Annotated in this window: 212 protein-coding genes, 3 tRNA genes, 1 other RNA gene and 2 pseudogenes (2 of these 218 cut by a window edge); 120 read left to right on the forward strand and 98 right to left on the reverse strand. The window is 51.6% G+C overall.

Going from position 1 to position 230,686, the window contains the following annotated elements:
• The 6 genes from HND56_04635 to HND56_04660 all read right to left on the reverse strand — a co-directional run.
• Positions 1-1,105, reverse strand: the 5' portion of a protein-coding gene (locus HND56_04635; protein ID QKK05019.1) for an AAA family ATPase. Its footprint begins 125 nt before the window's first position; 1,105 of the gene's 1,230 nt are visible here — the first part of the coding sequence; its start codon is at positions 1,103-1,105; its stop codon lies beyond the left edge, outside the window.
• A gap of 9 nt (positions 1,106-1,114) precedes the next feature.
• Positions 1,115-1,798 (reverse strand): hypothetical protein, encoded by a 684-nt coding sequence (locus HND56_04640; GenBank protein QKK05020.1) that lies wholly within the window; start codon positions 1,796-1,798, stop codon positions 1,115-1,117.
• Between the two features lie 12 nt (positions 1,799-1,810).
• Positions 1,811-3,271 carry a type II and III secretion system protein family protein gene (locus tag HND56_04645; protein QKK05021.1) on the reverse strand — a complete coding sequence of 487 codons (1,461 nt, stop codon included), beginning with the start codon at positions 3,269-3,271 and terminating at the stop codon, positions 1,811-1,813.
• A gap of 36 nt (positions 3,272-3,307) precedes the next feature.
• A complete protein-coding gene (gene cpaB / locus HND56_04650) occupies positions 3,308-4,195 on the reverse strand; it encodes a Flp pilus assembly protein CpaB (GenBank protein ID QKK05022.1) in 888 nt (295 codons plus the stop codon).
• Positions 4,196-4,308: 113 nt separating this feature from the next.
• Positions 4,309-4,884: a hypothetical protein gene (locus HND56_04655; GenBank protein QKK05023.1), complete on the reverse strand. Its 576-nt coding sequence runs from the start codon at positions 4,882-4,884 to the stop codon at positions 4,309-4,311.
• A gap of 118 nt (positions 4,885-5,002) precedes the next feature.
• Positions 5,003-5,197, reverse strand: a complete 195-nt coding sequence (locus tag HND56_04660; GenBank protein QKK05024.1) for a Flp family type IVb pilin — start codon at positions 5,195-5,197, stop codon at positions 5,003-5,005.
• A gap of 347 nt (positions 5,198-5,544) precedes the next feature.
• On the opposite strand from HND56_04660, the gene HND56_04665 reads away from it, so the two are divergent.
• Positions 5,545-6,273 carry a Bax inhibitor-1/YccA family protein gene (locus tag HND56_04665; GenBank protein QKK05025.1) on the forward strand — a complete coding sequence of 243 codons (729 nt, stop codon included), beginning with the start codon at positions 5,545-5,547 and terminating at the stop codon, positions 6,271-6,273.
• A 75-nt stretch (positions 6,274-6,348) separates the two neighbouring features.
• Here HND56_04665 and HND56_04670 read toward each other — a convergent pair whose 3' ends face one another.
• From HND56_04670 to HND56_04685, 4 genes and pseudogenes are all read right to left on the reverse strand, one after another.
• Positions 6,349-9,447, reverse strand: a complete 3,099-nt coding sequence (locus HND56_04670; GenBank protein QKK05026.1) for a filamentous hemagglutinin N-terminal domain-containing protein — start codon at positions 9,445-9,447, stop codon at positions 6,349-6,351.
• Positions 9,448-10,097: 650 nt separating this feature from the next.
• A pseudogene (locus HND56_04675) lies at positions 10,098-10,169 on the reverse strand (bacterioferritin).
• A gap of 267 nt (positions 10,170-10,436) precedes the next feature.
• Positions 10,437-13,778, reverse strand: coding sequence for a hypothetical protein (locus tag HND56_04680; protein QKK05027.1), 3,342 nt, complete (start codon positions 13,776-13,778; stop codon positions 10,437-10,439).
• Between the two features lie 69 nt (positions 13,779-13,847).
• A complete protein-coding gene (locus tag HND56_04685; GenBank protein ID QKK05028.1) occupies positions 13,848-14,759 on the reverse strand; it encodes a LysR family transcriptional regulator in 912 nt (303 codons plus the stop codon).
• Between the two features lie 138 nt (positions 14,760-14,897).
• Between HND56_04685 and HND56_04690 the strand changes: the two genes are divergently transcribed.
• From HND56_04690 to HND56_04700, 3 genes are all read left to right on the forward strand, one after another.
• Entirely contained in the window at positions 14,898-15,437 is a 540-nt protein-coding gene (locus tag HND56_04690; GenBank protein QKK05029.1) for a peroxiredoxin, read from the forward strand.
• A gap of 159 nt (positions 15,438-15,596) precedes the next feature.
• The gene (locus HND56_04695; GenBank protein QKK05030.1) at positions 15,597-16,157 is read left to right on the forward strand and encodes an alkyl hydroperoxide reductase; all 561 of its coding nucleotides are present in this window, start codon (positions 15,597-15,599) and stop codon (positions 16,155-16,157) included.
• 113 nt (positions 16,158-16,270) lie between these two features.
• Complete coding sequence (locus HND56_04700) at positions 16,271-16,738, forward strand: DNA starvation/stationary phase protection protein (protein QKK05031.1); 468 nt, start codon at positions 16,271-16,273, stop codon at positions 16,736-16,738.
• A gap of 84 nt (positions 16,739-16,822) precedes the next feature.
• Here the strand turns inward: HND56_04700 and HND56_04705 are convergent, their stop codons facing one another.
• Positions 16,823-17,806: a UDP-3-O-acyl-N-acetylglucosamine deacetylase gene (locus tag HND56_04705; protein QKK05032.1), complete on the reverse strand. Its 984-nt coding sequence runs from the start codon at positions 17,804-17,806 to the stop codon at positions 16,823-16,825.
• A 310-nt stretch (positions 17,807-18,116) separates the two neighbouring features.
• Here HND56_04705 and HND56_04710 point away from each other — a divergent pair, with 310 nt between their 5' ends.
• Both HND56_04710 and HND56_04715 read left to right on the forward strand, forming a co-directional pair.
• Positions 18,117-21,248 carry a hypothetical protein gene (locus HND56_04710; protein ID QKK05033.1) on the forward strand — a complete coding sequence of 1,044 codons (3,132 nt, stop codon included), beginning with the start codon at positions 18,117-18,119 and terminating at the stop codon, positions 21,246-21,248.
• Positions 21,249-21,262: 14 nt separating this feature from the next.
• On the forward strand, positions 21,263-22,420 hold the full coding sequence (locus HND56_04715; GenBank protein QKK05034.1) for a hypothetical protein: 1,158 nt from the start codon (positions 21,263-21,265) through the stop codon (positions 22,418-22,420).
• Positions 22,421-22,424: 4 nt separating this feature from the next.
• On the opposite strand, the gene HND56_04720 is transcribed toward HND56_04715, so the two are convergent.
• From HND56_04720 to HND56_04735, 4 genes are all read right to left on the reverse strand, one after another.
• Positions 22,425-22,694: a hypothetical protein gene (locus HND56_04720; protein QKK05035.1), complete on the reverse strand. Its 270-nt coding sequence runs from the start codon at positions 22,692-22,694 to the stop codon at positions 22,425-22,427.
• Between the two features lie 5 nt (positions 22,695-22,699).
• Positions 22,700-22,954, reverse strand: a complete 255-nt coding sequence (locus HND56_04725; protein QKK05036.1) for a hypothetical protein — start codon at positions 22,952-22,954, stop codon at positions 22,700-22,702.
• Complete coding sequence (locus tag HND56_04730) at positions 22,944-23,222, reverse strand: hypothetical protein (protein QKK05037.1); 279 nt, start codon at positions 23,220-23,222, stop codon at positions 22,944-22,946. The genes HND56_04725 and HND56_04730 overlap by 11 nt, the downstream gene beginning before the upstream one ends.
• A 66-nt stretch (positions 23,223-23,288) precedes the next feature.
• A complete protein-coding gene (locus tag HND56_04735) occupies positions 23,289-23,855 on the reverse strand; it encodes a hypothetical protein (GenBank protein ID QKK05038.1) in 567 nt (188 codons plus the stop codon).
• A 207-nt stretch (positions 23,856-24,062) separates the two neighbouring features.
• Here HND56_04735 and HND56_04740 point away from each other — a divergent pair, with 207 nt between their 5' ends.
• Positions 24,063-24,671: a helix-turn-helix transcriptional regulator gene (locus HND56_04740; protein QKK05039.1), complete on the forward strand. Its 609-nt coding sequence runs from the start codon at positions 24,063-24,065 to the stop codon at positions 24,669-24,671.
• A 6-nt stretch (positions 24,672-24,677) separates the two neighbouring features.
• On the opposite strand, the gene HND56_04745 is transcribed toward HND56_04740, so the two are convergent.
• Positions 24,678-25,523: a DUF3108 domain-containing protein gene (locus HND56_04745; protein ID QKK05040.1), complete on the reverse strand. Its 846-nt coding sequence runs from the start codon at positions 25,521-25,523 to the stop codon at positions 24,678-24,680.
• A gap of 103 nt (positions 25,524-25,626) precedes the next feature.
• Between HND56_04745 and HND56_04750 the strand changes: the two genes are divergently transcribed.
• The 9 genes from HND56_04750 to atpC all read left to right on the forward strand — a co-directional run bounded on the left by HND56_04750 (position 25,627) and on the right by atpC (position 35,324).
• Positions 25,627-26,730 carry an ATPase gene (locus HND56_04750; GenBank protein ID QKK05041.1) on the forward strand — a complete coding sequence of 368 codons (1,104 nt, stop codon included), beginning with the start codon at positions 25,627-25,629 and terminating at the stop codon, positions 26,728-26,730.
• Positions 26,731-26,746: 16 nt separating this feature from the next.
• Entirely contained in the window at positions 26,747-27,814 is a 1,068-nt protein-coding gene (locus HND56_04755) for a tryptophan 2,3-dioxygenase (protein ID QKK05042.1), read from the forward strand.
• Positions 27,814-29,268, forward strand: coding sequence for a deoxyribodipyrimidine photo-lyase (locus tag HND56_04760; GenBank protein QKK05043.1), 1,455 nt, complete (start codon positions 27,814-27,816; stop codon positions 29,266-29,268). Before HND56_04755 ends, HND56_04760 begins: the two co-directional genes overlap by 1 nt.
• The gene (locus tag HND56_04765; GenBank protein QKK05044.1) at positions 29,265-30,101 is read left to right on the forward strand and encodes a folate-binding protein YgfZ; all 837 of its coding nucleotides are present in this window, start codon (positions 29,265-29,267) and stop codon (positions 30,099-30,101) included. The genes HND56_04760 and HND56_04765 overlap by 4 nt, the downstream gene beginning before the upstream one ends.
• A 104-nt stretch (positions 30,102-30,205) precedes the next feature.
• The gene (locus HND56_04770; GenBank protein ID QKK05045.1) at positions 30,206-30,802 is read left to right on the forward strand and encodes a F0F1 ATP synthase subunit delta; all 597 of its coding nucleotides are present in this window, start codon (positions 30,206-30,208) and stop codon (positions 30,800-30,802) included.
• Between the two features lie 4 nt (positions 30,803-30,806).
• Complete coding sequence (locus HND56_04775) at positions 30,807-32,357, forward strand: F0F1 ATP synthase subunit alpha (GenBank protein ID QKK05046.1); 1,551 nt, start codon at positions 30,807-30,809, stop codon at positions 32,355-32,357.
• A gap of 28 nt (positions 32,358-32,385) precedes the next feature.
• Positions 32,386-33,288, forward strand: a complete 903-nt coding sequence (locus HND56_04780; protein QKK05047.1) for a F0F1 ATP synthase subunit gamma — start codon at positions 32,386-32,388, stop codon at positions 33,286-33,288.
• A 40-nt stretch (positions 33,289-33,328) separates the two neighbouring features.
• A complete protein-coding gene (gene atpD, locus HND56_04785) occupies positions 33,329-34,858 on the forward strand; it encodes a F0F1 ATP synthase subunit beta (protein QKK05048.1) in 1,530 nt (509 codons plus the stop codon).
• 28 nt (positions 34,859-34,886) lie between these two features.
• Positions 34,887-35,324, forward strand: coding sequence for an ATP synthase F1 subunit epsilon (gene atpC / locus HND56_04790; GenBank protein ID QKK05049.1), 438 nt, complete (start codon positions 34,887-34,889; stop codon positions 35,322-35,324).
• A gap of 84 nt (positions 35,325-35,408) precedes the next feature.
• Here the strand turns inward: atpC and HND56_04795 are convergent, their stop codons facing one another.
• On the reverse strand, positions 35,409-35,864 hold the full coding sequence (locus tag HND56_04795; GenBank protein ID QKK05050.1) for a hypothetical protein: 456 nt from the start codon (positions 35,862-35,864) through the stop codon (positions 35,409-35,411).
• Between the two features lie 204 nt (positions 35,865-36,068).
• On the opposite strand from HND56_04795, the gene HND56_04800 reads away from it, so the two are divergent.
• Positions 36,069-37,496, forward strand: a complete 1,428-nt coding sequence (locus HND56_04800; GenBank protein QKK05051.1) for an ankyrin repeat domain-containing protein — start codon at positions 36,069-36,071, stop codon at positions 37,494-37,496.
• A gap of 24 nt (positions 37,497-37,520) precedes the next feature.
• Here HND56_04800 and HND56_04805 read toward each other — a convergent pair whose 3' ends face one another.
• From HND56_04805 to HND56_04825, 5 genes are all read right to left on the reverse strand, one after another.
• Positions 37,521-37,997, reverse strand: a complete 477-nt coding sequence (locus HND56_04805) for a TerB family tellurite resistance protein (protein QKK05052.1) — start codon at positions 37,995-37,997, stop codon at positions 37,521-37,523.
• Between the two features lie 41 nt (positions 37,998-38,038).
• Positions 38,039-38,533, reverse strand: a complete 495-nt coding sequence (locus tag HND56_04810) for a TerB family tellurite resistance protein (GenBank protein QKK05053.1) — start codon at positions 38,531-38,533, stop codon at positions 38,039-38,041.
• A gap of 194 nt (positions 38,534-38,727) precedes the next feature.
• The gene (locus tag HND56_04815) at positions 38,728-39,702 is read right to left on the reverse strand and encodes a TerB family tellurite resistance protein (protein ID QKK05054.1); all 975 of its coding nucleotides are present in this window, start codon (positions 39,700-39,702) and stop codon (positions 38,728-38,730) included.
• Between the two features lie 92 nt (positions 39,703-39,794).
• On the reverse strand, positions 39,795-40,280 hold the full coding sequence (locus HND56_04820) for a hypothetical protein (protein QKK05055.1): 486 nt from the start codon (positions 40,278-40,280) through the stop codon (positions 39,795-39,797).
• Between the two features lie 57 nt (positions 40,281-40,337).
• Positions 40,338-41,069 carry an ankyrin repeat domain-containing protein gene (locus HND56_04825; protein ID QKK05056.1) on the reverse strand — a complete coding sequence of 244 codons (732 nt, stop codon included), beginning with the start codon at positions 41,067-41,069 and terminating at the stop codon, positions 40,338-40,340.
• 168 nt (positions 41,070-41,237) lie between these two features.
• On the opposite strand from HND56_04825, the gene HND56_04830 reads away from it, so the two are divergent.
• From HND56_04830 to HND56_04845, 4 genes are all read left to right on the forward strand, one after another.
• Positions 41,238-42,422, forward strand: coding sequence for a glycine C-acetyltransferase (locus tag HND56_04830; protein ID QKK05057.1), 1,185 nt, complete (start codon positions 41,238-41,240; stop codon positions 42,420-42,422).
• Between the two features lie 14 nt (positions 42,423-42,436).
• Positions 42,437-43,468 (forward strand): L-threonine 3-dehydrogenase, encoded by a 1,032-nt coding sequence (tdh, locus tag HND56_04835; GenBank protein QKK05058.1) that lies wholly within the window; start codon positions 42,437-42,439, stop codon positions 43,466-43,468.
• Between the two features lie 66 nt (positions 43,469-43,534).
• On the forward strand, positions 43,535-45,049 hold the full coding sequence (locus HND56_04840; GenBank protein ID QKK06556.1) for an aldehyde dehydrogenase family protein: 1,515 nt from the start codon (positions 43,535-43,537) through the stop codon (positions 45,047-45,049).
• Positions 45,050-45,057: 8 nt separating this feature from the next.
• A complete protein-coding gene (locus HND56_04845; protein ID QKK05059.1) occupies positions 45,058-45,552 on the forward strand; it encodes a hypothetical protein in 495 nt (164 codons plus the stop codon).
• Positions 45,553-45,594: 42 nt separating this feature from the next.
• Here the strand turns inward: HND56_04845 and HND56_04850 are convergent, their stop codons facing one another.
• From HND56_04850 to HND56_04860, 3 genes and pseudogenes are all read right to left on the reverse strand, one after another.
• Positions 45,595-46,125 carry a CinA family protein gene (locus HND56_04850; GenBank protein QKK05060.1) on the reverse strand — a complete coding sequence of 177 codons (531 nt, stop codon included), beginning with the start codon at positions 46,123-46,125 and terminating at the stop codon, positions 45,595-45,597.
• A gap of 18 nt (positions 46,126-46,143) precedes the next feature.
• Positions 46,144-46,638, reverse strand: coding sequence for a phosphatidylglycerophosphatase A (locus tag HND56_04855; GenBank protein ID QKK05061.1), 495 nt, complete (start codon positions 46,636-46,638; stop codon positions 46,144-46,146).
• Between the two features lie 22 nt (positions 46,639-46,660).
• A pseudogene (locus tag HND56_04860) lies at positions 46,661-47,912 on the reverse strand (bifunctional 2-C-methyl-D-erythritol 4-phosphate cytidylyltransferase/2-C-methyl-D-erythritol 2,4-cyclodiphosphate synthase).
• A 120-nt stretch (positions 47,913-48,032) separates the two neighbouring features.
• Here HND56_04860 and HND56_04865 point away from each other — a divergent pair.
• The 7 genes from HND56_04865 to HND56_04895 all read left to right on the forward strand — a co-directional run bounded on the left by HND56_04865 (position 48,033) and on the right by HND56_04895 (position 56,404).
• On the forward strand, positions 48,033-50,225 hold the full coding sequence (locus HND56_04865; protein ID QKK05062.1) for a PAS domain-containing sensor histidine kinase: 2,193 nt from the start codon (positions 48,033-48,035) through the stop codon (positions 50,223-50,225).
• A 23-nt stretch (positions 50,226-50,248) separates the two neighbouring features.
• Entirely contained in the window at positions 50,249-51,691 is a 1,443-nt protein-coding gene (locus HND56_04870; protein ID QKK06557.1) for a sigma-54-dependent Fis family transcriptional regulator, read from the forward strand.
• 3 nt (positions 51,692-51,694) lie between these two features.
• A complete protein-coding gene (gene trkA / locus HND56_04875) occupies positions 51,695-53,080 on the forward strand; it encodes a Trk system potassium transporter TrkA (GenBank protein ID QKK05063.1) in 1,386 nt (461 codons plus the stop codon).
• Positions 53,081-53,098: 18 nt separating this feature from the next.
• Positions 53,099-53,821, forward strand: a complete 723-nt coding sequence (locus HND56_04880) for an HAD family hydrolase (protein ID QKK05064.1) — start codon at positions 53,099-53,101, stop codon at positions 53,819-53,821.
• A gap of 71 nt (positions 53,822-53,892) precedes the next feature.
• On the forward strand, positions 53,893-54,162 hold the full coding sequence (gene hfq, locus HND56_04885; protein ID QKK05065.1) for an RNA chaperone Hfq: 270 nt from the start codon (positions 53,893-53,895) through the stop codon (positions 54,160-54,162).
• Between the two features lie 96 nt (positions 54,163-54,258).
• Positions 54,259-55,593 (forward strand): GTPase HflX, encoded by a 1,335-nt coding sequence (hflX, locus tag HND56_04890; GenBank protein QKK06558.1) that lies wholly within the window; start codon positions 54,259-54,261, stop codon positions 55,591-55,593.
• Positions 55,571-56,404 (forward strand): inositol monophosphatase, encoded by an 834-nt coding sequence (locus tag HND56_04895; protein ID QKK05066.1) that lies wholly within the window; start codon positions 55,571-55,573, stop codon positions 56,402-56,404. The genes hflX and HND56_04895 overlap by 23 nt, the downstream gene beginning before the upstream one ends.
• Before the next feature lie 56 nt (positions 56,405-56,460).
• Here HND56_04895 and HND56_04900 read toward each other — a convergent pair whose 3' ends face one another.
• From HND56_04900 to HND56_04950, 11 genes are all read right to left on the reverse strand, one after another.
• Positions 56,461-56,970: an ATP F0F1 synthase subunit B gene (locus HND56_04900; GenBank protein ID QKK05067.1), complete on the reverse strand. Its 510-nt coding sequence runs from the start codon at positions 56,968-56,970 to the stop codon at positions 56,461-56,463.
• Between the two features lies 1 nt (position 56,971).
• Entirely contained in the window at positions 56,972-57,529 is a 558-nt protein-coding gene (locus HND56_04905) for a hypothetical protein (GenBank protein ID QKK05068.1), read from the reverse strand.
• A gap of 130 nt (positions 57,530-57,659) precedes the next feature.
• Positions 57,660-57,887 carry a F0F1 ATP synthase subunit C gene (locus HND56_04910; protein ID QKK05069.1) on the reverse strand — a complete coding sequence of 76 codons (228 nt, stop codon included), beginning with the start codon at positions 57,885-57,887 and terminating at the stop codon, positions 57,660-57,662.
• A 77-nt stretch (positions 57,888-57,964) separates the two neighbouring features.
• Entirely contained in the window at positions 57,965-58,690 is a 726-nt protein-coding gene (locus tag HND56_04915; GenBank protein QKK05070.1) for a F0F1 ATP synthase subunit A, read from the reverse strand.
• Between the two features lie 25 nt (positions 58,691-58,715).
• Positions 58,716-59,072, reverse strand: a complete 357-nt coding sequence (locus HND56_04920) for an AtpZ/AtpI family protein (GenBank protein ID QKK05071.1) — start codon at positions 59,070-59,072, stop codon at positions 58,716-58,718.
• A gap of 198 nt (positions 59,073-59,270) precedes the next feature.
• Positions 59,271-59,347, reverse strand: a tRNA-Arg gene (locus tag HND56_04925).
• Positions 59,348-59,392: 45 nt separating this feature from the next.
• Positions 59,393-59,707 (reverse strand): ETC complex I subunit, encoded by a 315-nt coding sequence (locus tag HND56_04930; protein QKK05072.1) that lies wholly within the window; start codon positions 59,705-59,707, stop codon positions 59,393-59,395.
• A gap of 123 nt (positions 59,708-59,830) precedes the next feature.
• Positions 59,831-61,471, reverse strand: coding sequence for a hypothetical protein (locus tag HND56_04935; protein QKK05073.1), 1,641 nt, complete (start codon positions 61,469-61,471; stop codon positions 59,831-59,833).
• Positions 61,452-61,748: a hypothetical protein gene (locus tag HND56_04940; protein QKK05074.1), complete on the reverse strand. Its 297-nt coding sequence runs from the start codon at positions 61,746-61,748 to the stop codon at positions 61,452-61,454. The genes HND56_04935 and HND56_04940 overlap by 20 nt, the downstream gene beginning before the upstream one ends.
• Before the next feature lie 164 nt (positions 61,749-61,912).
• Positions 61,913-62,980: a lipid A deacylase LpxR family protein gene (locus HND56_04945; GenBank protein ID QKK05075.1), complete on the reverse strand. Its 1,068-nt coding sequence runs from the start codon at positions 62,978-62,980 to the stop codon at positions 61,913-61,915.
• Between the two features lie 11 nt (positions 62,981-62,991).
• The gene (locus tag HND56_04950; GenBank protein QKK05076.1) at positions 62,992-64,710 is read right to left on the reverse strand and encodes an alpha-glucosidase; all 1,719 of its coding nucleotides are present in this window, start codon (positions 64,708-64,710) and stop codon (positions 62,992-62,994) included.
• A 262-nt stretch (positions 64,711-64,972) separates the two neighbouring features.
• Here HND56_04950 and HND56_04955 point away from each other — a divergent pair, with 262 nt between their 5' ends.
• Positions 64,973-66,484: a PAS domain S-box protein gene (locus HND56_04955; GenBank protein ID QKK05077.1), complete on the forward strand. Its 1,512-nt coding sequence runs from the start codon at positions 64,973-64,975 to the stop codon at positions 66,482-66,484.
• On the opposite strand, the gene HND56_04960 is transcribed toward HND56_04955, so the two are convergent.
• From HND56_04960 to HND56_04975, 4 genes are all read right to left on the reverse strand, one after another.
• Positions 66,481-67,665: an AI-2E family transporter gene (locus HND56_04960; GenBank protein QKK05078.1), complete on the reverse strand. Its 1,185-nt coding sequence runs from the start codon at positions 67,663-67,665 to the stop codon at positions 66,481-66,483. The two genes, HND56_04955 and HND56_04960, sit on opposite strands and share 4 nt — an antisense overlap.
• Positions 67,666-67,688: 23 nt before the next feature.
• Positions 67,689-71,171, reverse strand: a complete 3,483-nt coding sequence (gene smc, locus HND56_04965) for a chromosome segregation protein SMC (protein ID QKK05079.1) — start codon at positions 71,169-71,171, stop codon at positions 67,689-67,691.
• Between the two features lie 227 nt (positions 71,172-71,398).
• Complete coding sequence (locus tag HND56_04970) at positions 71,399-71,929, reverse strand: DsbA family protein (protein ID QKK06559.1); 531 nt, start codon at positions 71,927-71,929, stop codon at positions 71,399-71,401.
• 321 nt (positions 71,930-72,250) lie between these two features.
• On the reverse strand, positions 72,251-72,631 hold the full coding sequence (locus tag HND56_04975; protein QKK05080.1) for a hypothetical protein: 381 nt from the start codon (positions 72,629-72,631) through the stop codon (positions 72,251-72,253).
• 222 nt (positions 72,632-72,853) lie between these two features.
• Here HND56_04975 and fliQ point away from each other — a divergent pair, with 222 nt between their 5' ends.
• From fliQ to recO, 3 genes are read left to right on the forward strand one after another with little or no spacing between them, the layout of a single operon-like run.
• On the forward strand, positions 72,854-73,120 hold the full coding sequence (gene fliQ / locus HND56_04980) for a flagellar biosynthesis protein FliQ (GenBank protein QKK05081.1): 267 nt from the start codon (positions 72,854-72,856) through the stop codon (positions 73,118-73,120).
• Positions 73,121-73,124: 4 nt separating this feature from the next.
• Positions 73,125-73,892, forward strand: a complete 768-nt coding sequence (fliR, locus tag HND56_04985) for a flagellar biosynthetic protein FliR (GenBank protein ID QKK05082.1) — start codon at positions 73,125-73,127, stop codon at positions 73,890-73,892.
• Between the two features lie 16 nt (positions 73,893-73,908).
• Positions 73,909-74,649, forward strand: coding sequence for a DNA repair protein RecO (recO, locus tag HND56_04990; GenBank protein ID QKK05083.1), 741 nt, complete (start codon positions 73,909-73,911; stop codon positions 74,647-74,649).
• 47 nt (positions 74,650-74,696) lie between these two features.
• On the opposite strand, the gene HND56_04995 is transcribed toward recO, so the two are convergent.
• From HND56_04995 to HND56_05005, 3 genes are all read right to left on the reverse strand, one after another.
• Complete coding sequence (locus tag HND56_04995; GenBank protein ID QKK05084.1) at positions 74,697-76,046, reverse strand: hypothetical protein; 1,350 nt, start codon at positions 76,044-76,046, stop codon at positions 74,697-74,699.
• Positions 76,043-77,437, reverse strand: coding sequence for an AAA domain-containing protein (locus tag HND56_05000; GenBank protein ID QKK05085.1), 1,395 nt, complete (start codon positions 77,435-77,437; stop codon positions 76,043-76,045). Before HND56_05000 ends, HND56_04995 begins: the two co-directional genes overlap by 4 nt.
• Positions 77,438-77,589: 152 nt before the next feature.
• Positions 77,590-80,292, reverse strand: a complete 2,703-nt coding sequence (locus tag HND56_05005) for a hypothetical protein (GenBank protein QKK05086.1) — start codon at positions 80,290-80,292, stop codon at positions 77,590-77,592.
• Between the two features lie 125 nt (positions 80,293-80,417).
• Between HND56_05005 and parC the strand changes: the two genes are divergently transcribed.
• The 3 genes from parC (at position 80,418) to HND56_05020 (ending at position 83,811) form a co-directional block, all read left to right on the forward strand.
• Positions 80,418-82,631, forward strand: a complete 2,214-nt coding sequence (gene parC, locus HND56_05010) for a DNA topoisomerase IV subunit A (GenBank protein ID QKK06560.1) — start codon at positions 80,418-80,420, stop codon at positions 82,629-82,631.
• 102 nt (positions 82,632-82,733) lie between these two features.
• Positions 82,734-83,252 carry a hypothetical protein gene (locus HND56_05015; GenBank protein QKK05087.1) on the forward strand — a complete coding sequence of 173 codons (519 nt, stop codon included), beginning with the start codon at positions 82,734-82,736 and terminating at the stop codon, positions 83,250-83,252.
• Between the two features lie 19 nt (positions 83,253-83,271).
• Positions 83,272-83,811, forward strand: a complete 540-nt coding sequence (locus HND56_05020; protein QKK05088.1) for a hypothetical protein — start codon at positions 83,272-83,274, stop codon at positions 83,809-83,811.
• A 66-nt stretch (positions 83,812-83,877) separates the two neighbouring features.
• Here the strand turns inward: HND56_05020 and HND56_05025 are convergent, their stop codons facing one another.
• Both HND56_05025 and thrS read right to left on the reverse strand, forming a co-directional pair.
• Positions 83,878-84,432: a translation initiation factor IF-3 gene (locus HND56_05025; protein QKK06561.1), complete on the reverse strand. Its 555-nt coding sequence runs from the start codon at positions 84,430-84,432 to the stop codon at positions 83,878-83,880.
• Positions 84,433-84,529: 97 nt separating this feature from the next.
• Complete coding sequence (gene thrS, locus HND56_05030; protein QKK06562.1) at positions 84,530-86,497, reverse strand: threonine--tRNA ligase; 1,968 nt, start codon at positions 86,495-86,497, stop codon at positions 84,530-84,532.
• 241 nt (positions 86,498-86,738) lie between these two features.
• Here thrS and HND56_05035 point away from each other — a divergent pair, with 241 nt between their 5' ends.
• Complete coding sequence (locus tag HND56_05035; GenBank protein QKK05089.1) at positions 86,739-87,026, forward strand: hypothetical protein; 288 nt, start codon at positions 86,739-86,741, stop codon at positions 87,024-87,026.
• A gap of 6 nt (positions 87,027-87,032) precedes the next feature.
• Here HND56_05035 and HND56_05040 read toward each other — a convergent pair whose 3' ends face one another.
• From HND56_05040 to HND56_05055, 4 genes are all read right to left on the reverse strand, one after another.
• Entirely contained in the window at positions 87,033-87,653 is a 621-nt protein-coding gene (locus HND56_05040) for a DotI/IcmL/TraM family protein (GenBank protein ID QKK05090.1), read from the reverse strand.
• Positions 87,654-87,873: 220 nt separating this feature from the next.
• Positions 87,874-88,320, reverse strand: coding sequence for a type II toxin-antitoxin system RatA family toxin (locus HND56_05045; protein ID QKK05091.1), 447 nt, complete (start codon positions 88,318-88,320; stop codon positions 87,874-87,876).
• Positions 88,313-89,281 (reverse strand): lipoyl synthase, encoded by a 969-nt coding sequence (gene lipA / locus HND56_05050; protein ID QKK05092.1) that lies wholly within the window; start codon positions 89,279-89,281, stop codon positions 88,313-88,315. The genes HND56_05045 and lipA overlap by 8 nt, the downstream gene beginning before the upstream one ends.
• Before the next feature lie 51 nt (positions 89,282-89,332).
• Complete coding sequence (locus tag HND56_05055; protein ID QKK05093.1) at positions 89,333-90,034, reverse strand: 16S rRNA (uracil(1498)-N(3))-methyltransferase; 702 nt, start codon at positions 90,032-90,034, stop codon at positions 89,333-89,335.
• A 24-nt stretch (positions 90,035-90,058) separates the two neighbouring features.
• On the opposite strand from HND56_05055, the gene HND56_05060 reads away from it, so the two are divergent.
• The gene (locus HND56_05060; GenBank protein QKK05094.1) at positions 90,059-90,982 is read left to right on the forward strand and encodes a 4-hydroxybenzoate octaprenyltransferase; all 924 of its coding nucleotides are present in this window, start codon (positions 90,059-90,061) and stop codon (positions 90,980-90,982) included.
• On the opposite strand, the gene HND56_05065 is transcribed toward HND56_05060, so the two are convergent.
• The 4 genes from HND56_05065 to HND56_05080 form a co-directional block, all read right to left on the reverse strand.
• Positions 90,979-93,354, reverse strand: coding sequence for a mechanosensitive ion channel family protein (locus HND56_05065; protein QKK05095.1), 2,376 nt, complete (start codon positions 93,352-93,354; stop codon positions 90,979-90,981). The two genes, HND56_05060 and HND56_05065, sit on opposite strands and share 4 nt — an antisense overlap.
• Before the next feature lie 87 nt (positions 93,355-93,441).
• Positions 93,442-94,776 (reverse strand): DUF3131 domain-containing protein, encoded by a 1,335-nt coding sequence (locus HND56_05070; protein ID QKK05096.1) that lies wholly within the window; start codon positions 94,774-94,776, stop codon positions 93,442-93,444.
• 39 nt (positions 94,777-94,815) lie between these two features.
• Positions 94,816-97,020 carry a beta-glucosidase BglX gene (gene bglX, locus HND56_05075; protein ID QKK05097.1) on the reverse strand — a complete coding sequence of 735 codons (2,205 nt, stop codon included), beginning with the start codon at positions 97,018-97,020 and terminating at the stop codon, positions 94,816-94,818.
• Between the two features lie 15 nt (positions 97,021-97,035).
• The gene (locus HND56_05080; GenBank protein ID QKK05098.1) at positions 97,036-97,602 is read right to left on the reverse strand and encodes a hypothetical protein; all 567 of its coding nucleotides are present in this window, start codon (positions 97,600-97,602) and stop codon (positions 97,036-97,038) included.
• A gap of 167 nt (positions 97,603-97,769) precedes the next feature.
• Between HND56_05080 and argE the strand changes: the two genes are divergently transcribed.
• The 5 genes from argE to HND56_05105 all read left to right on the forward strand — a co-directional run bounded on the left by argE (position 97,770) and on the right by HND56_05105 (position 102,626).
• Complete coding sequence (gene argE, locus HND56_05085) at positions 97,770-98,963, forward strand: acetylornithine deacetylase (protein QKK05099.1); 1,194 nt, start codon at positions 97,770-97,772, stop codon at positions 98,961-98,963.
• Between the two features lie 145 nt (positions 98,964-99,108).
• Entirely contained in the window at positions 99,109-99,531 is a 423-nt protein-coding gene (ndk, locus tag HND56_05090) for a nucleoside-diphosphate kinase (protein ID QKK05100.1), read from the forward strand.
• Positions 99,532-99,718: 187 nt separating this feature from the next.
• Positions 99,719-100,771, forward strand: a complete 1,053-nt coding sequence (locus tag HND56_05095; protein QKK05101.1) for a DotI/IcmL/TraM family protein — start codon at positions 99,719-99,721, stop codon at positions 100,769-100,771.
• Between the two features lie 141 nt (positions 100,772-100,912).
• Positions 100,913-100,989 (forward strand) — tRNA-Met (locus tag HND56_05100).
• 140 nt (positions 100,990-101,129) lie between these two features.
• A complete protein-coding gene (locus HND56_05105) occupies positions 101,130-102,626 on the forward strand; it encodes a site-specific integrase (GenBank protein ID QKK05102.1) in 1,497 nt (498 codons plus the stop codon).
• A gap of 105 nt (positions 102,627-102,731) precedes the next feature.
• Here HND56_05105 and HND56_05110 read toward each other — a convergent pair whose 3' ends face one another.
• The 4 genes from HND56_05110 to HND56_05125 form a co-directional block, all read right to left on the reverse strand.
• On the reverse strand, positions 102,732-108,761 hold the full coding sequence (locus HND56_05110) for a tandem-95 repeat protein (protein ID QKK05103.1): 6,030 nt from the start codon (positions 108,759-108,761) through the stop codon (positions 102,732-102,734).
• Positions 108,762-109,405: 644 nt separating this feature from the next.
• Positions 109,406-109,990 carry a hypothetical protein gene (locus HND56_05115; GenBank protein QKK05104.1) on the reverse strand — a complete coding sequence of 195 codons (585 nt, stop codon included), beginning with the start codon at positions 109,988-109,990 and terminating at the stop codon, positions 109,406-109,408.
• A 183-nt stretch (positions 109,991-110,173) separates the two neighbouring features.
• Entirely contained in the window at positions 110,174-112,096 is a 1,923-nt protein-coding gene (locus HND56_05120) for a hypothetical protein (GenBank protein ID QKK05105.1), read from the reverse strand.
• Complete coding sequence (locus HND56_05125) at positions 112,093-112,479, reverse strand: hypothetical protein (protein QKK05106.1); 387 nt, start codon at positions 112,477-112,479, stop codon at positions 112,093-112,095. Before HND56_05125 ends, HND56_05120 begins: the two co-directional genes overlap by 4 nt.
• A 114-nt stretch (positions 112,480-112,593) precedes the next feature.
• On the opposite strand from HND56_05125, the gene HND56_05130 reads away from it, so the two are divergent.
• Both HND56_05130 and HND56_05135 read left to right on the forward strand, forming a co-directional pair.
• Positions 112,594-112,959 (forward strand): hypothetical protein, encoded by a 366-nt coding sequence (locus HND56_05130; GenBank protein ID QKK05107.1) that lies wholly within the window; start codon positions 112,594-112,596, stop codon positions 112,957-112,959.
• A gap of 6 nt (positions 112,960-112,965) precedes the next feature.
• Positions 112,966-113,457, forward strand: coding sequence for an N-acetyltransferase (locus tag HND56_05135; GenBank protein ID QKK05108.1), 492 nt, complete (start codon positions 112,966-112,968; stop codon positions 113,455-113,457).
• 427 nt (positions 113,458-113,884) lie between these two features.
• On the opposite strand, the gene HND56_05140 is transcribed toward HND56_05135, so the two are convergent.
• Both HND56_05140 and HND56_05145 read right to left on the reverse strand, forming a co-directional pair.
• The gene (locus tag HND56_05140) at positions 113,885-114,697 is read right to left on the reverse strand and encodes an ImmA/IrrE family metallo-endopeptidase (protein ID QKK06563.1); all 813 of its coding nucleotides are present in this window, start codon (positions 114,695-114,697) and stop codon (positions 113,885-113,887) included.
• A complete protein-coding gene (locus HND56_05145) occupies positions 114,697-115,053 on the reverse strand; it encodes a helix-turn-helix transcriptional regulator (protein QKK05109.1) in 357 nt (118 codons plus the stop codon). Before HND56_05145 ends, HND56_05140 begins: the two co-directional genes overlap by 1 nt.
• A gap of 130 nt (positions 115,054-115,183) precedes the next feature.
• Between HND56_05145 and HND56_05150 the strand changes: the two genes are divergently transcribed.
• The 4 genes from HND56_05150 to HND56_05165 all read left to right on the forward strand — a co-directional run bounded on the left by HND56_05150 (position 115,184) and on the right by HND56_05165 (position 118,535).
• Complete coding sequence (locus tag HND56_05150) at positions 115,184-115,357, forward strand: hypothetical protein (protein ID QKK05110.1); 174 nt, start codon at positions 115,184-115,186, stop codon at positions 115,355-115,357.
• A gap of 181 nt (positions 115,358-115,538) precedes the next feature.
• Positions 115,539-116,696, forward strand: coding sequence for an SAVED domain-containing protein (locus HND56_05155; protein ID QKK05111.1), 1,158 nt, complete (start codon positions 115,539-115,541; stop codon positions 116,694-116,696).
• On the forward strand, positions 116,686-117,876 hold the full coding sequence (locus HND56_05160; protein ID QKK05112.1) for a nucleotidyltransferase: 1,191 nt from the start codon (positions 116,686-116,688) through the stop codon (positions 117,874-117,876). Before HND56_05155 ends, HND56_05160 begins: the two co-directional genes overlap by 11 nt.
• Complete coding sequence (locus tag HND56_05165; GenBank protein QKK05113.1) at positions 117,876-118,535, forward strand: hypothetical protein; 660 nt, start codon at positions 117,876-117,878, stop codon at positions 118,533-118,535. The genes HND56_05160 and HND56_05165 overlap by 1 nt, the downstream gene beginning before the upstream one ends.
• A gap of 92 nt (positions 118,536-118,627) precedes the next feature.
• On the opposite strand, the gene HND56_05170 is transcribed toward HND56_05165, so the two are convergent.
• Together HND56_05170 and HND56_05175 are read right to left on the reverse strand one after the other, a co-directional pair.
• Positions 118,628-119,755, reverse strand: coding sequence for a DUF4062 domain-containing protein (locus HND56_05170; GenBank protein QKK05114.1), 1,128 nt, complete (start codon positions 119,753-119,755; stop codon positions 118,628-118,630).
• Positions 119,756-119,803: 48 nt separating this feature from the next.
• Positions 119,804-121,294, reverse strand: coding sequence for an alkaline phosphatase family protein (locus HND56_05175; protein QKK05115.1), 1,491 nt, complete (start codon positions 121,292-121,294; stop codon positions 119,804-119,806).
• Positions 121,295-122,057: 763 nt separating this feature from the next.
• On the opposite strand from HND56_05175, the gene HND56_05180 reads away from it, so the two are divergent.
• From HND56_05180 to HND56_05190, 3 genes are all read left to right on the forward strand, one after another.
• Positions 122,058-122,801 carry a LuxR family transcriptional regulator gene (locus HND56_05180; protein QKK05116.1) on the forward strand — a complete coding sequence of 248 codons (744 nt, stop codon included), beginning with the start codon at positions 122,058-122,060 and terminating at the stop codon, positions 122,799-122,801.
• A gap of 77 nt (positions 122,802-122,878) precedes the next feature.
• Positions 122,879-123,580 (forward strand): hypothetical protein, encoded by a 702-nt coding sequence (locus HND56_05185; GenBank protein ID QKK05117.1) that lies wholly within the window; start codon positions 122,879-122,881, stop codon positions 123,578-123,580.
• A 1-nt stretch (position 123,581) separates the two neighbouring features.
• On the forward strand, positions 123,582-123,872 hold the full coding sequence (locus HND56_05190; GenBank protein QKK05118.1) for a hypothetical protein: 291 nt from the start codon (positions 123,582-123,584) through the stop codon (positions 123,870-123,872).
• A 54-nt stretch (positions 123,873-123,926) separates the two neighbouring features.
• Here HND56_05190 and HND56_05195 read toward each other — a convergent pair whose 3' ends face one another.
• Positions 123,927-124,169, reverse strand: a complete 243-nt coding sequence (locus HND56_05195) for a helix-turn-helix transcriptional regulator (GenBank protein ID QKK05119.1) — start codon at positions 124,167-124,169, stop codon at positions 123,927-123,929.
• Positions 124,170-124,286: 117 nt separating this feature from the next.
• Entirely contained in the window at positions 124,287-124,685 is a 399-nt protein-coding gene (locus HND56_05200; GenBank protein QKK05120.1) for a helix-turn-helix transcriptional regulator, read from the reverse strand.
• A gap of 460 nt (positions 124,686-125,145) precedes the next feature.
• Between HND56_05200 and HND56_05205 the strand changes: the two genes are divergently transcribed.
• The 3 genes from HND56_05205 (at position 125,146) to HND56_05215 (ending at position 127,664) form a co-directional block, all read left to right on the forward strand.
• On the forward strand, positions 125,146-126,039 hold the full coding sequence (locus tag HND56_05205) for a DUF1738 domain-containing protein (protein QKK05121.1): 894 nt from the start codon (positions 125,146-125,148) through the stop codon (positions 126,037-126,039).
• An 88-nt stretch (positions 126,040-126,127) separates the two neighbouring features.
• Complete coding sequence (locus tag HND56_05210) at positions 126,128-126,697, forward strand: hypothetical protein (protein ID QKK05122.1); 570 nt, start codon at positions 126,128-126,130, stop codon at positions 126,695-126,697.
• 19 nt (positions 126,698-126,716) lie between these two features.
• A complete protein-coding gene (locus HND56_05215; GenBank protein QKK05123.1) occupies positions 126,717-127,664 on the forward strand; it encodes a nucleotidyl transferase AbiEii/AbiGii toxin family protein in 948 nt (315 codons plus the stop codon).
• Positions 127,665-128,133: 469 nt separating this feature from the next.
• On the opposite strand, the gene HND56_05220 is transcribed toward HND56_05215, so the two are convergent.
• From HND56_05220 to HND56_05230, 3 genes are read right to left on the reverse strand one after another with little or no spacing between them, the layout of a single operon-like run.
• Positions 128,134-129,537, reverse strand: a complete 1,404-nt coding sequence (locus HND56_05220; protein QKK06564.1) for an efflux transporter outer membrane subunit — start codon at positions 129,535-129,537, stop codon at positions 128,134-128,136.
• On the reverse strand, positions 129,530-132,685 hold the full coding sequence (locus HND56_05225) for an efflux RND transporter permease subunit (GenBank protein ID QKK05124.1): 3,156 nt from the start codon (positions 132,683-132,685) through the stop codon (positions 129,530-129,532). The genes HND56_05220 and HND56_05225 overlap by 8 nt, the downstream gene beginning before the upstream one ends.
• A 5-nt stretch (positions 132,686-132,690) precedes the next feature.
• Complete coding sequence (locus HND56_05230; GenBank protein QKK05125.1) at positions 132,691-133,869, reverse strand: efflux RND transporter periplasmic adaptor subunit; 1,179 nt, start codon at positions 133,867-133,869, stop codon at positions 132,691-132,693.
• Between the two features lie 120 nt (positions 133,870-133,989).
• Between HND56_05230 and HND56_05235 the strand changes: the two genes are divergently transcribed.
• The 4 genes from HND56_05235 (at position 133,990) to HND56_05250 (ending at position 136,764) form a co-directional block, all read left to right on the forward strand.
• Entirely contained in the window at positions 133,990-134,619 is a 630-nt protein-coding gene (locus tag HND56_05235; GenBank protein ID QKK05126.1) for a TetR family transcriptional regulator, read from the forward strand.
• Between the two features lie 157 nt (positions 134,620-134,776).
• Positions 134,777-135,169, forward strand: coding sequence for a helix-turn-helix domain-containing protein (locus HND56_05240; protein QKK05127.1), 393 nt, complete (start codon positions 134,777-134,779; stop codon positions 135,167-135,169).
• Positions 135,170-135,174: 5 nt separating this feature from the next.
• Entirely contained in the window at positions 135,175-135,774 is a 600-nt protein-coding gene (locus HND56_05245) for a mobile mystery protein B (protein QKK05128.1), read from the forward strand.
• A gap of 336 nt (positions 135,775-136,110) precedes the next feature.
• The gene (locus HND56_05250) at positions 136,111-136,764 is read left to right on the forward strand and encodes a hypothetical protein (protein ID QKK05129.1); all 654 of its coding nucleotides are present in this window, start codon (positions 136,111-136,113) and stop codon (positions 136,762-136,764) included.
• 45 nt (positions 136,765-136,809) lie between these two features.
• Here the strand turns inward: HND56_05250 and HND56_05255 are convergent, their stop codons facing one another.
• Positions 136,810-137,571, reverse strand: a complete 762-nt coding sequence (locus tag HND56_05255) for a hypothetical protein (protein QKK05130.1) — start codon at positions 137,569-137,571, stop codon at positions 136,810-136,812.
• Positions 137,572-137,759: 188 nt separating this feature from the next.
• Between HND56_05255 and HND56_05260 the strand changes: the two genes are divergently transcribed.
• A complete protein-coding gene (locus tag HND56_05260) occupies positions 137,760-141,767 on the forward strand; it encodes a PDZ domain-containing protein (GenBank protein QKK05131.1) in 4,008 nt (1,335 codons plus the stop codon).
• A 303-nt stretch (positions 141,768-142,070) separates the two neighbouring features.
• Here the strand turns inward: HND56_05260 and HND56_05265 are convergent, their stop codons facing one another.
• Both HND56_05265 and lnt read right to left on the reverse strand, forming a co-directional pair.
• Positions 142,071-144,833 carry a hypothetical protein gene (locus tag HND56_05265; protein ID QKK05132.1) on the reverse strand — a complete coding sequence of 921 codons (2,763 nt, stop codon included), beginning with the start codon at positions 144,831-144,833 and terminating at the stop codon, positions 142,071-142,073.
• Between the two features lies 1 nt (position 144,834).
• Positions 144,835-146,166 (reverse strand): apolipoprotein N-acyltransferase, encoded by a 1,332-nt coding sequence (gene lnt, locus HND56_05270; protein QKK05133.1) that lies wholly within the window; start codon positions 146,164-146,166, stop codon positions 144,835-144,837.
• A gap of 266 nt (positions 146,167-146,432) precedes the next feature.
• Between lnt and HND56_05275 the strand changes: the two genes are divergently transcribed.
• Positions 146,433-146,981, forward strand: coding sequence for a hypothetical protein (locus HND56_05275; protein ID QKK05134.1), 549 nt, complete (start codon positions 146,433-146,435; stop codon positions 146,979-146,981).
• 11 nt (positions 146,982-146,992) lie between these two features.
• On the opposite strand, the gene HND56_05280 is transcribed toward HND56_05275, so the two are convergent.
• From HND56_05280 to HND56_05290, 3 genes are all read right to left on the reverse strand, one after another.
• A complete protein-coding gene (locus HND56_05280) occupies positions 146,993-147,838 on the reverse strand; it encodes a hypothetical protein (protein QKK05135.1) in 846 nt (281 codons plus the stop codon).
• Between the two features lie 29 nt (positions 147,839-147,867).
• On the reverse strand, positions 147,868-148,473 hold the full coding sequence (locus HND56_05285; GenBank protein ID QKK05136.1) for a DUF4402 domain-containing protein: 606 nt from the start codon (positions 148,471-148,473) through the stop codon (positions 147,868-147,870).
• Between the two features lie 117 nt (positions 148,474-148,590).
• On the reverse strand, positions 148,591-148,749 hold the full coding sequence (locus tag HND56_05290; GenBank protein ID QKK05137.1) for a hypothetical protein: 159 nt from the start codon (positions 148,747-148,749) through the stop codon (positions 148,591-148,593).
• Positions 148,750-148,961: 212 nt separating this feature from the next.
• Here HND56_05290 and HND56_05295 point away from each other — a divergent pair, with 212 nt between their 5' ends.
• From HND56_05295 to HND56_05305, 3 genes are all read left to right on the forward strand, one after another.
• Positions 148,962-149,306 carry a hypothetical protein gene (locus HND56_05295; protein QKK05138.1) on the forward strand — a complete coding sequence of 115 codons (345 nt, stop codon included), beginning with the start codon at positions 148,962-148,964 and terminating at the stop codon, positions 149,304-149,306.
• Between the two features lie 261 nt (positions 149,307-149,567).
• Positions 149,568-151,799 (forward strand): catalase/peroxidase HPI, encoded by a 2,232-nt coding sequence (katG, locus tag HND56_05300; protein QKK05139.1) that lies wholly within the window; start codon positions 149,568-149,570, stop codon positions 151,797-151,799.
• A 124-nt stretch (positions 151,800-151,923) separates the two neighbouring features.
• A complete protein-coding gene (locus HND56_05305; GenBank protein ID QKK05140.1) occupies positions 151,924-152,325 on the forward strand; it encodes a DUF983 domain-containing protein in 402 nt (133 codons plus the stop codon).
• An 8-nt stretch (positions 152,326-152,333) separates the two neighbouring features.
• On the opposite strand, the gene HND56_05310 is transcribed toward HND56_05305, so the two are convergent.
• The 5 genes from HND56_05310 to HND56_05330 all read right to left on the reverse strand — a co-directional run bounded on the left by HND56_05310 (position 152,334) and on the right by HND56_05330 (position 157,530).
• The gene (locus HND56_05310; GenBank protein QKK05141.1) at positions 152,334-153,851 is read right to left on the reverse strand and encodes a Ppx/GppA family phosphatase; all 1,518 of its coding nucleotides are present in this window, start codon (positions 153,849-153,851) and stop codon (positions 152,334-152,336) included.
• A gap of 86 nt (positions 153,852-153,937) precedes the next feature.
• Positions 153,938-154,867: an SDR family oxidoreductase gene (locus HND56_05315; protein QKK05142.1), complete on the reverse strand. Its 930-nt coding sequence runs from the start codon at positions 154,865-154,867 to the stop codon at positions 153,938-153,940.
• 20 nt (positions 154,868-154,887) lie between these two features.
• On the reverse strand, positions 154,888-155,556 hold the full coding sequence (locus HND56_05320; protein QKK05143.1) for a glutathione S-transferase family protein: 669 nt from the start codon (positions 155,554-155,556) through the stop codon (positions 154,888-154,890).
• A 128-nt stretch (positions 155,557-155,684) separates the two neighbouring features.
• The gene (locus HND56_05325) at positions 155,685-156,479 is read right to left on the reverse strand and encodes a hypothetical protein (GenBank protein ID QKK05144.1); all 795 of its coding nucleotides are present in this window, start codon (positions 156,477-156,479) and stop codon (positions 155,685-155,687) included.
• 40 nt (positions 156,480-156,519) lie between these two features.
• Complete coding sequence (locus HND56_05330; GenBank protein QKK05145.1) at positions 156,520-157,530, reverse strand: hypothetical protein; 1,011 nt, start codon at positions 157,528-157,530, stop codon at positions 156,520-156,522.
• Between the two features lie 327 nt (positions 157,531-157,857).
• Here HND56_05330 and lysA point away from each other — a divergent pair, with 327 nt between their 5' ends.
• The 4 genes from lysA (at position 157,858) to HND56_05350 (ending at position 162,208) form a co-directional block, all read left to right on the forward strand.
• Positions 157,858-159,159, forward strand: coding sequence for a diaminopimelate decarboxylase (gene lysA, locus HND56_05335; GenBank protein ID QKK05146.1), 1,302 nt, complete (start codon positions 157,858-157,860; stop codon positions 159,157-159,159).
• A gap of 149 nt (positions 159,160-159,308) precedes the next feature.
• Positions 159,309-159,935: a phosphatase PAP2 family protein gene (locus tag HND56_05340; GenBank protein ID QKK05147.1), complete on the forward strand. Its 627-nt coding sequence runs from the start codon at positions 159,309-159,311 to the stop codon at positions 159,933-159,935.
• Positions 159,936-159,952: 17 nt separating this feature from the next.
• Positions 159,953-160,288, forward strand: coding sequence for a TraR/DksA family transcriptional regulator (locus HND56_05345; GenBank protein ID QKK05148.1), 336 nt, complete (start codon positions 159,953-159,955; stop codon positions 160,286-160,288).
• Positions 160,289-160,297: 9 nt separating this feature from the next.
• Complete coding sequence (locus tag HND56_05350; GenBank protein ID QKK05149.1) at positions 160,298-162,208, forward strand: glycosyltransferase; 1,911 nt, start codon at positions 160,298-160,300, stop codon at positions 162,206-162,208.
• Here HND56_05350 and bcsS read toward each other — a convergent pair.
• Entirely contained in the window at positions 162,205-163,182 is a 978-nt protein-coding gene (bcsS, locus tag HND56_05355) for a cellulose biosynthesis protein BcsS (GenBank protein QKK05150.1), read from the reverse strand. The genes HND56_05350 and bcsS overlap by 4 nt on opposite strands.
• 247 nt (positions 163,183-163,429) lie before the next feature.
• On the opposite strand from bcsS, the gene HND56_05360 reads away from it, so the two are divergent.
• The 3 genes from HND56_05360 to HND56_05370 all read left to right on the forward strand — a co-directional run bounded on the left by HND56_05360 (position 163,430) and on the right by HND56_05370 (position 165,949).
• Positions 163,430-163,933, forward strand: a complete 504-nt coding sequence (locus HND56_05360) for a hypothetical protein (GenBank protein QKK05151.1) — start codon at positions 163,430-163,432, stop codon at positions 163,931-163,933.
• 153 nt (positions 163,934-164,086) lie between these two features.
• A complete protein-coding gene (locus HND56_05365) occupies positions 164,087-164,485 on the forward strand; it encodes an 8-oxo-dGTP diphosphatase (protein QKK06565.1) in 399 nt (132 codons plus the stop codon).
• A gap of 84 nt (positions 164,486-164,569) precedes the next feature.
• Positions 164,570-165,949 (forward strand): hypothetical protein, encoded by a 1,380-nt coding sequence (locus HND56_05370; GenBank protein QKK05152.1) that lies wholly within the window; start codon positions 164,570-164,572, stop codon positions 165,947-165,949.
• A gap of 5 nt (positions 165,950-165,954) precedes the next feature.
• Here the strand turns inward: HND56_05370 and HND56_05375 are convergent, their stop codons facing one another.
• Positions 165,955-167,781, reverse strand: coding sequence for a sodium:proton antiporter (locus HND56_05375; protein ID QKK05153.1), 1,827 nt, complete (start codon positions 167,779-167,781; stop codon positions 165,955-165,957).
• A gap of 200 nt (positions 167,782-167,981) precedes the next feature.
• Here HND56_05375 and HND56_05380 point away from each other — a divergent pair, with 200 nt between their 5' ends.
• The 3 genes from HND56_05380 to HND56_05390 all read left to right on the forward strand — a co-directional run bounded on the left by HND56_05380 (position 167,982) and on the right by HND56_05390 (position 170,416).
• Complete coding sequence (locus HND56_05380; GenBank protein QKK06566.1) at positions 167,982-168,836, forward strand: MBL fold metallo-hydrolase; 855 nt, start codon at positions 167,982-167,984, stop codon at positions 168,834-168,836.
• Between the two features lie 84 nt (positions 168,837-168,920).
• The gene (locus HND56_05385; protein QKK05154.1) at positions 168,921-169,637 is read left to right on the forward strand and encodes a hypothetical protein; all 717 of its coding nucleotides are present in this window, start codon (positions 168,921-168,923) and stop codon (positions 169,635-169,637) included.
• On the forward strand, positions 169,634-170,416 hold the full coding sequence (locus HND56_05390) for a hypothetical protein (GenBank protein ID QKK05155.1): 783 nt from the start codon (positions 169,634-169,636) through the stop codon (positions 170,414-170,416). The genes HND56_05385 and HND56_05390 overlap by 4 nt, the downstream gene beginning before the upstream one ends.
• 5 nt (positions 170,417-170,421) lie before the next feature.
• Here the strand turns inward: HND56_05390 and HND56_05395 are convergent, their stop codons facing one another.
• The 3 genes from HND56_05395 to HND56_05405 all read right to left on the reverse strand — a co-directional run bounded on the left by HND56_05395 (position 170,422) and on the right by HND56_05405 (position 173,640).
• Entirely contained in the window at positions 170,422-170,892 is a 471-nt protein-coding gene (locus HND56_05395) for a nucleoside deaminase (protein ID QKK05156.1), read from the reverse strand.
• A 4-nt stretch (positions 170,893-170,896) separates the two neighbouring features.
• The gene (locus HND56_05400) at positions 170,897-173,389 is read right to left on the reverse strand and encodes a response regulator (GenBank protein ID QKK05157.1); all 2,493 of its coding nucleotides are present in this window, start codon (positions 173,387-173,389) and stop codon (positions 170,897-170,899) included.
• Positions 173,390-173,555: 166 nt separating this feature from the next.
• A tRNA-Leu gene (locus HND56_05405) sits at positions 173,556-173,640 on the reverse strand.
• Positions 173,641-173,764: 124 nt separating this feature from the next.
• Between HND56_05405 and HND56_05410 the strand changes: the two genes are divergently transcribed.
• From HND56_05410 to HND56_05420, 3 genes are read left to right on the forward strand one after another with little or no spacing between them, the layout of a single operon-like run.
• The gene (locus HND56_05410) at positions 173,765-174,409 is read left to right on the forward strand and encodes a DedA family protein (GenBank protein QKK05158.1); all 645 of its coding nucleotides are present in this window, start codon (positions 173,765-173,767) and stop codon (positions 174,407-174,409) included.
• Between the two features lie 23 nt (positions 174,410-174,432).
• Entirely contained in the window at positions 174,433-175,092 is a 660-nt protein-coding gene (locus HND56_05415) for a disulfide bond formation protein B (GenBank protein QKK05159.1), read from the forward strand.
• A 3-nt stretch (positions 175,093-175,095) separates the two neighbouring features.
• Positions 175,096-175,674, forward strand: a complete 579-nt coding sequence (locus HND56_05420) for a demethoxyubiquinone hydroxylase family protein (GenBank protein QKK05160.1) — start codon at positions 175,096-175,098, stop codon at positions 175,672-175,674.
• Between the two features lie 154 nt (positions 175,675-175,828).
• Here the strand turns inward: HND56_05420 and HND56_05425 are convergent, their stop codons facing one another.
• Together HND56_05425 and HND56_05430 are read right to left on the reverse strand one after the other, a co-directional pair.
• Positions 175,829-176,389: an HNH endonuclease gene (locus HND56_05425; protein ID QKK05161.1), complete on the reverse strand. Its 561-nt coding sequence runs from the start codon at positions 176,387-176,389 to the stop codon at positions 175,829-175,831.
• Between the two features lie 101 nt (positions 176,390-176,490).
• Entirely contained in the window at positions 176,491-177,156 is a 666-nt protein-coding gene (locus HND56_05430) for a phospholipase (GenBank protein ID QKK05162.1), read from the reverse strand.
• Positions 177,157-177,227: 71 nt separating this feature from the next.
• On the opposite strand from HND56_05430, the gene HND56_05435 reads away from it, so the two are divergent.
• The 3 genes from HND56_05435 (at position 177,228) to HND56_05445 (ending at position 178,958) form a co-directional block, all read left to right on the forward strand.
• A complete protein-coding gene (locus HND56_05435) occupies positions 177,228-177,431 on the forward strand; it encodes a twin transmembrane helix small protein (protein QKK05163.1) in 204 nt (67 codons plus the stop codon).
• A 99-nt stretch (positions 177,432-177,530) separates the two neighbouring features.
• Complete coding sequence (locus HND56_05440) at positions 177,531-177,878, forward strand: type II toxin-antitoxin system HicA family toxin (GenBank protein QKK05164.1); 348 nt, start codon at positions 177,531-177,533, stop codon at positions 177,876-177,878.
• A 90-nt stretch (positions 177,879-177,968) separates the two neighbouring features.
• The gene (locus tag HND56_05445) at positions 177,969-178,958 is read left to right on the forward strand and encodes a glycosyltransferase family 9 protein (GenBank protein ID QKK05165.1); all 990 of its coding nucleotides are present in this window, start codon (positions 177,969-177,971) and stop codon (positions 178,956-178,958) included.
• Between the two features lie 35 nt (positions 178,959-178,993).
• Here the strand turns inward: HND56_05445 and HND56_05450 are convergent, their stop codons facing one another.
• The 3 genes from HND56_05450 to HND56_05460 all read right to left on the reverse strand — a co-directional run bounded on the left by HND56_05450 (position 178,994) and on the right by HND56_05460 (position 182,474).
• Entirely contained in the window at positions 178,994-179,527 is a 534-nt protein-coding gene (locus HND56_05450; GenBank protein QKK05166.1) for a hypothetical protein, read from the reverse strand.
• A 111-nt stretch (positions 179,528-179,638) separates the two neighbouring features.
• Positions 179,639-181,447: an ABC transporter substrate-binding protein gene (locus HND56_05455; GenBank protein QKK05167.1), complete on the reverse strand. Its 1,809-nt coding sequence runs from the start codon at positions 181,445-181,447 to the stop codon at positions 179,639-179,641.
• A 25-nt stretch (positions 181,448-181,472) separates the two neighbouring features.
• Complete coding sequence (locus HND56_05460; protein QKK05168.1) at positions 181,473-182,474, reverse strand: adenosine kinase; 1,002 nt, start codon at positions 182,472-182,474, stop codon at positions 181,473-181,475.
• A gap of 92 nt (positions 182,475-182,566) precedes the next feature.
• On the opposite strand from HND56_05460, the gene HND56_05465 reads away from it, so the two are divergent.
• From HND56_05465 to lpxB, 8 genes are all read left to right on the forward strand, one after another.
• Entirely contained in the window at positions 182,567-183,157 is a 591-nt protein-coding gene (locus tag HND56_05465) for a TetR family transcriptional regulator (protein ID QKK05169.1), read from the forward strand.
• A 105-nt stretch (positions 183,158-183,262) separates the two neighbouring features.
• Positions 183,263-185,503, forward strand: coding sequence for an outer membrane protein assembly factor BamA (gene bamA, locus HND56_05470; GenBank protein ID QKK05170.1), 2,241 nt, complete (start codon positions 183,263-183,265; stop codon positions 185,501-185,503).
• Positions 185,504-185,551: 48 nt separating this feature from the next.
• Positions 185,552-186,154, forward strand: coding sequence for an OmpH family outer membrane protein (locus HND56_05475; GenBank protein QKK05171.1), 603 nt, complete (start codon positions 185,552-185,554; stop codon positions 186,152-186,154).
• A gap of 36 nt (positions 186,155-186,190) precedes the next feature.
• Positions 186,191-187,228 (forward strand): UDP-3-O-(3-hydroxymyristoyl)glucosamine N-acyltransferase, encoded by a 1,038-nt coding sequence (gene lpxD, locus HND56_05480; protein QKK05172.1) that lies wholly within the window; start codon positions 186,191-186,193, stop codon positions 187,226-187,228.
• Between the two features lie 23 nt (positions 187,229-187,251).
• On the forward strand, positions 187,252-187,719 hold the full coding sequence (gene fabZ, locus HND56_05485) for a 3-hydroxyacyl-ACP dehydratase FabZ (protein ID QKK05173.1): 468 nt from the start codon (positions 187,252-187,254) through the stop codon (positions 187,717-187,719).
• A gap of 7 nt (positions 187,720-187,726) precedes the next feature.
• Positions 187,727-188,521, forward strand: a complete 795-nt coding sequence (lpxA, locus tag HND56_05490) for an acyl-ACP--UDP-N-acetylglucosamine O-acyltransferase (protein ID QKK05174.1) — start codon at positions 187,727-187,729, stop codon at positions 188,519-188,521.
• Between the two features lie 10 nt (positions 188,522-188,531).
• Complete coding sequence (gene lpxI / locus HND56_05495; GenBank protein ID QKK05175.1) at positions 188,532-189,404, forward strand: UDP-2,3-diacylglucosamine diphosphatase LpxI; 873 nt, start codon at positions 188,532-188,534, stop codon at positions 189,402-189,404.
• 5 nt (positions 189,405-189,409) lie between these two features.
• The gene (gene lpxB / locus HND56_05500; protein ID QKK05176.1) at positions 189,410-190,555 is read left to right on the forward strand and encodes a lipid-A-disaccharide synthase; all 1,146 of its coding nucleotides are present in this window, start codon (positions 189,410-189,412) and stop codon (positions 190,553-190,555) included.
• Here the strand turns inward: lpxB and HND56_05505 are convergent.
• The gene (locus tag HND56_05505; GenBank protein ID QKK05177.1) at positions 190,547-191,326 is read right to left on the reverse strand and encodes a hypothetical protein; all 780 of its coding nucleotides are present in this window, start codon (positions 191,324-191,326) and stop codon (positions 190,547-190,549) included. The two genes, lpxB and HND56_05505, sit on opposite strands and share 9 nt — an antisense overlap.
• A gap of 140 nt (positions 191,327-191,466) precedes the next feature.
• Here HND56_05505 and rmuC point away from each other — a divergent pair, with 140 nt between their 5' ends.
• Positions 191,467-192,813 carry a DNA recombination protein RmuC gene (rmuC, locus tag HND56_05510; GenBank protein ID QKK05178.1) on the forward strand — a complete coding sequence of 449 codons (1,347 nt, stop codon included), beginning with the start codon at positions 191,467-191,469 and terminating at the stop codon, positions 192,811-192,813.
• A 9-nt stretch (positions 192,814-192,822) separates the two neighbouring features.
• On the opposite strand, the gene rnpB is transcribed toward rmuC, so the two are convergent.
• Both rnpB and HND56_05520 read right to left on the reverse strand, forming a co-directional pair.
• Positions 192,823-193,183: RNase P RNA component class A (gene rnpB, locus HND56_05515), an RNA gene on the reverse strand.
• A gap of 18 nt (positions 193,184-193,201) precedes the next feature.
• Positions 193,202-193,843 (reverse strand): O-methyltransferase, encoded by a 642-nt coding sequence (locus tag HND56_05520; protein QKK05179.1) that lies wholly within the window; start codon positions 193,841-193,843, stop codon positions 193,202-193,204.
• A 50-nt stretch (positions 193,844-193,893) separates the two neighbouring features.
• On the opposite strand from HND56_05520, the gene mutM reads away from it, so the two are divergent.
• From mutM to HND56_05545, 5 genes are all read left to right on the forward strand, one after another.
• A complete protein-coding gene (gene mutM / locus HND56_05525) occupies positions 193,894-194,727 on the forward strand; it encodes a bifunctional DNA-formamidopyrimidine glycosylase/DNA-(apurinic or apyrimidinic site) lyase (protein QKK05180.1) in 834 nt (277 codons plus the stop codon).
• A gap of 24 nt (positions 194,728-194,751) precedes the next feature.
• On the forward strand, positions 194,752-195,126 hold the full coding sequence (locus tag HND56_05530) for a hypothetical protein (GenBank protein ID QKK05181.1): 375 nt from the start codon (positions 194,752-194,754) through the stop codon (positions 195,124-195,126).
• Positions 195,127-195,131: 5 nt separating this feature from the next.
• Positions 195,132-195,908: an enoyl-CoA hydratase gene (locus HND56_05535; protein QKK05182.1), complete on the forward strand. Its 777-nt coding sequence runs from the start codon at positions 195,132-195,134 to the stop codon at positions 195,906-195,908.
• A gap of 169 nt (positions 195,909-196,077) precedes the next feature.
• A complete protein-coding gene (gene rpsT, locus HND56_05540; protein QKK05183.1) occupies positions 196,078-196,344 on the forward strand; it encodes a 30S ribosomal protein S20 in 267 nt (88 codons plus the stop codon).
• A 103-nt stretch (positions 196,345-196,447) separates the two neighbouring features.
• Entirely contained in the window at positions 196,448-196,726 is a 279-nt protein-coding gene (locus HND56_05545) for a hypothetical protein (GenBank protein ID QKK05184.1), read from the forward strand.
• 58 nt (positions 196,727-196,784) lie between these two features.
• Here HND56_05545 and HND56_05550 read toward each other — a convergent pair whose 3' ends face one another.
• The gene (locus HND56_05550) at positions 196,785-197,462 is read right to left on the reverse strand and encodes a hypothetical protein (GenBank protein QKK05185.1); all 678 of its coding nucleotides are present in this window, start codon (positions 197,460-197,462) and stop codon (positions 196,785-196,787) included.
• A gap of 208 nt (positions 197,463-197,670) precedes the next feature.
• Here HND56_05550 and HND56_05555 point away from each other — a divergent pair, with 208 nt between their 5' ends.
• Positions 197,671-197,961, forward strand: a complete 291-nt coding sequence (locus HND56_05555) for a hypothetical protein (GenBank protein ID QKK05186.1) — start codon at positions 197,671-197,673, stop codon at positions 197,959-197,961.
• A gap of 203 nt (positions 197,962-198,164) precedes the next feature.
• Here the strand turns inward: HND56_05555 and HND56_05560 are convergent, their stop codons facing one another.
• The 3 genes from HND56_05560 to HND56_05570 form a co-directional block, all read right to left on the reverse strand.
• Complete coding sequence (locus HND56_05560; GenBank protein ID QKK05187.1) at positions 198,165-198,680, reverse strand: CarD family transcriptional regulator; 516 nt, start codon at positions 198,678-198,680, stop codon at positions 198,165-198,167.
• A gap of 211 nt (positions 198,681-198,891) precedes the next feature.
• Complete coding sequence (locus tag HND56_05565; GenBank protein QKK05188.1) at positions 198,892-200,271, reverse strand: nucleotide sugar dehydrogenase; 1,380 nt, start codon at positions 200,269-200,271, stop codon at positions 198,892-198,894.
• 17 nt (positions 200,272-200,288) lie between these two features.
• Positions 200,289-202,265 (reverse strand): acetyl-CoA carboxylase biotin carboxylase subunit, encoded by a 1,977-nt coding sequence (locus HND56_05570; GenBank protein ID QKK05189.1) that lies wholly within the window; start codon positions 202,263-202,265, stop codon positions 200,289-200,291.
• A gap of 239 nt (positions 202,266-202,504) precedes the next feature.
• Between HND56_05570 and HND56_05575 the strand changes: the two genes are divergently transcribed.
• The 4 genes from HND56_05575 to HND56_05590 all read left to right on the forward strand — a co-directional run bounded on the left by HND56_05575 (position 202,505) and on the right by HND56_05590 (position 205,439).
• Positions 202,505-203,224 carry a VacJ family lipoprotein gene (locus HND56_05575; GenBank protein QKK05190.1) on the forward strand — a complete coding sequence of 240 codons (720 nt, stop codon included), beginning with the start codon at positions 202,505-202,507 and terminating at the stop codon, positions 203,222-203,224.
• 58 nt (positions 203,225-203,282) lie between these two features.
• Positions 203,283-203,882 (forward strand): ABC transporter substrate-binding protein, encoded by a 600-nt coding sequence (locus HND56_05580; protein ID QKK05191.1) that lies wholly within the window; start codon positions 203,283-203,285, stop codon positions 203,880-203,882.
• A gap of 154 nt (positions 203,883-204,036) precedes the next feature.
• The gene (locus HND56_05585; protein ID QKK05192.1) at positions 204,037-204,768 is read left to right on the forward strand and encodes a carbonic anhydrase; all 732 of its coding nucleotides are present in this window, start codon (positions 204,037-204,039) and stop codon (positions 204,766-204,768) included.
• Positions 204,769-204,905: 137 nt separating this feature from the next.
• Positions 204,906-205,439: a hypothetical protein gene (locus HND56_05590; protein ID QKK05193.1), complete on the forward strand. Its 534-nt coding sequence runs from the start codon at positions 204,906-204,908 to the stop codon at positions 205,437-205,439.
• Between the two features lie 63 nt (positions 205,440-205,502).
• On the opposite strand, the gene recG is transcribed toward HND56_05590, so the two are convergent.
• Genes recG through HND56_05605 form a run of 3 tightly spaced genes read right to left on the reverse strand, consistent with a single transcriptional unit; the run spans position 205,503 to position 209,226 of the window.
• Positions 205,503-207,587 carry an ATP-dependent DNA helicase RecG gene (gene recG, locus HND56_05595; GenBank protein ID QKK05194.1) on the reverse strand — a complete coding sequence of 695 codons (2,085 nt, stop codon included), beginning with the start codon at positions 207,585-207,587 and terminating at the stop codon, positions 205,503-205,505.
• 29 nt (positions 207,588-207,616) lie between these two features.
• Positions 207,617-208,555, reverse strand: coding sequence for a DUF2157 domain-containing protein (locus HND56_05600; protein ID QKK05195.1), 939 nt, complete (start codon positions 208,553-208,555; stop codon positions 207,617-207,619).
• Positions 208,552-209,226 carry a hypothetical protein gene (locus HND56_05605; protein ID QKK05196.1) on the reverse strand — a complete coding sequence of 225 codons (675 nt, stop codon included), beginning with the start codon at positions 209,224-209,226 and terminating at the stop codon, positions 208,552-208,554. Before HND56_05605 ends, HND56_05600 begins: the two co-directional genes overlap by 4 nt.
• A gap of 25 nt (positions 209,227-209,251) precedes the next feature.
• On the opposite strand from HND56_05605, the gene HND56_05610 reads away from it, so the two are divergent.
• From HND56_05610 to HND56_05715, 22 genes are all read left to right on the forward strand, one after another.
• Entirely contained in the window at positions 209,252-209,542 is a 291-nt protein-coding gene (locus HND56_05610) for a succinate dehydrogenase assembly factor 2 (GenBank protein QKK05197.1), read from the forward strand.
• Positions 209,543-209,636: 94 nt separating this feature from the next.
• Positions 209,637-209,981: a hypothetical protein gene (locus HND56_05615; protein ID QKK05198.1), complete on the forward strand. Its 345-nt coding sequence runs from the start codon at positions 209,637-209,639 to the stop codon at positions 209,979-209,981.
• 90 nt (positions 209,982-210,071) lie between these two features.
• Entirely contained in the window at positions 210,072-210,782 is a 711-nt protein-coding gene (locus HND56_05620; GenBank protein QKK05199.1) for a hypothetical protein, read from the forward strand.
• Between the two features lie 94 nt (positions 210,783-210,876).
• Entirely contained in the window at positions 210,877-211,254 is a 378-nt protein-coding gene (locus HND56_05625; GenBank protein ID QKK05200.1) for a hypothetical protein, read from the forward strand.
• Between the two features lie 64 nt (positions 211,255-211,318).
• The gene (locus HND56_05630; protein QKK06567.1) at positions 211,319-212,737 is read left to right on the forward strand and encodes a Do family serine endopeptidase; all 1,419 of its coding nucleotides are present in this window, start codon (positions 211,319-211,321) and stop codon (positions 212,735-212,737) included.
• A 203-nt stretch (positions 212,738-212,940) separates the two neighbouring features.
• Positions 212,941-213,309: an NADH-quinone oxidoreductase subunit A gene (locus tag HND56_05635; GenBank protein ID QKK06568.1), complete on the forward strand. Its 369-nt coding sequence runs from the start codon at positions 212,941-212,943 to the stop codon at positions 213,307-213,309.
• On the forward strand, positions 213,279-213,857 hold the full coding sequence (locus tag HND56_05640) for an NADH-quinone oxidoreductase subunit B (protein QKK05201.1): 579 nt from the start codon (positions 213,279-213,281) through the stop codon (positions 213,855-213,857). Before HND56_05635 ends, HND56_05640 begins: the two co-directional genes overlap by 31 nt.
• 4 nt (positions 213,858-213,861) lie before the next feature.
• A complete protein-coding gene (locus HND56_05645; GenBank protein ID QKK05202.1) occupies positions 213,862-214,521 on the forward strand; it encodes an NADH-quinone oxidoreductase subunit C in 660 nt (219 codons plus the stop codon).
• 26 nt (positions 214,522-214,547) lie between these two features.
• Positions 214,548-215,738 (forward strand): NADH-quinone oxidoreductase subunit D, encoded by a 1,191-nt coding sequence (locus HND56_05650; protein QKK06569.1) that lies wholly within the window; start codon positions 214,548-214,550, stop codon positions 215,736-215,738.
• A gap of 31 nt (positions 215,739-215,769) precedes the next feature.
• A complete protein-coding gene (gene nuoE / locus HND56_05655; GenBank protein QKK05203.1) occupies positions 215,770-216,429 on the forward strand; it encodes an NADH-quinone oxidoreductase subunit NuoE in 660 nt (219 codons plus the stop codon).
• A gap of 7 nt (positions 216,430-216,436) precedes the next feature.
• Positions 216,437-217,714: an NADH-quinone oxidoreductase subunit NuoF gene (gene nuoF, locus HND56_05660; GenBank protein QKK05204.1), complete on the forward strand. Its 1,278-nt coding sequence runs from the start codon at positions 216,437-216,439 to the stop codon at positions 217,712-217,714.
• A 29-nt stretch (positions 217,715-217,743) separates the two neighbouring features.
• Positions 217,744-219,822: an NADH-quinone oxidoreductase subunit G gene (locus HND56_05665; protein ID QKK05205.1), complete on the forward strand. Its 2,079-nt coding sequence runs from the start codon at positions 217,744-217,746 to the stop codon at positions 219,820-219,822.
• On the forward strand, positions 219,815-220,834 hold the full coding sequence (gene nuoH / locus HND56_05670; GenBank protein ID QKK05206.1) for an NADH-quinone oxidoreductase subunit NuoH: 1,020 nt from the start codon (positions 219,815-219,817) through the stop codon (positions 220,832-220,834). Before HND56_05665 ends, nuoH begins: the two co-directional genes overlap by 8 nt.
• A 16-nt stretch (positions 220,835-220,850) precedes the next feature.
• Positions 220,851-221,339, forward strand: a complete 489-nt coding sequence (gene nuoI / locus HND56_05675; protein QKK05207.1) for an NADH-quinone oxidoreductase subunit NuoI — start codon at positions 220,851-220,853, stop codon at positions 221,337-221,339.
• A gap of 27 nt (positions 221,340-221,366) precedes the next feature.
• A complete protein-coding gene (locus HND56_05680) occupies positions 221,367-221,981 on the forward strand; it encodes an NADH-quinone oxidoreductase subunit J (protein QKK05208.1) in 615 nt (204 codons plus the stop codon).
• Positions 221,981-222,304, forward strand: a complete 324-nt coding sequence (gene nuoK, locus HND56_05685) for an NADH-quinone oxidoreductase subunit NuoK (protein QKK05209.1) — start codon at positions 221,981-221,983, stop codon at positions 222,302-222,304. Before HND56_05680 ends, nuoK begins: the two co-directional genes overlap by 1 nt.
• A 7-nt stretch (positions 222,305-222,311) precedes the next feature.
• A complete protein-coding gene (nuoL, locus tag HND56_05690) occupies positions 222,312-224,243 on the forward strand; it encodes an NADH-quinone oxidoreductase subunit L (GenBank protein ID QKK05210.1) in 1,932 nt (643 codons plus the stop codon).
• Positions 224,244-224,259: 16 nt separating this feature from the next.
• On the forward strand, positions 224,260-225,819 hold the full coding sequence (locus HND56_05695) for an NADH-quinone oxidoreductase subunit M (protein QKK05211.1): 1,560 nt from the start codon (positions 224,260-224,262) through the stop codon (positions 225,817-225,819).
• Positions 225,819-227,267 (forward strand): NADH-quinone oxidoreductase subunit NuoN, encoded by a 1,449-nt coding sequence (nuoN, locus tag HND56_05700; GenBank protein QKK06570.1) that lies wholly within the window; start codon positions 225,819-225,821, stop codon positions 227,265-227,267. Before HND56_05695 ends, nuoN begins: the two co-directional genes overlap by 1 nt.
• Entirely contained in the window at positions 227,264-227,980 is a 717-nt protein-coding gene (locus HND56_05705) for a biotin--[acetyl-CoA-carboxylase] ligase (protein ID QKK05212.1), read from the forward strand. Before nuoN ends, HND56_05705 begins: the two co-directional genes overlap by 4 nt.
• Positions 227,977-229,686 (forward strand): ribonuclease J, encoded by a 1,710-nt coding sequence (locus tag HND56_05710; protein ID QKK05213.1) that lies wholly within the window; start codon positions 227,977-227,979, stop codon positions 229,684-229,686. The genes HND56_05705 and HND56_05710 overlap by 4 nt, the downstream gene beginning before the upstream one ends.
• Before the next feature lie 33 nt (positions 229,687-229,719).
• Positions 229,720-230,568 carry an SEL1-like repeat protein gene (locus HND56_05715; protein ID QKK05214.1) on the forward strand — a complete coding sequence of 283 codons (849 nt, stop codon included), beginning with the start codon at positions 229,720-229,722 and terminating at the stop codon, positions 230,566-230,568.
• A gap of 26 nt (positions 230,569-230,594) precedes the next feature.
• Here HND56_05715 and clpA read toward each other — a convergent pair whose 3' ends face one another.
• Positions 230,595-230,686, reverse strand: the 3' portion of a protein-coding gene (clpA, locus tag HND56_05720) for an ATP-dependent Clp protease ATP-binding subunit ClpA (protein QKK05215.1). Its footprint extends 2,230 nt past the window's final position; the window shows 92 of its 2,322 coding nt (coding positions 2,231-2,322); the start codon falls outside the window, past its right edge; the stop codon is at positions 230,595-230,597.

Here is a 230,686-nt window from a genome sequence, read left to right on the forward strand (position 1 = left end):
CGGCTTTGTCGCGGCTGATTTCTTTTTCCTGCGCCTCATTGCCGATAAATAATTTCAGATCATGGGGCAGGGTGAGGCTGACATCATATTCCAGCAGATTTTTGATTTCTTTTGCGGGCACTTCCAGCCCTTTGGCGCAGCCTTCCATATTGACGACCAGAAGCGGTTTTTTTCCATCCTCGTCTTTTTGGTCACCGCGCAGCTCTTTTAACAGCGTGCGGCAGTTCCGCAAAGCCGGCAGCAGCGGCGTTGTCACGATAATGGTATGATGCGCCTTTTTCAGCGCCAGCCGCTGGATGTGATGTTCCGCCGCCGACAGATCAAGCACCACAACCGGATAAGTCTTCATAAAATAATCGAGCATATTTTCGAAACCGGCCTCGTCGCAGGAGGTTTCAAAAAGCGGGTCGCCACCGGTGGGCAACAGGGTCAGCAAATCAGAATTCTTGCTCAGCAGGCGTTTGATATCGTCTTCCGTACCGCCCTGCACCTGGCGCGCCGCCTCGGCAAGCGTGGTTGTCACTTCGGCACCGAAGGGAATAACAAGCGTTCCCCAGCCGCCGGAACCGTCCAAAAGCAGGGTTTTCTGTCCGAGTTTGTCAGCCAGAACCGATCCCAGCATATGGGCGACGGTTGTCGTACCGACACCGCCTTTACTGCCGATCACCGTAATCAGGCTGCTGTCGCTTAATCCTTTTTTATCCAGCAAAATCTGCGCCGTGACTTCGGCCAGCTCGTCTTTTTTGACGGGCGCGACCAGATAATCACGCACCCCCATGCTGACAAGGCGGCGGTAAAGCTCGACATCGTTTTTCGGGCCGATGATAATGGCTTCCGTGCCTTCGACGCAGTTTTCAGCCAAAGCCTCCAACTTGTCGATAAAGCCGTCGCCGATATCATCGGTTTCAATGATGACCAGATCGGGGGAGACATGCTGTTCGTAATCAGTGGTGGCATTATCAATGCCGCCCTCGACAACGCGCACGGCCACACGGGCATAGCGCCAGTCCTGCACCAGTGCATTGGCGGCATCAACCGTCTTCTTGTTCAACCCGTAAACATCTACACGTGCGGCGGGCAGTAAAACTGCGGTATGGTCGGACATTCTTTCCTCTTAGTCTCCGATATCGCTTGAGCTAAGCCCTTCAAGCGGTTCGTTCGGTACACCTGTTCTGTAATTTTGCTGCATATCGCCTTCGCGGGCAGCATCGCCGCGCGGCAACCCGCTGCGTCCTTTCAGGTCGCGCGGATCGCTGATCATGCGGCTGAGATAGGTTTCGGTCTCGCAGCCGATTTTGTAATCCCGGATTTTGTCGCCGCCTTCCGCGCCGTAATAGCCGGGGATGCGTTCCGGCCCGCAACCATCGGGAGCGGAAAGTTTCCACGCATTGTAATTCACAACAAGGTCAGCGGTCTTTTTGCCGTGATTGGGCAGGGGAACCATTTCAACCCGCGTATTCTCAATACCGTATTTCTCGAACAGGTAAAGATAATCTTCACCGGCATGGCGCGCCTGATGCGCCAGCTTTTTATCGCCTTCCTGATAACGCATTTGCAGGGTAATACCGCCTTCGCCGCGTTTGGCGTAATCGGCAGCCACGGCGCGGACAATATTTTCATCTGCCGGCATTTCGGTCGAGATAACGGTATTACGCGCATGTTGCTGCATGCGCATTTTTACAGGATAAATCTGGGTTTCAACAACAGGCTCGTAGAATTGACAGCCCGACAAAGCCAGTGCGGACAGCATCATGCCGCTTAACACGGGCAAAAGGCGCAGTTTTCGTTTTCCTGTCATGGCGTATCCCCTTTAATCAATCATATATCCGAAACGCTGTCCCGCAAGCATCTTTTCGGGCACGCTTTCCTTACCGTAGGTGCGGCGCAGATCAAACAGCAGCGCTTTTTCCAGCGGTGTTTCCTGATCGGCGGGCGCTTCGTGAATATCGGCCTGTTTTTCTGCGAAAGGCTCAACCAAAATCGGCGAGATCACGATCAACAGCTCTGTTTCACTGCGCTGGAAGGCGCGTGATTTAAACAGCTCGCCCAGTACCGGAATATTGCCGATACCCGGCATCTGGTTTAAGGCATTGGTGGTGTCGGACTGGATCAATCCGGCAATCATCAGACTGCCGCCGCTGCCCATTTCAACAGTTGTCTGTGCGCGGCGCACCTGAAAGCCGGGGATTTCAATCCCTGCCAGAGACAATCCTTCCTGCGGCGCCAATGTCGAAACTTCCGTGGACAGCAGCAGGCTGATGCGGTCATTGGACATCACTGTCGGGCGGAAGTTCAGCGAGACACCGAAGGGGTGGAATTCAATCACAAGGTTGCCGTTCTGGTCGCGGGAAACGGGGACGGGAAATTCACCGCCGGCAAGGAAACCGGCCTCTTCACCGGAAATGGCCGTCAGGTTCGGCTCGGCCAGCGTATTGGCAAAGCCGTCACGTTCCAGCGCACGCAGGGTCAGGTTCAAAGGACCAAAGCCGAGGCCGTCGGACAGGAACAGCGTCCCGACACCGAAAGGCGCGGTGGCGGATTCCGGCAGACCGATGCCGCTGGTGCCGTTCAGGTTCAATATATTTCCGGCGGCGTTGTTGACCAGCCCGTTATCCAATGCGGCGGCATTCAGGCTGTAATCCGTTTCAACACCCAGTTCGCGCAGGGCGGTGCGGTTGACTTCGACGATTTTGACACGCAACAGAACCTGTCTTTCGCCTTCAATCACCATCATATCGACCAGCGCCTGATTACGGTCCAGACGGAAACGTCCGGCCAGATCACGCACCTGTGCCGCGGTATTGGCGTTTGAAACGCTGCCGCCCAGCACGATGTCGGTACCGACGGTACGGACGCTGATTTTCTCATTGGGGAAGAATTCCGTAATGGTTTCCTGCAATGTTTCCTGATTAACGCGGACATGAACCTGAATTTCCGCCAGCAGATTGCCGTTTTCGTCAAAGGTCAGAATATTGGTGTCACCAATGCTTTGCCCGACGATATACAGGCGGTTGGTGCGCAAAACGCCGACATCCGCAACAGAGGGGTTGGCAACCAGCACATCGGCGATATCATAAGGAAGATTGACGGTTTTGGCCTTGCCGATTTCAAGATGAACCGATTGGCGCGTCAAACTGCGCGCCGTTTCTGCGGAGAACATGATTGCGGCGGCCAAGGCGCATATCAGCACGATGGACACAGAGCGTATGCCCCAAGATCGTTTCAGTCCTGCCTTCATTTTTTCCCCCACTTTCCATGTTTTCTGTAACACGGCATTTTATCCTGTTCAGCAGTTTTCATTCTTCGGTTACGGTCCTGTTCTGACAGGAACATCCCGCACGTCGCGGCCATTATAAACACGAATGGTTCCCGTTTGCACAGATTGTCTTTGCCAAATTTTGACCAGCTCCTGCGCCAGATTACTGATACCGACATCGGTAATCAGCTTTTGTTTTTCTTCCGGAGAGGCCAGCGTGGTATCACCCAGCTTGCGCAGCGCCAGACTAAGATCGCCCATTTTATCGGCCAGCGCCAGCACTTCCGCACCTTCGCGCGTCACTTCCAGCGTCACGGTTTTGCCGGGCTTCGAGGCTTTGTCGCTATCGGCTTTTTCTTCGGTGCGCTGGTCAACGGCCAGAACGCGAATATTCTCCAAAACCGTCTGGCTGGCGTCGCGCAGGACGGTACCTTCCGCGGCATCTTCAATTTCGCCGCGCAGGCGGATGCCATAGGTCACGATCACATCAACGAAATCACCAGGACGGACAAGACCGCCGACAGAGCTTTCCGCGCGGACGCGGATGCTGTAGGCGCGCATATTTTCTTCCAGAGAGGCCGCAACAAAACTGCCTGACTGGGACTCTTCAAGGATGGCGTTCTGTGTGACCGGCTCGCCTTTTTCAATGACGCGGCGGACGATCTGGCCGTAAACATCAATATCCTGATCTTCCTTTTCCGGGTCTTTTTCAATCGCGCCGGTGAAAACGCCGTCTTTCGGCCATTTTTTCCATTCCGTGTCTTCCTCGGACAAGCGCTTGCCAATGGCGATATGCTTGTTGGCGACAAGGATACGCGTCATGTCGATGGGGGCGGCTGTGCCGCTGTCGTCCTTTTTCATGCCTGATTGTACAACCAGAGCAACGATAACGGAGGCGAACACGGCGCCAAGAATAATCAAAACGACATTTTTATTCATTTTAAAGCACCCGGGGTCATAAAGACGAAAAAGTGAATATTTTCAATTGTAAGGCGGGAAGACTTAATAGTCCTTCTATCCATTCTGCCACAAACGCGTCAAAGGGTCAAAACCTAATTAACAGGCGCAAAAGGCGTGATGAAGACGGCAGTCAGCAATCCCGTCTGTAAAAATGCGGCAACGGCACCCAGAAAAATCGCAACGCCATAGGGCAGGGCGTTTTTTCCGGCCGCCAATGCGGCAACCCAGCTTTTTTCACCGCAGCGCGGGGCAAGTGCTTTCGCGATACGGCTGTTGCGTCCGGCAATGGCGATAAAGGCCAGAATACCGCCGGCAAAACTCATCACCAGTAAAAAGGCCGGCAATCCGCCAAGCCCCGTCCATAAGGCCAGAGACGAGGCCAGTTTGGAATCTCCGCCGCCGATCACGCCTGCGCCGGTCAGGATAAAGGTAATGACCAGCATCAGAATTCCGGCAAGCGGGGCATGCCACCATGTGCCGAACAGGGCCGCTTCGCGCAAAAAGATCAAATCAACCAGAAAGGCGAAGGCAAAACTGCCGGTGATAATCAGTGACAGCAAATTGGCAATCCGCATGCCGCGCAAATCCGATAAAGCTGCCAGAGCCGCACAAAAAAGCGTGGCGGTAAAAGCCGCTGCCGTCAAAACAGAGAAAATCGTGGTAACCATGTTGATGAAACCGCCGGATTAAAAAGCCTTGGGATTTAACAAGAAACCCGCCTTACATGCTTTGCGAAGCAAAATAAGGCGGGCGTCCTGTTATACTGTTTCAGTACGGGTGGGGGGCTTATTCGCCGCCGCCGCCTGCGCCGGAAAGCGTATCCGTCAGACCTTCAAACAGGCCGACAAGTTCTTCACCGAAGGCAAAGACCACCGCGGCGATGGCAACAGCAATACCTGCTGCGATCAGGCCGTACTCAATAGCCGTTGCGCCGTCTTCGTCCACTTTCCATGTTTTCATTTTTGTCCAAAGTTTAAGCATATTCCTCACTCCTTCTTCTTCACTCAAGTCATTGATACGATTGCTACGTTACTCTTCAGTTTGTGTTGAGGGAACCAGCCGATTGTCTTTATCAGAAGCATGACCCTCTATTATCAGAATACATGTTTTAGATTAATGCAAGGTTAAAAATAGATACAATCCAAGAGGTTATCTCCTATCCCTTTCTCTGTAAAAGAAAAAACATTCAGAAACGGGGCTTTGCGGGCATCCGTTTTTCGTGCGGATTAATTGCGAAACAGCTGGAAAAGGTGCTATAATAGAGTTATATATGTAACTGATTTGAGCATTATGCACGTCTTGTGACTTTAAAAAGGAGAATACAAAAGATGAGTATTGAACCGAAAAAACATGCGCAGAGCGCCTATGACAGCAGAAGCGGCGACGTCGTTTTTGATGCCGGTCTGCAAAATCATATGCGCAGTGTTTACAATGTGATGATGTTCGGACTGGTTGTCACGGGCCTTGCCGCCTATGCCGTGGCGAATATCGAACCGCTTTACAAGGCGGTATTTGAAACGCCGTTGCGTATGGTGGCGCTGTTCGGTCCGCTGCTGTTTATTATGTTCGGCTTTACGCCTGCCCGTATTTCCCGCATGACGGTTTCGGCTGTCCGCATGACTTTTTATATTTTTTCTGCGGCTTTCGGCGTCAGCATGGCCTATATCTTCCATTATTTCTCGGGCGACAGCATTGCACGCGTGTTCTTTATTACATCGGCAATGTTCGCGGGGATCAGCATTTACGGCTATACGACCAAAAAAGACCTGACCCGCATGGGCAGTTTTCTGATAATGGGCGTCTTCGGCTTGATTGCGGCCTCGGTCGTCAATCTGTTCCTGCATTCCCCTGCGGTTCATTTTGCCGTGTCCTTCCTTGGTGTTTTTGTCTTTACCGGATTAACGGCATTTGAAACGCAGCGTATCAAGGAAAGCTATCACAGCGCTTATGCAGAAGATGAGAATGCGAAAATGGCTGTGGTCGGGGCTTTCAGCCTTTACCTGAATTTCGTGATTTTGTTCCAGCATATGCTGCATTTGTTCGGCGGACGTGATTAATCCCCGCCGGATAACGGATTAAAAGAAAAACCCGCGCCAAAAGCGCGGGTTTTTTGCTGGGACGTTTCCGTGCCGTCACTTCCGTTTATGCTGTTTCTTACTGTGCTTGCCTTTATTATCCTTATGGCTGCCATATTTGCCGCCATGCTGTTTGGTCTTGCCGTGATACGCATGTTTCTGCGGGGCGTGATGTGCGGGCGCGGCATGGTGCATTTTATGGAAGAACACATGCAGCACTTGCGCGACCGCCTGATGAATGGCTTTGATCTGCTCATGGCTGATGACCGGCGGCTGATTGTGGGGAGTGTTTCCGGCATTGCCGTTATTGTTACCGCCATTTCCTGCATGACCGTTTCCGGGGTCGGGCGTATTGTTACCGGCATTTCCATTATTATTGCCGTTATTGCCGTTGCCGGGCTGGTTGTTGTGATGATCTTCCAACTTGGCGAAAATTTTCTCCAGCAGGGAAATCACTTTCAACAGGACGGATTTCACACGTTTGTGTTTGTCTTTATGATGGCCATATCCGTGCCCGTTGCCGTGGTCATTATGCCCTTTACCTTTGCCGTGGTTATGGTTGTCATTGTTGCAGGTGTCACCATCGTCGCCGCCATCGCCGCCATCGCCGCCATCGCCGCCATCGCCGCCATCGCCGCTATCGCCGCCGTCACCACCATCGCCGCCGTCACCACCATCTGTCGGCGGCACAGGCAAGTTATTCTCGAAAGTGATATTGGTGCTGTCTGCGGACATCAGGTAATTTTCCTGTCCGGCACCATCGCCGCCGTTCAGCGCTTCCACTTCGTTATTGGTTACACTGATATTGTCGCTGCCATCAACACGGACACCGTCCTGCGCCGCGCCAAAACTGCCTGCACCGTCACCGGAAATCAGATTGTTGTCGATCACGGAATTGGTGACATTGACGAAAACAATACCGCTGCCCATGCTGCCCGCACCGCCGTTTTCACCAAAGATGGCATTATCCTGCACCGTCACATTATTGCTGTTCTGCACATAAACGGCATCCAGTCCGGTACCGAAAGCGCCCGATCCATCGGCAAAGAAAGTGTTATTGTCAACGCTTGCACCATCCACCCCGTCCAGCGCGACGCCATAGCCGCCGGTATTGGTAAAGCTGTTGCCGGAAACGCTATGATTGCTGCCGCCCGTGACGGAAAGCCCCGTAGCGCTGAAACCTTCAAAATAGCTGTTTGTCACGGAAAGCCCGTTAAAGCCGCTTGAAATCACACCTGATGCGCTGCCCGTTCCGTCAAAATGGAAGCCGGTAATCGTCACATTATCGGCATCGACGGTAAAGATCGTGCCACCTGCCGCTATGCCGGACAGGATCGGCGTATCAACGCCGTTGATGGTGGCGGATTTATGAATGACCAGATTTTCGGCATAAACCCCTGCGGCGACATTGACCGTCACCGGCGCATCACCCGTCATATCCAGGCCCTGCTGGATGCTGGCCGTATCGCCCATGACATTGACGGTCGAGGGGGAGAGTGAAATGGCGTTAAATCCGGCAGTATTGCGCAGCGCACCGCCTGCCTCATAGATTTTCCCTGCCAGATTAAGTTCATTTGCCTCAACACCGAACCAGCCTGTTCCCATCGTTATATCATTATTGATATTAACGGTCGGCGCCACCAGCGTCAGATTACCCGTTGTTGTCCCAAAGGCGCTGCTGGACAGATCAACGGCTTCGATAATGCCGATTTCGGTATCCGCCAGCAGACGCACGGAGGCAAGGCTGAGCTGCAGCGCCAGAGACCCCGCATTCAGATAATTGGTATTATCGACGGTGGAGCTGGCGCCGTTATGCACGTAAAGGATCTCGGGATCAATCAGGAAGGTACCCATCGCACCATTTGCCGCGGTCGCGTCGCCGTAACCGTTCAGCAGCAGGCCTTTCTGACCGGAAACCTCGATAAAGCCGCCATTGCCGCTCTCCGCGCCGCCGCGTGCTGCGGCATGGCCGGAAAATTCGGTATAGGTATCAGACCACAGCACGACTGTACCGCCGTCGCCGCTGCGATAGGCATTGCTGCGGATTTCCGCACCGGCTTCCAGCGTGACGCTGTTTGCGCCGCTGATCGTACCGCCCGGTCCCATCACATCGCCGCCGACCAGAACCTTGCCGCCGCCCGTATCGCCGGAGGCATCCAGCACGGTACCGCTCTTGATTGTGATATTCTTGCCGTCAAGGGTGATATCGCCGCCCTTTGTGCCTGCGGCCTGTCCCGTTGCATCCAGATTACCGCCGATAGTCATCGTGCCGCCTGACAGGATAATCTTGCCGCCCGCCGTGCCGACGCTTTGCGCCTGTACAAAACCGTTCATATTGATGACGCTGTCCACCAGACTGCCCGCCGCGCGTGCCGTCATGGCCACGCGTCCGCCATCGGCATTGATTTGGCCGTTATTTTCCACCAATGCGCTTGCCACCGTACCGCCGACGGCGATTTCCACCAGCCTGTCGCCAAACAGGTCAATGGTGACCTGATCGCCTGCGACCATTTCCACGCGTCCCAGCCGTGCCTGAATAACGCCGTTATTGACGCTATTGGGTGCGACCAATGCAACCAGTCCGCCTTCGCGGGCGGTGATGGTACCGTTATTGATGACGCGTCCGCCGGTATCGACATTCTGCAATGTCAGTGTTTGCGATCCGCTCATAACATCGGCGGTGGAAACGCTGCCGGTCGAGGCAACCAGCCCGCCGACATCGACAATGGCACCATTGCCGACGATCACACCATTGGGATCAAGCACCATGACACGGCCATTGGCTTTCAGCGTTCCGAGAATCTGCGTCGGGTCGGCACTGCCGCCTGTGACGCGGTTGACGGCAAGGGAATTCGCATCGGGCTGGAAGAATTCCGTTGTGGCATCCGCGCCGATATTAAAACTGTTCCATTCAATGACGGCGCGGCTGCTGTCCTGCTGAATATTCAGCTGTCCCGCGCCGGGGCTGCTGATTGTGGCGCTGCCGCCGACGACTGTTCCGCCCGTCGGCGTGTCCAGATTGCCGACGGATTGTGCCGAAGCTGTGGTGGCAAAGGCAAACAGCGAAAAGGCGGAGCCGAAAAATCCCGCAACGGCAAAGCGCGAAGCGCTTGTCCAGATACCGTTCAGGGATGTTTTTTTGTCCGTTTTCCGCATTTCGGAAGCCTTCCGCCCTGTTGTTTTTTCTTTTTTATGGCTTTTGATTCGCCCGCAAAAAATGAGAGAGGCGGTTTTTCACGCATCTCTGCACAATTTCCATAATATCAAAACTGCATTAATATAAAGAAAAATTTGGTGATAATTTGTGTAAAATTTTATCTATTCATATAGGGGAGCAGGGCGGGATGTGAGAGTAATTAATGTTCCGCCGTCATGGCGGGATCTTCCGCAGTAAAGATGATGTGTCCGTCAATGACATGAATATCTTTGCCGACGCTGACGCCGTTCATATTGATGGAATTATCCATGATCATTCCGGCGGATTGCACGGTAATCGGTGCGTTTTTATCCTGCGGCGGTGTTGCGGGCAGATCAACGGTGACTTCGAACAAGCCGTCGCCGAACAGATCAACCGTCATCATTTGCCGCTCGTCAGGGGTGGCAATACTGTTAAAATTCACATAGATGATGCCGTTTTCGATATAGGCGGGAACGACCATGGCCGCCATGCCGCCTTGCTGGACGGTCGGTAAAAAGGGAGAGGCTTCCTCGCCGGCGGCCAGATGTTGCCAATGCGCGGGCGCAACGGATGATCCGGCGGGGGCGGAAAGGACGCGGTTGATATCAACTGTCGGCGCGGGTGCAACAGGTGCGGGAGGAGGTGCGCCACCACCGCCACCTCCGCCTCCGCCTCCGCCTCCGCCTCCGCCGCCGCCACCGACGGCAACGGCTTTAAAAACTTTCGCGGATGCGGGAGAGACGGCAAAGACAAAACCGGCAATCATCAGACAGGCGGCAAGCGCAAGGCTGCGCAGTTTTATTTCTGCGTAGCGCATGGATGTCGGCGCATGCTTCTGTGTCTGATCTGTCATGTGTTTTCAACCCTCTATCTTACTATTGTACGCAATTTTATTTTACGTAATGTAAAAAATGCATAAAATTTTAGATAAATTTTATGGGTCGGAAATGCAGGGAAACCGGGTTTTCTACTGTTCTTCAAACAGGATCATGCGCAGAATGCCGGGGGCCAGCGTGGCAAGCGGATTGACGGTCACTGCAACATTATCCTTCGGGCCGCGCATCGTATAGGTTGCGGCGAAAACGGCATTGGAGCCGCCGGTCAGAATGGCGCCGATGATGGGAATGCCGCCGACGATCTTGTTTAAGATGGCGGCGGGAACGATCGTGCCGTTGATATCCATTTCGCCGGTGCTACGGTTGATATCGCCTTCAAATGTCAGCCCCAGCGATGCGCCCGATGTGCGTCCGTTCTTGATACGGATATTCTCGATGGGCTTGGACAGCGGTGTCGGGCCGGGGCGTTTCGTCCAGACGAAATAGGCGCGCATCCGTGAAAAGGAGATACCGTCACCGGTCAATAGCTCCTGCAGGCCAAGCGGAGAGAATGCGTTCAAGAGCCGAGCCAGCGCAGGCAAATCGACAACCGTAAAGTTTTTCAATTCGGCATTTCCGGCAATATCATATTTGCCGCCGCCCTGAACCGGCACGCCGCGGATAATCAGATGGCCGCCGCGCACCGATTGCGTCACACCCAGCGCCGCCAGTGCCGCTCCTGCATTATGGGCTTCAAAGGTTAGACCGTGCCCGCCATCCTGTTCAAACAACCGGTAATAAATGCGGCCTTCTCCGGCGATCCCGTCAATCTCCATCTGTTCCGTTTCGCCATCCGTGCCTTTGCGCACATACATCTGCACTTCGTCGATATGCTTTTCGGGCGTCAGGGACAGGCGCGCCGCATCAATCCGCATTTCGTAAGGTTGTTTCTTGCCGGGTTTGGGGGCTGCTTTCTGTGCGGCTTTTTCCTTTTCTGTCGGCAGGAAACTAGCGGCATTGATATAAGGGCCCTTAATCTGGATACGGGGCAGGGCGCTATCCGCCTGGCGGATTTCGGCAAGGAACTGTGTCTCTCCCATTTTGAAATTTTTGATATCGGCATCGCTGATACCTGTGCTGCCATCGGCTTTGTTGACCAGCGTCACATTTCCTTCGGCACGCAGCCCCGGCAAAGCAACAACAAGGCTGGTAATGCTTTGCGGTTTCCGGTTGCCGTCCATATGGATGAACATGCTGACATTGCCGGGTTTGTCGCGGGATTTTTTATAGCGCAGTGCCGGAATGGCGATTTCCGCGGCGGTCATATCAGCCGCCAGCGACAGGGTCGATGTGCTTTTGCTGCCGGTTTCCTTCAGCCGTGTGAAAATAAAATCCATCGGCAAGGCGGAAAAGAACAGCTCCAGATGTTCCGGCGGAATATGAAAGAAGCTTTGCAGCATCGGCGCGGGAACGGCGATTTTCCCCTGAATGCGGTGCTGGAAATCTCCGCCTGAAAAATGGTTTTTCCAGACGAATGTCATCGGCGCTTTGCCCAATGCGCCTTTGCCGTCAACCGTCATGCTTTTGTTATCAACGCTTAAATTAAAATCGCCGCCTGTCAGTCCGAATTCGTTCAGGAAGGCGGGGATGGCGACATCGGCAAGCTTTGCCTTGGCCGTCACTTTCACATCACTGATTTTCAGCCCTTTTTTCAGCGGGAAGGCAAGCGTCAGATCAACAGCGGCTTTGCCCGCGGATTTTTCCATGTCAAAGGCGAACATGCGCGTGAATTGCAGCGGCTTTTGAGACAGGGCATAAAAGGCGGTTTTCAAAGGCCCTGCCACATCGGTGGCGATATCAATGCGAACCTTCTTTGTGCCGATATCTGAAATCAGGATTTTGCCGGCTTTGATCTGCATGTCGCGCATCTTGCCGCCGCTGGTGTTGATATCGAAACTGTCTTTGGTATAGGCGGCGCGGCCTTTCACACCGCTGACGGCGGGCAGGTCGGGCAGGTAATCGACGGTCACATCGCTGAAATCAATGATACCGTCCAGCCTGTCGATACTGTGCAGCACGGGGGTATTGTCTTCGCCCAAAGCCAGCGTTCCGGCAAGGTTAAGTGTCGCCTGTTCCGCCATGCCTTTGGATAAATGCTGTGTTACCCACTCATGCGCAGGCGTTCCCAAAGAGGGCGGCCAGTAACTGCGGATTTGATCAACGGGCAGACGGTTCAGGACGGCATTGGCGGAAAAGCCGCTTTCGGGGTTTTCTTCCGTGGGCAGAGACAACACGCCTTCAGCCTCGACCGTGCTGTGTTCATCGAACAGAAAGAACAGTTTCTCAATTTCCGCCCTGCGCAGACTGTGATCATAGCTCAGCATGGCCTTCACATCGCGCAGCAGTTTCGGTTCTTTGTAAAATTGGTCAAGACGAATGGAGGCTTCCTGCGCATACAGCTCGGCCTTTGCCGTGACGGGGGTAAATTCACCGTCCAGTATCAAATCCAGCTTGCCGTCCAGCAGGACATCCGCCATGGACAGTGCGGGATAATCGGAAAACTGCCCCGCGAAGGATGTCGGGTTCAGCCCCTTGAAAAACAGGTTAAGCCCCAGCGTGTTTTCGGCCAGATCATAGCGGAAATTCAGATTAAGGGCGGTCGGCGCACTGTCTTCATTATTGTGCAGCGTCAGTGCGGATTTGATACTGCCCGTTAATGTCCCCTGTCCGCGTACCAGAAATACGTCAACGCCGCTGCCGCGCCAATGCTCATCACTTTTCTGGTCGTGAAAGCCGATATCGGTATTTTTCAGGCTGAGGGTTTTCAGCTTTTCGAAAATCCCCAGTTTTTGGGCATCGAATGCGCCGTTTTTGCCGGTGTCCCGGGGCAAGGTATAGGAATAATCCGTCGCGGCAGGGGCGCCGTCGGCGGCGGCTTCCTCCGCCTCTTTTTCATGGAAGGAAAGCCGCACATCTCCTTCTGCCGTGCGGGTAATATTCAGCGCCAGATCTTCCAGCGTCAGTCTTTTGATTTTAATCCGCGCCAGCGGCAATTCGCGTTTGTAAATTTCAACATCCGCTTTTGACAGCGCCATCAGCGGCGTGTGATTGGCATCATACAGCCGCAAATCATGTGCGCGCAGAATAACCGCAGCATCGCGCGGCATCCATAACAGGGATGTTTTGCCGACCTCGATCGACATATCGGGGAAATGATCGTTAAAGGCCTGTTCCAGATGCGGGGTGGCAAAATCCAGCGGAACCGGCCCTTGTGACAGCTTCCAGCTGACAAAACCGATGACCAGAACGGAGAGGGCGGCGGCAACCACCAAAGCCTCACGCACAAACCACCAGGTGCTGCGCACGACATGATGGGGGATGCTGCGTTTCCGCGCGGCGGATTTCTTGGCCTTCTTGCGCGCCTTCTTGTGTTTTGCGGCGGGCGGATCGTGAGGCTCTTTATGCTGCGGTTTTTCCGTGTCGTCTTCAGTCATGTCCGCGCCGTTTTGTTTCGCTGGCAGATTGTTTTTCTAATCCTTATTATTATGACGCTGCAGGAAGAATCAGGAAAGTGTTTTCTCGCGCATGGCCGTTTTTACGGCCGTACTGATTTCGGCGGCGATTGCCGTGTAAAGCGCTTGAAAAGGCGTTGTTTTCCGCCAGAACAGTCCGATTGTCCGCTCGGGAACCGGTGTGTTGCTGATCGGGCGGTAGACAATGTCGTTTTGCTGCTGCGCGGGAACGGCCAGTTCCGGCACCAGCGTCACTCCCAGACCGGCACCGACCATCTGTCGCAACGTTTCCATGCTGGTGGCGCGGAAAGTATTGAATTTCTGTGCGCCGACCCATGCGCAGACTTCCATGGTCTGTTCCGACAGGCAATGTCCGTCTTCCAGCAATAGTAAATCTTCATGCGCCAGCTCTTGCAGGGGAATGCTGTCCAGCTTTGCCAGATGGTGGTCGGCGGGCAGGGCGGCATAAAAGGGCTCGGTAAACAGCGCGGCATGTTCAAGACTGTCCTCCTTGACGGGCAGCGCCAGCAAAGCCGCATCAATCTCGCCATCTTTCAACAGCCGGATCAGATTTTCGGTTTTCTCTTCGGTCAGGAAAATCTGCATTTTCGGGAAAACGCGGCGCAAACAGGGAACCGCCAGCGGAAACAGAAAAGGCGCCAGCGTCGGAAAGGCGCCCAGCGTCAAAGGCCGCTGTTCGGGTGCCTGCATATTACGCGCCATATCTTTCAGATTATCGGCGGCATCCACTATTTCCCGTGCTTTTTCAACAATATTGCGCCCCTGCGCAGTGACCATCACATGTTTATTATCGCGTTCGAAAATTTTAACGCCCAGATAATCCTCCAGCTTTTTCACCTGCGCGCTCAAAGTCGGCTGTGACACATGACACAAGGCCGAGGCCTTGCCGAAATGGCGGGTTTTGTCGAGGGCGACAATATATTCCAGATCACGCAGGTTCATATTTACAGTATATCATCGTTAATAGCTTTTATCTATCGTTTATATACAAACAATCAATTTTAACTATTGCGTTAACCATGTTAATTTAAAAATATAAGATGAAATTCTACAATAACCAACTCGAATAAGGAGAATATAATGCTTGGTGTTGGAAAAAAACTGCCTGAATTCAAACTGAAAGCGGCTGTCTCGACTGATCTCAGCACGGCTTTTGAAGATATCACGGATAAAAGCTATGAAGGCAAATGGCTTGTGCTGTTCGCATGGCCGAAAGACTTCACCTTTGTCTGCCCGACGGAAATTGCCGAATTCGGCCGCAAAAACAGCGATTTTGCTGATCGCGACGCGCAGGTTCTGGGGATGAGCACGGATTCGGAATTCGTCCATTACGCATGGCGTAAAGACCACGAAGATCTGCACGATCTGCCTTTCCCGATGCTGGCGGATATCAAACGCGAATTATCCGATGCGCTCGGTATTCTCGACCCCGAAGAAGGCGTTGCCCAGCGTGCGACCTATATCATTGATCCCGACGGCATCATCCGTTTTGTGATGGTGACTGATCTCAGCGTCGGTCGTAATGTTGACGAGGTTCTGCGTGTTCTGGATGCCCTGCAAACGGACGAGCTGTGCCCCTGCAACTGGAATAAGGGCGAAGACACGATCAAAGTCGCCTAGAGTACCCATCGTTCAAGATGGGCCGCGTTGCTGCGTCGCTCATGTACTTGGTCGTACACGTCGCTCCTTGCGCCTATCCCATCTTGAACGCTGTGCACTCTCACTTGGGAGTGCAATAAAAACAGATTAATCCTCAACGGATTGAAAAAGGAGAAAAATATGTCAGCCCTGCAAGCCGAAAATTTACAGGCGGTCGAAAACCTTGAGGGATTAAAATCCCTTATTCCCGATACGGCCAAGGACATTCGTTTGAACCTGTCTTCTGTTCTGCGTACTGCGCCGGGGACCGGTCTGTCCGAGAACCAGATATGGGGTGTGGCGCTGGCCTCGGCCTATGCGACGCGTCATCCGGCGGTCATTGCCGCTGTGAAAGGCGAAGCCGCCGCGGTGCTGAGCGATGCTGAAAAATCCGCAGCGGAATCTGCCGCGGCCGTGATGGCAATGAACAATATCTATTACCGCTTTGTGCATCTCTCCGGTGATGAGCAATACAGCCAGATGCCTGCGGGGCTGCGGATGAATGCTCTTGGCAGTCCGGGGATTGAAAAGGCTGATTTCGAGCTTTATTCGCTGGCTGTCTCTGCCTTGAACGGTTGCGGCATGTGTATCGAGGCGCATATCCGTCAGGTCGAACATGGCGGCATCACGCGGGAAGGCGTGCAGCACGCGGTCAAGATTGCAGCAGTCCTTAATGCGGCGGCACAATCGTTGATTTTTTAACGGTTTTCGCCGCATAGGAATTGCATTAGGATGTCCCTATCCCTGTCCGGCGGGTTCGCCCGTCGGATAGCGGGAACAGGAAAAAACGCATAGAAATCCAAAGGAGAAACAACATGTCAAACCAAGCGCAATTACAGCCGACACCGCAGCCTGATGTGGTGCAAGCGCTCTCCGTCCTGCTTGCGGACAGCTACGGGCTTTATCTGAAAACACAGAATTATCACTGGAATGTGACAGGTCCGATGTTTCAAAGCCTGCACACGCTGTTTCAGACGCAATATGAAGAGCTGACGCTGATCGTGGATGAAATTGCCGAGCGTATCCGCGCACTGGGTGCAAAAGCACCGGGTAGCTATTCCGCCTTTGCAAAGCTGGGCAGTATCAAGGAAGAAAACGGCAATCCAACGGCGGCGGAGATGATCGAAAACCTCGCTGCCGACCAGAATTTGCTGATTGCCACAGCACAGACGCTTCTTGCGGCTGCGCAGGCAGTCGGTGATGAAGCGACGGCCGATCTTGCCATCGGGCGTATCACGCTGCACGAGAAAAACCGCTGGATGCTTCTGGCGCATCAGGAATAAAAACAATAAAAAGGCAATAACAAAACTTAAAAAGGGGCTTTCAGTGAAAGCCCCTTTTATTCTGTATCCGGATTGCGCCTGTTTTTAATAAACGGCGGCATGTTCGCCAGCCTGTTTGCCGAGGACGACAAAAGTACCGGATTTTTTCATGTTGGCGCGTGCTTTTTCCGTTGCCGTCAAAGCGCGGTACTGCGTTTCCGTCAATTCGACGAATTCCCATGCGTCTTTGGTGGCAAAAAGCTTGCGCAGAATCTCATTATTCATATGGTGTCCGGCTTTGATGCCTTCATATTGTCCGATGATTTGCGCACCGCACAGCAGCAGATCGCCCAAAGCATCCAGAATTTTGTGACGGACGAATTCGTCTTCGTAACGCAGCCCGTCCTCGTTCAGGATTGTGTCTCCGTCGATGACGATGGCATTATCCAGTGATCCGCCGCGGGCCAGCCCCATTTTACGCAGGGCTTCCACTTCGTGCAGAAAACCGAATGTCCGCGCAGCGGCAATCTCGACGCCGTAGGAGGCTTCGCTGAAGGCAAAATCGTAATGCTGGCGTCCGACAGCCTTGCTGTCAAAATCAATTTCAAAAGCAAATGACTGCGAGACCGAAGGGCGCAGTGCGGCTTTTTTACCGTCCAGCTCAAAGGATACGGCGGATTTAATCATCAGGAATTTACGGCGCGCATTTTGCGGCGCGATGCTTGCGCGGTGAATCATTTTCACGAAATCTGCGGCGCTGCCGTCCATAATCGGTACTTCCGGCCCGCTGACTTCAATAATAGCGTTATCAATGCCGCAACCCCAAAGGGCGGACAGAACATGTTCGACCGTGCTGATTTTGACATCATCGGTGTTGCGCAGAACCGTGCAAAGCTGCGTATCGCTGACCATATCCCATTGTGCGGGGATGCGGTTGTCTTTATCCGTCACATCGGTGCGGACAAAAGTAAAGCCGCTGTTTTCCGGTGCGGGTTTCAAGGTCAGGGTCGTGGCCAGTCCGGAATGGACGCCGACGCCCTCGCAAGAGACGGCGCGCATGATGGTGTTCTGCGTGATGTAGGATGTCATGTGATTTGTGCTTCTTCTTTGTTATAAGTGCTTCGTCTTATTGCAGTTTCTTGTTTTTGTCTTATCTCCTGATTTTGACTATATCAATGCCGTCCCGCCAGGACAAATCACTCTTTGTTACGCTTTGTTACAATTCCGGTTCCTGTGCTTTGCCTGTCGCGTTTTGATGAAAATAATAGACTGCCCCCATGGTAAAAATTGTGTATGCTTAAATAAGGGGCTTTTGTTCACGCATCTTTCGTGACGTGAGGGCAGACCCTTTGACAGAACAATAAATACCGATATTCCGTTGATGCGATTTGCAAAGAAAATGGCAGAATTTGAACAGCGCGGCAAAAGCTTGATGCTTTTGGCGGCGGGTTTGTTTGCACTCGCCCTGCTGGCGGTTGTGCCGATCAGCACGGCTCTGGCGGAAAAAAAGCTGCCGGAAGTCAGGGCGGGCGAACATGAAAATTACAGTCGTCTGGTCTTTGACTGGGGGCGCATGGTCGGCTATCGCGCGGAGCGTAACGGCAATGTGATTGATGTGATTTTTGCCGCGCAATCCGACGCGATGATCCCCGAAGCGCAATTCCGTGCAAAAGCCCTGCGCGGCATCAGTGCGGCGCGGCAGGTGCCGACCGCGCCGGAAAAAGCTGCGCTCACGCATTTCCGCATCGCCGTTCCCGATGGTGTCAAACACCGTGATTTCAGGATCGGACAGGATCTGGTGGTCTTCGATTTTTACAGCGATAAACCGATGAAAGTGATTGCACCGCCGAAAAAAACGGCGGCAAAACCGGCAAAGATAATGGAAAAACCGGCGAAAAAGCCGCCCCAGCCAACAGAGGAAACAGAGGCAGGCGCCGTGACAGCAGTGACGGAAGCGCCTCCCGCCATGCCGCAGCAGGTGCCGGAACAAACAGCTGTGACAGGGAACGCTGCTGCAACGGAAGCGCAGCAGGAGACCGTGGCGGAAGACATGCCCGCACCGTCCTTTACCGCATCGGTATCTGCCGCGCCGCCCGCTGCCGCAGTTCCTGCAACAGCTGTGGAAACGCAGATATTGCCGGAGCAGGGGACGGTCATTACCCTGTCGACCATCGAGCCCTCCGCATTGGCTGTTTTCGAGCGTTTTGGCGGGTTATGGCTGGTACTGGACAGGATGTCGGGCAATATTCCGCCGCAACTCTCGGGGCCGCTGGCGGCGGTTTTGGGCGCGCCGCAGGAATTCAGCCTGCCCGAAGGCACGGCTTACCGTTTTGATATGCCGCCGGAAACGGCGGTGGCGGAGATCAACAAGATGAATCTCTCCTGGCTGATATCCCTGCATCCGAAACGGAAGGACGGGATGGAACTGCAATCGGGACAGGTACGCCGCGCTTTGCGCGCCGGACGTAAACCGCGCGCCGAAATTTTTCTGCCGGGGCTGGAAAAAGTCATTGCTCTGACCATGCCGGATAGCGGTGAGAAACTTTATGTCGTTACGGCAAAACAGCCCGGCGCGAAAGTCTCGTTGCCGGCGCGTTATCCGCAATTTGCGGTTATCCCCGCGGCGCAGGGCGTGGTGGTAAAGGCGTATGATGATGATTTACAGGTCACATTGCGGCCAAGCTATGTGGAGATTGACACGCAAAAAGGCGGTCTGGTGCTGACGCAGGACATCGTCGAACTTCCTGTGCCGGATATGGGCGGGATTGATGCGGCGGCACAGCAGGAGGAAACGGCGGCAGCCGATGACAGCGAGGCCAGCCGCTTGTTTGACTTTTACAGCTGGCAGCGCGGCGGTCTGCCTTATCTGCGTGAAAACCAGCGCCTGATCGAGGCAAAACTGGCCAATACCGATAAAGGGACTGAATCCGCAGCGGTTTTTCTGGAGATGGCGCTACTGTATCTGGCCAACGGTTTCGGGCATGAGGCCTATGGCGCCCTGAGAGCGGCATTGCATGAAAATCCCGATCTGGATAAAAATCCCGGATTTCTGGCTGTCAGGGGCGGTGCCTCAGTGCTGGCGGGGTTTTATCAGGAGGCCATCCGCGATCTTTCCGTGCCGGGGCTGAAAGACCATCCCGAGGCGCGGATGTGGCGCGGTTATGCGGCAGCGGCGTCCGAACAATGGCTGCTGGCGGGGGAAATGTTCCCGAATAACAATAAAATCGTGGCGCGTTATCCGCCGGAATTTGCCGTGCCTTTTATGCTGTATATGGCGGAATCGTCACTGCGGCTTGGCGATACGACGCGTGCGCGTGGCTTGCTGAATGCGCTGGAGCCGCTGCTGGCTGATATGCAGCCGCATCATTACGCGGCAATGCAGTATCTGGCGGGCGAGGAATACCGTCAGGAAGGCGAACCGGTGAAGGCGCTGCAAACATGGTTCAAGGTCGCGGGTGGGCGCAACCGTCTGTATCATGCCAAATCCAGCCTGTCGATTGTCCAGCTGCTGCGGCAGATCGGGCGCATTACGGATGAGGATGCGCTGGATCGTCTGGAGACCCTGCGTTACGCATGGCGCGGCGACGGGCTGGAAATCCAGCTGTTGCACGCGATTGCCAGCCTGCATCTGGATAAGCAACGCTATATCGAAGGATTGCGGGAACTGCGCCGCGCGGTCGATCTCTCCGAAGAAATCCTGTATGACAGCGGGTTGCTGATCGACGACATGACAAAAATTTACAGCAAGCTTTATGTTGACGGCGAGGCATCTAAACTGCCCGCTTTCGAGGCGGTGGCGCTCTATAACGGCTTTAAGGAATTGATGCCCGCCGGTTCCGCCAGTATCGTGGCCGAGCAGAATTATGCCGATTATCTGGTACGCATGGATCTGCTGGAAGATGCCGCGAAGATTTTTGAAAAACAGATCGCAAAGGATTTGCAGGACCCGCTCAAAATCGCGGAAACAGGGACACGGCTTGCCACGGTTTATCTGCGCGACAATAAGGCGAAAGAGGCATTGTCGGCCATTCAGCGCAGTGGCCGCAAGGATATGCCGCAGGATCTGGTCAGACGGCGTGAATTACTGCGTGCAAGAGCCCTGTCGGATTTGGGCATGACCGCGGAGGCGATCAAAGTCCTCTCCGGCATTCCGACGGATGATGCCAAACAGCTGATTGCCGATATTCACTGGCGCCAGCGTGACTGGGCGAAAGCGGCGGCCACGCTGCAAAACATTCTGCCGTCACCGGCGGCACTGAAAATCTCCGGCGATGACGGCAAAAGCAATCTGGTTTTGAATACCGCCGTGGCTTATAAGATGGCGGATGATCAGGCCGCTTTGGCACAGCTGCGCAGCCGTTATATGGAGGCGATGAAAAATGCGCATGAAGGTGCGGCTTTCGCCGTCGTCACGCGCCCTGTCGAAGGAACGGTCACATTGCAGGACCGCGAGACCATTTTGAAAATGGCGGCAGAGGTTGATCTGTTCAAAAGCTTCCTCGATAATTACCGCATGGAACGCAATAACTAAGGTTTTAAAAGACTATGCTTGTTAATCACGCGATCGGCAAAACGCTTGTGCTGTTTGATCCGCAGCTCCCTGCGGCGCGGGCGGGGCAGATCGTCGGCGTGCTGAACGGCGATGAGACTCCTCCGGTGCGGGAGGAGGTAAGCGCGGAAAAACATCAGGAAATCTGGACGCGCAATCAGGGTTTTGCCGAAAAATTGCAGCAGAAGATACCGGGGCTGGTCATGGCGGACCGCGACCGTGATGCCTATCTGCAATATGCGTCGGAAAAACGGGGATTGCCGCTGCAGGAGGCGGAACACCGCTTCGCACGGGAATCCGCGCTGCAACTGATGGCGGAGGATGGCAGCTACAGCGTCATCATCCTGCTGGAGGACGACATTCTGTGGCTTCATTACGTGATCCGCGAAATCCGGCAGCCGGAGCAAATTGACGCGGTGGTGGCGGCTTTCCGCGATATATTGGACAATGCCTGTAAAATCACCGGCTTTAAACCCTATGATATCGGGGCCAAGCGTTTTCTGGACAAAGCGGAGTATCTGGAGGAATTTTTCAGCCAGTCCGCACAGGCGGCAGGCGAGGTCATGCTGCTGTGCAAACGCTATAATGCGCGTATGCGTTTTTTGCGCAGTCTGTTCCATTTCCTGAATGTGACGGTGCTGTTTGTGGCGGCGCTGCTGGTAGCCTTATCGGTTTACTTTGCGGAGATTGTCAAGGATGTCATTCCTGCGGAAACTGTGAATTTCCGCATCAGCGGCAAACAACCTGCCGAAGACTCCGGTATCTTCCCCGATTATCAACTGTTCGGCACATTGAATGAAACAGCGGAAGAAACCTCCCTGACCGTCCCGAAAAGCGTCTATGATGCTGCAGAACCGGAACAGACAATCCGCCTCTACGAAACCGGAAAACCGCAAAAACCTCTGATCACCAAAGAAGAATATGATCGCCATATGCCCGTCTATCATTTGGGCTTTGCCACAGTTACTCTACTGGGTTTTTTCGCGCTACCGCTGATACTCATCATCGGAATTATTTATGCGCGCTGGCTACGCCGCCCTGCGGGAGACCGGCGTGACAACGAAGTCGTGCGTGCCGTGCAGGGCTATATCTGGGTCAGCCTCGCCGTGTTGCTGGGCGCGGGATACGGTATTGTGCGGATGTTTCTGCTTTAAAGGATTATTTGCCGTTTGAGGCGCGTTTGGCGCTGTAGCGGCGCTGGGCGCTTGGTTTCGTTTCCGGCACGAATTGCGGATTGCCTTCCTCAAGATGACGCTGGCGCCTTACCTCTAAAATAGCATGGCTCAGCTCGGCTGCAATACGCCGGAATTCTTTCCGGTTGTCGATATTGGTGTTGTCGTTATAAACACTGGCATTGCCACGGAACATCTCCGTCAGCGTTTCTTCCATATCCTGTAGCGATGCCGTATCGGGTTTTTCTTCAGCCATAATCTTTACTTCTTCTTTTGCTGGACATAGCGGCGTAATGTCCGCGGGTTATTGTTTTGCGGCACCAGATGCCCGTTGCCGTCTTCCAGATGTTTTTGCTGACGTATTCTTAAAATCATATCGGCGCAATCAGCCGCAGCCATCGCATGCATGGCGTATTTTTCGTGATAGCCGTCATAATCGCCCTTTTTGCCGAATTTCTGCCGGGCATTAAACATTTCCATCAACTTATCTTCCAGATCGTCCAGATCAGCCGCCATTGCCGTTTCCTCTTTTGCTTACAACACGCCCTTGCGGAATATTGATATTGTGACGGGTATTGTACATTTCGCCGCGTCCTTCTTCGATATGGCGCTGGCGGCGTACTTCGACAATGGCTTTTGCAATATTGCCGATGCTTTGCAACGGCCCGGCTCCGCCCTGATATTGATAATCCTTGTTGCGATAGGCCTGATCGAAAGCCTCATTCAGCTTGTTTTCAATATCGACAAGATCGGTTTTTGTTTCGCTGTCGCGGTTCTCAGCCATAATGGGGCTCCGATTGTTAAAAATGAAGTATTATACATAACACATCAATCTCAAAAAATCAAGTCCTCAAGCACCGATCGGCCAGCCGCGGATTTGGCAGTAAATATCCAGACAGGTAAACAGATTGCCGCGCGCCCAGCCGTTGCGGCATTTGCGGGCGCGGTCAACTTCGCGGCAGCTTTTGCCAAAGGCGAGAATATCCATCGCCGCACTGTGATGGCAGTTTTGCTCTTTGCATTTTTTGACCCATTGGCTGTAAACGGCGATTTTTTCGGCATCGCGGTCGGTTTCCTTGAAATGGGTCTTGCCGGTATTGAGCTTGTGCGGCGCGGAAATACGGTATCCCAGCCCGCGGCTCAGCAAATAACAAGCCTGTTCCAACGCCATGGCGGCATTTTGCTGAAAGGGTGACATCGCATCCCACAGTCGCGCATCAACGATACGGCGGCGGTGCTGTACGGTGCTGCGTCCGCCGCCCAGATTTTGCCGGACGGGCAGGGTCGGTGACAGTTTTTCCTGAAAATCATGCGGCGTTTGGCAGCGTTTTTCCTGTCCTTTGCGGCGTTTCTTTTCTTTGACCGGAATTGTCCAGTCGGGTTTCCATTCTGTCCAGTCTTCAAAACCTTCTGTCATTGCGCGCTCCTTTTTTCTTGTTGGCGGCCATATCATGGCTATAAAATTAACAAAATGTCAATATTTATGATTATTTTATTTATATTTTGTAAATAATATGGCGATATAATATATTTATTTGCATTTCTATTTACGTTATACGCAAGCAATGCTAATATTTTTTTGCAAAACAGGAATAAACACGACAGATATATTGAGAGATTCGCAATGAAACTGTATGAGTGGATCAGAGACACGATCAAAACCACGCCGGGCCTAACGCAAAAAGGCCTTGCCGAAGCGGTCGGGATGAACCCGGCCACCGTGAACCGCATGCTGTATGGCCGTCGCCATATCCGTGCGGAGGAAGTGCCCTTGATCGAAAATTATCTCGGCGCAAAATACGGCATGCCGGCGGAACATGACGGAGATGTTGCGCAAATTCAGGATAGCGGTTTTACTGCGCAGAGCGCGCCGACGGTGCCGCAAAATCTTATTCCGGTTTATCACGGAGCAACGGGTGAGGGCGATATTGTCGATTGGGTGGAGCGGCACCCGATGCAGAAAAGCTGTAAAGATGCCTATGCGTTTTACGTTGTCTCCGGCGCTTATGAACCGCGCTATTACAGTGGCGAGCTTGTTTATATCCATCCCGGAAAACCGCCGGCGATGGCACAGGACTGCCTTGTCAGACGTGCGGACGGGACGGAGTCTCTGTACCGTTATATGGGACAGTCAGTGCAGGAGGTCATGCTGTCTAACCTTCAGAATGGTGCGGCTGTGACATTTCCGCATACGGAGATCCGTGCGCTATCCGCAGTCGTCGGGAGAGGTTGATTTGTCTTACTGCACGCCTGCCAGATGCGCGATAACGGCACCATAGCTGCTGGAAATTTCCATCCGTACGGGAACGACAGGCCCGCCTTCTTTCAGGCGTGACAGCCAGACCGTCGGCATTTTCTTGCGTTCTTTGGTATGGTTCTGAATGGCAAGCCAGCCGCGTTTTTGGTCGCGTTTGCTGAAACCGGCAACGGGCTCGACCTCGATAATGCATTTCAATGCCTCGCCGTGAAACAGCGAATAGCGGCTTTCATAAATCGTGCCTTGTCCGGCATCTTTGAAATGCAGATTATAGCGGCGTTTGCCGTCAAAAACGGGAACCGTACCTTCACAGCTGTCTTCGCCATTGGTCTGTTGCAGCAGCGTGACGGCACCGGTCAGCATATCCACCGCATCTTTGGCCAGATCGGCCTCGATATCGGTTTTGCTGTCGGGATGCCCCGTTTCGGTTTCATAGCGCGTTTTCAGCAAGCCGTTTTTGAATTCAAGACGGGTCTGTTTTTCCTCGTCCTTCCAAATGCTTGTGGATTCATACTCTGCGGGTTTCAGCGTATCTTGCTGCTTGGTGCCCGATGTTTCATATTTACCGGCCCAGGGGAAGAGTTTGCCGATAAAACCTTCGGTTTTGGCATTCAGCCCGACTTTGTATTCTTTCTGCTCCATATCCAGCGCAAGCGAGGCGCGCAACGCGCGGAAACCGCCGGCATAGACGTTATAGCTCAGTGACATGCCGTCTTCCTGTCCCTTCGTCAATGTCGCGGCACGCGCTTCGCGCGCATGGGCCGGAACAGAGGCGGGAAGGGCTGAAAACAGGGCGAAAACAGTTAAAACGGCGATAGTGTGGCGCATATGCATTTTCCTATATTTCCGTTATCATTTGTGTTAAGGTCACGCGCAAACGAGCACATTCCGGCAACATACATAACTTATGACAAAAAGTCAAGAGAAATCCATGTCCAACTCCGCTGAAACCCACAAGCACAAAGGGCCGTCCTGCTGCCCGCCGGAGCCTGTAGACCAGTGCGGAACAGATGGTCACCATCATCATACACCAAAATGGGATTGGATGCTGTGGATTTGCGGCATCATTGTGACGCTTTCCGTCGGGGCGCATTTGCTGTTTTCCCTGCCGCCGGAAAGTGCGGCCGGGCATTTCACCCATTCAGTCACCGAAATGATCTCCAAAATGTGGTGGGGTGTGCTGGCGGGTATTTTCTTTATTGGCGTGATGGGGCAGGTGCCGCAAGGTATCGTGATGCGGCTGCTCGGAACAGGAACCGGCTTCCGTGGCATCTGGCGTGCAACGATTGCGGGGTTTTTATTCGATCTGTGCAGCCACGGTATTCTGATGGTCGGGATGAAGCTGTATGAGCGTGGCGCTAGTCTGGGGCAGGTGATGGCCTTCCTGATTGCCAGCCCGTGGAACTCCTTTTCGCTGACGCTGATTTTATGGGGCTTGATCGGTTTTAAATGGATGCTGGCCTTCCTGCTGCTGTCGATCGGTATCGGTCTGGTCAGCGGTGTCATCTTTGACAAGCTGGTGGCACGCGGTATTCTGCCCGGCAACCATCACCGTCAGGATGAGGAAGCGGAAGGAACGCCGCAAACGCTGAAAATCTGGTGGCAGCAGACAAAGATTAATTTTCCCCTGATCAAGAATATTGTCGCAGACGGCATGGAAAGCGGACGCATTGTCGTGCGTTGGATGCTGCTGGGCGTTGTACTCGCCGCCGCGATCCGCGTCTTTATGCCGCTGGAAAGCTTCCAGAACTGGTTCGGCCCGACTATGCTGGGCCTGCTGGCGACGATGATTGCCGCAACGGTGATCGAAGTCTGCTCCGAAGGGGCAACGCCGATTGCCGCCGATATTCTGACCCGCGCCGCCGCGCCGGGGAACAGCTTTGCCTTCCTGATGTCGGGTGTGGCGACGGATTATACCGAGGTGATGGTTTTGAAAGACACAACAAAGTCCTGGAAAATCGCGCTTTTCCTGCCGCTGGTTGTTGTGCCGCAAGTCGCAATCATTGCCATTCTGATGAATATTCTGCCTATCTGAAACGGAGTTTAAAGACATGTCCGATAACCATTTGAAAGATATGGATTACGGCACTTATCTCGGACTTGACCGTATTCTCGACGCCCAGCACATGATCAGCGCGGCAGACCCGAAGCGCAAGGGCGAACCCGCCCATGATGAAATGCTGTTTATTATCGTGCATCAGGCTTATGAGCTGTGGTTCAAACTGATTCTGTTTGAAATGTCGCGGGTGCAGGATATTTTCTCCGAAATTCCGGTCGCTGACCGCGATCTGCGCCCCGTCGTCGCCAGTATGGAACGGATTGTCGAAACATTGAAACTGCTGGTACAGCAGCTGGATGTGCTGGAAACCATGACACCGCTGGATTTCCTTGAATTCCGTCATGTCTTCCGCTCCGCCTCCGGCTTCCAGAGTGCGCAATTCCGCGAGCTGGAAATCCGTCTTGGCCTGCGCCGTGATGAAAGAATGTGCTATGGCGGTCATGCCTATGATGTTGTGCTGCCGCAAGAGACAAAAGATGCGCTGGAAGCTTGGGAAAACAAACCTTCGCTGTTTGAGCAATTTGAAAACTGGCTGTCGCGCACGCCTTTTGTCGATACGGGCAGTTATAAGTTCTGGGACAGCTACCGCGCGGCGGTCTATCAGATGCTGGACGAGGATTTGCAGAACAGCCCTGACGAGGACCGCAGCAAAATCGAAAAAACACGGGCAAGCTTTGACGAATTGTTTGCCAGTGACGAGCCCGCAGGCTGGCGTTTTTCCGCCAAAGCGCTGCAAGCAGCCTTGTTCATCAATATGTATCGCGACCAGCCCGTCTTGCACCAGCCTTACCGTATTCTGCATCTGGCAATGGATATTGACGAGCTGCTGACGGTCTGGCGTTACCGCCACGCGCTGATGGTACAGCGGATGATCGGTATGAAATCGGGTAGCGGCGGTTCAAGCGGGCATCGTTATCTGATTGAAACGGCGGAACGTCACCGCGTTTTCTCCGATCTGTTCGGCTTATCGACCTTCCTGATCCCGCGCTCGGCACGTCCCGAACTGCCGGAAGATGTACAGAAACAAATGGCCTTCGTCTATGAGGGCGCGGCGGCCTGATGCAAAAACATACGCTTCTCTGGTTTCGACAGGATCTGCGCCTTGCCGATCATCCGGCATTGCAGGCCGCCTTGCAGACGGAATGTCCCATATTACCAATCTTTATTCTGGATGACGACGATGCGGAAACACGCCGCATCGGCGGCGCGGCGCGCTGGTGGCTGCATGAAAGCCTGACGGCGCTGGATGCGGATTTGCGCGTGCGCGGCAGCCGTCTTTTATGCTTTCGCGGCAAGGCGGGCGACATTCTGCAAAAACTCTGCAATCAATATCATGTCGAATCCGTGTTCTGGAACCGCAGCTATGTGCCGCAGGTGCAAAAACGCGATGCGGCGGTCAAAGCCGCATTAAAACAGCACAATATTACAGCGCAGTCTTTTGCCTCTTATCTGCTGTTTGAACCGTGGCAGATCAAAACAGGTGCGGGGAAGCCCTACCGTGTCTTCACACCTTTTTCCAAAGCCTGTATGGCGGCGGAATGGACAGGTGCGGGACAGCTTTTTGCTGCGCCTGAAGCCGTCCCTGCGCCGCAACAATTCCCCGCAGGCACGACAATCGCAGAGCTCGATCTGCTACCGCCCAAAGACTGGTATAAGGAAATGGCGCAGCTCTGGCAGCCCGGTGAGAATGGAGCGCAGAGCAGCTGGCGGGGTTTTCTAAACGGCGGCATCGCCGCTTATCAGGAGCAGCGCGATTTTCCAAATACGGAGGGTGTTTCGCGTCTGTCACCGCATCTGCATTGGGGCGAAATCGCGCCGGCACGGCTACGCGTCGATATGGCTGCGGCAACGGAAAAATATCCGGACAGGCAGGCACGGCATTACGCCTTTCTGCGGCAAGTATTGTGGCGGGAATTTTCCTATCATCTGCTGGATCAGCTGCCTGATATGGCGGAAAAGCCGTTGAACGAAAATTTCACCCGTATGAAATGGGAGAATGATTCGGCCCTGCTCACGGCATGGCAGCAGGGAAAAACAGGCTATCCGCTTGTCGATGCGGGAATGCGGCAGCTGTGGCGCACGGGCTGGATGCATAACCGCGTACGCATGATCGCGGCATCTTTCCTGATCAAAGATCTGTTCATTGATTGGCGCATCGGCGAAAAATACTTCTGGGACACATTGCTGGATGCCGATCCCGCCAATAATGCCGCAGGCTGGCAATGGGTGGCGGGCTGCGGCGCGGATGCCGCACCGTATTTCCGCATTTTCAATCCGGTACTGCAAAGTAAAAAATTCGATGCGGCGGGCGGTTATATCCGCGCCTTTGTGCCGGAACTGGCCAATCTGCCGGATAAATATCTCCATGCCCCGTGGGAGGCGCCGGATAATGTGCTGGAACAGGCGGGGCTTGTTCTGGGCAAAGACTACCCTTATCCTGTGGTGGATCACGCGGCGGCGCGGGACAAGGCGCTTGCCATTTATAAACATGACATCAAACAGGAAACCGCATGACCTCTCTCTCAAATATCAGCAATCGCGGCATTGTGACTGTGGCGGGGGATGAGGCGCAGGACTGGCTGCAGGATTTGGTCACGGGTGATTTAAAGCAGCTCGCGCCGGGGCAGGCGGTCTATTCCTGTCTTTTGACGCCGCAGGGGAAATTCCTGCATGATTTCCTGATCACGCAGAGGGAAAACACGCTGTTTCTCGAATGTGAAGCGGCGCGGGCGGGGGATCTTGCGCGGCTTTTAAAGATGTATGCGCTGCGCGCAAAAGTCACGATTGCCGATGCGGTATCCGAATACCGTATCTATGCCGCATGGGGGTATGATAATACCGTTCAATTGCCGTTTTCCGATGCGTGGTATCGCGATCCGCGCCATGAAAAACTCGGTTTTCGCGCCGTGCTGCCGCAGGACAAAGACATCGAAACCGGTGCCGCTTTCGATGATTACGATCTGCACCGCATCCGCCTCGGAATCCCCGATGGCAGCTGCGATCTGGCGGTTAAGCTCAGTACGATACTGGATTATAATATCGATCTTCTGCACGGCGTGTCATGGAAAAAAGGCTGCTATGTCGGGCAGGAAGTCACGGCACGCATGCATTACCGCGGTCTCTTAAAAAAACGCCTTTTCCCCGTAAAATCCGCAAATAACACACCGCTGCCTCCTGCCGGCACGGCGGTAACAGTGGAGGAGGATGGAAAAAAGGCAGGGGAAATCCGCTCATCCTGCGGCGCGGAAGGGCTGGCGCTGTTGAAACTTGCCGTATTGGAACAGGGACTTGTGGCGGATGGGGTGTCTTTGACGCTGTCAGTGCCGGAATATCTGAAAAGATTGTAGAATAATGCCCCAACTGTGCTTGCGTGCGGGGGGCGGTTATGCTACATAGCAGGTGAAAAACTGTGAATCTGCATTCGTGACATCGACTAACAAGGGAACAGATAGTGTCATCAAACGCTGAAACAACACGTATCGCAAAACGCTACGCGCGGGCGGGCTTTTTGTGGGCGGAAGAAAATAAAAAACTTCCCGCGCTGGAAAAAGACATAGCCGTTTTTGCGGAAATTCTGGAAACAGTGCCTGAAATGGCTGTTGTGCTGGGAACGCCGCTGATGAGCCGCGCAGAGCAGGGCGGGGTTATGGCGGAACTGTGTAAAAAAGCCAAAATTTCCGATGTGCTGGCGCGTATTATCGGCATCGCCGCCGAAAACCGCCGCCTGAATTGCATGCCGTCCATCATCGCCGCTTTGCGGGGCATGATTGCCGAATATAAGGGTGAATTGACAATTGAGGTTGTCTCCGCGGCAGAACTGACGGCACAGCAAACGAAAAAAATCAGCGAAATCCTGAAAAAGCAGTTTGGCCGCGCGGTCGAGTTGCGCGTAACGCAGGATCCGGAATTGATCGGCGGGCTTGTTATCCGTGCCGGTTCTCTGATGATTGACGGGTCCGTGCGCACCCAGCTTGATAAACTGGCGCGCGTCCTGAAAAACAGTGATGTTGTCTATGAACAAGAAAAAACTATGAAAGAGGTAGCGTAAGATCATGCAAATCCGTGCAGCAGAAATTTCATCCGTATTGAAAAAGCAAATGAACGACTTCGGCGTTGAAGCCGATGTTGCCGAAATCGGAACCGTTCTGTCCGTTGGTGACGGTGTGGCTCGCGTTCACGGTCTGGATAATGTCAAAGCCGGTGAGATGGTCGAATTTCCCGGCGGTATTCAGGGGATGGCGCTGAACCTTGAGGAAGACAATGTCGGTATCGTTATTTTCGGTGATGACCGTGACATTAAAGAAGGTGACACAGTCCGTCAGACCGGTGAGATCGTCTCTGTTCCGGTCGGGAAAGAGCTTCTGGGTCGCGTTGTTGACGGTCTGGGCAATCCGATTGACGGCAAAGGTCCGATTAAATCAAAGAAAACGGCGCTGGTGGAAAGCAAAGCACCGGGTATTATCCCGCGGAAATCGGTTCATGAGCCGATGCAGACCGGTTTGAAAGCGCTCGATTCTCTGGTTCCCGTCGGCCGCGGTCAGCGTGAGCTGATTATCGGTGACCGTCAGACAGGTAAAACCGCGGTTGCCATTGATGCGATCCTGAACCAGAAAACAGTCAATGCCACCGATGATGAAAGTAAAAAACTCTATTGCGTTTATGTGGCCATCGGTCAAAAACGCTCGACTGTTGCACAGCTGGTGAAAACGCTGGAAGAAAACGGCGCGATGGAATATTCCGTTGTTGTCGCTGCCACCGCGTCCGAGCCTGCACCGTTGCAGTTCCTTGCGCCTTATACGGGCTGCACGATCGGGGAATATTTCCGCGATAACGGTATGCACGCACTGATCGTTTATGATGATCTGTCCAAACAGGCTGTTGCTTACCGCCAGATGTCGCTGTTGCTGCGTCGTCCGCCGGGACGTGAAGCTTATCCGGGTGACGTTTTCTATCTGCACTCCCGTCTGCTGGAACGCGCTGCGAAACTGAGCGATGAAAACGGCGCGGGCTCGCTGACGGCACTGCCGATCATTGAAACACAGGCCGGTGACGTTTCCGCATATATTCCGACGAATGTGATTTCGATCACGGATGGTCAGATCTTCCTGGAAACAAGCCTGTTCTATAAAGGTGTCCGCCCGGCCATTAACGTCGGTCTGTCGGTTTCCCGTGTCGGTTCCGCCGCACAGATCAAAGCCATGAAACAGGTTGCCGGTACAATTAAGCTGGAGCTGGCGCAGTTCCGTGAAATGGAAGCCTTCGCACAGTTCGCCTCCGATCTGGATGCGTCTACGCAGCGCTTGCTGGCACGCGGTGCGCGCCTGACCGAGCTGCTGAAACAGGGACAGTACAGCCCGATGCCGGTTGAAGAACAGGTTGTCTCGATTTATGCCGGTGTGAAAGGCTATCTTGATAAAGTCGAGATTTCGCTGATTACGGTTTTCGAGGAAGAGTATCTGGCGGAAATCCGCAGCAAAGGTAAGGCCATTCTGTCGGCGATCCGCAAGGAAGAGAAAATCTCGGACGATACCGAAGCCAAGCTGAAAGACTTCCTGACGGATTTCATGGAGAAATTCACGAAGCGTTACGCAAAGGCGGCCTAACTTTAAGAAAACGGGGATTTGACAAGCCATGCCAAGTTTGAAGGACCTTCGGGACCGTATCTCGAGCGTGAAATCAACACGGAAAATCACCTCGGCCATGAAAATGGTCGCGGCCAGTAAGTTGAAGCGCGCCCAGTCGCAGGCCGAGGCTAGCCAGCCTTATGCCCGCCATATGGGTGATATGCTGGAACGTCTGGTTTCAAATATCACAATCAATGACACCACCCCCGCATTGTTGCGCGGCACGGGAAGCGACCAGACGCATCTGCTGGTCGTGATTACCTCGGATCGCGGCTTATGCGGCGGTTTTAACGCCTTTATTACGCGTGAAGTACGCAAAAAGGCGAAAGAACTGCTGGCGCAAGGCAAAGAGGTCAAATTCATCTGTGTCGGCCGCAAAGGGCGTGATGCGCTGAAGCGCGAATTCGGCAAACGCATCCTCGGATTTTTTGAAGGTCCGGGTAAAAAAGGCCTGTCCTTTTCCGATGCGCACCGGATCGGTGAAGATGTGTTACTCCGTTTTGAGGCGGGTGAATTTGATATTTGCCATGTTTTCTACAATGTCTTTAAATCGGTGATTGCACAAATCCCGACCGCGCAGCAGCTCATTCCCTTTGCCGCAGAAGAAGGGAAAGGCGCGGGCGCGGAAACACCGGCAGAGAGCGGCGGGGCGAAACCGATTTATGAATTCGAGCCTTCCGAGGACGGCATTCTGCAAAATCTGTTGCCGCAAAATATCAGTGTGCAGATTTTCCGTTCCATGCTGGACAGCGCCGCGGGCGAGCAGGCCGCACGTATGACGGCAATGGATAACGCGACACGCAATGCCGGCGACCGTATTGCCGAACTGACGCTGAATTATAACCGGGCGCGTCAGGCTTATATTACGAAAGAGTTGATTGAGATCATTTCCGGAGCCGAAGCGGTTTAACGGAATAAACAACATTTTTTGACTGCAAGGAGAAAAAGACATGGCCAAAGCCACCACAAGCAAAACCACGAAGAAGAAGCCTGCAAAGAAAGCAGCGCCCGCCAAGAAAACGGCGGCCAAAAAAGGCAGCAGCAAAGTAACACCGATTAAAGCCGCGGGCGCCGGTAAGGTGACGCAGGTTCTGGGTGCTGTTGTTGATGTGAAATTCACAGGCAATCTTCCCGCGATTTTGAACGCGCTGCATATTGATATGGATGGCCGCACACTGGTGCTGGAAGTTGCCCAGCATCTGGGTGAAAGCACGGTTCGTACGATTGCCATGGACACGACCGACGGTCTGGTCCGCGGCAAGGATGTTGTTGATACGGGCGCGCCGATTTCCGTGCCGGTCGGACCGGCAACGCTGGGCCGCATTATGGATGTTATCGGTAACCCTGTTGACGAGCTGGGCCCGGTGAAGTCCAAACAGACCTATCCGATCCACCGCCCTGCACCGAGCTTTGTCGATCAGTCCACCGAAACCGAAATGCTGGTCACGGGGATTAAGGTCGTCGATCTGCTCGCGCCCTATTCAAAAGGTGGTAAAATCGGCCTGTTCGGTGGTGCCGGTGTCGGTAAAACCGTGACGATTATGGAGCTGATCAACAATATCGCGAAAGAACACGGTGGTGTGTCTGTTTTCGCAGGTGTGGGTGAGCGGACACGTGAAGGAAACGATCTGTATCACGAGATGATTGAATCCGGCGTTATCAAACCGGGTAAAGAAGGCTCGAAAGCCGCGCTGGTTTACGGTCAGATGAACGAGCCGCCGGGTGCGCGTGCGCGTGTTGCCCTGACGGGTCTGACACAGGCGGAATATTTCCGTGATGAAGAAGGTCAGGACGTGTTGTTCTTTATTGATAACATCTTCCGCTTTACGCAGGCGGGTGCCGAGGTTTCGGCGCTGTTGGGTCGTATTCCTTCCGCTGTGGGTTACCAGCCGACGCTGGCGACGGATATGGGGGCATTGCAGGAACGTATTACATCGACCAATAAAGGCTCGATTACATCGGTTCAGGCCGTTTACGTTCCCGCCGATGACTTGACTGACCCTGCACCGGCAACATCCTTTGCGCATTTGGATGCAACAACGGTTCTGTCGCGCCAGATTGCGGAGCTGGGTATTTATCCGGCGGTTGACCCGCTTGACTCCACCAGCCGTATTCTGGATCCGCGCGTTGTGGGTGAAGAACATTACGCGGTTGCGCGTCAGGTTCAGAAAACCCTGCAGGATTACAAAGCACTTCAGGATATTATCGCCATTCTGGGTATGGACGAGCTGTCCGAGGAAGATAAGCTGACCGTTGCACGCGCACGGAAAATCCAGCGCTTCCTGTCACAGCCTTTCCACGTTGCCGAGGTCTTTACGGGTACGCCGGGCGTCTTCGTACAGGTTGAGGACACGATCCGCGGCTTTAAAGGCATCGTTAACGGTGATTATGATCACCTGCCGGAATCTGCCTTCTACATGGTTGGCACGATCGAGGAAGTTGTCGAAAAAGCCAAGAAAATGGCACAAGAGGCAGCATAAATAACTTTAACGGGAAAGAAGGCGCATCATGTCATCAGCCACTATGACGACGGAAAACACCTTTAAATTCGCACTGGTTTCACCGGAACGCATCCTGATGTCCGAAGATATCAAGATGGTAACGGTGCCGGGCGATGACGGTGATTTCGGTGTTCTGCCCAATCACGCACCGCTGCTCTCTTCACTCAGAGACGGTATTGCCGTGATCCTGCGCGCAGACGGTACGGAAGAAAAAGTCTTTGTATCCGGCGGTTTTGCCGATGTGAATGACAATGTCTGCACCATTCTGGCCGAAGATGCGGCGGCGCTGTCCGATCTGGACCGTGCGGCGCTTGAGGCAGAGCGCGAGAAAACCTCCGAACATCTGAAAATGGTGGATGAGGAAGAGCATGATGATCTGATCAAACGCACGCGTCTGGTGCGCAAGCTGGAGCGGATCGAAACCAAGCTGGCGTTGATCGCTTAAATACGGGCTTATCAGGCTTCAGAACGGAATAACAAAAGCATGGAAAGAGATTTCCGTGCTTTTTCTTTGAACTGTTTCTAAGTCTTATGCGGCGCCGGGGCCTTTCGAGGCGCCGTCATTTTTGCGGTCAGGATTGATGATTTTGATAACGTTTTCGTCCGTTTTCTTGGCTTTGCTACCGCGGAAAGCATTGGACAGCTTGTTCATCAGGCCGTTTTTGGGCTTTTTCTGTTGATCAAAGGATTTTGCCGGAGCGGCGGTGCGCTTTACGCGGCGGATCGCCGGGTTTTCGCGGCGGCGCTTGATACCGTAATAAGTGTCGGAAATTTTGTCATGGATTTTCATGCCCATGGGGAAACCTGCGATAAAGCCCATAACGCTGGCAACCGTGGATGTAAATCCGATCACGGATGCGGATGCGGCGGTTGCGGGCAGAACGGCGGCAAGGCCGAGGCCGACAACGGTTGATGCAATCATGCTGAACGCAACGGCGGTCACAGCAACGGCAGCGAGTTGGGTAAAGGAATAATTTCCGAACATGTGTTTTTATCTCTCTTCAAATTGTGAGTGGGGTGTTAATTTCCTTGCCAGACTAGCGGTTTCGCCTGCACGAGTCAAGAATTATGATAATCGTGTGTCAAGTATTATTGAAAAAAATAAGGCTTGTCTTCAAGGGGAATTAGTGTTACAAAATCGTCACGCATTTTTTCAAGATTATGATAACTTATTAGGCGCCAAATTGCCATGTCAGAAAAAGAACCCAAGAAAAAGAAGAACTTATTCGACTCTCTGAAAGACACGTTCAACAGCTTTGTCGATGAAAAGAATCTTGAGCAAGGGCTTGAACAAAGCGGGTTTTTCCGCGCCGTCCGTCTGGGGCGGATTGACGAGGTTGTCCAGTATCTGCGCGACGGGCAGGATATTAATGCCTATGGCTTAAGCCGCCAGACAGCGCTGCATACCGCCGTCTCTAAAAATAATCTTGAAATGTTCGAAACACTCCTCAAAAACAATGCTGATCCTTTTTTACCTGCCGATGATACCTATGGCACGACGGTGATTGACCGCATTATCTCGCGCGATGCGCATGAAATGCTGGCAAAACTGCGGAAATACGGCGTTGATTTAAGCAAAACCGACCAGCGCGGTGAAACGGCGCTTTACAAAGCTGTTGAGCAAAACAAGCCCGAAATTGTGCGTGAGCTGCTGTCATGGGGCGCAGACCCGCTGTGGACCGGCAAGGGACAGATGACGCCGGTGATGCTGGCGATGAGCCGCGGCTATGTCGAAGTTGTCGAGGAATTGCTGCAGCATAAGGCTGTGCAGGCGAATTTGAACCATCCGGAAGCTTTTGGCATGACAAAAGAGCCGTTGATGCATCAAATTCTGGAATTCGGCTCGGAAGAGCTGGCACCGGTGCTGTTGAAATACGGCATCGATTTTAACGTCTATAATGATGACGGTTTAACGCCGCTGCAAAACGGTATTTCGCGCGGCGAGATGAAATATGTTTCGCTGTTGGCGGAAAAGGGCGCGGATATGAATGCGATGCCGAGCGCGGGCGAGGGATATCTGCCGCTGCATTTTGCCTGTGATCCCTGGCGCTGGAAAAACGTCAATACAACGGATGTGCTGCGCGTGCTGCTGTTTACGGGGGCTGATCCGAATATTCTTGATAAAAAAGACAATGCGACGCCGCTTTCGATCCTGCTGCGCAAGGATAATGTGGCGGATATCAGCGGTTGCGTTGACGTGCTGCTGACATTTGATGCTGTGACCAATGTTTACGATAATCACGGCAAAACGCCGCTGCTTTACGCGATGGACCTTGATCGCCAGAAAATGGAAGGGATCGTTGAAAAGCTGCTGGAAGCCGGTGCAAGCCCGAATTTCCCTGAAAAAGATACCGGCAAAACGCCGCTGCATTATGCCGTGCTGCGCGGGGATGACTGGCTGGTGGAAAAATTGATGGAATATGGCGGAAAACCGCTGCAAAAAGACAAAAACGGTGATACGCCTTTATCGCTTGCGAAAAAACAGACGCCGGCTCCGGCTTATCTCGCCGCTCTGCAAGGGCAGCCGCGTGTTGCGGGAAACGCACCGGCTGATGCGGGTGTGCAACAGGCGCAAGCGCGGACAAAGCGCAACAAGGGCGGCAACCGTCCGCGCTGATTTTTCTTCTTTTTTTGATGATGTTTAAGAGGCAGGTTTATTTTTAAACCAGACTTCCTGAATAATGCTTTGTTTGATGCGTTCCTGCGCGGCCTCGTCAATATTGAAATGGCGCGCTGCGAAATCCGCAAGCCCCTGTTCATAAGGGTGAATTTTGCCGTCGGCAACCAGAATACGCCATAAATCCTCGTAGAATTGCAGGGTTTCGGGCGGGCGCAGGTTTTTTTTCAGTGTTTTGATGAATTTTTCCATTTGCAGCTCGTGCCCTTCGGTCAGCTGCGCATTGATGATGAGGTTTTCCAGCACAAAATCGTCAAAGCCGAAACGGCGGCGGGTCAGGTCGCGGATAACCCCGATTTCTCTCTCATCCATTTTATAATCGGCAAAGGCGGCATAAACCAGCAGGGCGGCGACGGTCATTTCCAGATTGGCACCCATGGCAAAATCAGCGTAGCAAAGCTCCGGATTGTTAATCAGCGCCGTTAAATCATTCCATAGCATGGCTATACCTTAGGTGAGGGGTGAAAATTCCCTCCGTGTTTTTAAGAGTCGTCGATTATTTTCTGCACGGTGGTTTTAAAGGACGATCCGCTGCTCATCAAGACTTCACGTTTGATCTCTTCATGTTCCATCGGGCCGATATTGAACCGTGCCGCGAGAATATTCGCGATCCGTTGTTCCAACGGGTCAATTTTACCATCCGCCATGATGATATGCCAGATGGTTTTAAAAAATTCCCGTATTTCCTGATCATTGAAGTTGTTTTTGATCGTATCAATGAATTCGTGAATATCGACATATTCATCACCGGTCACGCCGGCGCTGATAATCAGATCATCGATAATGGCATCATTATAGCCGAAACGGTCTTTCAGCAATGTGCGAATCATATCGACTTCATCCTGATGGAAGCTTTTATCGGCAAAGGCCGTATGTACCAAAAGCGTGGCAACCGCGACATTCACGGTATCCTGCACGTAAAAATCCGCATAACGCAGGTCATGATTGTGTACCAGTGTGTTGAGTTCCTGCCACATGAGCCTGTCTCCCTTCAACATTCTTTATTTTATCAGCGACATTTATACATTTAATAGTTTAGCACAGGAGAGTTAATGATTGTTTTATATCATCCATCATTCCCTATGGGCTGCGTTGCTTCGTCGCTCATGTATTATTCATACACATCGCTCCTTGCGCCTAACCCATGGGGAATGCTGTTCGATCTAGTCGTTTAGTTTGTGCCGCTTTCTTCCAGCAGTTTTTGAATACCGCTTTTATGGCGCGATGCTTTGCCGAGAACCTCGTTTTTGATCTCCGCATGTTCCATCGGGCCGATATTGAAACGCGGCGCAAGCAGATTGGCCAGTTTCTGTTCGAAGGGGTGGATTTTGCCGTCGGCGATAATCACCTCCCAGATCATGGCGAAAAATCCGCGCAGTTCCTCTGCGCTGAACCTGGCGCGGATAATATCGATAAATTCATCAATATCAAGGATTTCGTTGCGGGTGCGGTCGGCATGGGTGATGAGATGTTCGATCAGCTCTTCGCTATAGCCAAAGCGGTTTTGGATCATTTCCTTGATGCGCTCGAATTCGGTTTCATGGAATTCCTTATCGGCCAGCGCGGCATGGATAAATAATGCGGCGGCGGAAATATGCAGATTCTGCTCCTGCGAAAAATCGGAATAGGCGATATCTTCATTGTGGAAGAAAGCGACGATCTGGTCCCACATGCGCATATCATAGACTTCTTCCTTTAAAATCACGCTGTCATGCCAGACAACGCCCAGCAAATGACAGATTTTGCGCATCAGCTGGTCTTCCTTATGTTTGATATTGCCGTCGGCAAAGACAACGCGCCATAGCATGCGCACGACATCCAGCCGTCCTTCCTGATCGAAATTGCGGTTGATAACGCGGATAAAACCGTAAAAATCGATGGCATCATCGGTCTGTTTTTTTGCCTCGTCCATCATGCGGGTGATCATTTCATAGGGGATATCCAGCTCGTTCAGCAGGATGGCGCGGATGGTGCGCTGCTCGTTTTCATCATATTCTTCATCCGCAGCGGCAATATGGACAAGAAGGGCGGCGATGCTGAGATTAAGATTGTCATCCTGCCGCAGATCGGCAGCACTTAAATTCTCGCGCGCCAGCAGTCCCGTCAGCCTGTCCCAGAGATTTTGGTTTTTATTGTCGCGCATCATGGCTGTTCCGATCAGAGAGAAGGTGCAAGTTTTTCAACTCTGTCAGCTTAGCGAAAAAATACTGGAAGCAAAAGGCGAAAGCACAGTCTGTGTCAGCTGTTCGGTTTGCTGCGGAAAAAGAGCAGGACAAGATAGGCGGGGATGGCAAGTGCGCCGGCAACGAGGAAAAAGAGGTAACTCATTTCCAGCGGCAGGGTCATGAGTTTGCCGATTTTTTTCTCCAGCCTGTGAAAAGAGGGGCTGATATTCAGGCAATATAAACCGCCAATGGCGAGGATGAATGACAGACGGGTCAGACGCGGCCAGCGTAAATCCTTGCGGAACGGTCCGGCAAAAAAGCGAAACAGCAGAATAAACGGGAAGAGGAGAATAAAGGCGATACCGACCATGCCCTTATCCCAGAGCTTTTCACCCAGCCCATCGGCTTTGGACGGATCAACCTCGAAGCGGGTTTTATTATCCATCCCCATCCGTTCGCGCCATTCCTGCCCCATCCGGTCACCGAGGGGGTTGTAATTCGAGGATAGCTTTCCGAAAAGGAAACTGTCGAAAAAAGAGTTTTTATTATTGTCGCTCATGGTTATGAAGCCTAACAGTGATGAGGGTAAAAAGCCATCATAAATCCCGCCTGTGCGCTATATAGAGGGATTACGGCGGCGGAGGACGCGGCGGTAATGCATATGGGCTTGGCCGGGCGTGCCGCCTTCGGTGACAAGGGTATTATAAGCCTGCCTTAGCGATTGTGTGCCTTCGAGTTCGGAGAAGTTGCGGATGATTGTGGTTAAGGCACCGGTGCGGATATCCTGCGTGTGGCGGCTGTGTTCGCGGTCGGCGAAATTGAAGATATCGGTGATGCGGAGGCCGCCGTCCTGACGGTAATAGACATGTTCGACCTCGGCATCGCCGGTTTTACGCCAAATATCACTTTCTTCAACGGCTGGGGCATCGTCATTTAAAGCTGCTATGCCTATTTGTCGAAACTGTTTAATCAATTTGGAAATGTCAGGATTATTGCCGCTATTGGCCCAGCTGCTAATTCCTTTCGGATTTGTACCGTCACTACCGATAACGAGGGCATCTGCGCCGCGGCGCAGCAGCAGTTTTGTCATTTTCATGTGTCCATGATAGGCGGCATGGATCAGCGGCGTATTGCCTTTGCTGTTGCGGGTGTCGATATTGGCACCTTTGGAAATCAGATAATCGGCGATGCTGCATTGACCGGCAATAGCGGCGCGGGCGAGGGCGGTTTCCGTTCCGTCCAGAACATCGACAGGGACGCTTTCTTCCTCGATCAAATGGCGTACCGTCGCAAGGTCGCCGTTTTTAACGGCGCTCATCAATGTATTGATCTGGTCTTTGCTGGCCATGTCTTAGATGCTTTCTGTCTTTTTTGCTGCGGCAAAACCGCATCGCAGGGCAGGGAATACTATAGTTATGTAATATGTTTTTGTCAATATGATTTTCCTGTAGATTACGGTGATTTTGTGTAGAATAGGGCATCTTTTTGGATGCCGCCATAGGACAGGAGAGAGTTTATGCCGCATAATCTGCTGACACATCTTTCGGATGAAACCCGCGCCTTGCATGATAGCGGGCTGTATAAAAAAGAGCGTATCATCACCTCGCCGCAGGATGCGGAAATCACCAATGACAATAGACATGTGATTAATCTTTGCGCCAATAACTATCTGGGGCTGGCGGATAATGCGGAACTGATTGATGCCGCGAAAAAGGCACTGGATACGCATGGTCTGGGTATGGCCTCGGTGCGCTTTATCTGCGGTACGCAGGATTTGCACAAAAAACTGGAAGATACGGTCAGCGGCTTTCTAGGGACGGAAGACACGATCCTTTATTCCTCCTGCTTTGATGCCAATACGGGGCTGTTTGAAACCATTCTGACGGAAGAAGATGCGATCATCAGTGATGCGCTGAACCATGCCAGCATTATCGACGGTGTGCGGCTGTGCAAGGCCAAGCGGTTGCGTTATGCCAATAATGACATGGCTGATCTGGAGGAAAAGCTGAAAGAGGCCAAGGATTGCCGTTTTCGTCTGATTGCCACAGATGGTGTTTTTTCGATGGATGGTATTATCGCGAATTTGCCCGCCATTTGCGATCTGGCGGATAAATATGATGCGATGGTGATGGTCGATGACTCTCACGCCATCGGCTTTGTCGGGCCGGGCGGGCGCGGCACACCGGAACATTGGGGTGTGCAGGATCGTATCGATATCATGACAGGCACTTTCGGCAAGGCGCTGGGCGGTGCCTCGGGCGGCTTTACCTCCGGCAAGAAAGAAATTATCGACTGGCTGCGCCAGCGCTCGCGCCCTTATCTGTTTTCCAACACCATGGCACCGCCGATTGTCGCAGCGGCAATCAAGGCGCTGGAAATGGTGACGGAAGGAACGGAGCTGTTGGCAAAGCTGCGCGGCAATGCGGAATATTTCCGCGAGAAAATGACGGCGCTGGGCTTTGAGCTGGTACCGGGGGAACATGCAATTATCCCCGTGATGATCGGCGATGCGAAAATCGCTTCGGAAATGGCGGATAAACTGCTGAAGGAAGGGCTGTATGTGATCGCCTTTTCCTATCCCGTTGTGCCGCAGGGCAAAGCCCGTATCCGCACGCAGATGTCGGCGGCGCATGGGCGCGAACATCTGGATAAAGCCATTGCCGCCTTTGAAAAAGTCGGTAAAGAAATGGGCATGATTTAGGAGTGTCTTGAAACATGAAAGCATTGGTCAAAAAAGAGGCAAAAACCGGACTTTGGATGGTGGAGGATTCCCCGCTGCCGGAATGCGGTGTCAATGACGTCTTGATCAAAATCCGCAAAACCGCAATTTGCGGTACGGATATTCACATTTATCAATGGGATGACTGGGCGGCGAAAACCATTCCCGTGCCGATGGTTGTCGGGCATGAATATGTCGGGGAAATCGCCGATTTCGGATCAGGCGTGCGCGGCTTTGAAAAAGGTATGCGCGTTTCGGGCGAGGGCCATCTGACCTGCGGTCATTGCCGCAACTGCCGCGCCGGAAAACGGCATCTGTGCCGCAATACCGTCGGGGTCGGTGTCAACCGTCCCGGCGCCTTTGCCGAATATCTGGTTATTCCGGCGGAAAACGTCTTCCCTATTCCCGATAATATTCCCGATGATATGGCGGCGATTTTTGATCCGCTGGGGAATGCCGTGCATACGGCGCTGTCTTTTGATCTGGTCGGCGAAGATGTGCTGATTACGGGCGCAGGGCCGATCGGCGTGATGGCGGCAGCGGTTGCGCGTCATGTCGGGGCGCGTCATGTCGTGATTACCGATGTGAATGATTACCGTCTTGATCTGGCGAAAAAACTGGGCGTCAGCCGTGCGGTGAATGTCGCTAAAGAAGATCTGGGCGCGGTGATGAAAGAACTGGGCATGACGGAAGGTTTTGATGTCGGGCTGGAAATGTCGGGCAATGAAGCGGCTTTTAACCAGATGATTGATGTGATGAATCATGGCGGACGTATCGCCGTGCTGGGTATTCCGCCCAAGGAAATGGCGGTCGACTGGACGAAAATTGTCTTCAAGGGTTTGTTTATTAAAGGTATTTACGGGCGTGAAATGTATGAGACATGGTATAAGATGACCACCATGCTGCAAAGCGGGCTTGATTTGACGCCGATCATCACGCATCATTTCGGTATCAACGAATTTGAAAAAGGTTTTGAAATTATGGGCTCGGGCAAGTCAGGGAAAGTTATTCTCGACTGGGCGGCCTGAACAAAAGAGAGAAAGGAAAAAGCTATGGCAGACGCAGCAATCGCAATCAAACAGGGAGAACAGGACATGCAGAAAGATACGGCAGAGCTGATGGAACGTTTCGGTGTGGATGCGGCGCGTTACACGGGCGGCACACTGAAAGTTTACTCTCCGATTGACGGCAGCGAAATCGGCGCGGTGCATGAAGACAGCGTTGCGGAAGCCGAAGGCAAAATCGCGGCGGCGCATCAGGCATTTCAGGCATGGCGCAAAATTCCCGCGCCGAAACGCGGTGAGCTGGTCCGTATTTACGGCGATATTCTGCGCGCTTATAAAGAGCCGCTGGGCCGCCTTGTCACGCTGGAATGCGGCAAAATTCTCTCCGAAGGTCTGGGGGAAGTGCAGGAAATGATCGATATTTGCGATTTTTCCGTCGGCTTGTCGCGCCAGCTTTACGGCTTGACAATTGCCTCGGAACGCCCCGGCCACAAGATGCAGGAAAACTGGCATCCGCTGGGGGCAATCGGCGTGATCAGCGCCTTTAACTTTCCCGTTGCTGTCTGGTGCTGGAATGCGGCGCTGGGTTTTGTCTGCGGTGATCCGGTTGTCTGGAAACCGTCGGAGAAAACACCGCTGACGGCGCTGGCCTGTGAAGCATTATTTGCCAAGGCCGTGAAGCAATATGGTGATGATGTGCCTGAAGGTCTGCTGTCTGTCGTTATCGGCGGGCGTGAGCTGGGCGAGCTGCTGGTGGATGATAAACGTCTGCCGCTGATCAGCGCCACAGGCTCGACCCGTATGGGGCGCGAAGTTGCGCCGCGCGTTGCAGCGCGTTTCGGGCGCAGCATTCTGGAACTTGGCGGCAATAATGCGATGATTTTGACGCCGAGTGCCAATCTTGATCTGGCGCTGGGCGCAACGGTCTTTGGAGCGGTCGGCACTGCCGGACAGCGCTGCACAACACAGCGCCGCTTGATTGCGCATAAAGATGTGCTGGAAGGCTTTATTTCCCGCGTCAAAAAAGCCTATGAAACCGTCAGCATCGGCAGCCCGCTGGAAGCTGACACGCTGATGGGCCCCTTGATTGATAAACAGTCTTTTGACGCAATGCAGGAATCGCTGGAGAAGGCGCGTAAAGCGGGCGCGAAAGTCTTTGGCGGCGAACGCGTGTTGGCGGAGCAATATCCGGAAGCTTATTACGTGACGCCTGCCGTGGTCGAGATGGAGGAACAGACGGAGCTGATGCATCACGAAACCTTTGCGCCGATCCTTTATGTCGTGCCTTACGAGGATTTCGATACGGCCATCGAGATGCAGAATGCCGTACCGCAAGGCCTGTCATCCTGCGTGTTCACCAATGATGTGCGTGAAGCCGAGCAGTTTACCGGCGCATGGGGTAGCGATTGCGGCATTGCCAATGTCAATCTGGGCACCAGCGGTGCGGAAATCGGCGGTGCGTTCGGCGGTGAAAAGGAAACCGGCGGCGGACGCGAAAGCGGTTCCGACAGCTGGAAGGCCTATATGCGCCGCAGCACCAATACGGTGAATTTCTCTGCCGATCTGCCGTTGGCGCAGGGCGTTTCCTTCGATATCGTCGGGTAAGTCTGATAATGGGTATGGAAAAAAGCCGCGACCCGACGATGCAGGCGCTTTTGGAGGAGTCGTCGGGGCAGGCACCGCAGGATTTACCGCCCACCGCACCGGTGAAGCTGTATTCCACAACGCAGGTGGGGGTCGGAACGTTTTTATGCGGGCCGCTGGCGGCGATGTTTTATCTGCGGCATAATTTCAACGCGCTGGAACGCCGGAATATGGCGCAGAAGATTGTTGCGGGCAGTCTGCTTTATACCTTTGTTCTGGCGGTTGTGATTTATTTCCTGCCGGAGGACTTTCCCAGTTCGGTTATCCCTGCCGTGAATTTGGCGGTGGTGCTGTCGATTATGCATAGCAATGGTATGAAAAAAGAGGATTTGCTGGCGGCAGGGCACGGGGTGCAGCATTGGGGCAGGGCTTTGGCTGTCGGGCTGGGAGGATTCCTCTTGTTTCTTGCCATTTTGCTGGGCGTGCTGATCTCGATGGATCAAATTCTGGGCGTAGCGGGTTAAAGCAAGATGGGCGTTTTGGTGCGGCCGGTATTTTGTGCGGCGCTATCCGATGTCAATAAAGTTATCTGATAGCAGATCAAGTGCTTTATTGACTGTTGCCAGACGCACGGCGCGGCGGTCGCCATCAAAAATATGTTTCTCCGTTGTGATGTGCGGCGTCTTGTTGCCAGGTTCCAATACAGCGAGTCCGAACCAGACCGTGCCGACAGGCTTCTCCGCAGAACCGCCACCCGGCCCCGCCACGCCTGTCACGGCAATGGCGAGATAGCGGCTGTTCGCCGTTTCGCGCGGGTGATGCAGCAAAGCGCCTGCCGCCATTTCCGCCGCCGTTTCGCTGCTGACCGCGCCATGTTGTTTTAACGTGTCGCTTTGAACGCCCAGCAAGACGGTCTTGGCATGGTTGGAATAGACGATATGCCCGCGCTCGAACACATCGGAGGATCCGGCGATTTCCGTCAGGATGCCGCCGATCAGACCGCCTGTGCAGGATTCGGCGGTGGCCAGCTTTGCGCCGTTTTCACGGCATATTTGCAAAAGCCGTTCTGATTTTTGTAAAAGTGTCTGAGGAAACATTGGTCAAAACGAATGTGATTAAAACAGCATCAGCGCACCGATACAGGTGCCGAGCAAAGCGTAAATACCTGCGAAGAGATCATCCATCATCACCGCCCAGGCACCTTTGCGCTTTTTATCGTAAAAGGAGCAGGGCCAGGGTTTCTTGATATCGAAAAGGCGGAAGAGGGCGAAAGCCAACAGCCAGAGCTGCCAATGCGTTGCGGCGGGAATGGCGGCGATCCACAGGCCGAGAGTTTCATCAATCACGACTTCGGGCGGGTCTTCCTTTCCGGTCTGGTGCATGTAGTAATGCACGGCATCGGTGCCGATCCAGATACATAATCCGATCCCGACCAGCAATCCGGGGATACCGAAAAAATATTGCAGCAGGAAACCCAGCGGGATTGATGCAAGGCTACCCATTGTGCCGGGGGCTTTTTTTGCAAGCCCGCTGCCGCCCCATGTGGCAAGGAAGACTTTCCAGTCTCTTAGGGATAAATCTCCAGGAAGTTCAATGAAATGCTTGCTCATACTTAAAGCTTTTTATTACCTTTTAATTTTGCACGAATACGGTCGCAATCGCATAGGCGGCCAGCCCTTCTTTGCGCCCCGTAAAGCCGAGCTTTTCGGTTGTCGTCGCCTTGACGCTGACTTTACTTTCCGGCAAATCCAGAATTTTTGCAAGGCGGTTTCGCATTTTTTCGCGATGCGGGCCGATTTTCGGCATTTCGCAAACCAGTGTGACATCGACATGGTTCAGATGCCCGCCTGCTTGTTTTACCAGTTTCAGCGCGTGGTTGAGGAAGACATCGCTGTCCGCGCCTTTCCATTGCGGATCGGATGGCGGGAAATGCTGCCCGATATCGCCTGCGGCAATGGTGCCCAGCAAGGCATCTGTCAGGGCGTGCAGTGCGGCATCGGCATCGGAATGGCCGGAAAGGGAAAAGCCGCAATCGATATCCACGCCGCATAGCCGCATCGTGTCGCCTGCCGTAAAACGGTGGACGTCATAGCCGAAACCGGTTCTGATATCGGGAAACTCAGCCATAGTGTTTCTGCGCGATTTCGTTGTTTTCCGCAGGGTGGCGCTGCTGCAGCAATGCTTCGGCCAGCAGAAAGTCTTCCTGTGTGGTCAGTTTGAAATTATGCGGATGGCCCTGCACGATTTTGGCGTTGATACCGTTGTTTTCGACAAGCGCGATATCGTCTGTTGCCGTTTGTCCGGCGGCGTTGCAATGCGCGGCGTAAACCGTGTTGAAATCAAATCCCTGCGGTGTCTGCGCCTGCCACAGCGCGGTACGGTCAACTGTCTCCAGCACCGTATCGGTCGCGGTGCAAACCCGTTTCAGCGTATCGGCAACGGCTGTCGCGGGCAAAACAGCGCCGTGGCTGTCCAGCGCATCGCAGACGGCATCAATCGTTGCGGCGGAAAGCAGCGGTCGCGCGGCATCATGGATCAGCACGCGGGCGGGGTTGCGGGCAGCAAGAGCCTCCAGCCCGCAGAAGACGGAGCTTTGCCGTGTATCGCCGCCCCGTATGGCGGGGAGTATCTTGTCTTTTTGCGGGTGGCCGGCGAAAGTGCCTGCACAGGCGGCATAAAGCGCCTCATGCCCTGTGCCGTGGACGACGAGGATATGGTCGATGCTCTCATGTTCCAGAAAAGCCTTCAGGCTGTGGCACAGTACGGGCATCGCGTCCAGCAGCCAGTATTGCTTGGGCATCTCGCTACCGAAGCGCGCACCTGTTCCGCCCGCAACAATCAGTGCAGCGGTGACGGGTGTTTCAGAGGCTCTCCGGTTCGTCATAGGCTTCCAAATCCAATGAGAAACAACGCGTTAAACTGTTTCGTATTGTTTCCGTTTTATGTTATAAACATCCGATATTAATCTTTGATGCCGCCAAGTTTAGGACATTTGTTGGGTAATATGAAAGAACAATTTTTACCGGCCTTGCTGGAACGCGGACAAGCCGTTTTGCGTTCCCGCCGTTTTGCGTTGCTGATCGCCCTTGCGGCGATCGCGTCGGTGATGGCGACCTATATCACGGTGACGCAACGCGGCGGCGATGTTGAAATCGTCTATCTGCTGCTGAATCTGGATATCGTCTTGCTGCTGCTGCTCGGGACGATTGTTGCCCGCCGCCTTGTTGTGCTGTGGAGCCGTAGAAAAGCAGGTGTTGCGGGAGCAAGGCTGCATGCGCGTTTTGTCTTTATTTTCGGCCTGCTGGCGGCGGTCCCGGCGATTTTGATGGCGGTTTTTTCCGCTGTTTTCTTCTATTTCGGCGTACAGGCATGGTTTAACGACCGTGTAAAAACGGCGGTGAATGAATCCTTGCAGGTGGCGCAGGCTTATCTTAGCGAGCACCAGCAGGTGATGCGCGCCGATATTCTGGCGATGGCCAATGATATGACGCGCGAGGCGCTGGTGCTGAATGATAACCAGCGGGCGATGGATCAGATGGTACGGACACAGTCCTATATCCGTAATCTGCCGGAAGTGGTGGTTTTTACCTCGGTGGGCAAGGTGCTGGCGCGCTCGCATTTGTCATTTTTGCCGTCTTCACTGTTTATTTCCGATGATAATCTGGACAAGGCCAAAAGCGGCGAGGTGGTTATGATCACCGATCCGGAGGATGATGAAAATCCTGTGGATGATAACCGCTTGCGGGCGCTGGTGAAGCTGAACGGTTTTGTCGATACCTATCTGTTTGTCGGGCGGCAGGTGGACGGGCAGGTGCTGGAACATATGGAGACCGTTGAAAAGGCTGTTGCGGAATATACGGCATTGGACGGGCGGCGGTCACAGGTGCAGATGTCGATGACTTTGCTGTTTATGGCGGTGTCTTTCCTGCTGCTTTTGGCGGCGATCTGGGCAGGTTTCTTTCTGGCGGAGGGGATGACGCAGCCGATTGCCGCGCTGATCCGCGGTGCGGAAAAGGTACGGAAAGGCGATTTGTCCGTCCGTATTTCCGAAACCGGACGCGAGGATGAAATGGATGTGCTGGCGCGGGCCTTTAACCGCATGACGCATCAAATTCAAAGCCAGCGTGACGAGCTGATCAGTACCAACCGTATTCTGGATGAACGCCGCCGCTTTACCGAGGCAGTGCTGGCGGGCGCGTCATCGGGGGTGGTCGGTCTGGATGCGGAGGGGCGCATTACGCTGGCCAATGCCCGTGCCGCACAGCTGCTGGATTATAAATTCGAGGCGCTTGCCGGACAGTCCTTTCTGGATATTCTGCCGGAAGCGGCACCGTTGCTGAATGGTGAAACCGAAAAAGGACAGATGCAGATCGATCTTGCGCAAAAGCGTGATGCATCGGTGCGGACTTTGTTGATTCGTCTGACCGAGCCGTCCGATAAAAGCGGCGATATGGTTGTGACTTTTGATGATATTTCCGCGCTGGTCACGGCGGAACGGAAAGCGGCATGGGCTGATGTGGCGCGCCGCATTGCGCATGAGATCAAAAATCCGCTGACGCCGATTCAGCTGTCAGCCGAGCGTTTGCGTAGGCGCTACCTTAAGCAAATCAAGAAAGACCCTGAAATATTTGAGGAATGCATTGATACCATCGGGCGGCAGGTGAAGGATATCGGACGCATGGTCAAGTCATTTTCGGCCTTTGCGCGGATGCCGGAGCCTGTGAAACAGGTGGAAAACTTTCTCGATATTGTCAAAGATGCGCTGGTGCTGCAGCAGCAGGGACGTGAAAAAATCAAATTTGACGTGCAATATCCGCGTGTGAAAAATGTGCCGGTATATTGCGACCGCGGGCAGATCGGGCAGGTGCTGACCAATCTGATCCAGAACGGCGTTGATGCGATTGCTGATGCCGGGCGTAAAAAGGGCGAAATTCTGGTGCAGATAAAATACAGCAAGAAAAACAATGAAGTCTCTGTTATTGTTGAAGATAACGGAACCGGGCTGCCCGATAAAACCCAGCAGGAATTGCTGGAGCCTTATGTGACGACGAAACAAAAGGGCAGCGGTCTTGGTCTGGCCATTGTGAAGAAAATTCTGGAAGACCATGACGGCGGCATTACGCTGGAAGGGCGCGGGAAAAAACATGGCGCTCGGGCCGAAATACGGCTACCATTATATCAGGAGAACGAGGCGTAAAAGACATGGGCACGGCGAAGATCATAGAAAGAGATATTCTGATCGTCGATGACGAGGCCGATATCCGCAACCTGCTGCAAGGGGTGCTGGAAGATGAAGGCTATCGCTGCCGCACGGCGAAAAATGATGTCACGGCCTTTGCGGCGCTGGAAGAACAGCCGGCGGCGCTGGTATTGCTGGATGTCTGGCTGGAAGACAGTGCGCTGGACGGCGTCGGCATTCTGAAGAAACTCTCGAAAAACCATCCCGATCTGCCGGTTGTGATGATGAGCGGTCACAGCACGATTGAAATCGCTGTCTCGGCCATCAAATACGGCGCTTATGATTTTCTTGAAAAACCCTTTGAGATTGACCGCATTTTGATGACGGTCGAGCGCGCGTTGGAGGTTGGCCGTTTGAAGCGGGAGAACCGCAGCCTGCGTGAAAAAGCCTATCAGGCTTCAGCTGATCTGCACGGGGCCTCGCCGCAAATCGTCCAGCTGCGTCAGGCGGTGCAGAAAGCGGCGGCAAGCGACAGCCGCATTTTGATTACCGGTGCGCAGGGCACGGGTAAAAATGTGATCGCCCGTATGCTGCACCGTTTGTCACCGCGCAAGGACGGACCCTATATGTCCCTTAACTGTGCCGCGCTTGACCCGGAGGAGCTGGAAACAGCGCTGTTCGGCGTGGAGGATGACGATGTTTTGAAACAGCAGCCCGGTATGATTGAGCATGCGGAAGGCGGCACATTGCTGCTGGACGAGATTGCCGAATTATCGCCGGAGATGCAAAGCAAGCTGGTGCGGGTGTTGCAGGACGGGCGTTATTCACGCGTGAAAGGAACGCAGCAGCTGGAGGCCGATGTGCGCTTTCTGGCGGCAACCAGCCAAAATCTGGAAGAAAAAATTTCCGCCAAAGAATTCCGTGAAGATCTTTATTACCGTCTGAATGTTGTGCCGCTGCATATTCCGCCGCTGCTGGAGCGCCGGATGGATATTGCCGTATTGGCGGAACATTTCATTCATGTGGGCGAGGCGGCGGATGAAACAAAAGTCTCCGGCGCGGGACCGATCATACTGGGCGAAGATGCGATGGCCGTTTTGCAGGGCTATGGCTGGCCGGGCAATGTGCGCCAGTTGAAAAACGTGATGGAATGGCTGGTGATTATGTATGGCGGGCAGACCGCGGAAGACGGCCAAGCCGTGACGGTAACGGCGGAAATGCTGCCGCCGGAAATTCGCCAGATGCCGCGTAATTTCGGCGGCAATGATCCGGTTATCGAATTGATGACCAAACCGCTGCGCGAGGCGCGAGAGATTTTCGAACGTAAATATTTGCTGGCGCAGATCGAGCGTTTTGACGGTAATATTTCAAAAACAGCGGGCTTTGTCGGCATGGAACGATCGGCGCTGCACCGCAAATTAAAAGCGCTGGAAGCGCAAGACATCGAAAATGAAGGCGGGCGGGAAAGCCGTGCCGGAGGGTAGAATATGAAGATTATCGTCAGCGGCGCAGGGAAGGTCGGCCAGACGCTGGCCGCCTATCTGGGCGAGGAAAAACATGATGTGACCTTGATCGACAGCTCGCCCGAGCTGATTGCGCAGGTCAATGAAACGCTGGATGTCTCCGGTATTGTCGGCTCAGGCTCACATCCCGATGCGCTGGAACGTGCCGGCGCACGCGAGGCGGATATGTTGATTGCCGCCACACCGATTGACGAAATCAATATGGTCGCCTGTCAGGTGGCGCATACGATTTTCAATATTCCGAAAAAAATCGCCCGTATCCGTGAGGAAAGCTATCTTTCACCGACATGGTCAAACCTGTTCAGCCGTGACCATATGCCGATTGATATGGTGATCTCGCCTGAAAAGGCGGTGGCGCATGCGATTATGGAGCGTATCAACGCGCCGGGCAGTTTTAACATTATTCCGCTGGTCGAAGGGCAGCTGAAACTGGTCAGCGTGCTGTGCCATGACGACTGTCCGTTGCTGAACACGCCGATGAAGCAGATTTATACGCTGTTTCCCGATCTGTTGTTCAAGATTGTGGCGATTATTCGCGGCGAGGAAAAAATCGTTCCCGACCATATGGATCAATTGCAGCCAAAAGACGAGGTTTATTTCGTTGTGGCGAAAAACCATATGGCACGCGCGATGGCCGCTTTCGGGCATGAGGAAAAAGAAGCGCGGCGCATTTTGATTGTCGGTGGCGGTAATATCGGCGTACGGCTTGCGCAGGAATTGCATGAACGCAACCCGTCACTGGTTATCCGCATGATTGAAAACCATCCCGAACGCGCCCGTTACGCATCGGAAAAGCTGCCGGGGGTTTTGGTGCTGAAAGGTGATGCGTTATCGCGGGAGCTTTTGGAAGAGGCGAATATCGGCTATACCGAGGCGATTGTGTCGGTGACCAATCATGACGAGAGTAATATTCTGGTTTCGCTGCTGGCGGCGGAATATGGTGATCCGCGTACGATTGCGCTTTTGTCGAATGCGACTTATACGCCGATGGCGTCTTCACTGGGAATTGACGCGGTTGTGAACCCGCGTGCGATTACCGTTTCCTCCATTCTGCGCCATGTGCGTTACGGGCGCATTAAAGCGGCTGTCAGCCTGCGTGACGGTTTTGCCGAGGTGATGGAGGTTGAGGTGCCGGATACCGCGACGGCGCTTTTATACAAGCCGCTGAAAACGCTGAAACTACCGGAAGATACGATTTTGGGCGCGATTTTGAGGAAAGATGACGTCATCATCGCGCATCCCGATGTGGTGCTGCATCCGAGCGACCGCGTTATTCTATTGACCTCGCATCGGCAGATCAAAAAAGTGGAAGTGATGTTCTCCGCCTCACTTTACGGCAGTTATTTTTAAATCGAAGGAGTTTTCCCCTTGTCTGCAGAACTTACCGCGTCTGTTACGCCCCCCAGGGCGTTGATCTTTGATTGGGACGATACCATCACCAATAACTGGTGGCGGGTCTTGCTGTCCATGAACAAAACTCTGGCGCAGCTGGGGCATCCCGAATGGACGGATGAAGAAGCTTTGCGCCGTCTTGGCCCGTCCGCGCGGGATTTGTTTCCTGCCGTATTCGGGCAGGAGCGCGCACAGGAGGCATCCGATCTTTATTACAGCTTTATTGATGAGTTAAAAGGAGAAGGGCCGCGTATTTGTGACGGCGCGGTCGAGGCGGTGAAAGCTTTGGCTGAAACGCCGCTTTATCTGGCGGTGCTAAGCAATAAACGCGCCGATGCTTTGCGCGCGGAAGTTGCGCTGGTGGGGTTGTCGGATTGTTTTTCCTGTATTGTCGGGGCAGGGGATGCGGCGGAAGACAAACCCGGTCGTGCGGCGGTCGAAAAAGCGCTGGAATCCAGCCAAGGCATCGTGCCGGGGCGGGATGTCTGGTTTATCGGTGACAGCCATATTGATATGCAATGTGCGCATTTTAACGGCTTGACGGCGGTGCTGGTGGAAACGAAGCCGCCGCCGGAAGAAATGCTGGAAGATTTTTACCCGCATTTGCGGTTTACGGGCTGCAAAGACCTGTCGTCTCATATTTTTAAGACGTTTTTTCAGGATTTTGACTTGCCTTTCTTACAATCACGTTGTACATGAGTATATGCACTTTGAGTGTAGGTATACGCATGTTTTATTCGTTTGATATACATATTTAAGGAATGCTTCGAATGTCGGACAAACAACAGAATTTACAAGATAAGTTTCTGAACACGGTACGTAAGGAAAAATCGCAGGTTACGGTTTTTCTGGTAAACGGTGTTAAACTTCAGGGCGTTGTGACCTGGTTTGACAGTTTTTCTATTCTGCTGAAGCGCGATGCGCATGTGCAGCTGGTTTATAAACACGCCATTTCCACGATTATGCCGTCTTCGCCCTTGCGTCTTTACAATGATGCCGGTGACGACAAAGATAACGGTGCAGACAGCGCCGAAGCCTAAAACAATAATAAGAATAAGAAAAAAGAAGGGCGCTTTTATACCGTCGTGACCGCACAGGATATCGAAACCGAAAAAGTCATTGTCGTTCATCCTGTCATGCCGCAACAGGCGAAGGGACAGCATGTTTCCCTGACAGATCCGGAAGAATGTCTGGCGGAGGCGGTCGGCCTTGCCCGGGCCATTCATCTTGATGTGGTCTATAGCGACATTGTGACATTATCGCGCATTGTGCCGGCAACATTGCTGGGCGGTGGCGTGATTGACCGTCTGAAAGCCGTGGTCGAGGAAGAAGACGCCTATCTTGTTTACATCGATCATCCCCTGACACCCGTACAGCAGCGTAACCTTGAAAGAAAGCTGGATGCGAAAGTCATTGACCGCACCGGATTGATTTTGGAAATTTTCGGTGCCCGCGCCCGCACGAAAGAAGGAAAGCTGCAGGTAGAGCTGGCGGCGCTGGATTTTCAGCGCTCACGTCTTGTGCGGTCATGGACGCACCTTGAAAGACAGCGCGGCGGCTTCGGCTTCACAGGCGGACCGGGGGAAACCCAGATCGAGATTGACCGCCGTTTGATCGGCGAACGTATGACCAAGCTGAAAGCCGAGCTGGAACAGGTGAAAAAGAACCGCCGTTTGCAGCGCTCATCCCGCGGACGCGTGCCGTTTCCTGTTGCGGCGCTGGTCGGTTATACCAATGCCGGAAAATCGACATTGTTCAACGCTTTTACCGGCGCGGAGGTTTTTGCCAAGGATTTGCTGTTTGCAACACTGGATCCGACGATGCGCGCCTGTGAATTGCCCTCGGGGAAAAAGATCATTCTGTCCGACACGGTCGGATTTATTTCCAATTTGCCGACGCATCTGGTCGCGGCTTTCCGCGCGACGCTGGAGGAAGTGGAAAACGCCGATATTATCCTGTATGTGCGTGATGTGACGCATCCGAATGCGGAAAGCGAGCGCGAGAGCGTGAAAACCGTTCTGGCGGAGCTGGATATCGATATTGACACCGATGAGCGTGTTTTTGAAGTGTTAAACAAGCTGGATCTGATGACGGCGGAAGACAGAGAACGGCTGCGGAAGTCAATACGCGGTGCCGAGAGAGTTTTTGCCTTATCGGCTGTCACGAAAGAGGGGTTTCCCGCACTGTTATCCGGCATGGATCATTTTCTGGCACGCAATGAGCAGCATATCGGCGTGAAGATTGATACGGTCACGGATAGTGAGGCGATGGCCTGGCTGTACCGCCACGGCTATGTCTATGAGCGCAAAGATAAGGAAAATATCAGCCGCTTGAAAATACGGCTGTCGGAAAAAAATGTGAACCGTTTTTTAAAGCAGTTCGCGGATGTGGATTGCCGTGTGCTGGTTACGAAAAACGGAACAAATACGCATAAGGGAGAGACGGAAGATGAGCGCATTGCCAAATCCTAAAGATGTCATGGCGGTCATTCGCAGTGTGGCGGATAATGAAGTGATGCCGCGTTTTCGCAATCTGGCGGAAGGCGATATTTCAGAAAAAGGGCCGGGTGATTTCGTGACCGTCGCGGATGAAGCCTCCGAGAAAGCCTTTACATACTCTTTGCCGAAATTGCTGTCAGGTTCGCTGGTTGTCGGTGAAGAAGCGGTTGCAAAAGATCGCAGCGTTCTGGAAACATTCAAGGAAGACAATCCTGTCTGGGTGATTGACCCGATTGACGGTACGTATAATTATAAATCCGGCCGCTCACATTTCGGCATTTTGATTTCTCTGGTGCAGAATGGTGAAACGCAAATGGGCTTTTTATATGATGCGCCGAAAAACGAATGTTTTTACGCGATCAAAGGGCAGGGTGCTTTTCAGGAAAGCGGCGAAAAGCTTGCTTTCCCCAGTAAATCGCAAGCCGGCAAAACAGCCGCGTCGGATATGGTGATTTTTGCCGGCGGCGCACAGCCGTGGCATTTTAAGAAATTGAATGACTATGTACGCGGTATTATCAATATCCGCTGTTCCCTGCATGACACGCTGCATTTCCTGCGCGGCGAAGGAGACTGTGTTCTGTGGCATAAGACCACGCCATGGGATCAGGCGGGCTGCACGCTGATTTCCGAAGAAATCGGCGGCTATGTCTGTTATCTGGACGGTCAGCCCTATTCACCTGTGGACGCACCGCAGGATAAATTCCTGCTGGTTGCCGCCAGCCGCGATCAATGGCAGCTGGTTGCCGATGCCATCAAAGACTCCGGTTTGGAGCCTCCCAAATAACAAAAAACCGGCGAGAGGCCGGTTTTTCTACAGGAAACAAAAGCCACGGCTTTTGTTTAAGCGGATTTCTTTTTCAGATTTTTTTCAAGACCCGTGATCATGTCATCATTCAGGCCTGCCGCAGCAGATTGTTTGGATGACAGGGTCTTTTTCAGCAGATCTTCCGTCGCGGCCATTGAAATTTCCACCAGACGGTCACGAACATCTTCGATCGCGGCCTGTTCCATACGTCCGAGGCGTTCTTCGAATTGTTTGTGCTTGCGGGCGATATCGGCCTTCAAGGCCGCTTCGGCAGCGTTTTGCATGTCCAGCGCCTGTTTGCGCGCATCACTGACGATTTGCTTGGCTTCCTGCATGGCTTCTTCATGCTGGCGCTCATAGCGGGTCAAAAGCTGCTGCGCTTCAACGCGCAGGCGTTCGGCTTCGTCCAGCTCCGCACGGATGCGGTCGGAGCGGTTGTCCAGCAGGTTCAGCAGCGGCACGCGTGCAAAGCGCCATGCCACATAGAGGAAAACGATGGTCGAGAAAATAACCCAGAAATTCGTGCTGTGCAGTAATGCGTCCATATCAGGCCTCTCCGGTCTTGCGCAGGGCGTCTTTGACGCTGCCTGCCGTGTCGGTATTGGCGACTTTCATCTTTGCGATTTTGGCCGCCGCATTCTGTGTCAGATCACTTGCCTGCTGGGCGATGCCGTCCATGGCCTGATCCACCGCTTTGCGGATAGCGGTTTCGGATTTTTTCAGACGCTCCTGCATTTCCTCCTGAAAGGCGGCGGATTGCTGTGCCTGCATTTCGGCGATGTCCTGTGCGGCACGTCCGAGAATTTGGCGCGCGTCATCCTGTGCTTCGCGCATGGTATTTTTATAGGCTTCGAAGACGGTTTCGGCTTCGTCATTGACCCGTTCGGCTTCGGTCAGGTCGCTGCGTTTTTTCGCTTCGCGCAGTTCCAGCACATGTGCGATACGCGGCAGGGCAACACGGGACATGATGAAATAGGTTGCAGCGAAAGTGACAAACAACCAGAAGACCTGACTGGCATAGGTGGAACTGTCAAGCTGAGGGAAACCGGCGGCACCGCTTTCGGCATGGTCGCCGGATTCTCCGCCGCCGGCAAAAGCCGGCATGGAGAACGGAAGGCTTGCAGCCGCAAAAGCGCAAATTCCTGTCAGGTTATACCGAACAAACTGTATGCGTTTTTTCATCACTGATCTGCCAAGTCCTTCCGTGTTCCTTGTCCTGTTTATACCGATTCTGTTAGATAACGAACAGAATAAGCAGGGCGACAACCAGCGCGAACAGGGCGATGGCCTCGATCAGGGCGAAGTAGAACAGGCCCGTACCTTTGACTGCGCCTTCAACGGACGGGTTGCGTCCGATTGCGTTGATGACGCTGGCAAACAGCATACCCAGACCGATACCAACACCCAGAAGCGGGATTACAGCGATACCTGCACCGATTGCTTTTGCTGCTTCAAGTTCCATTTTTTTATATCCTTTCTTACTTTTAAGTTTTTCGTTTTGTTGCGAATGTTCGAGAGTTAGATAACAAAGTTTTTTGCTTAGTGCAATTCAATTGCGTCTTTCAGATAGACGCAGGTCAGAATGGCGAAAACATATGCCTGAATGAAGGCGATCATCAGCTCCAGACCGACCAGCGCGACATTCAGCACCATCGGCAGAAGACCGAAGAAAATACCCATTGAGACGCTGAAACCTGCAAAAACCTTCAGCATCATGTGACCGGCCAGCATATTGGCGAAAAGACGCACAGACAGGCTGACAGGGCGTGACAGATAGGAAATCAGCTCAATGACAACGATCAGCGGTGCCATGACCCAGGGCAGTCCCTTGGGCAGGAACAGCGAGAAGAAATGCAGCCCATGCCGCCAGAAACCGATGGCTGTGGCCAGAAAAAAGACGAACAGCGCCAGCGCGCCGGTGACGATAATGTGGCTGGTATAGGTGAAAGACATCGGGATCAGGCCCAGAAGATTACCCATCAGCACCGTGATAAAGACTGTGAAAATCAGCGGAAAATATTTGTTGCCCTCTTTGCCGAGTGTGCTTTGCACAATGTCGGAAACAAAATCATACAGCATTTCGGGGATATTTTGCAGACGTCCCGGAACCATCGCTTTTCCCGAGATCAGGCCGGAGGTCAGGACGGTTGCAACCGCAACGCCCAATCCCATCCAGAGGGATGAATTGGTGAAAGACAGATCAATGCCGCCGATTTCAATGGGAATGATGGGTTTGATAACAAACTGCTCAAGAGGTCCCGCCACTTCCGTTTCTCCTTCGTTTAAACTCTTAATCCGTACCGTTTTCTTCGTTTTTTTCCGTGTCGTCCGGTTTTTTCTCCGGCTTGTAGCCGACACTGTATTCCTGCCCCGTCTGCCAGCGATAGATGTTCACAAATCCGGCGATGAAGCCTAAGAAGAACATCACAATCATAAACAGCGGCTTTGTCCCGAGCCATGCGTCCAGAAGATAACCGAGGAACGCACCAACCCCGACCCCTGCGACCAGATCCGTTGCGGCACGTAATCCGGCTCTTGCGCCGTCCGGGATGACGTTGCCGCCGGAGGAATTTTCCTGACGGCTTTTTGCGTCTCTTGCCTTTGCGTCCGCAATCCGTTTTTTCAGGTCGTCAGGTGTGCCTGTCATGCTCGCCTTTTACCGTAAAATTACTGTTTTTCAGCGGATCGCAAGGCTTTTCTGCCCCTTGCGTTTCGCACAGTACTTTCCTTGCCCGCCGCTGTCAATATTTTTTCGCGGATTTATTTCGCATCTTTAAAAGGATAGCCGATTTTACCGCAGAGAAGAATGCGGCAGGAAAGCATGAAAAAAAGAGGAAGGGAAAAATGGCGACCCCGGCAGGATTCGAACCTGCAACCATCTGCTTAGAAGGCAGGTGCTCTATCCGGTTGAGCTACGGGGCCATCTTTCTAAATTATATACGAAAACCCTTGGGCGGGCGAAGATTTTTAACCGGTCTTCTTATCCGTATCTTCCGGCGGGCGGTATTTGAAATTGTCGAGATAGCTGCGCGGGCGTACGACGCGTTGCTTGGGTTCGGACAATGTGTAATCCCATCCTTTTTCCTCGGCAAAGGCGATCGCGGCCGCCTTGCTTTCAAATTTGATCCGCACCTGATTGAGCGTATCGCCCGAGCTGACCCAGCCGATCACATCTTCGGGAAGACGGGCGGTTTCCGTTTCATATTCCAAAACCCAGTTCTGCATATTGGCGCGGCCGGATTGCATGGCGGATTTGGACGGTTTGTAAATTCTGGCTTTCATTATCCTTTAAAATCTCCTTTGTATTTCTGACTTATTTATAGCGCGAAACCGCTCAGGTCAAAAGAAAAAAACCCGCCTTATGTTTTCCGGGCGGGTTTTTCCGTTATTTGTTGCCTGTGACCGTCAGCTGCGCTTGAAACCGGGGAAGTTGTCCGGTTTTTCCAGCGGCCCGATACATTCCGTGCTTGTCGCCCGGCGGCCGGGATCGCGGCGGCCATTGCCGTATTCGTATTTGGCGGCTTGCGGTTTGCCCAGCGTGGTTTGCAGATAGGCGTTATCCTGATAGTTGAAGCTGCCTTCGATCACCGGCGTGCATCCGGCAAAGCAGAGCAGCAGGTTATGCGAGGCGTTCAGGAATTTGATCGGCGTTTGCGGCAGACCTTCCAGCGACAGCAATTTGTTGTTGGAAATATCAATGCCGCCTTCGACATTTACATTTGTCAGGTCGGGCAGGCGGCTGAGACCGAGACCGCGCAGGGACAAATCACCCTTGACGGTAAAGCTGCCGTCGCTGTTTTTCTTGTAATGCGCGCCGACGGCTTGCAGCATCTCCTCAGTATCTTCGGGAAGGCGTGTGCGGCTTTGGAATTCCTGATAGGATTCGCAGCCGGAGCGCAGATTGAACTTGCCGACCTTGCCGCGGTTGAAATGTTCCTCGGCAAAGCGGTTGACCGCATCGACAAAGCCCGGATGGTGCAGCCCGATCGGGTTAAAGGTCATATAGATCGTGTCCGCTTTATCTGAATCTTCCGCCTCTTCCTGTTTTTTGGCCATCAGCTTTTTGAACCAGCCGGTCGCGCCTTCCGGTTGCTGATGCGTACCGTCATAGGGTTTCAAATTGACACGTCCCAGCGGGTTGTTGATATCCGGGTCTTTATCCGAAATCAGATAGGCGGCAACAACGCCGATATTGATTTCGCTGATCGCATTGCTGACGGCGGAATAACTGCCGCTGCGGCAGCTTTGCCAGCCGCGCGCGAAAGAGGCGCGGGCGAGGTCTTCATAACTGCGCGTTAAGACGACCATCAGATTATCCGCCGTGCGGTACGGGTCTTCCGTATAGGTTTTCAGCAGGGTCGGATTATCTTTGAGGATTTTACCGATTTTAACGGTGTTCTTGCGGTTGTCTTCCGCATAGCCGGCGGCGTAATCCTTGATCGTATAGCCCTTGGCCTCGACATGTTCGCGCACATAGGGCAAAAGCGGGGAAGAGCTGTAATCGGAGAGTTTGAAATAAACGCGTTCGCCGCCTTCAAATAGCTCATCGAGTTGTTCTTTGCCTTCAGCGACGGCGGCTTTTTGTTTTGCGAGACGCTTTTTCTCTTCCGCATTGAACCATGACGTATCGGCATCCGGATTGTTGCGCTTGCTTTCCAGTTGTTTTTCCAGCTCCTGTGCCAGTTCGTCAAGTTCGCTCAGCAGTGATTTGGTTTTTGTCTGCAAGGCTTCCGGCCCTTCTGCAAAGGCGGCTTTCAGGGTTTTCTGGTTCATTTTCTGACGGGTGCGGACAAGGGCGACACAATAATCCGTCGCGGCTTTCCGCAGCGTATCATCACTGCCGTCGGGGAGGGATTTCTCGACTGTTTCCGCAATTTCGGCTTTGAAACGGGCATGCAGCTCTTCTGCGGCCTCTTTGCCGATCGCGGTCATTTCGCCATGGATGAAGTTTTTTCCGCCGCCATCTGCCGTCTGGGCGGTTTGAAAGCTTTCCGTTGCTTTCTTCTCCGGTGCAGCTGCTGCTGCGTCACCGTACTGCTGCGACATGATCTTCTCCTCTTACTTCCAGTGAAAGGCTGACATTTCCCTGCGCATCCTGATTATCTTCCAGAATGGCTGTGATTTCGGACATGGCTTCATCCACCGAATCGGATGTGCCTTTCAGTTGTTTATCCTGTGCATCGATATGGAGATGCCAGACGACCCCTCCGCTGAACAGCATACTGTTACCATTGACTTGAAACAGGCGGATTTGCAGTAATTTATTGTCGAGACTGTCAGGTTGTAAAATATCTTCCAGCTGCGACTTGGCATCGTTTTTCATGCGAGAGCACCCTCCGGTTATGCAAATTTGTCATCCCTTGGCCGCCGTGCCGCAGGTGACAGTTAACTATAATAAACACACAACTGTTTACATAACATTAACATATGGGAAAAGTCAAGGGGTTGGCGTTTAAGGCTATGATAAAAAAGGATAAAACAAGGAGACTAAAAACGGTAATTCAGGCTGACGGCACCGAATAAATCATTTTCTTTTTGCGTTTTATAGCTTCTGGTGCGGTGATTCAGCGTGTAGCTGATGCGGAATTGCTGCAAAGTCAGGGCCAGGCCGATATTGCTATCGAGAATGAAATATTCTTTGGAGACATTCGGGCTGTTGCGGAAACTGTTGCCGTCCAGAAAGATATTGCGGGCAACGGCGCGGCTATCAACGCCGCCGAACAGAAACCAGCTCCAGCCCTTTTCGGGAATTTCGAAATAGCCCGTACCGGGCATGGCAGGACGGACGCGCGCAGGTGTGTCCTGCCAGCGGTCACGTTCCGGCGCAAGACGAAAGCCGAAACCGGTATTGGCAAATGTATGGACATTCCCCAGCGTCAAACCGATATGCGGCGCGGCGTAAAAGCGGAATCCGGCGGAGGAGACCGTCAGGAAAGCCGGCCAGCGGCGCTGCCAGCCCAGCATCAGCGCCGGTTCGTTTTTGATCTGGTTGTGCCACCCGCGCGGGGTCGGGCTGTTGGAGATATGTTTGTGGACAAATCTCTGGGCTTGTTTGCCCAGCGCCCAGGGACCGACAACGCCGAGCGAGGCTTCGATTTCGTCAATATGGCGGTGTGTCAATGTCGCCATACCGATGGAGCCGTAAAGATGTGCCGCCCACGGTCTGTCGCCCGGCATCATAACCGGACTGCTGATATTATCGGGTGTATAAAGATTCTGCCCCAGTGAATAAAAAATGCTGGAGGTGCGGTTGATATCAAAGGTCGGGATCACTGCGGCGATCCGGTGCGCAATATCGGGGAAATCGGCATTGACGTTAAAATAGGTCAGGCGCAGACCGTTGGTATAGTTGCTGTCCGTACCATTGCCGAACATATCGTTTTCAAGCACGAAGGTAAAAAAATTGGTTTTGTCTTTGTCGAGGATGCTTTGCGGGAGGTCATGTGTCAAAGGCGGAGGTTCTTCCGCAGCGCAAGGCTGCGGCAGGGCAAAGGCCAGTAAGAAGGCGAAACAGAAATGTAAAACACGGCGCAGCGTCATCCGCCTATCATACATTTCTTTGCGGCTTATGTCCCCGTTTTCGGTGTCTTTTTCTTTGCGGCGGTTTTGGTATTTACATTCACCGCGACAGGTTTATCGCCGTAAAAAGCGGAGCCGTAAGCTTCCAGCGTCACAGTTTCATCCTTGTTGATATTCATGGATTTGCACTGTTTCTCGTTGAAATAATCGGAGAGTTTGATGCTTTGCTGTGCGCTGCTCATGTTAAACAGGCACAGAATGCTTTGCTCTTTTGTCTTGCGGACAAAGCCAAGCAGCGGGGCCGGAATTTTATCGATTACTTTGGTCGTGCCTTTTTGCAGCGCCGGTTGCGCCTTGCGCCATTTCAGACGGTCACGCGTGAAATTCAGCATGGACTCAGGGTCTTTTTCCTGCACATCAACTGCGCGGGCTTTATGTGACTCCGTTGCCGGCAGATAAGGCGTGTCGGAGGAGCTGAAACCGAGATTCTTTTTGCCGCTATCCCACGGGAAGGGGGTGCGGGCGCCGTCACGGCTGTGTTCCAGCCCTTTGGTATGGGCGACGGGATCCTGCAATTTATCCAGCGGGATATCTTCGGGGATACGTGCTGCGGGCAGACCGAGCTCTTCGCCCTGATACATGCAGAAACTGCCGGGCAGCGAGATGAACAGTTCCATCAGCTGTTTGACGGCCTTGTCCTTATCTTCATCGGCAATATGCTTCGTCATACGCGAAGCGGAGCGCGGAATGTCGTGATTGCTGGCGGAGTTGCAATTGCCGCCCTCGGGGAAGTGGTGTTCCAGATGTTTGACCATACCGGCAACACGCCCCGCATCGGGATATTCCCAGATGCTCATCAGCGCATTTGTATAGCACATATCCAGACCTTTTTCGGCATCGACATAGGATGCCGCGACAGGTACGGAATCGCCGCCGCCGTCAGGGCCGGAAATGGCTTCGCCCAGCGTGGTCTTCTTATCCGGATAGCTGTCCATCATTTCGCGGATGCGGGCGATGAAATGCACTGTGGAATCCTGACAGATGCTGTGCTGGAAATACTGCTCTTCCCAATGTTCGGAATCACGCGGCCATTGGCCGTCACGCCACGGATTATTGCGCAGATCGGGATCATGATTGGCAAAGGGCATCGCATCAAGGCGGAAGCCGTCAACGCCCATATCCAGCCAGAAACGCATTTCATCCAATACGGCATCCTGCACTTTTTCGATATTGTTATTCAGGGCAGGCTGGCTGGCCAGAAAGTGGTGCAGATACCATTGTTCGCGTTTGTCGTCCCAGTTCCATGCCGGGCCGCCGAAAACCGATTTCCAGTTATTCGGGGGCAGGCGGTTGCCGTGCTCGTCCTTATGGCCGTCATCCCAGACATAATAATCGTCATAGGGTTCTTCGCGGTTGCGGCTTTTTTCGAACCAGTCATGGTCATTGGCGGTATGGGCCAGTACGAAATCGGTATAGACGCGCAGGCCAAGATCATGTGCTTTGTCCAAAATCGCTTTGAAATCATCGACGGTACCGTATTTCGGGTCAATTTCGCGGTAATCGGTAATGGCATAGCCGCCGTCGCCATCCGGCCCTTTCGGGGTCAGAAAAACGGGGCTGATCCAGACAGCATCCACGCCCAGCGTGTCGATGTAATCCAGCTTGTCCAGAATGCCTTTCAGGTCGCCAAGGCCGTCGCCGTTTGAATCTGCGAAGCTGGACGGGTATACCTGATAGATAACCTCTGACGGTCTATGTTCAGTCATCTTGCTCTCTCCGTTCGATAACTATCCGTAGAATGTCATATTGTGCAATATGTGCAATATGTAATATTCGTACTATATTATGTTATTTCGTGGAATTATGCTATAGAAATCGTCCGTAAAAGGAAAGAAAAAATTATCCACAAGCCGCGGAAAAACAGGATAGTAATCTGTTCTTAACGTATTTGCCCTATGCTTGGTGAAACGGGACTGTATCAACATTCCTGAAAACAACGATGTTTCAAAGCTGTAGCCGGTGGAGTTCATGCCGCATAAGGAAATCCGTTACGAAGACGTCTTTCATCAGTCGCCGCTGGCACGTGTGCTGGTCGAACTGAAGGATGACAATCAGCTCGTATTTGCCGATGCAAATCCGATGGCGGCGGAGTATTTCGGCAGACCGGTGGAAGAAATGGTCGGCAAAAACTTTGCCGAGCTGTTCCCCGGGGAAATGGCGGAACATTTGGAACAGTCCTGCCGTACCTGTATTCGTACAAAAAAACCTGTTGTCATCAATGCCCTGCCGCATTTCCCGGGCGGGCTGCGCGTACAATCCTTTTTGCTGAGCCCGATTTTGCACGGCGAAGGGGAAATGCGTTATATCAATATTGTCGCGCGCCCTGATGCCGGCGACCAGACCCAGCTGGAGCAGGAGCGGGATGATGCCATTTTGTTGCTGACCTCGCTGTTTGATGCCAGCGGTCTCGGTATTGTCGTGACGGATGAGGAGGGGCAGATCGTCCGCGTTAATGATGCCTTTATTGATGAATTCGGCTGGGAACGGGATGATTTGCTTGGTAAGGACTTCACCATTCTGGTACCGCCGGAGGATAGGCCGCTGTCGCGGAAGCTGCATGCGGCTTTTATCCAGAAAGGGCGCAGCGGATCACGGGAGATCGAGCTGATCCGCAAGGACGGGCGTCTGGCCGATATTCTGCTCTCCACCGTTTTGATTGAGCTGAGCCAGAAGCGGCGTTACATGGTCTCCACCATCCGCGATATTACCGAGCGCAAGAATATGATCCGTAATCTGCAACAGGCCAAGGATCAGGCTGATATTGCCAACCGTGCCAAATCGGCCTTTCTGGCCAATATGAGTCACGAGCTGCGCACGCCGCTGAACGCGATTATCGGTTTTTCCGAACTGATTATGAATGAAACCTTCGGCGCGATTAATAACGACAAATATACCGAATATATGGGCGATATCCATTTCAGTGCGCGGCATTTGCTGGATATTATCAATGATGTTCTGGATATGGCGAAAATTGAATCGGGTAAGGTGGAGCTGATCGAACGCGAGGTCAATATCGGTGATGTCTTCCAGTCCGTTGCCATTATTATGAATGAACGTGCGGCTGATACCGGCGTATTGTTGAGCTTCGATATCGCGGATGATGTACCGCCGATCCGTGCAGATCAGCGGCTTTTGCGCCAGATCCTGATCAATCTTGTCTCCAATGCCATCAAATTCACCCCCAAGGGCAAACATGTGCGCGCACGCGCCTTTATGTCGCCGGAAGGTTATATGCGGCTGTCGGTGGAGGATGAGGGTTGCGGCATTCCCGCCAATAAAATTCAAGCTGTTTTGGAACCGTTCGGACAGGCGCATGATCCGCTGCATTCCAAAGGACAGGGAACGGGGCTGGGTCTGCCGCTGGCCAAAACAATGGTCGAGCTGCATGGCGGGCATCTGCATTTGGTGTCGAAAGAAGGCGAAGGCACCTGCGTCTCGCTGGACTTCCCGCGGGAGCGGAGTGTGAAAGAGCCGCTTTAGGCTTTGGCCGTTTTCTTCTTAACGGTTTTCTTTTTTGCCCCTGTCTTTTTTGTGGAGGCTTTTTTCTTTGCAGTGCTTTTCTTTGATGGCGCGGTTTTTGCGGCAGCGCTGATGATGGGCGTGTCGCTGCTGCTCCATTCCGAAATCAGGGAATAGGCGATGGCCAAAAGCGTCGGACCGATAAACATGCCGATAAAGCCGAAGGCCGCAATGCCGCCGAAAACCCCCAGCAGCACCAGCAGGAAAGGCAGGGCAATGCCGAAGCCGATGAAATAAGGGCGGACGATATTGTCGATCGAGCCGACCATGACGCCCCAGATAATCAAAAAGATTCCCATGCCAAGCTGGCTTTCAACAAATAACCAGATGGCGGCGGGAAGCCAGATAATGGCGGGGCCCATCGGCAGGAAAGACGCGAAAAAGGCCAGCATGCCCCAGAAGGCGGCGCCGGGAATGCCGGCGATAACAAAACCGATACCGACCAGTGTGCCTTGCACAAAAGCCGTGCCAAGCATCCCGTAAACCACGCCGATCATGGTGTTTTTGCAGACATCCAGCAGGCGCTGGGCGCGTTCACCGATAAAACGGTCAAGCAATGTGCGCAGCTGTGTTGCAACAGCTTCGCCGTGGCGGAAAAAGAAATAAGCAATCAGAATACCGATCAGCAGGTCAAAAGCGCCGCGTCCGACATTGGCACCCGCGCCCAGCAATGTGTTGGAAACGGGTTCCGCATATTTCTGGATGGCGCGGATAAGCGCATCCTGACTGCCGAGATGCTCTGTCCACATACCGGCAAGATGCGTGCCGACACCGGGCAGATCTGCAACCCATGCAGGCGGGTCACCCGCGCTTTTTTCAATGACTTTGATCACCAGCCCTTTGGCGCCGGCGAAATGGTCGGCAAGGCTGTTGATTAAAAACAGCACCGGCGCGATAAAGCACAAGGCCAGCAGGCTTGTCATTAATGATGCGGACAGCGTCGGGCGGTTATTCAGTTTTTCACGCAGCCATTCATAGGCGGGCCATGTTGTCAGACACAGGATGACACCCCAGAGCAATGCGGGGATAAAGGGGAACAAAACGATGACGCATCCCCAGAAAATAAAGGATAAGGCGGTAATGACCAGCACAAGATTGTAAACTCTGCTGCGTCCGAGGGGAGATTTTTTTGCGGTAGCCATTTTTTAATGTCCGTAGGAAAGGTTTAGGCGGCAAGGCTGTCCAGCAGGCTGGGTTGCTGCAGATCGACGGAGACAAGCTGGGACACGCCCTGTTCGCTCATCGTGACGCCGTAAAGACGGTGCATCCGCGCCATTGTCATGCGGTGGTGGGTGATAACGACAAAGCGCGTGCCTGTTGCGGCGGAAATTTCATCCAGCAGCGTGCAGACGCGGTCGACATTGCTGTCATCCAGCGGCGCGTCAATCTCGTCAAGGACGCAGATCGGTGCGGGGTTGGTCAGGAACATCGCGAAAATCAGCGCGATTGAGGTCAAAGTCTGCTCACCGCCCGAGAAGAGCGACAAGACCTGCATCTTTTTGCCCGGCGGTTGTGCAAAGATTTCAACACCGGCTTCCAACGGGTCTTCGGCATCGGTCATTTCCAGATGCGCCGTACCGCCGCCGAACAGGCGCGTAAACAGGTCGGAGAAATGTTCGTTGACGACTTCAAAAGCTTCCAGCAGGCGCGTCCGCGCCTCACGGTTCAGTTTACTGATGCCTTGGCGCAGACGTGTGATGGCGGCGATCAGATCGTCTTTTTCACGGGTCATGGTTTCCATCTGCTGCGCCAGTTCTTCCGATTCCATTTCGGCGCGCAGATTGACGGGCCCCATATTTTCGCGTTCGCGCAGCAGGCGTTCCAGCTTGGCATGAACGGTATCGACATCGGGCAGGTTACCGGTGTTTTCATCTTCAATTTTAATTTCAGCTTTTTCCGGCAGCCCGTTGACTGTACAAGAGAATTTTTCCTCAATTTGCGCGTCAATACTGTCGCGCGTATGCTGGGCCGTTTTCACGGCGGCGGTGGCATGGGCACGGTTTTCACGGGCATCGGCCTGTGCGTTTTCAGCCTCTTTCAAGCGGCGCTGCAAATCCTGTGTGGCGGTTTCGGCCTCTGCGAGCAGATCGGCGGCTTTGTTGCGGCGCGTTTCCGCTTCGGCAATCTGCGTTAGCAGTTTTTGCAGATCATCTTTCATCGTGTCGGGGCGGGAGGCCAGCTCCTGCTTTTGTGCCAGCGCCTGTTCTTTCCGTTTTTCAAGATCTTCGCGGCGTTCCGCCATACGTTCCCGGCGTTTCTGCCAGCCTGACAGATCGCTTTCCATCGCGGCAAGGCGCTGGGTACGGCTTTCGGCGGCGCCCAGCAGACGGTCATAAACGGATTGCCGTTCCGCCAGATCCTGACGTTTTTGCGTCAGCTGGCCTTTCAGATGCAGCAGGCGTTCTTCGGCCTTACCGTCATCTTTCATATCCTGCTGCTGCTTTTCAGCCTGTGCCAGTGTCTCTGTGACCGCGGCGTATTCTTCCTCGGTCTCCAGAATATTCTGCTGCATGGATTGCAGGCGCGAGCGCGTTTCCGCATTGCGGTTGACCTCGGCCGTATGTTCGCGGCGCAGATTGTGCAGTTCCTGTTCGGCTTCGCGCAACAGGTGGCGTTGCTGTGCCAGTTCTTCTGCCAGTTCCTCACGTTTTTCGCGCGCCTGTTTCAGGCTGGTTTCCGCTTTTTCCAGCTGTGCGGTGCTGGCCTCTAGTGTGGCGCGGCATTCGGACAGGCGGTTTTTCTGTTCAAGCCGCATGGCGGCGGCATTCGGCGCTTCCTTGGTAATGACAAGTCCGTCCCAGCGCCATGCACCGCCTTCGCGGCTGACGAGGCACTGCCCCGGCAACAGATCGGCGATGATATTTGCGGCTTCGGCATCGCTGTCAACAACGCCGATAAAGGCCAGACGGCGCGCCAGTGTTTTCGGTGCGCGGACAACGGCGGAAAGCGGTTTAACTCCTTTGGGCAGCGGTGCAATATCCTTATATTGCGGCAGCGATGTCCAATAGACGGGTGCGCCGCCGTTTTCCGGCGCATCGGCGTCACCGCCCAGTGCGACAGCCAGCGCTTTTTCAAAGCCGGTATCAACATCAATTTTGCTAAGGACCGGATCGGCATCTTCCGCGACATCATGCTGCTGCAACACATTTTCCAGCGTGTCGATTTCGGTATTCAGACGGGTATATTGTTTTTGCGCTTCGGAGACATCCCCCAAAGCAGCTTCGACAACATCGTCCAGCGCAACGCGTTTTTTATCCAGCTGTTCAATACCGGACTGTATTTCATTGATTTGTTGTTCTTTTTCTTCACCTTTTGCGGCGATATCTTCGCTGTTATCAACAGGAAGATTTTCTTCCAGCGCAGCTTTTTCGGTTTTGAGGGTTTCCAGCTTGTCCGACAGGCGCTGTTTGCGGCCCCGGTAGTTTTCCACTTCTTGCGTGCGGCGCATTTTTTCTGCAGCGCTTTCCGCCAGCAGGGCGGAGAGGTCTTCCTGTTCTTTTTCAAGAACCGTGACGCTGTCCTGCAATTGCTGAATCAGGGTAAGATTCTGTGCCAGTTCTTCGCCGCTTTCGCCGCCGTCCTGCGACTTCAGTTTTTCGATTTCGGCAGAGATTTCGCGGATACGGGTTTCGGTTTCATGATGGCTTTCGCCTTCATGGGTGATATCGGATTCGATCTGTGCCAGCGTGGCCGCATTTTGCGTCAAAGTGTCGTGCAGTTGCTGGGCTTCTTTTTCCAGCATGCCGTGCGAGAGCTTCAGATGCTGCAAAGCGGCGGCGGATTCGGCTTCGTCTTTGCGCAGGGCGGGCAGAACCGTGCTTTTTTCGGTATGTTCGGTGGTCAGTCTTGTTACCGCCAGCGTATGTTCGCGCACGGCGGATTCCGCCAGATTAAAGGCTTCCTCGGCGCGGGTGACGGCAGTGTCGGCTTTTTGCCATTGCAGATACAGCAGTAGCGCTTCGGCTTTTTCGATATGGCCGCTGAGGTTACGGTAGCGTGATGCCTGACGCGCCTGCTTTTTCAAGCCCTGCATCTGGCTGTCCATTGTGCCGAGAACATCTTCGACACGGGTCAGATTGTTTTCTGCGGCGCGCAGTTTCAGTTCGGCTTCATGGCGGCGGACATGCAGACCGGAAATACCGGCGGCCTCTTCCAGAACAAGGCGGCGCTGGGTCGGTTTGGCGCTGATCAGATCGGCAACACGCCCCTGACTGACAAGGGCAGGGGAGTTTGCGCCGATGGAAATATCGGCAAACAACAGTTGTACATCACGCGCACGGGCGCTTTTGCCGTTGACGCGGAAGGCCGAGCCGGAATCACGTTCGATTTTGCGGATGATTTCAATTTCGTCTTCGCCGTTGAATTCGGCGGGGGCTTTGCGTTTGTCATTCTTCAGCCACAGGGACACTTCGGCGGTGTTGCGGGCCGGGCGCTTGCCCGTGCCGTTGAAGATGACATCTTCCATGCCTTTCCCGCGCATGCGTTTGGCAGAGCTTTCGCCCATCACCCAGCGCAGAGCTTCGACAAGGTTGGATTTCCCGCAGCCATTGGGGCCGACGATGCCGGTCATGCCTGCGCCGATCTCCATAATCGTGGGATCGACAAAGGATTTAAAACCATGCAGCCGCAGCTTGGAAAATTCGACCATTCGTACTTCCTCGTTGTCTCGTCGAGGCGCGATGCCTTATGCGCTGTCCGTTCTCTTTTGCGTACGGTTCGCGTCTATGCGCCCTTGTGTAAAACACAAGTCACATTCTTTCCCGAAAAGCACGCGAACTGTCAGCGCGATGACTCTGCAAGGAAAGCGGCAAAGCACCCCCTCTTTGTATCTGATAGTGTCATATTATGTGCGCGGCCGCAGCTTTTTGCAAGCTTTTATCGCAAAAGTTCGTCAATGACTTTTTGCATGGCTTCAAAACTTTGCGCACCGCTCAGGCTTTCCGCACCGTAATTGAAGACAAAGGTCGGCGTTGATTTGACTTTCCACTGCGTCTGCCCCGTATGCATGTTTTGCAGAATATGGGCTTCAAGGTCGCGGTTGTCGATGCAGGCATCAAAAGCGTCCTGACTAAGGCCGGCGAGACGCGCGGTTTTGGCCAGCGCCATCATCGGATCATCATCGCGTGTCCAGCGGTCCTGACTGGTGAACAAAACCTCGACAAAATTGAAATACATGCTGGGCGTTACGCAGCGCGCGGCCTGACTGGCACGAAGCGCCAGACGGTCAAGCGGGAATTCGCGGAAAATCCAGTAAACTTTTCCGGTATCGATATAGGTTTTTTTGACCTGATTGAATGTATTTTTGTGAAAATTGGAGCAATGCTGACAGGTCATGGAGGCGTATTCAATAATCGTCACCGGCGCGTTGGGGTCGCCCAGCGAGCGTTCGGTGGTGGCGGCAATCATGTCAACCAGCGGTGCTTCTTCATTCTCCGCGGCTTCGGCCGCGGCAGGTTCTTTAGCAACTGCTGCCGCTGCGGCAGGTGCTTCCGCAGCCGTGTCTTCCGCAACAGAAGGTTTGGATGCGGAAAAAACAATAAAGACAGACAGCGCGGCGATCAGGAGTGCTGCTCCCAAAAAGGCCGGGGTCTTCCAGAATATCTGCTTCATTATATTTCTCCTTCGAATCAAAAGCTTCGTGTTATTAAAGAAAAAGACGAACAATAGTTTTATACTACTGTTCGTCTTTTAAATAAAGGTTAAGTTAGACCTTCTTGCAAACGGAGATTAGTGGACGCTTTCGCCTTCCTCGTCTTCCATCGGCATGTCTTCGGCATCGCTGCCTTCATCACCTTCGGTCATGTCGCCTTCGGCATCATCTTCCGCATCGGCGTCTGTATCCATATCCATGTCTTCTTCAGGCATGGCTTCTTCTTCGCCCATGTCTTCATCAGCGGCGATACCTTCTTCGTCACCGGCGGCGGGGGCGATGTCTTCCAGCAGGATGTCTTCGCCAACCGTCAGGGCTGTTGTGCCCATATCAGCCGTGGTTTCAACAACATTGGTCAGATCGATATCGGTTTCGACTTGCGTGCCTTGATTGCTGTAAACGAACAGAAGTCCGGCAACGGCAAAAGCAGCCAGTGCAAAAAGAGGTGTTTTGTTCATAGTCTTCTCCTAGAGGGTTATAAGCAAATTACATCAAAGGCTTCCATATGTTTGCAATGTCACAAATTTTGCGATGTCGCAAATGATGCCTAGCAATTGTACATTTTGAAAACCGTCAGAAGTATATGATGCGGCGCTGAAAAAGCAATCTTTTTTTGTGGTCGCGGCGCGAATTATTTTCTATAGTGGTGACAATAGCAAAGAAAACGACAGGCGAAGAAAATGGAGCAGGCCGAAATCATTGATTTCATGCGGGAGGCGATTTGGCTGATGATCAAATTGTCCGCACCGATCATGCTGATCGGTCTGACCGTGGGTGTCATTATCGCGCTGGTTCAGGCGCTGACGCAAATTCAGGAAATGACCTTATCCTTCGTGCCGAAAATGCTGGCAATTTTTATTTCCATCTTTCTGTTTTTTCCGGCAATGGCGGCGGCGCTGCAGGCCTTTATGGAGATGATCGCGGATAAGATCATCTCTATGGGATGATGTGATGCAGCTTGATATTTTCGTTACGCAGAGCCTGTTCACCTTTCTGCTGATCTTTTGCCGCATCGGCGCAGCCATTATGATTATGCCGGGTATCGGTGACAGTTTTGTGCCGACGAATGTCCGGCTGTTATTTACGCTGGCCGTCGCCTTTGTTATGACCCCCGTTTTATCGGCCTATCTGCCGCCGCCGCCCGCCGGGCTGCTGCCGTTTTTTGTGCTGGTCGCGGCGGAGATTGTTGTCGGGCTGTTTATCGGCACGGTGATGCGGGTGCTGATCTCGGCGCTGGATACTGTCGGGATGATGATCTCGCTGCAATCGGGTTTTGCCAATGCGCTGGTGTTTAATGCGATTTCCAGCGGGCAGGGCTCAATCGTCGGTGCGCTGTTTTCGATGATGGGCGTTGTGCTGCTGCTGGTCACGAATATGCACCACTTTCTGCTGATGGGCATTTTTGAAAGCTATGCGATGTTTCCGGTCAAGGAAGGCTTTCTGGAAACGGCCTCAATGGCGGATGTGATTGCGCGCAGCGTCAATACCGCCTTTAATACAGGTGTGCGCATGTCGGCGCCCTTTATCGTTGTCGGTTTGCTGGTATATGTCGGTTTCGGTCTGCTGGGGCGGTTGATGCCGCAGATTCAGGTGTTTTTTCTGGCGCTGCCTTTGCAGATTTTGCTGAGCCTTGTCACCTTGTCGCTGGTTTTCTCGGCGGCAATTCTGTTCTGGCTGGCGGCTTATGAAGATGAAATGATCCGTTTTATGAGTTATTAGAAAGCCTGTTTTCACGATGGAGCAATGGGAAGATCGCGGTGTTGTCGTTTCGGTGCGTCCCCATGGGGAAAATGCCGCCATTGTCACGCTGTTGACGGAAAATCACGGGCGCTGGGCCGGATATGTGCATGGCGGGCAGGGATCAAAACAGCGGGGTACGCTGCAAATCGGCAATATGGTCACGGCGGATTGGCAGGCGCGGGTTTCCGACGGGCTGGGGCAATATAAGCTGGAGCTGGAACGCGCATGGCCGAGTCTGATTTTTGACAACCGCCGGAAATTGCTGGCTTTGCAGGCGGCCTGTGCGGTGGCTGACCAATCATTGCCGGAGCGTGAAGCCTGCCCTGCCGTCACGGCGGGGATGGATGCCTTCCTGGAAACATTGCTGGCGGAGGAGGATGTATTTCTGCCCGCCTATATTTACTGGGAAACGGGGCTGCTGCGCGCACTCGGTTTCGGGCTTGATCTCAGCTGCTGCGCCCTGACGGGGGAGGAGGGTAATCTGGCCTATGTCAGCCCCAGAACGGGACGGGCGGCAACAGCGGCCGCGGCTGCGGTATATAAGGATAAACTGCTGCCCTTGCCGCAGTTCCTCTGCGGCGGCAGTGATTGGACGGAGGAGGATATTTGTGACGGTTTAAGCCTGACAGGTCATTTCCTGCGCCACCGCGTCTTTGCCGCAACACATCGCGACCTGCCCGAACCGCGCCTGCGCTTCGCCAATGCCGTCGCGCCAAAGCCGGAAGAGGCGGCGTAGGGGTTGCGGTTTATTCTGATCTCATTGCGGTCTTAAACGGCTATTTATTACGCTATGTCCTGCAAAAGAGCTTTGCTAATATATGGATATGAATCTACATTTAATGGAATTCCAACGAGCTTGACGTTATTCTCACAATCATTGATGGGGTTTCTGTATTTGAGTTGCTTAATACTTACTTCATTTGCGGGGTAGCACAAAATCCCCTGTTTTTCATGCCCATTGCTGAAAGACATGTAGGCCATAATTTGATGAAGGTCATGCCGGTGTTCCTCCTTTAATGCATCACTTATTGAATATCGATTATAAAGATGCGCCTTATATTTCGCGTCGATGAATACAGAAGTGTCTTCCTTTTGGAGGATGGCGTCTGGTTCTAAATGTTTCAACTCCCAAGAGTTTGGATATGATGAGTGCCCCTTCATTTTAGTGTTCTTGAAGAGTCGCGCTCCTTGTTCTTTCGCAATTCTTTTAAAGATATACTGTACATAGCGTTCAAACACTTCGGAAAAATCAACACGCCAAGCTACACTGTCTACTAAATTATGTCGCAATACATTATTAGCTTGAGTTTTAAGTTGCTTGATGAGGGGAGGGTCGACGAATCTTTCGCTCAATGTATCGACTTCTAGAGGGCTGAATTGAGCCATCTTATCATCTAAAAATTGAATAGTTTGTCGAAGCTGAGCTTTGAGTTTTGGTGGTGTGCGTGATGAGAGCAGTTCTAAGCGGCAAATATCAAATACATACCTCATTTGTCGATATTCGGTATGATTTTCACTAAGAGTATTCTTGGAGACCGGAAAAATCTGTCTCATTTCAACTTTATATTCGTGAGTTATATATTTATTCCAATTTATCCGTCCATTCGGTTCGTGCAAGTTTTTCTCAATATGATCAAATTTGTGCCACCTGCTACGGCCAACTTTCTCAAGGAGTTTAATAAATTTCACGGCCTCTAGGTAAAGAGGTGGTCTAAAGTGCCGTCCAGAGACAAGCGGAAGGCTATCTAATTTTTGTTCGCATGCAATTTCCTCGTCAAGTAGATCCAGGATGCGAATATAGTCTTCGTAACGGTATTTTGTCGCATACCTTGGGACGACAATAAAGTCACCAATTTGTTTGCCAGTATCAGCTGCACGTAGTGGGATTGTTCCAACAAAGTTAGAGGTTCGAAAACCGATCGACGTATTTTGATCGGCGCCAACAATAAAAGGGGTCACGCCTAAAAAAGTAAAAAGCTCAGAATTATAGCTAATAAACTTTTGTAAATATTGAGCAATGATTCTTTTATCTGCGCTATTAAACCATTTCTTTTGAATAGAAAGTCCACTTATGAGAGTGGACCTCTCTGTTAAGCAGGGTACTTCAAAAAATATGTTTTGGATGCTACTCATTCGCTCAAAGACAGCCCAATTCTTTTAGTAAAGTAATCATTAAACTCTTCTGTTGCGCATCTGAGTAATCCCTCTTGCAGATATTCCCGAATAAGAGGGAATATTTCGTAACGGATACGATTTGTCATTTCTTCTTGTGACGTGGCGATAAAGTAGCCTTGGCCTGGCTGTAAAGAGAGCTCAGCAGAGCTTGCGTGCCAGTCAAATATTTCTTGTATTTTGTTAAAATCATCCAGGAAGAAATTCGGACCCTGAATAATTTGTGGTTTTAAGGAATACCAAGAAAAACGACGGCGCAGAGCAAAATCAACAACCGCAAGGCTTCTATCTGCTGTGTTCATTGTGGCAATAACATGAAGGTTCTTAGGAAGTTCTGATATTTTTAAGCTCGGGGCAATTTCTATCTCGACGTTCGCCATGTCTTGTTTGTGCTCAAAAAGATAGAAACAGGGGCCCAGCACATTGGCAAGGTTGGCGCGATTGATTTCATCGATTATCAGTATTACCTTCTCATCGTCATGAATTTTTGCATATTTGATGGCCTCGACAAGGGGCCCTTCTTGTCCTGAATAAATGAGACTGTCTTTTTGGGTGTCGGGACGGATGCCAAAAATAAAATCCGAATAAGTTGTCTCTGCATGAAATTGGGTAAAGAAAGATTTGGCTTGCAGGTTTTCGGTGATAACCTTTGCAAGGCGTGTTTTTCCAGTCCCCGGAGGTCCTTGTAAAACAAGATATTTTCTTTCAAGGAGCAAGCTTTGCACTTGCGCCTGATCGTCTGTATCTGCTTCTTGCATGAAAGGTAGCAGGGCTTCTGATATAGCTTTTCGCTGGGCGTTGTTTGAAGGCCAGCTTCTGAGTTTTGCGTACGCGGCCACAAAAGCGGAAATAGTTTTTTTATCTTCTGTGGATGTGGGGTTGGTTAGGATTTGGCAGACTAGTTTGAGTTTCGTATATTTTTTAATCGTATTTGTTATGTGCTGAAGCTTTTCATGGTTGGTAATATCTTTAGGAAGGCTTGTCTCTATATCTGTGAAGTCGCTCTTGCAGAAACCATCTTTGTTGACAAGTTTAGAAAATAGTCTTCGGACACCCGGATAGGCTGCTAACTCATAGTCGTTCTTAAATCCCTGAGACCCTACTCCCAGGGCAATTGACCAAGCTTTCTGATCTTTTGCTGGAAAAACTACTAATGAGAGATCATGATAAGGACCAGAGACTTCTTCATCAGGAGAGATTAGACCAAAAAAGGCTCCATTATCTTGTAAGGCGTCTAAGCTGGTATTGTTTCTTTCTATAAAAGGTTTGTTATGTATTGTATTGCCCTTTGCGCCGAATCTTTCAGCCTCGCTTTTAATGAATTCTCTAATTTCATTTATAGCAGCTGTCATAACCCAATCCTTTTATAGTTAATTATGGTCTTAACCTAATGCAAAAAATGCTTTCAATCAATCATGGAGAATAGAATGAAGCATCGTATTTCTAGTATTTGATTGCTTGCGTTCTTTGCGTCTTTGCGGCATAAAAAATACGCCCTGTTGTTTCAAAAACGAACATCAAAAGGGAATTGCAGCATTTGTTTTTCGGTGGCGTAGATCAGTTCCATATATTCGGGGATGCCGCCGACAGGTTCCAGCGTGACGCGGGTTTTGCCGTCTTCATAACGGTAGGTAATATTTTTGAGCGGCAGGATCTTTTTACCGGCGGTGATGGGCACCAGATGCACCAGACGCGAGGTATCGCCTTCGATCAGGAAGGAGATTTGATCCTGCCTGATTTCGGTAATGGTGGCGGCGATGCTTTTATCCGTGGCCTCCATACGTCCGCCCAGTTTCAGGGCTCTGACGCTGGCACGGCTCATTTTCAGCGGCATATGCACGACCAGCTTGCCGATAATGCCCGTGATTTTTTGGCGCTCCAGCTCTCCGGCGGGGTCGGGGGTCATAAAAGAGATGGACGGCGCAGTCAGATATGGCGGCAATCCTTTGCCCGATGGCGCCAGTTCGGTTGCCAGAAACTGGTGATCCAGCAATTCGACGCTGCCCTGCGGGGTTCTGTAGCGGCCGATGACGAATTCAAATCCGGTCAGATTACCCATTAAGGCGGCGCTGGCCGGTGCGGCGAGCGAGAATTCCGTTTCGATCCCCTGTTTTTTGCCGCGGTATTTCAATTTCTTGAGGCAAAGCTGCAAAGGCGGCAAGGGAATGGCTCTGGTTTTTTTACCGCAGAAATTGGCGAAATTATAAAGCTGCACATATCTGGGAAAATCGACAGGGTTCTCCGGCTGCATCAGCATGGCTTTTCTGCCGCCCGTATCGGCATCAAAATGATGAAAAAAGCCGTTGATTTCGAAAGGGAATTCCTGCGGCTGCGTGTCTTCGGTATAGATGATTTCGGCGCCGGCAACACGCCCTTGAATGTCACGGCTGACATTGCGCTGGTTTTTAAAGGCGCTGCTGTTGACAAGGCTGCTGCGGTTGCGCAGCACATAGCCCTGCGCATTCAGGGCGTGAACGGCAAGAATATGGTTCTTCCGGCCTTCGACCGTATATTTCAGCCTGTGTTCATCGCTCTCGCGGAAATAAAGGCGCATCGCATCGGTTTTGACCTCCTGATGTTCCAGTGGTACCGCATAGCGGACGGATTTGATGTTTTGCGGCAGGTGCAGCGTGACGCGTCCGGTGATTTTGGCAATATCCTGCAAGGTCGCTCCGGGAATAAGCCGGAGCGTTTTACGCCCTTCAAGATAATGACGGGTGGCGCTTGTGCCGTTATCAAACTCCAGACGGCTTTGTACGGCCAGCGGCGTTTCCTTGTTGTTTCTTTCTTCGCCGCAATCCTCCTTGGCCATCAGATTTTGCCCTGTAGGGTCGTAAATGCCGCTGATCTGCAGCGTGGCAACGGCGCTTTCATCATCATCAATATTAAGATTGTCGGCGGGAATGTTCTGCAGGGCTTCGCTATGCACCTTCAAGGTCAGCTCTGTCAGCGTGTTGTCGTTTTGCGTGATCAAGGCCGCTTTTTCAACGGCGATTCCGAAAGGTCCCGCCGCGGCATCCGCTTTGATAAAGACATTGCCGGGGGAGAAGGCGGGCAGTTGATCGCGTGTGTAGTTTTCGGAGAATTGCGGCAATTCACGCGCAGGAACGGTATCTTCACGCTGTTTCAGGAATTTGTCGATCACGGTGTTGACGGCATCGCCTTTGGACAGGACGACATTGCCGACATCGTGCAGGGCATCCTTGGTTTCATCCATCTTGGCGGCATGCAGCGGGACGGAAAGTTTTAAAATATTTCCCTGCTGGGTCGCTTGAAGACTTTTTTCCATCTCTGCCGCTGTCGGGAGCTTTCCGGCAATCATGGTGCGGAAGGCCGCACGCCCCAGATTGATGCGGTCCAGTGCTTTGGCGGCCCATTCGGCGCTTGTCGCATGGATATCGGTTTCAAACAGCGCCGTGGTGCCGATCGCGGCCGGATCGGGCGCAAGTCCGGCAAAGACGGTTTGGACGGTGGCGTCAAGATTGCTCCTGACAATCTCCCGCAAGGCATCATGGGGGATGACGCTGACGGTTTCACGCGGGCGCATAAAGCCGATGCTGAAGAAATGCGTTTTGCGGAAACTGCGCCATGCGGAGAGGTCGATCTCCGCGGGTACCGCATTTTTCAGCCGTGTCATCAATTGCGGCATCATATCCGGCGTGGTGATAATAATTTGTTTATTGGTGACATGCATTTGCAGCGGCGGCGTTAATCCGCATGTTTTCATGTTTTTATAGATAAAGATGACATCGCCGCCTTCTTCGCCGTTATTGACGATCAGAAAAGCCTGTTCAAAGGCGGTCTTGACTGCGGCGGGGTTGAAGTTGCCGCGCAGCATCAGGGCGTAACGGTTGCCTTTATCCGTGACAAGAAATCCCGCCACGGCCTGATCAACCTGTTTTTTCAGATCAATGCCCTGTTCCTTGAGGGCGGCGAGGAAGCGGTTTTCTTTTATCATGTCTTGCGGGAAAGACAGCGAATCGATTTGCTCCAGAAAGCCCTGTCCTGCGGCGCGGGCTTTTTCAAAATCGGCATGGGCAATCAGAATTGCGCCTTGTGTGGCCAGCGCGTTTTCCGCCATATCAAGATAGGCGGCGGGTGACGGCCCGTCCTCAGGCGCGGAAGGCGGGGTTTTCTGACTTATGAAATAATAGCCCCCGGCAGCGATAAGTACGGTCATGACCAGAGCAATGATAAAACGGTTCATTGTTTTTCCCTCAAAAGCATTCAGCACTTAAAAAATAAAGAAAGCCCTGCTATCATGCAACAACCTGATTAAGAAACAATGGACGGAATCATAAAAAAATGAGTGAAGAAATCGCAGCTCTGGATATCATCGACCGCGACTTTGGCGAGATCCTTGGCGAGAAATACTTGTCCTATGCGCTATCGACGATTGTATCGCGGTCGCTGCCCGATGTGCGTGACGGGTTGAAACCTGTGCACCGGCGTTTGCTGTATGCGATGTCGCAGCTGAGCCTGCGGCCTGAAAACAGTCCGAAAAAATGCGCCCGCGTTGTCGGTGACGTCATTGGTAAGTTCCACCCGCATGGCGACCAGTCCGTTTATGATGCGCTGGTGCGTCTGGCGCAGGATTTTGCCGTCCGCTATCCGCTGGTGGACGGGCAGGGTAATTTCGGCAATATCGATGGTGATAACGCAGCGGCGATGCGGTACACGGAATCGCGTATGACGGCGGTGGCGCAGCTGCTGCTGGACGGGATCGAGGAGGATGCCGTTGATTTCCGCGAAACCTATGACGGTGAAACGCTGGAACCGATTGTGCTGCCGGCTAATTTCCCGAATCTTCTGGCCAACGGCTCCAACGGGATTGCCGTGGGAATGGCGACCTCCATCCCGCCGCATAATGTGGCGGAGCTGTGCGATGCGCTGACGGCCTTGATCAAAACGCCGTCTTTGACGGTGCGTGATCTGCTGGAATTTGTGCAGGGGCCGGATTTCCCGACCGGCGGTACTTTGGTCGAAGATAAAGACAGCATTATTGAATCCTATGAAACCGGACGCGGCAGTTTCCGCATTCGCGCGAAATGGGCGGTGGAGGAGCTGAAACAGGGGCTGTACCAGATTGTGGTCACGGAAATTCCTTATCAGGTGCAGAAATCACGGCTGATTGAAAAAATCGCCGAGCTGATTAATGCCAAGAAACTGCCGCTGCTGGAAGATATTGAAGACCAGTCCGATGAAAATATCCGTATCGTGCTGGTACCGCGCAGCCGCAATGTCGACCCTGCGGTACTGATGGAATCGCTGTACCGTTACAGCGATCTGGAAAGCCGCTTTTCCCTGAATATGAATGTGCTGGATGGCGGGTTGACGCCGCAGGTCATGGATCTGCGCGAGGTGTTGCAGGCCTTTATCAATCACCGTCAGGATGTGCTGCAGCGCCGGACGGCGTTCCGTCTGGGGAAAATCGCGCAGCGTCTGGAAGTGCTGGAAGGCTATCTGGTTGCCTATCTGAATCTGGACGAGGTGATCCGCATTATCCGTGAGGAGGACGAGCCGAAACAGGAATTGATCAAGGCTTTCAAGCTGACGGAAAATCAAGCCGATGCGATTTTGAATATGCGCCTGCGCAGTCTGCGCAAGCTGGAGGAAATGGTCATCCGTGAAGAACATGCCGCGCTGCTGTTGGAACAGGAAGAGCTAACAACGCTGATGGGCAGCCATGCCCGCCAGATGACAGCCATCCGCAAGCAGATTGCCGGTATCCGCGAGACATTCTCGCCGGAAACCGAACTTGGCCGCCGCCGCACCATCATTGCCGATGCGCCGCAGCTGATCGAAGTGCCGACCGAGGCGATGATCGAAAAAGAACCCGTCACGGTCGTCTGTTCGGAAAAGGGCTGGATCCGTGCCATGAAAGGCCATATTGATCTGGCGAAAGCGGCGGAGCTGAAATATAAGGACGGCGACCGCGAAGGCTATGTCTTCCACGCCGAAACGACGGATAAGCTGCTGTTATTTGCCACTAATGGGCGTTTTTATACGATACAGGCGAATGATCTTCCCGCCGGGCGCGGCTTTGGCGAGCCGGTGCGGCTGATGATTGATCTGCCCAATGATGCCGATATCGTGTCGCTGGAGAAGCTGGAAGAGGATAGAAAACTTCTGATTGCCTCCGATGACGGGCGCGGCTTTTTTGTGACGGCAAAAGATGTTGTCGCACAGACGCGGAACGGGCGGCAGGTCTTGAATGTGAAAGGCGATGTCGAAGCCAAAATCTGCGTCGCCATTGAAGAGGGCGCAGATCATGTTGCCGTTATCGGGCAGAACCGCAAATTGCTGGTTTTCCCGCTGGAGGAACTGCCGGAAATGGCGCGCGGCAAGGGCGTGATTTTGCAGCGTTACAAAGACGGCGGTTTGTCGGATGTGAAAACCTTCAAACTGGAAGACGGCCTTAGCTGGACGACCGGCGCGGGCGTGCGTGTGGAAAATAACCTGACCTCATGGCTGGGCAAACGTGCGCAGGCCGGACGCTTGCCGCCGAACGGTTTCCCGCGCGCCAATAAATTTTCGACTGTGTAATCCCTTGATTTCCCAGTGGATTGCTGCGATCCCTTGACAGATGGCGGGGCTTGCTGTATGTTTTATGACCAATCATAGTCAGATACAGAAAGATGCCGCGCGATGGATCAAACAGCCGATACGATGATCATGCAGATTTTCAACCGCAACAGTTACCGCAAATCAGTGCGGGAGCCGGTGACGACGGTTGTGACCGACAGCGAAGAAGATATCAAACGCATGCTGCAGGATTATTGTCTGCAGGATGAAGAGGTCGTTTCGGCAACACTGCGCATGACGGCCGGCGGCTATGACGGCACAACGGTGTCGGAATCCAAATATTTCTTTTCCAATGACGAGGGCGAGCTGAAGCCGATTACCGATATCCGCTTTGACGGTGATTACGCCGATCAGGAACGTCAGGAAACTTTCGAATTCTACGATAAAAAGAAAATCACCCATGTTTTTAGCATTCTGGGTATGCATTACGATGTCGATGACAAAACCGTGGTGTTAAGCCGCGAAGGCAAAGTATTGTGGCCGACGGAAAACAAAACGCCGGAACAGCAGCAGGCTGAAAACGCCGTTTCCTCTCTGGACAAACAGCGGCATTTGCGTAACTATCTACGCCATCGCAAATAACATCTAAGGATCAAATTTTATGGAGAGTTTTCTGACCCATGTGCCGGAAGGCACGGCATGGTATTATATCATTATGATGGGCGGCGCGGCGGTTATGATTGCCAGCGCCTTTCACCCGAAAGTGCGGAAAATGCGCTGGTATTGGGGTATTACGGCGATGACGGTGGCGATTATCTTCTGGGGTTGCCATTTTGTCTACAGTCAGGAACATGCCTCCGTGACGGTGACTTATGGCGAAAGTCTGCGGGTGCAGGCCGGGGCGGGTGCGCCCGATCTGCGCTGGAGTGAAATTGATCAGGGCGCTATTCGCCGTATTGATTGGCAGACAGATGCGGCGCTTGCGCCTGTAAAGCGCGATTTCGGCACAGGCTTTCCGGGTTTTGCCGCGGGATGGTTTACGCTCAGAAATGATGAAAAGGCTTTTGTCATTATGGTGCGGGATGCGCCGGAAGGCAGCGATGTGCTGATCCCCGTTCAGAAGACGGAAGGGGACAGTTATCAGATGATCCTGTCACTGCAAGACCCGCAGGGCTTTCTTGATTATATGCAGCAAAAATAAAAAAAGAGCCGCAAAGCTTGTAAGGGCAATGCGGCTTCTTTAAATCTTCGCATGTTGCGGCGTGTTTTAAGCCGGTGCAACGGTATCGGGCGCGACAATCATAATCATCTGGCGGCCTTCCATGCGCGGCTGGCTTTCAATTTTGACCAGTTCGGCCAGTTCATCCTTAATGCGGTTGAAAACTTCCATACCGACATCCTGATGCGCAAGCTCGCGTCCGCGGAAGCGCATGCTGAATTTCACTTTGTCGCCGGCTTCCAGAAATTTGCGCGCAGCTTTCATCTTGACCTGATAATCATGTTCCTCGATCGTCGGGCGCATCTTCAATTCTTTTAATTGAATGATTTTTTGTTTCTTGCGGGCGATATTGGCCTTTTTCTGCTGTTCATAGCGGTATTTGCCGTAGTCGATCAATTTGCAGACGGGCGGTGCCGCATTCGGGGACACTTCCAGAAGGTCCAATCCGGCTTCATCGGCTCTGCCAAGGGCGTCCTCTAATGTGACAACGCCGACCATTTCGCCGTCGGCGTCAATCAGCCGGACCTCGGCGGATCTGATTTGCTCATTTACGCGCGGACCGCTCTGTTGTTGCGGTCCTTTATTCGTCGTTGGGTATGCTATGACGGTATCTCCTTCATTGTTAAAACGTCAAATCGTGCCCGAACGCCCGCGCTGGCCGCGAATCGTCAGGGAAGACTTGCTGCAAAGAATACTTATGTTATACATTTTTTTCAAGGGGCGGTAAGGCCTCCGCCTTCAGAAGCGCGAGCGTTTCGTCAAAGGACAGAATTTGCTGCTTTTCCTCGCCAAGGCTGCGGATGGCGGTTTTGCGTTCCTCCGCCTCGCGTGCGCCGACAACCAGAATGCGTTGCACTTTTGCCAGACTGTGTTCGCGGATCTTGCGGTTGATCTTCTCGTTACGCAGATCAATTTCGACACGCAGCCCTGCGGCTTTCAATGCGGCATAAAGCTCATTGGCATAGTCATCGGCCTCACTGGTGATGGTGGTAATCACCGCCTGTACGGGCGCAAGCCATTGCGGCAGCTTGCCTGCATAGCTTTCAATCAGCAGGCCGAGGAATCTTTCAAAGGTTCCGAAAACGGCGCGGTGAATCATGACGGGGTGATGTTTCTCGCCGTCCTGACCGATATAATTTGCATCCAGACGTTCGGGCATCACGAAATCAAGCTGCATCGTGCCGCATTGCCATGAGCGGCCGATCGCATCTTTCAGATGGAATTCATATTTCGGACCATAGAAAGCACCTTCGCCTTCGACAATCTCATAGGCGATACCCAGATCATCCAGAGCGGCCTTCAAATAGCCTTCCGCCTTGTCCCATGTTTCATCAGAGCCTGCGCGGACTTCCGGACGGGTCGCAATTTTGACGCTGATCTCTTCAAAGCCGAAATCCTTATAGGTTTTAAAGAACATCTCGCAGAATTTACGGCTTTCCTCCGTAATCTGATCTTCACGGCAGAAAATATGCGCATCATCCTGCGTCATCTGGCGCACGCGCATAATGCCGTGCAATGCGCCATGTGCCTCGTTCCGGTGGCAGCAGCCGAATTCCGACATACGGATCGGCAGATCGCGATAGGATTTGATGCCCTGTTTGAAAATCTGGATATGCGCGGGGCAGTTCATCGGCTTCAGCGCCATGAATTTTTCCGGCTCTTCGGAAAAGATCGGGCCGTCTTCCTCGGTATTGGGGACAACATCGGGCACGACAAACATGTTTTCGCGGAATTTCGACCAATGGCCGGATTGCTCCCAAAGCTTGCTGTCCAGCAGTTGCGGGGTTTTGACCTCGTCATAGCCGAATTCGTCCTGACGGGCGCGGATATATTTTTCCAGCTCTTTCCAGATTGCATAGCCTTTCGGGTGCCAGAACACGCTGCCCATCGCTTCTTCCTGCAAGTGGAACAGATCCATTTCACGGCCCAGCTTGCGGTGGTCGCGTTTTTCGGCCTCTTCCAGCATGGTCAGATAGGCTTTCAGCTCTTTCTCATTGCGCCATGCGGTGCCATAGATGCGTTGCAGCATGGCATTATTGCTGTCGCCGCGCCAATAGGCGCCGGCAACCGACATCAGTTTGAAGGCCTGTCCGACATGTTTGGTTGATGGCAAATGCGGGCCGCGGCATAGATCATACCATTTACCCTGACGGTAAATGCTGACATCCTCATCGCCCGGCAGATCGCGGATAATCTCGGCCTTGTATTTTTCACCGATGCCTTCGAAATGCTTGATCGCTTCGTCGCGGTCCCAGACTTCGCGGATGAAGGGTTCGTTGCGCCCGATAATCTGGCGCATTTTCTTTTCAATTGCGGCAAGGTCTTCCGAGGAAAACGGCTCGTCGCGGGCAAAATCATAGAAAAACCCGTTTTCGATACAGGGGCCGATGGTGACCTGCGTGCCGGGGAACAGTTCCTGTACGGCCTCGGCCATGATATGGGCGGTGTCGTGACGGATCAGCTCCAGCGCTTCTTCGCTGTCGCGGGTGACAATGGCAATGGCGGCATCTGCGGTAATCTCGCGGGACAGGTCAATCATCTGGCCGTCAAGCATGACAGCCAGCGCGGCCTTGGCAAGGCCGGCACCGATTGATTCCGCGATTTCCAGCCCCGTGACGGGCTTGTCGAATTCAAGCTTTTTGCCGTCCGGCAGAGTAATCACGATCATTTTCTTTTCTTGCGCTTGTTGTGACATTGTCTTCATTTCCGTTAAATTCAAACTGGCTTGATCGGCGCAAACCGATAGGGCATTACCGTAACATGGTGAAAGGCGTAAATCACGCGAAAAATGCGGCGTTTGCGCCTGTTTTTCCTCCGCTTATATTTATAATATAATATTGACATAGTGTAAATATTTTGTTAGTTTTGAACTCGTTTTTTGAAAAACTCTGAAATAAGGGAATACGCATATGGGTTATCAGGCAACCATCATCATTCATCTGGATGAAATCGACACCATCGCACAGGATAAGGATTTCGGCAAAAAGCTGGCCGCCGCCGTGCTAGAAAAAGCCAATAAAAGCCCGCAAGGCGACCAGACCGTGCGATTTAATACCAGCAGCGCACGCAAATCGGCCTCTGCCGGTGCGGTGATTGAGGTTCATCATGCCGATCATAACGTGATTGTGGAATCCGGCGGCAATACCGGACGCATCATCCGTCCGCAATGCAAAAATTTCGGCAAATGCGGGAAATAATAGCCCTTATTTTTGCTTCATACTTTCCCTGTTTTCCCAGCGGGACATAGCGATGCCATTGGTGTTTTCAAGGGCGGGAGATCGCTCTATCGTTATACGAAGCGGCAAGTGTTTCAATTTTATGCGCTGTTTGTTTTCTGTATAAAAAAATATCTCAAGATCAGTTTCAATAACCCAGTGTAATCTACCGTCAATGATATTCTGCCCGATGATAACTGGCGTAGTGCTGTGCGCGATTGTGTATGCTGTACCTTGTTCCAGAGGCTTGAGTAATTCCATCTCTTGTAACAGCTTGGCAACACTCTCCCACCCGTCGCGGGTGAAATATCGTGTGCTGTGTTGCAGTTCTTGTTGATAATCTTCAGCAGTAAAACTCATGGTTTCTTCCATTGCTGCCGTCATCCACGCCAGTAATGCGGTTTCGTTGATAACGGGGCGGCTGAGGGGGGTCATTTCATAGAGACTGCCATCAGGCATGTAAGAAAAATATTGTCGCGCCTCAAGACCTTTTTCCTGTTTCGCTGCGATATGGGGCGCAAGAAGCATATGCATGCAATAGAGCGTTGTCAGAAAGCCCGTCAGGATGCCGAGTGAGAGGCCGGATACAAGGTGGGAATTTACTGTCATGGCCGCTTCTCAAATACTGCAGGGTCTGGCTGTGGACGTGCATGCAGAGGAATATGGCGACCGTCATGCGTGGTGGCAAAAAAGAATGTCTGTGGTTCTGGTTTTGGAAAAATGAACCAGATTAATACGATCGCGTTGATCACAGCCAATAGAAAGCCTGTGCCGAAACCGATTAAGAACGGTGCGGTAGAATTTTCTTTCATCGTAGAGTTTCCCTTTCTCAGTTCGTTCTTTTTCTGCGGTCCTGCCGCTTGAGATAGCGTTCGAAGACGGCGACGGCATTTTGAAACTGATGGGCAAAAATCTGCCCGCCCGCCATTTCCATCATACGTGACTGGAATTCCGCGTCCAGAAAACAGGTGACTTCGGTTTCGCTGTCCGAAACAGGTTTAAAATCCCATTTCGCATAGAGATTTTTAAACGGCCCTTTGACGGCGGTGACTTCAATGACGCTATGCGGCAGGGCGGTAATCAGACAAGTATAGGAAAAAGACAACGGCCCGATACCGACGGCGACGCGGGCGGTGAGGCTGTCTTCGCTGCGGTCAGTAATTTTCAGAGATTTAATGAAGCGCAAGACATCGGGGTATTTTTCGATATCCATCATGGCATCAAAAATGCGCTGCTGCGCATAGGGAACAACCCGTACTGCCGTATGTTTAGGCATGCGCCTGTTGCAGCTGTTTCTCTCGCGCGGCGCGCAGTTCCTCGAAATCGGAATCGGCATGATAGGATGAGCGTGTCAGCGGTGAGGAGGCAACCATCAAAAAGCCTTTGGCACGCGCCAGACGGGCGTAATCGTCAAATTCATCCGGTGTCACGAATTTCTGTACCGCCGCATGTTTTTTGGTCGGCTGCAGATATTGCCCGATGGTCATGAAATCGACATCGGCGGCGCGCAGATCATCCATGACCTGCATGACTTCCTCGCGGCTTTCGCCAAGACCGACCATGATGCCGGATTTGGTAAAGATGGACGGATCCTGTTTTTTGATTTCCTGAAGCAGCGACAGCGATGTGAAATAGCGTGAGCCGGGGCGGATGGACGGATACAGCCGCGGCACGGTTTCCAGATTGTGATTGAACACATCGGGGCGGGCATCGGCGATCAGCTTTGCTGCACCGTTTTTATCGCGGAAATCGGGCGTTAAAATTTCAACGGTTGTCCCCGGTGATTTCATGCGGATGGCGGCAATGGTTTTGACGAAATGATCCGCGCCGCCATCAGGCAAATCGTCACGGTCAACCGAGGTGACGACCACATGTTTCAAGCCCATTTTTTCAACGGCAACACCGATGCGCAACGGCTCATAGGGGTCAAGCTTGTCAGGGCGACCTGTCGCAACATTGCAGAAGGAACAGGCGCGGGTGCAAACCTCGCCCAAAATCATGAATGTGGCGTGTTTTTTCGTCCAGCATTCGCCGATATTCGGGCAGGCGGCTTCTTCACAAACCGTTGTCAGGTTCAGGTTGCGCATGATTTTATGCGTTTCGTGATACTGCTTGGAAACGGGTGCCTTGACGCGGATCCAGGAGGGTTTCCTCTGGATCGGATTATCCGGACGGTTGCGTTTTTCCGGATGGCGGTGTTCCCGTGCGGGACGCTGTTTTTCTTCTGTCTCTTCCATAGCACCGCACTCTAGTCAGAGTCGCGTGAAAATGCAACCTGATTCTGCGGTTTAGCCTTGTGTTAATTGCAGTCCGGCGAGGGCTGCGAGCAGGGCGGTTTCGGCACGCAGGATGCGGGGGCCGAGATCGGCCATGACGGTAAAATCCTGTGCGGCGAGAAGTGTCAGCTCGGCATCGGAAAAGCCGCCTTCCGGTCCCGTCAGTACTGCCAGCGGCGCATCTCCGGCCTGTTTGACGGCTGCGGCAAACGGCAGCGCGTCGCCGCTTTCGGCGCAGATAATCAGGGTGCGGGTTTTTGGCCATGTTTCCAAGAGCTTGGCCAGCGGTATTAAACCGGACACGTCAGGAACATCGAGGCGCTCGCATTGTTCGGCGGCTTCAATCACTTGCGCCTCCATACGGGCGGTATTGATGCGGGCATTAACACAGTGATCCGTCATCACGGGGATCAGTTTCGTTGCGCCCAGTTCCGTGGCTTTTTCGGTGATGAAATCCAGCCGCGTTTTTTTTATCGGCGCAAATACCGCCCAGATATCGGGGGCGGAAATTTGTTCCCTTAATGGTGCATCAAGAAGAATTGAGCCGCGTTTTTTGCCTATTTCTAAAAGCGTTGCGCGCCATTCTCCATCCTTGCCGTTAAAAACGCGCAAGGGCGCATCGGGGGAAAGCCGCAGCACATTGCGCAGATAATGGATTTGATTTTCGGACAGATCGCATGTACCCTCGGGAACGAAATCCTGCGGGATAAACAATCTGGTAAGGTTCTTTTCATCACGATGACGCGTAAGCATAAAAAGGATGTAGCACATACCGATATGACGGGCAAAACTTTTGTTGATGCCTGCCTCGCAAAACAGTTGCGCCCTTATGCGCATCTGGCGCGCTGGGATCGTCCGATCGGGACATGGCTGGTGTTGTTCCCCGGCTGGTGGACGCTGGCGCTGGCCTCGGGCGGCGTCACCGGCAATCTGCTGCAATGGGACATGCTGCGGCTTTTTCTGATTTTTGCGGCTGGCGCTTTTCTGGTGCGCGGCGCGGGATGTACCGTGAATGATATTTGGGACCGTGATATCGACGGCGGCGTGGAGCGGACGCAAACACGCCCGCTGGCCGCCGGCACCGTGACATTGAAACAGGCGCTGGGATTTGCAGGGCTGCAATTCCTGCTGGGGCTGCTGTTGCTGCTGCAATTAAACCATTTCACCATTATGATCGGCGTGGCCAGTGTGCTGCCGATTTGTCTTTATCCGCTGCTGAAGCGTGTGACATGGTGGCCGCAGCTGGGGCTGGGACTGGTCTTTAATATCAGCGCTTTGATGGGCTGGGCGGCGGTAACGGGAACGCTGGCATGGACGGCGATCTTTATTTATATCGGCTGTATCTGCTGGACGATCGGCTATGATACGATTTACGCCCATCAGGACAAGGAAGATGATGCGCGGCTGGGGCTGAAATCCACCGCGCGGCTGTTCGGCAAACACAGCAAGCCGCTGGTCGGGTTGTTCTATGTGCTGGCATGGCTGTTCTGGACGGCGGCGTCGCTGATTGTCTTTACCCATGCCTGGCTGATGCTGTTGCCGGGGCTGCACCTGCTCTGGCAGCTTGTCGTCTGGCGGACGGATGAGCCTGAAAGCTGTCTGAAAATATTTCGCTCCAACCGGACGCTGGGCTGGATTGTCTTTATTCTTTTCCTGCTTTAGGCCTTTTTCTTTTTCGCGGCTGTTTTGCGCGGTGCGGTTTTGGTCGCATCCGAGCGGATATGCAGATCGCGCTGCGGGAACGGAATTTCGATATTGTTTTCTTTCAGGGCGTACCAGATGTCGAACCGTGCCAGTGTTTGCGCTTTGAACACGTCACCGATATTGCGGATGAAAAAGCGCAGATCAAAAATCAGCGCGCTATCACCAAAGTCTTTAAACACGACGGTTGGCGCGGGATTTTTTAGCGTATGCGGGTTTTTCTCGGCGCAGGCCAGCAGAATATCATGCACGGTTTTCGGGTCGGCGCTGTAGGAGACACCGACGGGAATAACAACCCGGCCGATTTTGTCGCTATGCGTCCAGTTCTTGACGGAGGAGGAAATCAGCTCCGAATTCGGGACAATGATCGAGGTGCGGTCAAAGGTTTCGATTTCCGTCGAACGGACATTGATGCTTTTGACAATGCCTTCGCCCGAGGCAACGACAACCCAGTCACCGGTTTTGATCGGGCGCTCGAACAATAGAATCAGGCCCGAGACGAAATTATTGACGATACTTTGCAAGCCGAAACCGATACCGACGGAGAGCGCGCCGGCGATCAGCGCCAGATTGGTCAGGTTAAAGCCGAAGGCCGAGAGCCCCGCAAATAGCGCGATAATCGTTCCGGCATAGCCCAGAATTTGCACCAGCGAGCTACGGACGGAATCCTCGATTTTGGTTTTTGGCAGAATCCGCTGCCCCAGCACGCGCTGCAGTGACCGTGTCAGGAACAGCAGCATAAAGAACACGACAATCGACAGCGAGATTTTTGCAATCGAAATATTCATGCCGCCGATTTGCACGCCGTAAAAAGCCTTGATACCCCATTCCTTGATTTCCAGCCATTCCGTGCCGAACATGCCGGCAAAGACAGGGATGCTGAGTAGAACCAAAAACATATCCAGCGTCAGGGAGGCCCAAAAGAAAACCAGTTTTTCATCTTTCACTTCCGGTGCGGGTGCCGCCGCTTGTGCGTCATCCGGTGTGCCGCCCAGCCCGCGATGCACAAAGGCATCCAGCTGATACAGTGACGGGCGCAGACTGCCGCGCAGCATCAGGACAAAGGTCAGGAAGAAACCGACCAGAGCGATTTGCGTGCTGAGATAGCGCGTCAGTGAAACATAGCCGAAAACATTGGCCGCCAGAATAAATACGCCGGCAAGGGGAAACAGGTAAAAGATTTTTTTCGGCAGAAAAAACCGTGCGCGTTCGCTTTTGGAGCGCAATGTCATCGAAGAGAAAACCAGCAGAAAACAGGCGAAAATGCTGCTGAAGACATAGCTGTGTGCGACAATCATTTCAATCGGTGAGCCGGAAATGCGCCCGTATTCCATCAAAACGGAATCGGCACCGTATAACAGGCCGGAAAGGATCAGCAGCCATTTCATGGCCTTGCGGATATTTCCGGCAATCGCCAGATTGCGGGCGGCGGTGGTCAGAAAAATCGCCAGCGCCGTCAGCAACAGCACCCGTTTTGCGAAATCAAGCGCAATCTGGTCAAGATCGGGTGCAACGCTGAGTGCCTGAAACACAATAAACAGCGCAATCAGAATGCCGCAAAAAGGGATGATGGTGGCAAGGCTGGCCAGCGCAAAGGGTGTGTAGACACTATCCTCCGGATGGTCGGCGAGTTTTGCGCGCAAAAAGCGGCGCATGGATATTGTGCTGCCGCCGATCAAAAGCGCGGCAATCAGCAGCGCGATTTTCATATGGTTTTCTTGCCAGATGGTGTTGTGGATAAGCGTGGCAATCTTTTTTTGCAATTCCATCATTGCGGTATGGCCGGTTTTCCACAGTCCCAGATCAAAAGGCAGAGTCTGGCGTTCCATCAGCCGGCTGACGAACATGCCGCGCCTAAGGGCGGTAATCCGCTCCAGAGAGCGCAAGGTCTTGGCATGGGATGCCTCGGCAAGTTTGAGCGTTGCCTCCAGCGCATGTGCCTTATCCGTCAGCTGGGCGCGTAATGCGCGTATGCCGTCAGGTTCCGGCGCCGGTGTTTCGCCTTCTGCGGCAGGGGCGGGCGGCTCTCCCAAATCGCTGACATCCGCCAGCGCGGTTTCATGCAAAGGGGTGATTTCATCATCAACCGCCTGAAAATGGTCGCGCAGCAGGCGCAGATTATCGCGTGCCTTGTTCAGCTGCTTGTTCGTCAGCCCCTCTTGCGTCAGCAGGAGATCAAAGGATTCAAGTTCGGCCTGCTTTTCCTGCAGATCGCTTTGCAATGCGGTCAGGCGGGATTCCGTGCTTGTCTGCGCGGCGGCATGCAGCGGGAAAAGAAAAGCAGAGAAGAGCAGTGCGGCACAAAGCCGGATCCAAAAGCGCGGGGAGAACATGCGGGGTATATCCGTTAAGTTTTTGTTATTTCAAGCCTATTCACATCCAGCATAGAGTGCGCGGTGGCTTTGTCAAGACGGATATCGTCAGGGCCGGGAAGGTTTTGGCGGCTTTTGCGGGGCGGGTTTGGCGGCGGCATCATCCAGATGCGGGCCGGAAAAACCGAGCCCTTTCATACCGTGTTTGACTTCCGGGCAGCTCATGAACAAATCCCATAGCAGGCCGGAACGGTGATTTTCGATCATCACGACAATCGGCCCCTGATCAATGGCGAGATAGCTGTCGGCAGTCCAGTTTTTGCTTTCGTTAAATCCGTCATAAAAACCGTAAGGTCCCCAGAGTTTATCACCGAGGTCTTCATAAAGATGGCGCAGCACCTGCATTGATTCCTGCGGCGTATAGGGCAGGGAGGAGATCGCTGCCGTCGGTGTAATCACACCTTTGTCTTCCGTCGGGGAATGTGCGGCATAGCCTTCGTGATTATCGCCGGCCGTCAGCCCCCAGCAGTTTTCGCCGTAACCCTGATAACCATGCGGATTGTTGATGCAATGCGTACGGTTGGTCAAAGTGTGGTTGCGGTTTTGTTCCCAGTAATCGGCATGTTTGTCTTTTAAGTCCTTCGGCGCAATACCAAGGAAGGAATAATGCGCAAAAAACAGCGGCCCGCCCTCCGGCGGTCCCAGCGGCAGGTCGATACCGTCGCGGTTTTGTCCGTTTTTGAAATGGGCGCCTGACGGCCAGTGTTCATCATAGATTTTTTTGTCTACGGGATGCGTCGGAGAGGAAAAAGCCAGTACATGCGTAACAAGTGCTTCATTCCAGCCTTCCAGCGGTAGACCCATCTCGAAATCATGGTCGGGGCTCCAATGCCAGAGCAGCTTTTCAGGATCGGCGCTTGTGTGCCAATCCCATTCAACAGCCTCCCATAATTTATTGATCTTGTCGCGTAATGCGGTTTCTTCAGCCGTGTCGCCGGAAAAATACTGTCGCGCGGTCAGCAGCCCCATCATCAGAAAAGAGGTTTCGACCAGATCGCCGCCATTGTCTTTCTCTGAAAAGGCAACGGCTTTGCCGGTTTTACCATCAAGGAAATGCGGAAACACGCCGTGAAATTTATCTGACTTTTCAAGAAAATCTGTAATTTTTCTAACGCGGTCTCTGACCTCGTCTTTTTCAAGAAAGCCGCGTTCCGCTCCGGCAATCATACCCATGATGCCGAAACCCGTGCCGCCTGTTGTGACCGTATCAAGATCATAGGGGAAATCTGCGCTGTCAGCATTGCTGCGCTCCCGCGCCATGCCGCAATCAGGATGACCGAAATCCCAGAAATATTTCAGTGTCTGCCGCTGCACAAGGTCGAGCAGTTCATCATCGCTGAGCCTTTTTTTGGCGGCGCGGTTTTTAAAGTCTTTTTTGGACATGGCTATATATTAACATATTGCGACGGTTTTCACCAAGACTTATTGCCAGTTGACGCTTGCGGATGTCAGATCATGGGCATTTGCACCAATGCGGATAATGAATTCCCCCGGTTCCCAGACATGTTCCAGATTGCTGTTGTAGAATTTCAACTGTTCTGTCGTCACGGTAAAGACGGCTTCGCGCGTTTCGCCCTTCGGGATGAAGATTTTTTGGAATGCTTTTAAATCCATCACGGCGCGGGCGATGTCGGCGACAGGATCGGTGATATAAAGCTGCACAATTTCCGCGCCATCATAAGCGCCGGTATTGGTCACGGCAATGCGGGCGGTCAACACGTCATCCGTGCCGGACAGCTCTGTTTTGTCCAGCGTCAGGTCGCCATAGGAAAATTCCGTATAGGACAATCCGAAGCCGAAGGGAAACAGCGGATCGTTCGGCGCATCCAGATAGCGGGAACGGAATTTTTCCATCGCATCTCCTGTGACCGGACGACCTGTATTTTTATGCGCGTAATAAACGGGAATCTGCCCGACATGATGCGGAAAGCTTGCCGTCAGCTTGCCCGACGGTACGGCATCGCCGAACAGCAGATCGGCCAGACCGTTTCCGGCTTCCGTGCCGCCATACCATGCCATCAGCAGCGCATCAACAGCAGCGTGTTCCTTGCCGATTGTCAGCGGACGACCGCCCATCAGCACCAGCACGACAGGTTTGCCTGTTTTGCAAAGCGCATCCAGCAGGCGCTGTTGTTCGGGCGGCAGGGAAATATCCGTCCGGCTGGAGGCCTCGCCCGACATTTCCTTGGCTTCGCCCAGCACGGCCACGATGACATCGGATTTTGCGGCAATCTCCACGGCCTCGGCAATCATCTCTTCCGGCGGGCGCGGGTCGATTTCGACCGTCATACCAAAGACATTCAGACGTTCCGCCAAGACGGGGTCATCCGTGATATTCGCGCCTTTGGCGTGCCGCACGGTCACATCGCCGCCCGCGACATTTTCAATCCCTGTTTTCAGAGAAATGCAGTCCTCCCAGTTTGCCGCAACGCTCCATGTGCCGGGCTGATTGCGGCGGTCATCGGCCAGCGGGCCGATCAGGGCAATGCTGCCGGATTTTTTCAGCGGCAGCAATTGACCGTCATTCTTCAGCAAGACGCAGGATTTTGTGACGGCATCGCGTGCGGCGGCGCGATGTTCTGCGGTCAGAATTTCAGCGGCAGGGCGGGCGGTGTCCAGATAGCGGTACGGGTCATCGAACAGGCCCAGCTTGTATTTCGCTTCCAGAATACGGCGGCAGGCCGTGTCGATGTCGTCCATCGTGACACTGTCATCTTCCAGTGACGCTTTCAGTGTTGTCAAAAATGCCTCACCGACCATATCCATATCGGTTCCGGCGGAAAGGGCACGGGCGGCGCAGGTTTTTAAATCGCCGATACCGTGCAGAATCATTTCATTGATGGCGGTATAATCAGAGACGACGAAACCGTCAAAGCCCCACTGACCGCGCAACACATCGCTCATCAGCCATTTATTGGCGGAGGCGGGGACGGAATCGATATCATTAAAGGAGCTCATGGCGCTGCCGCAGCCTGCTTCGATTGCCGCCTGATAGGGCGGGAAGTAGCTTTCATACATACGTACGCGACTCATGTCGGTGGTGTTATATTCGCGTCCGCCTTCCGCCGCACCGTAATTGGCCAGATGTTTGACGCAGGCCATGACGGTTTTATCTCCGGCAAGGTCGCCGCCCTGATAGCCGCGCACCATCGCTTTGGCGATTTCCGCCCCCAGATACGGGTCTTCCCCCGCGCTTTCGGCAATGCGTCCCCAGCGCGGGTCGCGGGCGATGTCGACCATCGGTGAAAACACCCAGTTTAGACCGTCCGCAGCGGATTCACGTGCGGCAATCTGCGCCGTTTTTTCAATCAGTGCCATATCCCAGCTGCAGGACAGCGCCAGCGGTAGCGGAAAAATCGTTTTATGGCCGTGAATAACATCCAGCCCGCAGAGCAGCGGAATTTTCAGGCGCGATTCTTCCGCGGCGATTTTTTGATAGGGCAGGATTTTTTCCGGCGTATAAATACCGAAGATGCCGCCTGCCAGCCCGTCGCGGATTTTATTTTCCGCATTGGCATTGATAACGGCACCCGTATTGGTGAAATCTGTGGGGATGATGAGATTAAGCTGGCCGATCTTTTCGTCCGGCGTCATGTCCTGCATCAGGCTTGTGATAAAATCCCGCATAGCTATATCGCGGCGTTAACGGCGGATATATTTGCGTTCCGGCGTTGTGCGCGGTCTGGCAGAAGCTTCTTTGATCAGCGCGGCTTCGTCCTGACGGCACAGCGGTGTGCTGGTTTTCTGGTCAGGCCAGATCTGGCGCGCCCAGCGTTGCAGCGTTGCTTGATCCATACTCAAAGCACGCTCAAGGCGGGGGCTGAAATGATTGCAGAAGCTGGTGACGCTCATCGTGATGGCATGCTGGGAAATTTCATTGGCAATATCGGTGCGCAGCGTGTGCAGTTTCTTTGTTGGCTCGCCGCTGCCGCGGGTTTTGTAAAAATTGATCAGGCGGTTTTCGTAATCCGCGATCAAGGTGCGGTTTTTATGCGTGAATTGTTGATACTGGCCGTAAAGGCCGCTATAGCCGGGAATCAGCTGGCATGTCAGGCCGATGACCATCAGTTCGCTATGGATACGCAAGCCTTGCTCCGCCTCGAACTGGCTGGTGTTATAACAGCGGGAGGCGTAGGCGTTTCCGGTCGCGGTAAAAGACAGAATAATTGCCAATAAGGCCATAACTGACAGGGCAGAATGTCGCTTCACGGGATAATCCCCTTTCGCCGGATGTCTCAAAGAATGTTTCGCTTCTGATTTGCGGGTTACTGTACAGAAACTGCTTGGCAGCATCAAGCAAATTGTTATAAACATATTAGCAAATCCGTATAGACTTTAAAGCCGCGGGCAGTGCGGCAGACAGGGTAAAGGGCAGAATGGCAAAGGCGCAATTAAACAGCAAAGCACAGCTGGACAGCAAGGAAATGCTGGCAAAGCTGATCGGTTTTGATACCACCAGCCATCTTTCGAATCTGGAGCTGATTAATTTTGTGCGGGATTATCTGGACGGTTACGGCATCGACTCCGAGCTGATCTATGATGCACAAAAGAAAAAGGCCAATCTTTACGCGAGCGTCGGCCCTGCGGATGTGCCGGGCGTTATGCTGTCGGGGCATACGGATGTTGTGCCGGTGGAAGGGCAGGACTGGGATAGCGATCCCTTTACGATGCGCGAACAGAACGGCATGCTCTACGGGCGCGGTACGTCCGATATGAAGGGCTTTATCGCCGTGGCGCTGGCAAAACTGCCGGAAATGCTGGATGCGGGGCTGAAAGCACCGGTGCATTTCGCGCTGTCTTATGATGAAGAAGTCGGATGCCTTGGCGCGCACGGCATTGCCGCCCATATCGGACATCAGCATATCAAGCCGAAGCTGTGCATTGTCGGCGAGCCGACCAGCATGAAGCCGATTACCGGCCATAAAGGTGTTTGCGACTACCGCTGCCATATTCACGGCAAGGAATGCCACTCATCTCTGTCTCCTTACGGCGTCAATGCTGTGGAATACGGGGCGGAGCTGGTGGCGCATATCAAATCCATTGCCCGCCGTCTGCAAAAAGAAGGGCCGTTCAACAGCGAATTCGATCCGCCGTGCACAACGGTGCATGTCGGCGTGATGCATGGTGGTACGGCGCTGAATATTGTGCCGAATAAATGTGAGTTTGAGTTGGAGATCCGCTCGATTCCCGATCAAGACCCGGCTGAAATCGTAGACGAAATCAAGAATTACGCATGGCGCCATCTGGAACCGCATATGAAGGATATCGACCCGCAAACGGGGATTACCTTGCAGGAGGAAGTCAGTATCCCGGGTTTTAGCATTGATAACAGTGATCCGGCTGTGCTGTTTGTGCAGAGTCTGACGGGCGCCAATCAGGCGGAGAAGGTCAGCTTTGGCACAGAGGCGGGCATTTTCCATGCAGCCGGTGTGCCGACCATTGTCTGCGGGCCCGGCAGTATTGAACAGGCGCACCGTCCCAACGAGTTCATTACGGTTGAGCAGGTCACAAAATGCGAGCGTTTCCTGTCACGGCTGTTGACGCGGATGACGGAGGATATGCCTTTTTAAGGTTTTTGACCGCTAAAACGGATGATTTTACTGTTGCGTTTCCCGTGATAGCTGGTATATATCGGGGCGCAAAGGCTTGATGCCTTTAAAAAACAAACAACAACAATGCAATAAAGACAAAAAACAGTTTTGAAGGAGACAAGAAATGGGTGTCGAAAGAACACTGTCGATTATTAAGCCTGATGCAACGCGCCGTAACCTGACAGGTAAAATCAATGCGCGTCTGGAAGATGCCGGGTTGAAAATCATCGCCCAAAAGCGCCTGCATTTGACCCGCGCTCAGGCTGAAAAATTCTATGAAGTACATAAAGAGCGCCCGTTTTATAATGATCTGGTCGAGTTTATGATCTCCGGTCCGGTTGTTGTGCAGGTTCTGGAAGCAGACGGCGCGGTTGCCCTGAACCGTAAAGTTATGGGGGAAACCAATCCGGCGAATGCTGCCGAGGGCACGATCCGTCGTGATTTCGCTGAATCAATTGAAGCAAATTCCGTTCACGGTTCCGACAGTGCGGAAAATGCGCAGAATGAAATTCGTTTCTTTTTCAGTGAAACGGAAATCACCGGCTGATTTTTTAACGCTTTTATAAGGATTTGATGCTTATAATCAAAGACAAAGAGCCGCAGTGATAAATGCACAGCTGGCTCTTGTGTTTTTAGGCGCGCATGCTAGACTAAAAAAACTGGATTGCGCGGCTGATAGATGCTGCAGAAGAAATCTTTATAGAAAAACGAATAAATAACGGTATTTAAACAGCATGCAAAGCAGGGAGCAACAACAGGATCCGGCACAGCAGTCTTCGGAAGAGACAGGCGCTGCCGCACCGCAAGCGAGCGGTTTTGGCATGAATGCCGCAATGGCTGCCGATCAGGCACCGCCGGCGGCAACGGCTGAGGGCGGTACGCCGCCTGCTGATACAGCACCTGCTGATCCGTCTGATGCCGCGCCAGCAGCTGCACAAGATGCGGGAACGGCTGCGCCGGATGCTGCGGAAACACAGCCCGTTGCGGAAGGGCAACCTGCCGCGCCTGCGCCCGTTGATGATAAGGAAATGGAAAAGCAGATGGGCGGCGGAGCTGCCGCTGCGCCTTTAAAGCTTCCGGAAAAAACGGCAAAGGCCGTTGCGCAGATTGAAGAGGTCAAGGCGCGCGGCGAGAAAAGAATGGGCGATGCTGCGAAAGCCCCCCTGAACCGCCAGAAGCTGCAAACCGAATTCTATCGTGACCGTTTCCACAGGCTGGTGCAGATGGCGCTGTTCAATGCGGTGATTATTGCGGCGCTGATTATTACGATTATCTTTTATATGTTCCAGACACGGCCGGATGACCGCTTTTTTGCAACGACAATTGATGGGCGTATCCTGCAGTTGACGGCTCTGGATCATACGAATTTGTCGGATTCCGCGCTGTTTGCATGGTTGGTTGAGGCTTCAATGGATACGATGAGCTTCGGCTTCCATGATTTCCAGCGCCGCCTGCAAAGCAGTACGCAATATTTCACCCGTGACGGCTGGGAGAGTTTTGCCAGTATGTTGCAGGAAATGCGTTTGATTGAAACGCTGGAGCAAGGGCAGATGGTTGTCAGTATGGTGCCGCGCAGTGCGCCTGTCGTTATCCAGCGTGGTGTTGTTGAAGGCCGTTACCGCTGGGTGATTGATATGGACTTTAACGTGACATTGCAAGGCCGCGGCCAGGGTAATGCGCGTCCGTTGCGCTTGCGCCTGACGGTTGACAGGGTTCCGGCGCTTGAGAACGTCAAGGGTGTGGCAATTGCTCGCTGGGCTCCGCGTCCCGGTAGCGCCACGCATTAAATTTTTATCGGCAATTTGTCCATTTTTACATTGCCAAAAGAAAATCTTTCAGTTATTCTCCGGCTTGTTCGCATGCGTTTCCTCATGAAATGTTTTTTAAATTTTGTGCGTTTTCGGCATAGACGAACATCTATGATTTATCGCGGGGTGGAGCAGCCCGGTAGCTCGTCAGGCTCATAACCTGAAGGTCGCAGGTTCAAATCCTGCCCCCGCAACCAATCAGAAAAAGAAAAAGTCCTTGTTTATCAAGGGCTTTTCTTGTTTCCAGCGCTCCGATTTGACGACGAAATACCTCTGTGATAGCCTAAAAACGGCTAGCGCGTAGCTAGCGCAAATTAGCACGCACAAGGAAACAGTCATGGAAACGCATAAAATACAGGAAGGAAAGCTCCGCCTTTACCGCCGCACTGATGGCGGAACATGGCAATGTGCCACCTATTGGAAAGGCAAAGAACAGCGTAAAAGCACAGGAGAGAAAGAACTCGACCATGCCAAAGCTGTCGCCGAAGCATGGTATCTGGAACTGACAGGAAAAAACCGACCGGCATCTGGCCGGACAAAACCGACCCAAAACCCCAGAACACAAACAAATAGCAATGAAACCCACAAGATACTCAATGGTAAAGTCCAGTTGTTCCGTCGCACTGAAGATGGGGCATGGCACTGTTCCGCATCTTTCGGCAATAGCATTCAGCGCCGTAAGAGTACGAAGGAAACAAGCCTCGCTCTGGCCAAGGAGGTTGCCGAGGATTGGTATCTGGAAATGAAGGGCAAGGCACGTGCAGGAGAACTCGAACAGGAAAAAAGCTTTGCTGAGGCCGCCGAGAAATTCTCGGAAGAGTACGAGGCCGTCACAAAGGGACACCGCAGCCCCAAATGGGTGCAGGGTCACAAAGACCGCATTAGATTACATCTGCTACCTTATTTTGGCACCAAGCCTGTATCCGAAATTTCCGCCGGGGTTGCACAGGAGTACCGCGCCCACCGCATGACGCAGCCGGAGGATTGGAACGACGAGGACGGACAAAAGCTGTGGAAATATCCAGCCCGCAACACCATCCATAACGAAATCGTGACTCTGAGTATGATCTTGAAAACCGCCCATCGCCATGGGTGGATCGAACAGATACCGAACCTCTCTGATCCTTACCGCCGTCAAAGTAAAGTCGAGCATCGCCCTTGGTTTACACCAAACGAATATAAGCAGCTTTATAAAGCAACACGTGAGAACGCAGAAAATCCGAAAAGTCCCCGCTATAAATGGCATGCAGAGCAGTTGCATGACTTTGTCCTGTTAATGGCAAACACCGGTTTGCGCCCCGATGAGGTGAAGCATCTCCAGTTCCGCGATGTGGAAATCGTTGTTGATGACTGGAGCGGCGACCGTATTCTGGAGATAGAGGTGCATGGAAAACGCGGCGTAGGCTATTGTAAGTCTATGCCTGGTGCTGTGCATCCTTTTGAGCGCCTTCTGTCACGCGAACGCCTGAAAACCGTGACGACGGAGGACGGTGAGACGACAGAGAAGCTCGCGACACCAGAGCCAAATGATATAATTTTCCCGAACGAATTCAAAAAAATGTTCAATAACTTGCTTGCAGAGAATGATCTGAAGTTTGACCGGCACGGCAAACCCCGCACAGCCTACAGCCTCCGGCATAGCTATATCTGTTTCCGCCTTCTGGAAGGGGCGGATATTTATCAAATCGCCAAAAACTGCCGCACCAGCGTCGAAATGATCGAAAAGCACTATGCCGCACATTTAAAGGATATGATTGATACCTCCCTTGTCAATGTGAGACGGGAGAAGTCACGTCGCACAGTTAATGAAGATTCCAAAGAACTGCGAGAGTAGGCGGAGAACCCTAGCCTAAGAGCGGAAAAAGCTTATGGCTTCTGTAGAGAGGCCAAGAAAAAGCCGTACCGCGAAGGCGGTACGGCTTAATGGTTTCAAAAATCTTTAAGCAATCACCAAATGCCCGCTTGCCAGCAGATCATCCACCGTGCCGAGGCCGGTTTCGCCTTGCAGCAGTGCAATCTGTGTCATGCTGAAAGCAGCACCAAGACCATCCTGATCAACGCTGAGGATGCTGTCGGAACCGCTTTCACTGACATTCGTCCAGTTGGATAGCGCATCCGCCAGCGGGTCAAAACCTGTCAGCAAATCAGCAATGTTCAGCACATCTTCATCAAACAGTGAGAAGTCTGTGATCGTGTCTACGGCATCGGCGCTATCAAAGTAGAAAGTGTCTGCGCCAGAGCCACCGGTCATGATATCGGCTCCGAAACCACCGGCGAGGAAGTCATCACCGCTTCCTGCACTGATGACATCATTGCCTGCTCCGGCATAAATGATGTCATCGCCGCTACCGGAGTTGATGTCGTCATTGCCGGCACCGCTGGAAATCACGTCATGGCCGCTACCGCTTTCAATAATATCATCGCCGTTTCCAGTCGTGACGGTATCATTCCCTGAGCCAGAGAGAACGGTATTATCCCCGCCACTGACATAGACAATATCATCACCACTGCCGGAGTTGAGGTTATCATCACCGTTACCGGCATAGATAGCATCATCGCCGCTACCTGTGGAGACTGTGTTGTTGCCGTCTCCAGCAAAGACAGTATCGGAACCGATACCGGTTGCAATACTGTCATCGCTATTATCGCCGACAATCGCGCCTGTAGGAGCGGTGACGGTGATGCTGGCAAATGCGGTATCAAAGCCGCCATTGCCGTCTTCAAGCGTATATTCAAAGCTGTCCGTGCCGACAAAGCCTGTCGCGCCTTCATAGGTGAAGTCGCCATTGGCCAGTATTGTGACAGTTGCACCGGCAAGGGTCATGATCGCGGCAGCGGTAACGGTCAGATTGTCATTATCCGCATCGCTGTCCGCGCCGTGTCCGTTATCTGCCAGAACGTTTCCGGTCAGGGCATTGCCATGCTCGACCGTGAAATCGTCATCATTGGCAACGGGTGGGGTGTTGGTTTGTACGGCATTGACCGTGACATTAACCGTTGCCGTATCAAAGCCACCATTGCCATCAGAAACGGTATAGGTGAAGCTGTCCGCGCCGCTGAAACCGGCATTCGGCGTGTAAGTCACAGACGTACCGTCAAAGCTGACTGTGCCGTTTGCGCCGTCATTTGCGGCAAAAACAGACAGCGCATCATTTTCAACATCACTGTCATTGGCAAGAACATCAATCACAACAGACGTGTCTTCATCCGTTACCGCAACATCGTCATTGGCAACCGGCGCGTCATTGACCGGATTGATCGTCAGAGAAACCGTTCCGGTATTTGTGCCGCCATTCCCGTCGTCGAGCGTATAGCTGAAGCTGTCCGCTCCGTTGAAGTTTTCAGCAGGGGTGTAGGTAAAATCGCCATTTGCGAGAATATTCACCGTTCCGCCTTGCGCTGTGTCAAGAGTCTCCGCAACAACGGAAAGATTATCTCCGTCAATATCGCTATCTACGCCATTGCCGTTATCAGCCAGAACATTACCGGCGATAACACTGTCTTCGTCGCCCGTAAAGCTGTCATCAGCGGCAACGGGATTATCGTTGACCGGATTGACGGTGACATTGACCGTGGCGGTTTCAAGACCGCCATTGCCGTCAGAAACGGTATAGGTAAAGCTGTCTGCGCCGAAGAAATTGGCATCCGGAGTATAGGTGACGGAGGTGCCGTCATGGGTGACTGTGCCGTTTGCGCCGTCAGTCGCGGCAGAAATGCTTAGAACGTCGTTTTCAACATCACTGTCATTGGCCAGCACATTCACCACAACAGCGGTGTCTTCATCCGTTGTTACAGCATCGTCGGCAGCCAAAGGCGCGTCATTCACCGGATTGACCGTCAGAGAGACGTTTCCAACCGCTGTGCCGCCGTTGCCGTCATCAAGCGTATAGCTGAAGCTGTCTGCGCCGTTGAAGTTTTCAGCAGGCGTGTAGGTGAAATCACCATTGGCGAGAATATCTACAGTCCCGCCTTGCGCCGTGACAATCGTTTCCGCGACAACGGAAAGATTATCTCCGTCAATATCACTATCTGCGCCGTTGCCGTTATCGACCAGCAGATTGCCCGACAGCACCGTGTCTTCATCAAACACGAACACATCATCCGCCGCAACCGGCACATCATTCACCGGCGCGATTTCAAGCGTGACTGTCGCTGTATCGGAGCCGCCATTGCCGTCAGTGACGGTATAAGTAAAGCTGTCTGCGCCGTTGAAATCGGCAGCAGGTGTGTAGGTAAAGTCGCCGTTTGCCAGCAACACGACAGAACCGCCCTGCGCCGTCGTCAGCGTTGCGGGCGTGACCGTCAAAGTGTCGCCATCCGCATCACTATCCGCGCCGTTGCCGTTATCGGCCAGAACATTGCCTGTTACAGCCGCGTCTTCCGTGCCTGTGAAGCTGTCATCCTGCGCAATCGGCGCTTCATTCGGTGCTTCTCCACCGATAATACCGCCCGTATCGAGCGCGGCGAGCATTTCAGCATAGGAAAAGCCTTCAAATTGTCCGTTCTCACGGTAAGATATGTTTCGGACGGTTTGTGTATTCATCCCGTCTTGGAAGCGCACAGCACTACCAGTCGTGAGATGAGACAGGATCAAATCATCACCGTCTTGCGCAACCCGTAAATCCTGCAAGGAAATGTCTTGCGTCTGCGTACCGCTCCAGCCGAAAAGCTGAACGCTGTTGTCGAGGTTTTCTCCATTACTGTCGATGATCGTCGTTTCGTTTCCGTTCAGATAAACGGTGTAAACATCGTGTCCGGCACCGCCTTCCAGTGTTTCATCTCTCCAGCGTCCACCGCTTAAAAAGTCATTACCGCTGCCGCCGATGAAATGCTCAAAAGCGAAAAAGAAGTCCTGATCGATTTCCTCACCTGTTGCATTGCTGAAATTCGCGTTGATATTGACCCCTTGTGTCGTATGCGCATAAGAGAGCGTATCTTTTATGCCGTCAAAGCCGTCATAATCATCGAAACCCAGCCCGCCGATGACAAGGTTATTGCCGCTGCCGGTGTAAACGACATCATCGCCCGCACCCGCATCGAATATTTCATCATTTGCGCTACCGCCCAGAGAGTCGTTGCCGTTTCCCGTCACAAGCTTTTCAATCCCTGTGAACCAGTCGGTGCCGACAATTTCCGTTTCATCGGGAGATAAAATAAAGGCGTTTCCTTCTCCTGTTGAAGCAATGACGTTCTGGTCATTTGCAAACATTCTGTAATCAAGCGTATCCAGCCCATCCCCGCCGTCGATGTTGTTCTCGCCGAAATTGCCGTGGAACACATCATGTCCGGCAAGGCCGGAGACGGTTGCGAAAATACCTGTCAGCGTAAAAGTATCATCAGCGGGCGTTCCCTCAATCGTGTCAAAATCACCGACGGTATAGCTTTCTCCGGTATTGCCGACCGTTCCGGCGACCAGATCGGCCAGTTGAAAAATACGCCCGTCATCCAGTTCCACCTCTTGGAACAGAGCCGGATTGCTGAAATAGTCCTTGACGATAAAGCCGCTGCCGGTCTCAACGCGCAGATCATTGCCATCCTGAATATAGGCAAACTGCGTCGGGTCGGTTACGCCGACCAGTTTGATGATATTGCCCGTATCGAATTCGTGGAATGTGTCAAAGCCCGTGCCTTGTCCGACAGTGAAGGAATAAGTATCCACACCCGGCCCGCCATAGATATTATGGCCGCGCCCGTCGGAATGGATGGTATCGTTACCGCCCAGTGCATAGATATCCTGTGCGACAAGTGCGCTTGCCACCAAATTATCCGCTGCTGCTGTTCCTGTCTGTTCCGTCAGTGGGGAGGGGGGCACTCCTTCGACAAAGTCGACACCACTTTCATCAACAGTGAAATAACCACTGCCGTCGGAAAATTCTATGAGCATATCGTTCAGACCGAGAGAAGCAGAAATAGCGTTCAACTCCAATTGTCCCGCACCACTGATATTGAACACAATCTGTGTCACGTGATCTTGTTCATTCACGGTAAAGGAGGGCGAACCGGCAAGATCAGAAGCCGTCAGGTCTTTATCAAACACGACCCGTGTTCTGAAACCGCCAAGCAAATCATAAACATCATTGCCGCCGGAATAGGTGATTTTTACAGCGGTAAAATCTAAAGTTCTTGCGCTGACAGTGTCGTTCCCCAATCCCGGTGTGAAGGAAATGCCATATGCACCGGGTTGATCTAGTCGCAAATTGATATTTTCATCGTAATTAGGGATGCTTGAACTCAAGGGCTGGAATGTAAAAGCGTCGTCATTCTCAGTGCCGTGAATAACAGGGATTAACGGGAACTCTGTCTTTCCTACCGTAGTGCCTCCGTATCCAAACGCGGCGCGTGGGTCTTCAACAAACAAACTGTGAACATAGGGGGTATCGTTTAGTTCCACTGTCATATTCAAATCCAGAAAATGACCGGTGACGGGAGAATTCTCAATGCCTCCCGGCCATGACAGAAAGCTGATATCACTTTGCGTTTGCGTCATTGTCACGGTAATGCCGTTTGCAAACGACGCATAAGAGATATCCGTTGCACCTCTGTGCAGTTCAAGAAACCCGGTATCGCCATGAAAAAATGAAAACTGCGAGGCATCCCGCAAATCCAGCGACTGGTTGAAATACGGAATAACCGTCGCCTGTGCGGCGGACACCGCTTCAATACCGAAGACTGTGTCTGACATACCTTGAAGGGCATAAGCGCTATTTTCCGCCATGTTCCAGAAGATATCGCCTGAATGGTAGAACAGGATGTCACGAGCATCCGCACCCGGCACTGCCGTATTGCCGCCGCCGTCGATTGTACGCCCCGACGGTGCGATCAAATCGGCTGTCATATTACCATCTTCGTTGCCGATGCTGGTGAAATTCCCGTCAAAATTCAACGTGCCGGGGGTGCCGATAAAGCCGGAGCCGTCATTTTCAATGATATTGGCGCTGCCTTGTACGAAAATCCTGTTTTGATAGCCTTCATTACCGATAACTTTTTCTATGGAATAAAACGTGTCTTGACCGCTCGACGGGCCGGTGATCGCATCAATCCCTGCGAATTTCGATACCGTGCCGTTATGTAGCGCGTTTCCTTCCGTGTCGGTCTCATTGCGGTAAACAACATAAACCCCGCCATCGAAATTCGCGTAAGACAACGCGTCGTTGCCGTCATTTCCTGCACCTTCAATCGGCAGAGGATCAACCAACGCCCCGAAATGTCCTGCTGCATCCCAATCTGCCTTGTATGCATTGATATGCTCTCGCACAAAACCGCCGTGGATCAGATTGTTGCTGTCTCCGACGAAGAATTCGTCATTGCCACCTTCGCCAAGAAGGATATCATTGCCTCCCGTCGGATTGTTGCTTGCGTTTTTTTCCGGCGCAACTCCGTCCGGCCCCCACGGATGCACAACACCGTTTGTATCCGGCAGCGTGTTTTCCTCAATAAATCCATGATCGCCATCATAAACTTTACCATCCGAATAAATCTTATCCGCGCCGTCTCCGCCTGCCAGAACGTTGTTCCATGCGTTGCCAATCAAACTGTCTGCCTGATCTGTTCCCTGTACGTTCTCAATCAAGGTAAAAAATGATATAGATAGATTGTCATCAGCTAATCCTGCTCCACGGCTGCCATTATAGCTGGAATCCACAGTTTTACCGACCGAACTGAATCGTCCCTGCCGTAAATCAATAGTTACGCCATCATCATATCCAGAAGCGTTAATTTTATCGATTCCGCCACCATCCCAGACTGTGTAAATAAATGGTGCGTCTTTATCTGTGCCGAAGCCCATATTGATACCATAGGTAGTATTTGCTTCGTTGACGTCAGGTGTTGCTTCGTTATCTAAACCACGTGTTTCGTAGTTGCGGCCATAAATTTCTTGTAAAGCAGCTATGTCGAGAATTTGCAGGCCAGAAGGTATATAGAAATTTTCTTCATCAATCATCATTCCAGGGGCAAGCGTATAGGACATGATTGTGTGCTGATGTGTTAAGTTAGCATTTGACGGGGTTTCTTCAAATGAATGCTTCAGACCAAGTGCATGACCAATTTCATGTAGGGCAAGGTAATAGTTACCGCTTCCTGCCGACCCACCGGATTGTTCTAACGAAGAAAACCAAACATCATTCAGAAAATCACTATTAAAGCTAGAGTGCTCCAAAAAGCTAGCATCTCTGCCATCGAGTGTGCCGGGCGCAGAAAGTCCACCTTCACCTGCAGAAACGGTTGCGCCGAAGTCAATCATTCCTCGCCCAGATGTTGCTGTGCTGAAAGTGATGTTCGTAACATCACTAAACAAAGCGGAATATGTCTCCGTAGGATTTAAAATGGCAGAAATAGTCGTTTGTAAATCCATAGAAATAACAGAAAATTTATCGTATAGTTCGTTTTGCAGCGACAAATCCAGAACGCTAATTCCAGCAACGTTGTAGTGAGCCGCATCGTTTTGAGTTGTCATGAAGGAGTAAGTGATGTGGTATTTTCCATCTTGTTCCGGTTCTAGTAGAAAATCTGGAATTGTTGTCCAGTTCCAGTAGCTTTCATTATAACTCATCACAATAGCTTCAAAGTCTTCAAATACTATGTCGCTCATCTCTCTCTCCATAAATTAAGCTGTTAATATGGTCTTAGACAGTATTGCATCGCTTTTGTCAGTGCATGCTGCTGTGCATAAAGGCTATTGGGTAGCAAAAAGGTGTCCGCGCAGTACCTCATCCGTTTATTTGAAAAAACGCTAGGCTTATTTCTTTCGAAACGCACTGTTATAATTACGAAAGGATCAAGGTTGGCTACGTCCATAGTTTTTAGCCGGAGATTGACTATAATATGCACGCTATCTCGCGTGTTATTCGTACTTTGCTCTTCTGAAGAATAGATGGGAATATTAGTATGTTTACGCAAAACGCATTCAGTCAAATTGGCAACCTCATTCTTTTGAAATAAGACTGTTTCGTCTAAATTACGATTCTTCTCCAACTCTACGGTGACAAAAATAGCTTTCACACTATTTAAAAGCATAGGATAAAACTCTGAAGTAAAACCAGTAGCTTGATCTGCGCTTACATGAGTGCAAATATCAGAAACTAAAGTGTTAGGTTGTTCATTAACTGTTTCTGTCGCCGCGCTACTAGCATTTATTATTGTAGAATAAAAAATATTTGCTAATAATAGCATAGTAATAATAAAAACATTTTTTCTCATAACGCCCCCACAAAAGAATCAAAATATGCCCACCATTTTAGAACTGCTGACGGATAGGTAAAGGGGAAAGTATACAATCCTTAAATTACATTACATTAATGCCATGTATGGATTGAGATTGAATGACATATATCATTCATCGCAAGTAAGCAATTAAAAACAATGAGATATGATTAATTTTTTCTATTTCTGCGGCGTTACTAGAGGTTGTGCCTTGATCTTGCTCAACTTCACTTTAGCTTTGACATTAAACGCAGGAGTGCGCGTTGTCTTACTGCCGTTTAGCGGTGGTATTTTACCGCGTTTCAGCACTTCTGAAACCGTCAGAGTCGATTGTTTGAGGCCGGTCGTTGTCACATGCTTCTTCTTCGGTGGCGCTGTTTTGACGGTTCTCGCAAGACTGGTATTGCTCTCGCGTTTTAAGGTCTTTTTGTAACGCGCTTCATTGAACATCTCGCCCGGCGGAGCCGCTACTTTCAGCGGATAAAGCGGCAGACCGTTCAGATCATAGCTCATATGCTGAATACGGGCGTAAAACGCCGTATTCGCGGCTACTTGCCGTTTCTGCTCTTCCTGCTGCTGTTGCAGCCTTTCATATGATTGTATGCTTCTATATAGCTCTTGCTGCAACTGCATCAGTTTTGCGGCATCTGCTGTTTCCTGCAGTTTAATCTCTTCACGCTTTTTCTGCACCTTCTCGGCCATGATTGTTTCTTGCGCCTTCAGAATTAATGCACGGATTTTCGCTTTCATATCATCGGAGAGAAGGGCGCTGTCCAGCGAGGCTTGTAGACTGGCAATATCACCCGATAGGGACGCAATCTTGCTCTCCAGCTTGGCCAGTTGCTCTTTGATGGCCTGCTGGCTGTCTTTCGGCTTATCAGGTGCTGTTGCGGCATTGATATGCCCGGCAATCTGTTTCTTAAGCTGCCATTCTTCTTCTCTATGCTGGTCTTTGTAGAAGTGCAGCGTTTTGTGCAGCTCGCGGCTTTCTTCCAGATGCCGCCGCACCATTACCTCCATCTCGGCACGGTCGCGTTTATGTGCAGTTTTAGCCTCTTGTGTGTTGAATGCTTTGATTGCGGCATTCTTCCCTGAAACCGCATCCCAGATGCCGGTCATACCCTTGGCAAAACGCCCGGCGCGGGCTTTGGTCTCTTCAACCCATCTTTGCCGTTGGCGCTCCAGTAGGTCTTCACGCTCTTTGCGCTGAATATTCACAAGCTGCCGCAGTTCCTGCACTACAGGCTTTTTGCGTTTCTTGAACAGCGCCCGTTTTTCAGCCAAGAGCTGCGCAGTGCTTTGCTGCATCCGGCTTTGCAGAAAATCTCGTGCCTGATCTGCCGTTGGCAGCTCTTCATAAGCACCAAGTTTTGCTTTCAGTTCTTTTTTCTTTGCGCCCAGCCAGCGTGAGAGCGAATAGACTTCCCCTTCAAAATCCACGGCCACATAGCCGCGCTGGTCGCCTTTGGCGAGATAATACCCACGCTCTTGCAGAGCACCTGCAAAGCTTTGCTTGCTATCAGAGCCATTCCAGCATTCCTGAAAGAATGCCTTCAGCTTAACTGGGTCATTTTTTAGACGTTCGGCTTGCTGCCATTCATGGAGGGTGTAATTGGTGGGACTGCTGTCTTCTTTGCGGATAAAGCCTTTGGGCAGCTTCCATTTGTGATGCAGGAACAGCTCTTTTGCCACAGAAAACAGCTTATTCTTGAAATGCGCCATATTGATGGCTTTGAGTTTATGACCCGCATCATAGATGCGGGACCAAACACAATGGCAATGCCTGCGGCCTTTCTTTTCATGGAAGACGATGACGCGGGGCTGGCCTTCCAGCCCCAAGCTCTTTTCAATACGCGCAATCGCGTTTTCAAAGTCTTCAATGGTTACTAATTCACCTTCCGGCGGATTGAGGCTCAGGGAGAAGAGGTATTGCTGGCACATTGTTGCCAGACTGGTCATTTCTGCTTCTTGGAGAGCGCCCAGCACGTCTTGGGCGATAAATCCTCGTATCTCATGGACGGTGACATGTTCGTTCTCGTCACCTTTGAGAAGATGCGCCGCCAGTGCAGCAGCGCCTTTGCGCTGGCTGGCTTTCAGGATCATTGCTCTTCTCCTGAGTTGCCCTTGGCTTTACGCCCAAGCGCCAGAGATAGCTCCTCGCGTATGTCGAGAACTGCATTGCAGGCTTCATGAAGCAGGGCATGTGTTTCTTCATCTAGCGGTAGAGCGCCGCTATTGCTGGCTTTTGCCAGTTGATTAAGGTTGCTGGAGATACGTGTATTTCCGAGACGGTGCAAGAGCCGTTCGATCAGTTCTTTATTCTCGGAGATATTGGCAGCATGACGGCGCGGGGTAGGGAGCTCAAAGAGCATAAAGCGAATATAGGCGCTGACCGGCATACGCCCGGCGCGCGTTCTTAACTGCTGCCGTTCTTCCTTACTTAGACGGATAGAAAACGGCGGCAAGTTTTTGCCGTCACTCTCCATTACCCAACACTCCCTCTTGACTCTTATATTTTAACATAAATTAGAGGTTGTGTCCAAAAAGGCTCTACACGCGTGAGGAAATTCTCTAGAATTATTTACAAGGAGAGTATTGCTATGAGCGATGATGAGAAATGGGTTCCGGCATCAGATAATTTTATCGCAGCAGATGTGATCCGCTGGACAGAGCCGGTCTGGTCAGATAAGAAACGCGGTCGCGGCAAGAACGCGAAACATGTCATGCTGGCAAAACAGCACATTATAGGGCAAATCGAAGAAATTGATGGCGATTACGTCTCAATTAAGGTTATTTCCGCTGAAATCATCGTAGAAGGCGAGAAAAAGACCTATAGGCCGCTGCTTCCGCGTGAAATAGGCAGTATTGTCAGGAAAAAGCCTGCAACACTTGCCAAAAATAGCATTGAACGGCGACTTTGGAGCGATGAAAGTGCCCGTAACAGCGTTATAGACCAAGAAGGATAAAAGCAAATGACGTTGGTCATCAGAAAAGAGGCGGAAAGCGATTTTCAAGCCGTGCATAACCTTCAATGCGCGGCTTTTGAAGGGCCAGCGGAGGCTGATCTGGTCAATGCCTTGCGCGACAACGGTGATGCCGTGATCTCTCTCGTTGCTCTGAGTGGGGAGGGGCAAGTTCTCGGTCATATTCTCCTGAGCCGCCTTGATGCGCCGATGCGCGCTTTGGCGCTTGCACCGGTTGCGGTTTTGCCGGAACATCAAAAGACCGGAATCGGTGGCGGCCTGATCCGTGAGGCGCTCTCTTTGGCTGAACTTGAAAACTGGCAGAGCGTTTTTGTTTTGGGTGATCCCAGCTATTACGAACGCTTTGGCTTTAGCGGTGCGGCGGCAATACAGTATGATTGCGTATATGCAGGGCAGTACTTCATGGCGCGACATTTTGATAAACAGGGCCCTGGTGCCGGACAGATCATATATCCCACACCGTTTCAAAATTTAGTGTAATATCTTTCAACTCTGTGACCTGCAAGATGTGTGCTTGTAGTACAGGATTAACCATCCTTTAACTTCTGCGCACAAATCTTGGCAAGGGAAGGAGCTCCAAAGCCGCCCTCCCGTTGCATCCCTCCTGGCTGAAAACAGACCCTCCAATAGAGGGGTCTGTTTTGCAAACATCCTTGGTGTTTGATCCCGCGTCAAAGGAGGAGAAGGCGGCTCTCCCCTTTAACAATACCCCATCGCTTCAAGGGCTCATCCTGCCCCTGAAAACCCTGACCAACCTTGTGCAGATTGGATGCGCACAATTTCATTGAGACCAAAGTGAGATTTTCAGCACTCCCTTTAGGATACCCATCGACAAAAGATATTCCGGTTATCTTTTGAAACATCGAGTAAACTGATTTCGTGTTATTGGCTTTTATTATTATAAGAATTAATAATCACATTCTTCCGCGACACAATCTTCATCATAAAATAATAATGTATAAGTAAAACCATCATTAAGGATGATAGTGCTAGAGTAGATTGTTTCTAGTGTCATATTTCTAGATTGTGGGTTTATCCAGTCAGATGCATCAGTGGTGTCAAAATCCGATGGGTATGGATCATCTTGAACGTCGACTGCTAAGGATTTTTGATATTCAGAAAGGGGAGTGTGTTCTATGTAGAAACCAAAGTTTTCTGATGCCACAAATCGTCGAAATTTGCTCTTATGGTGAATAACCATGGCGCTGGGAGTTCTTTCTAGAAAGCTAAGTCTGCGATAGGTGGCTTCTAATGATGTGCCGCATAGCTCGGATATTGATGAAATATTGCTCCAGTTTATTTCACAATTATGGTGCTTTGCAATGTGTACCCTTGGCATCAATAGACCAGACGCAAATCCATTGGCTTCTCTTTCGACGGGGTCATTGAAAGGGTTTGAGAACTCTTTGCTTCCACACTCGAAAGACATTTTTAACTGTGGGATTATGTGCATGGAAACATGACCAATCTCATGGGCGGCTGTAAATTTTTTTCTTCCTGGATCTGAAATGTTGGTGTTTATATAGATAAGTGCCCCTTTATCATTACCAAGAGCTTTACCCAAGATTTTATCGGAACTGAAAGGTTGCTCTTCCATCGCGACCTTAAAACCGTCACAGTTAATGGCGCTTACTATGCTTGTTGGGCAAATGGGAAGAGTATCAAAACCTAACGCTTCCAATAAATTCTCTGCTTCTGTTGCACCCTGCTGCTCCGCGATCATTTATCTGTCATTTCCTTAAGTCGTTCTGCCATTCCTCGGAGCATTTTCTGATCATCATCTGAGAGGTCTTCTAGTATATCCCAGCGGCGATAAAACTCCCTACTCTTTTGCTCTATTCCTGATGGAGGAGGGGCATCGCCAGCTAGCTCAAATGGTTCTACGTTTAGCGCTGATGCTAATTTTCTTAACACAACAAAAGTTGGTAGTCGCTTATCTCCTTTTTCGATTTGGCTTAATGCAGCGGGGGTAATTCCGGCTTTTGCCGCTAATGTGGATTGATTCCATCCCTTTTCGTCTCGTAAGCGTTTGATATTTTGACTTATGATGCGTGCTTGTTGCGATTTTTCTGACATATATCAACTCCCGTTAAAAAAAACATTAACACGGGTTGACATGCTATGCCAGCTAATTCATGATATTAACTACTGTTAAAAAATATTTTAACAGAAGTGCAAATCAAAAAAGATAGGAGGTACTTATATCATGGCTACAAATCCGCCCAAAGGTGATGGTAAGCGCAATGGGGCAGTTCGTGCTCGTTCCCAAACGAAAACGCCATCAGGTCATTACGTCAAGCGTGATGCGAATACAGGAAGGTTTATGGATGTAAAAACCAGCGATAAGACACCATTCAAAGGAGTGAGAAAGGAAAAATGATACGGCTAATGGGGTTATGCATATGACCGTGGGATTAATAGGGATTATTACTGGAGGCCAAAAATTAGGCTGGCTGTGCATCGCGATTTTATCACTTTGTGCGGGGGGATATTTGGTGTTGGATGAGATAGTGCCACGTTCTCTTCCTGTGTTAGGTAAGGTGTAAACGGAGTAAGGTAAAGTGGTTTCTGATGTTACACGATATGTTCCCGCCCCGGCTCAACGAGAGCTGTGGGCACGCGCTGCAGGGCGTTGCCAGTTTGATGGTCACAATCGGCTTTTATATTCATCGTGTGTTACTCAGGAGGCTGTGAATGTTGCTCAAAAAGCCCATATCTATGCCTTTTCGGAAAAAGGGCCGAGAGGACGCGGCCCTTACAAGGACAATCTTGATAGACTCAATGATGTCAGCAATTTGATGCTGATGTGTTATGATTGCCATACAAAGATCGATCAGGATAAAGAGGGACTTCGTTACTCGGCTGAACTTTTAATTCAGTGGAAAGAATTACATGAACAGCGGATAGAAATTGTGACTGGCATAGCCCAGGATAAAAAATCTCATGTTGTACTTTATGGAGCAAATATTGGCTCAGAGAAAACATTGATTGAGTATCATGATTGTGTCCGAGGGATGTTTCCTCATAGGTATCCAGCTAGTGAAAGGCCAATACAGATATCGACAAAATCTGAAATAAAGGACAATTCTTCACAATATTGGCAGGCGGAGTCGTTACATCTTTTGAATGTCTTTCAGAAAAAAATTGTACCGATCATTGATGATGATGCTTGTAAACATTTTTCTCTATTTGCGCTTGCACCGCAGCCGCTGCTAGTCCAGTTGGGTGCGCTATTTACTGATAAAATCTCTGTGGAAGGTTATCAACCCCATAGGGAGCCAAAGGGATGGCGATGGCACGATTGTGGAGACGAATTTGATTACGTCGTGCACAGGCCGGAACGTAATCATGAGAGGGTCGCGTTAATTGTTTCCTTGAGCGACAACGTGCCTAAAGACCGTATCACGAGGGTAATTGGTGATGATGTGTCTATTTGGGAAATAACTGTAGAGAATCCTCACAATGATCTTATTAAGGCAAAGCAACAGGTTTCTATGTTTAGGCAGCGGATGAGAAGTCTAATTGTTGAAATTAAGAAGCAACATGGTGCAAAAACACCATTGCATATTTTCCCTGTTATGCCAGTTTCCTGCTCGATTGAGTTGGGAAGAATTCGTATGCCAAAAGTCGATATGCCATGGCTCATTTATGATCATGATGTTGTGACACAGGAATTTGTTAAAGCTTTAGAAATAAAAGGTGATTTGTATGATGATTGATCGAAGAAATAAAGTGTTGAAATCCATTCTTGAATTTATTGAGCTTCCTGAAAGAGCCTATGAAATTGCAGAGAAGCGATATCAAGATATTGGTGAATGGTTCCAACGCCCAGAATCTACCTGCTTTGCTTTTGATCCGCATTTTTCTTCACAGGGCTCTTTCAGGCTAGGGACGGCTATTAAGCCAGATAAGAATGAGGAGTACGATCTCGATATAGGGTGTAACCTTCATCGAGGCTTATCAAAAGAAAAAATCACACAAGAGCAACTCAAAGTATTGGTGGGTGATGAGCTGGAACAATATAGAGTGGCACGACAAATCCAAGAGAGCTTGAAAGAAAAAGCACGTTGTTGGCGATTGGAGTATGCGGATGATATGAGTTTTCATATGGATGTCGTGCCGTGTATCCCAGAAGGGGAGGCTTCACGAGCCACCCTAAGGAAACGAATGATAGAAACCACAGGGTTGGATGAGACGTTAGCAATGGCTGTGGCAGGGCTAGCCGTTTCAATCACTGATAATACCGATATGGAATACAAGATTTTGACCAATAACTGGAGAATTAGTAACCCTGAAGGTTTTGCTCGCTGGTTTGAAAGCAGAATGAGAACAGCATCGGTATTTTTGACTGAGCGAGAGAGTGTCGTAAAAGCTAGTATAGACACGCTACCATATTATAGGTGGAAGACGCCTCTTCAAAGTGCCATTCAGCTTTTTAAGCGGCACCGAGATACGATGTTTAAGGGGAGTGAAGAAGCGAAACCAATTTCGGTTATCATTACAACATTAGCTGCACACGCCTATGGTGGAGAAGGAGATCTTGTTTCAGCGTTGTCGGGTATACTGAATTCAATGGAGTTACATATTAAACAACATGCTCCTTATGTCCCTAACCCTGTAAATCCCGAAGAAGATTTCGCTGATAAGTGGCATTCACCAGAGCATGCACACTTAAAGCTTCAAGAGAATTTTTTTAGATGGTTATTACAGGCAAAAGCAGATTTTGCAGCCGTCTGCTCAAAGAATAATAGCAGGATTATCTGTGAAGCGGCAGGCCGTGGTTTGTCGGTAAATCTAGATAAGACCGAGGTTGAGCAGGCCTTGGGCATATCTAGCGCCGTGGTTTCGCCAGTTTTGCAGATCCAAGAATCCGATCCGCGGCCTTGGTATGATTTGTAATGTTGCAATGGGCACGGTTAAAGCTTGATGAGTTTTTGGCGCTGCATCCTAGCATGCGACTCGCAGAATTGGATTCTCAACGAGTTGTTCTTGACGGTGAGTACGAATTGGATGCACAACTGAAGAACTTCGAGCCAATTCGGGAGACTTACCAGCTCAAGATTACTTTTTTCGCGGACTATCCGAAATCATTGCCTATAGTCCAAGAGACAACAAGAAGGATTCCAAGAACGGCGGATTATCATACATACGAGGATGGTTCGTTTTGCCTTGGTTCAGACATCAATCTTAAATCGATATTGTTCGAAGATCCATCAGTTCAAGGGTTTGTAGAAAGGGTGCTCGCCCCTTTTTTATATTCTATTTCATATAAAATAAAACACGATATTTATCCGTTTGGGGATCTTGCTCACGGTGAATCTGGTTTAATTGACGACTATCAGCGCTTATTCAACGTAAATGGAAAGTTGGCAGTATTGTCGGTATTGGCAGCTTTGGGGAAGCGTAAACGCGACGCAAACAAGCTGCCTTGTCCATGTGGATGTAGAGCCCGGTTAGGGGAGTGCGATTTTCGTTTTGAGTTAGAGAGGTGGCGAAAGCTTGGTAGACGAAGGTGGTTTAGAGAGCACTTGTCACAGTTCACGCCTATTGAGCATTAACAAATAAAGTGCTTGCGCTGTTTGAGTTGGGTTGAGCAGTTTATTTTATATTCATGGTATTGAATAAATGTTTTAGCCTAGACATTGAGCAATTACGCATGCCTTTTTATCTCTGCAATAATTTTAGTGCGTGCACAAGCTCTGTCTATCATTTCTTGGGCTTCACCTGACAAAGTAAGCCACTCAAAGAAAAGCTGCACATTTTGACGTGTTGTTGCACTATCCCGGCAGCCTTCAAGAAATACCAATTGGCATTTTTGAATGTTATCTGCGACATAGACGCCGAAGCCTGATTTAATTACCACGGCATCGGGAAACCCAAGAATAGATATTGCCTGAGTTTCTGTTACTCCTTTATGGCATGCAATAACATGAATGGGCCCGATTGAATCATTGACTTCGAGTGGTTCTGAAAAAATATGGTCATTTAACTGTGGGCGCCCCACTAACTCTTTAGCGGCTCCGACAGCCAGTGATCCTGGTATAGCGGACAATATAAAGCTTAGTTTTTTGCTTTGCCATTCGTAAATCACATGATTACTCGAAGTTAGTGTTGCGCCATTAGCGATAAAATAATCTTTCATTATGGTTTCGATGGCGGCTTTTCGGGCTGCAAAACTCAAGCGGCTCCAATTAAGTGCTTCTCCTCTATCGTAGCTATCTCTTTTAGAAGCAAACTTTCCTCGCCTAGTCAGTCTAATTACTTGTTCTTGGATAGATTGTTCTATCCTACGAATGGCTTCTGCTTTTGTACTAACTGTGCTTCCTCGAAATAATCCCTGTGTGTGTACAAACTCTTGAAAGTGCTCATTTCTCGTTTGCTCAGCTCCCCGACATTTTTCATTTGGCTCCGGAATTTCAATCAAAACTACTTTTAAGCGCCCCATACATAGAGCTCTTTCTAATTCAGCGTGACAAATTCCGATCCCTCCTGCGGTGGCACTCCATCCCGCTTCGCCGTTGTATAGGCAAACAAATATTTCTGATTCTTCTGCCTGTCTTAAACAATGTTCCCAAGAGGCTTCATCTGCAGCTGCAGCTGCGGCATCTTCATCATTGATCCATACAGAAAACAAAGGCTTTTCATCAAATAAGCTTTTGGATTCAATTAATGTTTTTAGTTCTCGACGAAGATCTGTTAAGGACACTTCTCCCTCTGAAAATGGAATTTTGCTATCACAGCGGCTAGAGATCATAACTTTGAGTGATTGAGCCATCATATGAGCCCTTTATGTAATTGTTGTGAATTGTATTGAATTGAATGACAGTTATTGAATTGGATAATATGGCGCATCTTTTCCTTCGCTTTCCCAATTTACCCATAGTTTCTTATCGGTTCCCATCGATAGCGTGATGTAATTTCTGTTACGAATATATTGGTCAGAGGCAAATGGTGTCAGCATAGAAATATGTATATTGCGATCCTCATCTAAATATTCCTCGCGATCATTGGTAACCGCCATGATCCCTATCCACTGCAATCGGCTAGGGGCAGGATGGACAATTCCAGATGATACCACTTGATGGATTTTGCAATTCTTTGCTTGATTGTGGATAACTCCAATACAGCCAATGTGAACATCCCCAGAGAGAATTACTGTCTTGCAGTCTGGGCTATTCTGCGTTCGTCTCTGAACATTATCTAATAACCTATGAATTAATCTTGCCCGTTCTCCTTGGTGGTTTTTAGAACGCCAATGATCTTTCAGATCGTCGGTTAATTCTTCTTCCCAGGGAGTTGCCTCCATTGTACTCTCTGCAAAAGAGAAATCACGGTAGACTACAGGCACGCCAGACATGACTAATAGATGCCCGTCATCATCGATTGTCTTGAGATATTCGTTAATTAATGGCCATTGTGTTTTGCTCCCCATGACTTGGTCTAAAGTCCTTTCAGAACGATTATCCAAAGCTAAAATATGGTAATTGCGGAAAGTAAGAGCAAAAGCGTAATGATCCGCTCTTTTATCCAATAATGTCGAGTTATTCTTTGAACGGATTTGAAAAAGTTCGAAATAATGTTTTGCAGTTGAATATATTTGTTGGAAGACGGGGCAAGCTTGGATATCCGCGGGGAAACTTCCCCAGCCATCAAAAATATCATGATCATCCCACATCATTACTGAAGGCGCACTTGCTAACATCATGCTCATAGCTGCATTATTCCATCGCTCCTGATAAAGACGGTCATAGAAACGGTCAATTTGCTCGCAAAGTGTCTTCGATACTCGGCGCGAATAAGTTTTCTCTTTATGAGACAGCTTGTTCCATTTTTGAAGTGCTGGTACAGAACTCCATATGCTATCACCATACAGCTGATCTCCCCCCATCAGCATGATGGAAATTGGGTTTTTTTCGTGATGTTTAAGCATTTTTTCCCAGAGAGCATAGGGGTTTTGGGTTTTGTGCATTAAATCTAGTGAAGAAAAACCGTTGCAGGAGGTGTACACAAAATTGGGATCTTGATGTTTGCCCGGAGAATAAAATGTCCATTCATTGCGTCCATTTTGGCACTTGGCAGGCTCTTTATTTATTATAATTTGATAAGTGCAGTGCTGTTCTTCCTCGCTGATTGGCAGCTCATATATGGCTCGCCATACAAATGACGAGGGTGTCTCACCTATTTGAGTGCAGTCAATTACTTTTTCATTTATGTTTAATTGTACACTTTTCTCAATCGACTTACTGGTAGAGAAGCATACCGTGTAACGGCTGTCTGATTCTACACCTAGAATCGGTCCAACTTTAATCATGTTCATACTTGAAGCTCCTAATTAAGAACGCATTTTATAAATTTAAAGTTTTATAATTGTCATTATATACAATTAAGGATTAAATTCTTCAAGGATAAGGTAGCATTTGAAACAGAAGATACAAACCGCATGTCTACTCTAAAGAGCTGGATGAAAACATACTTGTTGGATAGATGGTCGGTGAAAAACTAGTATCATGAAGTACAGAAATTACACACTTTATTACACATGTTCAAAAAAATATAAAATAAAACATTTTATATCAATAATATAATAGTAGACGCAACGGACTTAAAATGTGCTGCATCTAAGTGTGTTTAAAAGCTCAAGAATTTTTGGTAGGAATTTAAGATAGGGTGCGCGAATGCGTAATAATTGATTGCACGTTTTCCCAGAAACTTGCGGTGTTCTGGTCGCCTGCAACGTCTGCTTTGGAAGCCCTAAAAAGCGCGATTTCTTCTGCGCGTGTTTCGTAAATGGAAAGTAGGACAGTCGCCGCCTCATCAGGCGTGGAGACTTGCCATATATTAGCATTTTCTATCATGTTTCTGGCCAATAATTTTATTAATAGTAGTTATACCAGTGTTGAGTATTGAATATATCGTAATATATATTTTCTACAATGCCCATTCGCGTAGATTTACCGATAAGTGATACTCTATTTGATTGCTTATAGTGTTGTCAGAGGTTTTACTGTCGTTTTTATTGTTATGGAATTTGTGTTATAATATCTGCTAGTTATTATTTTATTTATTAAAGTTCTGAGTAAATGAAAAAACTCGAACAATATATTGAGCTAATCAACAATGCAGAAACACCTGAAAAGGCGTTTGAACGCTTCTGCTCGATTATGCAAGGTTATGGGTATGATCGTATTACTTACAGTCTGGTAACTGATCACCCTTCTTTGGGGCTTCCAAAGCAGCATGGACTGGCGACGAGTTATCCAGAAGATTGGATGAAGCATTATAACGATAAAAATTATATGGGTGTTGATCCGGTTGTAAAACAGGTGATGACGTCACGTAAACCATTTTTCTGGGATGACCTGATCAAAGGGCCAGATATTGCCAAGCCTGCAACCGTTTTTATGCATGAGGCATCGGATGCAGGTGTAGGAGATGGAATAGGTATTCCTTTATGTGGCATATCCGGTGAGATTGTTGGAATTGGACTCGCTAGGAGCTCTGTTCCATCTTCTCCAGAACGAAATTTTGAATTTTTGGCTGAGGCATATCTTTTAAGTGTGTATTTTCATGAAACATTTAGGGATATGCTCTCGGAGCCATACAAGGTGAATCTGACAGGCCGAGAGCATGAAGTGCTCTCATGGGCGGCTGAAGGTAAGACAGATGAAGAAATATCAATGCTGCTCTGTATAAGCAGCCATACTGTGCGCTTCCATTGGAAGAATATTTTTAAAAAGTTACAGGCGAACGGCCGCATATATGCCGTAACAAAAGCTATTCGTTTGCAGCTGATCGTGCCACACACAATACGCTCCTCCTACTAGATATGGTAGTTATGCGATCAATACAGTTGGTTTAGACATGAATAATGATGTCTTAAACTGTATTGAGAGTATGTTAGATGGTTGCTTGCGTAAGTATTTCAAACATTCACTGTTTCAAAGAGAATCTTTTAACGGCGCAGTATCGGCTGCGTTACCGTGAGGTCATCCGAAAAGAAAAGTGGGATGATATCTATGTGTTGAAGGATATGGAATTCGACCAATACGACAACCCCGCTACAGAATACTATATTGCAAGAAATGAAGCTGGTGATGTTGTTGGTGTAACACGCTCATATCCAACCACTATCCCTTACATGCTATCAGATAACTTTCGTTATTTGTTCTCAGAAGGACTGCCACAGAATCACAAAATTTTAGAAGCTAGCAGATTGGTGCTGGATCGCTCTCTTCTTACCAAGGAAGAAAGAACCCCTGTTGTGGATAGGCTTCTGGTTGCTTACATGGAGCGGGGGCTACAGCGCGGCGTTGAAGGCTATGTAGGCTTTATGCTGCCTAAGATATGGGAGAACACTTTTTTGAGAGTTGGGTGGAAAGTGAAATGGCTTGGGCCTGAGAAAGAACTTGAGAATACAGGATACAAAGTGCGTGCAGGATATATGCCGGTAAATCCGATTATGGAGCAAATTATCCGTGAAAAAACCGGGATATATGAAAGTGTTCTTAAATTTGGTGAGAGATATGCAGAAGAGATGAATGAACCTCTGCAATCTGCATATTATTCTCAGTCTCAAGACAGCCTAGCTCTAAAGGTCGCGTAAAATGAAAAAACAAAAAATATGCATTCACGATTCTGTTATGAGCTCTTTATGCTTTCTTTATCAGGAGGCAGCCAGAGAGAATGCGCAGGAACTGGCCAGTATATTAGAAACGGCAGTGGAAGAGGTGCAGTTGCTTGACAGTAAGGCGACATATAGTAAAGAAACTACTGGCCTGTTAAAGCAATTTATAGTGCTGCGTGGCTTTCAAAAAATGAGCCAAGAGCAGAAAGAGTTGTTTATAAGGCAGGTTGAAGGATTTGAGCAAAACGTCATCCATTGGGATTTTGCTTGATAAGCACATTGTGCGCAGTTGTCGGCTAGGGCACGCTTATTGTTAAGAGGCGCGTTATGAATCCTCATAGCCATTAAAAAAGCAATCCACTGTTACGCCGAACATGCGAGACAGCTTGTAGAGATTTACGGCAGCAATACGGCTTCGTCCAGCTTCATATTTCTGAACTTGTTGATAGGTCATATCCAGCTCGGCGGCGAGGTGACGCTGTGTTAGCTCTGCAAGCTGACGAAACTTGCGAATGTTCTTGCCGATATGCGTGTCGATCTCGTCTGGACTTCGTGTTGTTTTCTGCATGGTGTTTACGCGTATTTATATGATTTTTAAAATTTATAATAGTAATATTTTGCATGGGAATATGATGCATTTCAAGCATATATTTGTATGCTGTGTTGCCTGAGAGGGGGGGGCTTGTTAGGGGTCGCCAACCATTTCTTTCATAATGCTGAGAATGTTTTGCTGCAAGTTGTTATCAAGCAGCTGGTAGTACATTGCAAGCTTCATCGTACTTTTATTTGTCAGCATTTCTTCCAGGCGTTGCTGCTGGGGCGTTGCTCTTGACTTCAGAGAGTTACCTTCAAAGCCATCAACGAAAAAATCAAAAGACACACCAAGAAGTTTCGCTATCCTATAAAGGCGGGAGACACTAATGCGGTTCGTGCCCTTCTCGTATTTTTGGATTTGTTGAAAGGTGATGCCAAGCTCGTTAGCAAGATCTGTCTGGGACATACCTGCAGAAGTGCGTACTTGTCGAAGCTTGTGACCGACATAAGTATCGATTCCTTCGGGACTGCGGGGGCGTGCTTTTGCCATATGGTTCACCCATTTTCTTTCTATTATTTGCAACAGATTAGCACGAAGAGTCTCTGTTGTTAACAGGTTTCGCGACTCATGTGGCTATACGCCGTGCAATTGTGTGTGCCGAATTTTTAGACATGGGCATCGCTGCGTAATCCTTGTCGCTAGCAATTTTTTGAATTGTTGTCACTTTGTCTTCCTCCTTTCTAAAGCTTGCCTATCGTCGCTGACCGGCGCGGTCGTCTCTTTTGTGGCTAACCTGACGGCATGCGCCCTGCGGCGCAACGCTTTGCAGTCGGTTTCTTCCCCGGCTGCGCCTTCCTCGCGGGAAACAAGAAACAGCCCGCTTTTCGCGTCCTTCACTTTGTTGCGGCTCCTTTGGAGTGCGCCTTTGGCTTGGCCTGCCGTCTATCGGTTGCCATGAGACGGCCGCGGCGGTCGCGGCCAACAAACGCCAAGCAAAAGGAAGAAGACAATGACAAAACAACATTCAGATATTTACAGCCGGGTAACGCAGAACATCATCACCGCCATCGAGAAAGGCGCAGGCGACTGGCAAATGCCCTGGCACCAAGCCGGATCAGGGCTCAACCGTCCAAACAACATCAATACCGGCAATCACTATCGCGGCATCAATATCCTGAACCTCTGGGTTTCCGCACAAGCACAAGGCTTCAGCACCGGAACATGGGGCACATACAAGCAATGGAAAGAGAAAGACTGCCAAGTCCGCAAAGGCGAAAAATCCTCTCTCGTCATCTTCTATAAGACAGACGAGATCGAAAACACCGATGGTGAGCTTGAAACACGCTATATCGCCAGAGCCTCATATGTCTTTAACGCCGATCAGGTCGATGGCTATGAAGCACCGCCGGCACCCGTACCGGAAAATCCGGTCGAAATCCTCGATAATGTCGAGCAGTTCATCAAACACACCAATGCAACAATCAAGCATACCGGTAACAGTGCCTTTTACCGCCCGGCAGATGACAGTATCACCATGCCCGAGCAAAGCCGCTTTCTCGGCTCCAAGACCAGCACGGCAACAGAAGCCTATTACTCCACACTGCTGCATGAACTCAGCCACTGGACAGGTGCCAAACACCGCCTCAATCGAGAGTTCGGTAAACGCTTCGGCGATAACGCCTATGCGGTGGAAGAGCTGGTTGCGGAACTGAGCGCCGCTTTCCTCTGTGCTGATCTTGGTATCACAGTAGAACCGCGACAAGACCATGCAGCATATCTTGAGAACTGGCTGACCGTGCTGAAAGCCGACAAGAAAGCGATCTTCACGGCCGCAAGTCAGGCGGCAAAGGCAGCAGACTTCCTGAAAGCGCTGCAACCTCAAGCGCAACAGGAGGCGGCTTAGGCCTCCTCCATAATATTGCATGAAATTTAAATGAAAAAACTTGCAAATATTGAAAAATTGTCATATACTAAAGATATGGAGACAAAACATGACGGCGCGTGTAAAAGAGCTTGAAAATCATCTGAAAGCGGGGCGGGTCTATCGCCGCGCTGATCTTGCGCATTGGTCAAATGCCGTTGACCGGCATGTACAGCTTTTGCAGAAAAAAGGCGTTTTAAAGAAACTCTCCGGCGGTTTGTATTATGTGCCGAAGAAAACGCCATTCGGCGACGCACCTGCCGATGAAGAAAAGCTGGTCGAGGCGTTTTTGCGCGATCACCGCTTTCTGGTTACGTCACCGAATGCCTATAACGCGCTGGGGCTGGGCACGACACAGCTTTATAATGAAACGGTCATTTACAATCACAAACGCCACGGGCATTTCAAACTGGGCGGACGGATGTTTGATTTCCGGATGCGTCCGCGCTTTCCCGCAAAGCTGACGCAGGAGTTTCTGCTGGTCGATTTGGTCAACAATCTTGACCGGCTAGCTGAAGACCCGGACGCGCTTTTGCGACGCGTTACAGAAAAAGTGCGAGAGATGGATCAAAAAGCGCTCTTTTACGCCGTGCGGGAATATGGCACGATGAAGACACGCAAATTTTTTGAAACTCTCTGATCCGTAAAAGACACAGCAAATGCCTCCATTACCCTATCTTCATCAGCATTCCGGTTTTCAGGAACTCATCCGCATTGTCGCGGAAGAGCAGGGGATTGATCCGGTGCTGGTCGAAAAAGACTACTGGATCATGCATTGCCTTTACGGATTGCAAGGGGCGGGTTTTCAATTTGAACTCAAGGGCGGCACCTCGCTTTCCAAAGGTTACGGCATTATCGACCGGTTTTCAGAGGATATTGATATCCGCATTGCGCCACCGGACGGTATGGAGGTCAAAACAGGACGCAACCACGATAAACCTGCACATATCGAAAGCCGGAAGCTTTTTTATGACTGGCTGGCCGATCATATAAAAATCGACGGTATTGTCTCTGTCAGCCGTGACCACGAGTTCGATGATGAGAAATACCGCAGCGGTGGTGTGAGACTGCATTACGAAAGCGCCTTTGCAGTTTTGCCGGGATTGAAAGAAGGGATATTGCTGGAGCTTGGCTTTGACGCTGTTGCGCCAAACCGGGAGGTAGATATCAGTTCATGGGTATATGATTTTGCGGCAGGAAAAGTCGAGATTATTGATAACAGAGCAAAGCGCGTCAAATGCTATCATCCCGGCTATACGCTGGTTGAAAAGCTGCAAACGATTTCAACAAAATTCAGAAAACAGCAGGAGGCGGAAGAATTCTCAAAGAATTTCCTGCGTCATTATTACGATGTTTACTGCCTTTTGCAGCAATCTGACGTTCAGTCCTTTATAGGCACAGAAGACTATATCGCACATAAGGTAAAGCGTTTTCCGGCAGCGGATAACCAAGTCATTTCCGAAAATGAAGCATTTCTGCTCTCTGATCCTGCAACACGGAGCCTGTATGAGACGGAATATCGCAAAACAGCCTCCCTTTATTACAAAGGGCAGGTGACGTTTGAGACAATTTTGCAGGAAATCAGTAAGTGGAAGGGCAGGCTTTGATACCTAAAATTTACACAGTTTCTTATTGTCAAATTTCAAAAATAAAACATCAATATCAATGAATTCATGGATAGTGCAACGGACTTAAAAATGCGCTGTGTCAGGATATGCTTGAATATCCGGCATATTATGCTATAAATGAACGCAATGGACATGTGAAGATTTACACAGTTTCTTACACATAAGTCTGTTTTGGCGTGAATAAGTGTTAAATTTTAGTGGTTTAAGGTTAAAGATACATAGCTCATAACCTGAAGGTCGTAGGTTCAAATCCTACCCCCGCAACCAATCAGAAAAAGAAAAAGCTCTTGTTTATCAAGGGCTTTTCTTGTTTCCAACTCCCGCACCGTTCATCCCCGGCTGAAACCAAAATAACAGCTTTCATTCTAAAGCCCTGTACCGCTTCATCAAATAAAAACAACTTGCCGCGAGGCCTAAGATATTACAACAACCGTTTGTGAATTATTTGCTATTGGGTGCCGCCTCCCAAAACCTTATAGAGGTTTACCAGATTGGATAGGCGAAGCCGTTCGATCTGTATCTCGTTTTGCTGATAGGTATAAAGTTCGCGCTGGGCATCAAGCACGCTAAGAAAGCTGTCGATTCCCGATTTATAACGCGCATCGGAAATATCATAGACTTTCTGCGCGGCGGCAACCAGGCGCCGCTGGGCTTTCAATTGTTCGTCTAATGTGGCGCGTGCCGCCAGTTCATCTGCAACTTCACGGAAGGCGGTTTGAATGGCCTGTTCGTAATTGACAACGGCTTTTTCTTTGCGGATTTCGGCAAGCTCCAGATTGGCTTTGTTTCGTCCGCCCTGAAAGATGGGCAGGGTGATTTGCGGCAGAAAGCTCCATACACCTGCCGCGCCGCTGCTGAACAGCCCCGATAACCCGTTGCTGGCCAGACCGTAACTGCCTGTTAAAGTAATGCGCGGGAAAAAGGCCGCCCGTGCCGCGCCGATGTCAGCATTGCGTGCTAACAGTTCATATTCCGCCTGACGGATATCGGGGCGCATCAGCAGGACCTCTGACGGCAGGCCAGCATCCAGATCATCTTTCAATTGAATATCGTCCAGCGATGTGACGGGAAGAAAATCCTCCTCCTGCGGAATGCCCATCAACAGGAAGAGGGCGTTTTGATCCTGTGCGACAAAGCGGCTGTATTGATGCTTGTTCACCTTTGCCGTTTCCACGGCGGTCGCGGCGCGTGCGACATCCTGTTCCGTAGCTAGACCTTTTTCCAGACTTTTGGAGAGGATGTCATATGTGCGCTGCTGCGCCTGCAATGTCTGCTCTGTCAGAGAGAGCAGCTTACGGTCCGCCAGCCATTGCAGATAGGCATTTGCCGTTTCGGCAATCAGGCTGTTACGCATGACCGCGTGTGCTTCCTGTGTTGCAAGATATGTATTCAAAGCGGACTGATTGCCGCTGCGTATCTTGCCGAAGATATCAAGCTCATAGGATGCCAGTCCGATATTGGCTTCGTAGATTTCATTATTCTGACGCTGGCCGATAATGCTGACATCTTTACCGGTTCCGGTATAGGTCGCACCGCTTTGCACATTGATATTCGGCATCAGATCGGCACGCGTAATGCGGTACATGGCACGGGCTTCTTCAATATTCAGTGCGGCCTGTTTAATATCCTTATTGTTCTGTAAGGCCGTACCGATGATGAGCCACAATTCCTGCGATTCAAAAAAGTTTTTCCAATCCATCTGCGCGGCAATTGTTTCACCGGTCGGTGCAATATAGCCGGGCACCTCACTCCATGAAGATGCGGCGGAGAAATCCGGGTGCGTAAAATACGGGATCATCGTGCAGCCTGAAAGACTTAGACTGAGAAACAGAATGGATAAGGTTTTACGCATCATCGGATTTATCTTTCTTTTTGTGCGGCTTTTGATCGGCTGCTTCTATTTTGTCGCGGTGAAAAATTTTTTCAACGATGACATAAAACATCGGTACGAAGAAAATCGCCACAACAAGCGTTGCTGCCATGCCTCCCATCACGGTAATGCCGATAGCGTTCTGGCTGGCAGCACCCGCGCCTTTGGCGAAAGCCAGCGGTGCAACCCCCAGCATAAAGGCCATGGAGGTCATGACAATCGGACGAAATCTTTGCCGCGCGGCGATTGTGACGGCTTCGATCAGGCTGTAGCCTTGCTCCTTTAATGATTTCGCAAATTCCACAATCAAAATGGCGTTTTTGGATGCAAGGCCGACCGTTGTCAGCAAAGCGACCTGCAGATAGACATCATTCGGCAGTTCCTTCCAGAACGCTGCCAGCACCGCGCCAAGAATGCCCAGCGGCATCACCATCAAAACCGCCAGCGGTACGGCCCAGCTTTCATACAATGCCGCCAGACACAGGAAGACGACCAGTACTGACAGCGCATAAAGTGCGGGAGCCTGTGCGCCGGCTGCGCGTTCCTCATAGGAAATACCCGACCATTCCAGACCGATACCCTTCGGCAGTGTCTGGACGATTTTTTCAATCTCTGCCATCGCATCTCCCGAGCTGATGCCCTCGGCGGGGGCGCCCTGAATATTGGCGGAGGCGTTGCCGTTAAATCTCTCCAGTTTTGGAGAGCCATATGTCCATTCCGCACTGGAGAAAGTATTGAACGGTACCATCTCCCCCTGATTGTTACGGACATACCAGCTGTCGAGATCTTTCGGCATCATACGGTGCGGCGCATCGGCTTGAAGATAGACGCGCTTGATGCGTCCCTGATCAATGAAGTCATTCACGTAGCTGCCGCCCCATGCAATTTGTAGCGTACGGTTGATGTCGCTTAAGGACAGGCCGAGCGCCGAGGCTTTTTCGCTGTCGATATTGATTTTAAACTGCGGCACATCACTTAATCCGTTAGGACGTACGCCGCTGAGTTTCGGGTTTTGTCCCGCTGCGCCCAACAGTTGGTTTCTTGCGGCCATCAGAGCATCATGCTTTAATCCGCCGCGGTCAACTAGCTGGAAATCAAAACCGGAGGCGTTGCCAAGTTCTCGGATCGGAGGCGGAAAAAAAGCGAAAGCAAAAGCATCTTTAATCTGTGACAGTGCGCCCATCGCTGCGCCGGAAATGGCAAAAACGCTTTGATCTTCCCGTGTTCTTTCCGACCAGTCTTTCAGACCGACAAAGCCGAAGGCGGCATTTTGCGCAGAGCCAGCGAAGCTGAAACCGACGACCGTAAACAGGTGTTCGACATTTTCAGTTTGCTGTGACAGGAAATAATCTTCGACTTGTTTCACGGATTCTAGGGTCCGTTCGGCTGTCGAGCTTGGCGGTGTATTGACCATCATATACATCGATCCCTGATCTTCATTCGGAAGGAATGATCCGGGAAGCTGGTTAAAAATCGCCACCATACCCCCGGTCAGTAGTGCGTAAATCAGGAAGAAACGGAAGATGCGCCGTGCCATATAGGTCGCAGTTTTTTGGTACGCGTCACGACTTTTGTTGAAATATTTATTAAACCAGCCGAAAAATCCGGTATCGGCACGGCGTTTGCCGTCTTTCTGATGTTTTAGAATGGTGGCGCAGAGTGAGGGGGACAGCGTCATTGCCACCAGTACTGACAAGCTCATGGCGGCAACAATGGTAATCGAAAACTGACGGTAAATCGCACCGGCAGAGCCACCGAAAAACGCCATCGGGATAAAAACAGTGGAAAGCACAACCGCGATCCCGACCAATGCGCTTGTGATCTGATCCATAGATTTGCGGGTTGCCTCTTTCGGTGGTAGCCCTTCTTCGCTCATAATCCGTTCCACATTCTCAACCACGACAATCGCATCATCGACCAGTAGACCGATGGTCAGCACCATGGCAAACATGGTCAGCACGTTAATGCTGAAGCCAAAGGCGAGTAAAATCGCAAAAGTGCCGAGCAGCACAACCGGCACGGCAATTGTCGGGATCAGCGTTGCGCGCAGATTTTGCAAAAACAGCAGCATGACCAGAAAGACCAGCACGACCGCTTCGATTAATGTATGCACAACCGATTCAATTGACAGTTTGATAAAAGGCGTTGTGTCTAGCGGATACAGGATTTTGATGCTATCCGGTAAAAACTCCGACAGCTCCTCGACTTTTTGTTTGACCAGTTCGGCAGTCTCAAGGGCATTTGCACCGGTTGCCAATGTAATGGCCATCCCTGCGGCGGGTTTTCTTTTATAACGGACAATACGTTCATATGATTCCGAACCCAGCTCCAGCGTTGCGACATCTTTCAAGCGGACTTGTGATCCGTCCGTATTAACACGCAGGACAATGCGTTCAAAATCCTCAACGGATTCCAGACGCGCCTGTGCCTTGATTGTGGCGTTTATCTGCTGTCCTTCTGCAGCGGGCATACCGCCAAGCTGACCGGCGGAAATATCTGTGTTCTGAATCTGCACGGCGTTTTGCACGTCCAGCGGTGTCAGGTTGTAACTATAGAGTTTTGCCGGATCAAGCCATATCCTCATTGCATATTGGTCACCGAAAATACGGACATTCCCGACGCCGCTGACACGCGAAATCGGTTCACGGAAAGTACTGACCAGCAGATCTCCCAGATCACCCTGACTGTAGCTGCCGTCTTCGGAATAAAGCCCGACGACCAGCAAGAAGCTGTCATTGGATTTTGTGACCGTTACGCCCAGTGCTTGCACTTCCTGCGGCAGCTGTGTGACTGCGCCCTGTACTTTGTTCTGGGTTTGCACCTGTGCGATATCGGGGTCGGCTTCCGGTTCGAATGTGAGCGTAATGCTCATCGTGCCGTCAGAACTGCTGGAGGTAAAATAGCGCAAATGGTCAATGCCGGTCAGGCGCTGTTCGATAACCTGCGTGACGGCATTTTCAACGGTTTCAGCCGATGCGCCGGGATAGCTTGCATTAACGGCAACCGTTGGCGGCGCGACTTTCGGATATTGCTCAATCGGCAAAGAACGGATTGAAAGAATTCCGGCGAGCATAATAATAATCGCGATAACCCATGCAAAAACAGGGCGGTCGATGAAAAAACGGGCCATATTGCTTATTCCTGCTCTTTCTTATCTGAGTCTTTTTCTGTATGGGCGTTTTTGATCCACGGTTCCGGGACGACAACTGTGCCGGGGCCTATTTTTTGATAGCCTTCGACAACAATTGCTTCATTCGCCGACAGCCCTCCGGTCACGATCCAGCTGTCCCGGTAGGCCTGTTCCACCTTGATCGAACGGGGCTGTGCCTGGTTGTTATCATCAATTACCCATACGGACAGGCTGCCATCGGGCGCACGTGTTGCCGCCCGCTGCGGCACCAGCAAAACGTCATCCTCTCCCAGATCAAGGCTAGCACGCACAAACAAGCCGGACAGCAACACACCGTCAGGATTGGGAATCATTGCGCGCAGCGCAATGGCGCCCGTTGTTTCATCGACCGTGACCTCAGAGAATTTCAATGTTCCGGTAAGCGGATAGGTTTTTCCTGTTGCCTCATCCAGTGTCAGAGTTACAGGAATTCCATCCTTTCCCATCATGCGTGAACGCAGATGTATAGCCTCCGATCCTGATTGCTGCATATCAATATAAACAGGGTCGAGCTGGGTGATGGTTGCCAGATTCTGTACCTGATTGGCTGTCACCAGGGCTCCCTCCGTTACAAAAGAGCGGCTGATACGCCCCGCAATCGGGGCGTAAACTTTGGTATAGTCCAGATTAACCTGTGCAACGTCCACAGCAGCCTGTGCAACGGCAATGGCCGCATTGGCCTGATCCAGCTGCGCCTTCACATCATCATATTCCTGTTGGCTGACGGCGTTGATTTTTACCAGTTCCTTATAGCGTGCCGTGCGGGCTTCAATCGTTTTTACATTTGCCTTTGCACTTTGCAAATCCGCAACAGCGCTGTTCAAGGCCGCTTTGTAACGCGCATCATCGATTTGATAGAGCTGCTGTCCTTTTGCGACATCTGCTCCTTCTTCAAACAGGCGTTCGGTGATGATTCCATCCACTTGCGGACGCACCTGTGATTGGCGGTAGGGTGAAATGCGTCCCGGCAGCTCATGTGTGAAAGGCATGTTTTTTGTTGCGACATGCATAACGGAGACACCCGGCGGCGGCATGAGCATTGGGGAGGTTGCACTGTCATCAGCCGGATGTTTTGACTTGTAAAGCCAAGCCCCGCCTGCCAGCAGAAGAGAGAGAACAATAGTGACAAGGGCGGTTTTTTTCATGGGAGAACTTTCTGTTTTCAGTGTGCCGTTTTTTGTTTATGACTAGACAAATCAGAAATAAATTGCTATCTTTATAATATACATTCATGTTTGTATGTTGTCAAGTTGACAGGAGTGTAAATGCGCAGAACAAAAGAAGATGCGGAGCATACAAAAGAAGAGATTTTAAACGCTGCCACACAGGTTTTTGTTTCCAAAGGCGTGGCTGCGGCAACGCTTGAAGAAATTGCAACCGCTGCCAATGTGACGCGCGGCGCTATTTATTGGCATTTCAAAAACAAGACGGAAATCTTTGATGCCCTGCATGAAAGGCTTCATCGCCCTTTGATGGAAATGATTTTGGAGGATGTGCAAAAAGATCATGCGGAGCCGCTGCTGCAATTGCAGGAGTTATGCGTCAAACTGTTGCTTGATCTGGATGCCGATCCCCAAAAAAGACAGGTACTGACTCTGTTTTTGATTAAATGCGATTATGCCGGGGATCTTGCTCTGTGCAAAGAAAAACACCAAGAAAAGAAAACAGAGAAAATGAAAGCCTTTCAGCGCTATTTTGAAAAAGCGCAGAAACAGGGAAAGCTGCCGCAGCATATGGATCCGACATTGCTGACATTGTCTATCAGCTGCTATATGAAGGGTATTTTATTTGAATATCTGGATAACCCGGCGGCGTTTCATATGAAGAAGAACGCCGCAAAACTTATCCAACTTTTCTTTGATAAAATCGGGATATTGTCATCTGAGAAGTCCTGAGAATATCTGTAATTTCAAATATAAAATGAGACGGGATAATGACCGGTTTCAATATAAATAATATTGATATTATTAAATTATACATCATAAAAGATGTATAATAATTGATAAAAAATATCATATATGATATAATAAAAGAAGATTTAGGAGGTGGGACATGGAAAACGTACGGGCGTATCATGGCATTATAGAGCATTTAAAACAGCAAAAAGATCATCTGGGGATGAATATTTCTGTGTTGTCTGAACGCAGTGGTGTATCGGAGCCGACCGTGCAAAGAATTTTGTCCGGCAAGCATCCGTCTGCCCATTTTGCGCATGTTCTGGCGATTGCGCAAGCGCTTGGCGTTGATCTGAATGCAAGAATTGCTATTGATGCAGAAACAATGCGCCGTGAGCAAGCTAAGATGAAGGCCGAGACAATCATGAGGCTCGTGCGAGGTAACTCTGCGCTGGAGGGGCAGGGGCTTAGCCCTGCTGCATATCAAAATATGCTGCATAAAACCATCAATGAGCTCCTAAGCGGTTCGAAACAGGCATTGTGGGGCTGACGGATATGGTGGAAGGTTGGACATTGCGCGAAGGCGAAACGCCTTATCCTGATTTGGATGGATTCAAGCATGCGAAGAGGTATCCGCAGCCGTCACGGGATCTTGTTGACGAAATGGAGGAGGAGAATGTTCGCAAGGCAACATTGAAATATCTTGCTGCTACACCGTCAGTTAAAAAGGCACCATTCACGTTTGAGTGGCTGCTTCGCCTGCATCGTGAAATGTACGGGGATGTCTGGGATTGGGCTGGGCAAACACGCACCCAGAATACGCAGATCGGTGTTGATAAACACCAGATTGTACCGGATCTGGCGGCGCTTGTGCATGATCTGCAAGAATGGCCAAAGTATTTTGACCCGATTGAAACCGCTGCCCGGCTACATCATAAAGCCGTACAGATTCATCCGTTCAAAAATGGGAACGGACGTTGGTCACGCTTGCTGGCAAATATCTGGCTGAAACAGCAGGGAATGCACCCGACGGAATGGCCGAGCATAACCGGTGAAAGCCCTATACGCGATGATTACTTAAAGGCCGTGCGGGCGGCGGATAGTCTTGATTATGAGCCGCTCATTGCTTTGCATCGAAAGTTTACAAAAGCATAGTTCTTTATGCGGTCTGCTTTATTTATGGTTCAATGTTTCTGTGGAGTGCAGGTATGTCATTTTGTAAAGTGAGGCTTGCTGTAAATCCACGCTAAAGCTAAAATAAACTTACATGTTTTTGTTGTGTTTGCATGGCGTCTATCTAGCACATAAATTAGCACATAAAAAATATCATCTCGTATATATAAATTAAAACAATATGATAGGCATAGTACAGTCAGGCTCATAACCTGAAGGTCGCAGGTTCAAATCCTGCCCCCGCAACCAATCCTTTCAAGGGCTTAGCGTTTTCGCTGAAGCTCTTTTTTTGTTAATGGGCCACTAGCGGGGCACTTGATGGCAACTAAGAACAAATCATGGGAGTATCAGTCCTCAATACACAATTGGGATATGACGCTTGAAATGGCGCAGCAGTTAACCGTGGTCGGAAAAGTGTCAGCTCAAGGAAGCCTTAATCTCGGTGATGTTCTTGATGAGCGGTCAAAGGGGAATGGACTCGTGAATACAAATGGTTTGCGATTTGGACTGTTAACTGGAGGGATGTTATTATCGTACTGTGCGGTTGAGAGCTTTATAAACTCAGCTGCCGAAATGCTGACAGGTTATGAGTCCTTTCCGGATTTTGACAGAGACGGCTTTAATAAAGAAAGTGGGTTTTGGAGCAGGCTAAAAAAAGTCTATAAGCATGTCGGTATTGAGGTTGATAAAGGAAAAGAGCCTTTTCAATCGATACTTGAACTGCATGAGTGGCGTAAATCAGTGGTTCATGCCAAGCCAGTAATGGTGTCTGCTGAAAATATTGACCCTAGTGACAGGGAGGTCTTACACCGACTTCATGAAAGCCAAAGTAACAAAGACTTTCTGCGTGAGGTTAACGAGAATGCTGCAGGAAGGTTTTATGAAGCCGCTTACGATGTTATTCATATGTTTATAGATACAACTAATTTGAAGCCGATAACAAGCGCCATTTATACTCCGCAAGGTAAATAAAATGCCCTATAGAGATGTAGGTATTTTTAATCTGCTGTTGATGTTTTACCCTTGTAATCGAATGTACAAAGACAGGCACTTTTTATCGCCGGCACCTTCTTCATCATATTGGAATACTCCATTACGGTGTGTGAAACAAACAGGGTCTCCTACAGCAATGATTGAACCGGTTAGAGGTTGTCCGTCATCAATGCGCCGATCAAGTTGTGCTGCCTGGATAGGTGTCAGAAAATGTGCATCCGGTTCGCTCAGGTCACCATTTAAGCTGTTTGATAAGATAGCGTAAACGCCGTTTGCTTTCGGAGCATATTCAGAAGCTGCAGGGAATTGGCTGTCATCACCGTCATAGATCTGAAAACCTCCACCAAGCGGAGATGAGGGAAATGCAGAGCCCCATGCACGTTCGGCACTCAGTGTATTATCTACGCCTCCAATAAGTGAAGAATTGGCGAGTTGTACCCAGAATAGATGACGTTCATCCTTAAACAGCTCTATTTTCCTCGCAGTAGAGTCGCCAATGCGCCCGTTGCCGTTTCCAGGAAGGGCGGGGCAAAGCACTGCATTGCAGTGCGGCAGGCGCACTTGTGCTCGAGACATGTCGCCTGGTATGGCGTTGAAGGTGTCCCGGAAAGTCGTGAGCGCGGCGGTGTAGCTTTTAATCTGGCGGATTGTTGCCGTAATTTTTTCTTTCTCTGCGCTGAGGTGCTCTTCTGCAACGGTTTCTGTTGCTGATGCGGACAGGGAGGATAAAAAAGCTGAAAAAAGTAGGGTTGCGAACAGTGTTTTGATAGGAATATTTTTGGTCATGAGATATATGTCCCGTACATTGAATGATGGCTGAGCCTATTGTTGCAAATTATACGTGGAAAAAGGTAAACAAAACCTTTTCGGCAATACAATAGGGACTACTAATGGAAACGAGACTTCACAGAAAATTTACCCTTTAATGCTAATTTAGCCGGAATAGGCTTATTCTCATAATGGGCGGAATATTCATGTTGAAAAAAAGCGCGGTCTTTTTTTGTACGATTGTTATCATTTTATTTTGTGGTGGTACGGCAAAAGCTGACCCTTCTCAGTGTCCTACCCCTAGCTTAAACCATATGCTGTCATCCTATGACCAGATTTTTCAGGCGGAAGTGCAGGAAGTCAAATCACGCCCGTTGCAATCATATATTCCGGTGTTGTTCGATGGGCCTGATTTTATAATGACGCTCAAGATCGTAGAGAGATATAAGGGTAAATCTGCTATTCCTGAGACATTCTATTATTATGGCCGCCATGATCATTCTGATAGGCGGCATTTTGTAAAGAATCGCTCTTATGTGTTTTTCCTGCACAATAAGGATATATCGGAGCAGGTCATAAACCTCTGTACACCTGTGCGCCCGCTTCTTGCGAATAACGAAGCGACCACAAAAACTGTGGAGCGCTTAAGGGAGTACGTGCAGAAAACGCGTGCCCGGGAAGGGCTGCTTCTTTATCAGGAAAAGCTGCTTGTGAACAGATATGAGAGTGACCTGCGCGCTGTTCAAGAAATTTTGCAGTTTACTGTTGGGAAAGAGCGGAGAGCGGAAAAGCTACAGCCATATCAAAACACGGAAAAGTGTGACGGTATATATAGTGTAACAGCGGATATGCCGTATTTTCTCAAAGAGTTCCCGGACTTGCCGGAAAAAGGACTGTATTTATCAGAAAGACAGGAAGTATCAGAATACGGAACGAGCTTGTATAAGCTTGGTCGTTATCGGGAGGCATTAAGGCCGCTTTGCTTGACGAAGGATTTAGCCCCAGTGAATGCTTTTCAGCTCGCCATTGCGACATATCGTACCTATCCAAATCAGTTCTTATCTTTTGAAAAAATAGCAGCAAAAAATATTACTTTAACCGATGAAAATCTAGATGGCACCACACTGCGCATGATCGATTTAAGCAATGCAGAGATGGATACCGTCGCAATGGTGGGAGCAAATTTTTCGGAAGCGTTGTTTACCAAGGCGCGACTGAAAAATATTAATGCTGAAAAAGCAAATTTTGAAAAAGCAAATTTTGTAGAAGCTTGGGTGTCTGGTAATTTACGCAAGGTAAATTTTGCGCAAGCAAATTTAAGACATGCCGATTTTAGCCAAGCAGATATTTCTCATGCAAATTTTCAAGGGGCAGATATACGCGGTGTCGATTTTGGTGCTGATCCGGAGAAGATGAAAGAGATCAATCTTGATCAGGCAATTTTCGATGACACGACACTCTGGCCTGTCGGGGTTTCTCCGCAAATGCAAAATATCGTCTATAAGGCATACAGCACAAATGACCTTACCGATCGGGAGGAAAATAAATATTCTATAAAGCACGATACCAGTGAAGAACTGTATACAACCGATCAAAAAGAGCAATATTTTCCCGCGCAGGGAAGGCTTGTATTGGATGGAAGCGCAAATCACCGGCTTCGCAAAGCGACCCTGAATAATAATCAGTTTAATTTAATCGAGCTTCATCAGGGCGCTTTTCGAAACGGTTTGAAGAGGCATGATGTCTCTGTTGCCGGCGATGAAAATCTGGATGTGGTACGTCTTGATGGCTGTTTGGCGTGGGAAACAGCAAAACGCCAGGGGAGGTATTTCGAACACTCAAAATCTGTCACGAGCTTTTGGTATTATGTCACAAAAGAGCGACCGCTTATTGAGTATACAACAAGTCCTGCCAGTGGAAATCCGTTAAAGGCCTATCTGCAAAAGGGCTTGAAGATATCTTTTACGGAAACATGTAAGCAAGAAGAGCCGTCAGGGTTGGACGCTCCGGTTGCGATGGATGAAGGAAAGGGCACGCAGACGCAGGAAAAATTAAGTGGTGATTTGAAGGCGTTGCAAGCTAAGATAAGGTCTCTTGAGAAAAAATGGGCCGCAAAAAGAAGGCATACACCGGATTTTATTCCATCACCGCCTTGGCCATCCGGCACAAAAGACTGCCCACAGGGTGATTTGGTTTTTGCCGAGGCGGGGCGTTATACGCTCGATATTCCTAAGGGCTGTCGCCGTATTCTTGTCAAAGCATGGGGAGCGGGTGGCGGAGGCCGCAAGGGTGGTACTGGCGGCTTTACGATGGGAATCGTTGATATTCCTGAGAATGCCGCTGTAGACGTGATTGTCGGCGGAGCGGGAGGTGCTGCAAAGCCGAGAAAACTTGAGGCTCCCGGGGGATTTAATGGTGGCGGTGCAGGTGGAGATGGACGTCCCGGTGGCACGCAGGCCCTCATGGCAGGCGGTGGCGGTAGAAGTGAAGTATTGGTCAATGACACTGTTGCTTTGATTGCAGGCGGCGGCGGCGGTGGCGCTGAGCTCTATGGTTATCCCGGTGGCGGACGCGTACCGGCAGAATTGAATACACATCTTGCCAGAGAATTGGATGATCAAATACCCAAAAATTCTCCTAACCGTTCCGGCGGGTTTGGTCGCGGAGGGCAGGCTGCAATAGATGAAACGCTTCCTGAAAACTGCCTGCCTCCGGAAAATGGCGGAGAGAAGAGTGGTGGTAGCGGCGCATCCGGTGGAGATAAATGTCCCTTCTTTGCCGGATCCGGCGGCGGTGCGGGTTACGGCGGAGGAAGCGGAGGCGCTCATATGCGTCCGGGCAGCAATCGGGCCGGTGGCGGTGGTGGAGGGCTTGCGCCGGAATATGGTATCACTGTGTGGGGAGGGTTCCAGTTTCATGTGCCGCCGAACAGGCTTGATTTACAATATATCAGTCAAGCAGGCAGTGCCAATAATGACGGAATGATAGCCGTTGTTTGGCCTGCGCCGGATCCGGAGAGTTTTTTGCGTTATGCAGTTTCTTCTATGCGTGTTCGAGACAACGGAACAAGGAAAAAGATTTGGCAGGTTTCTCACTCTGCCTCAGAGATAAACGGGCAGACTTCTCAGAAAATAAAAAATTATGCACCTAATGATGCGGTAAATATCGAATTTTACGAGAAATTCGATATTTCCCATTTCTCTGAATATAGTGCGCCTGAGCTTTCAGAGAGTCTGAAGTCTCTTATCAGCCTTATGAAGGCAGGAAAGCTGCCAACCGAGTTTCCACACTTCATTGATGCTGAGCGTTATCGCAATATTGCGCAGGACGGATTTGCGCTGGACAAGCTCGACTTGAATGGTAATAAATTTTACCCTGTGATGCATGGGAATTTTGGTTGTTCCGTCTTTCAAAGCAAAGATCGACCTAATACCCTTTTTGCCCCCAAAGAAAATAATTTTTCCCGGCTTGACTGCTCAAGAGGTGTCACGAATATATTTTTGTTCGCGGGGATGGAAAACAGTCTGAAAAGTCAAGGTGGAACAAATTTGATTTTTATATCAAACGGCAACACAACGCTTGAGCTACCGTCTAGCCAAGACATTCTCATTTTTGACAAGGGGTTTGGCGATACGACCATCAAGAAAGCCTGTCTGCTATCTCCATTCAGAAATGCACCACTTTATGCAACACCGCCAATCAGAATCTTTGGAGGAACTGGTATGGTGTTTCGCGCGGGTGAGAAAGGTCAGCAATACCCTGTTGTTCTGCAAGTTATAAAAGATAAGCCTGCCGCGCATGCCGGGCTTATGGCGGGGGATGAAATTGTGGCGGTGAATGGGTTGGCGACAATAGGAAAATCAGCGCAAGAGGTGCGTAGCATGATTGTTGGCCCACCAGGAGAGAAGGTGGAGTTTACTTTAATTCGTGAGAAGCTGGCTAGCCCTAGAGTTGTGACACTAACACGTGAGGAAATCACGCTTGCTCCGGATAGGCGTGATCTAAAAGAAATTGATTACCGTTATCCTTATGAATGGCCGGACTTTATTGTTTTCGGGAAAGGGATTTCTCCAGAAGATATGGAATGGAGAGGGAGTGCACTCGTGCACAGAGAGGCAGGGCACAGTATCACTTTTAGTGAAGGGCCCTGCTTTAATTTTGTTTTCACTGAAGAGGGTGAGTTTGCCCTACCATCTGATGATGCGTCAGATTAAGCCGGATTGTGTGGTATGGAAATACCGGCCGACTTTTTGCGTTTTTGGTGAACAAATAAACCGCGCGTGACCTGCCCCTTTTGTGCCCTATTTGATTAGGGGATTATATTTATAGTGCTGTTATTATCATGTAATTAATAATAAAGCATAAGTATTGTGACCTGACGCGTGTGTTAGCGTTGCCTTTTGGTTTTATGCGGGAGGGGTGTCAAAGGGTAAGCCCGGCAAACGCTGGAGTGACGAATGGTCCGGCGGCCATGAAGAGACGGATGGCGAAGAGCACAGCCACTGATAACGCAATTGTTACGGCGCGTTATTGCCCGCTTGCTGAGTGATGAGATGATACGCACCCGCTTTTACGGTTACGCGTTCCGGTTTTTTATTGCCGCACCAGAATATATCGAGTGTCGCTGTTTCCGCCTGATCTGTCAGGGCGAAAGTGATGCGCGGGTCATGTTGGGACGATAGCCCGTTTGACGCATAGAGGCGTTTTTCCTGCTTATTATCAGCTTGCTGCAGCACTGCGCGCGTGCCGAAGGCATTTGTTGCGCAGGATGTGCCGTTTCCTTTCAGCAGCAGCCCGACCCAATGCGGCGGTGCTGCAAGATCATTCCTGTAAAGGGAAGGGGGCGCGGTCATATGTGTCACCACAATATCCTTATCACCATCATTGTCGAAATCCGCCGCGGCAATGGCACGGCTGTTTTCCGCTTTGCCCCAGCCGACCGCATCGGCAACATCAATAAAGCCGCGACCGCTGTTCAGAAAAACACGTTTGGGGTCGCGCGGATAAAGACATTCCCCGCGCATATCCGGCCAGTTATCAATATAGCCATGTGTCGCGGGCGGGGAGGCTTCGATTTGAAACAGCTTATACACGTAATTTCCGCAGGCCGCCTGTGCAGTAGGCTCTGAAGGGCTGTCGTAATCGCTATCAAGCCAGCCGGCGGTTTGCAGAATGTCCATATCTCCGTCAAGATCAATATCGACAGTTGCCGCCCCCCAGGAAAATCTGTCCGGATTGATAATATTTTTGGCAAAGGCTTTGTTTTTGAAAGCTTGCGATTTGTTTGTTGTGATGCGGCCGTCATTCATCCAGAGCAGGGAGCCTTCCGGCAGCTCCGCTTTATGCATGTTGGAGACATAGATATCAAGAAAGCCGTTTTTGTCGGCATCCAAAAAAGAGGCGTTCATGCCGCGATAGGTATCCTGCCCGATCCCGTCTTTGAAATAGCTTTGTATCTGCGTAAAGCCGCGGCCTTCTTTGTTGAGATACAGCCGATCGGGTCCGGCGGTATTGGCAAAATAAATATCGTCCCAGCCGTCATTATTCACATCTCCTACGGCGATATCCAATGTCCATCTTTTCTCATCCTGAAAGCCCCATTCCTTGTTATCCAGCAGGCGGAATTTGCCGTCCGGTGCGGCAAGATAGATCATATTACTGCCGGCGTTTCTGGCATCATACGGGTTGCGGCGCATGACATTGAAGGGGCGGCGGTCACCTTCATAAGCGGCCTTCGGCAGTTGAAAGATGTTGAAATATTCCGGCGGGCTGTAATCGCCGTCTGATACGTAAAGCGGCAATGATCCGGCAAGGATTATATCCGGCAGACCGTCGCGGTTCAAATCGGCGACATTGGCCGCCGCGCTGTTGATATATGCCGTGAACCCTGCGGCGGCGGAGACATCTTCAAAGGATAACTCTCCGGTTTCCTGCAGATTGTTTTTCAGCAGATAGGGATGTCCCCAGAAGACGGTCAGGAACAGATCCTGATCACCGTCATTATCGTAATCCACCCACAACCCTTGCGTGGGCGATCCGTATTTGTCCGGAGATTGACGAAGATCATCCAGCGCGGGAAGGGGGAATTTCTTAAACTGGAAATCACCTTGATTCAGATAAAGATTGGCGCGGTCCTGCGGCGCTTTCAGCGGCTGTGTCAGAAAAAGATCGGGCAGGCCATCATGATTGACATCCGCAACGGCGGCGGCATCACCCATGGCATAAAACCATTTTGCCAAATGCGCGATACGCGGGTCCGTCTGTTGCAGTAAGGGCGATGCCTCACCGCTGATACCGGTATGTTGTGAGGGCAACGCGGTCAGCGTAAATCCCGGATGCGGCGGCAGTGCGACGGGGCGTATATAGTCAAAACCGCGGACGCCCAGCCATAGCAAAGCGAGACAGAGCGTGATCTCGCGCCATTTGTAAAATATCCGTTGATAGACAGGCGGCGATGCCTCAACAGACCGCAAAAAATGCAGCGATAGGAAACGCGCCGTGAAATAGCTGAACCCGGCGTAGAATAACGTGAAGGTAAAATGCAGGGAATGAAAAATAAAATCGGCAGCGATAACCCACAGCGCCATAAAGACCTGCCCCTTTGCCGTATCGGGCGAGGTTCTGGGGTCAGTCAGCATAAAGAATGTAAACAGGTAAAAGGCCGGTGATTGCAGCACTCCCATCAACAGCATTGTTAAGGGAATATCGGCATCAATCGTAAAACCGCGCAGCAGAACCTGCAGGAAATATCCCGCCAGAAAGACAGCGGTAAGAATTTGGCGTTTGATATTGAAAAGAAAAAAGCTGGCTGCCATGAACAGGATCAGAATGCAGAAGGCCACCAGCCCGCCCCATTGTGAAACAGGGGCGGCGGCGATCATGCCGTCACTAAAGAGCAGACAGAGCGTCAGACCGAACAGTCCGGGATTAAAAATATGTTTCGATTGATATGTCAGCACATATTTTGAGGAAATCGCCAAAAAGACCGGAACAGCCCCCAGCCATATTGTGTGCGGAAAATGCGTTAAAATTGACAGGCCCGTTCCCGTGATCGCCGCGCTGATCGGCAGCAGGAGACGGCTTGTCTCTTTGGTCATGTAATGAAAACACATATCAAGCAGGCATGAAAAACCGATCATAAAGGCAATCTGCTGCGGCGATTTGTCAAAGCCCAGAAAGAAAATACCAATCAGCAGAAATGCCAATAAGATAGCAAGCACGCGCAGACGCGGGTCTTGCGTGATGCCGGAGAAATATTTTTTTGTGCTGTCTGTGTCCATGTTAATGCAAAATATGTTGCGCGGCGTTGTTTAAACGCAGCCAGATTGTACTTTGCACGGGGCGCTGCGGTACTGAAACGTCTTGCGGCCCGGGCATATCCGCATTTTGTTGAAACAGGAAACGGCCATATCCGTCAATGACGGCATTCATGCCTTTATTGGCGGCGCGCACAACGGGGCGCCCTGTTTCAACGGCACGTATGCGGGAAATATATAAAATCTGCTGTTCCGCCCATGTGCCGGAAATCCAGGCGTCATTGCTGATATTGAGCAGCATATCCGCCTGCGCGGCAAGATTTGCGGCATAGGCGGGGAACAAGACTTCATAGCAGTTTAAGACGCCGATTTTTCCGGCGATCCGGCTGTCCAGAACGGTTATTTTACCGCCGGGTGTGAAATTGACGCGGCCGGGTAAATACCGTTCGTAAAATGACGGCGAATATTTTTCAAAAGGAAAATACTCGCCGTAAGGTACAAGAATGTTTTTGGCGGCGTATTGGACATCCCCCGCCTGATTGACTAGTGCGGCCATATTGTAAATATGATCCCGGCTTTCGCCCGTATCCGCATTGCGGCGGATGTCGCGCCGCAAGCTTCCGGCCAGAATTTCCGGTAAGGCCAATGCCTGCAGATGCGATAATTGTGCGGGGCTTTCGTCAAGAAAGAACGGCACGGACATTTCGGGCCAGATTGTGAGCCTGTCTTGCGCATCATCCTCACCTCTGGAGAATGTTTCATACAGAAGAAAAGTCTCCAGCTTTCCCGCTTCGCTTCTGTTCTGTTCCACAGGAATGGCGGCTTGCACAAGACGGAGTTTGACCGGCTCTTGTTTCTCAGGCGGTATGCGCGAGAGCCTGTAAGTGCCGAAAGAAAGGCACAGGATAATCAGACAGAGGGTAAGCATATGTTGTTTTCCGGTATAGGCAGCTGCGGAGAGGGAGACGCCGATGACAAGAAAGCTTAAAAGGGGAAGTCCGCCGATGGCGGCAAGCTGGATAAAATAGATATTATTGGCCAGACTGTAGCCGCTGGCATACCACGGAAAGCCGTGACGGTAAGGCAGGCCGATGAGCATTTCCGCACCGGTAAGAATGACCGCCGCCCCCCAAGGGAAAAGAAGAGACGGCAGTTTTTGAGAGAGTTTTTTAATGCCGACAGCGCTGACGCCGTATAACAGGATGCTGGGCGCAAAAAACAAAACAGGGGCAATGGCGGCAACGCCGTAACCTTTGACCAATTCATCAGGCCATGTGCTTTCAAAATACAGCGCCGATAAACGTATGCCCCAGAAAAAACCGGTTAAAATCACGCCGAGAAAAAACATGCTTCCCATCAAGAAATGCGTGTCTGATTTTTCTGTGTTTTTAATCAGATAGAAAAATAAGATATAAACAAATATTAACACGGGCAGAAAAAAGAAAGGCGCAAAGCTAAGAAATGTCAGAAGTCCGAGAATAAATGAAGAAAAAACAGGGTGTTGCGAGGCTTTATGCTGTAACGTTCTGATGTAATCAAAGATAATTTTATTTACAGGCATAGCGTCAATCTCGTAGAGTAACGGGTAAGCTTAATGGTAATGAAGATGGTTATAAGAACATCATGAATCGCGTTTTGCAATCCTATTCTGTGCTGAGACTGACGGCTGCAATTTATATTGTGCTTGGTTTTTCAGTGGCATTCGCCATCCCCGAGCTGCGGTTGACCGGTAATGTGGATATGGATTTCGGCACGGTGGAATATGCGGCGACGGCCACGGGCAGCATCGATATGGGAACCGATGGCAATATCACCTATAACGGCATGTTCTCGGGCCCCTCAATCGGAACATCCGGGCAATTCCGTATACGGGTGGCCGGCGGCGGAAATATCTCGCTTGGCTGTGATACCACGGCAACCCTGACATCCGGCGGCAACAGCGTCTCAATGGACAGTATCGAATTTGTGATCGGTTCCGGTAACAGGACATCTTTTGGCAACGGTACGCTTTGTCAGGGAATTGGCACGCCGATACAGCCCTTCACTTTGACGGATGAAATACTTTATATGGGGGGATCGCTGAATATTTCATCGCCTGTCCCCGCAAGCGGTACCTATTCGACCGGCAACGGGGGCGGTAATGCCATTTCTTTTAGTGTGCTGGTTCTTTAAAGAATAAGCGGTTATTTCAGGGGAAGCCTGATTTCCTGCGTATCGGTTTCGGCATCCGTCTGCAAACGCACGACAAGCTCCCCGCCGGAGAGTTGGTGGCCTTTTATAAGGGGGAGCGCGATTTTCCTCTCGACCATATCGACCTCATGGTACAGACGCACCAATTGTTCCGCAATAATCGTCACCGGCTCTTGCCCCGGTATCACATGGGATACGGATAATTTTCCGGCGGCTTCGGCATTGCCGGTTCTTTGCAATTTCGTGGACAGCCATGTTCCTGCGGCTGTTTTGGCAATATCCGCCGTCTTTAAAACGAGGCGGGAGGATAAAGTACCGTTCTGTACGACAATCGGCACACCGATGCCGTAAATCGTGTTGATGTCAAAATGCACGGCATTTCCCTGATTTTCCGGCAGGGCTTCCTGCTCTTTTTGGGGGGAGGGAATTTCACGGAACAACAGATGTGTGTGATAATCACCATGCGGCAGATCTTTCGGGATTTGCGCCATCACGCGGACAGCCAGACGCTCATTCGGTTTTAACGTAAAGCGTTTGGGGGTGTAACGCAGAAAAGGTTCTGCCGAATAGTTAAAGTTATCAACGCGTTTGACATCGCCGTTTTCCGTCATCATATAGTTTTCGATTTTTACATCAAAGCGGGCGGTTTTGTTGGATTTATTCGTCAAGTTAATAAGCCGGGTGACAGGGCGTTCATCCTCTGCCGGGGGAAACTCGACACGTTCCGGGGCAATAAACAGGATGCTAGTGTCAATTTGTCCGTAGGCATGGCGGGATGCCGCCATAAAGGCGGTGCATGCGAGAACGGCAATCACGATAAAATTATATAAAGGCTTCATATGAATATACCCAGTCATGCAGGCGCTTGTTATTGATAGATGATATCAACCCGGATATCATCGCCACCGGCATTGGCTGTGCTGAAATTTCCGCCGGTAAATGATGTGGCTGTTGCACCGTCAATGCGTCCGCCAAACACGAATGTATCAAGTGTGCCGATATTTAAAACGATACTGGCAGCGACACTTCCCATGCCGTTGCAGGCATTGCCGGAGCCAAAGGAGGTTTCGCTGCCCTCTGCGACGGTTTCAATACTTGTCACATTAATAGAGGCACCTGCACCATTTGTCATTGTGGCGCTTGCATCGCAAAAAACATTGACGGTCTGGCTGTTTGTGCCCGCTGTAATATCCACTTTTCCGGCTGTGCCTGTGCCGCTGCCGCTGAAGCCGCCGGTATAGGAAATTAAACCATTTGTACCCATATTGACGGTGTCGCCGGCGCCGGGAGTGCCGGCAACAAAAATCGTGCCGAAATCCATATCGACTTCATTTCCGAGAGTCAGGACCTGACGGAATTCAACGCGGGCATCATTGCTTGTATTCAGCGCGTGAACCGTCACAGGGAAGGCCATTGCACAGAGAGCTGTTGCAAGAATGAATCTTTTTTTATCGCCTAATGTTCTGCGGATCATCGACCTTGTGCCTGAAAAGCGCGCGCGCTGTTAAAAGAAAAAAATACTCTATATCTTTTATTCTATCATAGTTAATTTCGCTTTCGCAATGTGCGGCCCTGTCTATTTTTGGCCGCTTTAACTTCTGTCATCAAGCCGCATTTTTGCGGTTTGTACCGTTTCCATTGCGCGAAAATTATCGCGGGCGAAAAGCGCCTTTTTCTTGTTCTTGAATTCGTGCAGTTCAACATTCTCGTCTTTGTAGACAACACGTACGACGTAAGTTTTTCCGGCCATTTCTTTCTCCGTTCTGATGTTGTTGGCGGCGGGCGCTCTTGTCTTTGTAGCATGACTGCAAGCAGGACGGGGAATTTGTTTTCAACGGGCAGGAGTAATCTCATGCATTTATGCGGTATTAATATGCATGATTGCGGCTTGTATAATTTTACATAAAATAATAAAATACTCTGAGAGAAACAACGCGAAACGATGACAGAGGTGTGTAGACGATGACAAAATTACTGAAACAACCCTTCAACAGCCGCGCCTATAAAGCGGCGCGTGTGATTTTTATGTCCGGTCTTGCAACAGTTGCGTTGTCGGCATGTGTGCATAACCAGCCGCAAGCGGATAGAAACCAGACCGTGCTGGAATGGAATGCGGAAGCGCATCAGTTGCAAAATGCCGACCATGAACGCCGCCTGCGCTATGCGAAAGAGGGCAAAGATCTGCAAAGAAAGTATTTGTTGCAGCAATACCGCAAATGCAAATCAGATGAAATTTCCGGGAAAAGCATGACTGCCGCATGCGGCAGTGCGATTAAAAAGGTGGAAGGTCCGGCATTCCGCTATTGATTAGGCTGCCTGACAGGATAGAAAAGGGGCGTTCCCGCAAGGTGCGCCCCTATTTTTTTATGCGGCGGTCTTCCTGTCATTAAGTGCTGGACTTATAGATTTTGATCTTTAGATTCTACGGCAGGGCATGAAGCTTTCTAATAGATAAAAACTATCGTTTCTATAAATAGAATATATTTTATCTATCGTGTGCGGACTTCTATGCTTTTGCTACAAAGAACAATAACAAATCTGCCTTACATGAAAGAAAGGATTTTTCCAATGCTCAAACGCGCGATACCCGTCTTTGTGTGTGCCGTGCTGGCGACATCAGTATCTCTGATGAACCCGGTCGGCTCTGCCTTTGCAAAGGGTGACATGAAAACAAACCAGTTTTGGTGGCCTGAACAGCTGAACTTGCAGCCGCTGCGCCAGCATGCTGCCGAATCAAACCCGATGGGGGGGGAATTCAACTATGCCGAAGAGTTTAAAACCCTCGATCTGGCAGCCGTCAAAAAAGACATTGCGGAACTGATGACGACATCGCAAGATTGGTGGCCGTCGGATTACGGACATTACGGCCCGTTTTTTATTCGTATGGCCTGGCACAGTGCCGGAACATACCGTCTGGCTGATGGTCGCGGCGGTGCCGGCGGCGGTCAACAGCGTTTCGAGCCGCTGAACAGCTGGCCCGATAACGCCAATCTGGATAAGGCGCGCCGTCTGCTTTGGCCGATCAAACAGAAATACGGACGCAAAATTTCATGGGCCGATCTGATGGTTCTGACCGGAAATGTCGCGCTGGAATCCATGGGCTTTAAAACATTCGGTTTTGCCGGTGGTCGTGAAGATGACTGGGAGCCTGATCTGGTCTATTGGGGTGCCGAAGATAAATGGCTTGGCGATGAAAAACGCTATAGCGGCGACAGAAAGCTGGAAAACCCGCTGGCCGCCGTGCAAATGGGTCTGATCTATGTGAATCCCGAAGGCCCGGGTGGTAACCCTGATCCGCTGGCTGCCGCGAAAGATATTCGCGACACATTCGGTCGCATGGCGATGAATGATGAGGAAACCGTGGCGCTGATTGCCGGCGGACACACATTCGGTAAGGCGCATGGTGCGGTGAAAGCCGACTGCCTTGGCCCCGAACCTGCCGCCGCCGGTATGGAAGAACAAGGCTTTGGCTGGACAAACAAATGCGGCAAAGGCAATGCCGGGGATACGATGACCAGCGGATTGGAAGGCGCATGGTCTGCCAATCCGATCGCATGGACCAGCCAGTATCTTGAAAACCTGTTTGCTTTCGATTGGGTGAAAACAAAAAGCCCCGCCGGTGCAACGCAGTGGATCCCGAGTGATAAATCCGCCGCAAATATGGTGCCGGATGCGCATGATCCGTCCAAGAAACACGCACCGATCATGTTCACAACCGATCTGGCTTTGAAAGAGGACCCTGCCTACCGTAAAATCTCGCAGCGTTTTCTGGATGATCCGGATGCGTTCGAACTGGCATTCTCCAAGGCATGGTTCAAGCTGACCCACCGCGATATGGGACCGCGTGCACGTTATCTGGGTGCCGAGGTTCCCAAAGAAGTGTTGGTATGGCAGGATCCCGTTCCGGCTGTTGACCATAAGCTGGTTGATGCCAAGGATGTCGCAAATCTGAAAGCGGCTGTTTTGGCCTCCGGTCTGACAGGGCCTGAATTGATCAGAACGGCATGGGCATCGGCAGCGACATTCCGCAGCACGGATATGCGCGGCGGTGCAAACGGCGCACGTATCCGTCTGGCACCGCAAAAAGGCTGGGCCGTCAACAACCCGAAAGAGCTGGCAAAAGTTCTGCCGGTTCTGGAGAAAGTTCAGAATGACTTCAACAAGGCGCAAAAGACCGGTAAAAAAGTCTCGCTCGCTGATGTGATTGTTCTGGGTGGCGGTGCCGCCATTGAACAGGCTGCGAAAAAAGCCGGTCATTCCGTGACGGTTCCGTTTACACCGGGCCGCACGGATGCCACACCGGAACAGACGGATGCGGCATCCTTCGCCGTGTTGGAGCCGACTGCCGACGGATTCCGTAACTATTACGCTTCCGGCAACAGCCGCTCTCCGGCGGATATGCTGGTTGACCGTGCGGATATGCTGAGCTTAAGCGTTCCTGAAATGACCGTTCTGGTCGGCGGATTGCGCAGTCTGAACGCCAATGCCGGACAAAGCGGATACGGCGTTCTGACCGACAAGCCCGGCACTTTGAGCAATGATTTCTTCGTGAACCTGCTGGACATGTCCACGAAATGGACGAAATCATCCAAAGCTATGGGCGTATATGAAGGTCTCGACCGCAAAACAGGCAAGATTAAATGGATGGCAACACCTGTTGATCTGGTCTTCGGTTCGAATTCCGAACTGCGCGCGATTGCGGAAGCCTATGCCACGAATGATGCACAAGAGAAATTTGTGCAGGATTTCGTCGCGGCATGGACCAAAGTGATGACGCTGGACCGCTTTGACCTAAAATAATTTTGTGCGGGGGTTGATACGGCTCCCGCGCAGAACGACTGAATACAGAAAAGCCCCTGTTTATCAGGGGCTTTTTTTTTATTCCGGGTAAAAGAAAATATATATGCTATATAAATGTTGTGTAATGAAAGAAGAGCGCCTGATGGATACGGCTGAAAAAGAACAATCACATAAAAACCTGCACATCCTTTGGCGGGGTGTTTGCGGGCTGTGTCCGCATTGCGGCAAGGGCAAGATTTTCAAAACCTATATAACGCCCAATGCGGCATGCGCCGTCTGCCATGAAGATTTGTCTGAAATCCGTGCCGATGATGCGCCGCCCTGGCTGACGATTTTGATTACCGGCCATATCATTGCGCCGGTTATCCTGTATTTTGCCAAGCATGAATTTCTTCCGGAGGCGCTGGAAATGACGATTATAATGGTCACGGCGCTGTTATCCGTTCTGCTTATCCTGCCGCGGTCAAAGGGGCTGTTTATTGCCGCCATCTGGCTGACTCGTCAGAAACAAGCTGCCGATGAATAGTGCCGCCGTTATTGTGCGCGGGTAATCATCGGGCGGCATTTATAGAGTTTCGCCAAATCCTCCAGCGCATCCTGAATGATATGTCCCGACAGGGCGACGGCTTTTCCACTCAGAATCAGGCGCAGGGTTTTATCGGTCAGGCGCAGTTCGGCATGTTTCAGCAGCGGTAGGACACTGCCTGTCAGCAGATGCGCCATGCGGATAGCCAGACCGATCCGGATGGCGGTATCAACTTCCGATTTTGTCAGGACGGATTGTGCGGGGGCGGTCAGCTCGGCCTGTGTTTTCTCGCTGCGCGGCGCACGGCGCAGATAGCCGTGATAACGGACATAAACCGCCAGCGCCAGCAGGGCGCGGACACGGTGGGATAAACCGTAAAGCGGAAAGCGCATGATGCGCTCATAGGCGTTAACGGCGCGGTGTTCTTCATGTTCATACCAGCCCAGATCACTCAGCAGACAGGCACATTCTAAAATAACCGCGATATCCTCTTTTTTCGTGTCTTGAAACAGCGGGCGCAGCCATATGGCCATATCATGGAAGGCGTCAATATTGTCAAGACGGTTGGTGCGGCGGCCGATATCTTTACAAGCGGTCAGTAGCGGGTGGCGCTGCTGTTCCGATTGCGGCAGGCGGTCGAAAATTGCGCCCTCGCGCAGACCTGTACCCGAAAACATAATATTCTGCGGCTTCAGATATTTCAGCACATAGGACATCACCAGCGCGGCGACGGGAATATCCTTGACGCGGCGGGCGGACAGACCGGCCATGCGCTCCAGCGAAGCAGGGCTTTGCCGCGACAGCAGCGTGGTAAATTCCAGTGCCGGATTAGCGCGGATGGTGTAATGGTCCAGCACGGGGATGGTGTAATCCGTCATATGCATATGCGCCTTGCCCAGCGAGCGCCATGCGCCGCCCAAGACGTAGAAATTCTGTTTCTGTGCCGATTGCAGCAGCGGCACACCGGCCAGATGTTCCTGAATATAGCTGTGGCGTTCCTGCTCACTCTTCAGCGCCAGAATACGCAAAGCTCCGAGCGGCAGGGTGACCTGATCCAGAATGCGGTTATTTTCAACGGAGATCAGCTCCAGCGACCCGCCGCCGAAATCGCCGACGACGCCGGAGACCGCACCGAAACCGGCAATTACGCCAAGGGCGGAGAGGCGGGCCTCTTCCATGCCGCTGATGACCTGAATATCGATATTGAATTTTTCGCGTACTGTGGCGATAAATTTCGGCCCGTCCTGCGCATCACGCAGCGCGGCGGTCGCCAGCGGAATGACGGTTTTGATTTTCAGTGCTTCAAGAATGCCGGAAAAACGCGCTAGCGCATCCATCGCCTGTGCTACGCCTTCGGGATCAAGGCAGCCCGTCTGCATCATGCTGCGCCCCAGCCCACAGATCAGCCGCTCGGTATGTGTGCGCAACGGGCAGCGGAACAGCCCGTCATAAATAACAAGACGGACGGCGTTGGAGCCGATATCAATCACGGCAACGGGCAGGTTTTTTTTCGGTTTGGCGGCCATATCGGAATATATATTGTTGTTTTATTATTTGCGGCAGGACGAATGCGTGACAGATTGCGAAAACATGCGTTATTTGTCAAGCGGTGTTAGACTTCTGCGACATCTTCTTCGGCGGCGAAGCAGGCATTCAGGCCCAGCTTGTAATCAGGATAGAGAAGCTTGACCCCCAGATCGCGTTTGATTTTTTCATTTTTAATCCGCTTATTGTCCTGATAGAAACTGCGGACAATCGGGGCAAGGTAATCAACTTCGTCATAGGGGATCAGTTCCGGCACGTCCAGCCCCAGCAATTCACAGGAATATTTGATCACTTCATGACTGGGTTCCGGATCATCATCGGCAAGGTTATAGATTTCTCCGGGCTGCGGATAAATCATGGAGGCAAACAGCGTTTGTACAATGTCGTCAATATGGATGCGGTTAAAGACGTGGCCTTCTTTGACAATACGGCGTGCCTTTCCGGCGCGGACAACATCCAGCGTACTGCGCCCGGGGCCGTAAATACCGGCCAGACGGAAAATATGCAGTGGAAAACCGCTGTTTAAAAACAGATCATACCATTGCTGCTCGGCTTTCAGGCGTAAAGAACCGCGGCGGCTGTTCGGGCCGGGCGGTGTTTCCTCATCCACCCAGCTGCCGTTGTAATTGCCGTAAACCGATGTCGCGGAAAGATAGCCGACCCATTCCAGATTGGGCAGGGCTTCCAGTTCCTGTCCGTGCATTTCATAGGCGATATCGCCGTGTTCGGTCGGCGGAATGGACAGAATTAAGTGGGTGGTGTCTTGCAGGATGCGGTCAAGGGCGGGAAGGGGCTGTGTGGAATCGAATAAATAGGCGTTGATACCGTTTTGTCGAAGATAGGTGCGTTTTTCCAGATCGGTTGTGGTGCCGCCGATGGTCCAGTTATATTGGCGCAAAGCAATGCTGAGTGCGGCGGCGCAATAGCCGAAGCCGAAACAGAAGAGGTTTTTATCCTTTGGTAATTCTGTTGGCACGAGCCCTGTATCGTAATCCATTCCCGCCGTTTCAACCCCTCTTAAAAATGTTCGACGCTGTAATGCTGCGGCGGTGTAAAGCCGGGAATGATATCATTCAAAAGCGGCTTGAAACTGGGACGTGACTTCAGACGCGCATACCAGTCTTTTGCAGCCGGATGCTTGTCCCACGGCACGTCACCGATATAGTCAATTGTGGAGAGATGTGCAGCCGCCGTGATATCGGCAAGGGAGAAGAAATCCCCGGCCAGCCAGCGGTGCTTTTCGGTCAGAAAGCCGATATAGTCGAGATGGTAGTGGATATTGGCATGACCCGCGCGGATAGACGGGCCGTGCGGTTCGCCCATTTTCAGAAACTGTTTCATCATTTTCTCGCCGACAAGGTTTTCCGTGACCTCGGCGTTGAATTTTTTATCGAACCATGCAACAAGGCGGCGCGTTTCGGCCCGTGCCAATGGGTCGCGGCCCAAAAGGTCGGTCGTGTTATAAACTTCGTCAAGATATTCGACGATGACCTGCGAATCAGTCAGGATCGTACCGTCCGGCTCAACCAGCACAGGAACATCCCCCGCCGGATTGATCGTCAGAAACTCCGTGCGGCGCTCCCATATCTTTTCGACTTTAAGTTCGAACTCCAAGCCTTTCTCAGCAAGTGCAATCCGCACCTTTCTCGAAAAAGGATGAAGCCACAAATGGTACAACTGTCTCATGCTGATAAAAGTGTAGCGCAGCTTGCAACAGTTGCAAATAAAAAACCACAAAAACAGATTATTAAATCGTTTTTTTCGCAAAAACGGTCAGAAAGATGCTGTATTATGACAGAAGATGCCGTGCGAATTTATGCGGCTTTATCATTGCCGTTTTTTTTACCGCGATTCTTAAGGCGGTCGTAAAGGGATCCGATTTTCTTTTTCGCAGTTTCTCCGGCATTTTTGATGCCTTCGGCGGCTTTGTCTTTGGTGTCTTTGGGGGCGTTGTCATCCCAAGCTTTTTTCAGCTTCAATGCGCCTGAAAAAAGCTTTGAAGCCGTGCCCTGTTCAGCAGCCGGTTTGCTGTCATTCTGGGCATCGGAGGCTTTTTTCGCGGCCTTTTCGGCAGCACGTTCCTTGCGGCGCTGTTCGGCATTGGCCTTGCGCTGTGCATTCAGTTCGCGGCCTTTTTCAACGAGATGCTTTGCCAGCAGGCGTTTGCCGAGACCTTCGCCGAATTCCTTGCCGAATTCCTGTGCCTGATCCTGTACCACCATGCCGGCGGCAACGCCGAGGCTGAGACTGACTGCGCCGCCGATCATAGCGGTCGCCGTGCCGATTACGCCGGCGAGCCCGAGGGCGATCGGCGCGATAATGCCGCCAAGTCCAAGAACCACAGCCGCTGCGGCAAGGCCAAGGATAACTTTGGCTTTTTTCGATGCGCCGTCCGTTTTGCGGATGGCATCGGGAAGGTTTTTCAGGATGAACTGGTCAGACGGGAATGTGTCCTGTTTGGATTCAATCTTGCCGACTTTCAGAAGATACTGCATAACGCGGTAGGTTTCTTTTTTCTTCTTTTTGCCTTTCGCAACAGCTGCGTCACCCGCAGCTGCGGCGGGGGCGGTCTGGACATCGGTGGTTTCAACAACGGTTTCTGCGCTCATCTCTTCATCCCTTACAATTAGAATCGGTAATTGGTTGTAACTATAACAGCTTCCAGCGTGATTTTCCAGAACTATTCTTCTGCGCAGCCGGTGCAACGGCATTTTCATTGGCCGGTTTTTTCACAACCTTCTTCGCGGGCTTTGCGTCAGGCGCGTTTTGTTCTTTATCGGCCTTCTTCCAGAACTGGGCGCTGACCCAGCCTTTTTTCAGTTTCGCGCCGCCGGATTTGAAGCCTTCCATCACGCTGTTTTTGGCGCGGGTCAGCTTGCCGGCAGGGCTGTTGGCTTTTGCTTGTTCAAGCTTTTTCAGGCGTTTGGCTTCCTCGCGGCGTTTGCCCATATCTTTGATGCCTTCATAACCCATATACATGGCAAAGCCGAGCGAGGCGACGGTATAGGCAAGAAACGCAACGGAAAAGAAGATCGGTGCGGCGACCAGCTCAACCGCCAGCAGCATGCCGCCGAAAATCGCGACGGTCAGGGCGGAGTTCTTCACCGTTAGCGTATCCAGAAGATTATCGCTTTCATTCATAAAGCTTTTAAAGCGGTTGACGGCGCGGGACTGGTTGACGCGTTTCACCAGCTTACTGTTAACGATGGGGCGCATCGGCCATTTTTCCGTCAACATATCCTTGAAAGCCATACGCGTTTGCGACAGGGCGATCTGATCCTTGGGGACGCCGGTGATATCATCCTTGTTGCGGCCGAATTCCGCATTGATTTTTTGGCGGGCGCGGGAAAATGTGCCGACAAGGCCGCTGGCGCCAACGGCGATGCTGAAAGCCGCGCCGACAGCCAGAACGCCGCCGAGTACAACGGCGGAGGCCAGCATAATCGCGGGCAGGGACATAATAACGGGGACCAGCAGTAATCCGGTCGTGACAACACCCATACCGCCTTTCAGCAGGAACATCTGCTTCCAGAAACGGTGGTCGCTCCATAATTCTTTGGAATAGCGCCAGACGATATTTTTGCGTTTCGGCTTGGACGGGTCGTCAGTTGCGGGATGTGCGGAAACGGATGCCGATGTAACGCCATCTTGTTTCTTCATGTCCTCTACACTCTGCCGCTTTTGCGCCCGTGCCATTCGCATATGCTCCCGGCTTGAAATAATAAACGATATGTTGCTTGTTTATGCAGTGTCCTGAATAACATGGAAAGATAGCATGCTGAACCGCAGGGCACAAATAACAATTACAAAAAACTTTCGAAAAGAATACAAAAAATTCGGGAATATGTAAAGGGATTTTTTGTTTATCTGTGATTTTCTTCTGTTTTCGCCTGGTTTATGCTATGAGTTTGCAGCAATATAAAAAGCATCGCAGGCGGTGCGGCGGTTAAAGTATATGTTTCAAGGGTTTGATCCGGAAAGTTGAAAATGGGCGTTTATCATTATAAAAACAGCGCGCTTCATATTGAAGATGTCGCATTATCACGCATTGCGGCGGATGTCGGGACGCCTGTTTATTGTTATTCTGTCAAGCAATTGCGCGATAATTATCATGCGCTATCCAAGGCGCTGCAAGCGGCGATGCCGGAACAGGATTTCCTGATCGCCTATGCCTGCAAGGCAGGCAGTAATATCGCCTTGATGAAAGCGCTGGGTGATGAAGGTGCGGGGGCGGATATCGTCTCGGGCGGCGAGTTGGAACGCGCCAAGGCCGCAGGTATTCCGGCGGAAAAAATCGTTTATTCCGGTGTCGGTAAAAGCCGTGCAGAGATGGCGGCGGCGCTGGAATACGGCATTTGGCAGATCAATGTAGAATCAGTGCCGGAGCTGGAACTGTTATCGCAAACGGCCGCAGAACTGGGAAAAACCGCGCAGATTGCCCTGCGCGTGAACCCCGATATTCATGCGGGCGGGCATGACAAAATCTCCACGGGGCGCAAGCATGATAAATTCGGTATCGATATTGAAAAAGCGCCGGAAATATATGATTACGCGGCAGGATTGCCGGGGATTGAAATTACCGGTGCGGCGATGCATATCGGCTCGCAAATTGCTGAAAACAAGCCTTTCCGTGATGCTTTCACGCGCATGGCCGCTTTAATCGCAACATTGCGCGCAGGCGGGCACGCCATCAGCCGCATTGATATCGGCGGCGGTTTCGGCATTACCTATAAAGATGAAAAACCGATGGATCTGGATAGCTTTGCCGCGCTGGTGAAAGAGATGATTGCGCCGCTGGGCTGCCAGATTATTCTGGAGCCGGGGCGGGCGCTGGTCGGCAATGCCGGATTGCTGCTGTCGCGGGTGCTGTATATCAAAAACTGCCCGTCTGCCGGAAAAATCGGCGCGGGCGAACGCAGCTTTGTCATTATTGATGCGGCCATGAATGATTTGATCCGCCCGACGCTGTATAACGCCTATCATCCGCTGCTGCCCGTACGCGAAGCACCGGCAGGAACGCCGGAACATGCCTATGATATCGTCGGTCCGGTCTGCGAAACGGGTGACACTTTCATGACAGGCGAAATATTGCCGGAAATGAAGCGCGATGATCTGGCGGCTTTTATGGTCAGCGGCGCTTATGGTGCGGTGATGTCATCCTATTATAATACCCGCGCTTTGGTACCCGAAGTGTTGGTGAAGGGGAATGATTATGCGGTGATCCGCAAACGGCATGATGTTGCGGATATTCTGGCGATGGAGCAATTGCCGGAATGGGAGAGGTCGTAAGGGAGGCCGTTATGCCGCATGTAAACAATACCTCAAATAAGCAAAGTGAGAACGGGATGTCTTCCGCTGTCTTCCTGCGGAAGGGCGCGTTGTTGCTCGGATGCTTCTTGCTGCTCTGCAGTGCGGGTGCCGCCATATCCGGTTTGGACATGGCGCTCAGCAGGCGTATCTATGCGGCATTCGGCGATATGTTTCCGCGCAGCAGCTGGTGGCTGCAGGCGATATTGCATGATGCTGTGCACCGCGTTTTTATCGGCATTGTTGTCCTGATGGTGATTTTGTCTGTTGTGCCGCCTTTCTTTCGGAAAGATATCGCATGGCAGCCGAAATTGCGGCTTTTTGTGGTGAGCGGGCTGCTGTTTATCGGTCTTGACCTGTTGCTGAAATCAATGACGACCTTTCCCTGTCCGTGGAGCCTTGAAGTTTTTGGCGGCATCAAACTGCAGCCGCCGCATTACAGTGATATGTTTGCGCTGGGGCAGTACGGTCACGGGCATTGTTTTCCGGCGGGGCATTCCTCATCGGGATATTTCTGGCTGGGATGGGCCTTTATTTTTGCAGGAAACCGCCCGCGCTGGCCGCTTTATGTGCTGGCATCGCTGCCGCTGGGGCTGGTGCTGAGCGTGACGCAACTTTTGCGCGGCGCGCATTTCCTTTCGCATGAGCTGGCAACGATGGGGTTGGCCTTTATTCTGTTTTCCACGCTGCCTGTGTTGCTGTTGAAACTCTGCACATATATCAGCTTTTGCAGGGCAGGCAAGAAGGTCGCGGCTTAAGCGCCGTTTTAAATGATATGTCAGAAATTAACACGTCATATTACAAAGAAAAGCTTCTGGCCTTGAAAAAGGAACTGGAGGAAATGGACGGGGTCAGCGCGGAGTCCCGCAAACCTGTGGAGCTTGATCAAACCATGGTCGGGCGGTTGTCACGCATGGATGCGATGCAGCAGCAAGAAATGGCGCTGGCGAATGAGCGCCGCCGCAAAATGCAAATCCGCCGCATTGAACAGGCGCTGGCGCGGATTGACAGCGGTGATTACGGCTATTGCGCATCCTGTGATGAACCCATCCCTGCAAAACGTCTTGACCTTGAGCCGGCTATCCCGACTTGTGTCGATTGCGCGGGGTAGAAATTTATCATGCAAAACCAGCAGGGATCAGATCGTCAAAAGCCGCCGCCGTATAAAGACAGTGCGCTGCCTGCCGGACATGTCTCCGCAGACAGCCTGCTGCGTGCGCGTAAAGTGCTGATCGGGGCGTATTTTGTGATCGCCGCGGTTTATTTTTTCTGGCGGCTGACGATTTTTAATCCGTCCTATCCGCTATATTCTTTGCTGTTTTACCTGTCCGAGCTGGTGGGCTTTGTCTGGCTGGCGATTAACCTGCTTAGCCTGCTGCGCTTTGCGCCGCGTGCATCGCCGCCCGTTAAAAAAGGGCTGGCGGTGGATGTCTATATTCCCACATATAATGAGCCCGCCAGCCTTGTGCGCCGCACCGTGATCGCGGCATTACGGATCACATACCCGCATGAGACATGGCTTTTGGATGACGGCAATCGGCCGGAAATGCGTCTTTTGGCAAAAGAGCTGGGTTGCCGTTATATCGCACGCAGTGACAATAAAGGGGCAAAGGCGGGAAATTTGAACCATGCCATGGCGCAGACGCAGGGCGAATTTATTGTGGTGTTTGATGCGGATTTCATTGCCGCGCCGGAATTTCTTGACCGGACATTGGGCTATTTCACCGACCCGAAACTGGCCTTTGTGCAAACGCCGCAGGAATTTTACAATTTTGACTCCTATCAGCATCTGGGGCATGACCGCGCACATGATCTCTGGTCGGAGCATTCCCTGTTTTTCCACGCACAGCAGCGCGGGCGTGACATGCATAATGCGGCCATGTTCTGCGGCAGCTGTGCCGTGTTACGCCGTGCGGCGCTGGATGATGTCGGCGGTTTTGCCTCCTCGACGGTGACGGAGGATATGCACACCTCGACCTTGCTGCATGCAAACGGCTGGGCATCGGTTTATCATCCGGAAACATTATCCGCAGGGCTTGCACCGCATGATGCCATCAGCTTTCAGCGTCAAAGGATACGCTGGGCGGAAGGTGCGATGCAGATTGCCCGTCAGGAGGGTCTGTTTGCCGGACGCATGAATCTGACTTTTCAGCAGCGCATGGCGTATCTGCTGCATGTGGGGAACTATATTGAAGGGCCGCGCCACGTCTTTCTGTATATCGCCTCTGCTGTGACGCTTGTTTTCTATATCTCGCCGATAAAAGTGAGCTTTGCCGAATGGGCGGTTTTTTTCCTGCCTTTCCTGCTGGTCGGATTGCTGGCCTATAAAGAGCTTTCGCGGGGTTATACCAAGGTTATCAAGAATGAAATATTCAATATGGCGCGCTGCCCCGCATTGGTGCGCGCTTTTCCGGCGCTATTCAGCAAGAAGCATATCGATTTTAAAATCACGCCGAAAATACGTGAGAAACCGTCTCCTTTTCTTTTTCCGTGGTTCATGCTGGTGATTAATCTGATTGCTCTTGGCAAGGCGGGCTATGATGAATTTTTCGGCACGCCGCGCATTGACGGCTGGCCGATTATGATCATTGTCATGTGGTGCTGTCTGGGGGCATGGCTGGCCTGGAATGTGTGCAAGCTGACGCACCGCTGTAACCGTAACCGCCGTTCTTTCAGCCGCTTTCCCGTAGAGATCGCGGTATCGCTGCAAAACGGGCAGGCATCTGTGCAGGCAGTTGTGACGGAGCTGTCCGATGCGGGGTTGAGTTTCAAGCCGCAAAATGCGCTAGAAGCGCTGCCGGAGGGGCTATGTCAGGGTGTTTTGTCGCTATGCGGTCACGATATTCCTTTTCAGGTCACTTTACGCCCTGTCAAAGCCGGGCAGAAATCCGGCGGTATTTTGTCATGGGATACGCAAAGAGCCCGTGATGATTACACATATTTTATGATGATGGACCGTATCCGCAGGCTGGAAGAGATGAAATTCCCCGATAACCGGACCTGTATTGCGCCCTTGGCACGGTGTTTCTAAAAACTGTGATCAAGCCCGAAGCCGGCATAGCCGCTGCCGCTGTCGTTTTGATCGCGGCTGTAACCCGCATAGGTAAAGGCATTGGCAAAGCCCAGATTGATGTCTGATACGGAGAGGCCGAGACGTCTTTGCTGGTAGTTTTTACCGCCTGCAATACCGGCTGTGGGGCCGATTGTGACAGCGCCGATGGGGCTGGATCTGAATGTATAACCTGCGGCAAAATGCGACCAATAGCTCTGGTTCGCAGAAGCATATGAGCCCATGCCCATCAAGGTGATATTGTCGGTCGGTCTTATCTGTGCGTCCATATTGGCGGCAAAGCCCGCATGCGTGCCGTTCACGCTGTTCCCCGCATCATTGGCGGACAGGTTGTGATTTTCGATACTGCCGCCCAGATAAAGGGTCACGCCGCCATTGTCAAAAGCGTGCTTGTATCCGAGCATTAAATCAGCCGCTCTGACACTGCCGCTGACTTCGGTATTGGGAAAACCGATTTTATTATATTTATACTGGCCATAGCCCAGAGAGGTTCTGAGCAAAAAGCCGCTGTCGCTGTAGATATTCTGTCCTGAAAGCGCGTAAACGCTGCCGAGATAGCTGTAAAATGATTTGGATGTAAAATCGGCACCGCCCCAGATAATGGCGTTGCCCTTGGTGCTGTCGGCAGGCGGCGGCTGTTCGGGCGCGGGAAGGGGCTGTTTCACAACAAAACATGCACCGCCTTGTTTTTGCAAATCATCGCAGCGCATTTTGGCTTCATCCCGCGTTGCAAACCGCCCGGCGCGCAGACGGAACAGGGTTTCCCCTTTATCATTGCCGGTTTCCTGATATTCAGCAGTCAGGCCGTCCAGTAGGGCGGCGTGTTTTGCGTTTAATTTTTGCCATGTTTGCGTCGCGAGGGCTTGGCTGTGGAAGGCGCCTAATTGGATGAGCCAGTCATCCGTTGCGGCGGCATAGGCTTTCTTATGCAGCATTGTTGCGCTACAAACCATAAAAACAAAAATGTATATCATATGGTTAGCCCTCATAGTTAATGTTATATATTAATCATATTAAGAAGCCGTTAATAAAACATGGCGTGGTTGACGGCGGCATATAAGTTATGGTAATGATTTTTATGAGCGGTCACATCCGGCATCTATTGCTGCGGATCACAGGGGCTCTCCAAATTTCGGTACAACGCAGCGCGTGGCGGCTGCACGAAAGATAAGGAGTCCTGCAATGCAAAACAAACAAGCAAAACCTTCCCTGACGGCGAAGCTGAAAAACAAAATGGGTCATGCGCGTGAGGCGTGGAAAAATTTCCGCCTGCACGACCATGAGCTGGCTGGCGGTATTCTGGGGGTGCTGATTATCGGCGCCGCCATTCTTGCCATGGCCGGGGCGATGGTGCCGCTTTACGGTTTTGCACCGGTGCTTTATTCCGCGATATTATCTGTCGGCTTCGCGGGGCTGGTCATTCCTTTGGCACATCAGACCGACAGCAAGGATAAAAAAGACGAGGTCAAATGGACAAACAGTTCCGGGCAGGAAGTGCGCTCCAGCACATATGCCAAGCTGCGCCTTGCCGATGCCGAAAAGAAAATTACGGCGCTGGGGAATTCAAGGAAGTCACCGCAAAAGATCAGCGCCGCTTTCAACGAGATCGTCGAAACCTATGACAGTTTTGCCAAAACCGCAAAAGTCACGGGAGGGCGCTACCGTTTTCCTGCGCCGCGCCGTTAGTTGCGGTATTTCTCCCTTGCGCAATTGCGGGCAGGGCGTTAGGGTGCGGGCGAAAATCATTTAAAAAAGAGGAGAATTTCCGTGACGAATGCCCTGAAAAAGAAAGTGCTGACCCTGTGTTTGCTATGCCAGCCGCCGCGTATTCTGCTGGGCATGAAAAAGCGCGGTTTCGGTGCAGGGCGCTGGAACGGTTTTGGCGGTAAACTCGAACAGGGCGAGAGTATCGAAGAGGCGGCAAAGCGCGAGTTTCTGGAAGAGGCGGGGATTACCGTCGGCGAAATTGATAAACGCGGCGTGCTGGAATTCTTTTTTGAGGGCAGTCCCGAAATGCTGGAAGTTCATGTCTTTAAAGCCGAGGATTATGAAGGTGAGCCGGTGGAAAGCGATGAAATGAAACCGCAATGGTTTGACATTCCCGCCATTCCCTATGATGAAATGTGGGCGGATGATGAATTCTGGTTCCCGATTTTTCTGAAGGGCAAAAAATTCACCGGAAAATTCTATTTTGATGCCGATGAAAATCTGCTCTCGCATGATGTAAAAGCGCTCTGATTTAAAAAAAATGCGTTTTCCGTCAAAGGAGTCGCTCTTTCTTACCGTCTAAAATAAAATAGACGTTTAAATTCAAGGAGAGCGATGATGCGTTTTTTAGCGGCTGCGGCGGTTTTTACCTTTCTGTCTTTGATGCCTGTCATTGCACAGGCTTGTTCCTGCGCAGGGCCGGGTAGTCCTGCTGCGGCGATGGAACGGGCGCGTGCGGTTTTTACCGGTCATGTCCGTGTTGTGAAGAACACCGCCGATAACACTGATCGTGTCATGATAGATGTGGATAAAATCTGGAAAGGCGATCCCGGAAAAGAATTTATTCTTGGCTTGCCGCGCCATGGCTGCGCTTATTGGAATTTTGAAGATCAAAAAGATTATCTGATCTATGCCGATAAATCATGGGATAAGGATAATCCCGACGGATACAGCGTGACGATGTGCAGCCGTACCAAAGTGCTGGAAAAAGCGCGGATTGAAATCCGCTATCTGGACGCGGCGGTTGCGGGCAGGGACACGACGGAACTGGATGCGGGGCTGGCAGCTATTTTGCTGAGCGAGCAGCCGGATAATATCCGTACGGAAGCCGCCATTATGCTGGGAGGATTGATACGCGACAGCACGGACACTGTTCCGGAAGAGGCGGTCAAGGCTCTGGTTGAGGCATCGCAATATGGCGGTACGGAACTGAAAACCGCGATTGCGGGCAATCTTGCCAATCATCACCTGATGGGCAGGCAGGATGTAAAAACAGCCCTGACCGCCTTGTTGGATGACAGGGTTTTTAGCGTACGCAGTGCGGCGGCGGGGGCATTGTCAATTATTGCGCGCAATAACAGCACGGTGTTTGCAGCGATTATGGCGGCGCTGGAAAAGACCCGTCAGGAAGCGGGCGGTGATATCCAAACACATCAGGCGATTTTCACCTCTATGGGGCGGTCGCTGGCGGCGACGGCCGCAACGGAGGAGGAAAAGGCGCAGGTGGTCGATACGCTGCTGGGGATGCTGGATGATATTCCCGAACCGTATAACAAGGTCACGCTTATTCAGCATATGGGCTTTCAGCAGGCGCGTGCAGGCAAAGCCGTACCAAAATTGCTGGAAATTCTGAAAACCGCTGAAAATTACCATCTGAAACAATATCTGCTGCTGGCTTTGGGCGATATCGGTGCGGTGGAGACGCGCAATCATATCCGCCCCTATTTGAAAGATGAAAACTGCTATGTTGTCGGTAGTGCGGTCACGGCTTTGTATAAAATTGACACGGCAGCATTTCCGCAATTATTCGCGCAGGAGATCACGCCTGTGATCAAGGCACGTTTTGATAAATGCAGCTATGAACTGACCAATGCTTTGCAGACAATAGGCAGCGAGGCAAAAAGCCTGAAGCCGTTTCTGGCGGAAAAATATCAAAAGATGCCGGAGAGCGACTGGAAGAAGAAACAGCTGGGCAATGTGCTGGAAAAACTCTGACAGTGTTACTCTTCCGTATAGACGGCGCCATCGCTTTTCTCGAACAGGATCACCAGCTCGTCTTCTTTCGGTCTGATATGCGAGGCGGGATCCTGTGAATAAAAACTGACCAGACCGTTTTTGGCGATAATGCCGATGGTCAGCCGCGTGTCGCTATCTTCGGGGATCAGCAGGGCACCGTCTTTTTCAGGTTTGCCGACACGGGTGGTGCGGAAACGCCAGCCTTCGCGGAACTGCTCTTTGATATTGTGCAGCGTCAGCTCGGCCTGTGTCAAAACCCGCCCTTGCAGAATATTGGCGATTTTCCGGCGCTCTGAACGTTCGGTATCGCCCGGATTGATGCGGAAGACCCGTTCTGTGCCGTATTCATAACCAAACGTCTCACAAAGCAGTGCGTTATAGGCCGGGCTGTAGGTTGCGGCGATCAGGGTATTGTATTTATTGAATTCCAATGCGAATTCGGTTTCCTCCGATAACAGTTCACCGTAATAGACGGGAATATCCGCCAGCCGCGCCTTGCCGAGCGAATGCCAGCTGTTATCGACGACCATGACAGGTACATTGCGCGCTTTCAGGACTTCCGCGAACTGGATCGACCATTGATGTGCGCCAACAAATATCACGCCGTTAATTTCCTCGGAACGCAGATTCAGACGCCGCGCCAGCGGTTTGATCATCAGACTGTGCAGCACAACGCTGACGACAACAACGGCAAAGGCGATCGGCAGAACTTTTTCACCATCTGCAAATCCGGCCTGGGTCAGCAACGGCCCGATAACACCGGCCATGGCGGCGCAGACAATCCCGCGCGGCGCAATCAGACCGGCCAGCAGGATTTCACTCCGCGTCATTTGCGTGCCGATGGAACACAGGAAAAAGGTCACAGGGCGGATCAGGAACAGCAGGCAGATAATAAACAAAACACTGCGCCAGTTTAGTTTCAGCAAAACGGCAAGGTCAAGATCGGCGGTCAGCAGAATAAAAACGCCGGAAACCAGCATCAGCGTGATGGTTTCTTTAAAGCGTTTAATCTCCTCCAATCCGGCGGTGTTGATATTGGCAAGGGTCAGGCCAAGAACGGTGACGGCAATCAGGCCGGATTCATGCAGAAAAACATCGCAGCCGAAAAAGACGGAGAGCACGACCGTCAGCAAAAACGGCGTTTTCAGATATTCGGGCATATAGCCGCGCTCGAAAGAGCGTTTGACCAGATGGGCGAGCATGAAACTGCCGACCGCAACCACGGCCAGCGTGATACCGTTTTCAAAGAAAAACGAACTGCCGGCATGCCCTTGGCCACGTTCGGAGGCAACAAAATATTCATAAGCCAGAATGGCAAAAATGACACCGATGGGGTCATTGACGATCCCTTCCCATTTCAGGATGGAGCCGACGCGCGGGTTCAGCCGCGCCTGCCGCAGCATCGGCATGATAACGGTCGGGCCTGTGACAATCAGCATGCCGCCAAGCGTGACGGCAACAGCCCATTCCAGTCCGGCGACGTAATGTGCGGCGGCGCTGATGACGACCCAGCTTACGGGCGCACCAAGAAAGATGATATGCCGCACAGCCATCCTTGTTTCGCGCAATTCCTTGAAATGCAGCTGTAGGCTGCCCTCAAACAGAATGATGGCAACGGCGGCGGCAATGGCAGGCTGCAGAAGATCGCCCATCAGGACATCGGGTTTGATAACCCCTGATATCGGGCCGAGAATAAAACCGAAGCCGAGCAGGAAAATAATCGCAGGCACGTGCAGCCGCCATGCTGTCCATTGCGCCAATATACCGGCGATGGCAATTACGACAATCTGGACGGCAAGAAACTCTGTCACAGCGGCCTCCATTATCTCCCCTAATCGTTTCTTATGGTTATATTTTTTTAAGGCATCACCATAAAGGCTTGCGGCGCATATGGCAATCATTTTTTGCAGCGCAGCATGAAGGCGCGGTGCGCTGTTGCTTGACTTGGTGCAGGCAGAGGATTAGTTTTGAAAATATAACATGAAAAACAAAAAAAGAAGGCTGGCAGATGATGGACGTAAAATCCTTTTTTGATCCCGATACCTCGACCGTGACGCATCTGGTGATTGACCCCAAGACCAAAAGCTGTGCGGTGATTGATCCTGTCATGGAATATGACGCGGTGACAGGGGCGCTGAAAACAGGAGCAGCGGATAAGCTTGTGCAATATATTCAGGATAACGGGTTGAAACTGGAATGGCTGTTGGAAACGCATATTCATGCCGATCATTTGACGGCCTCTGCCTATATCCGCGACCAGATCGGCGGCAAAATCGCCATCGGCGAAAAAATTACGGATGTGCTGAATTATTGGGTGCCGTTTTTCAATACCGATGCCGATACGCCGCCCGATGGCAGCCAGTTCGACAAGCTTTTGAAAGACGGTGAAAAGATCAAACTCGGTGATTTGGAAATCGGCGTGATCCATACGCCCGGCCATACGCCGGCCTGCGTCAGCTATCATATCGAAGATGCGGTTTTTGTCGGTGATACGGTGTTTATGCCGAATTTGGGAACGGCACGTGCCGATTTTCCCGGCGGCGATGCGGGGGAGCTGTATGACAGCATCCAGAAAATTTTTGCCCTGCCGGATGAAACGCGGGTCTTCATCTGCCATGATTACCCCGCCAATGGCGGTGCGCCGTCATGGCAGACGACAATCGGCGAGCAGAAAAAGGATAACGCCTTTGTCGGCGGCGGCGTAACAAAAGAGGATTTTGTCAGCAAGCGCGAGGCGCGGGATAAAACCCTGCGCGTGCCGCAATTGCTGCTGCCCTCGATTCAGTTCAACCTGCGCGCAGGCAAATTGCCCGATGCCGAAAAGAACGGCACACATTACCTGAAAATTCCGATTAATAAACTGTAATACTTGTTTTATGCAGCCTTTACACCCTTTTAAGACCCCCATGCTATACTGGTAAAGCGAGGGTCGGGGGGAGAGTGTGCGGGCATGTGGCAACTTGTTCCAAAAACATCGTTAAAGATTGTGCTGCTAACGGTTTTTGCCGTTTCTGTGCAGCTGCATGATATGCGACCCGCATTTGCTGATCCCGTATGTGCGCAAATGGATACCATTGTCAAGAAAACGATGAACCGGTATGCGGATGATAAAGAGATTTATCTAAAGCAGATTGACCAGTCATTCATGGCACTGACCAAAGGCGCAGATTCTATCGACCGTGAAACGCTACAGGAAAGGTTGCGGGAGAACATTCTTGCTGAAGCAGCGAGGCGGCAATGGGGGGATATGCTTTTTTATGATGAAAACTATGATGGTCAAGTGACTCTTGCAGAGGTCAAAAAGCTTGTCAATTATGGTTTTATATCTGTTTATTCATCGGCGCGACAAATGCACTTTTCTTATAACGCTGATGGAAAAGAACGCATTGAAAAAAGGATTAGGCAGGTTATGGAAGCAGACCGTGACGGGGATGGCACCATCACACAAGAGGAGATGGCCGTGCTTGATGAAAAAACAATCGAAAAGGTACTCGCGGGGGATAATAATAAAAAATATATGCAGAGATATCTGCGTTGGGTGTCGGGTGAGAGCGTGTTGACACGAGGAATGTTTTTGCAACGCGCAGCATATTTTTTTGATGAGCTGGATGAAGACCGAAACGGTCAATTGTCAGAACAGGAACTGATTTGTGCTAGGCGGAGATGAAAAAGAAAATTATTCTTAGTTTGATTATTTTATCTTTGGCGATGGCTATAATGTGGGGCTTATCGCAGTTTTTTGCTGTGCCGGAAAAAGCTGCGTTACCCACAGTTTCTTGTGAAGGAGGGGAGCCAAATTCTTTCCCGTCAGCATTTGTATGGGCGGCGCATAGTCACAGCAAAGCTCATCAAGATGTTAAGAGACAAGATTATGTGCGTAAGCTACAAGAAGGCTTCAAAGGTTTCAGTCTGGGGCAAGAATTTATCAATCAAGCCATATTTAAAGAGGCCGTTGAACGTGATCTTCAAGGAGGGATACGCAAGCAGCGTGCAGTCTTGCTGGGAAGATTTGATGTGAATGGAGATTCTCAGCTTACATCGGCGGAAGTTAGGAACGGTATGGAGGATTTGTACTGGACTGAACTTAAGCGTGCTGAAAAAGAATATAACAAGGTCATGCGGCTAGATACAAATCATGACGGTACTCTTGAAACAAAGGAAATTATTCAGCTTTATCCCGAAGAAAAAGAACGCATTATAAAAGCAACAGCCACGTGGTATAAGCCGTATGCCGCGCTTTTGTCTGATAAGAAAATTGACGTTGACCATCTTGGTACGAATGTGCCCAGACTCTTTTCGCGCAGGGGCAAATTAACAGTCGGGCAATTTATCCAACAGGGCAAGCGCGTATTTGATGGGTTTGATTACGATGAGGACGGCGTGTTGACGAAACCGGAGTTAAGCTGTGCCTATAATGTTCGACATATGTGGGGAGGATGTTTTTGATGCACTCAACCGCCCCAATCTTCCTGCCACAAGGAGGGTTGTTCGGTGCGGAATTGTGCGGCGAGGGTAATGCAATTTTGCGCGGCAAGGCTGTCTGCTTTGTTCAGCACAATGACCTCAACACCTTTTGCTTGTAGGAAACGGACGGTTTCATCACTGCCCGCATTTTCGCAATCGCCGATGACAACGCGGGGAATGCCGAATTGTGCAATTGTGCCTGCGCACATAAAGCAGGGCTGTAGCGTGGTGTAAAGCGTCGTGTTATGGCGGTTTGTCATGCGTCCGGCAGCGCGCAGTGCCGCCATTTCGCCATGCAGAATCGGATTGCCTTCCTGCACCAGCATATTATGACCTTGCCCCAGAACCGCACCATTCGCGTTATCAACCAGCACGGCGCCGATCGGACAGCCGCCTTCATCATAGCTTTTCCGCGCCAGCCCGTAGGCGGTTCTCATATGGGTTTCATGGTCATGCATCGTTTTAAAGAGAGCTTTCTTTCAGGACGTCTTTCACATCCTTATACGCCGTCTGGATTTCCTTGAAAAGCGTTTTACGTTCATCTGCGCTGGCCGTCAGCATATTCTGCGCCTTTTCGCAGAGCGCGCGCAGATTGCGGGCACCCATCATGGCCGATCCGCCTTTCAGCTTGTGCGCGGCTTCGGACCATGCCTTGCATTTGCCATCCTTGCAGTTTTTTTGCAGTGTCTTGACGATTTTATCCGATTGGGTGATGAAAAGCGTAATGTAATTCTGCAATTCGTCCTCGTCATCCATAAAGGCTTTCAGATCGGTCAGATCCGCTGCGGGCAGATTTTCTTCATCTTCGGGGCGCAGTGCTACAGGTTTTTTCTTCTCCGGCAATGTAAACCAGCGGCTGAAAACCAGATCAAGCTCATCGGGATTGACGGGTTTGGTCACATAATCATCCATACCGGAATCAAGGCATCTTTCACGGGCACCGACCATGGCATCCGCCGTCATGGCAATGATCGGCATGCGCGGCTTACCGGAGGATTTTTCAAGGTCACGAATTGATTTTGTCAGTTCAAAGCCGCTCATTTCCGGCATGTGGCAATCCGTGATGATCAGGTCATAATCTTTCTTTTTATATGCTTTCAATGCTTCGGCACCGTTATTTACAATGTCGAAATCCCGGATATGCTTCCGTGTGAACAGCTTTTTCATCAGGGACTGGTTCAGCAGATGATCTTCTGCCAACAGCAGGGAAATTTCCCGCAGGTTTTTACGCTCTCCCTCCGGCAGGAAATCTGTTTCTTCGCGGTGGAATGCCTGTTTTTTCAAGACGGGGCGGATCTCCGAGGTTTTAAACGGAATATGCAGCGTGAAGACCGAGCCGTGGTCAACGACGCTTTCGACATTAATGCGGCCATCCATGGCCTCGACAAGTTGTTTGGTGATACTGAGCCCCAGCCCCGTGCCGCCGAAGCGCCGTGTGGTTGAACTATCGGCCTGCGAGAATTTCTCGAAAATAAGCTCAAGCTTATCTTCGGGAATGCCGATACCTGTATCGGCGACGCTGATTTTGAGCTCGACCTCATCCCCGTCTTCATCCTGTTCCTGACAATCAATCGTCAGGGAAACGGAGCCTTCATCTGTGAATTTTACGGCATTACTAATCAGATTCATGATCACGCGGCCGGTGCGGACAGGGTCACCCATCAGGTAAGGCATCTGCGGCTTGTTATAGGTGCAGGAAAGGCTGATACCTTTTGCACTGCTGGGAATCATCATATTTTCAACAATATTGTTGATGACTTCCTGCAGGGAGAAGGAGACTGATTCCAGTTTCAATTCACCGGCTTCAATTTTGGAGAGATCAAGCAGATCGTTCAAAATCTCGAGCAAATTATCGGCTGAACGGTAAACGACGCCGACCATCTCCTTATTTTCTCCGGATAGATTGTCATCTTCGTATAAAAGATGGGTCATGCCCAGAATACTGTTCATCGGGGTGCGCAGTTCATGCGAAACATTGGCCAGAAATTCCGATTTGGCGGCATTGGCAAGTTCGGCCAGATCCTTGGCTTCCTGCAATTCGACGGCAGCCTGCCTTTGTTTCCGATCGACAGCATCGAGAATGACGGCAACCCACCAAACCAAAGCCGTGAACAGAATGACAATCACCAGAACGAAGGAGGCGAAAGCGGCTATTTCTCCTATGGTGCCTTGTTGCAGAGCCAGACGGAACAGCCATCCCCCCAGTACCGGAATGACAACCACCAGCGGTAAAAGACGGCGCGTTATGACGCCGCCGGGGCCGGTGCTGCTGAAAACCTGCATGAGCCCATGCGTGGGGCGTGCAAAAAATATGGCGGTATTGAGCAGTAAAAAACAAAAGGCTGTGTTCAAAGCCATGGGAATGAATGCATCAACGCCCGTCAGATCGACGGAGTTATACAGATAGCCGATAAAAGTCAAAAAACCGAATTGGAATCCCAGAATGGCGAAAATTTGCGCAACCCAGACACGGCCGATCCGCCAGTCGAGAAAGAAAAGCGCCAATCCGGATAAAATGAAAGCAGCAGCAGTATTCGGTGCCATGCGGTTGGCATAGCCGAGAGCCAGTGCCTCTTTATCCAGTTTTTCACGGAACAGCATTTGGTCGAAACCCGTATCCGTGCCGGTAAACTGGTTCAGGAAATAAGTCACGGCAATTAGAAGAGCGCCACCGGCACAGAGTTTTCCGGCGATGAGCAGCCTGCGGCTCTCTTTGACGGTATGCAACCACAGGGAGACAACGGATAGTAAAAAGGCGAGGGCGGTTCCGCCGGGATTCATTGCCGTCATACCCGGAAAAACACTTTTCATTGTGGCATTATCAAACTGCCAGCCAAGCAGAACGCTGAGGCTGACGGCACCGACAACTACTAAGAAACCGCGCGCCAGCAACGGCAGGATGGACAGCAAATAGTCGTGGCGCTGTCGGTCGATATCTAAACGGTCGTTTTTCATGAATATCTAGAATTGAAAACAGTTAAAATATATCGTGCCTTACTGGCACTTGTAATATTAAATAATGAAACGGCGCGGAAGAAAAGTGTTTTTTTAACTCTAAAAATTTACATGTAATATCAATTCACTGTATTGGTATTCTTAATGCTGTTCTTAGGAAATGTTTTGGTGCGGGTGGCCGGAATCGAACCGGCACTCCAAAAGGAACGGGTGTTTGAGACCCGCGCGTCTACCTATTCCGCCACACCCGCGGCGCCGGTCATATTAACGCGTATCGGGATGAAAAGACAAGCGTAATTTTCACCCGGCGTTCCGCCTGTCGGCGATAAGAATAAAAAATTGCATTTGCGGGGCGAAAGCCTTATCTTGTCCGCCATGAGTGATGATGTAATTGAAGAAAAAGAAGCGGCGGAAAAAACGGCCGCGCCCGTGAAATGCTCTCCTTTGCGCAGGCTGTATGACTGGGCAATGGGAATTGCCGGTCATCGTCATGCCGTGCCGTGGCTGGGGTTCATTTCCTTTATCGAAAGTATGATTTTTCCGATACCGCCGGATGTCATGCTGATGCCGATGTGTCTGGCGGAACGCCGCAAAGCCTTTTTCTTTGCGCTGGTCTGCACGGTGGCTTCGGTTCTGGGCGGGCTGGGCGGCTATATGCTCGGCCATTTGTTTTATGAGGGTTTCGGACAAAAAATCGTTGCCTTTTACGGTTACGAAGAACCGTTCATGAAATTTCAGGACTATTATATTGAATGGGGTGTCTGGATCGTGCTGTTGGGCGGGCTGACGCCGTTCCCGTATAAAGTCATCACGATTGCCAGCGGTGTTGCCGGGTTGAATCTGTGGCTGTTTATGTTGGTATCGGTGATTGCGCGCGCTTCACGCTTTTTTCTGGTCGCCGCTTTGCTCTGGTTTTTCGGTGAAAAAATACGTATCTTTATAGAGAAGTATCTCGGGCTGCTGACGCTATTGTTTTTCATGTTACTGCTCGGAGGCTTTGCCGTTATCAAATATCTTTAAAATGAGGGAGGTTTGAAAACGCCATGCAATGTTCCGGATTACCGCAGATTGATACGCGTCTTGCCGCGATTCTGTTGATGCTGGGCAGCGCTGCAATGCTGCTGGGGGCGCTGTTTTTTCAGGAAGTGATGAATCTGCCGCCTTGTCCGCTGTGTATCTATCAGCGTGTTCCTTATATCGTTGTGATCGGGTTGAGTGTTCCGGCCATTCTGTTGCGCGGGTGCCCGGCTTTGATCATGTTGGCGCTGTCCGCGCTGGCTTTATATATTGATGCCGGTATTGCGGGTTTCCATGTCGGCGTTGAAAAAGGCTGGTGGGAAGGTCTTGGTGAATGCAGCGGCAATTTCAACGCCAATATGACGATTGAAGAACTGCGCGCCGCCGTGCTTGATGCGCCGATTGTCCGCTGTACCGAAGTACCCTGGTCGCTGTTTGGTATTTCAATGGCGGGTTATAATATGGTCATCGCAACGGCGATGGCGATTTTTGCCACATTATCGGTTTGCGGCATGTGCTGCAAAGACACCGTGTGTATTCCTGAAGGAACGGGCAATATCGCCGACCGCCCGAAAGGCAATGCCATGTCTGCCGATATCGGCAAAATTGCGGATAAGCCGAAAAAGAAAAAAGCCAAAGCCGCGAAAAAACCTGTGAAAAAATCAGGGAAAAAAGGAAAAAAATAGCATATGGCGCGTCAATTAAACAGAAAGCTGCCCGGTGATAAGGGAGTAACCGGCAAGACGCGGGCGGAAGAGAGTATCGCCCGCATGATCCGCGTCAATCATGCCGGAGAATACGGCGCACGCCGCATTTATCAGGGGCAGTTGAAAGTACTGGGCAAAGATCCGGAACTGCGTGAAACGCTGGAACATATGGCCGCGCAGGAAGAAGAGCATCTGGCCTATTTTGAAGGTGAGATTATCAAACGCCGCGTGCGCCCGACGGCGCTGCATCCGTTATGGCATGTGGCAGGCTATGCGCTTGGCTATGCAACGGCGCGGATCGGGCCGGAGGCGGCGATGGCCTGCACGGTTGCGGTGGAAGAGGTGATTTCGGATCATTACGGTGACCAGCTTGCGGCATTGGCGGAAACAAAAGACGAGGCGGATTTGCGCAAACATATCGCCAAATTCAAAGCCGAAGAAGAAGAACACCATGATATCGGCCTGGAACATGATGCCGAACAGGCACCGCTTTATAAACTTCTGACAGGCGCAATCAAAACAGGCTCAAAGCTGGCCATTGCTGTCGCCAAACGTATTTAGAGCTGTCATCGTTTCATATGGGCTTCGTTGCTTCATCGCTCATGTACTGTTCGTACACATCGCTCTTCGCGTCTACCCCATATAGGAACGCTGTTCGCTCTCGCGTATTGATAAAGTGACCGTGAAACCGGTCGCGGTAGACATCGTTTAACCTTTAAGCATCCAGTTCAGAATCCCAGTACAGATAATCGCCCCAGCTTTCATGCAAAAAATTAGGCGGGAAAGCCCGCCCGTTTTCTTGCAGTTCGTAGATGCTGGGGGTGGTGGGGTTCCTAAGCGGGTGCATATGGCATTCGCGCGGCAGCTTGTCGCTTTTTCTCACATTGCAGTCATTACAGGCTGCCACGATATTTTCCCATGTCGTATCGCCGCCGCGGCTGCGGGGGATAACATGGTCAAATGTCAGCTCGTGTGTTTTGAACGTTTCGCCGCAATACTGGCATTGCCACATATCACGCAGAAAGACGTTAAAACGTGTGAAGGCAGGCTTATGATGCGGCATCACATATTCCTTCAGCGCGATCACGCTGGGAAGCCGCATTTCAAAGCTGGGCGAATGGACGCTGCGGTCATATTCGGACAGAATATGCACACGATCCATGAACACCGCTTTGACGGCTTCCTGCCATGACCATAAAGACAAAGGAAAATAGCTGAGTGGACGGAAATCCGCATTCAGAACAAGCGTCGGGCAATTGTCAAGATGGAGTGACATTCTCTCTCCCCTTTCTCCCGTTAACCGGAAAGATAAGAAGAATCCTTCCGTAGCTCTATTATATCATATTTTCGGCGGGTTGAAAAAACATTCGCCGTTTTTTAGCCAAGAATGCGGGCGAGGAATTCCGTCCCTTTTTTCAGACCTTTTTCATCAATGGAATGCCCCAGATGCGGGCAGGCCAGTATTTCGAGATCAAAATTCTGTGCCTTTAATGCGGCTTCCGCCATTTCCAGACTGCGGAAGGGGACAACATCATCGGCTTCGCCATGAATCAGGCAGATGGGTAGCCTGCTTAAAGGCCCTTCATCTTCATCCAGAAACAACACACCGGAATAGCCGAGAACACCGGCATAAGGCTCATCGGCATAAAGGGCGGTATAGAGTGATGTCATTGTGCCTTGCGAAAAGCCGCAAAACGCCAAGTCCTTGTTTCTTAATTTATATTTATCCAGAACTTCCCCGATATAGCCCTCCAGCAACGGCTTTACGCGGCGCAGTTCCATCAGAATACGGGTGGGATCACGATCTCGCAGGCTGAACCATTGATAGCCGACAGGCGCCATATCGCACGGATAGGGGGCGTCAACGGAGAGAAACAGCACATCGGGCATGTCCGGTGCCATCAGCGGTGCCAGCGCAATGAGATCCTCGGCATTCGAGCCGAGACCATGCAGAAAAAGCGCTATTTTTTTTGGCGGATTGCCCGATTGCGGCGCGAGCGCCAGTGTACGCAGTGAAAAATCAGCTATCTGTTGAATCTGCATTGTTTTCTCCCTCTTTTGACCGTATATTGAGCGCAAACAGGGGCAAAATCAACCGCGAAAGGGCCGAATCAATGAAAAGTTTTACAATTGTCATCGTTTTGGCGCTGATGCTGGCTGTTTTGGGTGCGCTGGGCTTTGGTTTGTGGCAAATGGCGCATGACGGCGAAGACCGCCGCAAGAAAAGCAACAAGATGATGCAGCTGCGCGTCTATTTGCAGGGGGCCATTCTGGCCTTGCTGGCATTGATGGCGGTTTTTACCGCGATGGGCGATTAGCGCCAAATATCCTCTTTATGAATAAATTGACCATGAGCGTTTATTATGTTAAAATAATGACGTATTGCCGATTTATAAAAAAAGAAGGTGGATTGCGCGTTGAAACTTCAGAAACTAAAAGACGAAGCAAAAAAATTCGGCTATTCACTCGATAGCAGCGCCGGCGGACGCCATTCCAGCAAATTTGTGAATGAACAGACAGGCCATAAGGTTCCTGTGCCGCAGCATGGCGGCGGTAAGGAAATCAAAGACGGCACGGCCAAGGCGATCTTGAAACAGATGGGCTATACACCGCCGAAGAAAGATGCGGTCATCACCGTAAAATCCGCCGAAGAACTGGCGACGGCAAAAGCAGTCAAAAAACAAGTTATGGCGCAGCGCACATGGAAAAAACAGATGCAGCAGCATCGCCGCGGTTTGGGCAAACATCCCGGCCCGGCTCCTTGAAATCAGCGTGATTCCTTTTTTACTTTATAAATAACCCGTGTTACTGTCATCTCCGTTATTGACATCAAAAAATACGGGAGCGGTTTTGCCGTGAAAATTCTCTATATTACCTCCAACCGTTTGGGTGATGCCGTCCTGTCAACGGGGCTGGTGCGCCATTTTGAGGAACATTATCCCGATGCGGAGGTGACGGTCGCTTGCGGCGGGTTGGCGGAAAGTATTTTTGCGCCTGCGCCGGTCGTGACGCGCGTTATTCCGATGAAAAAAAGAAGCTGGTCGCGGCACTGGCTTGATTTATGGCGCGATTGCCGCACGACGCACTGGGATATGATTGTCGATATCCGCAACAGCGCGGTGTCGCGTGTGCTGCGCGGCGGTAAAAAATATATTTTCAGCGGCAAGGGGGATAACCGCTTGCATAAGGTTGAGCAAATGGCCGCCGTGATGCGGCTGGATGTTCCGCCTGCGCCAAAATTATGGTTTTCGCCGGAGCAGGTCAAAACGGCGCAGCAATATATTGCAGATGAGACCATGCCTGTTCTGGGAATCGGCCCTGCGGCAAACTGGATCGGAAAAATATGGCAGACGGAGCGTTTCGCCGAACTGGTGCGCCGTTTGACGGCAAAAGACGGTATTCTTCCCGATGCGCCTGTCGCGGTTTTCGCCGCACCGGGGGAGGAGGAGATCGCTTATAAACTGCTGGAAACTATTCCGGAGGCGCGGCGCATTGATGTCATTGCCAAGCTGGATCCGGGAACGGCGGCGGCGGTCATTTCCCGTTGCGCATTATTTGTCGGCAATGATTCCGGCCTGATGCATTGTGCGGCGGCAGCGGATGTGCCGAGCGTCGGATTATTCGGTCACGGATTTCCCGCACAATACCGCCCGTGGGGCGATCATTGCACTTATGTACGCACGCCGGAAGACCCCGCTGAATTGCTGACAGCCTCAGGCGTGGATCACCCGTCGCTGGTAACGCATAGTCTGATGGATTCTTTAAGCGTCGATATGGTGGAAGAGGCGGTGACAAAGCATTGGCACAAGACCGCCGGTGCTGCGGACAAGAAAAAAGCAGGCTAAACAGCCTGCTTTTTCTTAGGCGACGCAAATCAGCGTCAGTCATTCATACGTTGATAATCATCCGTTTTGAATTTTTCGCGGCGCATTTCTTCAGCCTCTTCCAGACTGCTGGTGCCGTATTCGCGGATGGCTTTCGTCACTTTATAGTTTTTCTTTGCTTTGTCGGCATGCTGATAGCGGACATATTGTACGCGTTCCCAACCTTTGTGGCGCATGCAGCTTTCAAAATCATGGAAGTCACTATGGTCAATGCGCATATCTTTGAAACGTGCGGGCGTTTCAAAGTAATCCAGATCACCGGATTCTTTCAGAGCCTTGTGATAGGCACTGTGTGTTTCAGGCGGTGTGGTTTCACGCAGAGCTTCGAGCTCAACCAATTCGTCAATTTCGCGAACGCAACCGGCAATATTCTGCTCGAGCTGTTGCTGTGCTTTCGGGCCTGTCATATACAGTGCCGAATGCATTTCAATACGCTGCCAATAGGCCTCTGCCATATTCCGGGGCGTACATCCTGAGAGAACCGCCGTCAGAACACAGATGCTTGTGAATGTGCCGATACGTTTTAGCATTTTAAATCAAACCTCTTTTTACTTGTTACGCGAGGGGTGGAAGGCCCTTCCTTGCGGAAAATAGAAAACTTCTTGAAATAGTTTAGCACAGCCGACAAAAACGCCAAGTGTTTAATTTGCTTTTTCGTCAAACCACCATGTCTCAATCACCGTACCATAGGTCGGTACATTGGGGGAAGAGGATAAATGGGCATCATGTGCCACCAGATCTTTTCCCAGGTAATAGAGGGGGATGGTGTAATATCCCCATAGCAGGGCGCGGTCCAGCGCACGGGTCTGTGTGACAAGCGCTTCGCGGCTTGGCGCCTGTGCGATGCTTTGCGCCAGCGCGTCAATGGCGGGGTTTTTCACACCGGGATAATTGCGGCTGCCGTTCATATCGGCGGCGGCGCTGCCCCAGTAATTCACTTGTTCATTGCCCGGCGAGAGGGTATTCCACCATGTAAAAAAAACCATGTCATAGTCAAAAGAATCCAGCCGTCCCTGATATTGCGCACTTTCAACCTGCCGCAGATTGGCGGTGACCCCTAGTCTTCGCAGTGATTGCGCAAAGGCGAGGGCGATTTTTTTCTCCTCCTGCGTTTGCAGCAGGATTTCAAAACGGAACGGTGTACCGTCTTCCTTACGGACCAGTTGCTGGTCAACGATATGCCATCCGGCCTCGTCCAGCAATTTGAGGGCTTTGCGCATATTGCTGCGGCGGTCGGCGCCGTTATCGGCCGTATAAATATGGGTAAACAGTTCCGGCGGCAGTGCGTCTTTATAATCCGTTAGGGCATCCAGCTCGTCACCTGCGGGGAGACCGCGGGCGGAGAGTTCGGAATTCGGAAAGAAACTGTCGGTACGTTTGAAGGCGCCGTAAAACAGATTCTTGTTCAGCCAGTCGAAATCAAACATCAGCGACAAGGCCTGTCGCACTTTGCGGTCGGAAAAAATATCACGGCGGGTGTTGAAGACAAGGGAGCGCACACGTTCGGGCCGATCATGGGGGATGGCGCGGGCAAGAATACGGCCTCCCTGCACGGCGGGGATATCGTATCCGGTTGTCCATTTGCCGATATCATTTTCACGGCGCAGATTATATGTACCGCTTTTGAAGGCTTCAAAAGCAATGTCGTCATCGCGGTAATAGCTGAAGATGACCGTGTCAAAATTATAATGCCCGGCATTGACGGGCAAATCACGGCCCCAGTAATCTGGCACTTTTTCGTAGGTAATGCTGCGCCCTGTATCGACCGCAGAAATTTTATAGGGGCCGCTGCCCAGCGGCGGGGTCAAGGTGGTTTTGGAAATGTCATGCCCTTCCGCCGTCCAGTAATGTTTAGGCAATACCGTCATCATTGCCAGAATAAGTGCGGTTTCCGCATCATAACCTTCGCCGAAATCAAAACGGATGCTGTCTTCATCCAGTTTTGTGACTTTATCGACCATGCCGTAAACGCGCTGCCGGACGGGATGCCCGTATTTGCGGTAGGAGTCATAGCTGAAAATCACATCATCCGGCGTCATCGGCGTGCCGTCATGGAAGCGCGCTTGCGGATTCAGGTTGAAGATAATAAAGGAGCGGTCTTCCGGTATCTGAATTGTTTCGGCAACCAGACCGTAGAGCGTAAAAGGCTCATCCCAAACACGCGTCATCAGCTTGTCTTGCGTTAACTCAAGGTGGCTGGCGACACTTCCTTTTATAATCAGATTGTTCAAATTGTCGAAATGACCGATGACCGCCTGATTTAAAACACCGCCTTGCGGCGCATCGGGATTGGCGTAATCAAGATGTATGAAATCCGCCGCATATTTCGGTGCGCCATGCATGGCCAGCGCATGAACGGGCGGCGGCAAGTCATCGGCATGGGAAATTGCGGGTTGGAAAAAAGCAGCAAAAACAAAAAGGTAGAAAATTTTTTGAAAGAATTTTCTCATATGATTTTGTCGATTTTCTCATGCCTCAGGCGGCATGCCCTATTTTTTCTTCCAGCAGTTCGGCCAGACTGATTTGCGGTCTTGCGCCCATATGCGTCAATGCTTCGGAAGCGGCAATCGCCCCCATGCGTCCGCAGACATCCAGCTTGCGGCCATTGGTATAGCCATGCAGAAATCCTGCCGCATAAAGGTCACCGGCACCTGTGGTATCCACGACCTTCCCGACGGGCTCGGCAGCAATATCAATAACTTTGTCAGGCGTGACGATCACGGAGCCGTTCGCGCCGCGTGTCAGCACAGCCAGTTCGCAATTTTGCTGGACGGCGTAAACGACATCTTCAAAGCTGTCGACTTCGAACAACATTTTGTATTCATTTTCGTTCCCGAACAGAATATCGACATGATTGACGACAAGATCATGGAATTCTTCGCGGTGGCGCTCGACACAGAACACATCCGAAAGGGCGAGGGCGACTTGCACACCCGTTTCATGCCCGATTTCCGCAGCCTGACGGAAGGCCTGTTTCGCACGGCTGCGGTCGAACAGATAACCTTCCAGATAAACGATTTTGGCGGACTGAATCAGTTCGGGGCGGATATCCGTCGGCGCGATCCAGACGCTGGCACCAAGAAAGGTGCACATGGTGCGCTGTCCGTCCGGAGTCACCAGAATAAGGCAACGTGCCGTCGGCGGGCCGTCCTCAAGGCGCGGCGTATCATAGGTGACGCCCATGGATTTCATATCATGCTGGAAAACATCGCCGAGCTGGTCCTGTGCGACCTTGCCGATAAAACCCGCCTGACTTCCCAGCGATGCAAGGGCGGCAATCGTATTGGCAACGGAGCCGCCGGAAATTTCAACACCCGGTCCCATTTTGCCGTAAAGTTCGCTGGCCTGATCAGCCTCGATCAGCGCCATCGTGCCTTTTGTCAGTTGCTCCTGCACCAGAAACACCTCTTCGGTATGGGACAGAACATCGACGATTGCATTGCCGATCCCGACGACACTCAGTTGTTTGCTGCTCATGCTCTTATACTCTTCCGTTTCTTTATTATTGTCTTTGGTTCTTTATAAATAGTCTGCTATGGTTCAAAAAAAAATTACAGACGTCAAGACTAATGACAGAACGCGAACAAAAAAGACAGAAAATTCTCGCCGCAGCGCTGGAATTGGCCGCAAAAAGGGCGTGGGACTCCGTCTCTCTTTTAGACATTTCCCGCGAAGCCGGATTGCCGCATCAGGACATCACCGCTGTTTTTCCGCAGAAATACGACATCACCGAAGCCGTGTTGCGCGATATAGACGATCATATGAGCATTGAGGATCTCGGTCTGGACGAGGCGAGGGATTCGCTGAAAGACAGACTGTTTGAAGTTGTGATGTTCCGCTTTGACCTGCTGAACGAAAACAGGGAGGCAATGGTCTCGATGCTGAAACCGGCGATGCAGTCACTGGAACAGGCCGCACGGCACAAGCAGGGTTTTTGCCACAGCATGCGCCTGATCATGGAAAAGGCGGAGATGGATTGCAACCATGTGCTGAAAGAAGATATTTTGATTGCGGCGCTGGCACTGGTCTATATGATGACGGTAAAAATCTGGCTGAAGGATGACAGCCCGGACATGACAAAGACAATGGCGGCGCTGGATCGCTATCTGGCGCGGATGCTGAAAATTTTACCCTTGTCAGACAGGGCGGAAGCGGCGTAGAAAAGCGTCTGGTCAAAAACAAGAAGTTCTGTTAGGCTGAACATTGGGAGAAGGTACAACAAAGAAGCGATGCTCTTGAATTTCATCAGATATTTACTGCTGTTGATGACGGCCGCATGCTTATTTCTGCATACGTCCGCCGCCTATGCCGAGACCGTTGAAAAGATTCGGATCGAAGGCGCGGAGCGTATTGAACCCGCGACGGTCATGACCTATCTGGACATCCAGCCCGGCGATGACCTGACGCAGGACAGGCTGAACCAAAGCCTGAAAACGCTGTTCGGTACGGGGCTTTTCGCCGATATCGACTTTTATATGCAGGGCCGTGATCTGGTCGTGCAGGTGATGGAAAACCCTGTCATCAATAAAATCGCTTTTGAAGGCAATAAACAATTAAAGAATGAAGACCTGCTGGCGGAAATCCGTTTGCGCCCGCGCGTCGTTTTTACCCGCACAAAAGTACAGACGGATGTGGAGCGGTTGCTGGAGGTTTATCGTCTCAGCGGTTTGTTCTCGGCCAATATTGAACCGAAAATCATTAAGCTGGATCAAAACCGCGTCAATCTGGTCTTTGAAATTTATGAAGGCCCGAAAACGCGTATCCGCAATATCAGCTTTCTTGGTAATCAGCACTTCAGCAATGCGAAACTGGAAGGCGTCATCCGCAGCCGCGAGGCGGCATGGTACCGCTTCCTGTCCGCGAATGATAAATACGACCCCGACCGTTTGGCATTTGACCGTGAATTGCTGCGCCGTTTCTATCTGAACAGCGGCTATGCCGATTTTCAGATTACCTCCGCCGTTGCGGAATTGTCGCAGGACCGCAAGGACTTTTTCCTGACCTTTACGCTGGAAGAGGGCGAGCGCTATCGTATCGGCAAGATCAGCGTGGAAAACAATGTGCAGGAATTGCAGGCGGATTGGGTGCGCGGACTGATCGATCTGAAAGAAGGCGCGTGGTATAATGCCGAGGCGGTTGAAAATACGGTCGTGAACCTGACAACGGAGATCGGCAACAGGCAATATGCCTTTATCGATGTACGCCCGCGTGTGGAGCGTCGCCGGGCGGATAGACAGGTTGATCTTGTCTTTGTTGTCAATGAAAGCGCCAAGGCCTTCATCAATAATATCAACATCAGCGGTAACGTCCGGACGCTGGATCAGGTTGTCCGCCGTGAAATGCTGCTGGTGGAAGGCGACCCGTTCAACCGCACCAGAATTCAAAAATCAAAACAGAATGTCAAAGACCTCGATTTCTTTGAAGAGGTGGAAATACGCACCGTGCCGACGGCTGTGGAAGACAAGGTTGATATTGAAGTTGAAGTGCAGGAAAAATCCACGGGCGAGCTGATGATCGGTGCGGGTTTCTCGACAGCCGATGGCCCGCTGGCCGATTTCCGCCTGCGTGAGCGTAACTTCCTCGGCAAAGGGCAAATGCTGGACTTTACAACGACATTGTCCGGCGTTCGTACGGAGTTTGAATTCGGCTTTACCGAGCCTTATTTCCTGAACCGCGATTTACAGGCCGGTTTCAATGTCTTCCACATTACGCGTGATTTGCAGGATGTCAGCTCCTATGACCGCCGTCAGACGGGCGGGCGGTTGTTTACCGATTACCCGCTGGCGAAAAACCTGCGCCAGACCTTGTCATACCGTCTTGAAAAGAACGAGATTACCAATGTGCAGCCGACAGCTTCGTTGTTTATCCAGCTGCAGCAAGGCAAGCGCGTGACCTCTGCCGTTGCGCAGCGTCTGACTTATGATACGCGTAACAGCACGACAGACCCGACGGAAGGCGGTATTTTCCGCTTTGATACGGAAGTCGCCGGTCTGGGTGGGGATGCGCGTTATCTCAGCACCCGTATCGGCGGAAATTATTACTGGCCTCTGACCAAGCAATGGATTGTCAGCGTCTTGGGAGAAGCCGGTCATATCGTGGCCTTTGGCGGACAGACAATTCAGATTAATGAGCGTTTCAGTCTGGGCGGCACGACATTGCGCGGTTTTGAGCGCTCCGGCGTAGGTCCGCGTGACTTTGCGACGTCGGATGCTCTGGGCGGCAATACCTTCTATCGCGGTTCCGCCGAAGTCGGCTTTCCGCTTGGATTGCCGGAGGAATTCCAGATCCGCGGTCACATGTTCAGCGATTTCGGTAGCTTATGGGGTATTGACGGCAGCGGTGCGGGGCTTGTCGGTGAAGATGCCAGTCTGCGTCTGTCCGTTGGTGCAGGTGTGTCGTGGAAGTCGCCGCTGGGACCGATCCGCGTGGATGTGACGGCGCCGATTCTGAAAGAAGACTTTGACATTACGCAGGTTTTAAGCTTTAGTTTCGGAACAAGCTTCTAAAGCTTCGAAAAGATTCGCAAAATAGGTTCAAAAAAAGGGGGCAAGGTGATGAAGAATTCACCCGTATTCGCTGTATCAATGAAAAAGACCGTGTTGCATATATTGGCCGTACTGGCTTGCGCCGGGCTGCTTTTCAGCGGAACGCCTGCAGCGGCGGAAACAAAGGCGGCAAATGCCGCAACGGATGGTCAGTTGACGATCGGTATCGTTGATATGGATTTGCTGATGCAAAAATCATCTGCCGCCAAACATGTCCGCAGCCAGATTGATAAAAAACGCAGTACGTATCAGGGGGAACTGAAAGCACTGGATCAAAAACTGGCGGCAACAAAGCAGGATTTGATGAAAGGCGACGCAAAGCTGACGCCGGAAGACTTGAAGAAAAAGCAAAGCATCTTCTATGAAAAAGTGGTCGCGGCGCAAAAGAAAACACAGACCGAGCAGCGTGCCATGGATGCGGCTGTCGAGCGCAGTCTGAACGAGCTGCGTAAAAAAACCGCGCTGATTATCCGCGATGTTGCCAAAGAGCGTAAAATCGATGTCGTTCTGTCGCATCAGGCCGTGATTATCGCGGCAAGCGCATTGGATATCACGGATGAAGTGCTGGCGCGGCTGGATAAAGACATGAAAACCCTGCCTGTGAAATGGTAAACCTGTTTTCATCTCTTAAAAACACGGGATAAGTGTATGGCAGATCAGCGCTTCTTTAAAAACTCAGGCCCCTTTACATTGCAGGAGATTGCAGGCATTGCAGAGGCATCGCTTTCCGATGGCGCGGCGGGAGCAAAGCTGTGTGAAGATGTGGCACCGCTGGATCAGGCGCAGGAGATTCATGTCAGCTTCCTCGACAATAAAAAATATCTGGATCAATTTAAAATGACAACGGCGGGCGCCTGCTTTGTGCGTCCCGAACTGGCGCAATATGCGCCGGAAAAAACCGTCTGCCTGATTGCGGATAACCCTTATAAAGCCTATGCGCTGGCTGCACAGAAATTTTATCCCGAAGCCGCGGCGGAGACGGAACAGATTGCGCCAAGCGCTGTGATTGACGAGAGCGCATCGCTTGGTAAGGGCTGCGTTGTCGGACCGGGTGCGGTCATCGGCCCGCATGTAAAAATCGGCAAACAGACCCGCATTCAGCCGGGGGCGGTGATTGAAGAAGCCGTGGAAATCGGCGATGACTGCATTATCGGCGCCAATGCGGTATTGAGCCATTGTCTGATCGGCAATCGCGTACATATTTATCCCGGTGTTTGTATCGGGCAGCGCGGTTTTGGCTTTGCGATTGATCCGGCGGGCTTCGTATCCGTGCCGCAGCTGGGGCGCGTGGTGGTGGAAGATGATGTTGAAATCGGCGCGAATGCAACGATTGACCGCGGCGCAGGACCGGATACGCTGATCGGGTCGGGAACGCGTATCGACAATCTTGTCCAGATCGGGCATAACGTGCAGATCGGCAGCAATTGTGTGATCGTTGCGCAGACAGGTATTTCCGGCAGCACGGAAATCGGTGATTTTGTGATGCTGGGCGGGCAGTCAGGCATTGCGGGACATTTGAAAATCGGATCGGGGGCGCGGATTGCCGCGCAATCGGGTATTATGCGTGATATCGCGCCGGGCAGCGGCGATTATATGGGCTCGCCCGCCGTACCGCTGCGGCAGTTTATGAAGCAGGTTGCCGTTCTGTCAAAACTGGCAGGCGGAAAAAAGAAAAGTAAAAAGTAACGAAAAATCTGAGGTCTTTCGCTATGAGTAAAGAATTTGTCATCGACGCGGAACGCATTATGAAGATGATTCCGCACCGTTATCCATTATTGCTGGTAGACCGCATTCTGGAACTGGAAAAGGGCGAGCGCGCCGTGGGGTTGAAAAACGTCACGATGAATGAGCAATTCTTCCAGGGCCATTTTCCGGGCGCGCCGGTCATGCCGGGCGTGCTGATTATCGAGGCAATGGCACAGACATCTGCATTGCTGGTGGTGGAAACCATCGGAAAAGAGCTGGAAGGCACGCTGGTCTATTTCATGGCGATTGATGATGCAAAATTCAGAAAGCCTGTTGTTCCGGGGGATGCCCTGCATATCCATGTCGAAAAACAGCGGTCACGCGGCATGGTTTGGCGGTTTATCTGCAAGGCAATAGTTGGGGACACATTATGTGCCGAAGCCGTTGTGACGGCGATGATCGTTGACCGTGAAACCAGAAAACAGGCATGAGGGAAGAATGACAAATAACATCCATGAAACGGCGATTGTCGCCTCCGGCGCAAAATTGGGTGCTGATGTAAAAATCGGTCCTTACTGCGTGGTCGGTGAAAATGTTGTATTGGGCGATCGTGTCGAACTGAAATCCCATGTTGTGGTCGAAGGGCGCACCACAGTGGGCGAGGAAACAGTCATCTTTCCCTTTGCCTCCATCGGTCACCCGCCGCAAGATTTGAAATTCAAAGGGGAAGAATCCGAACTGATTATCGGCAAGCGCAATAAAATCCGCGAACATGTGACGATGAATCCCGGCACGGCGGATGACAGTATGAAAACAATTGTCGGTGATGACTGCCTGTTTATGATGGGGTCGCATGTGGCGCATGACTGCATGGTCGGCAATCAGGTTATTCTGGCGAATAACGCGACGCTGGCGGGGCATGTCCATGTCGGTGATTTTGTTATTCTGGGCGGGCTGTCTGCCGTTCACCAGTTTGTCCGTATCGGCTCGCACGCTTTTATTGGCGGTATGTCGGGCGTTGAACATGACGTTATTCCCTATGGCATGGTCAAAGGCGAGCGCGCCTATCTGGCAGGGCTGAACTATGTCGGTCTGGAGCGCCGCGGCTTTGAAAAAGATCAGGTGCAAACGCTGCTGAAAGTCTTCCGCCAGCTGTTTAAAGGCGAGGGGACATTGGCTGACCGCATGAATGCGGTTGCGGATGAACATGCCAATGATGATTTTGTCATGACGATGGTGAATTTTATAAACAGCCGGGAAAACCGCGCCCTGTGCCTGCCGCGCACCGGTTAACGGGGGCTTTATGCCGGAACAAAGCACGATAAACGCAAATGAAGAAACACGCCGCCTTGGTATTGTCGCCGGCGGCGGCGGTTTACCAAAAGCCGTGATCGACAGCTGCGTTGCCAATAAAAAACCTTTCTTCATTCTCGCTTTGCAGGGGTTTACCGATCCCGCACTTATTGACGGACATCCGCATGAATGGGTGCGTCTGGGTGCTTTGGGGCAGGCATTCTCTATTTTAAAAAATGAAAATGTGACCGATATCGTGATGGCGGGGCGTTTGCGCCGCCCGTCTTTGCAGGAAATCCGCCCCGATGCGCGCGGGATGCAGTTTTTTGCCAAATACGGCACGGCGGTGCTGGGAGATGACGGTATTTTGCGTGCGGTGTCACGGGAACTGGAGCTGGAAGGCTTTACGGTGATCGGCGCACAGGATGCGGCGGAGGATATTTTGGTTCCGCAAGGATTGCTGACCAAGAAAGGTCCGCAGAAACGGCATAAGCAGGATATTGCCCATGGCTGGAAAATTGCCTCCTTGCTGGGCGAGGCGGATGTCGGACAATCTGTTGTGCTGCAGGAAGGCTTGGTGCTGGGCGTGGAGGCGATTGAAGGCACGGATGCGCTGATGAAACGCTGTACGGCATTGCGCCGTGCGGGGTTGTTGCCGGTGCTGGTTAAGCGCTGTAAGCCCAAGCAGGATTTGCGGGCGGATTTGCCGACCATCGGACTGGAAACCGTGGAAACGGCGCGTGATGCGGGTTTTGCCGGTATCGCGGCCGAGGCCGGAAAAACCGTCTTTCTTGACCGTGAGGCCGCACTTGCCGCTGCGAATAAGGCAGGCATGTTTATTTATGGCGTGACGGCGGATGATATAAACGATTTTCAGGCGTAAAGGATATGGATGCAACGGCGCGGCACATCTATATGATCGCAGGCGAAGCATCGGGAGACATTCTCGGCGCAGGTATCATGAAACAGCTGAAAGAAAAGGCGGCGGGTGATCTCCGCTTTTCCGGTATCGGCGGCGAGCTGATGGCGGCGGAGGGGATGTCTTCCCTGTTTCCGATGGAAACCCTCTCCGTGATGGGAGTGTGGGAGGTTTTGCCGCGCATTCCCGATCTGCTGGCGCGTATCAGACAAACGGTGCGCGATATTGAAGAAAAACAGCCTGATATTCTGGTGACGATCGACTCGCCGGATTTTTGTTTCCGCGTGGCAAAAGCCGTTAAAAAACGCGGCAAGGCCAAAATGCCGATCGTGCATGATGTTGCGCCCAGCGTCTGGGCATGGCGGCCGGGGCGGGCGAGACAAGTCGCGCAATTTCTGGATCATCTGCTGGCACTGCTGCCGTTCGAGCCGCCTTATTTTGAAAAAGAAGGGCTGGCCTGTACCTTCACAGGGCATCCGGTCATGGAAAACGAGGCTTTGGTCAAAGCGGATGGTGCGCGTTTCCGTGCGGAAAACGGTATTGCCGCCAATGAGTCTTTGCTATGTGTGCTGCCGGGCAGCCGTATGTCGGAACTGACGCGGATGCTGCCGGTTTTTCGACAGACAGTTGAAAAGCTGAAAGCGGATCATAAAGGATTGAAGCTGGTCACCGTCACATTCCCGCATTTGCAGGAGGTGATTGAAAAAGCCTTTGACGGCCTGAATGTCATCATCAAGACAGCGGGAAAATATGATACCTTCGCCGCAGCGGATGCGGCTTTGGCAACATCGGGAACCGTGGCGCTGGAGCTGGCAGCAGTCGGCACGCCTGCCGTGATCGGCTACCGCATGAGCGCATTGAACGGCTTTCTGGCAAAATTGCTGGTGAAGGGCAAATATGCCAGCCTGCCCAATATCATTCTGGATGCGCCCGTTCTGCCGGAGCTGCTGCTGGAAAACTGCACGGTGGATAATCTGGTGCGGGAGGTCGGAACATTGCTGGATGACGGCGCGGCAGCGGAGGCGCAACGCAAGGCTTTTGCCGATATGCGGCAGAAATTTGAAGGGCTATCACCCTCCGCAACAGCCGCAGATGTTATTTTGTCATTAATGTGACGGTTTCGGTTTCGGCTTTTCCGGCTTGCGTACATAATCCGCATATTCATCGCGGTAAACAGCAAACAGAAAGGCCATCAGCAGGCCGGGAAGCCATGATCCGAGAATAAGGGACATGCCGATTTTTGTTTGCCCTGAAGAATCATCAGAAACTGCTGTTTGACTAATTTCTGCCGCTTTGGAAAAACGCGTCTGCATATCGGCATTGTCGGAAACACTGACAGTGCTGCGGGCTTCGTCCAGATGTTCGGCCACTGCTGAGCTGTTGATCATGTTCGGCAGTGATTCATCAACGGATGACCAGTCAAAATCACCGTCTTTGTTGTCCAGATCGGTCAGCATGTTTTTGAAATCGGTTTCCGAAATCGCCAGCCCGTCTTCGCCGCCATTGGTATAAAGACTGCCGAAGAAGCTTTGCGCGGCATCTTTAATCTGATATTCCGTGGCCATGACATCATCGGCCAGTTCCAGCACTTTATCACGCTGTCCCAGCTGTTCATAGGCGGCCTGATCGCCTTTCAACTTGTTATAGGTGGTGACTTGCGTCAGCAGATCGGCTTTTTGTTCCTGCAGCTCTGCCATGACGGTCTCGCTATTGGCAAGGCCTTGCGTATCCATTTCCTCATGGCTGATATTGCCCGTGATCGCCATAAAGGGCAGGACGGCAGCCGCCGTCAAACCGACCACCCAATGGGTAAAATCATTATTGGTTTTATCAACGACGTGATAACCGATATTTTTCGCCTGATATTTCAGATTTTCCGCACTCATGCTACAGCCTCGTTTTATATCATTATTTGCGCAATATATTAACATAAGATTATTAAAAGTCAAGAAAAAGAAGGGAAAAATCCTATGCGCGGCGCGGGGAAACGCGCTATGATAAGCTTATACGAAGGGAAGGATAAAAAATGCTGACAGAACTGATGTTTTTCGGTTGCGGCGCGGCTTTAGGGGCGGCGGTGCTTTGGCTTGTCTTCCGCAAGCGGCTGTCGGGAGAGGAAGCGGCGGTTCTGCGCACCAAACTGGAACTGGCGGAAGAACATCACGAAAAACTGGCCGAAGAAAAGCAGAAATTCGTCGAACAGATGCAGGAGAAAATGGGCGACAGCTTCAAAGCCATGAGTCAGGAAGCACTCAACGCCAACCGCGAGACTTTTCTGGCACTGGCAAAGGAAAAGCTGAAACAATCGCAGGATGACGCACTGCATGATCTGGACAAACGCCATAAAGCCATTCAGGAACTGGTGAAACCGGTCAGCGACAGCCTCGAGAAAATGGATCAGAAAATCGGCGTGCTGGAAAAAGAACGCCAGAATGCCTATGGCGAGCTGAAGCAATATCTTTCCAGTATGAAACTCGATCAGGAAAAGCTGCGCGGCGAAACCGCCTCGCTGGTACAGGCTTTGCGCTCACCGTCACAGCGCGGGCAATGGGGCGAATTGCAGCTGAAACGCACGCTGGAAATGGCCGGATTGGTCAAAGGCGTGCATTACGAAGAACAAGTCACGGTCAAAGGCGAGGGGCTGCACCAGCGCCCTGATGTTGTCGTGAAAATGCCGGGCGGCCAGTCCATCGTCATTGATGCGAAAGTGCCGCTGGATGCCTATCTCGATTCCCTGAAAGACGGTATTTCGGAGGAGGAGCGCATGCGCGCCCTTGACCGCCATGCCGCGCATGTCCGCGCCCGCATCAAGGAACTCAGCAGCAAAGCCTATTGGGAACAATTCGACACGCCGGAATTTGTCGTGATGTTCCTGCCCGGTGAAAGCTATTTCAGCGCGGCGCTGGAACGCGACCCGTCATTGCTGGAGGCAGGGATTGACCACCGCGTGTTGCCTGCATCCCCGACAACGCTGATTTCGCTGCTCAAAGCGGTCAGCTATGGCTGGCGTCAGGAAAAACTCGCCCAGAATGCACAGGAAATTTCCATGCTCGGCAAAGACCTTTATAAACGCCTTGCCGTCTTTGGCGGCCATATGCACAAGGTCGGCAAAGGCATTGCCGGCGCGATGAGCAGCTATAATCAGGCCGTCGGTTCGCTGGAGCGCAATGTTTTCTCCGCGGCCCGTAAATTCGACGCGCTGGAGGTCACAACCGACCAAACCCAGCTCCCCGATCTTGACCCGCTGGACCAAAGTCCGCGCCCGCTGCTCAGCGAGGATATCAAAACCACGCTGCCTGATGCCGCACCCGCAGATGATACGGAAGATGACGGCGCCGAAGAGCCGCCGAAAAAAGCGCGGAAAAAAGCCTGAAAATAAAAAAAAGCCGGACGGCCTGTAAGCCGGGTTCTGTCGAGGACGGTTATTCATCTGGGACGCATGTTGCCATGCGCCTCTAGCAATCTACCCGGGCGACGGGCGCGGAAATGCGCCATATGCCGCCCCTATTTGATCTTGCTCCCGGCGGGGTTTACCATGCCGTCTGCCGTTACCGGAGACGCGGTGCGCTCTTACCGCACCATTTCACCCTTACCCGACCGAAGTCAGGCGGTATCTTTCTGTTGCACTAGCCGTAACAGCGGATAAATCCGCTGCCCCCGGTCGTTAACCGGCGCCGTATTTCCGTGGAGCCCGGACTTTCCTCGGCACGTTCAAAACGCGCCGCAACCGTCCGGCCATCCGGCTGAGGGGAACTCTACACTTAAAAAAGTTTGACCGCAACTGTCATGCCGTCGGTGGTGGGCAAAAGGATGGAGCAGTATTTTTTCGGATCCGCCATACGGGCATTGAAAGTCTTCATGATCTCATTCGTGCTTTGGCGGATACGGGCGGGCAGGGGCTCGTCCTCTTTCAGGAACACCGCACCGGACAGCAGCGTGTTATCGGCGGCAATCAAACCGCCTTTGCGGATATTTTTTTCCGCCCAGTCGAGATAATCCAGATATTGCCGCTTATCCGCATCAATAAACACCATATCAAAAGGCGCTTTATCTTCCAGAGCATGCAGCTGCCCCAACGCATCACCATGCATCAATGTGACATTTTTAACCTTTTTCAGCGTTTCTTCCGCCAGCGCAAAGCGGGCATCATCACGCTCAATCGTATAAATGCGTCCGCCTTTCGGCACGGCGCGGGACATCCACAGCGCGGAATATCCCGCCAATGTGCCGATTTCAACAATATTTTTCGCATTGCTGAGCTTGATTAGAAATTGCAGTAATTTGCCGTCCTCGGCGGCGATCTGGATCGGCTCGGTCGATGTTTCGGTGCGGCGTACCACATCCAGCAGCGCGGCATCCTCTGCCGCGAAAAGTGCGCGAATATAATCTTGTTGCCTGTTCATATCTTCAGTTATAAAGGATCAGCGTTAAAAAACGGTAAGGATGACAGAGAATGCCCGAATTGCCTGAGGTGGAAACGGTACGGCGCGGATTAATCCCCGTGCTGGAAAACCGCAAAATCACGGAATATATCCAGAACAGACCGGATTTACGCTTTCCGATTCCCGCGGATATGCGCCGCGCATTGCAGGGCGCAACGGTGACGGCACTCAGGCGGCGGGGAAAATATCTGATTCTCGATGTTGATAGCGGCTTCCATGTCTGCTGGCATCTGGGTATGTCGGGGCAGATGCGTATAGATCGCGCGGAAGAAAAACATGACCATATTATTCTGAAAACGGAAGAGGGACGCAGCGTCAGCTTCAACGATCCGCGCCGCTTCGGCTATGTGCTGACGGCAAAGGCGGGGGAGCTTGATAACATGCCGCATTTCCAAAAAATGGGTCCCGAACCGCTGGATGATGCGCATTTTCACGGCGGTTATCTGTTTGAAAGATTCGCAGACCGGAAAGCACCGCTGAAATCTGCGCTGCTGGATCAGCATATCGTCGCAGGACTGGGCAATATCTATGTTTGCGAAGCGCTGTATCACGCAGGGCTGCATCCGGCGACAGCAGCGGGCAAGCTTGATGAGATGCAATGCCGCGTGCTGGTCGATGCCGTGCGCCGCGTTATCAGCCGTGCGATCGAAGCGGGCGGGTCAACGCTGGGCGATGCGCGCTATGTACAGCCATCGGGCGAGCTGGGCTATTTTCAGCTGGAAATGGCGGCCTATGGGCGCGAAGGTGAAAAATGCGGGCTGAACGGCTGCAACGGCACGATCGAGCGCATTGTGCAGGCGGGACGTTCAAGCTTTTATTGTCCCCTCCATCAATTGCCGTTATAGTATCAGGCGATATAAGGGAGAAATATGATGAAGATCAAAAATTGCCTTGCCGCATGCGCCGTGGCGTTGCCGCTGTTCTTTGCGGGCGCGGCTTTTGCGTCCTCTTCCCAGTTTTTTACCGCTGTCTCCGATCTGCCTTTGATGCCGGGTTTTATCGAGCAGCTGGATGAAAATATGGTGTTCGACAAGCCGGAAGGCCGCATCATCGAAACCGAAGCCGTCGGCAAAGCGGAGCGGGACGGGGCGGAGCGTTTTTATCTTGAAACCCTGCCGCAGCTGGGCTGGAAGTTTATCGGCGGCAGCCGCTTCGAGCGCGAAGGGGAAGTGCTGGAAATCGGCTTTGCAGAGCAGGAACAGGGCTATATCAGCATTCATATCATCGTTAAACCGAAAGGATAAGCGCCATGAGTGATTTTATTAAAACGGAAATTATTGACGGCAAAGTCGGTGTGATCCGCCTGGATCGCCCTGATGCGCTGAACGCGCTCTGCGGTCAGCTGATGGATGAACTCTCTGCCGCGCTGGATATTTTCGAAGCCGATGAAAATATCGGCTGTATGATTATCACCGGCAATGAAAAAGCCTTTGCCGCAGGCGCGGATATCAAGGAAATGCAGTCGAAAAGCTTTTCCGATGTTTATGTCGGCAATATGCTGAACAAAAACTGGGAACGGCTGTTGACCTGCCGCAAACCGGTGATTGCGGCGGTTGCGGGTTATGCGCTGGGCGGCGGTTGTGAACTCGCGATGATGTGCGATATCCTTCTTGCTGCGGATAATGCGAAATTCGGCCAGCCTGAAATTAAAATCGGCACATTGCCCGGTATTGGCGGCACGCAGCGCTTAACGCGTTTGATCGGCAAGCCGAAAGCCATGGAAATGTGTCTGACGGGCCGCATGATCGGCGCGGAAGAAGCGGTGCAGGCCGGGCTTGCAGCGCGTGTCGTGCCGCTGGACAAACTGATGGATGAGGCGCTGGAGGCGGCAAAAACAATCGCCGATATGTCGCTGCCTGCCGTGATGATGGTCAAAGAAGCGGTGAATCGCGCCTATGAAACCACATTGGCCGAAGGGCTGCATTTTGAACGCCGGTTGTTCTATGCCAGCTTTGCCACCGAGGATCAAAAAGAGGGTATGCAGGCCTTTATCGAGAAGCGCGCGGCGAATTTTTCCGGAAAATAACGCGCGGCGGCTTTTTTTACGTATTTTCTGTAAAAATCCTGTTGACTTGAGGTATGAAACCCTCTAAAAAGGCGTTTGTGTATTGGTTTCACCAAACGGCGAGGCAGTGTTTCAGGGTAGGAAATCCCGCGCTTTTGACCGTTTTTGAAGAACAACTAGGAAGGTTTGTATGGCACATCATAAGTCTGCAAAAAAACGTATTCGTCGTAACGATCGCCGCCGCGTCATCAACAAAGACCGGGTTTCGCGTATTCGCACCTTTATCCGCAAGGTAGAGGAAGCCATTGGTTCCGGCGATAAAACTGCGGCTGATGCTGCATTTAAACTGGCGCAGCCTGAAATTCAGCGCGGCGTTACCAAAGGCGTGTTGCACCAGAATACGGTTGCACGCAAATTGTCGCGCCTGTCGCGACGCATTAAGGCTCTGGCTGCTTAATTCCACGCCGGCGCTTTTTTAAACTCAAGTCTTTTCAGCCGTAAGGCTGTTATATATTTTTATTGCGTAATACGAGAGCCGTTTCATAGAGGAGACGTGTGTGATGAATTCTGAGTCTTTAAAAGATGAATTTCGCCCGTTAAGGGACGAAAAACAATATAAAACAACACTTCGTGAGCTGGGCGAATTGCGCCGTGCATTTGACAAGGAAGTGAACCCCAATCTGAACAAATATGATCCCGAAGTCGTTGCTGCCAGCAAACAGGCAGTGGACGAGCTGATCGGTGAACTGGAAGAGCGTGTGCGCGATTACGAATCCCGCCGCAATACGACCCCGCCGGCATATTCCTTTGGCGGCTACGCGGCCGGCGGCCGGCGCTAAAAAAAACGCCCGACATCTCTATCGGGCGTTCTCTCAATTCTTTGACAATGATCTGATGTTACATTGATGCCTGTACGCCTTTTTTGCGTTTTTGACCCGGATGCCGTACGCCGGGCTTTTGCCCGTTATTGAGTTTAATGCCGTCCAGTGCCTGTTCAAGGCGGTTCATGCCTGCGCCGTGTTCTCTGTGCAGATCGGCGGGAAGATGGCTGATGCCTTGCTCCAGACGCGATAATTGCTCGGGCGAGAACAGGTATTTGTTGTCGCGCGCTTCCATCAGCTTGGCTTCAACCGTCAGCAGGTTATCCAGTTTGGCACGCGCCGTACCGGCGGCGAATTTCGATTGATTAAGAGAGGTAGAGGTCATCAGGTCTTTGCCTTGTTTGGGCTTTTGACCATCATTCTTTTTGCCGTCATTTTTCTTTTTACCGCCCAGCATATCCTGCTTTTGCGGCTGAAAATCCTGCAATAATCCCATAACCTGATCCACAAACAAGCCGATACCGAGCGCATCGCCCATTTTCGGTTGCTGAAATTTTGACGTGGCTTTGTTGTCTTTTTTTCCTTTTGTGGAGGTAATATCGGTGGCGCCGGAAGGGGCGGTGCTGCCGCCAAAACGTGTTTCGGCCTCGAGAATGCGCTTTTCTGAAGAGACATGTTTCAGGCTGTCTTCAATCTTGCTGGCTTCAAGGTTTTCGGCCTTGCCTTCGGTCATTGACGGTGCTTTTGGTGTCATATTTTTTCCCTGCACGATATACAATTATGCTCCCATTATACCATGGAGTGGAGGTTGCGTCAAACGGCATTATGTAATGCCTGCGCAGCGAAAAGATAAAGACTTTCTTTACCATTCCCTGCTAGAATGAAAATTAGGCCAGTATAAGGATTCTGACGGTGATCGGCGATTCTTCCGATACCGTTTTTAATGATGAGGAGCAAAACAAGTGGCAACGATCGGTCCCGTACAAACTCCGGTGACAAACACCTTCCAGCCCGGCATTGGTAATAATAATGACCGCGCGGGAACTGTTGAACAGGAAGCACGCACCAATCAGGTGCAGCCGCGCGGCGCTGAGTCGGCGGAGAGTCAGCGTTCGGAAAGCCGCACCTCACTGCGGGAGCGTACGCAGGAGAATAATGACCGTGCAGAGGCGCAAGCTGCGGAGCGCCGCGCTGCGGCAAGCGAAGCCGCTGATGAGCAGGGGCGCGGCCGCATTGTTGATGTCGAAGTATAGAGTTTTTCGAAAAGAGTAAAAGTGATTTTGGTTTGATTTAAAGTGACGGCCTCGTGAAGAAACGGGCCGATTTCCCTCCAACAGTATATCTTGCCCCGTGCGGTTTTCGTGCGGGGCGTTTTTTTTGTGCTTGAAAGTGATGGGGAAGGGTAAAAAAAAGACCCGCCGGAAGCGGGTCTTTTTAAAAACTGTTTTATGCTGCTTTAAGAAACATTTTGGAGAACATCTTCAAGCTTTTCTGCAGCAGATTTTTCATCAATATCTTCGATCGCAGCAACTTCGCGTGCAAGACGCTCAAGAGCGGCCTGATAGATTTGACGCTCACTGTAAGACTGTTCGCCCTGATCTTCGTTGCGGCGCAAATCGCGCAGAACTTCAGCAATCGCAACCGGATCACCGGAATTGATTTTGGTTTCATATTCCTGTGCGCGACGGCTCCACATCGTGCGTTTTACGCGGGAGCGTCCTTTCAAAGTCGTCAAAGCCTCTTTCAGGCGGTCGCCGGAGGAAAGTTTACGAAGGCCGGAGCTTTTGATCTTGCTGATCGGAAGCTTCAGGCGCATGCGGTCCTGTTCAAAGCTGATGGTGTACAGTGTGACATCAACACCGCTGATGGTCTGGGTTTCAATACCTTCCACTTTACCAACGCCATGCGCCGGGTAAACAACGAAATCGCCTGTCTCGAAATCCGAAGAATTCGCTTTTTTGCTTACTACCATCTTTTTTTGTGCCGTTTTTTTGGTCGCCATGTGATTATCAGCTCCTCAATTGGTCTTTGCCCATAAATTTACCGCAAGGCAGGGAACACGTTATTTATTTTGCGTACATCCCCGTTTTTATTACACTTTTTCTGCCTCATAGAACATAAGATACATGAAAATCGGCAAAATAGCAAGAAGAATCTCTGTCGTTGGAAAAACCTGTTTATTCTCAGGCTTTTACGATTTTCCCTGCATGGGCGCTATCCGCGCTTTTGGCGGCATTGCGCGTATCTATGACAAGACTGCTGTGCGCTGCAACAAAGCCGTAATCAATATCGCTGTGGTCGGTCACGATGATAACGGCATCCTGGGCGGTTAGATTTTCCGCCGTTAAAGCGGTGGAGGCCATGCCGACAAATGCCGGATGTTCACGCAGGGGCGGGATTTTATCGACAAAAGGGTCATGGAAGCAGATATCGGCCTGCTGCGCCTTCAGAAGCTCCATAATCGCAAAGGCGGGGCTTTCGCGCACATCGGCGACATTCTTTTTATAGGCCACGCCGATCAGCATGACTTTTGCGCCGTTTAGCGGTTTTGCGAATTTTTCATTCAGCGCTTCGGCCAGCTTATGCATGACATAGGCGGGCATGGAGATATTGATCTCTCCCGCGAGTTCAATAAAACGGGTCGTAATGCCGTGTTCGCGCGCTTTCCAGCTAAGGTAAAACGGGTCAATCGGAATGCAGTGGCCGCCCAGACCGGGGCCGGGATAAAAAGGCATATAGCCGAAAGGTTTTGTCTTTGCCGCTTCGATGACTTCCCAGATATCAATATCAAGACGGTCATAAATGGTTTTCAGCTCATTAACCAAGGCGATATTGACGGCACGGAAGATGTTTTCCGTCAATTTGACGGCCTCTGCCGTTGCGGGGGAGGAAACAGGAACGGTTTTACCGCCCAGCACGCGGTTATAAAATGCCTGTGCCAGTGCCAGCGCATGTTCACCGTCACCACCGACGACTTTCGGAATGGAGGAGGTCGTAAATTCCAGATTACCCGGATCTTCGCGTTCGGGCGAATAGGCCAGAAAGAAATCCGCACCGGATTTCAGACCGGATTTTTCTTCCAGAATCGGGCGCATCACATCCTGCGTTGTGCCGGGATAGGTCGTGGATTCCAGAACAACCAGCTGGCCCGGACGCAGATGTGCGGCAATTTGTTCCGTCGTATTGATAATATAGGACAGATCGGGTTCGCGGTAACGCGTCAGCGGTGTGGGAACGCAGATAATAACGGCATCGGCTTGCATCAATGTGGCAAGATCACCTGTCGGGCGGAATTGCTGTTTTTTGACAAAGCCGGACACGCGGTCATTATGAATGTTGCCGATATAGGATTGGCCTTTTTCCAGTTTTTCGATTTTGGAGGAATCGACATCAAAGCCGATGGTCTGGAAATCCGCATCGCAGGCGGCGCAGGAGAGCGGCAGTCCGACATAGCCGAGCCCGATAACGCCGATCACGGCAGTGCCGTTTTCGAATTTTTCCAGCAGAGCGGCGACATCAACGGAAGGCGTTGCGGCGGCAAGTTGTGCGACAGGGGTGGACATGGCGGTTTTCCTATGTTTTAGCCGTTATTTTCAAGCGTGATGAGTTCTACGCCCTCATTCACCTGCATGTCAACGGCAATATTTACATTTGCGACGGTTCCGGCTGCGGGGGCGCTGATCGTATGCTCCATTTTCATGGCTTCGATAACCGCCAGCGCTTGACCTTTCAGGACTTTGTCACCTTTGGCGACATGCAGGGCAATGACGCGGCCGGTCATCGGCGCGGTCAAAGCGCCTTCTGCGACGCCGCTATGATCCCCGGCATCCAGCGGTGCGCGCCAGTTCAGAACCAGATGCGGCAATTTGTCGCAGAACAGATAGAGTTTGCCCTTTTGCGTGATACTGGCGGCGTGATAAGCGGTACCGCCGATATGGATGGTTTCGCTCTCCGTGCAGAAATCCGCCTCGAAGACCGTATCGCCGGTTGTGACGGCGGCAAGATTATCGTCCAAAAGATGGCAGCTGATAATCCGGTCGGCGATTTTGTAACGGCGTATCATCGGCTGCTCACCATTCATGCGCCAGCCGGAAGAAATACCTTTTAAATCATATCCGTATTTAAAGCAGCTAATCTCGGCTCTTAATAGTGTAACGGCAGCGACTGCGCATGATAGGGGCGTCGGTTCCTCTTTGCGGAACAAGTCCTGCTCATAGTTTTCGATGAATTTCGTTGATAAATCCTGCGGAGTCTCGCCTGCAAAAGCGGGATGGCGGCACAGGGTTTCGAGAAAACGGATATTGTTTTTCGGCCCGACAAGGCGCGTTTCGTGCAGGACATCCGCCATCGCCGCGCAGGCGGCTTCACGGTTTTCCGCATGAATAACGAGTTTTGCGATCATCGGATCATAGTAGGCCGAGACGGTATCACCTGCGCGGATGCCGGTTTCAACCCGCAATGCGGCACGGCTTTCCGGCCATGTCAGATGGCTGATTTTACCTGTTGCGGGCAGGAAATTCGTATCCGGGTCTTCGGCATAAATCCGCGCTTCGAAAGCATGTCCGGTGACCTGCACATCCTTTTGCTGCAAAGGCAGCGCGTTTCCGGCGGCAACCAGCAGCTGCCATTCAACCAGATCGAGCCCTGTCACCATTTCCGTGACCGGATGTTCGACCTGCAGACGGGTATTCATTTCCATGAAATAGAAATTCTCGTTATCATCGGTCAGAAATTCCACAGTACCTGCGCCGGTATAGTCAATGGCTGTGGCGGTTTTTCGCGCAGCATCGGCAATGCGTTCCCGCGCCGCAGCGGACAGACCGGGGGCAGGGGCTTCCTCTATAATTTTTTGTTGGCGGCGCTGTACGGAGCAATCGCGCTCGGACAGGGCAAGGACGTTACCATGACTGTCGCCGAAAATCTGGACTTCGATATGGCGGGGCGCGTCCAAGAATTTCTCCAATAAGACATGATCATTGCCGAAAGAAGACTGCGCCTCGCGTTTTGCGGCGGCCAGCGCTTCTTTAAATTCTTTTTTGCCGCGGACAATGCGCATGCCTTTACCGCCGCCGCCCGCCGATGCTTTGATCAAAAGCGGAAAGCCGATTTTTTCAGCCTCTTTCAACAGCAGCGTTTCGGATTGTTCTGCGCCGTGATAGCCGGGCAGCATCGGCACGCCCGCTTTTTCCATCAGGGATTTGGCAGTGCTTTTTTCACCCATCGCGCGGATGGCATCGGCGGAGGGACCGATAAAAGCCATGCCGGCCTTTGTGACGGCTTCGGCAAAGCCGGCATTCTCGGATAAAAAACCGTATCCCGGATGCACGGCTTCTGCACCGCTCTCTTTGGCGGCGGCAAGAATGCGGGGGATGTTCAGATAGCTTTCCTGCGGTGCGGCCGTACCGATCATCACGGCTTCATCCGCCATGTCCACATGCAGGGCGTTCCGGTCAATATCGGAATAGACGGCAACGGTGCGGATGCCGAGCCTGCGGCAGGTCTGCATAATCCGGCAGGCGATTTCTCCGCGATTGGCAATCAGCAGCTTTTTGAACATTTTTTCAACTTTTCCAAAGCTTTTTGTTGTTGGAACTTTATCTTTGTTTATAATTGTGTAAAAAGGAGAAAGCAAGGAAAAGGGAGTTGCAGGCAAGACTGAGTTCCTAGAGTTTCAATCCTCTGATCTCGCTGCCTTTTTGTTGTTCTGTGTTAATCTAATTTAAAGTATTGATCGGTTAAGATAACGATATGATGTGGGTAAGACGCTTTATTATTGTCTGTTTAATTGTTGCGTTTATGACGCCGATGGCAGGCTGTGCCTCCTCGCGCGATCAGGCTGCGGCCTATAAGGCGCCGACGGAGATTGCAGACCCTCTGGAACCTGTGAACCGCGCGATGTTCGGTTTTAACAATCTTGTTGATATGGTGCTGTTCGAGCCGGTGGCCAAAGTTTACCGCTTTGTCATTCCGTCGCCTGTGCGTGATTCGGTACAGAATTTCATGCGCAATCTCAGAACGCCTGTCACATTTGCCCATAATGTGCTGCAAGGCGAGATCGGCGATGCCGGTGTAAGCGCCGCACGTTTTGTTATGAACTCCACGATCGGTATCGGCGGATTATTTGATGTTGCGGCGACGCAAGGGCTGGAATATGAGCGTGAAGACCTTGGTCAGACGCTTGGCAAATGGGGAATTGGGCACGGTTTTTATATTGTCCTGCCGATTCTGGGGCCGTCCTCCCTGCGTGACGGCATCGGCCTGGCCGGTGACACGCTTATTGATCCGGTGCGCTATCTGGCCTTCCACAACGAACATGAGTGGATGTTTTATACACGCGGCGGCTTAGAAGCGCTGGATGAACGCGCCCGCGCAATAGCAGCCATTCAGGATTTGCGTCAGAACAGTCATGATTACTACGCCGTCGTGCGCAGTATCTATGGACAGAAGCGCTATGGTTTGGTACATGATGACCCCTACGCCCATCTTGAATATATGGAGATGGAAGAGGACTTTTAAGAGCCTTGAACGTCAGGGGTTTGACGGCGTATAGACAGTTTTTGGGGTATGTAAGATAATGTGGAAATATAACCGCATCCTTTTCGCAGTTTTTCTGGTGTGTTTCACACTGCCGCTTCCTTTGCGCGCAGCGGATGGCGCAACGCTGTCCCGGCAGGAACAGATTGTCCAGACACTTGGTGACGACGCGCTAAAAGAGCTGGTGCAGAAAGAGATCACGCAGGCGCAGCGCGAAAAGAAAATGGCGAAACTGCTGGATAAATATTTCGATCTGGACAGAATCGCAAAGCTTTCTCTTGGCAGAAATTGGAAAATTGCGAATGATACGCAGAAAAAAGAGTATTTAAAGCTTTTCCGCCATATGGTTATACGCACTTATGCCAGCCGTTTCGGCGAATATTCCGGTGAAGTTTTTGAAGTGACGGGCTATCGTGAATTGAATAAGCGCGACAGCCTCGTGCACAGCAAAATTGTTCCGGCAGACAGATCACCTGTCACCGTTGACTGGCGTTTGCGCGCAGGTAAAGACAGTGACTTCCTCGTGATTGATGTGATGGTGGAAGGCGTCAGCATGATGCAGACGCAGCGTTCGGAGTTTGATTCACTGATCAGTCAGCACAATGGCGATTTCGACGCTTTTCTGGCCGCGCTGAAATAATTTTTTTGCATTTTCTTTTTTAGTAATTTCAAACATATATCACTTTATGTCATTTTGCGGTAATTTTATTATTGCAAATCGGGTATTATCCGATACGATATTTCCTATTCGTGTTTTTTAAGACAATAAAATAACAACGAAAAGGAATGCGCCCATGGCAGACGACATCCTTAAAAAGCTTGTCAAAGGCTTCGAAGCCTTTCGAAAAGAACACTACGAAACCAATCCCGATAAGATGAAAGACGTTGTTGAAAACGGTCAGCGGCCGAAGGCACTGATTTTTTCCTGTTCCGATTCCCGTAACGGGCCGGAAATGCTGATGGGCGTGGAGCCGGGAGATATTTTTGTCGGTCGCCAGATTGCCGCGCTGATACCGCCTCATGATGAAAAAGACGATGATGACACAATTGCTGCGACAATTGAATTTGCGGTCAACACGCTGAAAGTCGAAAATATTATTGTCATGGGGCATACCTCCTGCGGCGGTATCAAGGGACTTGTTGACGGTGTCAGAAGCGGTGCGGTCGGTAGCTGGATTCAGCGCGCCCGCGAAATTAAAGACAAGGTCAAGCTGCGTTTGGGTGACAAGGCTTCGGATAAGGATTTACTGCTGGCTGAGGTGGAAAAGGAAAGCGTTTTGTGGAGTGTGGAAAATCTTCGCAAATATCCCGTTGTAGAAAAGGCCTTGCAGGAAGGGCGGCTACAGATTCACGCATGGCATTTCGATATGCAGAACGGTGTATTGAACGCTTATAATCCGCAAACACATAGTTTTGAACCATTATCCGGCGCGGATAAGCAGAAGCAGGAGCACGTGCATGATGACAATTGTGTTCCGTTTCCCAAAAAACGGGCGAGAAATAACAAAGGCGGGTTCCGTCGTTAAACGCGCTTTCGAATAGCAATCAAGCATATACTTCTTGACAGGGATTATGTCCGGTCATAAGATGCGCCTCCGTTGCATGGCAATCACTGCCGCAACGCGGCACATATTTTATTTTATTCGAAAGGACATATAAGTTTATGACTGAGAAAACTGCAAAAACGGCAAAAGATCCGGTTGAAGTCACAGATGATTCCGTCACCCTGAATGTCGGTGATGAAAAAGTAACCCTCACGGAAGAAAATGTTGTAAAAAGCGGCAAGCAATTGCTGAAAGCGACACTGTTGACGGTTGGGTTAATTCTCGGCGGTGCGGTTGTCGGCGCTGTTGCCGGCGCTATGATTTTTTCCGGCGCGGCGGCTGTTGCTGCCTCGATCACGGGATTTTTCGCGGGCGGCGTTCTTGGGCGTCTGGTCGGCGGCGAAGTTATCAAACGCACGGATGCCTATAAAGGTATGAAAAAAATCGCTGACGCTGAAAAGAAAGAGCCGGGTTCGCTCGATCGTTTCTTCAAGGCGGTTGAGAATAAACTCGACAATGCGGCAAAACTGAAAAAAGGCGGCGCGCAAAAAGCCTTTGGCGACGCGCAAGAGCCGAAAGCCGTTACGACAGAGCCTGCAGCAACACAAGATGCCGCGCCTGTTAAAACAGAGAAAAAATCTCTGAAAAAGTAATTTTCCTGCTTGCAGGATAAAGAATACAAAGGAAAGCCCGCTTGGTAACAGGCGGGTTTTTCTTTAGCCGGAGCGCAGATACTGGATGGCGTTATCGCGTTCAAACAGATAGAGCAGGGTACGCAGTGCCTGTCCGCGCGGCGTTTGCAAATCGGGGTCTTGTGCGATAATCAGCCGCGCATCATCCCGCGCGATTTTTACCAGACGGGCATGGTCGTGCAGATTGGCCAGTTTAAATTCGGGCATACCGCTTTGCCGCGTTCCCAGCAGTTCCCCTGCGCCGCGCAGTTTTAAATCCTCCTCGGCAATCAGAAAGCCGTCTTCGGTGTTGCGGATGGTGGTCAGACGCTTTTTGCCGGTTTCGCCTATTTTCGGGTCATAAACCAGAATACAGGCCGATTCCTCATCGCTGCGTCCGACGCGCCCGCGCAGCTGGTGCAGCTGCGACAAGCCGAAACGCTCGGCATGTTCGATCACCATGACGGTGGCTTCGGGCACATCGACACCGACCTCGATCACGGTTGTGGAGACCAGAACATCAATTTCCCCCGCGACAAAGCGCTGCATCACCGCATCTTTTTCCGCCGCATTCATACGTCCGTGCAGCAAACCTGTGCGGTCGCCGAAAACCTGTTGCAGGGTTAGCCAGCGTTCCTCGGCGGCGGCAAGGTCCATCACCTCCGATTCTTCGACCAGCGGGCAGATCCAATAGGCACGGGCATCTGTTTCAATTTTGCGCTTCAGCCCTGCGACGACCTCTTCCAGCCGCGCGGTCGAAACAAGGCGGGTATCAATCGGCTTGCGTCCTGCGGGCTTTTCGTCAAGGCGGCTGAAATCCATATCGCCATAGGCGGTCAGCGTCAATGTGCGCGGGATCGGTGTTGCCGTCATCACCAGAATATCGCAATCCTTGCCTTTTCCCGCCAGTTTCAGCCGTTGATGTACACCAAAGCGGTGCTGCTCATCGACAACCGCAAGGCCGAGATCATGGAAAATAACGTCATCCTGAAACAGTGCATGGGTACCGATAATGATTTTGGCGCTGCCGTCGGCGATTTTCTCTAGAATCTCCTGCCGCGCTTTGCCTTTATGCCGTCCGGTCAATATAACGGTTTCAAGCCCCAGCGTAGCGGCATAGTCGCTAATGGTTTTGCTGTGCTGCTGCGCCAGAATTTCCGTGGGAGCCATCAGCGCGGCCTGTGCGCCGGAGGCCACGGCATTAAGCATCGCAAAAAAGGCAACAACGGTTTTCCCGCTACCGACATCACCCTGCAACAGCCGCAGCATCCGCATGGGTTCATGCATATCGGCATTGATTTCTTTGATGGCTCTTTCCTGTGCACTTGTCAGCTGAAAGGGCAGAGCTTTGCGGAGGGTATCGGCCATTTTTCCGGGCGGTCCCATGGCACGACCGCCAATCTGGCGGTTATGATTGCGGACAAGGGTAATGGCCAGCTGATTGGCCAGCAATTCGTCATAGGCCAGCCGCTCCCGCTCCGGTTTACGCGGGGATAAATCCTCTTCGCTTTCCGGATGATGGGCTTTTAAGACGGCCTCTCTCCAGCCGGGCCATTTTTCCTGCGCAAGGAAGGCCGCGTCCAGCCATTCCGGCAGTACGGGAACCTGCGGCAGCGTTTGCGAGATGATCTTGTGCATCATACGGTGGGTTAATCCGGCGGTCATCGGATAGACGGGTTCGACAATTTCGATTTTATCACGCTCGGCTTCCGTTCCGACCATTTCGGGATGCGGCATTTGCAATGTGCCGTGGAAATATTCGGCTTCGCCGCTGATAATGCGGGTTGCGCCGATCGGGAATTGCGCCTCCAGCCAGGGCTTTTTGGCGTGGAAATAGACCAGATCAACCGTGCCGGTCTCATCGCTACAGCGGATTCGGTACGGGCGCGCCCGCGACGGGGCGGGGATGTGTTTGTCGATTTTTACGGTTAAGGTGACAATGCGTCCGTTTGGCGCATTGGCGATTTTCGGGGCAAAGCGGCGGTCAATATAGCGCACGGGCAAATGCCAAAGCAGAGAGGCAAGCTTTTCGCTGCCAACCAGTTTTTCGACCAGTTTTGCCGTGCGCGGCCCCACGCCTTTCAGGGCGCGGACGGAGGTGAAAATCGGATCAAGAACAAAGGGGCGCATTCTTCTCTGTCATTATTATGGCGGCGGGATCAGGTCTCGTCTTTGATCTGCCGGTTCAGTTTGAAGACGAAAGAGGCCAGTCCCACCATAATCAGCCCAAACATAACCAAAGCCAAAGGCCATGCGGCGGAGTTGGTAAAATGTTCCGCGCTGAAATAGCCGATATAGCAAAGCATGCCGAGACTGCTGGCAAACAGTAATGTGCGGCTTTTGACAATGGTGCTGAGATAGATAAAGCCGGAAGTGATGCCGAGGAGCAGGATTTCCAGCGGGCTGTTCTCGATAATCTCGAAACTTCCTGCCATCGTGCAGACGGAGCCGATGAAATAACCGAAAGGTGCCAGCAGGGCATGCGGTGATTTACCCAGACTGTAAGAAATGCTCATCAGCATGATACCGACAATCAGACAAATAATTTCATCATCCAGCTTGGTCAAGTCCAGAGCGGTGGTAATGAAAATCATCAGAAAACACAGCGTCGTAAAGGCCAGTAATGTGCGCTTTTTTGCGATAAAAGTTCCGCCCTGTTGCAAAGCCATCACGCCGGTCATAAATAACGCGCCGTGACGCGGGTCGCCGCCGGTTGAAAACGCATCCAGCATCACCAGAATGCCTGTCGGTTGCAGAATCGCGGCAATCAGGAAGAGGGGCGTGACGGCTTTGGCGAATTTGTCTTCCTTCATAAACAGCAATGCCAGAAGATAAGCGCTGAAACCGGATCCCATTGTCACAATCAGGCGTCCGGCAGTGTTCATATCGCCCCAGAACATGCCGATAAAGACGGCGATACCGGCGAAAATAAACAACCCGCCCAGATAGCTGAGCAATGTTTGCAGAATGCTGCCTTGCCGGTCTTCCGGATTGGCGGCGGCTTCAAGCATTGCCTCCTTGATGTCATCAAGCGTCAGACTGTATTCTTGTGCCAGCGCGGCGATTTTGGCGAGGGCGTCGCTTTTCTTGCTGCTCATTCCGCGCGTCCTTTTGTCTCATCTTCCATCACCCATCCCAGAAAAGTGAAGGAATTGCCGTAGTAATAGTGATTGCCGTCAGTACCGGAAACCTCGAAGGAAAAAGAGGCATTGCCTTTTTTCAAGCGGTAGTTGCGGTAGCGACCGCTGCGCCCCATCGAAAACATAAATCCGGCAAGGCTGTCATTACTGCGGCGGTAATCGGTATCAAGCGTATAACCGTCGGGTGATATGACATTTTTATCAAGTGTCAGCCCGGAGAGGAATTCAGGCATTTCAACATTTTTGTCTTCCAGCAGCCTGTCCCCGTTTTCTTGCAGAAACTCGCGGAAATAAGCGTGGTTGAGGGCGCGTGCCGTCCGGTGCTGCGCATCATAGCGGTAAACAACGGGGAAATTGTTATTGCGGTAATAATCATGTTCACGCTTCTGGTTCGGCGTGACAATCGCGGCCAGTTTTCCGGTTTTATCATCGACTTTTAACGATAGGCTGACAGGGGAGTTTAAGTTGCTGTGATACTGGTTGGCGGTAAACAGAAAATCATATTGCGGCGGTGTCGCCAGCATGCGGGGCAGGGTGCTGGCCACCATAAACAGTACGACCAGCAGGATCGGCAACAGAATACCTGTCAGCAATATAAGATTGTCTTTTACAAATTTCTGAAATGCCATATGCTTGTCCCCAACGGTTAGAGATATGAATACAAACACTATTGCACAGGACAACATGCAAGACAATACGCTTGAAAACACCCGTAAAAAACTGATTTTTCGCAGCTGGCACCGCGGTACGCGGGAGATTGACCTGCTGCTGGGGCGCTTTGCCGATGCGCATCTGCCCGGCTTTGATGCGGGGGAATTGCAGCAATATGAAGACCTGCTGGTGAACAGCGATCCCGATCTTTATAACTGGATTACCGGCAAGGAAACGCCTCCTGCCAATCTCGGCAGTGATGTCTTGCAAAAACTGATCAATTTTCACAGCTAAAACAACTCTTTCAGCACCACCGTTAAGAATTTGGAAAGCTTTCTTCTGTAACATAAGAAAGTTATTATTCTTCTGACATGGTGAGGGTCGGGTTATGGATGTTCTGGCAATTCTTTATATTATCGCCAATATAATGGCCTCTGTCAGTTATATCCCGCAAATCATGACACTTTTGAAAGATACCACACATTCCGAATCCGTGGCATTGATGTCATGGGTGCTGTGGCTGGGGGCGTCGGCTATCAGTCTGACATATTTTATCGTCCGCGTGCAGGACCCCGTCGTGATCTTTTCCAGCAGCATGAATTTCACCGGTTGCGCCGTTGTTCTTAGTCTGCTGGTCTTCAACCGCTTTATCAAAGCGCAAGATATCTGCCTTTATGACCTGATCAAGAAACCCGTTGTCGAGCCTGTTATCGACGAAGAACCGATTGTTTAGGGCAAAAGCAAAATCTCTTCTACAATTTTTCTTAACTTTCCTTATGATATAATTCTTGGAAGGGATAAGAAAATAATCCGGAGGAAAATAATGCCCTATAAAATTCTATGCGGTTTCGCGGCGGCCATTCTTTGCGTATTGACGGTTTTGCCGCAGGCGCGCGCCTTTTCGCCGACGGGTTATTCCAGCGTGGAGCGCAAAGAGGCCACGGAGCCTTTTTACATCGCCATGCTGTTCTACAAACTGATTGATTACCGTCCGAATTTTGCGGCATGGATTACCGAAACGCCGGAATATAAGGCGATGCCGGCGATTGAGCAGGATATGTATCTTGATGAGAAGGTCGGTTATTTCAAAAGCCTTTTCTTCGATATCGAAGAAAACGCGCCGATTATTGTTAATGTCAAGACGCAGCTTTCCCCCTATAGTCGTGAGCATGGCGGCTTTTTCATTGAAAGCTTCCGTCCCGATCTGTTCTTCAGCTATGAATATATGGGCAACCGTTTCGCGATTATTCCGACCGATATCGATTCTTATCAATGGTATCAGGTCTCGCAAACCGATCTGGAAGATACGGGCGTGAATTTTGAAAAATCAACACCGATTGACGTACAGCTTTTGCTGGTGCCGTCGGCGGCTGACAGCAGCAAGCCGACACAGCTGGGGGACTTCGAACATTGGGTCATTAATGCAACGGTGAAAGAGATACAAATCTGGGCGCCGGGCGGCGGCCGTCTTCTGTGGGTGGCGCAAAAAAGCGCCGGGCAGGATAATACGCTGCTGGAATTGTTTAAAGAGTAGTGATAGGCTACAGGCCGTATAGCGGCCGCACGGATGATTGTTCCCGTTCGTCCGGCGTAACGGAAACAATATTTGAAATAATTTTATTGCCGCCATGTTTACAATGCTTAGCCAGTTTCTAAAGCCCATTCTGGGCAAACGCGACCATATTCCGACAACCGCTATCAGCCCCGTTGATCCCGAAGACGGCACAAGAGGGCGTCCGCGCAAAGAAAACAAGCGCAGCGGTAAGAAAGAAACGCAGGCGGATACGGAAGACAGTATGAGTTTTTCTCTTGATGCGGTGAAGGGGATCCTGCAACAGCAGCTGGCCGAAGACCTGGATATGTATGAAAAGGTCAATGTCGTGATTACCGCGCTGAAAGCCAAACAGGTGCGGGAAATTACCGTCGGTGCGGATGAGCAACCGCTGGAAGCGCTTGAAAAACTGGCGCGGCATTACGGCGTCGCATCCCCCCTTGCAAAAAAATAGCGGAAGCTTTTAAAATACGGCAATCAAACAACCTGTAACAGAAGGATTGCCGAAAATGTCTGTGATGCAACGTCTTGTCATTCTTGCCGTGGTTTTCGCCCTGATGGTGTTTTCGCTGCCGTCACAGGCGGCGGCGCAGAAACAGTTGCCGCAAAGCCGCGAGCAAATCCAATTATCTTATGCGCCGGTCGTCAAACAAACGGCACCGGCTGTCGTGAATATCTATACGCAGAAAATGGTACAGCAGCGGGCAAGCCTCGGTCTGGGCCCCTTTATGAATGATCCGTTTTTCCGGCGTTTTTTCGGGCAGGAACTCTATGGTATGCCGATGCGCAAACGGCTTGAAAGCTCGCTCGGTTCCGGCGTTATTGTCGCGGAGGACGGGTTGATTGTCAGTAACGCGCATGTCATCAAAGATGCGCAGGAAATCGTTGTTGTGACAAATGACGGGCAGGAATATCAGGCGCAGAACGTGCTGGTGGATGAACGCACTGATCTTGCCGTTCTGAAAATTGATACGGAGGGGCGGAAACTGCCGGTGATTAGGCTGGGAGACAGCGACAGACTCGAAGTCGGCGATATCGTATTGGCGATCGGTAACCCCTTTGGTGTCGGGCAGACGGTCACCAGCGGAATCGTTTCAGCTGTTGCACGTACGGCGGCAGGTATCAGCGATTATAACTTCTTTATCCAGACCGATGCGGCGATTAATCCCGGCAATTCCGGCGGTGCTCTGGTCGGGTTGAACGGCAGGCTGATCGGCGTGAATACGGCGATTTTTTCGCGTGACGGCGGTTCGCTTGGAATCGGCTTTGCCATCCCGTCTAATATGGTGCAAATGGTGATTGATGCGGCGCGCAGCGGCGGAGAATTGCGGCGCTCTTGGTTTGGCGTGGGCGCGCAAGGGCTGACATCCGATATCGCACAGGGGCTGGGGCTGGACAGCGCGCGCGGTGCCCTGATTACAGGGGTGCATCCGGCCAGTCCTGCGGCGAAAGCAGGGCTGAAAACAGGAGATGTCGTAACGCATCTGAACGGCAAGCAGGTCGAAGACCCTGTGGCGTTGCGGTTTCGTGCGGCGCTTGTGAAAATCGGGGACAAGATCGTTCTGGATATTGTGCGCAAGGGCAAAAAGTCGCAGATCAGCTTTGCAGCGATTGCGCCGCCTGAAAATCCGCCACGCAACGAAACTGCGCTGACAGGGGCGCATCCGTTGACCGGAACGGTGGTTGCCAATATTTCTCCTGCCGTGCTGGAAGATATGGGAGACAGCAAAATCGGCGCAGATTCAGGGGTGGTGATCACCAATATCCGTCAACCAAGCCGTCTCGGCTTGCAAGCCGGCGATGTTGTGCAGCAGATTAACGGAGTGGATATCAAGACTGTCCGCCAATTGACGGATGTGCTGAGAAAACCTGCACGGGTCTGGAATATCTTGATCGGTCGCGGCGGACAGGTTATCCAGATACGGCTTGCCGGGTAAGGCGTTTGCTCAAGAAAGCCTTCTAAAAAACTGTTTTCAAAGGCGGATTTTTGCCTGTGTTATCTCCTTGTGAAATAAGGGCTTGTTTTGCCCTTTGAACATGGGAGCGAATGCTTTAGGATAATGCCAGCATAACGATTGACAGCCTTGCCGATTGGTTGTATTTCACTTAACTAAACAAGAATAAAAAGAACAACATCATGATGGAAAACGGCTTTTTACTGAACTATCTTCCGATCCTGATTTTTCTGGTGATCGCAACGGGAATGGCGCTTCTCGCCGTCCTCGCCTCATGGCTTGTCGGCCGGCAGAATCCCGACTCCGAGAAAATCTCCGCCTATGAATGCGGGTTCGAACCCTTTTCCGATGCGCATCATAAATTTGATGTGCGTTTTTATCTGGTGGCGATTCTTTTCATTATTTTTGATCTTGAAGTGGCTTTTCTGTTTCCCTGGGCGGTTACGCTGGGAAAAACCGGATTATTCGGCTTCTGGTCGATGGTGCTGTTCCTGTCTATTCTGACGGTCGGTTTCATTTATGAATGGAAAAAAGGAGCGTTGGAATGGGAGTAACGGGAAAAACAGACGGTCTTCCTCCCGGGCAGGCGCAAAATGCTCTGGTCAATGCGGCGATGGAAGAAATGAATGACCGCGGCTTTGTTGTTGCGAAATTCGATAAATTGCTGGACTGGGCGCGTACCGGTTCGCTCTGGCCGATGACATTCGGTCTGGCCTGCTGTGCGGTGGAAATGATCCACAGCTATATGAGCCGCTATGACCTTGACCGTTTCGGCGTTATTCCGCGCCCCAGCCCGCGCCAATCCGATGTGATGATTGTTGCCGGAACCCTGACGAATAAAATGGCGCCCGCTTTGCGTAAGGTTTACGACCAAATGGCGGAGCCGCGCTGGGTGATTTCGATGGGCTCCTGCGCCAATGGCGGCGGTTATTACCATTACTCCTATTCGGTGGTGCGCGGTTGTGACCGTGTCGTGCCTGTCGATATTTACGTTCCCGGCTGCCCGCCGACGGCCGAGGCGCTGGTTTACGGCATTTTGCTGCTGCAAAAGAAAATCCAGCGCGAAGGCAGTAACAAGCTTATCGTGCGGGGGCAGGCTTAGAAACATGGCAAAACGCGGCAACAAAGACAAAATCGCACTCAAGCAGCTTGGTCAGCATATCAAGCGCGCTTTGAAAAATGCGATCCTGCATTACGAGCTGGAACGCGATACGGAGCTTGTTCTGATGGTCGAGCGCACGAAAATCCGTGACGTTCTGGCCTTTCTGAAAGATGACACGCAATGTGCTTTCAAACAATTGATTGATATTTGCGGTGCCGATTATCCTGAGCATCACGAACGTTTTGAAGTTGTCTATCAATTGCTGAGCATGAAGCATAACCGCCGTATCCGCATCAAACTGGAAACGGATGAAGCCACACCGATTCCCAGCGTCAATGACCTTTTTAGTGCGGCAAACTGGCTTGAGCGTGAAGTCTGGGATATGTATGGCGTGTTTTTTGAGGATCATCCCGATCTGCGCCGCATCCTGACCGATTACGGTTTTCAGGGGCATCCCCTGCGCAAGGATTTCCCGCTGACGGGTTTTGTCGAAGTCCGTTATGACGAAGACACGAAACGCGTGGTTTATGAGCCGGTGGAACTGATGCAGGATTTCCGCCGCTTTGATTACACCAGCCCGTGGGAAGCGATGAGCGACCCCAATCTGTTCGGCGATGAAAAAGCCGTACGTCCGGGCTTTATGGGCGGAGGTGACAAAGCATGACGCCGGAAGCAGCTGTAACGGAAGAAATGGTCTCGGTCGCGGGACAAACACAAATCAAGCCCTTTACGATGAATTTCGGGCCGCAGCATCCTGCCGCGCATGGCGTGTTGCGTCTGGTCATGGAAATGGACGGCGAGATCGTGGAGCGTTGCGATCCGCATATCGGCCTGCTGCATCGCGGCACGGAAAAGCTGATCGAATATAAAACCTATACGCAGGCCGTGCCGTATTTTGACCGTCTGGATTACGTCGCGCCGATGAATCAGGAACATGCTTTCGCATTGGCGACGGAAAATCTGCTAGGCATCGAAGTGCCGGAGCGGGCGCAGTATATCCGCGTCCTGTTTTCCGAGCTGACGCGCATTTTGAACCATTTGCTGAATATCACGACTTTTGCGCTCGATGTCGGGGCGATTACACCGTCGCTATGGGGTTTTGAAGAACGTGAAAAAGGTATGGAATTCTATGACCGTATTTGCGGCGCACGCATTCACGCCAATTATTTCCGCCCCGGCGGCGTACATCAGGATATGCCCGAAGGTCTGGCCGAGGATATGTATGACTATGCCGAACAAATTCCGGTCTTTTTGAATGATCTGGAAGAATTGCTGACCGAAAACCGTATTTTCAAACAGCGTACCGTCGATATCGGCGTGGCGACAAAGGAAGAGGCGCTGGACTGGGGATTTACCGGACCGATGCTGCGGGCCTCCGGTGTGGCGTGGGATTTGCGTAAAAGCCAGCCCTATGAAGTCTATGACCGTATGGATTTTGACATTCCGGTCGGCAAAACCGGCGATTGCTATGCGCGTTACCTGATCCGTATGGAAGAAATGCGCCAATCGGCGAAAATCATGAAACAGGCTATCGCCGAAATGCCGAAAGGCGCGGTGATGGTTGACAATAACAAGATTGCGCCGCCGAAACGCGCGGATATGAAACAGTCGATGGAGGCGATGATCCATCACTTCAAACTGTATACCGAAGGCTATCATGTGCCGAAAGGCGAGACCTATGCCGCTGTGGAAGCCCCGAAAGGCGAATTCGGCGTCTATCTGGTCTCCGACGGCAGCAGCAAACCTTACCGTTGCCATATGCGCGCGCCGGGCTTTGCGCATTTGGCGGCTTTGGATCATCTGTCGCGCGGGCATATGCTGGCGGATGCGGTGGCAATCATCGGGGCGATGGATATTGTATTTGGAGAAATCGACCGCTGATACGCAGCGGTGATGACAAGGTGAAAGAAAAATGGGCAGTTTACGCGTCACAAAATTCGATCAGCCGAAAAGCTTCAAATTTTCGAAAGAAAATATGGCGAAGATTGAGGATATCCTGAAAAAATATCCGTCCAACCAGAAGCAAAGCGCGGTGATGCCGCTCTTGGATCTGGCGCAGCGTCAGCATGGCGGCTGGATTCCTGAAGCGGCGATGGAGGAAATCGGCCGCGTGTTGGATATGCCGCGCTTGAAAGTTTTTGAAGTTGCGACATTCTACACGATGTATAATTTGACACCCGTCGGCGAATATTTGCTGCAATTCTGCACCACAACCCCTTGCTGGCTGTGCGGTAGCGGCGACATCGTCAAAGCGGCGGAGGAGCATCTGGGCGCAAAAATCGGTGAAACCACCAAAGACGGTAAATTCACACTGGTTGAGGTCGAATGCCTCGGCGCCTGCGTGAATGCGCCGATGGTACAGGTCAATGACGATTATTACGAAGACCTGACGCCTGAATTGATTGTGACGCTGCTAAAAGATTTGAAAGCCGGCAAGAAGATCAGCTTCGGCTCACAGACCGGTCGCAAAGGCTCTTGCGCGCAGGACGGCCCGACCACGCTGGAGTCGCAAGCGAAAAAGGCGAAGGTCGCCATGGCTGAAGATCAGAAAAAAAGCGGTAAGAAGGGGTAAGTGACACATGTTGCAGGATAAAGACCGCATTTTCACCAATCTTTACGGCTGGGACGGCACCGATCTGAAATCATCGAAAAAACGCGGTGATTGGAGCAATACGAAAAAGCTGATCGGTAAAGGTCGCGAATGGCTTATCGAGGAAATGAAAGCCTCCGGTATGCGCGGACGCGGCGGTGCAGGTTTCCCGACGGGGCTGAAATGGTCTTTTATGCCCAAAGACAGCGGTAAACCGCAATATCTGGTTGTGAATGCCGATGAATCCGAACCCGGTACCTGTAAAGACCGCGATATCCTGCGTCACGAACCGCATAAACTGATTGAAGGCTGTCTGCTGGCAGGTTTCGCCATCAGCGCCAATACCGGATATATCTATATCCGCGGTGAATTTTATAATGAGGCGATGGCACTGCAAAAAGCCATTGATGAAGCCTATGATGCCGGATTGCTCGGTAAAAACGCCGCGAAATCGGGATGGGATTTTGATCTCTATATTCATCGCGGGGCAGGGGCTTATATCTGCGGCGAGGAAAGCGCGCTCCTGAACTCGCTGGAAGGCAAAAAAGGCATGCCGCGCAACAAGCCGCCCTTTCCGGCGATGGCAGGGCTTTATGCCTGCCCGACGACCGTCAATAATGTTGAGACAATTGCGGCGGTGCCGGATATTATGCGACGCGGCGGCAGCTGGTTTTCATCCTTTGGTAACGAGAACAACCGCGGCACGAAACTGTTTTGCATTTCCGGTCATGTCAACCGCCCCTGTAATGTGGAGGAATCTCTGAGTATTCCGCTGCATGAATTGATTGAAAAACATGCGGGCGGCGTGCGCGGCGGCTGGGATAATCTTTTGGCGGTTCTGCCGGGCGGATCATCCACGCCCATTCTGCCGCGCCATATCTGCGACACGGTACTGATGGATTTTGACAGCCTGAAAGCCGTGCAGTCCAGCCTTGGCACGGCGGCGGTGATTGTGATGGATAAATCCACCGATGTCGTGCAGGCGATTACGCGTCTGTCGCAATTTTACTGGCATGAAAGCTGCGGCCAATGCACGCCCTGCCGTGAAGGGACGGGCTGGATATGGCGCATGATGAAGCAAATGACCACAGGCGAAGCGTCAATCAAGGATATCGATATGCTGCTGGATGTCTGCGGGCAGATGGAGGGCAACTCGATTTGCGCCCATGCCGATGCCGCGGCCTGGCCGATACAGGGCTTGATGCGCCATTTCCGCGATGAGGTTGAGCGCCGCATCATCGAATACCGCAAAACGCAGGCGGCTTGAAGAGTTTAGAAGAGTAGAAGGACAAGACGATGCCGAAATTGACAATCGACGATATTGAAGTCACGGTCGAACCCGGTACATCGCTGTTACAGGCAGCGGAGCAGCTCGGAATTGAAATTCCGCGTTTCTGCTATCACGACAAATTGTCGGTTCCGGCGAATTGCCGCATGTGCCTTGTCGAAGTTGAGGGCGCGCCGAAACTGGCTGCCAGTTGCGCCATGCCTTGCGGTGAAAATATGAATGTGAAGACCGGCTCGGAAAAAGTACGCCGCGCCCGTCAGGGAATGATGGAATTCCTGCTGATTAACCATCCGCTGGACTGTCCGATCTGCGATCAGGGCGGCGAATGCGATTTGCAGGATCAGGCCATGGCCTATGGTTTTGACCGCAGCCGTTTTGAGGAAGACAAACGCGCGGTCAAAGATAAAGAACTGGGCCCGGTTGTAAAAACGGTGATGACACGCTGCATCCATTGCACACGCTGTGTTCGTTTCGGCGATGAAGTTGCGGGAACGCAGGAGCTGGGTGTGCTGAACCGCGGCGAGCATCTGGAAATCGGCACTTATGTTGAACAAATGATGACATCGGAACTGTCGGGCAATCTGGTTGATGTCTGTCCGGTCGGCGCATTGACGGCAAAACCTTATGCTTTTATCGCCCGCCCGTGGGAACTGGTGAAAACGGAAAGCATTGATGCGCTGGATGCGGTCGGCTCGAATATCCGCATTGATTGCCGCGGCAACCAGATTATGCGCATTTTGCCGCGCCTGCATGAAGATGTGAACGAGGAATGGATTTCCGACAAAACCCGCCATGCCTGTGACGGGCTGCGCGTAAATCGCCTTGACCGCCCTTATCTGCGCGATGCGAAAGGCAAATTGAAGCCTGCCTCATGGACGGATGCATTTGAAGCGGTGGCTGAACGTTTAAAAGGCGTGGATGGCAAGAAAGTCGCCGCCGTAACGGGTGATCTTTGTGACGTTGAATCAATGATGGCGCTGAAAGACCTGATGGCAGGGCTGGGCAGCCCGCATATGGAATGCCGTCAGGACGGTGCGAAATTTGATCCGTATCAGCCATGCGGTTACGGTTTTAACACAACGATTGCCGGTGTGGAAGAGGCGGATGCCATTCTGCTGATCGGTACCAATCCGCGCTGGGAAGCGGCAATGCTGAATGCCCGCATCCATAAAAACTGGCGTGCCAATAACACAAAAATCGGTTTCATTGGCCCGCGTGCCGATCTGAACTATGAATATGCGCATCTGGGCACCGGTTCGGACGCGCTGGAAGACCTGCTGGCCGGCAAACACAGTTTTGCCGCAGTATTGGAAAAAGCTGAAAAGCCGATGCTGATATTGGGCATGGGGGCTGTGCGCCGCGATGACGGCTTGGCCGTTCACGCGATGGCGCGCGCGGTTGCTGAAAAATTCGGCATGGTGCGTGATGATTGGAACGGCTTTAACCTATTGCAGTTGGCGGCGGCCCGTATGGGGGCTTTGTCCATCGGTTTTGTGCCGGATCAGGCGCGGGGCGGGCTGGATATGGACGGTATTATCGCCGCATCGAAAACAGGTGATATCGAGATTCTGTATGCGCTGGGCGCAGATGAGCTTCCCTATGACCGCCTGAGCAAAAAGACTTTTGTGATTTATCAGGGCCATCACGGTGATGCTGGTGCGGCGCGGGCGGATGTGATCTTCCCCGGTGCGGCCTATACGGAAAAACCCGGCCTGTATGTCAATCTGGAAGGGCGCGTGCAAACGGCACGCAAAGCGGCGTTTCCACCCGGCGATGCGCGGGAGGACTGGACAATTCTCAGAGCGCTGTCCTCGCATATGGGTTATCCGCTGCCCTATGATAATCCGGCGGAGCTTCGCGCACGCCTGATTCAGGAAAACGAGATGTTTGATCATATTGATCAAATTCCGCATGCGGCATGGAAAACATTTGCGGCAGATGCAGGCGATGTGAAAAAACTGCCTTTCCGTCTGCCGGTGGCCAATTTTTACAAAACCTGTCCGGTTAGCCGTGTCTCGGTAACGATGCAGGAATGCACGGACGCTTTTGTTGATAAAACAATGGAGAAGAAACGGGCAAATGCTTGAAACTCTTTTAGGATATATTGTTCCGACCGCGATTATTGTGGCCAAGATCGTGTTGATCATTTTGCCGCTTCTGGTCGCCGTGGCGTATCTGACCTATGCCGAGCGCAAGGTGATGGCTGCCATGCAAATGCGGCAGGGGCCGATGATGGTCGGGCCCTTTGGTTTGCTGCAGCCGCTGGCTGACGGTATCAAGCTCTTTGCGAAGGAAACGATTTTGCCGGTGCGCTCCAGCAAGGTGATTTTCGTGATCGCGCCGATGCTGACCTTTATGCTCAGCCTTGTCGCATGGGCGGTTATTCCCTTTGATGAAGGCATGGTGCTGGCCGATATCAATGTCGGCGTGCTGTATCTGTTCGCAATTTCCTCGCTGGGGGTTTACGGCATTCTGATGGCGGGCTGGGCATCCAACTCACGCTATGCCTTCCTTGGCGGCTTGCGCTCTGCTGCGCAGATGGTCTCTTATGAGGTCTCCATCGGTTTTGTGATTATTACGGTGCTGCTGACGACGGGGTCGCTTAATCTCAGCGATATCGTTATGGCCGAGCGGACATGGTGGATGAATTTACTGCTGTTCCCGATGTTCGTGGTGTTCCTGATTTCCGCATTGGCGGAAACAAACCGCGCCCCCTTTGATCTGCCCGAGGGTGAGTCAGAGCTGGTCGGCGGTTATAACGTCGAATATTCGGCCATGACTTTCGCGCTGTTCTTCCTGGGCGAATACGCCAATATGATTTTGATGAGCGGTATGACGGTTGTGCTGTTCCTCGGCGGCTGGCTGCCGCCCTTCGGAATGGAAATCGCGTGGCTGTCATGGGTGCCGGGGCTGATCTGGTTCGGCGCGAAAACGGCGGCGGTTCTGTTTGTTTTTGTATGGTCGCGGGCGACATTGCCGCGCTACCGCTATGACCAGCTGATGCGTCTTGGCTGGAAAGTGTTTTTACCCTTTACGCTGTTCTGGGTCATTGTGGTTGCCGGAACATTGCTGGCAAATAACAGCCTGCCGGTGTTTTAAGAAAGGTTTTTGACGAATGAGCTTTACAGACAGAATGGTGCGCGGCTTTCTTTTGACCGAACTGGTGCGCGGTTTTTGGCTGACATTCAAATATATGTTCAAGCCGAAAGTGACATTGAACTATCCGTTTGAAAAAGGCCCAATCAGCCCGCGTTTTCGCGGTGAGCATGCATTGCGCCGCTATCCGAACGGAGAGGAACGCTGTATCGCCTGTAAATTATGCGAGGCGATCTGCCCCGCCATGGCCATTACGATCGAGGCCGAACCGCGCGATGACGGCAGCCGCCGCACAACGCGCTATGACATTGACATGATCAAATGCATCTATTGCGGTTTGTGTCAGGAAGCCTGCCCCGTTGACGCAATTGTCGAAGGGCCGAATTTCGAATATGCGACGGAAACGCGCGAAGAGCTTTATTACAATAAGGAAAAACTGCTGGAAAACGGCGATATCTGGGAGGCGCAGATCGCCCGTAATATCGAAGCCGATGCACCTTACCGGTAAGCCGAGAAAAGAACGAAGGACAAAAACATGATTGAAGCCCTGGTATTCTATATGTTCGCATCCGTGCTGATCGCCAGCGGCGTGATGGTAATCACGGCGCGGAACTCCGTGCATTCCGTCCTGTTTCTGATTTTGGCTTTTTTCAACGCCGCCGGATTATTTGTGCTATTGGGCGCGGAATTTGTCGCGATGATCCTTGTGATCGTCTATGTCGGTGCTGTGGCTGTGCTGTTCCTGTTTGTCGTGATGATGCTGGATGTCGGGCGCGTGAATATCAAGGAGGGGCTGGTCAGCTATCTGCCGATTGGCGGGTTGGTCGGGCTTGTCTTGCTGGCAGAGCTGGTCTGGCTTTACTGGACATGGGAATTCTCCGCAGGGGCCGTGCAGAACCGCCTTGCACCGATGAGCACGGATGCCGGTGTCACCAACACCCATGCGCTGGGGCAAATTCTTTACACGCAGAATGTCTATCTGTTCCAGACGGCGGGTTTGATCCTGCTGGTGTCAATGATCGGCGCGATTGTGCTGACACTCAGAACGCGGCCCGGTGTGCGTAAGCAGAAAGTCAGCGATCAGGTTTCGCGCCGTCCGGCGGATGCGATGGAAATCCAACAGGTTGAAACCGGAGCGGGAGTACAATAATGGACGCAGCATGGTTTGAAATCACAATGACGCATTATCTGGTGGTCAGCGCCGTGCTGTTCATTCTGGGTGTGTTCGGTATTTTCTTAAACCGCCGTAATCTGATCGTCATCCTGATGTCGATCGAGCTGATGCTGCTTTCCGTCACGGTCAATATGGTGACCTTTTCCGCCTATCTGCAGGATTTGACGGGGCAGGTATTTGCGATGTTTATTTTGACGGTTGCGGCGGCAGAGGCCGCCATCGGGCTCGCCATTCTTGTGGTGTTCTTCCGTAACCGCGGCACAATCGCCGTTGATGAAATTACGGCGATGAAGGGGTAAGAAGACAATGGAACAATTTGCAGTCATTCTTCCGCTGATGGGCGCAATTATCGCAGGGTTCTTTGGCCGTGTGATCGGTGATCGTGGTGCTCAATTCGTGACCTGCGCCTTTATGCTGCTGGCGGCTTTTATCTCGATCGGTATTTTTCGCGACCTGTCGGCGGGCGGTGAAACGCTGCATGTGCCGCTGTTTACATGGATTCAATCCGGTACGCTGGATGTGGCCTGGGCGCTGCGCTTTGACACGCTGTCGGCGGTGATGATCACGGTCGTGAATGTTGTCTCCGCCGCGGTGCATGTTTACTCCATCGGCTATATGAGTCATGACAAATGCAAGGCGCGTTTTATGGCCTATCTCAGCCTGTTTACCTTTGCGATGCTGATGCTGGTCACGGCGGACAACCTATTGCAGATGTTCTTCGGCTGGGAAGGGGTCGGTCTGGCCTCCTATCTGTTGATCGGTTTCTGGAACCATAAACCCAGTGCCAATGCGGCGGCGGTCAAAGCCTTTATCGTCAACCGTATCGGTGACTTCGGCCTGATACTGGGCGTGATGACGCTGTTCGCGATTTTCGGAACGCTTGATTTTGATGCGATTTTCTCCGATACCGAAAATGCCGCCCATGCGATGTTCGTGTTTATGGGCTATGACATTCATGCGCTGTCTCTGGCCTGCGGCTTGCTGTTCATCGGCGCGATGGGTAAATCCGCACAGCTGGGTCTGCATACATGGCTGCCCGATGCGATGGAAGGCCCGACGCCTGTTTCCGCACTAATCCACGCCGCGACGATGGTCACCGCAGGGGTGTTCCTTGTGGCGCGTATGTCGCCGCTGTTTGAATATGCGCCCGTGGTGCAGGAATTTATCACGGTTGTCGGTGCGCTGACGGCGCTGATTGCGGCGACGATTGCGCTGACGCAATTTGATATCAAACGGGTGATTGCCTATTCGACGATGAGCCAGCTGGGCTATATGTTTTTTGCGCTCGGCGTGTCTGCCTATGGTGCGGCGATTTTCCACCTTTTCACCCACGCATTTTTCAAGGCGCTGCTGTTCCTTGGCGCGGGCTCCGTCATCCATGCCATGTCCGATGAACAGGATATGCGCTATATGGGCGGCATCTGGAAGAAAATTCCGGTGACCTATGCGGTGATGTGGATTGGCTCACTGGCACTTGCCGGTATTCCGTGGTTCGCGGGATATTTCTCCAAAGATCTGATTTTGGAGGCCGCCTTTGCCGCACATTCCCCCGTCGGTACATTTGCTTTCTGGTGCGGTATTATTGCCGCCTTTCTGACGGCATTCTATTCCTGGCGTCTGCTGTTTATGACCTTCCACGGCCAGCCGCGCGCGGATGAAAAAGTCATGGCGCATATCCATGAAGCGCCTTCGGTGATGCGTTTGCCGCTTTACGTTCTGGCTGCAGGCTCTTTATTCGCCGGCAGCATTTTCGCGGGACGCTTTGTCGGTGAGGGGCGGATGGAGTTCTGGCGGGAAAGCCTGTTTGTGCTGCCTGGCAATGACACAATTGAAGCCGCGCATCATGCACCGCATTGGGTCGCTTTGCTGCCGGTCGGTATTGCGACAGCGGGGATTGTGCTGGCCTATCTGTTCTATATGGTGGCCAGAACATTGCCGCAGTCTTTCACAACGACTTTCCCGGCTATTCACCGCCTGTTGTTCAATAAATGGTATTTTGACGAGATTTACGATGCCGTTTTCGTCCGCACGGCGCATAAGCTGGGCTATGCGCTCTGGAAGGGCGGTGATGAAATGATTATTGACCGTCTCGGTCCTGACGGCGTTGCCAAAACAATGTCGCTGACCGGAGAAAAGGTCGCAGATGCGGAAACGGGCTATGTCTACCATTATGCTTTCGCGATGCTGGTCGGCGTGGCTGTCCTGACGGGGCTCTATTTCTACAAGGTTTACGGATAAATAAGGAAGAAGAATTGTGAACAATTTTCCGATACTTTCGCTTATCACGTTCCTGCCGCTGTTCGGCGCATTCTTCATCCTGCTGATTAACAGCAAGAATGATGAAGATGTGACCCGCAATGCGCGTTACGTGGCATTGTTTACGTCATTATTTACCTTCGGCGTTTCGCTGGTGATGTATGCGATGTTCAAGCCCGGCAATCCGGGGTTTCAGCTGGTGGAAACATGGCATTGGATGCCGTCGCTGAAAATCAATTACAAGATGGGCGTGGACGGTATTTCCGTTCTGTTCGTACTGCTGTCGACCTTTTTGACACCGATTTGTATTCTGGCCAGCTGGTTTTCCATCAACAAACATGTCAAAGAATATATGATCGCCTTTATGGTGCTGGAAACCATGATGGTCGGCATGTTCTGTGCGCTTGATCTGGTCGTGTTCTATATTTTCTTCGAGGCCGTGCTGATCCCGATGTTCATTATCATCGGTGTATGGGGCGGTCCGCGCCGCGTTTATGCCGCGTTTAAATTTTTCCTATATACGCTGCTCGGTTCCGTGCTGATGCTGCTGGCGGTGCTGGCGATGTATGTTTATACCGGCACGACGGATATTATGGTGCTGATGGAAAAAACGCATTTCCCGCTGCAGATGCAATATTGGCTGTTCTTGGCCTTTTTCGCTTCTTTTGCGGTCAAGGTGCCGATGTGGCCGGTGCATACATGGCTTCCCGATGCGCATGTCGAGGCACCGACGGCAGGCTCCGTCATTCTGGCAGGGGTGCTGTTGAAAATGGGCGGATACGGCTTCCTGAGGTTTTCCGTACCGATGCTGCCGGTTGCGACAGCTTATTTCACGCCTTATATCTATGCACTCAGCATTATCGCGATTATCTATACCTCGCTGGTCGCGCTGGCGCAAAAGGACATGAAAAAGCTGATCGCTTATTCCTCCGTGGCGCATATGGGTTTTGTGACGCTTGGTATCTTTACGCTGACCGAACAGGGGATGGAGGGCGCGATGTTCCAGATGCTCTCGCATGGTGTTGTCTCGGCGGCACTGTTCCTGTGCGTCGGCGTTGTTTATGACCGTTTGCACACGCGGGATATCGGGCGCTATGGCGGTGTGGTCAATGTTATGCCGCGTTATGCGACGGTGTTTATGATCTTTATGCTTGGCTCCATCGGTTTGCCGGGGACAAGCGGCTTTGTCGGCGAGTTTCTGGCTTTGCTGGGTGCGTTCCGCGTCAATACGACGGTGGCGGTTCTGGCGGCGACAGGGGTTGTACTGGGCGCAGCCTATATGCTGTATCTCTACCGTGCCGTTGTTTTCGGACCGCTGGAACATGATGATGTCCGCCGGATGCCCGATCTCTCCGCCCGCGAAATCAGCATGTTTGTGCCGCTGGCCTTTTTGGTTATCTGGATGGGGGTCTACCCGTCAGCGGTATTGAAAACGATTTCGCCGGCTGTCGATAAAACGATCAGACTGTACCAACAGGGAATCGAATATGCGGCGGAACATGAGCTGCCAATAAAAGAGAATGCGGCCGCGCCGCAGACGGAAGGATTAAAAGAATGATTGTCGGAACATTTGATCTGTTGCCCGTGGCGCCGGAAATTCTTGTGGCGGTAATGGGGATGCTGCTTTTGGTTCTTGGCGTTTTTCTGGGAGATAAGAGCTTCCGCCTGATTTCCTGGTACACGGTTCTCAGCTTTGCCGTAACAGCGGCCTTGTTGCTGCGTTTCCCTGACGGAACGATTCCGGCCTTCGGCGGGTTGTTTATTTCCGAGCCTTTTGCCGTTTTCATGAAAATACTGGTCTTGTTCGGCGGGGCGCTGTCGGTGCTGATGGCGATGCAATATGCCGAAAGGCAGAAAATAGCGCGGTTTGAATATCCTGTATTGGTGCTGTTCTCCGTACTTGGCATGATGATGATGCTGTCGGCAAATGATCTGATCTCGCTTTATATGGGACTGGAACTGCAAAGCCTGCCGCTTTACGTGCTGGCGGCACTAAACCGTGACAGCCTGAAATCCTCCGAGGCAGGCGTGAAATATTTTGTGCTGGGCGCCTTATCTTCCGGACTGCTGCTTTACGGTTGCTCGATGGTCTACGGCTTTGCCGGAACCACCAGCTTCCCCGGTATTGCCGATTCAATGTCTTTGATGGAAGGTGCGCCGTCCATGGGGCTGGTCATTGGTCTGGTCTTTATGCTGTCGGGACTGGCCTTTAAAGTATCCGCCGTGCCCTTCCATATGTGGACACCGGACGTCTATGAAGGCGCACCGGCTTCGGTTGTCAGCTTTTTTGCCATGGTGCCGAAAATCGCGGCGATGGGGCTGCTGGTACGCGTCACGATGAGCGCTTTCGGCGGGATTGCCGACCAGTGGCAGCAGGTGATCTGGGTGATTGCGGCGGGATCGATGATTGTCGGTGCCTTTGCAGCCTTGCGGCAAACCAATATCCGGCGTTTGATGGCCTATAGCTCCATCGGTCATATGGGTTATGCGCTGATTGGCCTTGCCGCAGCCAGCGCCGAAGGTGTGCGCGGGTTGATGCTGTATATGGTGATTTACATGATTACGACAGGCGGCGTGTTTGCCGTGATCCTGATGATGACGCGCCGCGGACAACAGGCGGAGGAAATCGACGATCTGGCAGGACTGGCAAAATACAATCCGATCATGGCGGCCTGTATGGCATTGCTGATGTTCTCTATGGCAGGTATTCCGCCGGTTGCAGGTTTCTTCGGCAAGCTGTTCATTTTTCAGGCAGCTGTCGCGCAGGGCTTTTACTGTCTGGCAATCATCGGTGTGTTGTCCAGCGTTGTCGCGGCCTATTACTATCTGCGCGTCATCCGCGTCATGTATTTTGACGAACCGGTGAACGAGCTCGACCGTGTTGACGATGCGCCCGCCTTATTCGTGATGCGTGGTGCGACTGTCTTCGCGCTGATCTTTGCCGTCATTATCTGGCCGGTCTTTGAAACGCTGACCCATGCTGTCGAAAGGCTGCTGGGGGCATGACGGCATTTCCCGGCGGTGTGACGCACCGGCATGTTGAAACAGTGGACAGTACCAATCTTTTCGCACGCGGCTGTCTGGAACATGGCACGGTTATAACAGCAGGCCGCCAAACAGCAGGGCGCGGGCGCTATGGCCGTGATTGGTCTTCCCCTGAAGGCAATCTCTATTTATCACTGGTCTGGAAAGTGCGTGATTTTGCCGCTGCCGGGCAATATGCGTTTTTAACGGCTCTGGCCATGGCTGACGCGCTGAAAGCCGCGACAGGTGATGACGGTTTGCCGCTGCAATTGAAATGGCCGAATGATGTCCTGCTTGGCGGCAAAAAGCTTTGCGGCATTTTGCTGGAGGCGGAAACAAAGGATGATCAAGTCTATCTTATTATCGGCACAGGCGTTAATCTTGCCGGTGCGCCGGATTATGCCTGTGACTTGAAATCCGCAACGGGCAAGATTGTAACGCCGCAGGAAATGGCGCAGCATTTTGTCAGCAGTTTTGCAGCATGGGACGCGCGCTTGCAGAGGCAAGGTTTTGATACGGTGCGTGAAAACTGGCTGGCACAAGCGCATAGCATCGGCACAAAGCTTGAGGTAAAATTACCGCAAGAGGCTTTCTCCGGCAAATTTGCCGGTATTGATACAGGCGGCGCATTGCTGCTGGAACAGGAAAACGGCGCCCTGCGCACCGTGACATCAGGAGAGGTATTTTTTACATGATGACGGATTTTGAATGGGAGAAAGACAAGCTCTATTTCCTGCCGCTGGGCGGTTGCGGATTATTCGGCGCAAATCTGACCCTCTACGGCTTTAACGGCAAATGGCTGATGGTCGATTGCGGTATGGGCTTTCCCGATGACACGATGCCCAGCGTTGACCTGCTGGTGCCGGATATCACATTTTTGAAACAAGAACGCGATAATCTGATCGCTTGTGTCCTGACCCATGCACATGAAGACCATATCGGTGCATTGGAATATCTGTGGCCTGAACTGAAATGCCCGCTTTATGCCACGCCGTTTACGGCGGCAATGATCCGCAGCAAATTCTCCGAACATAGCTGGGCGGATCAGGCAGAGATTCATACCGTTCCTGTCGGCGGCGAGATTAAAGACCTTGCACCGTTTCATATCCGTATGATCGGTATGGCGCATTCCATTCCCGAGGCGCAATCGCTGGTGATAACGGCGGGGGATTTGCAACCGGTCTTGCATACGGGTGACTGGAAGCTGGATGCAACGCCTTGCGTCGGTGATGAAACCGATGAAACGGCTTTGGCCGCTTTGGGGGCGGCGGGCGGCGTGCTGGCAGTGGTCGGCGATTCCACCAATGCGATGCTGGAAGGTCATTCCGCCTCCGAACAGGTCGTACAGGACAGCCTGACGAAACTGTTTGCCGATTATCCTGACAGCCGGATTTTCGTGACCTGTTTCGCCTCGAATGTGGCGCGGATGTATAATATTGCCCGTGCGGCAGAGGCCAATGGCCGCAGTGTCGGCGTGTCGGGACGTTCCCTGTGGCGTTCTTATGAAGTCTCAAAAGCCTGCGGTTATTTGACCGATATTCCGCCATTTCTGGAAGACCGCGAAGCAATGGCGCAACCGCGTGAGAAATCCGTGATTGTCCTGACAGGTTCGCAAGGGGAAAGCCGTGCCGCTGTGGCGCGTATCGCCCGTGGTGAACACCCCTGCATCCGTCCTGAAAGGGGGGATGTGCTGTTTTTCTCCGCCCTGCGTATTCCGGGGAATGAGGCGATGATTGACCGCTCGCTGTCGCGCTTTTGGGAGATGGATGTCGAAATTGTCAGCAAACAGACTCATCCGGAAAACCCCGTCCATGTTTCCGGCCACCCGTATCGCGGCGAGCTGGAAAAACTGTATAAATGGGTACAGCCGAAAATCGCCGTTCCCGTACATGGTGAGGCCATGCAGATGGACCACCACGCGGAACTGGCCGAAAAATGCGGGATCAAACATGTAATGACAGGCATGACAGGCACGGTTTACAGCCTGTGCCCCGAAAACGGCGTAACGGTGCTGGATGAAGTGCCGCATGGCCTGCTGGCGGTTGAAGGGCCGCGTATGATGCCGATCCATGACGAAACACTGGCCGTGCGCCGCCGCATTACCTTCAACGGCGCGGTGGTGGTCAGTATCGTGATGGACGGGCGCGGCAATCTGAAAGACCTGCCGCAGATTACCGCCCTCGGTCTTGCCGATGAAACCAGCGAGGAAGGCCAAGCCGTTCTGAAACAGGCAAGCGAGGCGGTGGCAAAAACACTGGCCAATCTGCCGGAAGATCTTCGTCTATGCAGTGATGAAGGCACGCAGCATGAATTCTCGGAAAAGGCGCGCATCGCCGCGCGCAAATTCTTCCATAGCTATTGCGGCAAACGCCCGCAAACCCGCGTCCATCTGTTCGTTTGATTTTTTTAACTTTTTTGCGGTTATAATGGACAGATGTTCAAATATTTCTGTATTGCTGTTCTGGCTTGTGCCCTGTTTATCTGCCCCGAGGCGGCGCGGGCGGATGACACGGATTTACAGCAATTAAGGCAGGATGCCCGCACCGGTTCTTCAACCGCGCAATATCTGCTGGGGATGAAATATCTGGAAGGCGACGGCGTCGCGCAGGACCCCGCGGCAGCAAGTCAATGGCTAACGGAGGCGGCAAGCCGCGGGCATGAAGAAGCCTTGAAGATGCTGTCAGACATACCTTTTCATGAAACGAATGATATAAATCTTTTGCAGCGATTGGCGAATGGCGGCAATCCCGATGCACAGATGCGTTTAGGTGAAATCTATTACAAGGGTGAAGGCGTCGCACAGGATTTGGTGGCGGCCTATATGTGGTTTGCGCTGGCGGCGATGCAGCTACCAAGCGGCGAGGCAAAGAATAACGCAATTATCGCACGTGTACGAGTTTCCGCTAGTCTGACGGAAGAGCAGTTGTTTGAAGGCAAAAAACGTGTCGGCGCGTGGCGTAAAAGTTCTGATCAGCCAATTTCCGTAACGCCTGTGCAGGCAGCGTATAATGATGATTTTCAAAAATATCAGAATGCTGCGCAGCGCGGCGATGCGGCGGCGCAGCTTGCGCTAGCGAAAATGTATTTCAATGGTATAGGGATAGAGCAAGACCTCATTGAGGGTTATAAATGGATTCATCTGTCACTTATGCCCCCCGGCTTGTCCGGCAAGGAGCGCGGTAAAGCCTCAGTATTGCAGAGAAAATGGCAATATCGCATGAGTATGGAAGACATACGCGCGGCGGAACAACGTGCTGTGGATTTGCATAAGGGCATCAGATAAAAGCAACAGGACGAAAGTGCCGCTCTTTACGCTTCTTCTTTCTTACCGCGCTTTTTCGGCTGTTTTTTCTGCTTGGCAGGCGGCGATGGTTTTTTCGCACTTTCGTAGTGAAAGCTTA

The sequence above is a fragment of the Pseudomonadota bacterium genome, from assembly GCA_013285465.1.
GTDB lineage: Bacteria > Pseudomonadota > Alphaproteobacteria > Micavibrionales > CSBR16-224 > CSBR16-224.

Bases quoted from the DNA above. Each gene is read 5' to 3' on its own strand.
- HND56_04640 (QKK05020.1), bottom strand. From the start codon at position 1,798: ATGACAGGAAAACGAAAACTGCGCCTTTTGCCCGTGTTAAGCGGCATG.
- cpaB (QKK05022.1), bottom strand. From the start codon at position 4,195: ATGAATAAAAATGTCGTTTTGATTATTCTTGGCGCCGTGTTCGCCTCC.
- HND56_04655 (QKK05023.1), bottom strand. From the start codon at position 4,884: ATGGTTACCACGATTTTCTCTGTTTTGACGGCAGCGGCTTTTACCGCC.
- HND56_04660 (QKK05024.1), bottom strand. From the start codon at position 5,197: ATGCTTAAACTTTGGACAAAAATGAAAACATGGAAAGTGGACGAAGAC.
- HND56_04665 (QKK05025.1), top strand. From the start codon at position 5,545: ATGAGTATTGAACCGAAAAAACATGCGCAGAGCGCCTATGACAGCAGA.
- HND56_04670 (QKK05026.1), bottom strand. From the start codon at position 9,447: ATGCGGAAAACGGACAAAAAAACATCCCTGAACGGTATCTGGACAAGC.
- HND56_04680 (QKK05027.1), bottom strand. From the start codon at position 13,778: ATGACTGAAGACGACACGGAAAAACCGCAGCATAAAGAGCCTCACGAT.
- HND56_04685 (QKK05028.1), bottom strand. From the start codon at position 14,759: ATGAACCTGCGTGATCTGGAATATATTGTCGCCCTCGACAAAACCCGC.
- HND56_04690 (QKK05029.1), top strand. From the start codon at position 14,898: ATGCTTGGTGTTGGAAAAAAACTGCCTGAATTCAAACTGAAAGCGGCT.
- HND56_04695 (QKK05030.1), top strand. From the start codon at position 15,597: ATGTCAGCCCTGCAAGCCGAAAATTTACAGGCGGTCGAAAACCTTGAG.
- HND56_04700 (QKK05031.1), top strand. From the start codon at position 16,271: ATGTCAAACCAAGCGCAATTACAGCCGACACCGCAGCCTGATGTGGTG.
- HND56_04705 (QKK05032.1), bottom strand. From the start codon at position 17,806: ATGACATCCTACATCACGCAGAACACCATCATGCGCGCCGTCTCTTGC.
- HND56_04710 (QKK05033.1), top strand. From the start codon at position 18,117: ATGGCAGAATTTGAACAGCGCGGCAAAAGCTTGATGCTTTTGGCGGCG.
- HND56_04715 (QKK05034.1), top strand. From the start codon at position 21,263: ATGCTTGTTAATCACGCGATCGGCAAAACGCTTGTGCTGTTTGATCCG.
- HND56_04720 (QKK05035.1), bottom strand. From the start codon at position 22,694: ATGGCTGAAGAAAAACCCGATACGGCATCGCTACAGGATATGGAAGAA.
- HND56_04725 (QKK05036.1), bottom strand. From the start codon at position 22,954: ATGGCGGCTGATCTGGACGATCTGGAAGATAAGTTGATGGAAATGTTT.
- HND56_04730 (QKK05037.1), bottom strand. From the start codon at position 23,222: ATGGCTGAGAACCGCGACAGCGAAACAAAAACCGATCTTGTCGATATT.
- HND56_04735 (QKK05038.1), bottom strand. From the start codon at position 23,855: ATGACAGAAGGTTTTGAAGACTGGACAGAATGGAAACCCGACTGGACA.
- HND56_04740 (QKK05039.1), top strand. From the start codon at position 24,063: ATGAAACTGTATGAGTGGATCAGAGACACGATCAAAACCACGCCGGGC.
- HND56_04745 (QKK05040.1), bottom strand. From the start codon at position 25,523: ATGCGCCACACTATCGCCGTTTTAACTGTTTTCGCCCTGTTTTCAGCC.
- HND56_04750 (QKK05041.1), top strand. From the start codon at position 25,627: ATGTCCAACTCCGCTGAAACCCACAAGCACAAAGGGCCGTCCTGCTGC.
- HND56_04755 (QKK05042.1), top strand. From the start codon at position 26,747: ATGTCCGATAACCATTTGAAAGATATGGATTACGGCACTTATCTCGGA.
- HND56_04760 (QKK05043.1), top strand. From the start codon at position 27,814: ATGCAAAAACATACGCTTCTCTGGTTTCGACAGGATCTGCGCCTTGCC.
- HND56_04765 (QKK05044.1), top strand. From the start codon at position 29,265: ATGACCTCTCTCTCAAATATCAGCAATCGCGGCATTGTGACTGTGGCG.
- HND56_04775 (QKK05046.1), top strand. From the start codon at position 30,807: ATGCAAATCCGTGCAGCAGAAATTTCATCCGTATTGAAAAAGCAAATG.
- HND56_04780 (QKK05047.1), top strand. From the start codon at position 32,386: ATGCCAAGTTTGAAGGACCTTCGGGACCGTATCTCGAGCGTGAAATCA.
- atpD (QKK05048.1), top strand. From the start codon at position 33,329: ATGGCCAAAGCCACCACAAGCAAAACCACGAAGAAGAAGCCTGCAAAG.
- atpC (QKK05049.1), top strand. From the start codon at position 34,887: ATGTCATCAGCCACTATGACGACGGAAAACACCTTTAAATTCGCACTG.
- HND56_04795 (QKK05050.1), bottom strand. From the start codon at position 35,864: ATGTTCGGAAATTATTCCTTTACCCAACTCGCTGCCGTTGCTGTGACC.
- HND56_04800 (QKK05051.1), top strand. From the start codon at position 36,069: ATGTCAGAAAAAGAACCCAAGAAAAAGAAGAACTTATTCGACTCTCTG.
- HND56_04805 (QKK05052.1), bottom strand. From the start codon at position 37,997: ATGCTATGGAATGATTTAACGGCGCTGATTAACAATCCGGAGCTTTGC.
- HND56_04810 (QKK05053.1), bottom strand. From the start codon at position 38,533: ATGTGGCAGGAACTCAACACACTGGTACACAATCATGACCTGCGTTAT.
- HND56_04815 (QKK05054.1), bottom strand. From the start codon at position 39,702: ATGATGCGCGACAATAAAAACCAAAATCTCTGGGACAGGCTGACGGGA.
- HND56_04820 (QKK05055.1), bottom strand. From the start codon at position 40,280: ATGAGCGACAATAATAAAAACTCTTTTTTCGACAGTTTCCTTTTCGGA.
- HND56_04825 (QKK05056.1), bottom strand. From the start codon at position 41,069: ATGGCCAGCAAAGACCAGATCAATACATTGATGAGCGCCGTTAAAAAC.
- HND56_04830 (QKK05057.1), top strand. From the start codon at position 41,238: ATGCCGCATAATCTGCTGACACATCTTTCGGATGAAACCCGCGCCTTG.
- tdh (QKK05058.1), top strand. From the start codon at position 42,437: ATGAAAGCATTGGTCAAAAAAGAGGCAAAAACCGGACTTTGGATGGTG.
- HND56_04840 (QKK06556.1), top strand. From the start codon at position 43,535: ATGCAGAAAGATACGGCAGAGCTGATGGAACGTTTCGGTGTGGATGCG.
- HND56_04845 (QKK05059.1), top strand. From the start codon at position 45,058: ATGGGTATGGAAAAAAGCCGCGACCCGACGATGCAGGCGCTTTTGGAG.
- HND56_04850 (QKK05060.1), bottom strand. From the start codon at position 46,125: ATGTTTCCTCAGACACTTTTACAAAAATCAGAACGGCTTTTGCAAATA.
- HND56_04855 (QKK05061.1), bottom strand. From the start codon at position 46,638: ATGAGCAAGCATTTCATTGAACTTCCTGGAGATTTATCCCTAAGAGAC.
- HND56_04865 (QKK05062.1), top strand. From the start codon at position 48,033: ATGAAAGAACAATTTTTACCGGCCTTGCTGGAACGCGGACAAGCCGTT.
- trkA (QKK05063.1), top strand. From the start codon at position 51,695: ATGAAGATTATCGTCAGCGGCGCAGGGAAGGTCGGCCAGACGCTGGCC.
- hfq (QKK05065.1), top strand. From the start codon at position 53,893: ATGTCGGACAAACAACAGAATTTACAAGATAAGTTTCTGAACACGGTA.
- hflX (QKK06558.1), top strand. From the start codon at position 54,259: ATGCCGCAACAGGCGAAGGGACAGCATGTTTCCCTGACAGATCCGGAA.
- HND56_04895 (QKK05066.1), top strand. From the start codon at position 55,571: ATGAGCGCATTGCCAAATCCTAAAGATGTCATGGCGGTCATTCGCAGT.
- HND56_04900 (QKK05067.1), bottom strand. From the start codon at position 56,970: ATGGACGCATTACTGCACAGCACGAATTTCTGGGTTATTTTCTCGACC.
- HND56_04905 (QKK05068.1), bottom strand. From the start codon at position 57,529: ATGCCGGCTTTTGCCGGCGGCGGAGAATCCGGCGACCATGCCGAAAGC.
- HND56_04910 (QKK05069.1), bottom strand. From the start codon at position 57,887: ATGGAACTTGAAGCAGCAAAAGCAATCGGTGCAGGTATCGCTGTAATC.
- HND56_04920 (QKK05071.1), bottom strand. From the start codon at position 59,072: ATGACAGGCACACCTGACGACCTGAAAAAACGGATTGCGGACGCAAAG.
- HND56_04930 (QKK05072.1), bottom strand. From the start codon at position 59,707: ATGAAAGCCAGAATTTACAAACCGTCCAAATCCGCCATGCAATCCGGC.
- HND56_04935 (QKK05073.1), bottom strand. From the start codon at position 61,471: ATGTCGCAGCAGTACGGTGACGCAGCAGCAGCTGCACCGGAGAAGAAA.
- HND56_04940 (QKK05074.1), bottom strand. From the start codon at position 61,748: ATGAAAAACGATGCCAAGTCGCAGCTGGAAGATATTTTACAACCTGAC.
- HND56_04945 (QKK05075.1), bottom strand. From the start codon at position 62,980: ATGTATGATAGGCGGATGACGCTGCGCCGTGTTTTACATTTCTGTTTC.
- HND56_04950 (QKK05076.1), bottom strand. From the start codon at position 64,710: ATGACTGAACATAGACCGTCAGAGGTTATCTATCAGGTATACCCGTCC.
- HND56_04955 (QKK05077.1), top strand. From the start codon at position 64,973: ATGCCGCATAAGGAAATCCGTTACGAAGACGTCTTTCATCAGTCGCCG.
- HND56_04960 (QKK05078.1), bottom strand. From the start codon at position 67,665: ATGGCTACCGCAAAAAAATCTCCCCTCGGACGCAGCAGAGTTTACAAT.
- smc (QKK05079.1), bottom strand. From the start codon at position 71,171: ATGGTCGAATTTTCCAAGCTGCGGCTGCATGGTTTTAAATCCTTTGTC.
- HND56_04970 (QKK06559.1), bottom strand. From the start codon at position 71,929: ATGATTGCCGCCACCACCGAACGCTCGCTGGGCGACCCCAACGCGCCG.
- HND56_04975 (QKK05080.1), bottom strand. From the start codon at position 72,631: ATGAACAAAACACCTCTTTTTGCACTGGCTGCTTTTGCCGTTGCCGGA.
- fliQ (QKK05081.1), top strand. From the start codon at position 72,854: ATGGAGCAGGCCGAAATCATTGATTTCATGCGGGAGGCGATTTGGCTG.
- fliR (QKK05082.1), top strand. From the start codon at position 73,125: ATGCAGCTTGATATTTTCGTTACGCAGAGCCTGTTCACCTTTCTGCTG.
- recO (QKK05083.1), top strand. From the start codon at position 73,909: ATGGAGCAATGGGAAGATCGCGGTGTTGTCGTTTCGGTGCGTCCCCAT.
- HND56_04995 (QKK05084.1), bottom strand. From the start codon at position 76,046: ATGAGTAGCATCCAAAACATATTTTTTGAAGTACCCTGCTTAACAGAG.
- HND56_05000 (QKK05085.1), bottom strand. From the start codon at position 77,437: ATGACAGCTGCTATAAATGAAATTAGAGAATTCATTAAAAGCGAGGCT.
- HND56_05005 (QKK05086.1), bottom strand. From the start codon at position 80,292: ATGAACCGTTTTATCATTGCTCTGGTCATGACCGTACTTATCGCTGCC.
- HND56_05015 (QKK05087.1), top strand. From the start codon at position 82,734: ATGGATCAAACAGCCGATACGATGATCATGCAGATTTTCAACCGCAAC.
- HND56_05020 (QKK05088.1), top strand. From the start codon at position 83,272: ATGGAGAGTTTTCTGACCCATGTGCCGGAAGGCACGGCATGGTATTAT.
- thrS (QKK06562.1), bottom strand. From the start codon at position 86,497: ATGATCGTGATTACTCTGCCGGACGGCAAAAAGCTTGAATTCGACAAG.
- HND56_05035 (QKK05089.1), top strand. From the start codon at position 86,739: ATGGGTTATCAGGCAACCATCATCATTCATCTGGATGAAATCGACACC.
- HND56_05040 (QKK05090.1), bottom strand. From the start codon at position 87,653: ATGACAGTAAATTCCCACCTTGTATCCGGCCTCTCACTCGGCATCCTG.
- HND56_05045 (QKK05091.1), bottom strand. From the start codon at position 88,320: ATGCCTAAACATACGGCAGTACGGGTTGTTCCCTATGCGCAGCAGCGC.
- lipA (QKK05092.1), bottom strand. From the start codon at position 89,281: ATGGAAGAGACAGAAGAAAAACAGCGTCCCGCACGGGAACACCGCCAT.
- HND56_05060 (QKK05094.1), top strand. From the start codon at position 90,059: ATGACGCGTAAGCATAAAAAGGATGTAGCACATACCGATATGACGGGC.
- HND56_05065 (QKK05095.1), bottom strand. From the start codon at position 93,354: ATGTTCTCCCCGCGCTTTTGGATCCGGCTTTGTGCCGCACTGCTCTTC.
- HND56_05070 (QKK05096.1), bottom strand. From the start codon at position 94,776: ATGTCCAAAAAAGACTTTAAAAACCGCGCCGCCAAAAAAAGGCTCAGC.
- bglX (QKK05097.1), bottom strand. From the start codon at position 97,020: ATGCGGGATTTTATCACAAGCCTGATGCAGGACATGACGCCGGACGAA.
- argE (QKK05099.1), top strand. From the start codon at position 97,770: ATGGCAAAGGCGCAATTAAACAGCAAAGCACAGCTGGACAGCAAGGAA.
- ndk (QKK05100.1), top strand. From the start codon at position 99,109: ATGGGTGTCGAAAGAACACTGTCGATTATTAAGCCTGATGCAACGCGC.
- HND56_05095 (QKK05101.1), top strand. From the start codon at position 99,719: ATGCAAAGCAGGGAGCAACAACAGGATCCGGCACAGCAGTCTTCGGAA.
- HND56_05105 (QKK05102.1), top strand. From the start codon at position 101,130: ATGGAAACGCATAAAATACAGGAAGGAAAGCTCCGCCTTTACCGCCGC.
- HND56_05110 (QKK05103.1), bottom strand. From the start codon at position 108,761: ATGTCCTATACGCTTGCCCCTGGAATGATGATTGATGAAGAAAATTTC.
- HND56_05115 (QKK05104.1), bottom strand. From the start codon at position 109,990: ATGAGAAAAAATGTTTTTATTATTACTATGCTATTATTAGCAAATATT.
- HND56_05120 (QKK05105.1), bottom strand. From the start codon at position 112,096: ATGATCCTGAAAGCCAGCCAGCGCAAAGGCGCTGCTGCACTGGCGGCG.
- HND56_05125 (QKK05106.1), bottom strand. From the start codon at position 112,479: ATGGAGAGTGACGGCAAAAACTTGCCGCCGTTTTCTATCCGTCTAAGT.
- HND56_05130 (QKK05107.1), top strand. From the start codon at position 112,594: ATGAGCGATGATGAGAAATGGGTTCCGGCATCAGATAATTTTATCGCA.
- HND56_05135 (QKK05108.1), top strand. From the start codon at position 112,966: ATGACGTTGGTCATCAGAAAAGAGGCGGAAAGCGATTTTCAAGCCGTG.
- HND56_05145 (QKK05109.1), bottom strand. From the start codon at position 115,053: ATGTCAGAAAAATCGCAACAAGCACGCATCATAAGTCAAAATATCAAA.
- HND56_05150 (QKK05110.1), top strand. From the start codon at position 115,184: ATGGCTACAAATCCGCCCAAAGGTGATGGTAAGCGCAATGGGGCAGTT.
- HND56_05160 (QKK05112.1), top strand. From the start codon at position 116,686: ATGATGATTGATCGAAGAAATAAAGTGTTGAAATCCATTCTTGAATTT.
- HND56_05165 (QKK05113.1), top strand. From the start codon at position 117,876: ATGTTGCAATGGGCACGGTTAAAGCTTGATGAGTTTTTGGCGCTGCAT.
- HND56_05170 (QKK05114.1), bottom strand. From the start codon at position 119,755: ATGATGGCTCAATCACTCAAAGTTATGATCTCTAGCCGCTGTGATAGC.
- HND56_05175 (QKK05115.1), bottom strand. From the start codon at position 121,294: ATGAACATGATTAAAGTTGGACCGATTCTAGGTGTAGAATCAGACAGC.
- HND56_05180 (QKK05116.1), top strand. From the start codon at position 122,058: ATGAAAAAACTCGAACAATATATTGAGCTAATCAACAATGCAGAAACA.
- HND56_05185 (QKK05117.1), top strand. From the start codon at position 122,879: ATGGTTGCTTGCGTAAGTATTTCAAACATTCACTGTTTCAAAGAGAAT.
- HND56_05190 (QKK05118.1), top strand. From the start codon at position 123,582: ATGAAAAAACAAAAAATATGCATTCACGATTCTGTTATGAGCTCTTTA.
- HND56_05195 (QKK05119.1), bottom strand. From the start codon at position 124,169: ATGCAGAAAACAACACGAAGTCCAGACGAGATCGACACGCATATCGGC.
- HND56_05200 (QKK05120.1), bottom strand. From the start codon at position 124,685: ATGGCAAAAGCACGCCCCCGCAGTCCCGAAGGAATCGATACTTATGTC.
- HND56_05205 (QKK05121.1), top strand. From the start codon at position 125,146: ATGACAAAACAACATTCAGATATTTACAGCCGGGTAACGCAGAACATC.
- HND56_05210 (QKK05122.1), top strand. From the start codon at position 126,128: ATGACGGCGCGTGTAAAAGAGCTTGAAAATCATCTGAAAGCGGGGCGG.
- HND56_05215 (QKK05123.1), top strand. From the start codon at position 126,717: ATGCCTCCATTACCCTATCTTCATCAGCATTCCGGTTTTCAGGAACTC.
- HND56_05220 (QKK06564.1), bottom strand. From the start codon at position 129,537: ATGCGTAAAACCTTATCCATTCTGTTTCTCAGTCTAAGTCTTTCAGGC.
- HND56_05225 (QKK05124.1), bottom strand. From the start codon at position 132,685: ATGGCCCGTTTTTTCATCGACCGCCCTGTTTTTGCATGGGTTATCGCG.
- HND56_05230 (QKK05125.1), bottom strand. From the start codon at position 133,869: ATGAAAAAAACCGCCCTTGTCACTATTGTTCTCTCTCTTCTGCTGGCA.
- HND56_05235 (QKK05126.1), top strand. From the start codon at position 133,990: ATGCGCAGAACAAAAGAAGATGCGGAGCATACAAAAGAAGAGATTTTA.
- HND56_05240 (QKK05127.1), top strand. From the start codon at position 134,777: ATGGAAAACGTACGGGCGTATCATGGCATTATAGAGCATTTAAAACAG.
- HND56_05245 (QKK05128.1), top strand. From the start codon at position 135,175: ATGGTGGAAGGTTGGACATTGCGCGAAGGCGAAACGCCTTATCCTGAT.
- HND56_05250 (QKK05129.1), top strand. From the start codon at position 136,111: ATGGCAACTAAGAACAAATCATGGGAGTATCAGTCCTCAATACACAAT.
- HND56_05255 (QKK05130.1), bottom strand. From the start codon at position 137,571: ATGACCAAAAATATTCCTATCAAAACACTGTTCGCAACCCTACTTTTT.
- HND56_05260 (QKK05131.1), top strand. From the start codon at position 137,760: ATGTTGAAAAAAAGCGCGGTCTTTTTTTGTACGATTGTTATCATTTTA.
- HND56_05265 (QKK05132.1), bottom strand. From the start codon at position 144,833: ATGGACACAGACAGCACAAAAAAATATTTCTCCGGCATCACGCAAGAC.
- lnt (QKK05133.1), bottom strand. From the start codon at position 146,166: ATGGGAAGCATGTTTTTTCTCGGCGTGATTTTAACCGGTTTTTTCTGG.
- HND56_05275 (QKK05134.1), top strand. From the start codon at position 146,433: ATGAATCGCGTTTTGCAATCCTATTCTGTGCTGAGACTGACGGCTGCA.
- HND56_05280 (QKK05135.1), bottom strand. From the start codon at position 147,838: ATGAAGCCTTTATATAATTTTATCGTGATTGCCGTTCTCGCATGCACC.
- HND56_05285 (QKK05136.1), bottom strand. From the start codon at position 148,473: ATGATCCGCAGAACATTAGGCGATAAAAAAAGATTCATTCTTGCAACA.
- HND56_05290 (QKK05137.1), bottom strand. From the start codon at position 148,749: ATGGCCGGAAAAACTTACGTCGTACGTGTTGTCTACAAAGACGAGAAT.
- HND56_05295 (QKK05138.1), top strand. From the start codon at position 148,962: ATGACAAAATTACTGAAACAACCCTTCAACAGCCGCGCCTATAAAGCG.
- katG (QKK05139.1), top strand. From the start codon at position 149,568: ATGCTCAAACGCGCGATACCCGTCTTTGTGTGTGCCGTGCTGGCGACA.
- HND56_05305 (QKK05140.1), top strand. From the start codon at position 151,924: ATGAAAGAAGAGCGCCTGATGGATACGGCTGAAAAAGAACAATCACAT.
- HND56_05310 (QKK05141.1), bottom strand. From the start codon at position 153,851: ATGGCCGCCAAACCGAAAAAAAACCTGCCCGTTGCCGTGATTGATATC.
- HND56_05315 (QKK05142.1), bottom strand. From the start codon at position 154,867: ATGGATTACGATACAGGGCTCGTGCCAACAGAATTACCAAAGGATAAA.
- HND56_05320 (QKK05143.1), bottom strand. From the start codon at position 155,556: ATGAGACAGTTGTACCATTTGTGGCTTCATCCTTTTTCGAGAAAGGTG.
- HND56_05325 (QKK05144.1), bottom strand. From the start codon at position 156,479: ATGAGCGCAGAAACCGTTGTTGAAACCACCGATGTCCAGACCGCCCCC.
- HND56_05330 (QKK05145.1), bottom strand. From the start codon at position 157,530: ATGAAGAAACAAGATGGCGTTACATCGGCATCCGTTTCCGCACATCCC.
- lysA (QKK05146.1), top strand. From the start codon at position 157,858: ATGGGCGTTTATCATTATAAAAACAGCGCGCTTCATATTGAAGATGTC.
- HND56_05340 (QKK05147.1), top strand. From the start codon at position 159,309: ATGGCGCTCAGCAGGCGTATCTATGCGGCATTCGGCGATATGTTTCCG.
- HND56_05345 (QKK05148.1), top strand. From the start codon at position 159,953: ATGTCAGAAATTAACACGTCATATTACAAAGAAAAGCTTCTGGCCTTG.
- HND56_05350 (QKK05149.1), top strand. From the start codon at position 160,298: ATGCAAAACCAGCAGGGATCAGATCGTCAAAAGCCGCCGCCGTATAAA.
- bcsS (QKK05150.1), bottom strand. From the start codon at position 163,182: ATGCTGCATAAGAAAGCCTATGCCGCCGCAACGGATGACTGGCTCATC.
- HND56_05360 (QKK05151.1), top strand. From the start codon at position 163,430: ATGCAAAACAAACAAGCAAAACCTTCCCTGACGGCGAAGCTGAAAAAC.
- HND56_05365 (QKK06565.1), top strand. From the start codon at position 164,087: ATGAAAAAGCGCGGTTTCGGTGCAGGGCGCTGGAACGGTTTTGGCGGT.
- HND56_05370 (QKK05152.1), top strand. From the start codon at position 164,570: ATGATGCGTTTTTTAGCGGCTGCGGCGGTTTTTACCTTTCTGTCTTTG.
- HND56_05380 (QKK06566.1), top strand. From the start codon at position 167,982: ATGGACGTAAAATCCTTTTTTGATCCCGATACCTCGACCGTGACGCAT.
- HND56_05385 (QKK05154.1), top strand. From the start codon at position 168,921: ATGTGGCAACTTGTTCCAAAAACATCGTTAAAGATTGTGCTGCTAACG.
- HND56_05390 (QKK05155.1), top strand. From the start codon at position 169,634: ATGAAAAAGAAAATTATTCTTAGTTTGATTATTTTATCTTTGGCGATG.
- HND56_05395 (QKK05156.1), bottom strand. From the start codon at position 170,892: ATGCATGACCATGAAACCCATATGAGAACCGCCTACGGGCTGGCGCGG.
- HND56_05400 (QKK05157.1), bottom strand. From the start codon at position 173,389: ATGAAAAACGACCGTTTAGATATCGACCGACAGCGCCACGACTATTTG.
- HND56_05410 (QKK05158.1), top strand. From the start codon at position 173,765: ATGAGTGATGATGTAATTGAAGAAAAAGAAGCGGCGGAAAAAACGGCC.
- HND56_05415 (QKK05159.1), top strand. From the start codon at position 174,433: ATGCAATGTTCCGGATTACCGCAGATTGATACGCGTCTTGCCGCGATT.
- HND56_05420 (QKK05160.1), top strand. From the start codon at position 175,096: ATGGCGCGTCAATTAAACAGAAAGCTGCCCGGTGATAAGGGAGTAACC.
- HND56_05425 (QKK05161.1), bottom strand. From the start codon at position 176,389: ATGTCACTCCATCTTGACAATTGCCCGACGCTTGTTCTGAATGCGGAT.
- HND56_05430 (QKK05162.1), bottom strand. From the start codon at position 177,156: ATGCAGATTCAACAGATAGCTGATTTTTCACTGCGTACACTGGCGCTC.
- HND56_05435 (QKK05163.1), top strand. From the start codon at position 177,228: ATGAAAAGTTTTACAATTGTCATCGTTTTGGCGCTGATGCTGGCTGTT.
- HND56_05450 (QKK05166.1), bottom strand. From the start codon at position 179,527: ATGCTAAAACGTATCGGCACATTCACAAGCATCTGTGTTCTGACGGCG.
- HND56_05455 (QKK05167.1), bottom strand. From the start codon at position 181,447: ATGAGAAAATTCTTTCAAAAAATTTTCTACCTTTTTGTTTTTGCTGCT.
- HND56_05460 (QKK05168.1), bottom strand. From the start codon at position 182,474: ATGAGCAGCAAACAACTGAGTGTCGTCGGGATCGGCAATGCAATCGTC.
- HND56_05465 (QKK05169.1), top strand. From the start codon at position 182,567: ATGACAGAACGCGAACAAAAAAGACAGAAAATTCTCGCCGCAGCGCTG.
- bamA (QKK05170.1), top strand. From the start codon at position 183,263: ATGACGGCCGCATGCTTATTTCTGCATACGTCCGCCGCCTATGCCGAG.
- HND56_05475 (QKK05171.1), top strand. From the start codon at position 185,552: ATGAAGAATTCACCCGTATTCGCTGTATCAATGAAAAAGACCGTGTTG.
- lpxD (QKK05172.1), top strand. From the start codon at position 186,191: ATGGCAGATCAGCGCTTCTTTAAAAACTCAGGCCCCTTTACATTGCAG.
- fabZ (QKK05173.1), top strand. From the start codon at position 187,252: ATGAGTAAAGAATTTGTCATCGACGCGGAACGCATTATGAAGATGATT.
- lpxA (QKK05174.1), top strand. From the start codon at position 187,727: ATGACAAATAACATCCATGAAACGGCGATTGTCGCCTCCGGCGCAAAA.
- lpxI (QKK05175.1), top strand. From the start codon at position 188,532: ATGCCGGAACAAAGCACGATAAACGCAAATGAAGAAACACGCCGCCTT.
- lpxB (QKK05176.1), top strand. From the start codon at position 189,410: ATGGATGCAACGGCGCGGCACATCTATATGATCGCAGGCGAAGCATCG.
- HND56_05505 (QKK05177.1), bottom strand. From the start codon at position 191,326: ATGAGTGCGGAAAATCTGAAATATCAGGCGAAAAATATCGGTTATCAC.
- rmuC (QKK05178.1), top strand. From the start codon at position 191,467: ATGCTGACAGAACTGATGTTTTTCGGTTGCGGCGCGGCTTTAGGGGCG.
- HND56_05520 (QKK05179.1), bottom strand. From the start codon at position 193,843: ATGAACAGGCAACAAGATTATATTCGCGCACTTTTCGCGGCAGAGGAT.
- mutM (QKK05180.1), top strand. From the start codon at position 193,894: ATGCCCGAATTGCCTGAGGTGGAAACGGTACGGCGCGGATTAATCCCC.
- HND56_05530 (QKK05181.1), top strand. From the start codon at position 194,752: ATGATGAAGATCAAAAATTGCCTTGCCGCATGCGCCGTGGCGTTGCCG.
- HND56_05535 (QKK05182.1), top strand. From the start codon at position 195,132: ATGAGTGATTTTATTAAAACGGAAATTATTGACGGCAAAGTCGGTGTG.
- rpsT (QKK05183.1), top strand. From the start codon at position 196,078: ATGGCACATCATAAGTCTGCAAAAAAACGTATTCGTCGTAACGATCGC.
- HND56_05545 (QKK05184.1), top strand. From the start codon at position 196,448: ATGAATTCTGAGTCTTTAAAAGATGAATTTCGCCCGTTAAGGGACGAA.
- HND56_05550 (QKK05185.1), bottom strand. From the start codon at position 197,462: ATGACACCAAAAGCACCGTCAATGACCGAAGGCAAGGCCGAAAACCTT.
- HND56_05560 (QKK05187.1), bottom strand. From the start codon at position 198,680: ATGGTAGTAAGCAAAAAAGCGAATTCTTCGGATTTCGAGACAGGCGAT.
- HND56_05565 (QKK05188.1), bottom strand. From the start codon at position 200,271: ATGTCCACCCCTGTCGCACAACTTGCCGCCGCAACGCCTTCCGTTGAT.
- HND56_05570 (QKK05189.1), bottom strand. From the start codon at position 202,265: ATGTTCAAAAAGCTGCTGATTGCCAATCGCGGAGAAATCGCCTGCCGG.
- HND56_05575 (QKK05190.1), top strand. From the start codon at position 202,505: ATGACGCCGATGGCAGGCTGTGCCTCCTCGCGCGATCAGGCTGCGGCC.
- HND56_05580 (QKK05191.1), top strand. From the start codon at position 203,283: ATGTGGAAATATAACCGCATCCTTTTCGCAGTTTTTCTGGTGTGTTTC.
- HND56_05585 (QKK05192.1), top strand. From the start codon at position 204,037: ATGGCAGACGACATCCTTAAAAAGCTTGTCAAAGGCTTCGAAGCCTTT.
- HND56_05590 (QKK05193.1), top strand. From the start codon at position 204,906: ATGACTGAGAAAACTGCAAAAACGGCAAAAGATCCGGTTGAAGTCACA.
- recG (QKK05194.1), bottom strand. From the start codon at position 207,587: ATGCGCCCCTTTGTTCTTGATCCGATTTTCACCTCCGTCCGCGCCCTG.
- HND56_05600 (QKK05195.1), bottom strand. From the start codon at position 208,555: ATGAGCAGCAAGAAAAGCGACGCCCTCGCCAAAATCGCCGCGCTGGCA.
- HND56_05605 (QKK05196.1), bottom strand. From the start codon at position 209,226: ATGGCATTTCAGAAATTTGTAAAAGACAATCTTATATTGCTGACAGGT.
- HND56_05610 (QKK05197.1), top strand. From the start codon at position 209,252: ATGAATACAAACACTATTGCACAGGACAACATGCAAGACAATACGCTT.
- HND56_05615 (QKK05198.1), top strand. From the start codon at position 209,637: ATGGATGTTCTGGCAATTCTTTATATTATCGCCAATATAATGGCCTCT.
- HND56_05620 (QKK05199.1), top strand. From the start codon at position 210,072: ATGCCCTATAAAATTCTATGCGGTTTCGCGGCGGCCATTCTTTGCGTA.
- HND56_05625 (QKK05200.1), top strand. From the start codon at position 210,877: ATGTTTACAATGCTTAGCCAGTTTCTAAAGCCCATTCTGGGCAAACGC.
- HND56_05630 (QKK06567.1), top strand. From the start codon at position 211,319: ATGCAACGTCTTGTCATTCTTGCCGTGGTTTTCGCCCTGATGGTGTTT.
- HND56_05635 (QKK06568.1), top strand. From the start codon at position 212,941: ATGGAAAACGGCTTTTTACTGAACTATCTTCCGATCCTGATTTTTCTG.
- HND56_05640 (QKK05201.1), top strand. From the start codon at position 213,279: ATGGAAAAAAGGAGCGTTGGAATGGGAGTAACGGGAAAAACAGACGGT.
- HND56_05645 (QKK05202.1), top strand. From the start codon at position 213,862: ATGGCAAAACGCGGCAACAAAGACAAAATCGCACTCAAGCAGCTTGGT.
- HND56_05650 (QKK06569.1), top strand. From the start codon at position 214,548: ATGGTCTCGGTCGCGGGACAAACACAAATCAAGCCCTTTACGATGAAT.
- nuoE (QKK05203.1), top strand. From the start codon at position 215,770: ATGGGCAGTTTACGCGTCACAAAATTCGATCAGCCGAAAAGCTTCAAA.
- nuoF (QKK05204.1), top strand. From the start codon at position 216,437: ATGTTGCAGGATAAAGACCGCATTTTCACCAATCTTTACGGCTGGGAC.
- HND56_05665 (QKK05205.1), top strand. From the start codon at position 217,744: ATGCCGAAATTGACAATCGACGATATTGAAGTCACGGTCGAACCCGGT.
- nuoH (QKK05206.1), top strand. From the start codon at position 219,815: ATGCTTGAAACTCTTTTAGGATATATTGTTCCGACCGCGATTATTGTG.
- nuoI (QKK05207.1), top strand. From the start codon at position 220,851: ATGAGCTTTACAGACAGAATGGTGCGCGGCTTTCTTTTGACCGAACTG.
- HND56_05680 (QKK05208.1), top strand. From the start codon at position 221,367: ATGATTGAAGCCCTGGTATTCTATATGTTCGCATCCGTGCTGATCGCC.
- nuoK (QKK05209.1), top strand. From the start codon at position 221,981: ATGGACGCAGCATGGTTTGAAATCACAATGACGCATTATCTGGTGGTC.
- nuoL (QKK05210.1), top strand. From the start codon at position 222,312: ATGGAACAATTTGCAGTCATTCTTCCGCTGATGGGCGCAATTATCGCA.
- HND56_05705 (QKK05212.1), top strand. From the start codon at position 227,264: ATGACGGCATTTCCCGGCGGTGTGACGCACCGGCATGTTGAAACAGTG.
- HND56_05710 (QKK05213.1), top strand. From the start codon at position 227,977: ATGATGACGGATTTTGAATGGGAGAAAGACAAGCTCTATTTCCTGCCG.
- HND56_05715 (QKK05214.1), top strand. From the start codon at position 229,720: ATGTTCAAATATTTCTGTATTGCTGTTCTGGCTTGTGCCCTGTTTATC.